The 228,180-nt window shown below is 62.5% G+C and carries 208 protein-coding genes, 4 tRNA genes and 1 pseudogene (1 of these 213 only partly in view); 99 read left to right on the forward strand and 114 right to left on the reverse strand.

Annotation, left to right across the window (positions count from 1 at the left end):
• Positions 1–38 precede the first annotated feature (38 nt).
• The 6 genes from msrQ to QRN70_RS12220 form a co-directional block, all read right to left on the reverse strand.
• Positions 39–662: a protein-methionine-sulfoxide reductase heme-binding subunit MsrQ gene (gene msrQ / locus QRN70_RS12195; RefSeq protein ID WP_285418123.1), complete on the reverse strand. Its 624-nt coding sequence runs from the start codon at positions 660–662 to the stop codon at positions 39–41.
• Positions 662–1,675 carry a protein-methionine-sulfoxide reductase catalytic subunit MsrP gene (gene msrP, locus QRN70_RS12200; RefSeq protein WP_285418125.1) on the reverse strand — a complete coding sequence of 338 codons (1,014 nt, stop codon included), beginning with the start codon at positions 1,673–1,675 and terminating at the stop codon, positions 662–664. Before msrP ends, msrQ begins: the two co-directional genes overlap by 1 nt.
• Positions 1,676–1,738: 63 nt before the next feature.
• A complete protein-coding gene (gene pssA / locus QRN70_RS12205; RefSeq protein WP_285418126.1) occupies positions 1,739–2,596 on the reverse strand; it encodes a CDP-diacylglycerol--serine O-phosphatidyltransferase in 858 nt (285 codons plus the stop codon).
• Positions 2,597–2,743: 147 nt separating this feature from the next.
• Entirely contained in the window at positions 2,744–3,760 is a 1,017-nt protein-coding gene (ilvC, locus tag QRN70_RS12210; protein ID WP_007959661.1) for a ketol-acid reductoisomerase, read from the reverse strand.
• A gap of 48 nt (positions 3,761–3,808) precedes the next feature.
• Positions 3,809–4,300, reverse strand: coding sequence for an acetolactate synthase small subunit (ilvN, locus tag QRN70_RS12215; protein WP_003205610.1), 492 nt, complete (start codon positions 4,298–4,300; stop codon positions 3,809–3,811).
• A 2-nt stretch (positions 4,301–4,302) separates the two neighbouring features.
• Positions 4,303–6,027 (reverse strand): acetolactate synthase 3 large subunit, encoded by a 1,725-nt coding sequence (locus QRN70_RS12220; RefSeq protein WP_285418127.1) that lies wholly within the window; start codon positions 6,025–6,027, stop codon positions 4,303–4,305.
• 400 nt (positions 6,028–6,427) lie between these two features.
• Here QRN70_RS12220 and QRN70_RS12225 point away from each other — a divergent pair, with 400 nt between their 5' ends.
• Positions 6,428–6,844, forward strand: a complete 417-nt coding sequence (locus QRN70_RS12225) for a DUF4124 domain-containing protein (RefSeq protein ID WP_285418129.1) — start codon at positions 6,428–6,430, stop codon at positions 6,842–6,844.
• Between the two features lie 17 nt (positions 6,845–6,861).
• Here the strand turns inward: QRN70_RS12225 and QRN70_RS12230 are convergent, their stop codons facing one another.
• From QRN70_RS12230 to mrcB, 3 genes are read right to left on the reverse strand one after another with little or no spacing between them, the layout of a single operon-like run.
• A complete protein-coding gene (locus QRN70_RS12230; RefSeq protein WP_285418131.1) occupies positions 6,862–7,197 on the reverse strand; it encodes a YqcC family protein in 336 nt (111 codons plus the stop codon).
• On the reverse strand, positions 7,197–7,943 hold the full coding sequence (locus QRN70_RS12235) for a hypothetical protein (protein ID WP_285418133.1): 747 nt from the start codon (positions 7,941–7,943) through the stop codon (positions 7,197–7,199). Before QRN70_RS12235 ends, QRN70_RS12230 begins: the two co-directional genes overlap by 1 nt.
• Before the next feature lie 16 nt (positions 7,944–7,959).
• Positions 7,960–10,284: a penicillin-binding protein 1B gene (gene mrcB / locus QRN70_RS12240; RefSeq protein WP_285418134.1), complete on the reverse strand. Its 2,325-nt coding sequence runs from the start codon at positions 10,282–10,284 to the stop codon at positions 7,960–7,962.
• Positions 10,285–10,401: 117 nt separating this feature from the next.
• Here mrcB and QRN70_RS12245 point away from each other — a divergent pair, with 117 nt between their 5' ends.
• The 4 genes from QRN70_RS12245 (at position 10,402) to QRN70_RS12260 (ending at position 13,751) form a co-directional block, all read left to right on the forward strand.
• Positions 10,402–11,958 carry a bifunctional aminoglycoside phosphotransferase/ATP-binding protein gene (locus tag QRN70_RS12245; RefSeq protein WP_285418135.1) on the forward strand — a complete coding sequence of 519 codons (1,557 nt, stop codon included), beginning with the start codon at positions 10,402–10,404 and terminating at the stop codon, positions 11,956–11,958.
• Positions 11,959–12,049: 91 nt separating this feature from the next.
• Positions 12,050–12,394, forward strand: a complete 345-nt coding sequence (locus QRN70_RS12250) for a pentapeptide repeat-containing protein (RefSeq protein WP_285418137.1) — start codon at positions 12,050–12,052, stop codon at positions 12,392–12,394.
• 277 nt (positions 12,395–12,671) lie between these two features.
• A complete protein-coding gene (locus tag QRN70_RS12255; protein WP_285418139.1) occupies positions 12,672–12,944 on the forward strand; it encodes a TfoX/Sxy family protein in 273 nt (90 codons plus the stop codon).
• A 15-nt stretch (positions 12,945–12,959) separates the two neighbouring features.
• Entirely contained in the window at positions 12,960–13,751 is a 792-nt protein-coding gene (locus QRN70_RS12260; protein WP_285418141.1) for a Crp/Fnr family transcriptional regulator, read from the forward strand.
• Between the two features lie 225 nt (positions 13,752–13,976).
• On the opposite strand, the gene QRN70_RS12265 is transcribed toward QRN70_RS12260, so the two are convergent.
• The 4 genes from QRN70_RS12265 to QRN70_RS12280 are packed head-to-tail and all read right to left on the reverse strand — an operon-like array spanning position 13,977 to position 17,516.
• Positions 13,977–14,822 (reverse strand): ChaN family lipoprotein, encoded by an 846-nt coding sequence (locus QRN70_RS12265; protein WP_285418143.1) that lies wholly within the window; start codon positions 14,820–14,822, stop codon positions 13,977–13,979.
• 20 nt (positions 14,823–14,842) lie between these two features.
• Positions 14,843–15,610: a heme ABC transporter ATP-binding protein gene (locus QRN70_RS12270; protein ID WP_285418145.1), complete on the reverse strand. Its 768-nt coding sequence runs from the start codon at positions 15,608–15,610 to the stop codon at positions 14,843–14,845.
• The gene (locus QRN70_RS12275) at positions 15,610–16,593 is read right to left on the reverse strand and encodes a FecCD family ABC transporter permease (RefSeq protein ID WP_285418558.1); all 984 of its coding nucleotides are present in this window, start codon (positions 16,591–16,593) and stop codon (positions 15,610–15,612) included. Before QRN70_RS12275 ends, QRN70_RS12270 begins: the two co-directional genes overlap by 1 nt.
• A 50-nt stretch (positions 16,594–16,643) precedes the next feature.
• Positions 16,644–17,516 (reverse strand): heme/hemin ABC transporter substrate-binding protein, encoded by an 873-nt coding sequence (locus tag QRN70_RS12280; protein WP_285418147.1) that lies wholly within the window; start codon positions 17,514–17,516, stop codon positions 16,644–16,646.
• A gap of 162 nt (positions 17,517–17,678) precedes the next feature.
• Between QRN70_RS12280 and QRN70_RS12285 the strand changes: the two genes are divergently transcribed.
• Positions 17,679–17,996: a Rieske (2Fe-2S) protein gene (locus tag QRN70_RS12285; RefSeq protein ID WP_285418148.1), complete on the forward strand. Its 318-nt coding sequence runs from the start codon at positions 17,679–17,681 to the stop codon at positions 17,994–17,996.
• On the opposite strand, the gene sfsA is transcribed toward QRN70_RS12285, so the two are convergent.
• Positions 17,993–18,706: a DNA/RNA nuclease SfsA gene (sfsA, locus tag QRN70_RS12290; RefSeq protein WP_285418150.1), complete on the reverse strand. Its 714-nt coding sequence runs from the start codon at positions 18,704–18,706 to the stop codon at positions 17,993–17,995. The two genes, QRN70_RS12285 and sfsA, sit on opposite strands and share 4 nt — an antisense overlap.
• A complete protein-coding gene (locus tag QRN70_RS12295; protein WP_285418151.1) occupies positions 18,706–19,878 on the reverse strand; it encodes a pyridoxal phosphate-dependent aminotransferase in 1,173 nt (390 codons plus the stop codon). The genes sfsA and QRN70_RS12295 overlap by 1 nt, the downstream gene beginning before the upstream one ends.
• 334 nt (positions 19,879–20,212) lie before the next feature.
• On the opposite strand from QRN70_RS12295, the gene dksA reads away from it, so the two are divergent.
• The 14 genes from dksA (at position 20,213) to QRN70_RS12365 (ending at position 39,772) form a co-directional block, all read left to right on the forward strand.
• Positions 20,213–20,656: an RNA polymerase-binding protein DksA gene (gene dksA / locus QRN70_RS12300; RefSeq protein ID WP_285418152.1), complete on the forward strand. Its 444-nt coding sequence runs from the start codon at positions 20,213–20,215 to the stop codon at positions 20,654–20,656.
• Between the two features lie 197 nt (positions 20,657–20,853).
• Positions 20,854–21,750, forward strand: a complete 897-nt coding sequence (gluQRS, locus tag QRN70_RS12305) for a tRNA glutamyl-Q(34) synthetase GluQRS (protein ID WP_285418154.1) — start codon at positions 20,854–20,856, stop codon at positions 21,748–21,750.
• A gap of 77 nt (positions 21,751–21,827) precedes the next feature.
• Complete coding sequence (locus tag QRN70_RS12310; RefSeq protein ID WP_003176118.1) at positions 21,828–22,004, forward strand: hypothetical protein; 177 nt, start codon at positions 21,828–21,830, stop codon at positions 22,002–22,004.
• The gene (locus QRN70_RS12315) at positions 21,988–24,942 is read left to right on the forward strand and encodes a sensor histidine kinase (protein WP_285418156.1); all 2,955 of its coding nucleotides are present in this window, start codon (positions 21,988–21,990) and stop codon (positions 24,940–24,942) included. Before QRN70_RS12310 ends, QRN70_RS12315 begins: the two co-directional genes overlap by 17 nt.
• A gap of 22 nt (positions 24,943–24,964) precedes the next feature.
• Positions 24,965–26,401 (forward strand): sigma-54-dependent transcriptional regulator, encoded by a 1,437-nt coding sequence (locus QRN70_RS12320; RefSeq protein WP_285418158.1) that lies wholly within the window; start codon positions 24,965–24,967, stop codon positions 26,399–26,401.
• A gap of 734 nt (positions 26,402–27,135) precedes the next feature.
• Positions 27,136–28,536 carry a polynucleotide adenylyltransferase PcnB gene (locus tag QRN70_RS12325; RefSeq protein WP_285418159.1) on the forward strand — a complete coding sequence of 467 codons (1,401 nt, stop codon included), beginning with the start codon at positions 27,136–27,138 and terminating at the stop codon, positions 28,534–28,536.
• A 4-nt stretch (positions 28,537–28,540) separates the two neighbouring features.
• Positions 28,541–29,026, forward strand: a complete 486-nt coding sequence (folK, locus tag QRN70_RS12330) for a 2-amino-4-hydroxy-6-hydroxymethyldihydropteridine diphosphokinase (RefSeq protein WP_285418160.1) — start codon at positions 28,541–28,543, stop codon at positions 29,024–29,026.
• A gap of 398 nt (positions 29,027–29,424) precedes the next feature.
• Entirely contained in the window at positions 29,425–30,225 is an 801-nt protein-coding gene (panB, locus tag QRN70_RS12335) for a 3-methyl-2-oxobutanoate hydroxymethyltransferase (RefSeq protein WP_285418163.1), read from the forward strand.
• Positions 30,222–31,082 carry a pantoate--beta-alanine ligase gene (panC, locus tag QRN70_RS12340; protein ID WP_285418164.1) on the forward strand — a complete coding sequence of 287 codons (861 nt, stop codon included), beginning with the start codon at positions 30,222–30,224 and terminating at the stop codon, positions 31,080–31,082. Before panB ends, panC begins: the two co-directional genes overlap by 4 nt.
• Before the next feature lie 341 nt (positions 31,083–31,423).
• Positions 31,424–33,088, forward strand: coding sequence for a glucose-6-phosphate isomerase (pgi, locus tag QRN70_RS12345; RefSeq protein ID WP_285418165.1), 1,665 nt, complete (start codon positions 31,424–31,426; stop codon positions 33,086–33,088).
• Between the two features lie 192 nt (positions 33,089–33,280).
• Complete coding sequence (gene acs, locus QRN70_RS12350) at positions 33,281–35,218, forward strand: acetate--CoA ligase (RefSeq protein WP_285418166.1); 1,938 nt, start codon at positions 33,281–33,283, stop codon at positions 35,216–35,218.
• Between the two features lie 163 nt (positions 35,219–35,381).
• Positions 35,382–36,398, forward strand: coding sequence for a class I SAM-dependent rRNA methyltransferase (locus tag QRN70_RS12355; RefSeq protein WP_285418168.1), 1,017 nt, complete (start codon positions 35,382–35,384; stop codon positions 36,396–36,398).
• Positions 36,399–36,524: 126 nt separating this feature from the next.
• On the forward strand, positions 36,525–39,476 hold the full coding sequence (locus QRN70_RS12360) for a DUF748 domain-containing protein (protein ID WP_285418170.1): 2,952 nt from the start codon (positions 36,525–36,527) through the stop codon (positions 39,474–39,476).
• The gene (locus QRN70_RS12365) at positions 39,476–39,772 is read left to right on the forward strand and encodes a DUF2845 domain-containing protein (RefSeq protein WP_285418559.1); all 297 of its coding nucleotides are present in this window, start codon (positions 39,476–39,478) and stop codon (positions 39,770–39,772) included. Before QRN70_RS12360 ends, QRN70_RS12365 begins: the two co-directional genes overlap by 1 nt.
• 237 nt (positions 39,773–40,009) lie before the next feature.
• On the opposite strand, the gene QRN70_RS12370 is transcribed toward QRN70_RS12365, so the two are convergent.
• Positions 40,010–40,366, reverse strand: coding sequence for a BON domain-containing protein (locus QRN70_RS12370; protein WP_285418172.1), 357 nt, complete (start codon positions 40,364–40,366; stop codon positions 40,010–40,012).
• Positions 40,367–40,673: 307 nt separating this feature from the next.
• Positions 40,674–41,090 carry a pilin gene (locus QRN70_RS12375; protein WP_285418174.1) on the reverse strand — a complete coding sequence of 139 codons (417 nt, stop codon included), beginning with the start codon at positions 41,088–41,090 and terminating at the stop codon, positions 40,674–40,676.
• A gap of 228 nt (positions 41,091–41,318) precedes the next feature.
• On the opposite strand from QRN70_RS12375, the gene pilB reads away from it, so the two are divergent.
• Genes pilB through yacG form a run of 5 tightly spaced genes read left to right on the forward strand, consistent with a single transcriptional unit; the run spans position 41,319 to position 45,930 of the window.
• Complete coding sequence (gene pilB / locus QRN70_RS12380; RefSeq protein ID WP_285418176.1) at positions 41,319–43,019, forward strand: type IV-A pilus assembly ATPase PilB; 1,701 nt, start codon at positions 41,319–41,321, stop codon at positions 43,017–43,019.
• A 2-nt stretch (positions 43,020–43,021) separates the two neighbouring features.
• Complete coding sequence (locus QRN70_RS12385; protein ID WP_285418178.1) at positions 43,022–44,239, forward strand: type II secretion system F family protein; 1,218 nt, start codon at positions 43,022–43,024, stop codon at positions 44,237–44,239.
• A 1-nt stretch (position 44,240) separates the two neighbouring features.
• Positions 44,241–45,113, forward strand: coding sequence for a prepilin peptidase (locus tag QRN70_RS12390; RefSeq protein WP_285418180.1), 873 nt, complete (start codon positions 44,241–44,243; stop codon positions 45,111–45,113).
• On the forward strand, positions 45,110–45,733 hold the full coding sequence (gene coaE, locus QRN70_RS12395) for a dephospho-CoA kinase (protein ID WP_285418183.1): 624 nt from the start codon (positions 45,110–45,112) through the stop codon (positions 45,731–45,733). The genes QRN70_RS12390 and coaE overlap by 4 nt, the downstream gene beginning before the upstream one ends.
• On the forward strand, positions 45,730–45,930 hold the full coding sequence (gene yacG / locus QRN70_RS12400; RefSeq protein ID WP_285418185.1) for a DNA gyrase inhibitor YacG: 201 nt from the start codon (positions 45,730–45,732) through the stop codon (positions 45,928–45,930). The genes coaE and yacG overlap by 4 nt, the downstream gene beginning before the upstream one ends.
• Positions 45,931–45,937: 7 nt before the next feature.
• On the opposite strand, the gene QRN70_RS12405 is transcribed toward yacG, so the two are convergent.
• The 3 genes from QRN70_RS12405 to QRN70_RS12415 all read right to left on the reverse strand — a co-directional run bounded on the left by QRN70_RS12405 (position 45,938) and on the right by QRN70_RS12415 (position 47,372).
• On the reverse strand, positions 45,938–46,153 hold the full coding sequence (locus QRN70_RS12405) for a hypothetical protein (RefSeq protein WP_007959584.1): 216 nt from the start codon (positions 46,151–46,153) through the stop codon (positions 45,938–45,940).
• Positions 46,154–46,218: 65 nt separating this feature from the next.
• Positions 46,219–46,908 (reverse strand): energy-coupling factor ABC transporter permease, encoded by a 690-nt coding sequence (locus QRN70_RS12410; protein WP_285418187.1) that lies wholly within the window; start codon positions 46,906–46,908, stop codon positions 46,219–46,221.
• A complete protein-coding gene (locus QRN70_RS12415) occupies positions 46,905–47,372 on the reverse strand; it encodes an FAD/FMN-containing dehydrogenase (protein ID WP_285418189.1) in 468 nt (155 codons plus the stop codon). The genes QRN70_RS12410 and QRN70_RS12415 overlap by 4 nt, the downstream gene beginning before the upstream one ends.
• A 131-nt stretch (positions 47,373–47,503) precedes the next feature.
• Between QRN70_RS12415 and QRN70_RS12420 the strand changes: the two genes are divergently transcribed.
• From QRN70_RS12420 to QRN70_RS12440, 5 genes are all read left to right on the forward strand, one after another.
• On the forward strand, positions 47,504–48,130 hold the full coding sequence (locus QRN70_RS12420) for a DUF1780 domain-containing protein (RefSeq protein WP_003228301.1): 627 nt from the start codon (positions 47,504–47,506) through the stop codon (positions 48,128–48,130).
• Positions 48,127–48,654, forward strand: a complete 528-nt coding sequence (locus tag QRN70_RS12425) for an MOSC domain-containing protein (protein WP_285418191.1) — start codon at positions 48,127–48,129, stop codon at positions 48,652–48,654. Before QRN70_RS12420 ends, QRN70_RS12425 begins: the two co-directional genes overlap by 4 nt.
• A gap of 51 nt (positions 48,655–48,705) precedes the next feature.
• Positions 48,706–48,879, forward strand: a complete 174-nt coding sequence (locus QRN70_RS12430; RefSeq protein WP_169843341.1) for a DUF3094 family protein — start codon at positions 48,706–48,708, stop codon at positions 48,877–48,879.
• A gap of 60 nt (positions 48,880–48,939) precedes the next feature.
• Positions 48,940–50,238: an NAD(P)/FAD-dependent oxidoreductase gene (locus QRN70_RS12435; protein WP_285418193.1), complete on the forward strand. Its 1,299-nt coding sequence runs from the start codon at positions 48,940–48,942 to the stop codon at positions 50,236–50,238.
• A gap of 228 nt (positions 50,239–50,466) precedes the next feature.
• A complete protein-coding gene (locus QRN70_RS12440) occupies positions 50,467–50,874 on the forward strand; it encodes an HvfA family oxazolone/thioamide-modified RiPP metallophore (RefSeq protein ID WP_285418195.1) in 408 nt (135 codons plus the stop codon).
• A 70-nt stretch (positions 50,875–50,944) separates the two neighbouring features.
• On the opposite strand, the gene QRN70_RS12445 is transcribed toward QRN70_RS12440, so the two are convergent.
• The 8 genes from QRN70_RS12445 to rluD all read right to left on the reverse strand — a co-directional run bounded on the left by QRN70_RS12445 (position 50,945) and on the right by rluD (position 57,830).
• Positions 50,945–52,570: a methyl-accepting chemotaxis protein gene (locus tag QRN70_RS12445; protein WP_285418196.1), complete on the reverse strand. Its 1,626-nt coding sequence runs from the start codon at positions 52,568–52,570 to the stop codon at positions 50,945–50,947.
• A gap of 168 nt (positions 52,571–52,738) precedes the next feature.
• Positions 52,739–52,815: transfer RNA gene (locus QRN70_RS12450), tRNA-Pro, on the reverse strand.
• A gap of 97 nt (positions 52,816–52,912) precedes the next feature.
• Positions 52,913–52,988, reverse strand: a tRNA-Lys gene (locus QRN70_RS12455).
• Between the two features lie 5 nt (positions 52,989–52,993).
• A tRNA-Pro gene (locus tag QRN70_RS12460) sits at positions 52,994–53,070 on the reverse strand.
• 9 nt (positions 53,071–53,079) lie between these two features.
• Positions 53,080–53,155: transfer RNA gene (locus QRN70_RS12465), tRNA-Asn, on the reverse strand.
• Positions 53,156–53,452: 297 nt separating this feature from the next.
• On the reverse strand, positions 53,453–56,017 hold the full coding sequence (clpB, locus tag QRN70_RS12470; protein ID WP_285418198.1) for an ATP-dependent chaperone ClpB: 2,565 nt from the start codon (positions 56,015–56,017) through the stop codon (positions 53,453–53,455).
• Positions 56,018–56,148: 131 nt separating this feature from the next.
• Complete coding sequence (gene pgeF, locus QRN70_RS12475; RefSeq protein ID WP_285418201.1) at positions 56,149–56,871, reverse strand: peptidoglycan editing factor PgeF; 723 nt, start codon at positions 56,869–56,871, stop codon at positions 56,149–56,151.
• A complete protein-coding gene (gene rluD / locus QRN70_RS12480) occupies positions 56,868–57,830 on the reverse strand; it encodes a 23S rRNA pseudouridine(1911/1915/1917) synthase RluD (RefSeq protein ID WP_285418203.1) in 963 nt (320 codons plus the stop codon). Before rluD ends, pgeF begins: the two co-directional genes overlap by 4 nt.
• Positions 57,831–57,981: 151 nt before the next feature.
• Here rluD and QRN70_RS12485 point away from each other — a divergent pair, with 151 nt between their 5' ends.
• The 4 genes from QRN70_RS12485 (at position 57,982) to QRN70_RS12500 (ending at position 62,286) form a co-directional block, all read left to right on the forward strand.
• Positions 57,982–59,004 carry an outer membrane protein assembly factor BamD gene (locus tag QRN70_RS12485; RefSeq protein WP_285418204.1) on the forward strand — a complete coding sequence of 341 codons (1,023 nt, stop codon included), beginning with the start codon at positions 57,982–57,984 and terminating at the stop codon, positions 59,002–59,004.
• A gap of 126 nt (positions 59,005–59,130) precedes the next feature.
• Positions 59,131–59,364 carry a PP0621 family protein gene (locus QRN70_RS12490; RefSeq protein ID WP_285418207.1) on the forward strand — a complete coding sequence of 78 codons (234 nt, stop codon included), beginning with the start codon at positions 59,131–59,133 and terminating at the stop codon, positions 59,362–59,364.
• A complete protein-coding gene (locus QRN70_RS12495; protein ID WP_285418208.1) occupies positions 59,354–60,943 on the forward strand; it encodes a sensor histidine kinase in 1,590 nt (529 codons plus the stop codon). Before QRN70_RS12490 ends, QRN70_RS12495 begins: the two co-directional genes overlap by 11 nt.
• Positions 60,940–62,286 (forward strand): sigma-54-dependent transcriptional regulator, encoded by a 1,347-nt coding sequence (locus tag QRN70_RS12500; RefSeq protein ID WP_285418209.1) that lies wholly within the window; start codon positions 60,940–60,942, stop codon positions 62,284–62,286. Before QRN70_RS12495 ends, QRN70_RS12500 begins: the two co-directional genes overlap by 4 nt.
• A 78-nt stretch (positions 62,287–62,364) precedes the next feature.
• Here the strand turns inward: QRN70_RS12500 and thiO are convergent, their stop codons facing one another.
• From thiO to QRN70_RS12535, 7 genes are read right to left on the reverse strand one after another with little or no spacing between them, the layout of a single operon-like run.
• Complete coding sequence (gene thiO / locus QRN70_RS12505) at positions 62,365–63,465, reverse strand: glycine oxidase ThiO (RefSeq protein WP_285418210.1); 1,101 nt, start codon at positions 63,463–63,465, stop codon at positions 62,365–62,367.
• Between the two features lie 58 nt (positions 63,466–63,523).
• Complete coding sequence (locus QRN70_RS12510) at positions 63,524–63,922, reverse strand: type IV pilin protein (protein WP_285418211.1); 399 nt, start codon at positions 63,920–63,922, stop codon at positions 63,524–63,526.
• A 14-nt stretch (positions 63,923–63,936) separates the two neighbouring features.
• Positions 63,937–67,020, reverse strand: coding sequence for a pilus assembly protein (locus QRN70_RS12515; protein WP_285418213.1), 3,084 nt, complete (start codon positions 67,018–67,020; stop codon positions 63,937–63,939).
• Positions 67,007–67,486, reverse strand: coding sequence for a pilus assembly PilX family protein (locus QRN70_RS12520; RefSeq protein ID WP_285418215.1), 480 nt, complete (start codon positions 67,484–67,486; stop codon positions 67,007–67,009). Before QRN70_RS12520 ends, QRN70_RS12515 begins: the two co-directional genes overlap by 14 nt.
• A 13-nt stretch (positions 67,487–67,499) precedes the next feature.
• A complete protein-coding gene (locus tag QRN70_RS12525; protein WP_285418217.1) occupies positions 67,500–68,213 on the reverse strand; it encodes a PilW family protein in 714 nt (237 codons plus the stop codon).
• Positions 68,210–68,659, reverse strand: coding sequence for a type IV pilus modification protein PilV (gene pilV / locus QRN70_RS12530; protein ID WP_285418218.1), 450 nt, complete (start codon positions 68,657–68,659; stop codon positions 68,210–68,212). The genes QRN70_RS12525 and pilV overlap by 4 nt, the downstream gene beginning before the upstream one ends.
• The gene (locus tag QRN70_RS12535) at positions 68,656–69,129 is read right to left on the reverse strand and encodes a GspH/FimT family pseudopilin (RefSeq protein ID WP_285418220.1); all 474 of its coding nucleotides are present in this window, start codon (positions 69,127–69,129) and stop codon (positions 68,656–68,658) included. Before QRN70_RS12535 ends, pilV begins: the two co-directional genes overlap by 4 nt.
• Before the next feature lie 130 nt (positions 69,130–69,259).
• On the opposite strand from QRN70_RS12535, the gene QRN70_RS12540 reads away from it, so the two are divergent.
• Positions 69,260–69,814, forward strand: a complete 555-nt coding sequence (locus QRN70_RS12540) for a GspH/FimT family pseudopilin (protein WP_285418221.1) — start codon at positions 69,260–69,262, stop codon at positions 69,812–69,814.
• Here the strand turns inward: QRN70_RS12540 and ispH are convergent.
• The 6 genes from ispH to murJ all read right to left on the reverse strand — a co-directional run bounded on the left by ispH (position 69,786) and on the right by murJ (position 77,294).
• Positions 69,786–70,730, reverse strand: a complete 945-nt coding sequence (ispH, locus tag QRN70_RS12545) for a 4-hydroxy-3-methylbut-2-enyl diphosphate reductase (protein ID WP_285418223.1) — start codon at positions 70,728–70,730, stop codon at positions 69,786–69,788. The two genes, QRN70_RS12540 and ispH, sit on opposite strands and share 29 nt — an antisense overlap.
• Before the next feature lie 162 nt (positions 70,731–70,892).
• Positions 70,893–71,330 (reverse strand): FKBP-type peptidyl-prolyl cis-trans isomerase, encoded by a 438-nt coding sequence (gene fkpB, locus QRN70_RS12550; RefSeq protein ID WP_285418560.1) that lies wholly within the window; start codon positions 71,328–71,330, stop codon positions 70,893–70,895.
• 7 nt (positions 71,331–71,337) lie between these two features.
• Positions 71,338–71,850, reverse strand: coding sequence for a signal peptidase II (gene lspA, locus QRN70_RS12555; RefSeq protein ID WP_285418224.1), 513 nt, complete (start codon positions 71,848–71,850; stop codon positions 71,338–71,340).
• Positions 71,843–74,674: an isoleucine--tRNA ligase gene (ileS, locus tag QRN70_RS12560; protein ID WP_285418225.1), complete on the reverse strand. Its 2,832-nt coding sequence runs from the start codon at positions 74,672–74,674 to the stop codon at positions 71,843–71,845. The genes lspA and ileS overlap by 8 nt, the downstream gene beginning before the upstream one ends.
• A 13-nt stretch (positions 74,675–74,687) precedes the next feature.
• Positions 74,688–75,626 (reverse strand): bifunctional riboflavin kinase/FAD synthetase, encoded by a 939-nt coding sequence (ribF, locus tag QRN70_RS12565; protein WP_285418227.1) that lies wholly within the window; start codon positions 75,624–75,626, stop codon positions 74,688–74,690.
• Between the two features lie 129 nt (positions 75,627–75,755).
• Complete coding sequence (murJ, locus tag QRN70_RS12570; RefSeq protein WP_285418228.1) at positions 75,756–77,294, reverse strand: murein biosynthesis integral membrane protein MurJ; 1,539 nt, start codon at positions 77,292–77,294, stop codon at positions 75,756–75,758.
• A gap of 252 nt (positions 77,295–77,546) precedes the next feature.
• Here murJ and rpsT point away from each other — a divergent pair, with 252 nt between their 5' ends.
• Positions 77,547–77,819: a 30S ribosomal protein S20 gene (gene rpsT / locus QRN70_RS12575; protein WP_011336008.1), complete on the forward strand. Its 273-nt coding sequence runs from the start codon at positions 77,547–77,549 to the stop codon at positions 77,817–77,819.
• Positions 77,820–77,933: 114 nt separating this feature from the next.
• Here the strand turns inward: rpsT and QRN70_RS12580 are convergent, their stop codons facing one another.
• From QRN70_RS12580 to rplU, 5 genes are all read right to left on the reverse strand, one after another.
• Positions 77,934–78,401: a CreA family protein gene (locus tag QRN70_RS12580; protein ID WP_285418229.1), complete on the reverse strand. Its 468-nt coding sequence runs from the start codon at positions 78,399–78,401 to the stop codon at positions 77,934–77,936.
• 10 nt (positions 78,402–78,411) lie between these two features.
• Positions 78,412–79,530, reverse strand: a complete 1,119-nt coding sequence (gene proB / locus QRN70_RS12585) for a glutamate 5-kinase (RefSeq protein ID WP_285418561.1) — start codon at positions 79,528–79,530, stop codon at positions 78,412–78,414.
• A 199-nt stretch (positions 79,531–79,729) separates the two neighbouring features.
• Complete coding sequence (gene cgtA, locus QRN70_RS12590) at positions 79,730–80,953, reverse strand: Obg family GTPase CgtA (protein ID WP_285418230.1); 1,224 nt, start codon at positions 80,951–80,953, stop codon at positions 79,730–79,732.
• Positions 80,954–81,146: 193 nt separating this feature from the next.
• Positions 81,147–81,404 (reverse strand): 50S ribosomal protein L27, encoded by a 258-nt coding sequence (rpmA, locus tag QRN70_RS12595; protein WP_003228360.1) that lies wholly within the window; start codon positions 81,402–81,404, stop codon positions 81,147–81,149.
• Positions 81,405–81,439: 35 nt separating this feature from the next.
• Positions 81,440–81,751, reverse strand: coding sequence for a 50S ribosomal protein L21 (rplU, locus tag QRN70_RS12600; protein WP_003228361.1), 312 nt, complete (start codon positions 81,749–81,751; stop codon positions 81,440–81,442).
• 241 nt (positions 81,752–81,992) lie between these two features.
• Between rplU and QRN70_RS12605 the strand changes: the two genes are divergently transcribed.
• From QRN70_RS12605 to QRN70_RS12615, 3 genes are all read left to right on the forward strand, one after another.
• Positions 81,993–82,961 (forward strand): polyprenyl synthetase family protein, encoded by a 969-nt coding sequence (locus QRN70_RS12605; protein WP_285418231.1) that lies wholly within the window; start codon positions 81,993–81,995, stop codon positions 82,959–82,961.
• Between the two features lie 181 nt (positions 82,962–83,142).
• Positions 83,143–83,484, forward strand: coding sequence for a zinc ribbon domain-containing protein YjdM (locus tag QRN70_RS12610; protein WP_285418233.1), 342 nt, complete (start codon positions 83,143–83,145; stop codon positions 83,482–83,484).
• 208 nt (positions 83,485–83,692) lie between these two features.
• A complete protein-coding gene (locus QRN70_RS12615; protein ID WP_285418234.1) occupies positions 83,693–83,950 on the forward strand; it encodes a PA4570 family protein in 258 nt (85 codons plus the stop codon).
• A 110-nt stretch (positions 83,951–84,060) separates the two neighbouring features.
• On the opposite strand, the gene bamJ is transcribed toward QRN70_RS12615, so the two are convergent.
• The 3 genes from bamJ to QRN70_RS12630 form a co-directional block, all read right to left on the reverse strand.
• Entirely contained in the window at positions 84,061–84,678 is a 618-nt protein-coding gene (gene bamJ / locus QRN70_RS12620) for a BamJ family beta-barrel-assembly machinery protein (RefSeq protein ID WP_285418236.1), read from the reverse strand.
• Positions 84,679–84,801: 123 nt separating this feature from the next.
• Positions 84,802–85,107: a DUF6482 family protein gene (locus tag QRN70_RS12625; protein ID WP_285418238.1), complete on the reverse strand. Its 306-nt coding sequence runs from the start codon at positions 85,105–85,107 to the stop codon at positions 84,802–84,804.
• A 170-nt stretch (positions 85,108–85,277) separates the two neighbouring features.
• Positions 85,278–85,766 (reverse strand): TIGR00645 family protein, encoded by a 489-nt coding sequence (locus tag QRN70_RS12630; protein WP_122698530.1) that lies wholly within the window; start codon positions 85,764–85,766, stop codon positions 85,278–85,280.
• A 160-nt stretch (positions 85,767–85,926) separates the two neighbouring features.
• On the opposite strand from QRN70_RS12630, the gene QRN70_RS12635 reads away from it, so the two are divergent.
• Entirely contained in the window at positions 85,927–87,756 is a 1,830-nt protein-coding gene (locus QRN70_RS12635) for a hypothetical protein (RefSeq protein WP_285418239.1), read from the forward strand.
• Between the two features lie 6 nt (positions 87,757–87,762).
• On the opposite strand, the gene QRN70_RS12640 is transcribed toward QRN70_RS12635, so the two are convergent.
• Positions 87,763–88,092: a PA4575 family protein gene (locus tag QRN70_RS12640; protein ID WP_285418241.1), complete on the reverse strand. Its 330-nt coding sequence runs from the start codon at positions 88,090–88,092 to the stop codon at positions 87,763–87,765.
• A gap of 323 nt (positions 88,093–88,415) precedes the next feature.
• Entirely contained in the window at positions 88,416–90,854 is a 2,439-nt protein-coding gene (locus QRN70_RS12645; RefSeq protein ID WP_285418242.1) for a Lon protease family protein, read from the reverse strand.
• Between the two features lie 300 nt (positions 90,855–91,154).
• On the opposite strand from QRN70_RS12645, the gene QRN70_RS12650 reads away from it, so the two are divergent.
• From QRN70_RS12650 to QRN70_RS12665, 4 genes are all read left to right on the forward strand, one after another.
• Positions 91,155–91,643: a DUF3015 domain-containing protein gene (locus tag QRN70_RS12650; protein ID WP_007950971.1), complete on the forward strand. Its 489-nt coding sequence runs from the start codon at positions 91,155–91,157 to the stop codon at positions 91,641–91,643.
• Between the two features lie 95 nt (positions 91,644–91,738).
• On the forward strand, positions 91,739–93,592 hold the full coding sequence (locus QRN70_RS12655; RefSeq protein ID WP_285418244.1) for an Lnb N-terminal periplasmic domain-containing protein: 1,854 nt from the start codon (positions 91,739–91,741) through the stop codon (positions 93,590–93,592).
• 236 nt (positions 93,593–93,828) lie between these two features.
• Complete coding sequence (locus QRN70_RS12660) at positions 93,829–94,185, forward strand: hypothetical protein (RefSeq protein ID WP_285418245.1); 357 nt, start codon at positions 93,829–93,831, stop codon at positions 94,183–94,185.
• A 70-nt stretch (positions 94,186–94,255) separates the two neighbouring features.
• Positions 94,256–94,750 (forward strand): GreA/GreB family elongation factor, encoded by a 495-nt coding sequence (locus QRN70_RS12665; RefSeq protein WP_285418247.1) that lies wholly within the window; start codon positions 94,256–94,258, stop codon positions 94,748–94,750.
• On the opposite strand, the gene gdhA is transcribed toward QRN70_RS12665, so the two are convergent.
• Together gdhA and ettA are read right to left on the reverse strand one after the other, a co-directional pair.
• On the reverse strand, positions 94,747–96,084 hold the full coding sequence (gdhA, locus tag QRN70_RS12670; RefSeq protein ID WP_285418248.1) for an NADP-specific glutamate dehydrogenase: 1,338 nt from the start codon (positions 96,082–96,084) through the stop codon (positions 94,747–94,749). The genes QRN70_RS12665 and gdhA overlap by 4 nt on opposite strands.
• A gap of 372 nt (positions 96,085–96,456) precedes the next feature.
• Positions 96,457–98,121 carry an energy-dependent translational throttle protein EttA gene (gene ettA / locus QRN70_RS12675; RefSeq protein WP_007950976.1) on the reverse strand — a complete coding sequence of 555 codons (1,665 nt, stop codon included), beginning with the start codon at positions 98,119–98,121 and terminating at the stop codon, positions 96,457–96,459.
• Positions 98,122–98,407: 286 nt separating this feature from the next.
• On the opposite strand from ettA, the gene QRN70_RS12680 reads away from it, so the two are divergent.
• From QRN70_RS12680 to QRN70_RS12700, 5 genes are all read left to right on the forward strand, one after another.
• The gene (locus QRN70_RS12680; RefSeq protein ID WP_285418250.1) at positions 98,408–102,256 is read left to right on the forward strand and encodes a sensor domain-containing protein; all 3,849 of its coding nucleotides are present in this window, start codon (positions 98,408–98,410) and stop codon (positions 102,254–102,256) included.
• 192 nt (positions 102,257–102,448) lie between these two features.
• The gene (gene glyA / locus QRN70_RS12685) at positions 102,449–103,702 is read left to right on the forward strand and encodes a serine hydroxymethyltransferase (protein ID WP_003228394.1); all 1,254 of its coding nucleotides are present in this window, start codon (positions 102,449–102,451) and stop codon (positions 103,700–103,702) included.
• Positions 103,703–103,979: 277 nt separating this feature from the next.
• Positions 103,980–105,293: a C4-dicarboxylate transporter DctA gene (locus QRN70_RS12690; protein ID WP_285418251.1), complete on the forward strand. Its 1,314-nt coding sequence runs from the start codon at positions 103,980–103,982 to the stop codon at positions 105,291–105,293.
• Between the two features lie 83 nt (positions 105,294–105,376).
• Positions 105,377–106,087, forward strand: coding sequence for a FadR/GntR family transcriptional regulator (locus QRN70_RS12695; RefSeq protein WP_285418252.1), 711 nt, complete (start codon positions 105,377–105,379; stop codon positions 106,085–106,087).
• 24 nt (positions 106,088–106,111) lie between these two features.
• Entirely contained in the window at positions 106,112–106,822 is a 711-nt protein-coding gene (locus QRN70_RS12700) for a GntR family transcriptional regulator (RefSeq protein WP_285418254.1), read from the forward strand.
• A 104-nt stretch (positions 106,823–106,926) separates the two neighbouring features.
• Here QRN70_RS12700 and yjiA read toward each other — a convergent pair whose 3' ends face one another.
• From yjiA to QRN70_RS12715, 3 genes are all read right to left on the reverse strand, one after another.
• Entirely contained in the window at positions 106,927–107,898 is a 972-nt protein-coding gene (gene yjiA / locus QRN70_RS12705; RefSeq protein WP_285418256.1) for a GTPase, read from the reverse strand.
• Between the two features lie 152 nt (positions 107,899–108,050).
• Positions 108,051–108,248, reverse strand: coding sequence for a YbdD/YjiX family protein (locus QRN70_RS12710; protein WP_003228401.1), 198 nt, complete (start codon positions 108,246–108,248; stop codon positions 108,051–108,053).
• A 15-nt stretch (positions 108,249–108,263) separates the two neighbouring features.
• Positions 108,264–110,330 carry a carbon starvation CstA family protein gene (locus QRN70_RS12715; protein WP_210558631.1) on the reverse strand — a complete coding sequence of 689 codons (2,067 nt, stop codon included), beginning with the start codon at positions 110,328–110,330 and terminating at the stop codon, positions 108,264–108,266.
• A 159-nt stretch (positions 110,331–110,489) separates the two neighbouring features.
• On the opposite strand from QRN70_RS12715, the gene QRN70_RS12720 reads away from it, so the two are divergent.
• Positions 110,490–110,858: a PilZ domain-containing protein gene (locus tag QRN70_RS12720; protein WP_285418258.1), complete on the forward strand. Its 369-nt coding sequence runs from the start codon at positions 110,490–110,492 to the stop codon at positions 110,856–110,858.
• A gap of 118 nt (positions 110,859–110,976) precedes the next feature.
• On the opposite strand, the gene radA is transcribed toward QRN70_RS12720, so the two are convergent.
• Positions 110,977–112,344 (reverse strand): DNA repair protein RadA, encoded by a 1,368-nt coding sequence (radA, locus tag QRN70_RS12725; protein ID WP_285418259.1) that lies wholly within the window; start codon positions 112,342–112,344, stop codon positions 110,977–110,979.
• Positions 112,345–112,459: 115 nt separating this feature from the next.
• Positions 112,460–114,001, reverse strand: a complete 1,542-nt coding sequence (locus QRN70_RS12730; RefSeq protein ID WP_285418260.1) for a catalase — start codon at positions 113,999–114,001, stop codon at positions 112,460–112,462.
• 287 nt (positions 114,002–114,288) lie between these two features.
• On the opposite strand from QRN70_RS12730, the gene mscL reads away from it, so the two are divergent.
• Positions 114,289–114,702 carry a large-conductance mechanosensitive channel protein MscL gene (gene mscL, locus QRN70_RS12735; protein ID WP_285418261.1) on the forward strand — a complete coding sequence of 138 codons (414 nt, stop codon included), beginning with the start codon at positions 114,289–114,291 and terminating at the stop codon, positions 114,700–114,702.
• 39 nt (positions 114,703–114,741) lie between these two features.
• Here mscL and QRN70_RS12740 read toward each other — a convergent pair whose 3' ends face one another.
• The gene (locus tag QRN70_RS12740; protein ID WP_285418262.1) at positions 114,742–115,518 is read right to left on the reverse strand and encodes a ferredoxin--NADP reductase; all 777 of its coding nucleotides are present in this window, start codon (positions 115,516–115,518) and stop codon (positions 114,742–114,744) included.
• 320 nt (positions 115,519–115,838) lie between these two features.
• Here QRN70_RS12740 and QRN70_RS27780 point away from each other — a divergent pair, with 320 nt between their 5' ends.
• The 3 genes from QRN70_RS27780 to QRN70_RS12750 all read left to right on the forward strand — a co-directional run bounded on the left by QRN70_RS27780 (position 115,839) and on the right by QRN70_RS12750 (position 117,835).
• A complete protein-coding gene (locus QRN70_RS27780; protein ID WP_502941581.1) occupies positions 115,839–116,213 on the forward strand; it encodes an autoinducer binding domain-containing protein in 375 nt (124 codons plus the stop codon).
• Between the two features lie 42 nt (positions 116,214–116,255).
• The gene (locus tag QRN70_RS27785) at positions 116,256–116,549 is read left to right on the forward strand and encodes a response regulator transcription factor (RefSeq protein ID WP_502941582.1); all 294 of its coding nucleotides are present in this window, start codon (positions 116,256–116,258) and stop codon (positions 116,547–116,549) included.
• A 161-nt stretch (positions 116,550–116,710) separates the two neighbouring features.
• Positions 116,711–117,835, forward strand: coding sequence for a methyltransferase (locus QRN70_RS12750; protein WP_285418264.1), 1,125 nt, complete (start codon positions 116,711–116,713; stop codon positions 117,833–117,835).
• A gap of 76 nt (positions 117,836–117,911) precedes the next feature.
• On the opposite strand, the gene QRN70_RS12755 is transcribed toward QRN70_RS12750, so the two are convergent.
• Genes QRN70_RS12755 through QRN70_RS12765 form a run of 3 tightly spaced genes read right to left on the reverse strand, consistent with a single transcriptional unit; the run spans position 117,912 to position 120,587 of the window.
• Positions 117,912–118,079 carry a DUF2474 domain-containing protein gene (locus QRN70_RS12755; protein ID WP_285418265.1) on the reverse strand — a complete coding sequence of 56 codons (168 nt, stop codon included), beginning with the start codon at positions 118,077–118,079 and terminating at the stop codon, positions 117,912–117,914.
• Between the two features lie 54 nt (positions 118,080–118,133).
• Positions 118,134–119,141, reverse strand: coding sequence for a cytochrome d ubiquinol oxidase subunit II (cydB, locus tag QRN70_RS12760; protein ID WP_285418267.1), 1,008 nt, complete (start codon positions 119,139–119,141; stop codon positions 118,134–118,136).
• Between the two features lie 3 nt (positions 119,142–119,144).
• Positions 119,145–120,587, reverse strand: coding sequence for a cytochrome ubiquinol oxidase subunit I (locus tag QRN70_RS12765; protein ID WP_285418269.1), 1,443 nt, complete (start codon positions 120,585–120,587; stop codon positions 119,145–119,147).
• Between the two features lie 428 nt (positions 120,588–121,015).
• Between QRN70_RS12765 and QRN70_RS12770 the strand changes: the two genes are divergently transcribed.
• Complete coding sequence (locus QRN70_RS12770; protein WP_285418271.1) at positions 121,016–122,254, forward strand: MFS transporter; 1,239 nt, start codon at positions 121,016–121,018, stop codon at positions 122,252–122,254.
• Positions 122,255–122,432: 178 nt separating this feature from the next.
• On the opposite strand, the gene QRN70_RS12775 is transcribed toward QRN70_RS12770, so the two are convergent.
• Both QRN70_RS12775 and QRN70_RS12780 read right to left on the reverse strand, forming a co-directional pair.
• The gene (locus QRN70_RS12775; RefSeq protein ID WP_285418273.1) at positions 122,433–122,984 is read right to left on the reverse strand and encodes a DJ-1 family glyoxalase III; all 552 of its coding nucleotides are present in this window, start codon (positions 122,982–122,984) and stop codon (positions 122,433–122,435) included.
• A 67-nt stretch (positions 122,985–123,051) separates the two neighbouring features.
• Entirely contained in the window at positions 123,052–123,501 is a 450-nt protein-coding gene (locus tag QRN70_RS12780; protein ID WP_285418275.1) for a DUF4879 domain-containing protein, read from the reverse strand.
• A 221-nt stretch (positions 123,502–123,722) separates the two neighbouring features.
• On the opposite strand from QRN70_RS12780, the gene QRN70_RS12785 reads away from it, so the two are divergent.
• Together QRN70_RS12785 and trmA are read left to right on the forward strand one after the other, a co-directional pair.
• Positions 123,723–125,018 (forward strand): NCS2 family permease, encoded by a 1,296-nt coding sequence (locus tag QRN70_RS12785; RefSeq protein ID WP_285418277.1) that lies wholly within the window; start codon positions 123,723–123,725, stop codon positions 125,016–125,018.
• Complete coding sequence (gene trmA, locus QRN70_RS12790; RefSeq protein WP_285418279.1) at positions 125,015–126,094, forward strand: tRNA (uridine(54)-C5)-methyltransferase TrmA; 1,080 nt, start codon at positions 125,015–125,017, stop codon at positions 126,092–126,094. The genes QRN70_RS12785 and trmA overlap by 4 nt, the downstream gene beginning before the upstream one ends.
• A 56-nt stretch (positions 126,095–126,150) precedes the next feature.
• On the opposite strand, the gene QRN70_RS12795 is transcribed toward trmA, so the two are convergent.
• Together QRN70_RS12795 and QRN70_RS12800 are read right to left on the reverse strand one after the other, a co-directional pair.
• On the reverse strand, positions 126,151–126,597 hold the full coding sequence (locus tag QRN70_RS12795; protein ID WP_285418281.1) for a hypothetical protein: 447 nt from the start codon (positions 126,595–126,597) through the stop codon (positions 126,151–126,153).
• Positions 126,594–127,022: a DUF4160 domain-containing protein gene (locus QRN70_RS12800; protein WP_285418282.1), complete on the reverse strand. Its 429-nt coding sequence runs from the start codon at positions 127,020–127,022 to the stop codon at positions 126,594–126,596. The genes QRN70_RS12795 and QRN70_RS12800 overlap by 4 nt, the downstream gene beginning before the upstream one ends.
• Before the next feature lie 203 nt (positions 127,023–127,225).
• Between QRN70_RS12800 and QRN70_RS12805 the strand changes: the two genes are divergently transcribed.
• The 3 genes from QRN70_RS12805 to QRN70_RS12815 all read left to right on the forward strand — a co-directional run bounded on the left by QRN70_RS12805 (position 127,226) and on the right by QRN70_RS12815 (position 129,569).
• Complete coding sequence (locus tag QRN70_RS12805) at positions 127,226–128,137, forward strand: LysR family transcriptional regulator (RefSeq protein WP_285418284.1); 912 nt, start codon at positions 127,226–127,228, stop codon at positions 128,135–128,137.
• A gap of 131 nt (positions 128,138–128,268) precedes the next feature.
• Positions 128,269–128,718, forward strand: a complete 450-nt coding sequence (aroQ, locus tag QRN70_RS12810) for a type II 3-dehydroquinate dehydratase (protein WP_285418285.1) — start codon at positions 128,269–128,271, stop codon at positions 128,716–128,718.
• Positions 128,715–129,569, forward strand: a complete 855-nt coding sequence (locus tag QRN70_RS12815) for a shikimate dehydrogenase (protein ID WP_285418287.1) — start codon at positions 128,715–128,717, stop codon at positions 129,567–129,569. Before aroQ ends, QRN70_RS12815 begins: the two co-directional genes overlap by 4 nt.
• Before the next feature lie 100 nt (positions 129,570–129,669).
• On the opposite strand, the gene QRN70_RS12820 is transcribed toward QRN70_RS12815, so the two are convergent.
• Both QRN70_RS12820 and quiC read right to left on the reverse strand, forming a co-directional pair.
• Positions 129,670–130,347 carry a TetR/AcrR family transcriptional regulator gene (locus QRN70_RS12820; RefSeq protein WP_285418289.1) on the reverse strand — a complete coding sequence of 226 codons (678 nt, stop codon included), beginning with the start codon at positions 130,345–130,347 and terminating at the stop codon, positions 129,670–129,672.
• A 102-nt stretch (positions 130,348–130,449) separates the two neighbouring features.
• A complete protein-coding gene (gene quiC / locus QRN70_RS12825) occupies positions 130,450–132,351 on the reverse strand; it encodes a 3-dehydroshikimate dehydratase QuiC (RefSeq protein WP_285418290.1) in 1,902 nt (633 codons plus the stop codon).
• Positions 132,352–132,697: 346 nt separating this feature from the next.
• Between quiC and QRN70_RS12830 the strand changes: the two genes are divergently transcribed.
• Positions 132,698–134,035 carry an MFS transporter gene (locus QRN70_RS12830; protein ID WP_285418291.1) on the forward strand — a complete coding sequence of 446 codons (1,338 nt, stop codon included), beginning with the start codon at positions 132,698–132,700 and terminating at the stop codon, positions 134,033–134,035.
• Between the two features lie 127 nt (positions 134,036–134,162).
• On the opposite strand, the gene QRN70_RS12835 is transcribed toward QRN70_RS12830, so the two are convergent.
• The 4 genes from QRN70_RS12835 to QRN70_RS12850 form a co-directional block, all read right to left on the reverse strand.
• Entirely contained in the window at positions 134,163–135,041 is an 879-nt protein-coding gene (locus tag QRN70_RS12835; protein ID WP_285418292.1) for a DMT family transporter, read from the reverse strand.
• A gap of 64 nt (positions 135,042–135,105) precedes the next feature.
• Entirely contained in the window at positions 135,106–135,921 is an 816-nt protein-coding gene (locus QRN70_RS12840; RefSeq protein ID WP_285418293.1) for a sugar phosphate isomerase/epimerase family protein, read from the reverse strand.
• Positions 135,922–135,923: 2 nt separating this feature from the next.
• The gene (locus QRN70_RS12845) at positions 135,924–136,985 is read right to left on the reverse strand and encodes a Gfo/Idh/MocA family protein (protein WP_285418295.1); all 1,062 of its coding nucleotides are present in this window, start codon (positions 136,983–136,985) and stop codon (positions 135,924–135,926) included.
• Between the two features lie 152 nt (positions 136,986–137,137).
• Positions 137,138–137,914 carry an IclR family transcriptional regulator gene (locus QRN70_RS12850; protein WP_285418297.1) on the reverse strand — a complete coding sequence of 259 codons (777 nt, stop codon included), beginning with the start codon at positions 137,912–137,914 and terminating at the stop codon, positions 137,138–137,140.
• Between the two features lie 175 nt (positions 137,915–138,089).
• On the opposite strand from QRN70_RS12850, the gene QRN70_RS12855 reads away from it, so the two are divergent.
• The 4 genes from QRN70_RS12855 to QRN70_RS12870 all read left to right on the forward strand — a co-directional run bounded on the left by QRN70_RS12855 (position 138,090) and on the right by QRN70_RS12870 (position 142,686).
• Positions 138,090–139,838 carry an FAD-dependent oxidoreductase gene (locus QRN70_RS12855; protein WP_285418299.1) on the forward strand — a complete coding sequence of 583 codons (1,749 nt, stop codon included), beginning with the start codon at positions 138,090–138,092 and terminating at the stop codon, positions 139,836–139,838.
• The gene (locus tag QRN70_RS12860) at positions 139,822–140,655 is read left to right on the forward strand and encodes an aldo/keto reductase (RefSeq protein WP_285418300.1); all 834 of its coding nucleotides are present in this window, start codon (positions 139,822–139,824) and stop codon (positions 140,653–140,655) included. The genes QRN70_RS12855 and QRN70_RS12860 overlap by 17 nt, the downstream gene beginning before the upstream one ends.
• Positions 140,656–140,844: 189 nt before the next feature.
• A complete protein-coding gene (gene ypfJ / locus QRN70_RS12865; RefSeq protein ID WP_285418301.1) occupies positions 140,845–141,732 on the forward strand; it encodes a KPN_02809 family neutral zinc metallopeptidase in 888 nt (295 codons plus the stop codon).
• Positions 141,733–142,686: a S49 family peptidase domain-containing protein gene (locus tag QRN70_RS12870; protein WP_285418302.1), complete on the forward strand. Its 954-nt coding sequence runs from the start codon at positions 141,733–141,735 to the stop codon at positions 142,684–142,686.
• A 129-nt stretch (positions 142,687–142,815) separates the two neighbouring features.
• Here the strand turns inward: QRN70_RS12870 and QRN70_RS12875 are convergent, their stop codons facing one another.
• From QRN70_RS12875 to QRN70_RS12885, 3 genes are all read right to left on the reverse strand, one after another.
• The gene (locus QRN70_RS12875; RefSeq protein ID WP_285418303.1) at positions 142,816–143,409 is read right to left on the reverse strand and encodes an HAD family hydrolase; all 594 of its coding nucleotides are present in this window, start codon (positions 143,407–143,409) and stop codon (positions 142,816–142,818) included.
• Complete coding sequence (gene tesB / locus QRN70_RS12880) at positions 143,406–144,275, reverse strand: acyl-CoA thioesterase II (RefSeq protein WP_285418304.1); 870 nt, start codon at positions 144,273–144,275, stop codon at positions 143,406–143,408. Before tesB ends, QRN70_RS12875 begins: the two co-directional genes overlap by 4 nt.
• Before the next feature lie 105 nt (positions 144,276–144,380).
• Complete coding sequence (locus tag QRN70_RS12885) at positions 144,381–144,950, reverse strand: GNAT family N-acetyltransferase (RefSeq protein WP_285418306.1); 570 nt, start codon at positions 144,948–144,950, stop codon at positions 144,381–144,383.
• Positions 144,951–145,046: 96 nt separating this feature from the next.
• Between QRN70_RS12885 and QRN70_RS12890 the strand changes: the two genes are divergently transcribed.
• Positions 145,047–145,967, forward strand: a complete 921-nt coding sequence (locus QRN70_RS12890; RefSeq protein WP_285418308.1) for a histone deacetylase family protein — start codon at positions 145,047–145,049, stop codon at positions 145,965–145,967.
• Positions 145,968–146,263: 296 nt separating this feature from the next.
• Positions 146,264–147,511: a TIGR03862 family flavoprotein gene (locus QRN70_RS12895; protein WP_285418309.1), complete on the forward strand. Its 1,248-nt coding sequence runs from the start codon at positions 146,264–146,266 to the stop codon at positions 147,509–147,511.
• Positions 147,512–147,714: 203 nt separating this feature from the next.
• Here the strand turns inward: QRN70_RS12895 and rhlE1 are convergent, their stop codons facing one another.
• Both rhlE1 and yedA read right to left on the reverse strand, forming a co-directional pair.
• Complete coding sequence (rhlE1, locus tag QRN70_RS12900) at positions 147,715–149,055, reverse strand: RNA helicase RhlE1 (RefSeq protein ID WP_285418311.1); 1,341 nt, start codon at positions 149,053–149,055, stop codon at positions 147,715–147,717.
• Between the two features lie 65 nt (positions 149,056–149,120).
• Positions 149,121–150,062, reverse strand: coding sequence for a drug/metabolite exporter YedA (gene yedA, locus QRN70_RS12905; protein ID WP_285418313.1), 942 nt, complete (start codon positions 150,060–150,062; stop codon positions 149,121–149,123).
• Positions 150,063–150,224: 162 nt separating this feature from the next.
• On the opposite strand from yedA, the gene QRN70_RS12910 reads away from it, so the two are divergent.
• Together QRN70_RS12910 and QRN70_RS12915 are read left to right on the forward strand one after the other, a co-directional pair.
• Positions 150,225–150,677 (forward strand): Lrp/AsnC family transcriptional regulator, encoded by a 453-nt coding sequence (locus QRN70_RS12910; protein WP_285418315.1) that lies wholly within the window; start codon positions 150,225–150,227, stop codon positions 150,675–150,677.
• Positions 150,678–151,240: 563 nt separating this feature from the next.
• A pseudogene (locus tag QRN70_RS12915) lies at positions 151,241–153,760 on the forward strand (P-loop NTPase fold protein).
• A 16-nt stretch (positions 153,761–153,776) separates the two neighbouring features.
• Here QRN70_RS12915 and QRN70_RS12920 read toward each other — a convergent pair.
• The 3 genes from QRN70_RS12920 to QRN70_RS12930 form a co-directional block, all read right to left on the reverse strand.
• Positions 153,777–154,388, reverse strand: a complete 612-nt coding sequence (locus tag QRN70_RS12920) for a 3'-5' exonuclease (protein ID WP_285418317.1) — start codon at positions 154,386–154,388, stop codon at positions 153,777–153,779.
• A 41-nt stretch (positions 154,389–154,429) separates the two neighbouring features.
• Entirely contained in the window at positions 154,430–154,909 is a 480-nt protein-coding gene (locus tag QRN70_RS12925) for a LabA-like NYN domain-containing protein (RefSeq protein ID WP_007963710.1), read from the reverse strand.
• A gap of 267 nt (positions 154,910–155,176) precedes the next feature.
• Positions 155,177–155,932: a DUF2076 domain-containing protein gene (locus QRN70_RS12930; protein ID WP_285418319.1), complete on the reverse strand. Its 756-nt coding sequence runs from the start codon at positions 155,930–155,932 to the stop codon at positions 155,177–155,179.
• Between the two features lie 178 nt (positions 155,933–156,110).
• Between QRN70_RS12930 and QRN70_RS12935 the strand changes: the two genes are divergently transcribed.
• Together QRN70_RS12935 and QRN70_RS12940 are read left to right on the forward strand one after the other, a co-directional pair.
• Positions 156,111–156,785 carry a YciC family protein gene (locus QRN70_RS12935; protein ID WP_285418321.1) on the forward strand — a complete coding sequence of 225 codons (675 nt, stop codon included), beginning with the start codon at positions 156,111–156,113 and terminating at the stop codon, positions 156,783–156,785.
• Positions 156,786–156,858: 73 nt separating this feature from the next.
• Positions 156,859–157,935 carry an endonuclease/exonuclease/phosphatase family protein gene (locus QRN70_RS12940; protein ID WP_285418323.1) on the forward strand — a complete coding sequence of 359 codons (1,077 nt, stop codon included), beginning with the start codon at positions 156,859–156,861 and terminating at the stop codon, positions 157,933–157,935.
• A 114-nt stretch (positions 157,936–158,049) separates the two neighbouring features.
• On the opposite strand, the gene QRN70_RS12945 is transcribed toward QRN70_RS12940, so the two are convergent.
• From QRN70_RS12945 to QRN70_RS12965, 5 genes are all read right to left on the reverse strand, one after another.
• Entirely contained in the window at positions 158,050–158,886 is an 837-nt protein-coding gene (locus tag QRN70_RS12945) for an ABC transporter ATP-binding protein (protein WP_285418325.1), read from the reverse strand.
• Positions 158,874–159,677 (reverse strand): ABC transporter permease, encoded by an 804-nt coding sequence (locus tag QRN70_RS12950; RefSeq protein ID WP_285418327.1) that lies wholly within the window; start codon positions 159,675–159,677, stop codon positions 158,874–158,876. The genes QRN70_RS12945 and QRN70_RS12950 overlap by 13 nt, the downstream gene beginning before the upstream one ends.
• A gap of 9 nt (positions 159,678–159,686) precedes the next feature.
• Positions 159,687–160,670, reverse strand: a complete 984-nt coding sequence (locus QRN70_RS12955) for an ABC transporter substrate-binding protein (RefSeq protein WP_285418329.1) — start codon at positions 160,668–160,670, stop codon at positions 159,687–159,689.
• A 388-nt stretch (positions 160,671–161,058) separates the two neighbouring features.
• A complete protein-coding gene (locus tag QRN70_RS12960) occupies positions 161,059–162,429 on the reverse strand; it encodes an aspartate aminotransferase family protein (protein WP_285418330.1) in 1,371 nt (456 codons plus the stop codon).
• Positions 162,430–162,464: 35 nt separating this feature from the next.
• Entirely contained in the window at positions 162,465–163,955 is a 1,491-nt protein-coding gene (locus QRN70_RS12965; protein WP_285418332.1) for an aldehyde dehydrogenase, read from the reverse strand.
• A gap of 238 nt (positions 163,956–164,193) precedes the next feature.
• Between QRN70_RS12965 and QRN70_RS12970 the strand changes: the two genes are divergently transcribed.
• Positions 164,194–165,108, forward strand: a complete 915-nt coding sequence (locus QRN70_RS12970; RefSeq protein WP_285418334.1) for a LysR substrate-binding domain-containing protein — start codon at positions 164,194–164,196, stop codon at positions 165,106–165,108.
• A gap of 66 nt (positions 165,109–165,174) precedes the next feature.
• Here the strand turns inward: QRN70_RS12970 and hrpB are convergent, their stop codons facing one another.
• Complete coding sequence (gene hrpB / locus QRN70_RS12975; protein ID WP_285418336.1) at positions 165,175–167,694, reverse strand: ATP-dependent helicase HrpB; 2,520 nt, start codon at positions 167,692–167,694, stop codon at positions 165,175–165,177.
• A gap of 109 nt (positions 167,695–167,803) precedes the next feature.
• Here hrpB and pmcY point away from each other — a divergent pair, with 109 nt between their 5' ends.
• On the forward strand, positions 167,804–168,223 hold the full coding sequence (gene pmcY / locus QRN70_RS12980; protein ID WP_285418338.1) for a periplasmic Zn2+ metallochaperone PmcY: 420 nt from the start codon (positions 167,804–167,806) through the stop codon (positions 168,221–168,223).
• Between the two features lie 18 nt (positions 168,224–168,241).
• Positions 168,242–169,150 carry a cation diffusion facilitator family transporter gene (locus QRN70_RS12985; RefSeq protein WP_285418339.1) on the forward strand — a complete coding sequence of 303 codons (909 nt, stop codon included), beginning with the start codon at positions 168,242–168,244 and terminating at the stop codon, positions 169,148–169,150.
• Here the strand turns inward: QRN70_RS12985 and QRN70_RS12990 are convergent.
• Positions 169,144–170,229 (reverse strand): DUF6515 family protein, encoded by a 1,086-nt coding sequence (locus QRN70_RS12990; protein ID WP_285418341.1) that lies wholly within the window; start codon positions 170,227–170,229, stop codon positions 169,144–169,146. The two genes, QRN70_RS12985 and QRN70_RS12990, sit on opposite strands and share 7 nt — an antisense overlap.
• Positions 170,230–170,678: 449 nt before the next feature.
• On the opposite strand from QRN70_RS12990, the gene QRN70_RS12995 reads away from it, so the two are divergent.
• Together QRN70_RS12995 and QRN70_RS13000 are read left to right on the forward strand one after the other, a co-directional pair.
• Complete coding sequence (locus tag QRN70_RS12995; protein WP_007909658.1) at positions 170,679–171,158, forward strand: Lrp/AsnC family transcriptional regulator; 480 nt, start codon at positions 170,679–170,681, stop codon at positions 171,156–171,158.
• 217 nt (positions 171,159–171,375) lie between these two features.
• Entirely contained in the window at positions 171,376–171,585 is a 210-nt protein-coding gene (locus tag QRN70_RS13000) for a DUF2788 domain-containing protein (RefSeq protein ID WP_003228500.1), read from the forward strand.
• On the opposite strand, the gene QRN70_RS13005 is transcribed toward QRN70_RS13000, so the two are convergent.
• The 4 genes from QRN70_RS13005 to QRN70_RS13020 all read right to left on the reverse strand — a co-directional run bounded on the left by QRN70_RS13005 (position 171,580) and on the right by QRN70_RS13020 (position 178,064).
• Positions 171,580–172,215: a pseudouridine synthase gene (locus QRN70_RS13005; protein ID WP_285418343.1), complete on the reverse strand. Its 636-nt coding sequence runs from the start codon at positions 172,213–172,215 to the stop codon at positions 171,580–171,582. The two genes, QRN70_RS13000 and QRN70_RS13005, sit on opposite strands and share 6 nt — an antisense overlap.
• Positions 172,216–172,287: 72 nt before the next feature.
• Positions 172,288–173,787 carry an AMP nucleosidase gene (gene amn, locus QRN70_RS13010; RefSeq protein ID WP_285418344.1) on the reverse strand — a complete coding sequence of 500 codons (1,500 nt, stop codon included), beginning with the start codon at positions 173,785–173,787 and terminating at the stop codon, positions 172,288–172,290.
• A 183-nt stretch (positions 173,788–173,970) separates the two neighbouring features.
• Entirely contained in the window at positions 173,971–175,620 is a 1,650-nt protein-coding gene (locus QRN70_RS13015; protein WP_285418346.1) for an acyl-CoA dehydrogenase family protein, read from the reverse strand.
• A 98-nt stretch (positions 175,621–175,718) separates the two neighbouring features.
• Positions 175,719–178,064, reverse strand: a complete 2,346-nt coding sequence (locus tag QRN70_RS13020) for a hybrid sensor histidine kinase/response regulator (protein ID WP_285418348.1) — start codon at positions 178,062–178,064, stop codon at positions 175,719–175,721.
• A gap of 348 nt (positions 178,065–178,412) precedes the next feature.
• Between QRN70_RS13020 and QRN70_RS13025 the strand changes: the two genes are divergently transcribed.
• From QRN70_RS13025 to QRN70_RS13040, 4 genes are all read left to right on the forward strand, one after another.
• Positions 178,413–179,210 carry a hydroxymethylpyrimidine/phosphomethylpyrimidine kinase gene (locus QRN70_RS13025; protein ID WP_285418350.1) on the forward strand — a complete coding sequence of 266 codons (798 nt, stop codon included), beginning with the start codon at positions 178,413–178,415 and terminating at the stop codon, positions 179,208–179,210.
• Between the two features lie 30 nt (positions 179,211–179,240).
• Complete coding sequence (gene thiE, locus QRN70_RS13030; protein ID WP_285418351.1) at positions 179,241–179,864, forward strand: thiamine phosphate synthase; 624 nt, start codon at positions 179,241–179,243, stop codon at positions 179,862–179,864.
• A 15-nt stretch (positions 179,865–179,879) separates the two neighbouring features.
• Entirely contained in the window at positions 179,880–181,163 is a 1,284-nt protein-coding gene (hemL, locus tag QRN70_RS13035; protein WP_285418353.1) for a glutamate-1-semialdehyde 2,1-aminomutase, read from the forward strand.
• 225 nt (positions 181,164–181,388) lie between these two features.
• Positions 181,389–181,943 carry a tetratricopeptide repeat protein gene (locus tag QRN70_RS13040; protein ID WP_285418355.1) on the forward strand — a complete coding sequence of 185 codons (555 nt, stop codon included), beginning with the start codon at positions 181,389–181,391 and terminating at the stop codon, positions 181,941–181,943.
• Positions 181,944–182,066: 123 nt separating this feature from the next.
• On the opposite strand, the gene QRN70_RS13045 is transcribed toward QRN70_RS13040, so the two are convergent.
• Entirely contained in the window at positions 182,067–182,396 is a 330-nt protein-coding gene (locus QRN70_RS13045) for a DUF1820 family protein (protein ID WP_077045543.1), read from the reverse strand.
• 133 nt (positions 182,397–182,529) lie between these two features.
• Here QRN70_RS13045 and miaB point away from each other — a divergent pair, with 133 nt between their 5' ends.
• The 5 genes from miaB (at position 182,530) to lnt (ending at position 187,921) form a co-directional block, all read left to right on the forward strand.
• Positions 182,530–183,858, forward strand: a complete 1,329-nt coding sequence (gene miaB, locus QRN70_RS13050) for a tRNA (N6-isopentenyl adenosine(37)-C2)-methylthiotransferase MiaB (protein WP_285418358.1) — start codon at positions 182,530–182,532, stop codon at positions 183,856–183,858.
• A 194-nt stretch (positions 183,859–184,052) separates the two neighbouring features.
• Positions 184,053–185,051: a PhoH family protein gene (locus QRN70_RS13055; protein ID WP_285418360.1), complete on the forward strand. Its 999-nt coding sequence runs from the start codon at positions 184,053–184,055 to the stop codon at positions 185,049–185,051.
• Positions 185,044–185,538 (forward strand): rRNA maturation RNase YbeY, encoded by a 495-nt coding sequence (ybeY, locus tag QRN70_RS13060; protein ID WP_285418362.1) that lies wholly within the window; start codon positions 185,044–185,046, stop codon positions 185,536–185,538. Before QRN70_RS13055 ends, ybeY begins: the two co-directional genes overlap by 8 nt.
• 5 nt (positions 185,539–185,543) lie before the next feature.
• Complete coding sequence (locus QRN70_RS13065) at positions 185,544–186,383, forward strand: CorC family transporter (RefSeq protein WP_007909641.1); 840 nt, start codon at positions 185,544–185,546, stop codon at positions 186,381–186,383.
• A 14-nt stretch (positions 186,384–186,397) separates the two neighbouring features.
• Positions 186,398–187,921: an apolipoprotein N-acyltransferase gene (gene lnt, locus QRN70_RS13070; RefSeq protein WP_285418364.1), complete on the forward strand. Its 1,524-nt coding sequence runs from the start codon at positions 186,398–186,400 to the stop codon at positions 187,919–187,921.
• A 73-nt stretch (positions 187,922–187,994) separates the two neighbouring features.
• Here lnt and QRN70_RS13075 read toward each other — a convergent pair whose 3' ends face one another.
• Together QRN70_RS13075 and QRN70_RS13080 are read right to left on the reverse strand one after the other, a co-directional pair.
• Positions 187,995–188,774, reverse strand: a complete 780-nt coding sequence (locus QRN70_RS13075) for a YdcF family protein (protein WP_285418366.1) — start codon at positions 188,772–188,774, stop codon at positions 187,995–187,997.
• Between the two features lie 105 nt (positions 188,775–188,879).
• Entirely contained in the window at positions 188,880–189,203 is a 324-nt protein-coding gene (locus tag QRN70_RS13080; protein WP_285418368.1) for a hypothetical protein, read from the reverse strand.
• 254 nt (positions 189,204–189,457) lie between these two features.
• On the opposite strand from QRN70_RS13080, the gene leuS reads away from it, so the two are divergent.
• From leuS to QRN70_RS13105, 5 genes are all read left to right on the forward strand, one after another.
• Complete coding sequence (gene leuS, locus QRN70_RS13085) at positions 189,458–192,064, forward strand: leucine--tRNA ligase (protein ID WP_285418370.1); 2,607 nt, start codon at positions 189,458–189,460, stop codon at positions 192,062–192,064.
• Positions 192,065–192,150: 86 nt separating this feature from the next.
• Complete coding sequence (locus QRN70_RS13090; protein ID WP_285418372.1) at positions 192,151–192,756, forward strand: LPS-assembly lipoprotein LptE; 606 nt, start codon at positions 192,151–192,153, stop codon at positions 192,754–192,756.
• Between the two features lie 39 nt (positions 192,757–192,795).
• The gene (gene holA, locus QRN70_RS13095) at positions 192,796–193,833 is read left to right on the forward strand and encodes a DNA polymerase III subunit delta (RefSeq protein WP_285418374.1); all 1,038 of its coding nucleotides are present in this window, start codon (positions 192,796–192,798) and stop codon (positions 193,831–193,833) included.
• Between the two features lie 118 nt (positions 193,834–193,951).
• Positions 193,952–194,116: an alternative ribosome rescue factor ArfA gene (gene arfA, locus QRN70_RS13100; protein ID WP_285418376.1), complete on the forward strand. Its 165-nt coding sequence runs from the start codon at positions 193,952–193,954 to the stop codon at positions 194,114–194,116.
• A 61-nt stretch (positions 194,117–194,177) separates the two neighbouring features.
• Positions 194,178–195,500, forward strand: coding sequence for a lytic murein transglycosylase (locus QRN70_RS13105; protein WP_285418378.1), 1,323 nt, complete (start codon positions 194,178–194,180; stop codon positions 195,498–195,500).
• A 125-nt stretch (positions 195,501–195,625) separates the two neighbouring features.
• Here the strand turns inward: QRN70_RS13105 and QRN70_RS13110 are convergent, their stop codons facing one another.
• The 13 genes from QRN70_RS13110 to QRN70_RS13170 all read right to left on the reverse strand — a co-directional run bounded on the left by QRN70_RS13110 (position 195,626) and on the right by QRN70_RS13170 (position 208,197).
• Positions 195,626–196,576 carry a S66 peptidase family protein gene (locus QRN70_RS13110; RefSeq protein WP_285418380.1) on the reverse strand — a complete coding sequence of 317 codons (951 nt, stop codon included), beginning with the start codon at positions 196,574–196,576 and terminating at the stop codon, positions 195,626–195,628.
• Between the two features lie 164 nt (positions 196,577–196,740).
• Positions 196,741–197,739, reverse strand: coding sequence for a lipoyl synthase (gene lipA / locus QRN70_RS13115; protein ID WP_285418562.1), 999 nt, complete (start codon positions 197,737–197,739; stop codon positions 196,741–196,743).
• A 25-nt stretch (positions 197,740–197,764) separates the two neighbouring features.
• On the reverse strand, positions 197,765–198,412 hold the full coding sequence (gene lipB / locus QRN70_RS13120; protein WP_285418382.1) for a lipoyl(octanoyl) transferase LipB: 648 nt from the start codon (positions 198,410–198,412) through the stop codon (positions 197,765–197,767).
• The gene (locus QRN70_RS13125; RefSeq protein ID WP_285418384.1) at positions 198,412–198,687 is read right to left on the reverse strand and encodes a DUF493 domain-containing protein; all 276 of its coding nucleotides are present in this window, start codon (positions 198,685–198,687) and stop codon (positions 198,412–198,414) included. The genes lipB and QRN70_RS13125 overlap by 1 nt, the downstream gene beginning before the upstream one ends.
• Positions 198,688–198,767: 80 nt before the next feature.
• A complete protein-coding gene (locus QRN70_RS13130) occupies positions 198,768–199,925 on the reverse strand; it encodes a D-alanyl-D-alanine carboxypeptidase family protein (RefSeq protein ID WP_285418386.1) in 1,158 nt (385 codons plus the stop codon).
• 188 nt (positions 199,926–200,113) lie between these two features.
• Positions 200,114–201,124: a septal ring lytic transglycosylase RlpA family protein gene (locus QRN70_RS13135; protein WP_285418388.1), complete on the reverse strand. Its 1,011-nt coding sequence runs from the start codon at positions 201,122–201,124 to the stop codon at positions 200,114–200,116.
• Positions 201,124–202,134, reverse strand: coding sequence for a lytic murein transglycosylase B (gene mltB / locus QRN70_RS13140; RefSeq protein WP_285418390.1), 1,011 nt, complete (start codon positions 202,132–202,134; stop codon positions 201,124–201,126). The genes QRN70_RS13135 and mltB overlap by 1 nt, the downstream gene beginning before the upstream one ends.
• Before the next feature lie 17 nt (positions 202,135–202,151).
• Positions 202,152–203,255, reverse strand: a complete 1,104-nt coding sequence (gene rodA, locus QRN70_RS13145) for a rod shape-determining protein RodA (RefSeq protein ID WP_285418563.1) — start codon at positions 203,253–203,255, stop codon at positions 202,152–202,154.
• 31 nt (positions 203,256–203,286) lie between these two features.
• Positions 203,287–205,182, reverse strand: a complete 1,896-nt coding sequence (gene mrdA / locus QRN70_RS13150) for a penicillin-binding protein 2 (RefSeq protein WP_285418392.1) — start codon at positions 205,180–205,182, stop codon at positions 203,287–203,289.
• Between the two features lie 10 nt (positions 205,183–205,192).
• Positions 205,193–205,660, reverse strand: coding sequence for a 23S rRNA (pseudouridine(1915)-N(3))-methyltransferase RlmH (gene rlmH / locus QRN70_RS13155; RefSeq protein WP_003185785.1), 468 nt, complete (start codon positions 205,658–205,660; stop codon positions 205,193–205,195).
• Between the two features lie 9 nt (positions 205,661–205,669).
• A complete protein-coding gene (rsfS, locus tag QRN70_RS13160) occupies positions 205,670–206,164 on the reverse strand; it encodes a ribosome silencing factor (protein ID WP_285418394.1) in 495 nt (164 codons plus the stop codon).
• A gap of 70 nt (positions 206,165–206,234) precedes the next feature.
• The gene (gene nadD / locus QRN70_RS13165; protein WP_285418396.1) at positions 206,235–206,957 is read right to left on the reverse strand and encodes a nicotinate-nucleotide adenylyltransferase; all 723 of its coding nucleotides are present in this window, start codon (positions 206,955–206,957) and stop codon (positions 206,235–206,237) included.
• Positions 206,926–208,197, reverse strand: coding sequence for a glutamate-5-semialdehyde dehydrogenase (locus QRN70_RS13170; protein WP_285418398.1), 1,272 nt, complete (start codon positions 208,195–208,197; stop codon positions 206,926–206,928). The genes nadD and QRN70_RS13170 overlap by 32 nt, the downstream gene beginning before the upstream one ends.
• A 177-nt stretch (positions 208,198–208,374) precedes the next feature.
• Between QRN70_RS13170 and QRN70_RS13175 the strand changes: the two genes are divergently transcribed.
• The 4 genes from QRN70_RS13175 to QRN70_RS13190 all read left to right on the forward strand — a co-directional run bounded on the left by QRN70_RS13175 (position 208,375) and on the right by QRN70_RS13190 (position 216,488).
• Positions 208,375–209,070 carry a DNA-3-methyladenine glycosylase gene (locus tag QRN70_RS13175; RefSeq protein WP_285418400.1) on the forward strand — a complete coding sequence of 232 codons (696 nt, stop codon included), beginning with the start codon at positions 208,375–208,377 and terminating at the stop codon, positions 209,068–209,070.
• Between the two features lie 28 nt (positions 209,071–209,098).
• Positions 209,099–210,415, forward strand: a complete 1,317-nt coding sequence (locus QRN70_RS13180; protein ID WP_285418402.1) for a bifunctional DedA family/phosphatase PAP2 family protein — start codon at positions 209,099–209,101, stop codon at positions 210,413–210,415.
• 443 nt (positions 210,416–210,858) lie between these two features.
• Positions 210,859–214,236, forward strand: coding sequence for a calcium-binding protein (locus tag QRN70_RS13185; protein ID WP_285418404.1), 3,378 nt, complete (start codon positions 210,859–210,861; stop codon positions 214,234–214,236).
• 41 nt (positions 214,237–214,277) lie between these two features.
• Entirely contained in the window at positions 214,278–216,488 is a 2,211-nt protein-coding gene (locus QRN70_RS13190) for a hypothetical protein (protein ID WP_285418406.1), read from the forward strand.
• Positions 216,489–216,548: 60 nt separating this feature from the next.
• On the opposite strand, the gene QRN70_RS13195 is transcribed toward QRN70_RS13190, so the two are convergent.
• Genes QRN70_RS13195 through QRN70_RS13205 form a run of 3 tightly spaced genes read right to left on the reverse strand, consistent with a single transcriptional unit; the run spans position 216,549 to position 218,228 of the window.
• Positions 216,549–217,139 (reverse strand): LON peptidase substrate-binding domain-containing protein, encoded by a 591-nt coding sequence (locus QRN70_RS13195; protein ID WP_285418408.1) that lies wholly within the window; start codon positions 217,137–217,139, stop codon positions 216,549–216,551.
• A gap of 10 nt (positions 217,140–217,149) precedes the next feature.
• Complete coding sequence (locus QRN70_RS13200) at positions 217,150–217,866, reverse strand: LrgB family protein (protein WP_285418410.1); 717 nt, start codon at positions 217,864–217,866, stop codon at positions 217,150–217,152.
• Positions 217,866–218,228 carry a CidA/LrgA family protein gene (locus QRN70_RS13205; protein ID WP_285418412.1) on the reverse strand — a complete coding sequence of 121 codons (363 nt, stop codon included), beginning with the start codon at positions 218,226–218,228 and terminating at the stop codon, positions 217,866–217,868. Before QRN70_RS13205 ends, QRN70_RS13200 begins: the two co-directional genes overlap by 1 nt.
• Before the next feature lie 193 nt (positions 218,229–218,421).
• On the opposite strand from QRN70_RS13205, the gene QRN70_RS13210 reads away from it, so the two are divergent.
• The 3 genes from QRN70_RS13210 (at position 218,422) to QRN70_RS13220 (ending at position 221,376) form a co-directional block, all read left to right on the forward strand.
• Complete coding sequence (locus QRN70_RS13210) at positions 218,422–218,877, forward strand: MaoC family dehydratase (protein WP_285418414.1); 456 nt, start codon at positions 218,422–218,424, stop codon at positions 218,875–218,877.
• A 102-nt stretch (positions 218,878–218,979) separates the two neighbouring features.
• Positions 218,980–220,707: a C13 family peptidase gene (locus tag QRN70_RS13215; protein WP_285418416.1), complete on the forward strand. Its 1,728-nt coding sequence runs from the start codon at positions 218,980–218,982 to the stop codon at positions 220,705–220,707.
• A gap of 27 nt (positions 220,708–220,734) precedes the next feature.
• Positions 220,735–221,376 (forward strand): oxidoreductase, encoded by a 642-nt coding sequence (locus QRN70_RS13220; RefSeq protein WP_285418418.1) that lies wholly within the window; start codon positions 220,735–220,737, stop codon positions 221,374–221,376.
• 134 nt (positions 221,377–221,510) lie between these two features.
• Here QRN70_RS13220 and QRN70_RS13225 read toward each other — a convergent pair whose 3' ends face one another.
• The 4 genes from QRN70_RS13225 to QRN70_RS13240 form a co-directional block, all read right to left on the reverse strand.
• Positions 221,511–221,795, reverse strand: coding sequence for a YceK/YidQ family lipoprotein (locus QRN70_RS13225; protein WP_285418420.1), 285 nt, complete (start codon positions 221,793–221,795; stop codon positions 221,511–221,513).
• Positions 221,788–222,435 carry a flavin prenyltransferase UbiX gene (ubiX, locus tag QRN70_RS13230; RefSeq protein ID WP_285418422.1) on the reverse strand — a complete coding sequence of 216 codons (648 nt, stop codon included), beginning with the start codon at positions 222,433–222,435 and terminating at the stop codon, positions 221,788–221,790. The genes QRN70_RS13225 and ubiX overlap by 8 nt, the downstream gene beginning before the upstream one ends.
• Entirely contained in the window at positions 222,432–223,781 is a 1,350-nt protein-coding gene (mpl, locus tag QRN70_RS13235) for a UDP-N-acetylmuramate:L-alanyl-gamma-D-glutamyl-meso-diaminopimelate ligase (protein WP_285418424.1), read from the reverse strand. Before mpl ends, ubiX begins: the two co-directional genes overlap by 4 nt.
• Positions 223,782–223,974: 193 nt before the next feature.
• A complete protein-coding gene (locus QRN70_RS13240; protein WP_285418427.1) occupies positions 223,975–225,885 on the reverse strand; it encodes a sigma-54-dependent Fis family transcriptional regulator in 1,911 nt (636 codons plus the stop codon).
• A gap of 323 nt (positions 225,886–226,208) precedes the next feature.
• Between QRN70_RS13240 and exaC the strand changes: the two genes are divergently transcribed.
• Together exaC and eat are read left to right on the forward strand one after the other, a co-directional pair.
• The gene (exaC, locus tag QRN70_RS13245; RefSeq protein WP_285418429.1) at positions 226,209–227,729 is read left to right on the forward strand and encodes an acetaldehyde dehydrogenase ExaC; all 1,521 of its coding nucleotides are present in this window, start codon (positions 226,209–226,211) and stop codon (positions 227,727–227,729) included.
• Between the two features lie 306 nt (positions 227,730–228,035).
• On the forward strand, positions 228,036–228,180 hold the 5' portion of the coding sequence (gene eat / locus QRN70_RS13250; protein ID WP_285418431.1) for an ethanolamine permease. Its footprint extends 1,226 nt past the window's final position; 145 of the gene's 1,371 nt are visible here — the first part of the coding sequence; the start codon lies at positions 228,036–228,038; its stop codon lies off the right edge, out of view.

Consider the following 228,180-nt stretch of genomic DNA (forward strand, 5'->3'; position numbering starts at 1 on the left):
GGGGCGAATTATAGACCTCTGGAATCTGCCGTCAACAGTTAATTTCGCTTTTCTTGCAAAACCTTTCTCTTGCCCAGCAAACGCGGGATTCGACGGGCCACAGGAGGAATACGCAGGAGCATGAGAAAGGCACCTATAAAGGCATAAATTGCCCACTCCTTGAGATCCGCCCGTACGATCCACAGCATATGCAGCAATCCCAGCCCAAGAATTGCGTAGACCAGTCGATGCAGCTTCTTCCAGCGCGTTCCCAATCGGCGCTGGCTATAACGATTGGACGTTACCGCCAATGCCAACAAACCCAGGAAGCCGAGCGTGCCGACAATGATATAGGGCCGCTTGCGCAACTCAACCCCCAGTTGCGACCAGTCGAAACCCAGGATGAAAGCCAGATAACTGCTCAGGTGCAAAACCACATAAGCAAAACACCAAAGCCCCAGTTGCCGGCGCACGGCAATCCAACCCGCCCACCCTGTCAGCTTCTGCAAAGGTGTCATGCTCAATGTGATCAGCAACAACACCAGCGTTCCGAGCCCGAGCCGGTCAACCAGCACCTTGCCGGGATCCGGCCCAAGTTGATCGGCGAAGGCCTGATAGAACCACAACAACGGCCAGATCGCCGCTGCGATGAAAACGCCCACACGCCAGAACGGATATCGCATCAGTAGTTCTTCCGCAGATCGAGCCCTGTATATAAAGAAGCAACTTCATCGGCGTAGCCATTGAACATCTGCGTATCACGCACATTCGGCTTGAACAGACTGTTAGGCAGGCGCCGCTCACGCGCCTGGGTCCAGCGCGGGTGATCGACTGTAGGATTGACGTTCGCATAGAAGCCGTACTCATCCGCCGCAATGCTTTGCCAAGTCGTCTTCGGCTGCTCACTGACCAGGCTGATGCGGACAATGGACTTCACACTTTTGAAGCCATATTTCCAAGGCACGACCAAGCGCAATGGCGCGCCGTTCTGATTAGGCAGTTCCCGCCCGTACATGCCAACCGCAAGGATGGCCAACGGATTCATCGCTTCGTCCAGGCGCAAGCCTTCTACATAGGGCCAGTCGATCAGGGCGAAACCGGAACGCTGCCCGGGCATGCTTTTGGGATCCTGCAGGGTTTCGAAGCGAATGTATTTGGCCTTGGAGGTCGGCTCGACCTGTTTCAGCAACGCAGAAACAGGAAAACCGATCCACGGAATGACCATCGACCAGGCCTCGACACAGCGCAGACGATAAATACGCTCTTCCAACTGATACGGCTTCATGAAGTCTTCGAGGGCGTATCGCCCCGGCTTAGCCACTTCGCCATCGATCACAACGCTCCACGGCTCGGTTTTCAGCGACCCGGCATTGGCCGCCGGATCGCCCTTGTCGGTACCGAACTCGTAGAAGTTGTTGTAATGGGTCGCATCCTTGAACGGGGTGATGGCTTCGTCCTTGACGTTCACCGCCCCCCATTTAATGGAAGGAGATTTCTCGGCGAACCAGGCAGGCGCCCTCCCCGGCTCGACATCGGCATAACGTGCAGCTTCTTCAGCACTGGCCCAACGCGGCAAGCTGCTCACGGCCAGGCCAGCGGCGGTGGCACCGAGCAATTGGCGGCGGGAGAGATAAACGGATTCAGGCGTGACGTCCGACTCATGGCAGTCGGACGCTTTGGGGATTTTAATCAACATGGCAACTCCGCAGCTTTGGAGGACAGATGCACCCATAGACTGCGGAGTATGAGGGAAATTACATCACTCGGCGTTTTTGTGGCGACGAAGATGCAACAGGTACTGCACGGGGCCAGAAGCTGCATACGCGAGGAACACCAGCAGCAGGATGCGCGGTGGATCGCTGAATACCACGGCGAACACCAGCACCACCGCAAGGATCGCGACAAACGGAACGCGCCCCTTCAAGTCCAGCTCCTTGAAGCTGTTGTACTTGATGTTGCTGACCATCAGCATGCCGGCAGCAGCCACCATCAGCGCGACCAGGAACGACATCTTCGAACCCTGGATCCCGTAGTCACTGAACGCCCAGACAATTCCCGCGACCACACCGGCGGCGGCCGGGCTGGCCAGACCGATGAAGTAACGCTTGTCCGCCGTACCGACCTGGGTGTTGAACCGCGCCAGGCGCAGCGCCGCACCCGCCACATAGATGAAGGCGACCATCCAGCCCACCTTGCCCATGTCACCCAGTGCCCAGCCAAATGCGAGCAATGCCGGGGCGACACCGAAGGCGACCATGTCCGACAGCGAGTCGTACTCGGCGCCGAATGCGCTCTGGGTGTTGGTCATGCGCGCTACGCGGCCGTCGAGGCCGTCGAGCACCATGGCCACGAAAATGGCGATCGCGGCGAAGGCGAAATACTTGCTCGCGTTGACTGCGTCCCCGGCACTCAAGGCAGCCTGGGCGCTCATCGAGTTGATGATGGAATAGAAGCCGGCGAACAGGTTCGCCGTGGTAAACAGATTCGGCAGAAGATAGATACCACGATGCCGGACTTTACGGCCTTCTGCGTCGTGCCCTTCTTCGATGTGTTCATCGATGGGCAGCAGGCTTTCGGCGTCAGGAGCCTGGTTCGGCTCTTCGGGACGTTCGCTCATGGACATTACCTTGCAACGGGTTGGACAATTTCGACAGGTGTCTGGGACGACGGATCGGCCACAAACGATGCAGCTTTATACCAGAACCGTCGGTTCAAACGAAAAAACGCGGCCAAGGCCGCGTTTTTTCATACAAGGGACGACGACTTAGTTTTTGGCTTTGTCGACGATCTTGTTGGCACCGATCCACGGCATCATGGAGCGCAGTTGCTCGCCGATGATTTCGATACCGTGAGCGGCGTTGTTACGACGCTTGGCGGTCATCGAAGGGTAGCCGGTTGCACCTTCGCTGATGAACATTTTGGCGTATTCGCCGTCCTGAATACGTTTCAGGGCGTTGCGCATGGCCTGACGGGATTCGGCGTTGATCACTTCCGGACCGGTCACGTACTCGCCGTATTCAGCGTTGTTGGAGATCGAGTAGTTCATGTTGGCGATACCGCCTTCGTACATGAGGTCAACGATCAGCTTCAGTTCGTGCAGGCACTCGAAGTAGGCCATTTCCGGCGCGTAGCCAGCTTCAACCAGGGTTTCGAAACCGGCTTTCACCAGCTCGACGGTACCGCCGCACAGGACGGCTTGTTCGCCGAACAGGTCGGTTTCGGTCTCGTCCTTGAAGGTGGTTTCGATGATGCCGGTACGACCGCCACCGACACCGGCAGCGTAGGACAGAGCGACGTTCTTGGCGTTGCCCGAAGCGTCCTGGTAGATCGCGATCAGGTCAGGGATGCCGCCGCCCTTGACGAACTCGGAGCGTACGGTGTGGCCCGGCGCTTTCGGCGCGATCATGATCACGTCGAGGTCGGCACGCGGAACAACCTGGTTGTAGTGGATCGCGAAACCGTGGGAGAAGGCCAGGGTGGCGCCCTTCTTGATGTTCGGCTCGATTTCGTTCTTGTACAGCTGGGACTGGAACTCGTCCGGGGTCAGGATCATGACCAGGTCGGCGCCGGCAACAGCGGCAGCCACGTCGGTCACTTTCAGGCCGTGGGCTTCAGCTTTGGCAACGGTGGCCGAACCTTTACGCAGACCAACGGTAACGTCGACACCGGAATCCTTCAGGTTGCACGCTTGGGCGTGGCCCTGGGAGCCGTAACCGATGATGGCAACTTTCTTGCCCTGGATGATCGACAGGTCGCAGTCTTTATCGTAGAAAACTTTCATGAATTTCCCCTATATATCCAGGCCGTTCAGGCCATTCGCTAATTTGATTTAGATGCTGAGTACTTTGTCGCCGCGGGCGATGCCGGTGACGCCACTGCGGACGGTCTCCAGGATCGATGCGGTGCCGATGGACTGAATGAAGCTGTCGAGCTTGTCGCTGGTACCGGTCAATTGAACGGTATACACGCTGGCGCTGACGTCGACGATCTGTCCACGGTAGATATCGGTGGTGCGTTTGATCTCGGCGCGCTGGGCGCCAGTGGCCTTGACCTTGACCAGCATCAGCTCGCGCTCGATGTGAGCGCTCTCCGACAGGTCCACCAGCTTGACCACTTCGATCAGCTTGTTCAGGTTTTTGGTGATCTGCTCGATGATTTCATCGTGGCCGACAGTGGTCAGCGTCAGACGCGACAGGGTCGGGTCTTCGGTAGGTGCCACGGTCAGGCTTTCGATGTTGTAGTTGCGCTGCGAGAACAGGCCGACTACGCGAGACAAAGCACCGGGTTCGTTTTCCAGAAGCAAGGAAATAATGTGCCGCATGATTAGGTACGCTCCGTCTTGCTCAGCCACATATCGCGCATGGAGCCGTCTTTGATCTGCATCGGGTAGACGTGCTCGCTGGTGTCGACCGAAATATCGAGCACCACCAGGCGATCCTTCATGGCGAACGCTTCAGCCATCTTCGACTTCAAGTCTTTCGATTCGGTGATGCGTACGCCGACGTGGCCATAGGCCTCTGCCAGCTTGACGAAATCAGGCAGCGATTCCATGTACGAGTGCGAGTGACGGCTGCCGTAGCTCATGTCCTGCCACTGGCGAACCATGCCCAGCACACCGTTGTTGAGGATGACGATCTTCACCGGCAAACCGTATTGCAGGCAGGTCGACAGCTCCTGGATGTTCATCTGGATACTGCCCTCGCCGGTGACGCAGGCGACGTCAGCGTCAGGGAAGCTCAAGGCGATGCCCATCGCGGCCGGCAGGCCGAAGCCCATGGTGCCCAGGCCACCGGAGTTGATCCAGCGGTTTGGCTTGTTGAACGTGTAGTACTGCGCCGCGAACATCTGGTGCTGGCCCACGTCGGAGGTCACATAGGCGTCGCCCTTGGTCACTTCGCACAGGGTTTCGATCACGGTCTGCGGCTTGATCTTGCTGCCGTCGCCCTTGTCGTAAGGGAACAGGCCGCGATCACCGCGCCATTCGTCGACCTGCTTCCACCAGCTGGCCACCGCGTCCTTGTTCGGGGTTTCGCCGATTTCCTTGAGGATCGCGACCATTTCGGTCAGGACGCTCTCGACCGGACCGACGATTGGCACGTCGGCCTTGATGGTCTTGGAGATCGAAGCCGGGTCGATATCGATGTGAATGATCTTGGCATTCGGGCAGAACTTCGGCGCACCGTTGATGACGCGATCGTCGAAGCGCGCGCCAACCGCCAAAATCACGTCGGCATGGTGCATCGCCAGGTTGGCGGTGAAACTGCCGTGCATGCCGAGCATGCCGATGAACTGACGGTCGGAGCCAGGATAACCGCCCAGGCCCATCAAGGTGTTGGTCACCGGCAGGTTGAGCATTCTGGCCAGTTCGGTCAGCGGCTCGGAGCCGTTGCCGAGGATCACGCCACCGCCCGAGTAGAGCACCGGGCGCTTGGCCGCCAGGAGCATTTCCGCCGCCTTGCGGATTTGCCCGGAATGACCGCGAACGGCTGGGCTGTAGGAGCGCAGCTTGGCTTTTTTCGGGAAAACGTATTCGAACTTCTCGGCCGGATTGGTCATGTCTTTCGGGATATCGACCACGACCGGGCCCGGACGACCGGATTGCGCCAGGTAGAACGCCTTCTTCATGACTTCCGGGATTTCCGAAGCGTGCTTGATCATGAAGCTGTGCTTCACGATCGGCCGGGAGATACCGATCATGTCGGTTTCCTGGAACGCGTCGGTGCCGACCATGGTGCTTGGCACCTGACCGGAAATGATCACCATTGGAATCGAGTCCATATAGGCGGTGGCGATACCGGTGATGGCGTTTGTGGCGCCTGGACCGGAAGTCACCAAGACCACGCCGGCTTTACCGGTGGCACGGGCATAGCCGTCAGCCATATGGGTAGCCGCTTGTTCGTGACGAACCAGGATGTGGGTCACTTCCGGTTCTTTGAACAGGGCATCGTAAACATGAAGGAGAGCACCACCCGGGTACCCGTAGATATATTTGACGCCTTCGTCACGCAAGAAGCGGACGAGCATCTCACCGCCAGATAAAAGCTCCACGTTGTTCACCTCTAAAACGCCAGAATACCGCCCACGAAAAACGGGACGGGTCTTAATAGGTTTACTTCTCGGCAGAGCATGAGCGACGGTGGTCGCCGACTACGTCAGCACTGACTGAGCAAGTATTGGGATCGTCCCAAGTGTTGCGGGCCTTTCCCACCCAGCGCGAGGTAACGCGTTGCGGGTGTAACAGGTCGGCGCGGATGTGCGCCTCATGATCTGCCGAGTGGGTCTGCTTCTGGCAGTCCCTCTACAGCGGACTTTGGATTCTTCTGTTTCGCCCTCTGCAAGTCAAGCCGTCTATGTGCTTAATTGTGGGTAAGCACATGAGAACGCAAGAAAAAACCCGGAAAGAGCTACTCTGTTAGCTTCAATTGCGCAATTTTGCCAAGGAATCAGCATGCGAACGCTCCTGCTCACTCTGCTGATCGGCCTCAGCCCCTGGTGCATGGCCGCTCAGATCTACAAATGGGTCGACGCCCAGGGCGTCACTCATTTCGATGCACAGCCACCACCCGGTCAGCCCTCCACCACCGTGCATACCCCGCCCGCACCCACGGCGAAACCGTCGGCCATGCCCGGCAGCGGTCCGATTGGCGATCAGAAGGCTATCGATAGCAACGTGAAAAAGCAGGTCGCCGAGCAACAGGCTCAGCTGCAGAAGTTCTGCACACAGGCGCGCACGAACCTGGCGCAGTTGCAGAACAACCCGCGTCTGCGCGAGGAAGTGGAGGGAGAAACGCGGCGCTTGAGCGATACGCAACGTCAGGAGCGCATCGCCGAAGCGCAGAAACAGATCGCGGAAAACTGCCAGTAACGCCGGCAGTCTTCGCTTCAGCGGGTTGCGGCGATCAGCAGGTCGAACTCTTTGAGCAACGCCTGCAACCTGCGGTCGCGGCCCTGCACGTCGCGGGAGGCAAAGACCATTTCGGCCATTTCCTGGATGCCCGACGCGTTCGGCAGTGGCAGATCCTGCTCGAGGATGAATTTCATCTTCGGCAGGAAGATCCATTGCAGCCATTGCTCGAACTCGAGGGTATCGACCGAGAACGGCTCGACGCTGCTCAAGGCTTCGGCGGACGGCTCGACGGCGTCCCACCAGCCTTGCGTGCGCAGCTCAGACTCGATCAACAGCAACTGATCGGCGATTTGCGGGAAACGGGCATCCATCACAGCGCAACCTTGGCCTTCTGACGAGCCAGGGCGGCGCCGGCGGAGTCGCCCTGTTTCTCGCGTGCCTGGGCAATCAGTTCCCACAGGTTAGCCTGCAGGTCCGGGCGACCGTTGGCCATGGTCAGCGCGCGGCGGGCGAACTGCTCGGCCTGCGGTGCATCGCCCTGGGCCATGCGCACCTGCGCCAGGCGGTACAGCACTTGCGGCTCACGGGGGGCCACGCGCTGGGCGCGCTCGAGACTGGAAGAGGCGCCGTTGAGGTCACCACCCGCCTGTTGCTGCTGGGCGGTGGTCAGCAGTGCGAGCACCGGACCGTCGAGTTGTTCATCGGCAGACAGGCCGCCGCTGCTGGCCGACGGAATGCCGCTCGGCGTCGACGGCATGCTGTAGCTGCCGGTATTGATCGGTGCCGAATCGACTGGCGCCGGGTTGTAAGGTCCCGGCGTGATCGGGCCGGACGAAACCGGACCCGGGGTGATCGGCGAAGTGCTGATCGGCGTCGAAGTGCTGGCGCCACCCGGCACCATCACCACCACACCGGTATCACCCTGCGGAATGGCTTGCGTCTGGCCCTGCGCGGGGCGCTTGACCGTTGTCTGGCGGAAGCCGCCATTGGCGGAGATGCGCTCGCTGTTGGACACCGCCGTCCCGGAATCCACGACCGGGATCGAGCCACGTTGTACGGTGGAGCAGCCACTGAGCAAAGCCACGGCGGTCACCGCTGGAATCAACCACTTGTTCACTTGAAACCCTCTTTGCTTAATTCATCCAGCCCTTGACCCAATCCATCACCGACTCGCCGGAAGCAGGCGTCTCGCTCGCACACGCGGCGCCGGGTGGTGGTTCGCTGCCGCGAATATACGGCATCTGCACCGCGCCCGGACAGTTGGCATCCGAGCCCTGCCCTGTACGCGAATCGACCCAGGCCTGCACCACGTTGTCCGGCTGCGGCATGTCCAGCGGCAGCGGGTCGGCCTTGCGCATGAAACTGGTCCAGACCTGCAACGCACCGGTGGCACCGGTGAACGGGGTCTTGCCGTTGTCGTCGCGACCGAGCCAGACCACCGCCAGCAGATCCTGGCTGAAACCGGCGAACCAGCTGTCACGGGAATCGTTACTGGTACCGGTCTTGCCGGCGAGCGTCAGGGTCTTGGGCAAGACGTTGTAGACCGAACTGCCGGTACCTTCACGCATCACCCGCTGCATGGCGTTCTGGATCAGGTAGATCGAGGCCGGATCGAAACGTTGCTCGATCTGGAACGGATAACGCTTGAGCGGCTCGCCCTCGGCGGTCAGCACGCTGCGAATGCCGCGCATCGGCGTATTGAAGCCGCCATTGGCCAGGGTCTGGTACATGGTTGCCACTTCGATCGGGGTCATGCCACCGGCGCCCAGCAGCATCGACGGGAACGCCGGAAACTCGCGATTCACGCCCAGGCGGCCGAGGGTCTTGAGCACGTTCGGCACGCCCACCGCCAGGCCAAGGCGCGAAGTCGACAGGTTGTAGGAATGCGCCAGGCCCTGATAAAGGAACACCGTGCCATGGGAGCGGCGATCGTAGTTCTGCGGCTTCCACACCTGACCGTCCGCGCCTTTGACCGCCAGCGGTTCGTCCGACAGCCAACTGGTCAGGGTGTACTGGCTCGGTTTCTCCAGCGCGGTCAGGTACACCGCCGGCTTGATCAGCGAGCCGATCGGCCGCACCGCGTCCAGCGCCCGGTTGAAACCGGCGAAACTGGCCTGACGACTGCCGATCATCGCCTGGACTTCGCCGGTTTCCGGGTTGGTCACGACCATCGCCGCTTCCACATCGTCGGAACCCTTGCGCCCGGCCAGGCGTTTGAAGGTGTCGTTGACCGACGCTTCGGCCTTCATCTGCAGGATCGGGTCGAAACTGGTGAAGATGCGCAGGCCTTCTTCGGTCAAGTCTTCGTCGCGGTAGTCTTCGCGCAACTGGCGCTTGACCAGATCGATGAAGCCGGGGAACGAGCTGTCGGCAAGCTTGCCGCGCGTGGTCACGCCCAGCGGCATTTTCTTCGCGGCCTCGACCTGTTCGGCAGTCGCCACGCCTTGCTGCTCCAGGACATCGAGCACCAGGTTGCGCCGCTCCAGCGCCCGTTCCGGATTGCGCCGCGGGTTGTAGTAGGACGGGCCCTTGACCATGCCCACCAGCAGCGCGACCTGATGCAGCTTCAGCTCGGACAATGGCTGGCCGAAGAAGAACTGGCTGGCCAGACCGAAACCGTGCACCGCACGCTGACCGTCCTGACCGACGAAGACTTCGTTGAGGTAAGCCTCGAGAATCTCCTTCTTGTCGTAATGCAGCTCCAGCAGCATCGCCATCATCGCTTCGGTGAGCTTGCGGGTCAGGCTGCGTTCGTTGGTCAGATAGAAGTTTTTCACCAACTGCTGGGTCAGCGTACTGCCGCCCTGGGTCATCTTGCCGCCAGAGGTGTTGACCCAGATCGCCCGGGCAATCGACTTCGGCGACACGCCCCAGTGGCTGTAGAAGTCGCGGTCTTCCACGGCGACCAGGGTTTCCAGCAGATACGGCGGCACCTGGTCGAGCTTGATCAGGATCCGGTCTTCGAGGTTTTTCGGGTAGATGCCACCGATCAGCAGCGGCTCGAGGCGCACCACCGACAGCTTCGCGCCGTTGCTGCCGGCCAGCTCGGCCACGTAGTCACCGGAAAAGCGCACGCGTACCGGCTGCGGTTTTTCCAGGCCTTCATAGAACTGGAAGCCACGGGTATTGAGGTCGACCGTGTTGCCGTTGACCGCGGCCGCGCCGGGGCCGTTGCTCACGGCTTCGCGGCGATAGCCGAGGGCATCGAGTTCGGTGAGGAAATCGTCCTTGCTCAGCTTCTGTCCGACGAACAGCTCGAGCGGCCGCGCGTACACCTTGGCCGGGATGGTCCAGCGCTTGCCGGAGAACTTCTCCTGCACCACGGCATCGAGGTACACGGCGAAGCCGGCCAGCACGACAAGGCCGACCAGGCTGAGTTTAAGGGCCCAGCCCAGCCATGGGCGCAGGCCCTGGGAAGGTGGTTTTTTCTTGGTACGGGGAGATCGAGTACGAGTCATGGCGGCGGATTATACGCACTTTATTCATCCTCAACAGGCACGCGCCGAGGTTTGCGTCGGGCTGGCGAGCGGCCATAATGACGACCTTGAATTTCCCCCGTCTCTGAAGGATCGCCCGTGAGCCAGTCCCTGATCGCCGCCCTGCAAAACCCGGCCCTGTTCCCACACCCTGTCGATGGGTTCCAGGTCATCGAAACCCATATCTCGTGGGTGCTGCTCACTGGCCCTTACGCTTATAAAGTGAAGAAACCGGTGAATTTCGGTTTCCTCGACTTCACCAGCCTCGAGTCCCGCGCGCATTTCTGCGCCGAAGAGCTGCGCCTCAACCAGCGCCTGACCGACGATCTGTATCTGCAAGTGCTGCCGGTCACCGGCACCGCCGAAGCGCCGCAACTGGGCGGCACCAGCCCGGCCATCGAGTACGTGCTGAAAATGCGTCAGTTCCCGCAATCCGGCCTGCTCAGCACCTTGCAGGCCAACGGCGAGCTGACCACCACGCACATCGACCAGATGGCCGAGCAGATCGCCCGCTTCCACCTCAGCGCGCCGAAAGTCCCGGCCGAACACGAGGCCGGCACCCCGGACGCGGTGATGGCACCGGTGCGGCAGAACTTCGAACAGATCCTGCCGTTCCTCAGCGACAAGAATGACCTGCTGCAGCTCGACGCCCTGCAAGCCTGGGCCGAAAGCAGCTTCGAGCGGCTCAAGCCACTGTTCGCCCAGCGCAAGGCCGAAGGCTTCACTCGCGAATGCCACGGTGACATTCACCTCGGTAACGCCACGCTGATCGACGGCAAGGTGGTGATTTTCGACTGCATCGAATTCAACGAGCCGTTCCGCTTCACCGACGTCTGGGCCGACACTGGTTTCCTGGCGATGGACCTGGAAGACCGTGGCCTGAAATCCCTGGCCCGCCGCTTCATCAGCCAGTACCTGGAACTGACCGGCGACTATCAAGGCCTGGAAGTGCTGAATTTCTACAAGGCTTACCGGGCCCTGGTTCGCGCCAAAGTCGCCCTGTTCAGCATGCCGGCCGACGCCACCCCGGTACAGCGCGCCACCACCCTGCGCCAGTACCGCAACTACGCCAACCTGGCGGAAAGCTACAGCACCATTCCTTCGCGCTTCATGGCGATCACCCACGGCGTCTCCGCGGTCGGCAAGAGCCACGTGGCCATGCGTCTGGTCGAAGCCCTAGGGGCGATCCGCCTGCGCTCCGATGTCGAGCGCAAGCGTCTGTTCGGCGAGCAGACCGTGGCCAATGACGTCCAGGCCGGGATCTACAGCGCCGACGCCAGCACCGCCACCTATGCTCGCCTGCATGAAGTGGCCGCAGTGATTCTGCGCGCCGGTTTCCCGGTGGTGATCGATGCCACGTACCTCAAGCGCGACCAGCGTGACAGCGCCGCCGAGGTTGCCGAAGCCACCGGCACGCCGTTCCTGATCCTCGACTGCAACGCCCCGCAAGCGGTGATCGAGAGCTGGCTGGCGATTCGTCAGGCGGATAAAAAGGACCCGTCCGACGCCACCCTGGCCGTCATCGAAGCGCAGCAGGCCAATCGTGAAGCCCTGACGCCAGATGAAATCCTGCGCAGCAAGCGCGTGCAGACCAATGAATCCGGGACCCTGGACACGGTCGTCGCTCAGATCCGTCAACGCCTGCCGGGCCTGTAAGAAACTATTTCGACCGTGAAGCCTGCACTGGCTTCACGGCCGTCAAATAGTGGCACTATACTGGCGTCATAAAACCAACAGGTGATGTGACATGAGCCAGCCGAAACTTCTCGACACCCCGCTGTATGCCTTGCTGCACAGAGACGACATTGCCGGCTTCAACAAGGAACGCCCGCAAGACGGCCCGATCGATATGGTCGGCGGCGACTTCCGTGGCCTCGACCTGCGCGAACTGAACGCTGAGGGCGTGGACTTCCGCGACGCCTACTTCCGCTCCGCCGATCTGCGCGGCATCGATTTCCGCAATGCCTCGCTGGAAGGCGCCAGCCTGGCCCATGCGCAGATTTCCGGGGCGTACTTCCCGCCGGAGCTGAGTGCCGACGAAATCCTCATGTCGATGAATTTCGGTACGCGCCTGCGCTATCGCACTCGCTGATACTGCTTATCTTTCTCTGACCCGACGCCTTTCCCCTGTGGGAGCGGGATTGCTCGCGAAGGCGTAGTGGCAGTCGATACACCTGGTGGACGGGACGCCTTCGCGAGCAAGCCCGCTCCCACATTGTTTCCGCGTCTCTTCCCTCCTTTCTGCGCTCGCAGCCCCTTTCTTAGTAGCGTTTGCGTCTAATCCGACCAAACAACCACGCTTTTCCTACTGATGGCTACACTCCTGAGAAGCTCGCCCACGCACCATTCGGCCGTCGCAAGGAGGCTTGATGAATGATGAACTGCAACACCTGAAGAATCTTGGCAAGACGTCGGCGCAGTGGCTGCATGCCGTGGGCATCCACAGCGCCTCGGACCTGCGGCGCCTGGGCGCGGTGGATGCCTACCGGGCCGTGCGTACCCGCGGGTTTCGGGCGTCGAAGGTGTTGTTGTACGCGATCGAGGGCGCCCTGATGGATGTGCACTGGAACGACATCCCCGCCGAGCGCAAGGACGCCCTGAACAAACAGCTGGAAGCCATTTCCTCTCGCCATAAAACCTGAACGGGCACTGCCGCCATGTACCTTCTCGGGGAACAATCGGCGTCTGCCGACGCACTGATCAATCGCTTGCAGAGCCTGCCGCCGCAGTGCCTGGCAGGTCTTGCGCCTTGCGGCCCGGTGCTGGAGCTGGCGGCGAGTGAAGATCTGTCGACAGCCTTGTCGCCCGATCGGCTGTTCCTGGTCAGCGACGGCGTGATCAATGGCAGCTTCGCTGGCCGGGCGCTGTTTTATTGGCAGGAAGGCGATCTGCTCGGTTTGCAGCAGGGGCCGGAATGGGCCGATTGCCATCTGCGCAGCGACGGTCCGCTGCGCCTGACGCCGTTTCTGCGCAGTGATTTGTTTCAACATATGTATGCGGATCCGCTTCGGGCCGAACGGTTTGCCGCTTATCTGCTGGGGCAGATGGCATTGCTGGCGCACGCCGTGGCCGAGTTCAAGCCGCGCGAATTTCGCAGTACAAATGGCTTCAAACGCGTTGAGGCAGGCGCTGTACTGATCCGCCAGGGCGATCTGGCCGATCACGTGTTCGTGATCATCGAGGGGCATGCCGAGGCGTTCGTCAACGGCCACAAGGTCGGCGAAGTGCCCCGCGACGAGATCTTCGGCGCGATGGCGGTATTCACCGGCGAGCCGCGCAATGCCACGGTGATCGCTCGCGAACCGAGCACGCTGATGTTGATTCCCGGCGATCAGTTTCTGAGCATGACCCGCACCAACCCGAAAATCGCCCATAGCCTGATCGACAGCATGGCGCGGCGCATCGATCAGCTGAACAGACAGCTTGCGGCCTCCAACAACATCGATTGAATCCCGAATCAGGGGGCATTTGCGCCATTTGCCCAGCAAAGACGCAGCGATGAAAAAACAGCTGTTGACTTGCTAATGAGAATCGCTATGATTATCACAACTGGTCGCGAGATCAGTCGATATTCTGAAAAGCCCTTGGTTCGGACTCTCAGATTATCTCCTCATCAGGCTAATCACGGTTATTTGACCCGGTTTTTACCGGGTCTTTTTTTGCCTGTGGAAAACTCATTTGCCGAACTGTTTGCGCATCTCCGCGCAGTAATCCCTGGCCGGCGTCGCCGGTGTGAACCAGACGTAATCGGCCATGGCCGACGTGACCTGACTGCCTTGCTGCGCCAGCAACAGCACGGTTGGCGCGTTAGCCGCGCCGAGATCCAGCACATGCAGCGGCACGCCGACATCCTTTCGCGCGTGAAACGTGCCGGCCAGCAGGATGGCCGGGGCCGGCGCCGCGAGCAAACGCGTCGCCATGCGCCGATCGCGCTGTTGCTGCACCGCGACCATCGCCGGCATTTGCGATGACGGCAACAGGCCGCAGTGCGCGTCGCTGATTTGCCCCAGCAGTTCGGTTTGCACCGACGCGGCATTGCTGCGCGCCCCGCTCAAGACCGGCGGCTGGCGGTAAAAGGCGTGAATTTCATCGTTGTCGAGGTTGGCCGCCAGCAGCGGATAGGGTTGTGCCAGGGCGAAACGGACAATCGGTCCGTACAGGTTCCAGTCCCAGCCATCCTGCCAGGCGAGCGCGCTGGCAAGGTCGCTGGGCAACGGCGCGTGCCGCACTTGGTCAACCCGTGACTGTTGCGCGGGTATCAGCATTTCCAGGAGCAGGCTGCCCTGAGGCCGCTGTTCGCCAAGGTGCTGTAACAACCACAGCTCCACGGCATGATGATCGGCGTTGTCGTGCTGTTCGCCGACAATGACCTGCGCCGGTTGGCCCAGGCGCTCGAGCAGTTGCCCGGCGCTGATGGTTTCGCCGCTGCGCAAGTCGCGAATGTCACCCGCGACCGGGGGTGGCGCGACCGACTGACAGCCGCCGAGCCATAACATCACCAACAGGACAATCCGACGCATGCGTTCACCTCCGAGATCGATCAGCGGGCGATGATCAGCGGATGCCCACGCTCCGGGTGCGACTGCACCAACACTTCCAGACTGAACACTGCCTTCAGCGTGTCCGGTCGCAACACCCGTTGCGGTGTATCCAGAGCCACCGGCCGCCCGCCCTCGAGCAGTAACAGACGATCACAATAGCGCGCCGCCAGATTCAGATCATGCAGGATCACCAGCACCGATGCGCCACGGTCGGCGAACGCGCGCACCGCCTGCAGGGTAGTGTGCTGATGCAGCGGATCGAGCATCGACGTCGGTTCGTCGAGCAGCAGGGTCTGCCCGGCCTGCCCTGGCCAGAGTTGCGCCAGCACTCGCGCCAGATGCACGCGCTGGCGCTCCCCGCCCGACAGCGCCAGATAGCTGCGGCCAGCGAGGTGGCCGGCGTCGGCGGCGCGCAATGCGGCGGCAACAATGTCCTCGTCGCGCACCCGCCCGCTCTGCCACGGCAGGCGCCCCATCCCCACGACTTCTTCGACGCGAAAGGCGAAGTCCAGGGTCGATACCTGCGGCAGTACCGCCAGACGCTGGGCACGCTGCGCCCCGGTCCAGTGCTGCAAGGCCTGCCCGTCGAGGAGGATTTCCCCCTCGCTGGCGGCCAATTCACCACACAACGCGCCGAGCAGCGTGCTTTTACCGGCACCGTTCGGCCCGAGCACGCCGAGGACTTCGCCCGGCTCCAGTTGCAGACTGACGTCGGCCAGGACGGTCTTGCGGCCGCGGCGGATGTGCAGGTTGTGCGCGCGCAGCATCAGGCACGCCCTCGCAGCAGCAGATAAAGGAAGAACGGTGCACCGATGAACGCGGTGACGATACCGATCGGCAACTCGGCCGGGGCCAGCGCCAGGCGCGCCACCAGATCGGCCAGCAGCAACAGGCTTGCGCCGGCTAGGACCGAGGCTGGCAACAGCACGCGGTGATCCGGCCCGGCCAGCAAGCGCACCAGGTGCGGCACCACCAGCCCGACGAAGCCGATCATGCCCGCCGCCGCGACTGCCGCGCCGACACCCAGCGCGGTGCAGAACACCAGCTCACGCTTGAGCCGCTCGACAGCGATGCCCAGGTGCCCGGCTTCCGACTCGCCGAGCAACAGCGCATTCAGGGCCTTGGCCCGGCGCGGTAACCACAGTGCCACGCCAGCGCTGATGATCAACAGCGGCCACAACCGCGCGTAACTGGCGCCATTGAGACTGCCGAGGTTCCAGAATGTCAGGGTACGCAGGGTCGCGTCGTCCGCCAGATAGGTGAACAGGCCCACGGCCGAGCTGGCGAGCGCGGTCAGGGCGATCCCCGCCAGCAGCATGGTGGCGACGTTGGTCTGGCCGTTGCGTCGACCCAAGCGATAGACCAGCGCCGTCACACCAAGCCCGCCGAGAAACGCGCAGACCGATAACAGGTACGGCCCGAACCACTGCGGCAAACCGCCAAAAAACGAGCCGCCGACAATCGCCACCGCCGCGCCGAGTGCGGCCCCGCTGGACACCCCGACCAACCCCGGATCGGCCAGTGGATTGCGAAACAGGCCCTGCATCGCCACCCCGGACAACGCCAGCACACCGCCCACCGCCAGACCGAGCAAAGTGCGTGGCAGGCGAATCTGCCCGAGGATCAGCTCAGCCTGCTCCAGCCCGCCCTGCGCCAGCGGCACGCCGAGCAGGCGCAACGCCGCGCGCAGGGTGTCGAACAGCGGCAGGCTGACCGGCCCCAGCGCCAACGACAACCAGATCGCCACCAGGCACAGAAGGCTCAGGCCAATAAACAGGCCACGGGGTTTGATCAACGTCGTCATTGGCCGCCCTGGGCCGGGTAGAAACCGTCAGACAAGGTTTGCAGCGCCGCCGGCAAACGCGGCCCGAGCCCACCGACCAGCAGGGTCGGATCCAGCTCCAGCACCCTGCCCGCCTTGGCCGCGCGACTGGCGTTGAGAATCGGGTTTTCCTTGAACAACGCCGTTTTGGCGGCATCGCCAGTCAGCGCACGGTCGGCGAACACCAGCACTTCGGGGTCGAGACCGGCCAACGCCTCCACCGAAAACGGCTTGTAGCCGCTATGCGTGGCGAGGTTATGCCCGCCCGCGCGTTGCAGCAGCCAGTCGGCAGCGGTGTCCTTGCCGGCAATCAGCGGTTTGCCGCCGGCATGCCCGAGGAGCAACAGCACGCCCGGGGCTTTTTGCTGTTTCTGCGCCTCGGCCACGCGGGCCTGCTGCGCATCGAGCTGCTGTTGATAACGTTGCAGAAGTTGCTCGGCCTGGGCCTCGGCTCCCAGCAATCGGCCCAAGTGGCTGAGGTTTTTGCCCAGCGTCGGCAGATCCGCCTGTGCCGAGAACAGCTCCACCTGCACCTTGGCATTCCTGACCTGGGCAATCACCGGCGGCGGGCCCATCTCTTCGGTGCCGATCAGAATGTCCGGACGCAGGCTGAGAATGCCCTCGGCAGACAGACTGCGCTGATAACCGATACTGGGCAGCGCTTTCAGCGCTTCGGGATGCTGGCTGGTGGTATCGACGCCGACCAGTTTCGCTGCGCCGCCCAACTCACTGACCCATTCCGACAAGGCGCCGCCGGCGCTGACCCAGCGCTGTGGCAAATCGGCCGCTGCCGCCCAGTGGCTGACGCACAGTCCGACACACAGCAGAGCAACGCGGGTAATCAGGCGCATAGAACAGCTTCCTTGAAGGTTTTCCCGGGCAACGACACGACAGGCCAAGTATCCTCGACATCGGTCGGCGCGCTGCGGGCGAAGGCGGCCATTTGATAATTGTTTGCATTTGCACGTCAAGCTCGGACATATCCGGACACGTGCAGCGCGTTGAGGATAGCCATGAAGTATTTATGCGCGGGCAGCGATCTCGCCGAGGCCGGCAGCCGCGGTTTCGAAATCGACGGGGAAAAACTCTTCGCCGTGCGTCGCAACGGCCAGGCCTATGTTTACCGCAACCGCTGTCCGCACCGCGGCGTCGGCCTGGAATGGCACCCCGACCAGTTTCTCGACCCGAGCAACAGCCTGATCCAGTGCGCCACCCACGGCGCCCTGTTTCTGATCGAGGACGGTGAATGCGTCGCCGGCCCCTGCGCCGGCCAAGCGCTGACGGCCATCCCTTGCCGCGAGGATGCGCAAGGGCTGTGGATCGATGTCTAGCCGTTGAGCAGCACGTCGAGACGGCGCTCGATGAGTATCTCCTCGTGGCTCAAGCGCACGCCATAGGCCAGCACTTCAACCCCGCAGGCAACGGCTTCGCGCAGCGCATCGGCGTAAGCCGCATCAATTTCATCGGCCGGGCGCACCGCTTCGATCCCCGTGAGGTTGACGCAATACAGCTGCACCGCTCGAATTCCGTCGCGGGCCAGATGCGCCAGTTCACGCAGATGCTTGGCGCCGCGCTGGGTCACCGCGTCGGGAAACGCCGCCACTGGCGTGCCGTCGAAACCCAGGGTGACGCTCTTCACTTCCACGTAGGCCGGGCCGCTCGGATATTCGAGACGGAAATCGATGCGACTGCTTTCCTGGCCGTACGCCACTTCGCGTTTCAACCCGGTAAACCCTCGTAATTCGCTGATCACCCCGGCCTGCAGGGCTTCTTCGACCAACGCGTTGGCACGTCCGGTGTTCACACAGAACAGCCGGCCCTGCGGGGTTTCGCCGATTTCCCAGGTGCCGGGCAACTTGCGCTTGGGATCGTTGGAGCGGCTGAACCAGACCTGCCCGCCCTCGACCTGGCAATTGAGCATCGAACCGGTGTTCGGACAGTGAATGGTCAGCAACTCGCCGTTAACGGTTTCGATATCGGCGAGAAAACGCTTGTAACGACGAATCAGCCGCGCTTCTTCAAGAGGAGGATGAAAACGCATCAGCCTTGCCAGCTCTTCAGGCCACGGGCGATGCGTTCCACCGCTTCCTGCAAGCGCACAAGATTTTGCGTGTAGGCAAAGCGCACGTGATGGCTGGCCTGATAACGGCCGAAATCCAGCCCCGGGGTGAAGGCGACATGCTCGGTTTCGAGGAAATGTCGGCAGAACGCGAAGGCATCGCCGCCGAACTGGCTGATATCGGCGTACAGATAGAACGCCCCCTCCGGCTCCACGGCAATGTTGAAGCCGAGCTCGCGCAGCGCTGGCAACAGGAAATCGCGACGGCGGCCGAATTCGGCGCGACGCTCTTCGAGAATGGCAATGGTGGCCGGTTCGAAACAGGCCAATGCCGCGTGCTGGGCCATGCTCGGGGCGCTGATGTAGAGGTTCTGCGCGAGTTTTTCCAGCTCGCCGACCGCCGCCTCCGGTGCCACCAGCCAGCCCAGGCGCCAACCGGTCATGCCGAAATACTTGGAGAAACTGTTCAAGACAAAGGCACTGTCGTCGACTTCCAGCACGCTCGCCGCATCGGTGCCGTAAGTCAGGCCGTGATAGATCTCGTCCACCACCAGATGACCGTGGCGCGCCTTGATGGCGGCAGATAATCCCGCCAGTTCGTCGCGGGTCAGGATCGTACCGGTCGGATTGGCCGGTGAAGCCACCAGCGCGCCGACGCTGGCGTGATCCCAGTGCCGCGCCACCAGGTCCGGGGTCAGCTGATAACGCACGTCCGGACCGACCGGCACCAGCTGCGCCGCGCCCTCGACCAGGCGCAGGAAGTGGCGGTTGCACGGATACCCGGGATCGGCCAGCAGCCAGTGCTTGCCAGGGTCGACCAGCAACGCACTGGCCAGCAGCAGCGCGCCGGAGCCGCCGGGGGTGATCAGAATGCGTCGTGGATCGATGTTGAGGCCGTAACGCTGCTGATAGAAAGCGGAAATCGCCTCGCGCAGCTCGGGAATGCCGCGCGCGGCGGTGTAGCGGGTCTTGCCTGCCGTCAGCGCGGCCTGACCGGCGCGAATGATCGGCTCGGCCGTGGTGAAGTCCGGCTCGCCGATTTCCAGATGGATCACGTCGTGGCCTGCAGCCTGCAATTCATTGGCCCGCGCCAGCAACGCCATGACATGGAACGGTTCGATCGCACGACTGCGCGCACTGTAGGGCTGAGCCATTGGTTTTCCTTCAACGGGGAAAAAGAAACGATTCTACCCATCTGCCGGAACGCGCGAGAACCCGCGATGGTCACAGCCTCAAGAACGCTGGACTGTAACGCACCGAGCGTACACTCCAGGATTGACTAAAATCAGTGATTGATCAGGTCTCCAACACCGCCAGACACGGCTTGGCAAACATTTGCAGGCACCGCCGGCCGCGGGCTCGACATCCGGGAGTAGCGCGGGTCGAATTGATCTGGTAAGTTCGCCCGCTTGCAGCCGCAGGGCCGGCAGGTGTCGGTGATGGAGCAATCCTGCGCAATGGATTACAAGAGTAGAGGCGGTCCATTTCATGCCCACCCAAGCAAAGCAACAGCAGCATCAGACGATCAGCGGCTTCGAACCTTACGTTCCGGCTGAGGGCGAAGAGTACATGGGCGCTCCCATGCGCGCGCACTTCACCAAGATCCTGAACAAGTGGAAACAGGACTTGATGCAGGAAGTCGACCGCACTGTTGATCACATGAAAGACGAAGCGGCCAACTTTCCCGATCCGGCCGACCGAGCCAGCCAGGAAGAGGAATTTGCCCTCGAACTGCGCGCCCGCGACCGCGAGCGCAAGCTGATCAAGAAGATCGACAAGACCCTCGAACTGATCCAGGACGAAGAGTACGGCTGGTGCGAGTCCTGCGGCATCGAGATCGGCGTCAAGCGCCTCGAGGCCCGTCCTACCGCCGACCTGTGCATCGACTGCAAGACCCTGGCGGAAATCAAGGAAAAGCAGGTCGGCAAGTAATCCCGGCCTGATCGAAAAACGGAGCGTGCGAACGCTCCGTTTTTGTTTCTGCCTTTTGCCTTTTGCCCTTGTGGGAGCGAGCCTGCTCGCGAAAGCGGTGTGTCACTCAACATTCAATCGTCTGACACTGAGCTTTCGCGAGCAGGCTCGCTCCCACCAGTTGACCTGCGTATAGCCTGAAAAGTAGTTTCATTTCCATGACTGCCAAAACATCTTCCGCCTACATCGGCCGCTTCGCCCCGACGCCCAGTGGCCACCTGCATTTCGGCTCGCTGGTTGCGGCGCTTGCCTCTTATCTCGACGCGCGCGCGGTCGGCGGTCGCTGGCTGGTGCGCATGGAAGATCTCGATCCGCCCCGGGAAGAGCCCGGCGCCCAGGCCGCCATCCTCAAGGCTCTGGAAAGCTACGGCTTCGAGTGGGATGGCGAGATGGTGCGTCAGAGTGACCGGCATGCCGCCTATGCCGAGGTGCTCGACAGCCTGTTCAATCACGGTCTGGCCTACGCCTGCACCTGCTCGCGCAAACAGCTGGAGGCGTACCACGGCATTTATCCGGGGCTGTGCCGCAATGCCGGGCACGGTCAGCAAGACGCCGCGATCCGCCTGCGCGTGCCCGAGCTGGAATACCATTTCATCGACCGCGTGCAGGGCGAATTCCGCCAGCATCTGGGGCGCGACGTCGGCGATTTCGTGATCCGCCGGCGCGACGGGCTCTACGCCTATCAACTGGCGGTGGTGCTGGACGACGCCTGGCAGGGCATCACCGACATCGTGCGCGGTGCCGACCTGCTCGACTCGACACCGCGCCAGCTCTATCTGCAGGAATTGCTCGGCCTGCGCCAACCGCGCTACCTGCACCTGCCGCTGATTACCCAGCCGGACGGCAACAAGCTCGGCAAGTCCTACCGCTCGCCGCCGCTCGCCGCCGATCAGGCCACGCCGCTGTTGCTGCGGGCGCTGCGTGCGCTGGGGCAAAACCCGGGCAGCGAACTGGCCCACGCCTCGCCGCGAGAGTTGCTGGCCTGGGGCACCCGCCACTGGGATGCGGCGCAGATCCCGCGCACACTGACCCTGCCCGAGGCGCAACTGGCATGACGGCACTTGCAGTGGCGCGCCCATCCGTTACCATCGCCGCACGTTTTCGGGCACGCGCATAAAAAAGAGAGGCCGGGATGTACATCTATCGCTTGGTCCTGCTTCTGGTCGTGGGGATCTACCTGTTTTCCCCAGCCATCATGGATTGGTGGATCGACGCTACGGGCGCCTGGTATCGCCCTTATCTGCTCTGGCTGATCCTGATTGTCGTGACCTTCATCCTGCAGAGCCAAAAAGATGCCGATGAGCTTTAGCCTGACCCAGATGATCCTGGTCAGCGCCGCGTACCTGACGGTGCTGTTCGGCGTCGCCTGGATCAGCGAACGGGGCATGATCCCGCGCGCGATCATTCGCCACCCGCTGACCTACACCCTGTCGCTGGGGGTCTACGCCAGTGCGTGGGCGTTCTACGGCACGGTCGGACTGGCCTATCAGTACGGCTACGGCTTTCTTTCCAGTTACCTCGGGGTGTCCGGCGCGTTCCTGCTGGCGCCCGTGCTGCTCTACCCGATCCTGAAAATCACCCGCACCTATCAGCTGTCGTCGCTGGCCGACCTGTTCGCCTTCCGCTTCCGCAGTACCTGGGCCGGGGCGCTGACCACGATCTTCATGCTGATCGGTGTGCTGCCGCTGCTGGCACTGCAGATCCAGGCCGTGGCCGATTCCATCGGCATCCTCACTGGCGAGCCAGTGCAGAACCGCGTGGCCCTGGCGTTCTGCGCACTGATCATCCTGTTCACGATTTTCTTCGGCTCCCGACACATCGCCACCCGCGAGAAACATGAAGGCCTGGTGTTCGCGATTGCCTTCGAATCGGTGATCAAACTGGTCGCCCTCGGCGGCGTCGGCCTCTACGCCCTGTACGGGGTGTTCGACGGCCCGCAACAGCTGGAACTGTGGCTGCTGCAGAACCAGACCGCCCTCGCCGCGCTGCATACGCCGCTGCAGGAAGGCCCGTGGCGCACGTTGCTGCTGGTGTTCTTCGCCTCGGCCATCGTCATGCCGCACATGTACCATATGACCTTCACCGAAAACCTCAACCCGCGCTCGCTGGTCAGTGCGAGCTGGGGGCTGCCGCTGTTCCTGCTGCTGATGAGCCTGGCGGTGCCGCTGATCCTCTGGGCCGGCCTGAAACTCGGTGCCACCACCGATCCGGAATACTTCACCCTGGGCATCGGCATTGCCGCCAACAGCAAGCCGCTGGCCCTGCTGGCCTACGTCGGCGGTCTGTCGGCGGCCAGCGGCCTGATTATCGTCACCACCCTGGCGCTGTCGGGCATGGCGCTGAACCACCTGGTGTTGCCGCTCTATCAGCCTCCCGCCGAAGGCAACATCTATCGCTGGCTGAAATGGACTCGCCGGGCGCTGATCGTGGCAATCATCATGGCCGGCTTCTGCTTCTACCTGATGCTCGGCGCCAATCAGGACCTGGCCAACCTCGGCATCGTCGCGTTCGTCGCCACTTTGCAATTCCTGCCGGGGGTGCTCTCGGTACTGTACTGGCCGACCGCCAATCGCCGCGGCTTCATCGCCGGCCTGCTGGCGGGGATCCTGGTGTGGGTAGTGACTATGCTGCTGCCGCTGGTCGGCAACCTGCAGGGCTTCTACATTCCGTTGCTGAACATGATCTATGTGCTCGACGACACCAGCTGGCACATGGCGGCCATTGCCTCGCTGGCAGCCAACGTATTGATGTTCACCCTGATCTCACTGTTCACCAATGCCAGTCCGGAGGAGGCGTCAGCCGCCGAAGCCTGCGCGGTGGACAACGTACGGCGCCCGCAACGGCGCGAACTGCACGCGGCCTCGCCTCAGGAATTCGCCACGCAACTGGCCAAGCCACTGGGCGCCAAGGCTGCACAGAAAGAAGTCGAGCAGGCCCTGCGCGACCTTTATCTGCCCTTCGACGAGCGCCGCCCGTACGCCTTGCGTCGCCTGCGCGACCGCATCGAAGCCAACCTGTCCGGCCTGATGGGCCCGAGCGTGGCCCAGGACATGGTGGAAACCTTCCTGCCCTACAAGGCCGGCGGTGAGAACTACGTCACCGAGGACATTCACTTCATCGAAAGCCGCCTCGAGGACTACCACTCGCGCCTCACAGGCCTGGCCGCCGAACTCGACGCCCTGCGCCGCTACCACCGCCAGACCTTGCAGGAGTTGCCGATGGGCGTCTGCTCGCTGGCCAAGGATCAAGAGATTCTGATGTGGAACAAGGCCATGGAAGAACTCACCGGGATTGCCGCGCAACGGGTGGTCGGCTCGCGCCTGAGCACCATCGCCAATCCGTGGAAGGAACTGTTGCAGGGTTTCATCAACCTGCCCGACGAGCACTTGCACAAGCAGCACCTGGCCCTCGACGGCCAGACCCGCTGGCTGAACCTGCACAAAGCGGCGATCGACGAACCGCTGGCACCGGGCAACAGCGGCCTGGTGCTGCTGGTCGAAGATCTCACTGAAACGCAGATGCTCGAAGACAAACTGGTGCACTCCGAGCGCCTGGCCAGCATCGGGCGCCTGGCGGCCGGCGTCGCCCATGAAATCGGCAACCCGATCACCGGCATCGCCTGCCTGGCGCAGAACCTGCGCGAGGAGCGCGAAGAAGACGGCGAGCTGACGGAAATCAGCGGGCAGATCCTCGAACAGACCAAGCGCGTGTCACGCATCGTTCAGTCGCTGATGAGTTTCGCCCACGCCGGCAGCCATCAGCACAGCGACGAGCCCGTCTGTCTGGCCGAGGTGGCCCAGGATGCGATTGGCCTGCTGGCACTGAACCGGCGCAATTTCGAAGTGCAGTTCTACAACCTGTGCGACCCCGATCACTGGGTCGAAGGCGATCCGCAGCGACTCGCCCAGGTACTCATCAACCTGCTCTCCAACGCCCGTGACGCCTCGCCTGCCGGCAGTGCGGTGCGGGTTAAGAGCGAAGCCGGCGAACACACGGTCGACCTGATCGTGGAGGACGAAGGCAGCGGTATTCCGAAGAACATCATGGACCGATTGTTCGAACCTTTCTTCACCACCAAGGATCCTGGCGAAGGCACCGGACTGGGCCTTGCACTGGTCTATTCCATCGTTGAAGAGCATTATGGACAAATCACCATCGACAGCCCGGCTGATGTTCAGAGCCAGCGCGGCACCCGTATCCGGGTGACATTGCCGCGTCATGTCGAAGCGACGTCCGCTGTGAACTGAGACCGTCGAGAGTATCGAATCAATGCCGCACATTTTGATCGTCGAAGACGAAACCATTATCCGCTCCGCCTTGCGCCGCCTGCTGGAACGCAACCAGTACCAGGTCAGCGAAGCCGGCTCAGTGCAGGAAGCACAAGAACGCTTCAGTATTCCCACTTTCGATCTGATCGTCAGCGACCTGCGCCTGCCGGGCGCTCCGGGCACCGAACTGATCAAGCTCGGCCAGGGCACACCGGTGCTGATCATGACCAGCTACGCCAGCCTGCGCTCGGCGGTCGACTCGATGAAGATGGGCGCGGTGGACTACATCGCCAAGCCCTTCGACCACGACGAGATGCTGCAAGCCGTGGCGCGGATCCTGCGTGATCGCCAGTCGGCGCCTGCCGCCGGCGAAGTGGTCAGCGCGAAAACCGCCAATGGCAGCGGCAAACCGGCCGCCGACAACAGCAATGGCGAAATCGGCATCATCGGCTCCTGTCCGCCGATGCAGGACCTTTACAGCAAGATCCGTAAAGTCGCGCCGACCGACTCCAATGTCTTGATCCAGGGCGAATCCGGTACCGGTAAAGAACTGGTGGCGCGCGCCCTGCACAACCTGTCGAAACGCGCCAAGGCGCCGATGATCTCGGTGAACTGCGCGGCCATTCCGGAAAGCCTGATCGAATCCGAGCTGTTCGGCCACGAGAAAGGCGCGTTCACCGGCGCCAGCGCCGGACGTGCCGGGTTGGTCGAAGCGGCGGACGGCGGCACGCTGTTCCTCGACGAGATCGGCGAACTGCCGCTCGAAGCCCAGGCGCGTCTGCTGCGCGTGTTGCAGGAAGGCGAGATTCGCCGGGTCGGTTCGGTGCAGTCGCAGAAGGTTGATGTACGCCTGATTGCCGCGACCCACCGCGATCTCAAGAGCCTGGCAAAAATCGGCCAGTTCCGCGAAGACCTGTACTATCGCCTGCACGTGATCGCGCTGAAACTGCCGGCCCTGCGTGAGCGCGGTGCCGACGTCAATGAAATCGCCAATGCCTTCCTCGCGCGCCAGAGCGCGCGCATCAATCGCACCGACCTGAAATTCGCCGCCGACGCCGAGCAGGCGATCCGTCACTATTCGTGGCCGGGTAACGTGCGCGAACTGGAAAACGCTGTTGAGCGCGCGGTGATCCTCAGCGAAAGCGCGGAAATTTCCGCCGACCTGCTGGGCATCGATATCGAGCTCGGCGATCTGGAAGACGACGAGTTCATCGGCCTGCCGGCGCAAACGGCTGGCGGCGCCAGTAACAGCAGCCACGAGCCGACCGAAGACCTGTCGCTGGAGGACTACTTCCAGCATTTCGTCCTCGAGCACCAGGACCACATGACCGAAACCGAACTGGCGCGCAAACTCGGCGTCAGTCGCAAGTGCCTGTGGGAACGTCGCCAGCGCCTGGGCATTCCGCGGCGCAAGACCGGGGTCGCCAGCGAGAGCTGAACGTTACCTGTCGAGTGTGCGGGTAACCGTTGAAAACGTGAAAAAACTGTTACCGCAGACATTTCACGTAACAGAAGCCGGGGTTTACGGTAACGAAACCCCGGCTTTTTTTCGTCCTGCGAAAACCGTTATATCGACCTAACCCCTTGTTTTATTGGGGTTCACAAAAGTTGGCACGGCACCTGCTATATGTTTGGTACAAGAACAATAACAAGCAATGCACAAGACAATAAAAATAAGACGAATCGACTCACGCACAATAAAAACAAGACGGCGAGAGGCGCAGCTAACTGATTCTTTTGGAGAGGCGTTGTATTTGGGGCTTGCCCCACGACCAGGCCGAGAACAACAAAAACTGTCCTAAGACAGAGCCTGTACTGGTTGGATCGCAAGATCACTGCAATTCAGCGACCAAAGCAATCCGTTTGCTCTTGGCTCCCGATTGGGAGGGTCATGTCGGGAAACCGCATGGCGAGGGCACTCAACAAAAACAAGAAGCCCGAATCAATAATAAAAAGAGCACGCAACTACTTCTTGGGGAGCTTCGGCTCCCCTTGTAGTTTCTCCCGACCGGCAAAATCCCCTCCTGTTTGACCCAAGCCGCCCTTGCCACCCGTGGCTTGCAGCTCATCTCTGCCGCGTCCTACACCATCCCTCGACTAAATGCTAGAATCCCCGCCCATCATGCGGTCATTCTCTGGTATGGCCGAACATTCCTTCAAACAGTGCATCCCATGCTGAAGAAGCTGTTCCAGTCATTCCGAACTCCCCTGCGTCGTACGCAACACATCCGCAGCACCCCTGAAGTGCTCAACAGCGGCCAACATTCGCTGCAGAAGGCGCAATTCAGCCGCTATGCGGTCAATATCGTCGAACGCCTGCAGGGCGCCGGCTACCAGGCCTACCTGGTCGGTGGCTGCGTGCGCGACATGCTCCTGGGCATCACGCCCAAGGATTTCGACGTTGCCACCAGCGCCACCCCCGAGCAGGTCCGTGCCGAATTCCGCAATGCGCGAATCATCGGCCGCCGCTTCAAACTGGTGCATATCCATTTCGGTCGCGAAATCATCGAAGTCGCGACCTTCCGCGCCAATCACCCGCAGAATGAAGACGACGAAGACAGCAACCAGTCTTCGCGCAACGAAAGCGGGCGGATTCTGCGCGACAACGTCTACGGCACCCTGGAAGAAGACGCGCAACGCCGCGACTTCACCATCAACGCCCTGTATTACGATCCGATCAGCGAGCGCATTCTCGATTACGCCAATGGCGTGCACGATATCCGCAACCATCTGATCCGCCTGATCGGCGATCCGAAGCAGCGGTACCAGGAAGACCCGGTACGCATGCTGCGCGCCGTGCGTTTCGCCGCCAAGCTCAACTTCGGTATCGAGAAGCACACCGTGCAGCCGATCCGGGAACTGGCGCCGCTATTGCGCGAGATTCCGTCGGCGCGGCTGTTCGAGGAAGTGCTCAAGCTGTTCCTCTCCGGACACGGCGCCATCACGTTCGAGATGCTGGTCGACCTGCAACTGTTCGCACCGTTGTTCCCGGCCAGCGCCGAAGCGCTGGAATACAACCCCGAATACACCCACACGCTGATCAGTGAAGCGCTGAGCAACACCGACCTGCGCATCAAGCAGAACAAACCGGTGACCCCGGCGTTCCTGTTCGCCGCCCTGCTGTGGCCGGCCCTGCCGGCGCGCGTGCTGCGTCTGCAGGAGCGCGGCATGCCGCCGATTCCGGCGATGCAGGAAGCCGCCCACGAACTGATCGCCGAACAGTGCCAGCGCATTGCGATTCCGAAGCGCTTCACCCTGCCGATCCGTGAGATCTGGGACATGCAGGAGCGCCTGCCACGGCGCAGCGGCAAGCGCGCCGACCTGTTGCTGGACAACCCGCGTTTCCGCGCCGGCTACGATTTCCTGCTGCTGCGGGAAAGCGCCGGCGAGCAGACCGAAGGCCTGGGCGAGTGGTGGACCGATTACCAGGACGCCAACGACAGCGAGCGCCGCGACATGATCCGCGACCTCAGCGGCAAGGGTGATGACGCCAGCGGCGCGCCACGCAAGCGTCGCCGCAGCAGCGGCTCCAAGCGCAAGCGCGCCGGGGCTCCGAGCGCGACAGGCGAGTAACGGCATGGAACGCATCTACATCGGCATGGGCAGCAACCTGGCTGACCCGGCCGAACAATTGCGCAGCGCGCTCGACGCACTGGAGCAACTGCCGCAGACCCGTCTCGCCGGCGTCTCGGCGTTCTATCAGAGCGATTCCCTGCTGCCGGGCCAACCGCGTTACACCAACGCGGTCGCGGCGCTCGACAGTGCTCTGGCGCCACTGGAGCTGCTCGATGCCCTGCAAGCCATCGAAAACGATCAGGGGCGCGAGCGCCTCGAGCGCTGGGGCCCGCGCACCCTGGACCTGGACATTCTGCTGTTCGGCGAGCGCCTGATCGACGAACCGCGCCTGAAAGTCCCGCATTATCAGATTCAGGAACGTGCGTTCGTGCTCTATCCCCTGGCCGAACTGGCCCCGCAGGATCTGCTTCTTGCCGATGGCCGCACCCTCGCCGAGCTGCTGGCAGCCTGCCCGTTCGTCGGCCTCGAACGCCTCCCCCACGCCTGAAAATATTCCTGCCCATGTGAGCGCACTTGCTCGCGAAAGCGTCGTGTCAGTCACTCAATCAGTCAACTGACACACCGCTCGCGCGAGCAAGCACGCTCACACATCGAGTATTCCAATCCTGATTTTTTGTCGGACAAAAAACCCGCCAATCAGCCCTGTCGCGCCGCTGAATCGCATCAGTAACGTCGGTAACACTGGCCTCGTAACAATGCGGTAACACACGCAATTGACTTCCTCGTTTCTCCTCACGACTATAGGCGTCCCGCTGCCGCCAACCCGGCACACAAGGGCGCAATCCAGGCCTTATAAGCACGACAAAAGACCGTGCGCCTGAATAGATGACGAATCACGCGCGTTACTCGCAGCAGTTCCAAAGCGCCTGAACGAGGATTTCTTACATGCCAGCCATCACCCTGACCACGCTCCAGAGCCTCAAGCAGAAAGGTGAAAAGATCACCATGCTGACCTGCTATGACGCGACCTTCGCCCACGCCTGCAACGAGGCGGGTGTCGAAGTGCTGCTGGTGGGCGACTCCCTCGGCATGGTCCTGCAAGGTCACGACAGCACCCTGCCGGTGACCACCGCAGAAATGGCCTACCACGTTGCCAGCGTCAAACGTGGCAACAGCGATGCCCTGATCCTTGCCGACCTGCCCTTCATGGCCAACGCCACCCTCGAACAGACCCTGAGCAACAGCGCCATGCTGATGCAGGCCGGCGCGCACATGGTCAAGGTCGAAGGTGCGCTGTGGCTGGCGGAGTCGATCCGCCTGCTGGCCGAACGGGGTGTACCGGTGTGCGCGCACATGGGCCTGACCCCGCAGGCGGTGAACATTCTTGGCGGCTATAAAGTGCAGGGCCGCAACGAGAACCAGGCGCGGCAGATGCGTGCCGATGCGATCTCGCTGGAACAGGCTGGCGCGGCGATGCTGCTGCTCGAATGCGTACCGAGCGAACTGGCCGCCGAAATCAGCCAGGCGGTGAAGATTCCGGTCATCGGCATCGGTGCCGGCGCCGAAACCGACGGTCAGGTCCTGGTCCTGCACGACATGCTCGGCCTGTCGATCACCGGTCGCGTACCGAAGTTCGTGAAGAACTTCATGCTCGGCCAGGACAGCGTCCAGTCCGCACTGCAGGCTTATGTCAACGAAGTCAAAGCCGTCACTTTCCCTGGGATCGAACACGGATTCTCTGCATGAACACCGTCAAAACCGTACGTGAACTGCGCGCCGCCGTCGCCCGCGCGCGCAGCGAAGGCAAGCGCATCGGCTTCGTGCCGACCATGGGCAACCTGCACAGCGGCCACATCGCGCTGATCACCAAGGCCACCCAGCGCGTGGACTTCGTGGTGGCGAGCATCTTCGTCAACCCGCTGCAATTCGGCGCCGGCGAAGACCTCGACAAGTACCCGCGCACCCTCGCCGCCGATCAGGAAAAACTGCTGGAAGCCGGGTGCTCCCTGCTGTTCGCCCCGACCGTCGAAGAGATGTACCCCGATGGCATGGCCGGGCAGACCCGAGTCAGCGTGCCGCATCTGTCTGAAGGCCTGTGCGGCGCCAGCCGTCCGGGGCACTTCGAAGGCGTGGCGACGGTGGTCAGCAAACTGTTCAACATGGTCCAGCCGGACCTGGCGATCTTCGGTCAGAAGGACTTCCAGCAACTGGCGGTCATCCGCGCACTGGTCCATGACTTGAACATGCCCATCCAGATCATCGGCGAGCCCACCGTCCGTGCCGCCGATGGCTTGGCGCTGTCGTCGCGCAATGGCTTCCTCAGCGAAGAACAACGCGCCGTGGCCCCGGTGGTCTACCGCACCCTGAGCACGATTGCCGAGTCGATCAAACAGGGCGAGCGCGACTTCCCGGCCCTGATCCGCGCCCAGCTGCAACAGCTGGAGGCGGCGGGCCTGCGCCCGGACTACCTGGAGATCCGCCACGCCCTGACCTTGCGTCCGGCGGCAGCGGACGATCGCGACCTGGTGATTCTGGTAGCGGCGTTCCTTGGCACCACACGGTTGATAGACAACCTGCACCTGAACCTCGATCACCCGGACTGACCCGCAAAAACAGAAGATCGTCGCCGACCCATTGGCGTGGCCGGCGGCGATCTTTTGCGTTGTAACGCCTGAAAAAGCCTTTGTGCACAGCTGCGGCCGTTCGACTGCGGCCCCTCCAGTATCCCGCGCCCCTTCCGTTTGTCGGCCCGTTGCCATTCTAGATGTTAAAAAAGTACAGGTAACAGGTCAGAAGAAGCCAAGACAGATCGCAGCGCGAGGTTTACTGTATTGGCCCTGCGCCCCGCTAATCGTGTCGACGCAGCTGCCCCCTCGCCCAAACATGGCGGGGAGGTCTTTCAAGTGTTCAAAAGGCCGTTCAAGTAAAAAGGAAAACCGCAGCGATGGCGTACTACCGCACTCCTCATGACGTTACCGCTCTGCCTGCCTGGCAAGCGTTGAAAGATCACCGCCAAGCCATGCAGGATTTCAGCATGCGCGAAGCCTTCAACGCCGATCCGCAGCGCTTCAATCAGTTCACTCTCAGCAGCTGCGGACTGTTTCTCGATTATTCGAAGAATTTGATCAACGCCGAGACCCGCAACCTGCTGGTGGGCCTGGCCAACGAAGTCGATCTGCAGGGCGCGATCAAGGCCCTGTTCGACGGCGAAATCGTCAACGCTTCCGAAGGCCGCCCGGCACTGCACACCGCGCTGCGTCGTCCGGTGGGCGACAAGCTGTCGGTCAACGGCGTCAACGTGATGCCGGAAGTGCACAAGGTGCTGAACCAGATCACCGATCTGGTCGGCCGCATCCACGACGGCCTGTGGCGCGGATACACCGAGAAGCCGATCACCGACGTGGTGAACATCGGCATCGGTGGCTCGTTCCTCGGCCCCGAGCTGGTCTCCGAAGCCCTGCTGTCCTACGCCCAGAAAGGCGTGCGCTGCCACTATCTGGCGAACATCGACGGCAGTGAGTTCCACGAGCTGACGCAGAAACTGCGCGCCGAAACCACGCTGTTCATCGTCTCCTCGAAATCCTTCAACACCCTCGAAACCCTGAAGAACGCCCAGGCCGCGCGCGCCTGGTACCTGGCTCAGGGCGGGTCGGAGGCCGAGCTGTACCGCCACTTCATCGCCGTGTCGAGCAACAACGCCGCGGCCGTGGCGTTCGGTATCCGTGAAGAAAACATCTTCCCGATGTGGGATTGGGTCGGCGGGCGTTACTCGCTGTGGTCGGCCATCGGCCTGCCGATTGCCCTGGCCATCGGCATGTCCAACTTCAAGGAACTGCTGTCCGGTGCCTACACCATGGACCAGCACTTCCAGAGCGCGCCGTTCGAACAGAACATGCCGGTGCTGCTGGCCCTGCTCGGCGTGTGGTACGGCAACTTCTGGGGCGCGCAGAGCCACGCGATCCTGCCGTACGACCACTACCTGCGCAACATCACCAAACACTTGCAACAACTGGATATGGAATCCAACGGCAAGAGCGTGCGCCAGGACGGTACTTCGGTATCGACCGACACCGGCCCGGTGATCTGGGGCGGCGTCGGCTGCAACGGGCAGCACGCCTACCACCAGTTGCTGCACCAGGGCACCCAACTGATCCCGGCCGATTTCATCGTGCCGATCGTCAGCTTCAACCCGGTTTCCGATCACCATCAGTGGCTGTACGCCAACTGCCTGTCGCAGAGCCAGGCGCTGATGCTCGGCAAGACCCTGCAGGAAGCCGAAACCGAACTGCGCGACAAGGGCATGAGTGAAGAGCAGGTGCACAAACTCGCGCCGCACAAGGTGATCCCGGGCAACCGTCCGAGCAACACCCTGGTGGTCGAGCGCATCAGTCCGCGGCGTCTCGGCGCCTTGGTGGCGATGTATGAGCACAAAGTGTTCGTGCAGAGCGTGGTCTGGGGCATCAACGCCTTCGACCAGTGGGGCGTGGAGCTGGGCAAGGAGCTGGGCAAAGGCGTCTACAACCGCCTGGTCGGCAGCGAGGAAAGCGCCGCTGAAGACGCGTCCACCCAGGGTCTGATCAACTACTTCCGTGGCCGTCACCGCGGCTGATTTGATCGCACGGCGGTAACCCTGTGGGAGCGAGCCTGCTCGTGATGGCGGTTATTCATTCAACATCAACGTTGACTGAAACTCCGCCATCGCGAGCAAGCTCGCTCCCACAGTTGTTTTGCGCGTGACTTGAACCTGTTGACCTCTCGGCGCATCTTTATCCTTGTCGCACAACAAGAATAAGGAACCGTCATGTTCGATATCAGCACGTTCCCCAAAGCCGATGCCGTCCGCCGGGCTGCACAGTTGAGTCAGGACGACTACCAGCGCCTGTACCGCGAATCGATTGAACACCCCAGCGCCTTCTGGGCCGAACAGGCCACGCGGTTCCTCGACTGGAGCACGCCGTGGCAGACCGTCCAGCGCTACGACCTGAAGACCGGCGAAGCCGCCTGGTTTGCCGGTGGCAAGCTGAACGTCAGCTACAACTGCATCGACCGCCACCTGCAAACGCGCGGCGATCAGACCGCCATTCTCTGGGAAGGCGACGACCCCGCCGAATCGACGCAAATCACTTACGCCAAACTCCATCACCATGTCTGCCGCCTGGCCAACGTGCTGAAAAGCCGTGGCGTGAAAAAAGGCGACCGGGTCTGCATCTATATGCCGATGATTCCCGAGGCGGCGTACGCCATGCTCGCCTGCGCGCGGATCGGCGCGATTCATTCGGTGGTGTTCGGCGGTTTTTCCCCGGACTCCCTGCGCGACCGCATCCTCGATGCCGATTGCCGTACGGTGATCACCGCCGATGAAGGTGTCCGCGGCGGCAAGTTCGTCCCGCTCAAACAGAACGTCGACAAGGCCCTGCGGAGCTGTCCGAAGGTCACCACGGTGGTGGTGGTCGAGCGCACGCAGGGCCAGGTCGATTGGGTCGAGGGCCGCGACCTCTGGTATCACCAGGCTGTGCGCGATGTCAGTGACGATTGTCCGCCGGAGCCCATGGACGCCGAGGATCCGCTGTTCATCCTGTATACCTCGGGCAGCACCGGCAAACCCAAAGGTGTGCTGCACACCACCGGTGGCTATCTGCTGCAAGCGGCGATGACTTTCAAATACGTGCTCGACTACCGCGATGGCGAAGTGTTCTGGTGCACCGCCGACGTCGGCTGGGTAACCGGTCACAGCTACATCGTCTACGGCCCGCTGGCCAATGGTGCGACCACACTGATCTTCGAAGGTGTGCCGAGTTATCCGAGCACTTCGCGCTTCTGGCAGGTGATCGACAAGCATCAGGTCAACATTTTCTACACCGCGCCGACCGCACTGCGCGCGCTGATGCGCGAAGGTGCCGGGCCATTGCAGGAAACTTCGCGAGCCAGCCTCAGATTGCTCGGCAGCGTCGGTGAGCCGATCAACCCGGAAGCGTGGGAATGGTATTTCAACGTGGTCGGCGAACAGCGCTGCCCGATTGTCGATACCTGGTGGCAGACCGAAACCGGCGGCATCATGCTCAGCCCGCTGGTCAGCGCCCGGCGGATCAAACCGGGCTGCGCCACCCAACCGATGTTCGGCGTGCAACCGGTGTTGCTCGACGAGCACGGCAAGGAAATCAAGGGCGCCGGCAGCGGCGTGCTGGCCATCAAGTCGAGCTGGCCGGCGCAGATCCGCAGCGTCTACGGCGACCCGCAGCGCATGATCGAGACTTACTTCAAGCCCTACCCCGGTTACTACTTCACCGGTGACGGTGCGCGCCGCGACGAGGATGGCGACTACTGGATCACCGGGCGCATCGACGACGTGATCAACGTCTCCGGCCATCGCATCGGCACCGCGGAAGTGGAAAGCGCCCTGGTCCTGCACGACAGCATCGCCGAAGCCGCCGTGGTCGGTTATCCCCACGACGTCAAAGGCCAGGGTATCTATGCCTTCGTCACCCCCATGAACGGCGTCGAGCCCAGCGACGAACTGAAAAAGGACTTGCTGACCCATGTCAGCAAGGAAATCGGCAGCTTCGCCAAACCGGACCTGATCCAGTGGGCCCCGGCCCTGCCGAAGACCCGTTCGGGCAAGATCATGCGGCGGATCCTGCGCAAGATCGCCTGCAACGAACTCGACAGCCTCGGCGACACTTCGACCCTGGCCGATCCGAGCGTCGTACAGGGTCTGATCGACAAGCGCCTGAACCAATAAGGCAGCGGCAGGCTGACTGATTGCGCCCACACGCTGGTTTCACCGTCACCCGGGATGCTGCGCGTCCCGGTGTACGGTGGCGCAGTGCGCCAATGGCAATCCCGCGGTGCCCTGGCAAACTGCTAAACTCCCGCGCCCCAATTCCCTTCAGCAAGGCGCCCGCATGTCTTCCTTGAACCAGGCGCTGCGCGCCGCCCTCGACCAACGTCAGGCTCTGCTCGCCGAGCTGCACCGCCAGGGCACCGATTGCTATCGCCTGTTCCACGGCAGCCAGGAAGGCGCCGGCGGCCTGACCGTCGACCGTTACGGCCCGCAACTGTTGGTGCAGAGTTTCCACCAGACGCTGGAGCGCGACGCCCTGCTGCAGCTCCACGAGACGGTCAATCAGACCCTCGGTTTCGACTCGCTGCTGGTCTACAACGATCGCTCCCGTGGCAACTCGCGCATCGACCGCGAAGATCACGTCTACCGCGCCGAGGATGCCGCGCTGGCCGATCTGGTCGGGCATGAGTGGGGCCTGAACTATCGCGTGCGCGGGCGCCATGCCGGGCAGGATCCGCTGTTGTTCCTCGACCTGCGCAACACCCGCGGCTGGGTCAAGGATCACGCCAAGGGCAAAAGCGTGCTCAACCTCTTTGCCTACACCTGTGGTGTCGGTCTGAGTGCCGCCGCCGGTGGTGCGCGCGAGGTGTGCAATCTGGACTTCGCCGAAGGCAACCTGGCGGTCGGCCGCGAAAACGGTCGGCTCAACCCGCAGTTGCCCGAAATGCAATTCATCCAGTCCGATTATTTCCCGGCAATCCGCCAACTCGCCGGCCTGCCGATCAGCCAGCGCCGCGGGCAGAAACTGCCGAGCTATCAGCGCCTCGAACAGCGTCAGTACGATCTCGTGCTGCTCGACCCGCCGGCCTGGGCCAAAAGCGCGTTCGGCACCGTCGACCTGCTGCGCGACTACCAGAGCCTGCTCAAACCGGCGCTGCTGACTACCGCCGACAACGGCGTGCTGATCTGCTGCAACAACCTGGCGAAGGTCAGCATGGATGACTGGCGCGAACAGGTGCTGCGTTGCGCCGAGAAGGCCGGACGTCCGGTGCGCGAGTGGAGCGTGATGACCCCGGGCGCGGATTTCCCGTCGCAGGACCGGCAACCGCCGCTGAAGACTCTGATCCTGCAGCTCTGAACGGCGCCGGCCCAGGACGGCCGCGGCAGTCCGCGCGGTCCTGACGACTTTCAGACAATTCCTATAAAGCGAGGGGACTTCGGAACCGCAATCGCGTGCCATACTCCAAGGCACTCCGATTCAGAGATGACGCCGCACATGCCCAAAGGATTGATTCGCGCGATTGGCGCCTTGTTGACCTCTCTGGCTCTCTACAGCCTGCTGGGGTTTCTGATTTTGCCGGGCATTGCGCTGCGCGTGGCCAACCAGCAACTGGCCAACTACGCCACCGTGCCCGCGCATATCCAGCGCATCGAACTCAATCCGTTCAGTCTCGAGCTGACCCTCTGGGGCCTGGTGATCGGCGAGCCGGGCAAGGAACAGCTGGGCTTCGAACGCCTGTACGCCAACCTGCAACTCGACAGCCTGTGGACCAAGGCCCTGCACCTGTCCGATATCGAGCTGGAAAAATCCCGCACCGAAATTCTCTTCGCCAAGGACGGCACGCTCAATCTGCTCGGCCTGTTCAAGCTGCCGGCCAGCGAGCCGACCCCGGCCGACCCGAATGCCAAGCCGTTCCCGCTGCGCATCGACCGTATCCAGCTGGCCGGCGGCACCCTGCATTTCCAGGACGCACGGCCGAGCGAGCCGATCGAATTCCTCTACGACAAACTCGACTTCGAACTGAAAAACCTCAGCACCCTGCCCGAAGACAGCGCCGACATGACCCTGGTCGCCGCCGGCCCGGCCGGCGGGCAGATCGACTGGAAAGGCAACTTCAGCCTGATCCCGATCACTTCCGAAGGCACATTGAAAGTCACCGACGGCAAGATGAAATCGTTCTGGCCGTACGTGCGTGATGCGCTGCCGCTGGTCCTCGAAGACGGTGTGCTCAACCTCAGTACCGACTACAAGCTGAACCTGTCGAAAGAAACCGAACTGCAGTTGAACAACGTGGCGGTGAGCATTGCGCCCTTCGCGATCAAGGCGCCGGACGGACGCCCGTTGGCAAAACTCGAGCGTCTGGATGTCAGCGAAACCTCGGTGGACCTGGCCAAGCAGCAAGTGCTGGTCGGCAAGATCCGCAGCCAGAAACTGGAAACCTGGGCCGCGCTCGAGGCCGACGGGCAACTGGACTGGCAGAAACTGTTCGCCAGCCAACCATCGAAACCGGCGGCCAAGGCGGCGGCGGAGCCGAAATCCACCCCGGCCGCCGCCGACTCGCCGAAAGCCGAGCCGACCGCGCCGAGCAAGCCCTGGCAAGTGCTGCTCAAGGACGTGCAACTGCGTGACTATAAAGTGCACCTCGCCGACCGCTCGGCCAAGCCGGAAGTGGCACTGGATATCACGCCGCTGAACGTCGACCTGCAGGATTTCGACAGCCTCAACGGCTCCCCCTTCAAGGTCAGGCTCGATGGCGGCCTGGGCAAGCAAGGCAAGATCAGCGCCGACGGCGTGGTCAACCTGGCCCCGGTCACCGCCCAGCTCAACGTGAAGACCCAGGACATCGACCTGCGCGTCGCCCAGTCGTACATCAACCCGTTCATTCGCCTGGAACTGCGCAGCGGCATGCTCGGCAGTGACCTCAAGGTCAATCTCAAGAGCACCGAGCCCCTGGCGCTGAGCGTCACCGGGCGCGCGCAGGTCGATCAGCTGCACACCCTCGACACCCTGAAAACCCGCGACTTCCTCAAGTGGCAGCAAGTGGTGGTCGAAGGCTTGAATTATCAACATGGCGACAGCCTGTCGATCGACCGGGTCAACCTGTTCCAGCCCTATGCGCGCTTCATGATCAACGATGACCGCACCACCAACATCGATGACCTGCTGATCCCGCAGCCAGCGGATTCGCCAGCCAAACCGGCGGCGGCCAAACCCGCCGGCAATCAGAAGCCATTGGGCATTCACATTGGCGGGATCGCCATCAACGACGGCTCGGCCAACTTCGCCGACTTCAGCCTGACACCGAACTTCGCCACGGCGATCCAGCAGCTCAACGGCCAGATCGGCACCATCGACAGCCGCCAGGCGAAACCGGCCAGCGTCGACATCAAGGGCAAGGTCGACCGCTATGCGCCCGTGACCATCAAGGGCGCGGTCAACCCGTTCGACCCGATGGCCAGTCTCGACATCGCCACCAGTTTCAAACGCGTCGAACTGACCACGCTGACGCCCTACTCCGGCAAGTTCGCCGGTTACCGCATCCGCAAGGGCCGGCTCAATCTCGACCTGCATTACCTGATCACCAAAGGCCAGCTCAAGGCCGAAAACAAAGTGGTGGTGGAGCAGTTGCAACTGGGCGAGAAAGTCGACAGCCCGGATGCCGTGAGCCTGCCGCTGAAACTGGCGATTGCCTTGCTCAAGGACGTCGACGGCAAGATTTCCATCGAGCTGCCGGTGACCGGCGACCTGAACAACCCGCAGTTCAGTGTCATGCCGATTGTCTGGCAGACCCTGCGCAATCTCATCGTCAAGGCTGCTGCGGCGCCGTTCAAACTGATCGGTGGACTGGTCAGCGGCGGCGGTTCCGAAGACCTCGGCACCGTATCGTTCGCACCCGGATCCAGTGAGCTGAACAAGGACGCCGAAGCGGCGCTGGTGAAACTGTCCCAGGCGCTGAAGGAACGTCCGGCCCTGCGCCTGGAAATCGAAGGCACCGCCGCACAAAGCAGCGACGGCCCGCTGCTCGCCGAGCAGCGCCTGGAGCGCGAATACCAGTACAACTACTACAAGATGCTCCAGCGTCGCGGCGACAAGGTGCCGGCGCAGGCCTCGCTGATCCAGGTGCCGGACGCGGAAAAAGGCCCGCTGCTGGAAGGTATCTACCGCACACGTCTGAAAACCCAGCCGCCGGCCGAATGGAAGGATCTGGGCAAGGAAGAACGCACCGCGAAAATGCGCGCCGACGTGATCAAGTTCTGGAGCTCCAGCGACGTGCTGCTGCGCCAGCTCGGCCAGGATCGCGCCAGCAGCATCAAGGATTACCTGGTGGACAAAGGGCAACTGGCGGATGATCGCGTGTACTTCATCGACGCCAATCTGGGCGAGGCCGAAAGCGATGGCCGCGTGGTGACCCAAATGCATCTGGATGCCGAATGATGGCCGGTAAATGGCTGGCCGTCGCGGCCCTGCTGATGGTCGCCGGTCAGGCCTCGGCGTCCGACACCCTGCGCTGCGGCAGCCAACTGGTGAGCCTGGGCGACCGTGCCAGCGAAGTGCTGCAGAAGTGCGGGGAGCCGGTCAGTCGCGATGCTCTCGGTTACAAGCGCAGTGCCAATCGCCGCGAAGAATTCCAGGTCGAGGAATGGACCTACGGCCCGAGCAACGGCATGTACCAATACCTGCGTTTCGAGGGCAATCGCCTGCGAGAGATCAACAGCAAGCGCGGCAACTGAACGATCAGAAAACTGACCGCCAGCGGCAGCGCTTACTCGGAACAAGTACTCCAGACCAGGAACTGCTGCCAGGCGGCGATTCATTCCTTTGCCCAAATAGAACAGGCCCCGACACAAGTGCCGGGGCCTGTAATGGCCACATCCGTATGGCCGTTCGCATGAACTCTAAAGTTGCGGCAGACGTATTGCTCGGCCCGTCTGTCGCGTCTTCTCCCGGTTCAGGCGAGAAGTCTTGCCTTACTCGGCTTTCAGGCCGTCAGCGGAGACCGCTTTGACGCCTTTGATTTTCTTGGTGATGTTTACCGCGGTGGTTTTCTGAGCCTCGGTCACAGCGACGTCAGAGGACAGGGAAACCACACCTTTGTTGGTTTCGACTTTGATGTCGGTACCAGGAATGCCTTTTTCGGTTACCAGGTCGCTTTTGACTTTGGTAGTGATCCAGGTATCGGAAGTAGCTTCTTTAGCCTTGGTGACTTCACCGGCAGCCAGAGTCATTGGAGCCTGGGTAGCCTGAGTGGATTGTGCGAAAGCACCGGAAGCCATGGTCAGGGTCAGCGCGGTAGCAGCAGCGGCAGTGATAGCGAACTTCTTCATACGAGTAACTCCTGTTTTTTCTGGAAAGTCTGCTGCGTGTCTTGTCAGCAGGGTTACAGGACATATTGCGAACGCTGTGCCAACTTTTGCCAAGACAATAAATCCTTATAAATCAATAAGTTACCCAAACAGGAAATTTTCGGAATCATGCAAATTGCATGACCCTCGAATAATCTACATGCAAGTTGCGGCTTTTCGGAAAGTTCCTAACCTGCTGAAATTATTCGAGCTTTTAAAAACCGCAAGACATAAAAAAGCCCCGCAATGCGGGGCTTTTCCTCAGGCGGCAGCGTGCAAGCGCTTACCGTCAGACACCTGGGCAACTGGTGGTTGTGTAATCCTTCGAGCCGGAGAATTTGCATGTCCAGCCGGTGGCGGCAGCGCGGGTCAGGGTAACGGTCTGGCTCAGCACCGGAGCGGGAGCGTTGAGCAAGGTACAGGTGATGGTGCCGCTGCCGTCGGCCACTTTCCCCGTCACTGCCAATGTGCAGTTCTGCGTTGCAGCGGTGCCGCCATTGACATTGGTGATGGTCGGATCGGCCGACCCGGCGTTGATCACGTCTTCGAAATTGACTTTGAGCGCAGAGGCTTCGGCAATCCCGGCGGTCACTTTGGCCCGCGCCTGATACTTGGAATATTGCGGCAGGGCGATGGTCGCCAGAATGCCGATGATCGCCACGACGATCAGCAGCTCGATCAGAGTGAAACCTTTTTGGTTGTTCATAGACAGGCTCTCCATGCATGAGTCGAAATCTCATGATCTGTACAGACCTCAGCACAGCCCATGCCAACGTGCTACACGCCCCGCACAGCGGGCGCGCCAGCGTTCCCGCGCGCTTTCCTACAACCTCTAGCCGCACTATCTGACATTTTTTGTCACCTGCACCCGCCGTGTTTGGCGCTGTCACTTGACTAGGCTATAAGTCATGAACTGCAAGCATGCGGAATCCCCATGAATGACATCGCTCTGAGCGGCCTCGCAAAGAAACTGGTACAGGCTGAACTGCTCACGGAAAAAAACGCCCAGCAAGCCTGGCAACAGGCCCAGCGCAATCGCCTGTCACTGGTCAGCTACCTGGTGCAGAACAAACTGGTGAAAAGCTGGCAGGTCGCGGAGATTGCCTCCGAGCATTTCGGCATGGCCCTGCTCGATCTCAATTGCCTGGACAAGGAAACCCAGCCCAAGGGCCTGGTCAGCGAAAAACTGGTGCGCCAGCATCATGCCCTGCCACTCTGGCGCCGCGGCAACAAGCTGTTCGTGGGGATTTCCGACCCCAGCAATCACCAGGCGATCAACGACATTCAGTTCAGCACCGGACTGAGCACCGAGGCCATCCTCGTCGAGGACGACAAGCTTACCGACGCCATCGAGAAATTTTTCGACACCCACACCAGCGGCCTCGAGGATATGGCCGATGTCGATCTCGATGGCCTCGACGTCGAATCCATCGACGACAGCCGCCAGGACACCCTCGGCGGGCTTGATGCCGACGACGCGCCCGTCGTGCGTTTCGTCCACAAGATGTTGCTGGATGCGATCAAGAGCGGTTCGTCCGACCTGCACTTCGAACCCTACGAGAAAAACTACCGCGTGCGGGTGCGTACCGACGGCATTCTGCGCGAGGTGGCCAAGCCGCCGATCCAACTGGCCGGGCGCATCGCCGCGCGCCTGAAAGTCATGGCCAGCCTGGACATCTCCGAACGCCGCAAACCCCAGGACGGGCGAATCAAGATGCGCCTGTCGAAAAGCAAGTCGATCGACTTCCGGGTCAACACCCTGCCGACCCTGTGGGGCGAAAAAGTGGTGATCCGGATCCTCGATCCGTCCAGCGCGCAGATCGGCATCGATGCCCTCGGCTACGAGCCCGAGCAGAAAGAGCTGTACATGGCCGCATTGAGGCAGCCGCAAGGCATGATCCTGGTCACCGGGCCCACCGGTTCGGGGAAAACCGTGTCGCTGTATACCGGGCTGAATATTCTCAACACCGTCGACATCAATATTTCCACCGCCGAGGACCCGGTGGAGATCAACATGGAAGGCATCAACCAGGTCAACGTCAATCCGAAACAGGGCCTCGACTTTGCCCAGGCGCTGCGTTCGTTCCTGCGTCAGGACCCGGACGTGATCATGGTCGGCGAGATCCGCGACCTCGAGACCGCCGAGATCGCGATCAAGGCTGCGCAGACCGGCCACCTGGTATTGTCGACACTGCACACCAACAGCGCCGCGCAAACCCTGACCCGCCTGCACAACATGGGCGTCCCCGGCTTCAACATCGCCACCTCGATCAGCCTGATCATCGCCCAGCGCCTGGCGCGCAAACTGTGCAGCCACTGCAAGAAACCGATCGAGATTCCCCGCGAGACCCTGCTCAAGGAAGGCTTCCCCGAGGAACGCATCGGCAGCTTCACGATCTATGAGCCGGTCGGCTGCGATCACTGCAACGGCGGTTACAAGGGGCGCGTGGGGATTTATGAGGTGGTGAAGAACACAGCCGAGTTGCAACGCCTGATCATGGCCGAGGGCAATGCCCTGGAAATCGACATTCAAATGCGCCGCGACGGCTTCGACGACCTGCGCACCTCGGGCCTGCACAAGGCCATGCAAGGCATCACCAGCCTTGAGGAAATCAACCGGGTCACCAAGGACTGAACATGGCGGTCAAGGCAGCGAAAATCAGCGTGTACGCCTGGGAAGGCACGGACAGGAAAGGCAGCAAGGTCACCGGCGAACTGAGCGGGCAGAACCCCGCGCTGATCAAGGCGCAGTTGCGCAAGCAAGGCATCAACCCGGGCAAGGTGCGCAGGAAATCCGCCTCGCTGTTCAATCTGGGCAAACGCATCAAGGCCCGGGACATCTCCCTCTTCACCCGGCAGATGGCAACCATGATGAAGGCCGGGGTACCGCTGCTGCAGTCGTTCGACATCATTGGCGAAGGTTTCGACAACCCGGCGATGCGCAAACTGGTGGACGACATCAAGCAGGAGGTCGCGGCCGGCAACAGTTTTGCCACGGCGCTGCGCAAGAAGCCGCAGTATTTCGATGAGCTGTACTGCAACCTGGTGGATGCCGGCGAGCAGTCCGGCGCCCTCGACACCCTGCTGGAGCGGGTCGCCACCTACAAGGAAAAGAGCGAAAGTCTCAAGGCCAAGATCAAGAAAGCCATGACCTACCCGTCCGCCGTGGTGCTGGTGGCGGCGGTCGTCACCGGGATCCTGCTGGTCAAAGTGGTGCCGCAGTTCCAGTCGGTGTTCTCCGGCTTCGGCGCCGAGCTGCCGGCCTTCACCCTGATGGTGATCAGCCTTTCGGCGTTCATGCAGCAATGGTGGTGGGCGGTTCTCGGCGGACTGGTCGCCGCGTTTTTCGGCACGCGCCATGCGCTGAAAAAATCCCAGGCCCTGCGCGACCGCCGCGACGCCTGGCTGCTGAAGCTGCCGCTGGTGGGGTCGCTGATGTACAAGTCCGCGGTGGCACGTTTCGCCCGCACGCTGTCGACCACATTCGCCGCCGGGGTGCCGCTGGTCGAAGCGCTGGACTCGGTGGCCGGCGCCGCCGGCAACGTGGTGTTCAAGCGCGCGATCCTGCGCATTCGCCAGGACGTCGCCACCGGTATGCAGCTGAATTTTTCCATGCGCAGCACCGGGATCTTTCCCACCATGGCGGTGCAGATGACCGCGATCGGCGAGGAGTCCGGGGCGCTCGACGAAATGCTCGCCAAGGTCGCCGGGTTCTACGAGGACGAGGTGGATAACATGGTCGACAACCTCACCAGCCTGATGGAGCCATTCATCATGGTCGTGCTCGGGGTAATCGTCGGCGGGCTGGTGGTGGCCATGTACCTGCCGATCTTCCAGCTCGGCTCAGCGATCTGACATGCCCATTGACGAACTCCTGAGCCTCTATCCGCTGGCCTTTGTCGGCAGCGCCCTGCTGCTCGGGCTGGTCGTGGGCAGTTTTCTCAATGTGCTGGTCTGGCGCCTGCCGAAAATGCTCGAGCGCGAGTGGCGCCAGCAGGCCCATGACGTGCTCGGCCTGCCCGTCGAGACACCGCTGCCGATCTACAACCTGATGCTGCCGCATTCGCAGTGCCCGCATTGTGCGCATCGCATCCGCGCCTGGGAAAACATCCCCGTGCTCAGTTACCTGTGCCTGCGCGGGCGCTGCTCGGCGTGCGCCGCTCCGATCAGCAAGCGCTATCCACTGACCGAACTGGCCTGCGGCCTGCTATCGGCATTCATCGCCTGGCACCTGGGATTCGGCTGGCCGGCATGCCTGCTGATCGTGCTCAGTTGGGGCCTGCTGGCGATGAGTCTGATCGACATCGAACATCAGCTGCTGCCCGACGTGCTGGTCCTGCCGCTGTTGTGGCTGGGGTTGATCGTCAACAGCTTCGGGGTGTTCGTGTCGCTGCACGAGGCGCTATGGGGCGCGGTGGCCGGTTATCTGGCGTTGTGGTCGGTGTTCTGGCTGTTCAAGCTGCTCACTGGCAAGGACGGCATCGGACATGGCGACTTCAAGCTGCTGGCGCTGCTCGGGGCCTGGGGCGGCTGGCAGATTCTGCCGCTGACCATCCTGCTGGCATCGCTGGTGGGCGCCCTCCTCGGGGTGATTGTGCTCAAGCTGCGCGAGCAGAAAACCTCGACGCCGATCCCCTTCGGACCGTATCTGGCAATTGCCGGCTGGATTGCCTTGCTCTGGGGTGGTCAAATAACCGCCTTCTATTGGCAGTTTGTCGGTTTGAAATGAATACCCCTGTGGAAAAACCCTGGATTCTCGGCCTGACCGGCGGCATCGGCAGCGGTAAAAGCGCCGCGGCCCAGCACTTCATCGACCTCGGCATCCATGTGGTCGACGCCGATCACGCGGCCCGCTGGGTGGTCGAGCCGGGTCGCCCGGCGCTGGCGACCATCGCCGAGCACTTCGGCCCCGGCGTGTTGCAGGCCGATGGCACGCTCGACCGCGCCGCCCTGCGCAAGCTGATCTTCGAAGTGCCGGAGCAACGGCGCTGGCTCGAGGCCCTGCTGCACCCGCTGATCGCCGAGGAAATCGCCCATCACCTGGCGCTGGCACAATCGCCTTATGCGATTCTGGTGTCGCCGCTGCTGATCGAGTCCGGGCAATACACGATGACCCAGCGCATCCTGGTCATCGACGCCCCGCAACAACTGCAGATCGAGCGCACCCTGCAGCGTGACCAGACCAGCGAGCAGCAGGTCCAGGCGATCCTCAAGGCGCAATCGAGCCGCGAAGACCGCGTGAGCCGTGCCGACGACGTGGTGGTCAACGACCGCGACCTCGCCTGGCTGCACAGCGAAGTCGAACGCCTGCATCACTTTTACCTGACGTTAACCGGAGGCCGCTCATGAGCCAGATCCCAACCGTAGAATGCCCCACCTGCGGCGCACCCGTGGAATTCACGCCGAAGAACGAATTCCGTCCGTTCTGCTCGCATCGCTGCAAACTGATCGACCTCGGCGCCTGGGCGTCCGAGGAACACAAGATTCCGGTCGCCCCGGATGCCGAGGACGAGCTGTTTTCCGGCGATTTCGATCCGCGTCACTGAAGCCCGGTCAGGGCCGCATGAAGCCGTAGTCCTGATCGTCGTCGAGGTTTTCCGCAAGAAAGCGCAACTCGTCGGCCAGATCTTCGGCGTTGCGCACCGCCTTGCTCTGCTGCACCACGGCGCTGAGCAGGGCGCGCAGGCTCAGGCCCGGATCGAAGCCCACCTCCTGCGCCATTTCCAGACTCTGCCGGGTTTCCTGCCTCGCCCACTCGTACACACTCATGCCGCTGCTCCTGAAGGGATTTGCGCGAGCATGAAATGCCCCGCGCCGGGCAGGTTTGATGTGGATCAAGACTTGGGGTCGTCATCCTTCCACGGCGCCGAAAGGTAGCGGGTGCGATTGAATGTCTCGAGCCATTCGGGGCTGAACACCACCAGCGCGCTGATGACCATGCCGTTGATGAACGCTTCCGGAAAAATCAGCAGCCACAGGTAACCGATGAAATCCTCCAGCCATTCCGGCAAGGCGAACAGGCCGTCGTACCACAGCCAGGTCAGGCTCAGCCCCAGGCACAGCAGTGCCGACAGGGCGGCGGCAAAAAACGCCGAGCAGAAGATATACACAAACGGATTACGTGGCTGCGCACGCTCGACCAGAATCGCCACGCACTCGGTGACCAGCACCGGCAGCACAATGAACAGCGTGCCGTTGACCCCGAGCGCCGCCAGATCCTGGCGCCCGAGCAGCACCAGGCCGAGCTGCGCCACCAGCGCGCCGACGATTGCCAGCGGCCAGTCCAGCAGCAGGGTCACCGCCGTCATGCCGATGAAGTGATAGGACACGCCCGTGTCGAAATCACGGCGCACCAGCCACAGCAGAAACAACGCGAACACCGTGCCGAACAGCAGATGCTGGCGGCGGCTGTCGCTGAACAACTCGACCCACGGCGCGCGGCAGATCGCCCAGAGCAGCACCGGCAGGTAGATCAACCCGCCGAAGACCAGGCTCGCGGACGACAGCAGCTCGGCGCCGATCATGGCCGGGCCTGCTCCAGCGCCTCGCGCAGCGCGGCGGCATCGGTGTACTCATGCTGCGCCAGCAGGCGGCCGTCCTTGAGCTGCAACCACAGCACCGCACCGTCAGCGGCGCGATAGCGCGACGCCACCCGGCCCTCGCGATCCAGCATGACCCGGTAGTTGTAATCGCGCATGGCGGGCACGGCGAACATTTTCGCGATCAACGCCGGCATGCGCTGGATATCGGCGACGAACACCGCGTGGCGCGCTTCCAGATAGCCCTTGGGCCGATCCTGCAAGGCGGCCTTGACCAACTTGGCGCCCTCCATGTCGCGCGCCACCAGCAGCGTCGTGGTGCGGTTGTCGAGGGTGAAGGCCTGGTCGTACTGATCCAGCAGCGTCCAGGGGGCGAGGCGTTCGCCGGGTTCCAGCGCCTGGGCCCACAACGGGATGAAAGCCAACAACACAAGCCAGCGAAACGTCATGTTCATCTTCCCTCGATTCGACGCTGATACGTGGTGCCCTTCAGTCTACACCGCCGCTCTGGCATGCCCACTGATGCACTTTGCCGCGCAACGCTTTCTGCTTGTCGTAATTGGACGCTAAGCTTGGGCCTATGGATGACTCTGATTACTTACGCCTGCTGACCATTGCGGCCGAGCAAGCCAACGCGTTCCTGTCCAATGCCCGCAAATGGGAGCGTGAGCGTTGGGTTTGCCAGCGCCTGCTGCAAGGGCTGAACATTCCCTACCGCGCCGACGAATTCGCCCCCGCCGGGGAACCGCCGGACGTGTTGTTTCGCGACGCCAATTTCGAAGTGTTCTTCGTCCTCGACGAGGGCCGACGCCTCAACGACGAGTGGCGCGACGAACTGCAACGCCGGCGCAGCGCGTTTTCCCTGAGCCAACTGGTGCGCCGCGAAGCCAAGCCGCGGCGGATCCCGGCCAATGAGTTTCTGCTCAGACTGGCGCCGACCTTGCGCAAAAAGGCGCACAACTACAAGGAGCGCGGCATGGATCTGGGCGAACTGGACATCATCGCCTTCGCCAGCCTCAAGCGCGAAGTGCTCGACCTCAACAGCCACTTTCCGCCGCCGACCGAGTACCTGCGCCAGGGCTGGCGCTCGCTGTCACTGGTCGGGCCGACCTTCGCCCGGGTGCTGTTTGCCCACCCCGACGCGCCGGATTTCCTGCGCAGCAACCTCGGGCGCAGCATTGTCTTCGATGTCGGGATCAGCCTGTGACGCCCCTTCAGCAGTTGATCGCCGATGTCCCGCAGACCGGCCGCGTACGCTGGATCGGCGTGCGCCCCGAATCCCGCGGGCCGATGCTTGAACTCGACGCCGTCGAGGCGCGCCTGGAAGCCGGGCTGACCGGCGATCACGCTCGCCCCGGCGTGCGCAATGCGCGTCAGGTGACGCTGATCCAGTGGGAGCACCTGGCGGTCATCAGCGCGCTGATGGGGCGGCCGGCGGAGCAACCGGTCCGACCTGAAGATCTGCGGCGCAATCTGGTCATCAGTGGCATCAACCTGTTCAGCCTCAAGGGCCGGCGCTTTCGCATCGGCCAGGCGATCTTCGAGACGACCGGCTGGTGCCAGCCGTGCGCGCGGCTGCAGCACAACCTCGGCCCGGGCACCTTCCAGGCGGTGCGCGGGCATGGCGGAATCACCGCGCGAGTGTTACAAAGCGGGATCATTCGCCTCGACGACAGGGTGTCCGTCGAACCGCTGCCGGCCAGCGGCTATGCTGCGTTCAACCCCGGTTGAAAAGCGCTGTAGCTTCTCCTCCTTCAGCAACGTCTATCTGACGAGGCCTTTATGACCAGCCGCCTGAACCCCGAAGACCAGAAGCATGTCGAAGAGTACCTGCAACTGTCGCAGCACCGTGTCGAGCGCCGGCCTTTCCGGCCGTGGATGCTCCTGGTGCTGGTCGTGGCAGTGACCGTTGGTCTGGGCCTGCTGAGCCGACTTATCAGTTACCTGACGCTATGAGCTGCCTTGCGCTCGCTCGGGTAACCGCACCGATTTCCTTTAGCCTTGCGAGTTATCCCCATGTCCCATCGTATTGTCATTGTCGGCGGCGGCGCCGGCGGCCTGGAGTTGGCTACCCGTCTGGGTAAGACTCTGGGCAAGCGCGGCACCGCCAGCGTGATGCTGGTCGACGCCAACCTGACGCACATCTGGAAACCGCTGCTGCACGAAGTGGCCGCCGGATCGCTGAACTCCTCCGAAGACGAACTCAACTATGTCGCCCAGGCCAAATGGAACCATTTCGAGTTCCAGCTGGGGCGCATGAGCGGGCTCGATCGCGCGCAGAAGAAAATCCAGCTGGCCGCCACCTACGACGAAAACGGCGTCGAACTGGTGCCGGCGCGGGAAGTGCCGTACGACACCCTGGTGATTGCCGTCGGCAGCACCACCAACGATTTCGGCACCCAGGGCGCGGCGCAGCACTGCCTGTTCCTCGACACCCGCAAACAGGCCGAGCGTTTCCACCAGCAACTGCTCAACCACTACCTGCGCGCCCATGCCGGGCAGACCGATGCGGTCGAGCAGATCAGCGTGGCGATCGTCGGCGCCGGTGCCACCGGGGTCGAGCTGGCGGCGGAGCTGCACAACGCCGCCCATGAACTGGCGGCCTACGGCCTGGACCGGATCAAGCCGGAAAACATGCACATCACCCTGATCGAAGCCGGGCCACGGGTGTTGCCCGCCCTGCCGGAGCGAATCGGCGGACCGGTGCACAAGACCCTGGAGAAACTCGGGGTCAACGTGATGACCAACGCAGCGGTGAGTGAAGTCACCGCCGACAGCCTGATCACCGCCGATGGCAACGAAATCAAGGCCAGCCTGAAAGTCTGGGCCGCCGGGATTCGCGCACCGGGTTTCCTCAAGGACATCGATGGCCTGGAAACTAACCGCATCAATCAGCTGCAAGTGCTGCCGACCCTGCAGACCACCCGCGACGAAAACATCTTCGCCTTCGGTGACTGCGCGGCCTGCCCGCAACCGGACTCCGAGCGCAACGTGCCGCCGCGTGCGCAGGCGGCTCACCAGCAAGCGTCGTTGCTGACCAAATCGCTGAAACTGCGCATCGAAGGCAAAACCCTGCCGACGTACAAGTACACCGACTACGGTTCACTGATCTCGCTGTCGCGGTTCTCCGCTGTGGGTAACTTGATGGGCAACCTGACCGGCAGCGTGATGCTCGAGGGCTGGCTGGCGCGGATGTTCTACGTGTCGCTGTACCGCATGCACCAGATGGCGCTGTACGGGCCGTTCCGCACGGCGATGCTGATGCTCGGCAGCAAGATCGGCCGTGGCACCGAGCCGCGCCTGAAGCTGCACTGACAGGCCAGGCCGTGGCAGCGAGCAATTCGCTGCCTCGGCCTGATTGCTTTTCTGTTTCCTACTGTATCCCGCCCGCGCATTTCGCCTCTTCGCTTACAAACTCCCCCGCTCCACGACACAGACGCGATACACCGCCACCGCTTAATGGCCACACCCGAGCAAGGCACGGCCTGCTCCGGCAAATCGACCTTAACGTGTGGTTGCGCTGTGCAACCGTAGGAGAACGCGATGTCCCGTACTACCCCTCTCGGCAAGAAATCCATTGGCCTGCTCGGCGCGGCGCTGGCCGGCGGCCTGATGCTCTCCGGCTCGGTCTTTGCCGCACAACCCCTGGCCCAGGGCTACATGCTCGCCTCGGCGCAAACCGCGGTAAAAGCCCCGGAAGGCAAATGCGGTGAAGGCAAATGCGGCGATGCGTCGATGGCCAAGACCGACACCGATGGCGACGGCAAGGTGTCACGCGCCGAATTCCTCAAAGTCGCGCCGAAGTCCGATTTCGACAAGATCGACACCAACCATGACGGTTTCATCGACGAGCAGGAGGCGTACAACAACGTCAAAGCCAACTTCGAAGCCAACGGCAAGAAAATGCCCAAGGGTCTGTTCGAACACCTGAAGGACCAGGACGGCGCCTGATTCTTCCGCACGCAAGACAAAAAGCCGCGCCTTGCTCACGAAAGGCGCGGCTTTTTCATACCTGGCGAACTTACAACTGGAAGCGTCGCACCAGGCCCTGCAGGGCGTTGGCCAGTTTCGACAGTTCATGGCTGGAGGCGCTGGTCTGGTCGGCGCCCGCCGCAGAGCGCAGCGACAAGTCGCGGATGTTGAGCAGATTGCGATCCACCTCCCGTGCGACTTGCGCCTGTTCTTCGGCGGCGCTGGCGATCACCAGATTGCGCTCATGGATTTCGTGCACCGAAGCAGTGATGGTCTGCAACGCCGCGCCGGCGCGCTCGGCCAGTACCAGGGTGCTCGCAGCCCGCGAGGCGCTGGCCTGCATCGAATCCAGCGCCAGGCTCGAACCACTGCGCATGCCCTGCACCATTTGCTCGATTTCCTCGGTCGATTGCTGCGTGCGGTAGGCCAGCGCCCGCACTTCATCGGCAACCACCGCAAACCCGCGTCCGCTCTCCCCGGCCCGCGCCGCTTCAATGGCAGCGTTGAGCGCCAGCAGGTTGGTCTGCTCGGCAATGGCGCGGATCACGTCCAGCACTTTGCCGATGTCCTGCGACTGGTTGGCCAGCGCCTGCACCAGTTCACCGGTGTGCTCGACGTCGTTGGCCAGGGCGCCGATCGCACTGGCAGTCTCGCTGACCCGCGCCTGCCCCAGATGCGCCGACTCGCTGGACTGGCGGGTGGCATCCGACGTCGACACCGCGTTGCGTGCGACCTCTTCCACCGCGGTGGTCATCTCGTTGACGGCGGTGGCGGCCTGTTCGATTTCGTTGTTCTGCTGCTGCAGGCCCTGTGTGCTGTCGAGGGTGACCGCATTCAATTCATCTGCGGCGGTGGCCAGTTGCGTGGCCGAGCCGCTGATGCCCTGCAGGGTTTCCCGCAGATTCTGCTGCATGGTCGCCAGCGCCTTGAGCAGCCGGCTGACCTCGTCATTGCCATGGGTTTCGATCGGTCGGGTGAGATCGCCGCGAGCGACGCTCTCGGCCGCACTGACGGCGCTGCTCAGCGGGCGCACGATGCTGCGCGTGAGCAGCATGGCCAACGCCACGGTGGCCAGCGCCGCCAAGGCGATAAACAGGCTGACGATGGTCCGTGAGGTCTGGTAGTGCGCGGCGGAGTTCTGGCTTTCGGCAGCGACCTGTTTGGCGAACAGGTCCGCCAGGTCATTGAGCTGCTTTCCCGAGCCGTCGACCACGGTTTTCATGTCGACCAGCAGCAGCTTGGTCAGCTCGTCGCGCTTGCCCTGCTCGGCGAGTGCGAAGGATTGGGCGATGCCGGTCCGGTAAGCGGCGAAGGTTTGCTTGAACTGGTCGTACAGTTGCTGGCCTTGCGGGGTGGTCACCAGCCTGTCGTAGGCGGCGATCTTCTCGCTCAGTTCCTTGTCACGGGTGTCCATCTGGCTGCGGTAGGTGGCGATGTTGCGCGGATCCTGATCCAGCGCCATGCGCAGCGAGATGGTGCGGATACGCAGCATGATTTCGCGGATCTCGTCACCGCCGCGGATGCTCGGCAGCCACTGGGTTTCCACGGCAACTTCACTGTCGCGAATACTCGACATCTGCCCCAGCGAAAACACCCCAAGCAATGCCACCAACAGCGCAATCAGGGCGAAACCCAATGCGGCGCGAGGTGCAATATTCAACTGACGAAGCAACATGAAGAGCGCCCTTTTTCTTGTAATGGCCAGATTCAGGGGCGATGTATGTGGCTGGCAGGCCCCTTTCGTTAGCGGGCTATCGGCCAGTTGTACGATGACTTGAAGGGAAAGTGCTTTTTTCGCGGACAAAAAAAATCCCCGTATCTTTCGATACGAGGATTTTCAATATGGTCGGGGTAAGGGGATTCGAACTCCTGACATCCTGCTCCCAAAGCAGGCGCGCTACCGGACTGCGCTATACCCCGGTAAAAAAAAGGCGATCTTTCAAAGATCGCCTTCTTCGATCAGCGCTTTTGGCCTCTGATCTTAAGATTCGATCCCAGTGTTACCTGGTTTCAAAAATGGTGGGTCGTGTGGGATTCGAACCTACGACCAATTGGTTAAAAGCCAACTGCTCTACCAACTGAGCTAACGACCCAAAAATGGTCGGGGTAAGGGGATTCGAACTCCTGACATCCTGCTCCCAAAGCAGGCGCGCTACCGGACTGCGCTATACCCCGGTTTGAAATTGGCTCCGTGACCAGGACTCGAACCTGGGACCCAATGATTAACAGTCATTTGCTCTACCGACTGAGCTATCACGGAACTACATATTTCAATTTACAACAGTGAGGCTTGCCTCACCTCTTCGACCCGTTCGCATCGCTGCGTTCGTGTGTCTGAGGCGCGCTATTCTACAACCTAGAACACCTCTGTCAACCCCCTAAATTGCTTTCAAGTTAATGATTTGCAACTTATTTCAGATTTCAGCTCAGTGAGCTGAGATGCTGCCGGTGACTGACTGCGGGGCGCACTTTACAAGCCTTTTCCTTTGAGTTCAACAGCCTGGCGAAAAAAAGGCCTCGCAAAGCGAGGCCTTCCTTATTTCACTGGCTTTGCCGCTCAGTCGAAAACGATTTCGTCGTTCACAACCTTGCCGGTGGCCGTTTCGCCCGGCAGGAAATGCCCCGACAGGATCAACTGCGCCAACGGGTTTTCGATCCAGCGCTGGATCGCCCGCTTCAGCGGCCGCGCCCCGTAGACCGGGTCGTAACCAACGGCAATCAGCTTGTCCATCGCTTCCGGACTCAGCTCCAGCCTGAGCTCGCGCTCGGCCAGACGATTGCGCAGACGGCCCAACTGGATCTCGGTGATACCGGCGATCTGATCCCGCGCCAATGGCTCGAAAATCACCACTTCGTCGACCCGGTTGATGAACTCCGGACGGAAGTGCGACGTCAGCGCATCCATCACGGCCGCACGCTGCGCCTCACGATCACCCACCAGTTCCTGGATCTGCGACGAACCGAGGTTCGAGGTCATGACGATCACGGTATTGCGGAAATCCACAGTACGCCCGTGGCTGTCGGTCAGGCGCCCATCCTCGAGCACTTGCAGGAGGATGTTGAACACATCCGGATGCGCCTTCTCGACTTCGTCCAGCAGGATCACCGAGTAAGGCTTGCGCCGTACCGCTTCGGTCAGGTAGCCGCCCTCTTCATAGCCGACATAGCCTGGCGGTGCACCGATCAGGCGAGCCACGGAATGTTTCTCCATGAACTCGGACATGTCGATGCGCACCATGGCTTCTTCGGTGTCGAACAGGAATTCGGCCAGCGCCTTGCACAGCTCGGTTTTACCGACACCGGTCGGGCCGAGGAACATGAACGAACCGCTTGGCCGATTCGGATCCGCCAACCCGGCGCGGGAACGCCGCACTGCGTTGGCGACCGCCACGACCGCTTCGTCCTGACCGATCACACGCTGGTGCAACAGGCTTTCCATCTTCATCAACTTGTCGCGCTCGCCCTCGAGCATTTTCGACACCGGAATGCCGGTCCACTTCGACACGACTTCAGCGATTTCCTCTTCGGTGACCTTGCTGCGCAGCAACTGGTTCTCGCTCTTGCCGTGCTGGTCGACCATCTGCAGGCTGCGCTCCAGGTCCGGTATCACCCCGTACTGCAACTCGGCCATGCGGTTGAGATCGCCCTTGCGACGCGCAGCTTCCAGCTCCTGACGCGATTGCTCGATCTTCTGCTGGATCTGCGCCGAACCCTGCACCTCGGCTTTTTCCGAGTTCCAGATTTCTTCCAGATCCGAGTACTCACGCTCGAGGCGGACAATTTCTTCCTGAAGTTTTTCCAGGCGTTTCATCGCCGCTTCATCGCTTTCTTTCTTCAGCGCCTGGGATTCCACCTTCAGCTGAATCAGGCGCCGCTCCAGGCGATCGAGGACTTCCGGCTTCGAATCGATCTCCATGCGAATGCGGCTGGCCGCCTCGTCGATCAGGTCGATGGCCTTGTCCGGCAGCTGCCGGTCAGTGATGTAGCGATGGCTGAGCTTGGCGGCGGCAATGATCGCACCGTCGGTGATCGCCACCTTGTGGTGAACCTCGTAGCGCTCTTTCAGGCCACGCAGGATGGCGATGGTGTCCTCCTCGCTCGGCTCGTCCACCAACACTTTCTGGAAGCGTCGCTCGAGGGCCGCGTCCTTCTCGATGTATTGGCGGTACTCGTTGAGCGTGGTCGCGCCGACGCAATGCAGCTCACCGCGAGCCAGAGCCGGCTTGAGCATGTTGCCGGCGTCCATCGAGCCTTCGCCCTTGCCGGCGCCGACCATGGTGTGCAGCTCGTCGATGAACAGAATGATCTGCCCTTCCTGCTTCGACAGCTCATTGAGCAACGCTTTGAGGCGCTCCTCGAACTCGCCGCGGTACTTGGCACCGGCAATCAGCGCGCCCATGTCCAGCGACAGCAGGCGCTTGCCCTTGAGGCCGTCCGGCACTTCGCCGTTGATGATGCGCTGGGCGAGGCCCTCGGCGATCGCGGTCTTGCCGACGCCAGGCTCACCGATCAGTACCGGGTTGTTTTTGGTCCGGCGCTGGAGGACCTGAATGGTGCGACGAATTTCGTCATCACGGCCGATCACCGGATCGAGCTTGCCGTCTTCGGCACGCTTGGTCAGGTCGACCGTGTATTTGTCCAGCGCCTGGCGCGACTCTTCGTGGTTGGCGTCATTGACGGCTTCGCCACCGCGCAGGTTGTTGATCGCGTTTTCCAGGGCCTTCTTGCTCACGCCCTGGCCGAGCAACAGCTTGCCGAGCTTGCTGTTCTCGTCCATCGCGGCGAGCAGCACCAGTTCGCTGGAAATGAACTGGTCGCCTTTCTGCTGGGCCAGACGGTCGGCCTGGTTGAGCAGGCGCGCCAGGTCCTGCGACATGTTGACGTCGCCGGTCGGGTTCTGGATTTTCGGTAATTGATCGAGCTCTTTGGTCAGCTCTTTACGCAAGCTGTTGACGTCGAAGCCGACTTGCATCAACAGGGGTTTGATCGAACCACCCTGCTGTTCAAGCATGGCCTGCATCAAGTGCGCCGGCTCGATGGCCGGATGATCGTGGCCGACGGCCAGGGATTGGGCGTCGGATAGCGCCAACTGCAATTTGCTGGTTAAACGGTCTATACGCATGGGTCACCTTCCTTTTGAGCAGGCCGGACCTAAGAAACCATCCTGAATAAAGAAACCTGCCAGATACCGCTATAGATGAGGTCGATTCTGGAAGATTCAAGCGCGGGACAGTTGATGCAGATCAGACAAGCTTAGCGGCTGAGCCAGACCAGGGAGGCAAACCGACCGGTGCGCGACGCACGGCGGTAAGAGAAGAAGCGCGGATCGCTCACGGTGCAGAAACCGCCGCCATACACCGCGGTGACCCCGCGAGCCGCCAGACGCAGGCGCGCCAGTGCATAGATGTCGGCCAGGAACTTGCCGGCATTGGCGCTCGGGACGAAGGCTGTGGCTGCCTCGGGCAACTGCTGGATGAAGACTTCGCGCACTTCCGAGCCGACTTCGAAGGCTTGCGGACCGATGGCCGGGCCGAGCCACACCAGCACTTGCTGGGCAGGAACGTCGAGACTGTCGAGCGTGGCTTCCAGCACCCCGGCGGCGAGACCGCGCCAACCGGCATGGGCCGCGGCAACGCGGGTGCCGGCACGGTCGCAGAACAACGCCGGCAGACAGTCGGCCGTCATGGCGGCGCAGGCAATGCCGGGCGTCGCGGTCCAGCTGGCATCGGCAGTGGCGACCACGCCCGGATCGGCATGAACCACGTCGACGCCATGGACCTGTTGCAGCCACGCCGGCTGAATGGCGAAGTGTTCGGTCAGGCGGCGGCGGTTTTCGGCAACCGCCTGCGGACTGTCATCGACATGATCGCCCAGGTTGAGGCTGTCGAACGGCGCCACGCTGACGCCGCCCTCACGGGTGGTGACACAGGCCTTGACGCTGGCCGGCGCGGGCCAGTCCGGCGTCAGCCAGTTCATCCGACGAACGCCTCGCGATCCTGCTTGAGCAGGGTCAGCAGCCAGACCAGATCTTCCGGCAGGGGCGATTCCCAGCTCATGCGTTGACCGGTCGTCGGATGGTCCAGTTCAAGGAAGCGCGCATGCAGGGCCTGCCGCGGGAAATGCTTGAGGGACTCGACCATGGTCTGGCTCGCGGCCGGCGGAATGCGGAAACGCCCGCCGTACGCCGGATCGCCGACCAACGGGAAGTTGATGTGCGCCATGTGCACGCGAATCTGGTGGGTGCGTCCGGTTTCCAGCTTGACCCGCACGTGGGTGTGGGAACGGAAGCGCTCCAGCACGCGGTAGTGGCTGACGGCTGGCTTGCCCCCTTCCATCACCGCCATGCGCTGACGCTGCTGGCCGTGGCGACCGATCGGCGCGTTGATCTTGCCGCCGGCGGTCACGACCCCGATCACGATGCACTCATAGATGCGGCTGACGCTGCGGCTCTGCAACTGGGCGACAAGCCGGGTCTGCGCCTGGATGGTCTTGGCTACCACCATCAGACCGGTGGTGTCCTTGTCCAGGCGATGCACGATGCCGGCACGCGGGACATTGATGATGTCCGGCACGTGGTGCAGCAGGGCATTGAGCAGCGTGCCATCGGCGTGGCCGGCAGCCGGGTGCACCACCAGGCCCGCAGGCTTGTTGATCACCAGGATGTCGTCGTCTTCATAGACGATGTCGAGCTCGATGTCCTGGGCGATCCATTCGCCCTGGGCCTCCTGCTCGGCAGTCAGCTCAAGGATGGCACCGCCATGCACGATGTCGCGCGGGCGGATGACCGCCCCGTCCACAGTCAGGCGACCTTCTTTGATCCAGGCGGAAAGGCGCGAGCGCGAGTGCTCGGCGAAGAGTTGGGCGGCGACTTGATCGAGGCGTTGGCCGCCCAATTCGGACGGCACCTCTGCGCGAAGTTCAATTTTATCGGACATGCTCGGACTGGGCGTCGGCACAGCCTTTGGTTTCGGCTGCGCGCTTGTGGTTAAATACGGCGTCTTTTGCCCCGAGGCTTTTCAACGGGGCGCTCATCATAACAGGACGGCCCCGCCCAAGACAGCGGCCGTCATAGGGACGCAAGCCGCCATGCAAGTGAAACACCTGCTGCTGATCGCCATCCTCGCATTGACCGCTGCTTGCTCATCGAAGGAAGTCGTAGACGAAAACCTGAGCGAAGCCGAGCTGTACCAGCAGGCTCAGACTGACCTGGACAACAACAGCTATACCAGTGCCACCGCCAAGCTGAAGGCTCTGGAATCGCGTTATCCGTTCGGTCGCTACGCCGATCAGGCGCAACTGGAGCTCATCTACGCCAACTACAAGAACGCCGAGCCCGAGGCTGCAAAGTCCGCCGCCGAGCGTTTCATTCGTTTGCATCCGCAGCACCCGAACGTGGATTACGCCTACTACCTCAAGGGTCTGACCTCGTTCGACCAGGACGTCGGCCTGCTGGCGCGCTTCCTGCCGCTGGACATGACCAAGCGTGACCCGGGCGCGGCCCGCGACTCCTACAACGAGTTCGCCCAGCTCACCAGCCGCTATCCGAACAGCCGCTACGCGCCGGACGCCAAGCAGCGCATGATCTACCTGCGCAACCTGCTGGCCGCCTACGAAATCCACGTGGCCGACTACTACCTGACCCGTCAGGCCTACGTTGCCGCCGCCAACCGCGGCCGTTACGTGGTGGAAAACTTCCAGGAAACCCCTTCGGTCGGCGACGGCCTGGCGGTGATGACCGAGGCTTACCAGCGTCTGCACCTGGACGAACTGGCCGCCACCAGCCTGGAAACCCTGAAGCTCAACTACCCGAACCACCCGAGCCTGAAGGACGGTCAGTTCGTGCCGTCGGTCGCCGAAGCCGACAACCGCTCGTGGTTGAGCAAGGCCACCCTGGGCCTGATCGAATCGCGTCCACCGCTGCCGCCGGGAGAAACCCGCGCCAACCAGGACGTGCAGAAGCAGTTCCAGGACGCGAAAGACGCGATCCCGAACGAGCTCAAGCCGAAAGACGAAAACGGCGACGTGATCGAAGAAGAACATCACGAGGCCGAAGGCAACAACGAAGACCGTTCGTGGTTCAGCTACATGACTTTCGGTGTGTTCGACTGATCGCAGCGCCCGTCACGAAAAGGGAGATCCACGGATCTCCCTTTTTTATTGCCGCGAATTATTCGACTGTGCGCCCGCCGGGTCCTTGGCTAAACTGCCGGATCATCAGCCGAAAAGCCGCCCATCATGCTTCGTTTACTGTTCTGGATCGCCCTGATTGCCGCCGCCGTCTGGTTGTGGCGCAAATTCAAGGCGCCCGCCGCGTCCCACCGATCGCCCCGCGAGCAGGATGCCGCGCCCATGGTGCGCTGCGCCCATTGCGGCGTGCACCTGCCCCGCGACCGCGCGCTGAACCTCCAGCAACAGTGGTATTGCAGCCAGGCTCACCTCGAGCAAGGCCCCGGTCCCAGTGAGCGCTGAGGCCACCGACGCCGACAGCAAACAGGCGCAGCGACTGCTGCGCCTTTATCATCTCTACCGCCTGAGCGTCGGCATCACCCTGGTGCTGCTGATCTCCAGCAACATGGACAACCGCCTGCTGACGTCGGCAGACGACGACTTGCTGCGCAATGGCAGTTGGCTGTACCTGGTGCTGAATATCCTGCTGGTGGTGTTCCTCGAGAACATCCGCCGCCCCGCGCAGCTGTTCGCGCTGGCCCTGGTCGACATTCTGCTGCTGTGCGTCCTGTTCTACGCGGCCGGTGGCGTGGCCAGTGCCGTTGGCAATCTGCTGATTGTCTCGGTGGCCATCAGCAACACCTTGCTGCGTCGGCGCATCGGCCTGCTGATCGCCGCAATCGGGGCGCTCGGCATTGTCGCCCTGAGTTTCCTGCTGAGCTTCAGCCATGCGCTGAGCGCCAACGATTACCTGCAAGCGGGCACGCTCGGTGCCTTGTGCTTCGCCGCGTCGCTGCTGGTACAGGGCCTGATCCGCCGCCTCGAAGTCAGTGAAACCCTCGCCGAGCAGCGCGCCAGCGAAGTCGTCAGCCTCGAGGCGCTCAACGCGCTGATCCTGCAACGCATGCGCACCGGCATCCTGGTGCTCGATGAACAGCGCCGGGTGCAACTGGCCAACCACAGCGCCACCGCCCTGCTCGGCCACTCGCCACTTGAAGGGCAACTGATCGACGCCTACTCGAGCGAGCTGGTCGAGCGCCTGCAACTGTGGCTGAACAACCCCAGCCTGCGCCCGCAAAGCCTGAAAATCAGCGCCACCGGCCTTGAGCTGCAACCCAGCTTCATCGCTCTGGAGCAGAGCCCGAACCGCCAGACCCTGGTGTTTCTCGAAGATCTCGCGCAGATCGCCCAACAGGCCCAGCAACTGAAACTGGCCGCGCTCGGGCGCCTGACCGCCGGCATCGCCCACGAGATCCGCAACCCGCTCGGCGCCATCAGTCACGCCGCGCAGCTGTTGCAGGAGTCCGAGGAACTCGATGGCGCGGATCGACGTCTGACGCAGATCATTCAAGACCACTCCCAACGCATGAACCGAGTCATCGAAAACGTCCTGCAACTGTCCCGCCGCCAGCAGAGCACCCCGCAGCGGCTGGATCTCAAACCTTGGCTGGAGGCGTTCGTCGCCGACAGCCGCGAGCAGGCCGGCGAGCGTCAGCAGATCCACCTGCGCATCGAGCCCGGTGACCTGCGCACCCTGATGGACCCCAACCAGCTGACGCAGATTCTCGACAATCTGTTGCGCAACGGCTGGCGCCACAGCGCGCTGCTGCACGAACGCGCCGAAGTCTGGCTGACCCTGTTCATCGACATGCAAAGCCAGCAGGCGGTGCTCGAAGTGCAGGACAACGGCCCCGGCGTGCCGCCGGACCAGCAGGCGCATCTGTTCGAACCGTTCTTCACCACCAGCAGCCAGGGCACCGGCCTTGGGCTTTATCTGTCCCGTGAGCTGTGCGAAAGCAACCAAGCGCGCCTAGACTTCAAACCACGCCAAGGCGGCGGCTGCTTTCGCATCACCTTTGCTCACGGACGGAAACAAAGTTGAACACGAGCCCACGGCAAAAAATCCTCATCGTCGACGACGAGCCGGATATCCGCGAACTCCTGGAAATCACCCTGGGACGGATGAAACTCGACACCTTCAGCGCGCGCAATCTCGGCGAAGCCCGGGCCTTGCTGCAGCGCGAACGCTTCGACCTGTGCCTGACCGACATGCGTCTGCCCGACGGCACCGGGCTGGAATTGGTGCAGCACATCCAGCAACGCCACCCGCAGCTGCCGGTGGCAATGATCACGGCCTACGGCAGCCTGGAAACGGCAATCAACGCCCTCAAGGCCGGCGCTTTCGACTTTCTCACCAAACCGGTGGACCTGAACCGGCTGCGCGAGCTGGTCGGCAGCGCGTTGCGCATGCCGGCGGCAGGCGCTACGTGTACGTCGATCGACCGCCGGCTGCTCGGCAATTCGGCGCCGATGCATCACTTGCGCAAACAGATCGACAAACTCGCGCGCAGCCAGGCTCCGGTGTACATCAGCGGCGAGTCCGGCAGCGGCAAGGAGCTTGTCGCCCGCCTCATCCATGAGCAAGGCCCGCGCGCCGCTCAGCCATTTGTGCCGGTCAACTGCGGGGCCATTCCTTCGGAGCTGATGGAAAGCGAATTCTTCGGCCATCGCAAAGGCAGCTTTACCGGCGCGGTGGAGGACAAGCCCGGTCTGTTCCAGGCTGCCCACGGCGGCACATTGTTCCTCGATGAAGTGGCGGACCTGCCGCTGGCGATGCAGGTCAAGCTGCTGCGGGCGATTCAGGAGAAAGCCGTGCGCAGCGTCGGCGGCCAGCAGGAAAGTGTGGTCGACGTGCGTGTCCTGTGCGCCACGCACAAGGACCTCGAAACGGAAGTCGCCGCCGAACGTTTTCGCCAGGACCTGTATTACCGGCTGAATGTCATCGAACTGCGCGTACCGTCGCTGCGCGAGCGCCGTGACGACATCGAGACGCTCGCCAGCCACATGCTCAAACGCCTGGCCAACGGAACCGGGCAACCGGCGGCACGCCTGCATCCGCAAGCACTCGAAGCGTTGAAGAACTACCGTTTCCCGGGCAACGTGCGCGAACTGGAGAACGTTCTCGAACGCGCGCACACCCTGTGCGAAAACCGCATGATCGAAGCCGAGGACCTGCGTCTGAGCGAGGGCAATTGCGCAGCCGAGGGAGGGATTGCCGACCTGACCCAGATCGACAATCTGGAAGACTACCTGGAGAACATCGAACGCAAACTGATACTCCAGGCCTTGGAAGAAACCCGCTGGAATCGCACGGCGGCGGCCCAGCGCTTGAGCCTGTCGTTCCGCTCGATGCGCTATCGGCTGAAGAAACTGGGGCTGGATTGAGCCTATGAAAGCTCGCCGCCAGCGCCTGCATGGGAACGCGTGTTCCGCAGGCGTTGGCGGCGCCCTTTGACTTGTGCCTTAAATGCGACCTTCGGGTGCATAGGGCGTCGGGTCAATGATCGGTGCCCGTCCCAGCATCACATCGGCAAACAGCTGGCACGACGCCGGTGCCAGCACCAGACCATTGCGATAATGCCCGCAGTTCAACCACAAGCCAGCGAACCCCGGCACCTGGCCGATGTAGGGAATCCCTTCGGGTGAGCCCGGACGCAGGCCGGCCCAGTGCCCGACCACTTCGGCATCCGCCAGCGCCGGCAGCAGTTCCACGGCCGACGCCTTGAGGCTTTCCAGGGCCGTGTCGGTCGGCGTCTTGTCGAACCCCGCGTGCTCCAGCGTGCTGCCGATCAGAATGTGCCCGTCGCGACGCGGAATCGCATACCGCCCTTTTGCCAGCACCATGCTCGGCAGGAAATCCGCCGCGCACTTGTAGAGGATCATCTGGCCCTTGACCGGTTCGACCGGCAGCGTCAGGTCGAGGGTCTTGAGCAATTCGCCGCTCCAGGCGCCCGCGGTCAGCACGACCTGATCGCCGCGAATCACGCCATTGGCCGTCGCCACGCCAACCACCTGATGGCCTTCGCGGACAAACCCGCTGACGGCGCACTGCTCGTGAATCGTCACGTTCGGCAGCGCCAGCAATGCCGCTTTCAGCGATTTCACCAGGCGCGGATTGCGCACGTTGGCCACGTCGGCCATGTAGATCGCCCGGGAGAACCCGCCGCCGAGCACCGGTACGGCATCGTGGGCCGCCGAGATATCCACAGCCCGCAGCGGCCGGTTTTCCCGTGCCGCCCAGGCCAGCGCCTCGGCTTCGTCATCGAGGTCCAGCCAGTACAGACCGGTGGTATGCACTTGCGGATCGACCCCGGTCGCGGCAAACAGGTGCGCGCCGAGCTGTGGATAAAAATCCTGCGACCAGTGCGCCAGTGCCGTGACCGCCGGGCTGTAGCGCCACGGATACAGCGGCGAAACGATCCCGCCTCCGGCCCAGGAGGATTCCTGGCCGACGTTCGAACGATCGAGCAGCACCACGCTGCCGACTTCGGAGGCGAGGTTGTACGCGGTGAGCAGGCCTATTACCCCGCCCCCGACGATCACCACTTGCTGTTGCCTGGTCATGTTTGTTCCAACCGTAAAAAAGACAGGTGGGTGCAAAAGGCACCCGAATGAATGCGGCTCAGCGGCCCCAGCAATCCTTGGTGGTCAGCCCGGTTGTCGCGTTGTTCATGCTTCTGACCCCGGTGTTGGTCAGGGTGAAATCGCCGCACTTGTCGGTGGCCATTGCGCCGGCCTTGCGGGTCGCGGTCAGCAGGTAGGTCTGGTCAGTGATCGTCGGCGTGATGGTGTAGAAATCAGTCCCGGCACTCAGGCCGGTGGCGTTGGTGTAGGTATTGTTCCTGGTGTAGTAGCGCTCGAGGAGCTGCGCCTGCTCCGACAGAAGCGACACCACTTCGGCGCGACGACCCTTTTTCACGTATTCGGTGTAGCTCGGTGCGGCGATGGTGATGACGATACCGATGATCGCAATCACGATCATGATTTCGATCAGGGTAAATCCTCGGTTGGCTCTGCGCATGCCTCAACTCTCGCTTACTGTATTTGTCGCCACATGATACGGCGACTGCCGCCGCCGGATTTTTCCACCAGGGTGGTGATGCCGCCACTGGAATCGTTCACGATCTTGCGGGTCGCACCGTTGACGATGGCGTTCAGGGTCGGGATACCGCCGGTGAACACCACGCCACTGGAAATCGTGTCGTTGCTGTCGACCACGCCATCGGCGTTGGTGTCGAGCACCGCGTAGTTGAGCATCTTACCGCTGAACGCATCGAGTTCGACCAGTTTGCCGGTACCGAAGCTGGAACAGGGGTCGGTGGTGTCGACGCTGGCCGTGGTGAACACGATGCGTCCGAGCACCAGGCTGGCCTGATTGATCACGCGCTCGCCGGTCAACGCGTTGTTGTACACCAGCGGCAGGTACCAGCCCTTCTCGCCCGGATACGTCGTGTCGTTCTGACTGGTGGTGATGAATTGCCCCGAGCTGCCGGAGAACACCCCGGTGACCGCTTGCGCCTGCAAGCTGCTGACGGTCAGCTGTCCCGAACCGCCGTCGGCATCCCACACCGAATAGAACGCCTGCAGATCCTTGTTGGTCTTGTCGGCGGTTTCGTTGAACTTGCCGGTGCCGACAAAGATCTGTTTGCCGCCCAGCGCGTTGTCCGCCAGCAGCGGCTGCGCGGTGATCGGCTGGGTCGCCCCGCCCGCCGTGGTGAACAGCGGCTTGCCGGAAAACGCCACGCCCCAGCTGTCGGTTGAAGTGGCACTGAGGTCGAATTTCCACAGTCGCCCCTTCAAGTCGCCGCCATACGCCGCCTGCACCACGTTCGAAGAGTTGACCCTGAGTTTCACCGAGGACAGGCCGTTGGTGGTCTCCGTGCTGTCGATGACGATTTTCCTGATCAGCGAACCGTCGCGCACATCCAGCACATACAACGCCGCGACGCCCGAGTTGCTGCCGTAACCGTTGGCAATGAACGCCGCCCAGCGGCCGTCGGCCAGACGTGCCACTTCCGGCCGCGCGTAGGCATAACCCAGATCATTGAACGCGTTGGCGGTACTGGCAGTGGCCGGCGCGCTGACCTCCCACAGGGCACGCAGGGCATTGCCGGCCGAAGCGTCGAACAGTTGCAACGCGTAGAAGGTCTTGCCACCGGCGCCCGTGCCACCGATGGCCAGGGTTTTCCAGGCATTGTTGAGTTGCGCGTCGTAGACCCCGACCTGGCCATCCACCAGAAATTTGTGGCTGACGCCGTTGATGTAGTTCGGATCGGCAATCAGCCGCAGCGACGGTAGTACGCTGGACGGCATGTAGGCATAGCGCCGGGTGCCGTTGCTCGAGTTGATCACGCTGACGAAGCCATCGTTGCCGTTCACCACCAGGTTGGCGTTCATGTTCGCTGCCTTGGTGGTCAGGTAGGCGCTGTAGGTGGTGTCGCCCGACAGGTCGGAGGCGGTCTTCTCCGTGGGCGAGGCCAGCACCAGCGGCGAGTTGATGATGTCGCCGAGCAGCACGCTGCGTACCTTCAGCCCGGCCTTGTTGGTGTCCTTGCTCCACTCCACCAGATCGCTGCCGCTGATGCCGGTGGGCAGACTCTGGCTGAGGCTGGTCTGCTGCGTCGCGGAAAAGTTGCCATAGGCCAGCGTCACCGCGGCGTTGCTCGTGGTGTTCCACGATTGGTAGGTCGGTGCCGTGGCGCCAGGGACGATTGCCGTATCGGTGGTCCACAGCACCGTCGAGGTGTTCACCGCTCCGGCAGAGGTGAACCCGAAGGCCTTGATGGTGCCGCGCCAGTCCTTGGGGTCGTAACTGGTCTGGAAGTAACTGGTGCCACTGGCCAGCGTCGTGCCGCTGGTCACGCCGCTGCCGCCGGAGCCGGCCTTGGAGGTGATATCGCTCAATGCCGCCGACAGCGCGCTGTTGAGCCCGGCGCTGTCGGTCGCCTGGTAATACTTGCCCTGGCCGTACGCGGCGGCGTCCGACAGCATGTCGTTGTCGGCGGTGAAGCCGACGGTGTAGGTGTTCATGTTCTGCTTGGGAAAATCCACCGCGTTCCAGCTCTTGCCAGCGGCATCGGTGCCGGTCGAGCGCATGTCGATGTCGAAGGCGAACTTGGCGATGTCGTCGAGGTACAGCGTGTCGCCCTCGTTATCGCCGTTGAGGTTGTTGCCGTCGTTGTTGACGCCGTCCCAGTTGGGCAGACGACTGCCACCGAGCGGGTCATTGCTGGGGAAGGTGCGGTCGTAGGTCGGCAGGCCATCGGTGATGACCACGCCGTAGTTTTTCTGGCAACGGTACTGGATCGGGCTGGTGTAGGTGCTCGGCGTGCTGTTGTAGTACGGCGCCATGCCGCGCATGTAACGGCTGATCTCGTAATAGGTTTCCGCCAGCGGCGTGTTGGCCACCGCGCTCAAGCCGTTGATCGCGGCAATCAGTGCGTTGTAGTTACTGTCGGCCTGGGCCTGGGTCACGCTGCCGCTGACCGGGGCCAGGTCGGCGATGGTGCGGGCGATGTAGCCGCCATTCCCGGCGTTGTTGCTGGTGGCCGGGTTGAACGTCGACAGGCCGATGCGCAGGGTGCGGTTACTGCTGACCAGCGCCGTAGACACGTTGCGCGCGACATTGATCCGGTAGTCGTTGGGAATCGCACCGCTGGTGAAGTCGCGGGTGCCGTTGCTGATCGCCAGCCCGACCACGTAGGCAATATAGTCGCCGGTATAGCGGGTGTTGCCGCTGCCCACCGGGTCCGGCAGTTTCAGGCACAGCGGCGTCAGCGAGTTGTTGTAGAACGCATAGGCGCCGCCGGAACAGCCGGTGGTCGGCAGGCTCGAGAGAAAGATCGTGTCACCGGTGATCGCGGTGGAGCTCAGGCACAGACCGATCAGAGCGTTGCATTGCCGCGCCGGGGTGCGGTCGACCGTCGGGTCGAATCCGGCCGCGTAAATGATGCTGTTCATGCTCCCCGAATCATCGATCAGCAGCATGACGTTCGGCGCCACTGCCGCCGCGCTGAGCAACGGCGAGTCGGACGGGGTGAAGGCATACGCCGGGGCTGCCAGGTAGAGCCCCAGCAACAGGCCGATCAGCAGCGCAACCCGCCGCTCAATACTTCGCATAAACACTCTCCACCACACTGCGCGAACTGCCGGCGATGCCGACAGCCGTCACCCGGTACAGCGTCGCCGAGGTATTGCTCGGCACGTTGACCGCCGTCAGGGTGGTGCCGATGTTCTGCACCCCGTAGAAGCCGTTGCCGGCGGCGATCCAGGTTACCCCCGACGTCGAGTTGAGCCCTGCCGCACTGACCACCGAGGATTCCGCCGGCGGCGCGCACTGGGTGGTACTGGCACACACGGCCAGCGCATAACTGTCCAGTTGCACCGCACTTTCGCCGACCCGCAGCGCCGCTTCAGCGGCCTGGAACGATTGGTTGCGCAGGCTGACACTGCCGGCCATTTTTTCCTGCAGGTTGGCGCTCTGCATCGATGACAGGCCGATCAACGACAGCAGCAACAGAAACACCAGGCTGATCAGCAGCACCATGCCGCGCTGCGCCTGGCGCCGGTGAAGGGAAATCCTCATTGTCTGCCCCCCCTCACTGCAAGCGGTTGCGCAAGGCGGCAACCACGTTGAAGGTCTGATTGGCGACCCGGTTGCTCGGATCGTTGAGGGTCAGGCTCAGGCGCACACTGCGGATGCGTGCCGGGTCGCCGGGGTTGCTGCTGTAGGTCGACGCCGCCACATCGGTGGCAGAACTGGCCAGGCCGAACATCACGCTGAACGCGGCGACGTTGTTCACCAATACCTGCTGGGCCGGCGTACCGCTGCCGGTGCCCATGAGGATCTGGTTATTGCTGTAGCTGTAGATCAACCGGCGGATCGGAAACGCGATCTGCCCGCTCGCCGCCGCGCGCAGCCCGGTATAGGCGGTGGCGCTGTTGCGGCAGTCGGACAGCACCGTCCAGGTCGGCGTGCCGCCGCCGCTGCCGATGTCGGCGGTGACCAGGGTCAGCTTGAGGCTGGCGTTGTCCCAACTGATCGGCGTGATCTGCGCCGCGTTGAAATCCCCTGCGGTGCTGGAATCGGTGATGGTGCCGAGGCAGCCGAACATGCCGACCATGCGGATTTCCTGGATCATCTTGCTCAGCACGAAACGCGCATCTTCCTGCATCGCGGCCGCGCTGTTCTGGCTGACGTAGGTATTTTTCGCGGCGATGAATGTCTGCACTACGCCGAGCACCACGATCAGCCCCAGCGCCAGGGCGATCATCAATTCGATCAGGCCGAAACCGCGGTTGTGGCGCTTCATGGCGTGGCCACCGGATCAACAGCGACGCGGCTGGACAGCACGAAGCTGCGCGGGGCGCTGCTGGCGTTGGCCGCCCGGGCATCGCTCCAGGTGATGGTAATGGTGTAGACGCGCTGGTTGAGGGTAATGCTGCCAGTGGCAGTCGGACCCGCGAAATTGACGATGTTGGTGGCGAAGTCGTAGAGATCCTGATCGCGGGCGACGCTGAGATTGCCCGCCGTCGGCGGAGTGACGGTGTAGTCGGCGCCGGAGTTGGCGCGGATCCGGTCCAGCATGTCGTAGGCGATGAAGCTGGCCTGGCTGGTCATCCGTGAACTGTCGGTGTACTTCAGCGCGTTCAATTGCACGGCCGCCGCCCCGAGCAGCCCGACCGTCAGAATCAGCAACGCGACCAGCACTTCGATCAGCGTCATGCCCTGCTGCGCCTGTTTGCTCCCTGCCCTCATCCGCAACTTCCACCCAATTGAATTCGTCCGTTGAGACACACGTTCAGCGTCCTGCTTTGCGTTCCCAGCGTGTAACTGATGACCACCGCCGTGGGCGGTGCTGCCAGACCGCCGAGGTTATTGAAATCCAGGGCAGTCACTCCTGAGGGTAGCGTCAGAGTCGCGCCGCTGCTCATCGCTGGAACAACCCGCAATACATTGGCCGGTGTGCCAGTACTGTCGTAGACCGACAGCTCACTGGTCCAGACACTACCGCCGGCGGATGGCCGCAAGCGGGTGGTGATGCCTCGGTCGATGGCCTCGAGCCTGGCGTAATTGAGCGCCCGCTGCAGGTCGCCGACTTCGGTGTCGGCTCGGCTGCCCTGCACCGATCGAGTGAAGGACGGCACCGCCAGGGTGATCAGGATCACGAATACCGCGAGCGCGACCAGCAACTCGATCAACGTGAAACCTTTTGTACGATGATCCATCGATGCCCTCCGTTGCCGTCGGCTATACCTGCCTCTACAAACTAGAACATTCGACCGGGTTACGTCGGTTGATTTGCCCTGCCCGGCGCACGGATCGCGCCGGACACCATGCTCCAGGGAGGGAGTGCCCATGCCGCAACGGGGTTTCAGTCTGGTCGAACTGCTTATGGGACTGGCGATTGGCGTAATTGTTCTGTCGCTGGTCAATCCGGCACTTGCCAGGCTCAGCGAGTCCAACCATCGGCAGCAGGCGGCCGATGCGCTGCTCAGCGGCGTGCGCCATGCGCGCTCGCTGGCCATCGCGCAAAACCACAGCGTGGTGCTTCACGCTATCGACGGCGACTGGAGCCGCGGCTGGCGGATCATTCTCGATGTCAGCGGCAAGGGCGCCGATGACCCCGGCAATCCGCTGCTGCGCGAGCACGCGACTGATGCGCAGATACCGGTGGTGGGGAATTGGGCGGTGAGACGCTATGTGCGTTTCAGCAGTCTCGGGCAACCGCTGCTGCCCGGGCGGGCGTTTCAGGCAGGCACATTGCATCTTTGCTCGCGCCGCGAGCCGCTCAGCCAGCTCCAGGTGGTGCTGGCGGCGACCGGACGGGTGCGCCTGACCCGCGAGGTCGCTGAGCAGGCGCTGTGTCGAGGCGGGAAGCGCGTCAGATCGAACGCACGCGCAGCTCTTTAGGCATGGAGAACGTGATGTTCTCCTCGCGACCGGCCAGTTCGTCGGCACCGGTGGCGCCCCAGGCCTGCAACTGCTGGATCACGCCACGCACCAGCACTTCCGGGGCAGAGGCACCGGCGGTGATGCCGATGCGTTCGACCCCATCGAACCAGCTCTTCTGCAGGTCTTCGGCGCCGTCGATCAGGTACGCCGGCGTCGCCATGCGCTCGGCCAGCTCGCGCAGACGGTTGGAGTTGGAGCTGTTCGGGCTGCCGACCACCAGGACCACGTCGCACTCGTCGGCCAGTTGCTTGACGGCGTCCTGACGGTTTTGCGTGGCGTAGCAGATGTCGTCCTTGCGCGGCCCACCGATGGCCGGGAAACGTGTACGCAAGGCATCGATGACGCGACTGGTGTCGTCCATCGACAAGGTGGTCTGGGTGACGAAGGCGAGTTTTTCCGGGTTGCGCACCTGCAACTCGGCCACATCCTTCTCGTCTTCGACGAGGTAGATCGTGCCGCCATTGCTGGCATCGTACTGGCCCATGGTGCCTTCGACTTCCGGGTGACCAGCGTGGCCGATGAGGATGCATTCGCGACCGTCGCGGCTGTATTTCGCCACTTCGATGTGCACCTTGGTCACCAGCGGGCAGGTGGCATCGAATACTTTCAGACCACGACCGGCGGCTTCGTTGCGCACGGCCTGGGAAACGCCGTGGGCACTGAAGATCACGATGACGTCATCCGGCACCTGATCCAGTTCCTCGACGAAGATTGCCCCGCGGTTGCGCAGGTCCTCGACCACGAACTTGTTGTGCACCACTTCGTGACGCACATAGATCGGCGGCCCGAAGACCTCCAGGGCGCGGTTGACGATTTCGATCGCCCGGTCCACGCCGGCGCAGAAGCCACGGGGGTTGGCGAGTTTGATTTGCATGCTGTGCCTCGTGTCTTGCGCGCAAGAAATAACGAAAACGGTGGAAATCATTGTGGGAGCGAGCCTGCTCGCGAAGGCGGTGTGTCAGACAACATCGATGTTGAATGTCAGTCAGCATTCGCGCGCAGGCTCGCTCCCACATTTTGACCCTTGTGCGGTCAGTTATAGCGCCTTGACGCTGATGATCTCGACGTCAAAGCTCAGGGTCTTGCCGGCCAGCGGGTGATTGAAGTCGACGGTCACCTGCGCGTCGTCGAACTCTTTCACCACGCCCGGCAGCTCAGTATTGGCCGCATCGTTGAAGATCACCAGCAAACCGGGCGACAGCTCCATGTCGGCAAACTGCGCGCGCGGGATGACCTGTACGTTTTGCGGGTTCGGCTGGCCGAAAGCGTTTTCCGGCTCGACGGTCAGCGTACGCTTGTCGCCGGCCTTGAAGCCGAACAGTGCCGCTTCGAAACCCGGCAGCAGGTTGCCATCGCCGACCTTGAAGGTCGCCGGGGCCTTGTCGAAGGTGCTGTCGACCGTGTCGCCGTTCTCCAGGCGCAATGCAAAGTGCAAGGTGACTTCCGTGTTCTGGCCGATGCGTTGCTCAGCCAATACCTGTTCAGTCATGAACGGCTTCTCCGGTTTTCTTCGATTTGAACATGTCCAGTGCCAGCATCACCGCACCTACGGTGATGGCGCTGTCGGCGAAGTTGAACGCCGGGAAGTACCAGCGGTTCTGCCAGTGCACCAGAATGAAGTCGATCACATGGCCCAGGGCAATGCGGTCATACAGATTGCCCAGCGCGCCACCCAGCACCAGCGCCAACGCGACGGCCAGCCAGGTGTCGTTGCGCCCCAGGCGCTTGAGCCAGACCACCAGCACCGCACTGACCACAATGGCGATCAGGGCGAACAGCCAGCGCTGCCAGCCCGAGCTGTCAGCCAGGAAGCTGAACGCCGCGCCGGTGTTATAAGCCAGGGTCCAGCTGAAGTAATCGGGAATGATCACGATCTGCTGGAACATTTCGAGCCTGTTTTCGAAGTAGAACTTGCTGGCCTGGTCGATGACCAGAACCAGCAAGCTCAACCAGAGCCAGCCCAACCGTCCGAAACGGCCAACGGCATTAGGCATAGTGACGAACCTCGCCGGCACCGCTGATGTTGTCGACGCAACGACCGCAGATTTCCGGATGCTCCGGGTTCACGCCGACGTCTTCGCGGCAGTGCCAGCAACGAGCGCATTTCGGGAACGCCGATTTGACGATCTTCAGTTTCAGGCCGCTGACTTCGGTGGCTACCGCGTCCGCAGGGGCCTGAACGAAAGGTGCCACGCTGGCGGTCGAGGTGATCAGGACAAAGCGCAGCTCGTTGCTCAGCTTGGCCAGGTCGGCGCTCAGCGCGTCTTCGGCGAACAGCGTCACTTCGGCCTGCAGGTTGCCACCGACGGCCTTGGCCGCGCGCTGGATTTCCATTTCTTTGTTGACCGCCACCTTCACTTCCATGATGCGATCCCAGTAGGCGCGACCCAGCTCGAAGCCTTCCGGCAACTCGGTTAGCCCTTCGTACCAGGTGTTGAGCATCACGGATTCGTTGCGCTCGCCCGGCAGGTACTGCCACAGCTCGTCGGCGGTGAACGCCAGGATCGGCGCGATCCAGCGCACCAACGCTTCGCTGATGTGGAACAGCGCGGTCTGGCACGAGCGACGGGCCTTGCTGTCGGCGCCGGTGGTGTACTGGCGATCCTTGATGATGTCGAGGTAGAAGCCACCCAGCTCCTGCACGCAGAAGTTGTGGATCTTCGAGTAAACGTTCCAGAAACGGTATTCGCCGTAGTGCTCCTGCAGCTCGCGTTGCAGCAGCAGAGTACGGTCCACGGCCCAGCGATCCAGTGCGAGCATGTCTTCAGCCGGCAGCAGGTCGGTGGCCGGGTTGAAACCGGTCAGGTTGGAAAGCAGGAAACGCGCGGTGTTACGGATGCGCCGGTAGGCGTCCGCGCTGCGTTGCAGGATCTGCTCGGACACGGCCATTTCGCCGGAGTAGTCGGTCGAGGCCACCCACAGACGCATAATGTCGGCGCCCAGGGTGTCGTTGACTTTCTGCGGCGCAATCACGTTGCCCAGCGACTTGGACATCTTGCGCCCGGACTCGTCGACGGTGAAACCGTGGGTCAGCAGCTCGCGATACGGCGCGTGGTTGTCGATCGCGCAACCGGTCAGCAGCGACGAGTGGAACCAGCCGCGGTGCTGGTCGGAACCTTCCAGGTACAGGTCGGCGCGCGGGCCGCTCTCGTGGCCCATCGGGTGCGAACCGCGCAGGACGTGCCAGTGCGTGGTGCCCGAGTCGAACCAGACGTCGAGGGTGTCGCTGATCTTGTCGTACAGCGGCGCTTCGTCGCCCAGCAGCTCGGCGGCGTCGAGTTTGAACCAGGCTTCGATGCCTTCGACTTCGACGCGCTTGGCGACTTCCTCCATCAGTTCGACGGTGCGTGGGTGCAGTTCACCGCTTTCCTTGTTCAGGAAGAACGGGATCGGCACGCCCCAGTTGCGTTGACGCGAGATGCACCAGTCCGGACGGTTGGCGATCATCGAGTGCAGGCGCGCCTGGCCCCAGGCCGGGACGAACTTGGTGTCTTCGATGGCCTTGAGCGAGCGGACACGCAGGGTGTCGCCGCTGACCGGCTCTTTGTCCATGCCGATGAACCACTGCGCGGTGGCGCGGTAGATCAGCGGGGTCTTGTGGCGCCAGCAGTGCATGTAGCTGTGTTCGATGACGGTGGTGTGCATCAGCGCACCGACTTCGCTCAGCTTGTCGACGATGGCCGGGTTGGCCTTCCAGATGAACTGGCCGCCGAAGAACTCCAGCGATGGCACGTACACGCCATTGCTCTGCACCGGGTTGAGGATGTCGTCGTTGACCATGCCGTATTTCTTGCAGGTCACGAAGTCGTCCACGCCGTAGGCCGGGGCGGAGTGAACCACACCGGTGCCGGCGCCCAGTTCCACGTAGTCGGCCAGGTACACCGGCGACAGGCGGTCGTAGAACGGATGACGGAAATTGATCAGTTCCAGCGCCGAACCTGGCGCGGTGGCCAGCACGCTGCCTTCAACGCCGTAACGCGACAGGCAGGACTCCACCAGCTCTTCAGCGAGAACCAGCAGCTTGTCGCCGATATCGACCAGGGCGTAGTTGAATTCCGGATGAACGTTCAGCGCCTGGTTGGCCGGGATGGTCCACGGGGTGGTGGTCCAGATCACGATCGAGGCAGGCTTGCCCAGCGATGGCAGACCGAACGCGGCGGCCAGTTTGGCTTCGTCGGCGATCGGGAAAGCCACGTCGATGGTCGAGGACTTCTTGTTCTCGTATTCGACTTCCGCTTCGGCCAGGGCCGAACCGCAGTCGAAGCACCAGTTCACCGGCTTCAGGCCCTTGAACACGAAACCGCCCTTGACGATTTCGGCGAGGGCACGGATTTCACCGGCCTCGTTCTTGAAGTCCATGGTCTTGTACGGATTGGCGAAGTCGCCCAGCACGCCGAGGCGGATGAATTCGGACTTCTGCCCTTCGATCTGCTCGGTGGCGTAGGCACGGCACAGCTCGCGAGTCTTGTCCGCGCCCAGGTTCTTGCCGTGGGTCACTTCGACCTTGTGCTCGATCGGCAGGCCGTGGCAGTCCCAACCCGGAACATACGGCGCGTCGAAACCCGACAGGGTCTTCGAGCGGATGATCATGTCCTTGAGGATCTTGTTCAGTGCGTGACCGATGTGGATCGTGCCGTTGGCGTACGGAGGGCCGTCGTGCAGGACGAACTTCGGACGATCCTTGCCAATCTCGCGCAACTTTCCGTACAGGCCAATACTGTCCCAGCGCTGCAGGATCTGCGGTTCGCGCTGTGGCAGGCCGGCCTTCATTGGGAAGGCGGTGTCCGGAAGGTTTAGCGTGGCTTTATAGTCGGTCATTTAAGGCTCTTCATTAGCGATGGGCGCTAGGTGCGGCTAGTGCACGGGCGGCGGCGACATCCGCGTTGATCGCCGTTTTCAGCGCCTCCAGGGAGGCGAAACGCTGCTCTTCACGCAGCTTCTGGTGGAAAACCACCGTCAAACGCCGGTCATACAGATCGCCGGCAAAATCTAAAAGATGGACCTCAAGGTGGGCCTTGCCATCACCTTGCACCGTGGGCCGCACGCCGATATTGGCGACGCCGGGCCAGGTCTTGCCGTCGATCTCGACGTCGACCAGGTACACCCCGGTGAACGGCACACGACGACGCTTGAGTTGAATGTTGGCAGTGGGCGTACCCAGCTGCCGGGCCAGTTTCTGCCCATGCAGCACGCGACCGGCAATCCGGTACGGGCGGCCCAGCAGGCGCTCGGCCAGGGCAAAATCGGCGGCGGCCAGGGCGTTGCGCACTTGCGTGCTGCTGACGCGAATGCCGTCCAGCTCGACGGTTTGCGCGGCTTCCACGGTAAAACCGTGAACCTGGCCAGCCTGCAGCAGGAAATCGAAATCGCCGAGACGGTCGCAACCGAAACGGAAATCGTCACCGACCTCCAGGTGCTGCACGCCAAGGCCATCGACCAGGATAGTATCGACGAACTCACTGGCGCTGAGCTTGCTCAGACGCTGGTTGAAAGCCAGGCACAACACCCGGTCGACGCCTTCAGCGGCCAGCAGCTGCAGCTTGTCGCGCAAGCGGGCCAGTCGCGCCGGCGCGGTGTCCGGAGCAAAGAACTCCCGCGGCTGCGGCTCGAAAATCACCACGCAGCTGGGTACGCCCAACTCGAGCGCACGCTCACGCAGTCGGGCCAGGATGGCCTGGTGACCACGGTGAACACCGTCAAAGTTGCCAATAGTGGCGACGCAGCCCCGATGCTGGGGGCGCAAGTTGTGGAGGCCTCGAACCAGCTGCATAACGCGCTTCTTGCTCATAAAGTGGCCGATTATAACCACACCCGACGGCCGACGACAGGCAACACCGTAACGCAAAGTGATCGAGCCGACAAAACTGCCGGCCCGCGCCCGATTATCGGTGCCAAAACCTCAGCTCAAGGCCTTGCGATTGAAGTCGCGCAGACGGAAGCCCATCAGCAGCAACATGCCGAAGTACGCCACCACGCCCGCCACCACCAGCACGCCCAGGCGCAGGAAGCGCTCGAGCATGTGGCCCTGGTCCCAGGCCGGCATGAAATGCATGCCGATCAGCAACACCAGCGACATCACCGCCACGGCAATCAACAGCTTCATGGCGAACTTCAGCCAGCCCGGCTGCGGCTGGTACATCTGCTGCTTGCGCAGCTGATAGAACAGCAGCCCGGCGTTGAGGCAGGCACCGGCACTGATCGCCAGCGCCAGACCGGCATGCGCCAGCGGGCCGATCAGTACCAGGTTGAACAACTGTGTGACGACCAGGGTAAAGATTGCGATTTTCACCGGGGTGCGAATGTTCTGTTGCGCATAAAAGCCTGGCGCCAGCACTTTGATCACGATAATCCCCAGCAGGCCGACAGAATAGGCAATCAACGCCCGCTGGGTCATGGCCGCATCAAAACCACTGAACTGGCCGTACTGGAACAGCGAAACCGTCAGCGGCTCGGCCAGAATCCCCAGCGCCAGCGCACACGGCAGCACCAGCACGAAGCACAGGCGCAGGCCCCAGTCGAGAATCCGCGAATATTCATGGCGATCCTTGCTGGCGTAGGTCTTGGCCAGTGTCGGCAGCAGAATCGTGCCCAGCGCCACGCCCAGCACGCCCGAGGGCAACTCCATCAAACGGTCGGCGTAATACATCCACGACACCGAACCCGCCACCAGGAACGAAGCGAAGATGGTGTTGATGATCAGGGAAATCTGGCTCACCGAGACGCCGATGATCGCTGGCAGCATCTGCTTCATCACTCGCCAGACCCCGGTGTCGCGCAGATTCAGGCGTGGCAGCACCAGCATGCCGATCTTTTTCAGGTGCGGCAGCTGATAGAGCAACTGCGCCAGGCCACCGGCCAGCACCGCCCAGCCCAGGGCCATGATCGGCGGATCGAAGTACGGCGTGAGGAACAGCGAGAACACGATCATGCTGACGTTGAGCAGCGTCGGCACGAACGCCGGCACCGAGAAACGGTTCCAGGTATTGAGAATCGCCCCGGCCAGCGACGACAGAGAGATCAGCAATATATAAGGAAAGGTCACGCGCAACAGGTCGGAGGTCAGCTGGAATTTTTCCGGCGTGTCGGCGAATCCCGGGGCCGTGGCCCAGATCACCCACGGCGCGGCGAGCATGCCCAGCGCCGTGACCAGCGCCAGCACCAGGGTCAGCAGCCCGGACACGTAGGCGATGAAGGTCCTGGTCGCCTCTTCCCCTTGCTGGCTTTTGTACTCGGCCAGAATCGGCACGAACGCCTGCGAGAACGCACCCTCGGCGAAGATCCGGCGCAACAGGTTGGGCAGTTTGAAGGCAATGAAGAAGGCGTCGGTCGCCATTCCGGCGCCGAATGTGCGGGCGATGAGCGTGTCACGGACGAACCCGAGAATCCGGGAAAGCATGGTGATAGAGCTGACAGCGGCCAACGATTTGAGCAGATTCATTGAGGGAATGTGTGCCTGTCGATAAACAGCAGGCGAACAATGCGCCCACTTGTGCGATACTCCGCGCCGCAACAGCACAGAGCCAAAGCTCGCGAGTTTACAGGTCAAGCGCCGGAAATAAATATCCCGCCTCTTCATACCTACCACTTAGCGGAACGTTTCAAGCGCCCTTGACAAGACTTCTCTTCATCGGCATGATTCGCGGCCTATTTTGTTTGCTATTTCCTAAAAAGTCTTTCGAGGAGCTCGACGGTGGCCAACTCACCTTCCGCCAAAAAACGTGCAAAACAGGCTGAGAAGCGTCGCAGCCACAACGCCAGCCTGCGTTCCATGGTTCGTACCTACATAAAGAATGTAGTTAAGGCCATCGACGCAAAAGACGCTGAAAAAGCTCAAGCTGCATACGTTCTGGCTGTGCCAGTTATCGACCGCATGGCCGATAAAGGCATCATCCACAAGAACAAGGCTGCTCGTCATAAGAGCCGTCTGAATGGTCACGTCAAGGCACTGAAAGCTGCTGCCTAAGCGACGTAATCATTAAAAAACCGACCCAAGGGTCGGTTTTTTATTGCCTGCGATCTGGCGAATCAGGCGCAAAAAAAGGGGAGCCCAGCGGCTCCCCTTTTTTACATCTTGAAGTTACTGCTGAACCGGCACCCACGGCAGGATCGGAATCGCCGTCACCGCATTCTGCGGACTGCCTTCGATCAGGCGGTCGCTGTAGACCAGGTACACCAGGGTGTTGCGCTTCTTGTCGAGGAAACGCACCACCTGCATGGTCTTGAATACCAGTGACGTACGCTCCTTGAACACCTCGTCACCGTCTTTCAGCTCGCCCTTGAACTTGATCGGCCCGACCTGGCGACAGGCAATGGAAGCCTCGGCGCGATCCTCGGCCAGGCCCAGACCACCCTTCACCCCGCCCGTCTTGGCGCGCGACAGGTAACAGGTCACGCCCTCGACCTTCGGATCATCAAACGCCTCGACCACGATCCGGTCGTTCGGCCCGACAAACTTGAACACCGTCGACACCTGGCCAATTTCCTCAGCCGAGACCAGCAATGGCAGCGCCATCAGCAAGCCCAACAATCCTTTTGCCATACGCATCGCGCTTTCCTCAGACCAGAATCAGATTGTCACGGTGAACCAGTTCCGGCTCAGCCATGTAACCGAGCAGACCGACAATCGCCTCCGACGATTGACCGATGATTTTTTGTGCTTCCAGGGCACTGTAGTTAGCCAGGCCACGGGCGATCTCACGGCCGTCCGGCGCCACGCAGACCACCATTTCGCCGCGCCGGAAGCTGCCCTGCACCAGCTTCACACCGACCGGCAGCAAGCTCTTGTTACCCTGGGACAGCGCCGACACGGCACCCTCGTCCAGCACCAGCGTGCCACGCGTCTGCAGATGCCCGGCCAGCCACTGCTTGCGCGCCGCCAGCATGCCGCGCTCAGGTGACAGCAAGGTGCCGATGCGCTCGCCCGCCTTGAGACGATCGAGCACACGCTCCAGACGCCCACCGACGATGATAGTGTGCGCCCCGGAGCGCGCTGCCAGACGCGCCGCCCGCAACTTGGTCTGCATGCCGCCACGCCCCAGCGCGCCACCGGTACCGCCAGCAACGGCGTCCAGCGTCGGATCGTCGGCGCGCGCTTCGTAGATCAGCTGCGCATCCGGGTTGTTGCGCGGATCGGCGTCGAACATGCCATCACGGTCGGTGAGAATCACCAGCAGATCCGCCTCGACCAGGTTGGCCACCAGCGCCGCCAGGGTGTCGTTGTCGCCGAAACGGATTTCGTCGGTGACCACGGTGTCGTTTTCGTTGATCACCGGGATGACCTTCAGCTCGACCAGCGCGCGCAAGGTACTGCGAGCGTTAAGGTAGCGCTTGCGGTCGGACAGGTCGTCGTGGGTCAGGAGAATCTGCGCGGTGTGCCGGCCATGCTCGGCAAAGCTCGATTCCCAAGCCTGCACCAGGCCCATCTGACCGATTGCCGCGGCAGCCTGGAGCTCGTGCATCGCACTGGGTCGTGCGGTCCAGCCCAGACGGCTCATGCCGGCCGCCACCGCCCCGGAGGACACCAGCACCAGCTCGACACCTGCTTCATGCAGGGCCACCATCTGCTCGACCCAGACACCCATTGCCGCGCGATCCAGCCCTTTGCCATCAGCTGTCAGCAAAGCGCTGCCGATCTTCACGACCCAACGCTGCGCACCTGTCACCTTGCTCCGCATCATCTTCAACCTTAGCTTGAGGGCGGCGCGACCCAGCGCCACCCGTGACGTTATTCGTGACTACCGATTTCCAGATACTAAAACGCCGCTCGATTGAGCGGCGCCTTTGTAGCCGGCGTGCGAAGGATCATAACACCGCACCCGAGCGCGATCTTCAGCACAGCAAAAGATCGCAGCCTGCAACAGCTCCTACGACGGATCAGTCACGCACGTAAATGATTTCCGGACCGTCTTCATCATCCACATCTTCTTCGTCCCAGTCATCGTCACCGATGTCGTGGACCGACTTCACGCCACTGCGACGCAGGGCACGCTTGTCGTCCAGCGCCTGTAGCTGCGCGCGGGCCTCGTCTTCGATGCGCTGATCGAGATCGGCCAGCTCTTCCTTGTACGCAGGGTCGTTGGCCAGGCGATCGGCACGATCCTCCAGGTAACGCATGATGTCGCGGGTCAGGCGCTCGGTACCTTCTTTGGCGATGGCCGAGATCACGTAGACCGGACCTTCCCACTGCAGACGATCAACGATTTCCTTGACGCGCTCCTCGTGCTCTTCTTCGAGGATCTGGTCGCATTTGTTCAGCACCAGCCAGCGATCACGCTCGGCCAGCGACGGGCTGAACTTGATCAGCTCGTTGACGATCACTTCCGCCGCGTCCGGTGCACTGCTGTCATCCAGCGGCGCCATGTCGACGAGGTGCAGCAGCAGACGCGTACGCGCCAGGTGCTTGAGGAAGCGAATACCCAGGCCGGCACCGTCGGAAGCACCTTCGATCAGCCCCGGAATGTCTGCGATGACGAAGCTTTTCCAGCGGTCGACGCTGACCACACCGAGGTTCGGCACCAGCGTGGTGAACGGATAGTCGGCGACCTTCGGCTTGGCGGCCGATACCGAACGGATAAAGGTACTTTTACCGGCATTCGGCAGACCCAGCAGGCCGACATCGGCCAGTACTTTCATTTCCAGCTTGAGGTCACGCTGCTCGCCCGGCTTGCCCGGCGTGGTCTGGCGTGGCGCACGGTTGGTACTGGATTTGAAACGGGTGTTGCCCAGACCGTGCCAGCCGCCCTGGACCACCATCAGCTTCTGACCGGCCTTGGTCAGGTCGCCGATGACTTCCTGGGTAGCGGAGTCGATCACGGTGGTGCCGACCGGCACGCGCAGGATCAGGTCTTCACCCTTCTTGCCGGTGCAGTCGGTGCTGCCGCCGTTGGAGCCACGCTCGGCATCGAAGTGCCGGGTGTAACGGTAGTCCACCAGGGTATTGAGGTTTTCGTCGGCCATCATGTAGATGGAACCGCCGTCACCGCCATCACCACCGTTCGGACCGCCGTTTTCAATGAATTTTTCCCGACGGAAACTCATGCAGCCATTGCCGCCGTCGCCAGCCTTTACGCGGATCGATACTTCATCAACAAACTTCATAACCAACGCCTCTCGCCGTACGGACGAGCCGAAAAACAATCAAGACATAAGACTCTTGCAAAAATGAGCGCAGCGACCCCAATCCACGACCTACATCGTACGCCGACAGCCCATACAAACAGTTTTGCAAGAGACTCACCCCACAAACGAAAAAGCCCCGTCGCAAGACAGGGCTCTTCCAGCGATCTCGCGATTAGGCCGCGACAACGCTCACGTAACGACGACCGAAGGCGCCTTTTACTTCAAACTTGATCACGCCTTCGATTTTCGCGAAGAGAGTGTGATCTTTACCCATGCCAACGCCGTAGCCAGCGTGGAATTGGGTGCCGCGCTGACGCACGATGATGTTGCCGGCCTTGATGACCTGGCCGCCGTACATCTTCACGCCAAGGCGTTTGGCTTCTGAGTCGCGACCGTTACGGGTACTACCACCAGCTTTTTTGTGTGCCATGAGTTCAATTCTCCTAGTGAGGAATTAGGCTGAAATTAAGCCTGAATACCGGTGATTTTGATCTCGGTGAACCACTGGCGGTGGCCCATACGCTTCATGTGGTGCTTACGGCGACGGAACTTGATGATGCGGACTTTATCGTGACGACCTTGGGAGATCACTTCAGCCTTGACGGTTGCGCCAGCAACAACAGGTGCGCCGATGTTCACGTCGTCGCCGTTGGCGACCAACAGAACGCGGTCAAAAGTCACGGATTCGCCAGTAGCGACTTCCAGTTTTTCGATCTTCAGGTATTCACCTTCAGCGACCTTGTATTGCTTACCGCCGGTAACGATTACTGCGTACATGGTATTTCTCCGATAATCCTGCTCACCCAGCTCTTTATAAGAAGAGGTATTGGCTGGCATGGCTGCATGGGGCTGGAACGGCCCAAGTGCAATTGCGTAAGGCAGGTGCTGCCCAGGAAGTTCAGGGTGCGCGATTGTACGCAAGCCGCCGCAGGCATGCAAGTGGCCGTCCATCGCGCCTTGACACCTGCGGACGTGGGTCCTAGCATGCCGCGCAACCCTTCTGGAGCACCTGTCGCTGATGCAACCCCAAGCTTTCTACCGCGCGGTGGCGGACGATTTTAGCGCCGTCGACGGCATCATCAAGAAGCAGCTGACTTCCCGAGTGCCGCTGGTATCGAAAATCGGCGATTACATCACGTCGGCCGGCGGCAAGCGCCTGCGCCCGCTGCTGGTGCTGCTGTGCGGCAAGGCCCTGGGTCGCGAAGGCGACGACATGCGCCTGCTGGCCGCCACCATCGAGTTCCTGCACACCGCCACCCTGCTGCATGACGACGTGGTCGACATGTCCGGCATGCGCCGTGGCCGCTCGACCGCCAACGCCATGTGGGGCAACGCCCCGAGCGTGCTGGTCGGCGATTTCCTGTACTCGCGCTCGTTCGAAATGATGGTCGAACTGGGCTCGATGCCGGTGATGAAGATCCTCTCCCAGGCCACGCGCATCATCGCCGAAGGCGAAGTGCTGCAGCTGTCCAAGGTCCGCGACGCCAGCACCACCGAAGAAACCTACATGGAAGTCATCCGCGGCAAGACCGCGATGCTCTTCGAAGCCTCGACCCACAGTGCCGCCGCACTGGCCGGCGCCACCGCCGAGCAGAGCGAAGCCCTGCGCACCTTCGGCGATCACCTGGGCGTGGCATTCCAGCTGGTCGACGATCTGCTCGACTACAAGGGCGACGCCGAAACCCTGGGCAAGAACGTCGGTGACGATCTGGCCGAAGGCAAGCCGACCCTGCCGCTGATCTACACCATGCGCGAAGGCACTGCGGAGCAAGCTGCGCTGGTGCGCCAGGCGATCCAGAAAGGCGGCATCGAAGACCTCGAAAGCATCCGCATCGCCGTGGAAGCTTCCGGCTCGCTGGCATACACCGCGCAACTGGCCCGTGATTACGTGGCTCGCGCGATCAAGTGCCTCGACGCACTGCCGGCCAGCGAATACCGCGACGCCCTGGTTGAACTGAGCGAATTCGCGGTCGCCCGCACGCACTGATTCTTCCTCTGTGGGAGCGAGCCTGCTCGCGAAAGCCAGCTGTCGGTCGACATCAATGTTGACGGGCCTGACGCTTTCGCGGGCGGGCTCGCTCCCACAGTCGTTTCTGCGCTATGCCCTTGCGCAGCTAAAACCCTATACAATGTGCGACTTTTAGCGATCCACCTCCCAAGGAGCCTTAGTGAGCACGTTGCCACCCTGCCCGAAATGCAATTCCGAATACACCTACGAAGACGGTGCCCAACTGATCTGCCCGGAGTGCGCCCACGAATGGTCCGCCAGCGGCGAAGCCGAAGTGGCCGCCGATGCTGCCGTGAAGAAAGATTCGGTCGGCAACGTCCTGCAGGACGGCGACACCATCACTGTGATCAAGGACCTCAAGGTCAAGGGCACCTCGCTGGTGGTCAAGGTCGGCACCAAGGTCAAGAACATCCGCCTGTGCGATGGCGACCACGACATCGACTGCAAGATCGACGGCATCGGCCCGATGAAGCTCAAGTCCGAGTTCGTCAGAAAAGTCTGAGCCTGTTGTCAGCCATCCCGCACCCAGCGTGCGGGATGGTGCTTCGCCCTCCCCCCGCTGCGTCGGCAAAGCCAGGCAATGGCCAAACGCTTGCCGTGTTGACCTTACGCAATCTTTACCCACGAAAAAGCGCAAACCGCCAATAGGCACTTGCTATTTGATGAATAAGAATTATTCTCATTGAAACCCTTCAATGGAGATGAGAACCATGACTTATTTGATCGACGCCTGGCTGGATCGCCCGCATCCGTACCTGCGCATCCTGCATCGGGAAACCGGGGAAGTCTGTGCCGTTCTGGAAGAGGAAGCCCTGCACGAGCTGCAGGATCAAGGGGATCTGGATGTCAGCGGCCTGAGTTCCAGCGAACCGCTGGTGCTCAAGGAGCTGGTGCGCAATCTGTTCCTGTTCTGCTATGCCCGGGCCTTGCGCCCGACCAGTGAGCTGCATCACAAGATCGAAATATGAGTAGCAATACAAAACCTGTGGGAGCGAGCTCGCTCGCGAAGGCAGCAACGCGATTGCAGACTTGAACCGGATCGCCTGCATTCGCGAGCAAGCTCGCTCCTACAACGGCCTTACAGAACGTCGAGCAGCTCGACGTCGAACACCAGAACGCTGTGCGGCGGGATGCTGCCAACGCCTTGAGCGCCGTAAGCCAGTTCGCTCGGCACGTACAGACGCCATTTGCTGCCGGCATTCATCAGTTGCAGGGCTTCGGTCCAGCCAGCGATCACGCCGCCGACCGGGAATTCTGCCGGCTGGCCACGCTCGTAGGAGCTGTCGAACACAGTGCCGTCGATCAGGGTGCCGTGGTAGTGGGTGCGCACGTTGTCTTCACGGGTCGGCTTGGCGCCTTCGCCCTGGGTCAGCACTTCGAACTGCAGGCCGGAAGCCAGGGTGGTGATGCCATCACGCTTGGCGTTTTCAGCCAGGAAAGCCAGGCCTTCGCCAGCCGCGGCTTCAGCCTTGGCAGCCGCTTCGGCTTGCATGATTTCGCGGATCACTTTGAAGCTGGCGGACATTTCTTCCTGCCCTACACGGCTTGGCTTGCCGCCGAACGCGTCGGTCAGGCCGGCCAGGATGGCGTCCAGGCTGACACCCGGTGGCGGGTTGTCGCGCAGCTGGTCACCCAGCTGACGGCCGATACCGTAGCTGACGCGGGTTTCGTCGGTGGACAGATTTACTTCGGACATGACACTGCTCCGCTGTGCGGACGGCCACAGGACTTGCCGTGCGTGCACAGCGCGTCCCGGCGCGCCCGGAACCAAAAGGGCGAGCAGACTAGCACAGATGCCCGCGTCGATGGGGCGTCGCGCCTACAGGGCCGAGCGCCAGGCCAGTGGCAGTTTCAGGCTTTCTTCGTCACTCGCGCCGAGGCCGCACATTTCATCGTGAACCGAGGTGTGGATCAGGTTGAACGGCAGCTTCGGAAAGTCGTGCAGAACGTCCCGGGCGTGTTCCACCGAGCGCACCTGGAACATCCCGCCCTTGGCGTCGCTGAGTGGAAACGCCGCGCCGTGCATGCGCGCTTCGAGCAGATAGATCCCGCCTTCAAGGGAGATCAGGTTCAGCTCATCGACCTTGCCGGCGATGGCATACGCATTCAACTCTTGCAGGTTCATGAACACACCTCGTGCAGTGGCGAGCCGGGACCCTACAGGGATATGCCTCGGCGCACGAAAGCACAAGCCACAAACGACACCGCCCGTCTGTTTCGCAACAGACGGGCGGTTTTTTCTTCAGGCCGATCGCTCGGCGGTCCAGCGCGGGCAAGCGCCCTCGGCCCACTGACTCAGTGCTTGGTGACCTTGTCCAGGTAACCCATGGCAAACGCAGAGACCACGAAGGTCATGTGGATGATCACGTACCACATCAGGTGCTCGGGATCGACGTTCTTGGCGTCCATGAAGATCCGCAGCAGGTGGATCGAGGAAATCGCCACGATCGACGCCGCCACCTTCATTTTCAGCGACGAGGAGTCCATGGTGCCCAGCCAGCTGAGCTTCTCCTTGCCCTCGTCGATGTCCAGTTGCGAAACAAAGTTTTCGTAACCGGAAATCATCACCATCACCAGCAGGCCGCCCACCAGCGCCATGTCGATCAGCGACAGCAGGACCAGAATCAGATCCGACTCGGCCATCGCGAACACGTTGGGCAGGATATGGACGATTTCCTGGAAAAACTTCAGCGCCAGCGCCAGCAGCCCGAGAGACAGCCCGATATAGATCGGCGCCAGCAGCCAGCGCGTCGCGTACATTGCATTTTCGATAAAGCGTTCCATTGAATCTCACACAAGGGCTGGAAATGGCCGCGAGTATATCAGCCCGTCATGACCGCCAGAAACCGCCCGGAAATCCGCCACCTGCGTGTGTGTGACAAAGTTTTTCTGCTAGTGTCCAAACCATTGACAGCCCAGCGACAGTGGACAGGACGACTGGAAAATGGATGTGCGATTGCCGTTGACGACGACCGGAATATGCCTCGCCCTGCTGCTCGGCGGCTGCTCGCCCGGCGATGAAAAGCACCCACCGAGCCTGGAAGAAAAGACCGCCCGTTTCGAACAGTCGCTGGACGCCATCAGCGACCCCAAACTCAGGGATGCGGTGACCGAACTCGGCGGCTCGCTGCTGTTGCTCGAACGCGCGCAACAACGGCTCGATAGCCAACCGCCGCGCACCGAGTACAGCGAAGACGCCCTCGGCATTCTCAAGCACTATCCGTCGCCGCAGGCGCTGGTCGACACCTTCATCAACGGCCTGTTCGTCCTGCACAAGGACTCCAGCTCCGACTACCTCACCGATCTGCAGCCGGTGTTCCCGTTCAACCTGAACATTCCCGGCGGCTTCCTGTTTCCCCATGCCGTGGAGTGGCGATCGGTGACGCTGAGCAACCAGCGGGTGATCGCCTTCCAGCCGGAGTGGTCGGAAACCGACCCGGGCATTCAATTGAGCCCGTCCAGTTCCAACGTGACCAATCCCGATGATCTGACCGTGACCTACCCGTTCATCGAGGGCCTGGACATCGACAAGAAGACCCGCCCGCAACCGGTGAGCCTGCAAGGCCAGGTCGAAGTCATCGCGCCGAAGCGCCTGCACCGTTTCGACCTGGGCCAACAGGATGTCGGCCAGACCCGCACCGACGGCAACCTCAGCGTGACCCTGCTGAAACTGGACAAGCACTACGCCGAAGTCGAGTTCAGCAACAGCCTGCCGCTCGCTGAAGAAGTCGCCAATAACCCGCTCAATCCGTTGATCGTCCAGGCGCGCGACAGCACCGGGCAATACCTGCAGCGCGCCGGCTCGATCAACGAGAGCCCGGAGCAGGTAACGTTCTATCAAAAACAACTGGCGCAGCTGCAAACGCAAAAGGCCTGGAGCGAAGCCCTGGAAACACAGCTGGAAACCGACCAGCGCACTTTCGAGCAGCAGCACCCGCGCCGCTACAACAAGGTGTACTTCAACGGCCCGGTCGAAACCGTGGAAGTCAGCGTGCTGGATTTCTCCGCAACGACCGTGACCCGCAAGGCGCTCGATCTGCCGTTGCGCCAGTTCGATCCGCACACCACGGCCAAAACCCTGCAACCGCTGGACACGGGAGTGACGGTGTATGACGACCAGGCCGCGAACTGGCTCAAGGGCGCGTCCCTGACCGAGGAGCAACTGAAGAACAGCATAAGGATTCACCAGTCGGTGGAGGAACCGAGTGCCGCCCGCATCGAGTTCGATCACCGCAAGACGTTCAACGATGAGTTGCTCGGCGACGATTTCAGTCCGGGCGAGATTCCGGTGACCTTTTTTACCGAGAAACGCGACGGCAAACGCGACGAACCGATCGAGCTGCCGCCGGAGGCCTATCAGGTTGATCCGCTGCAATCGACCATCACCTACGACCTCAACCTGTTCCCGGAAACCCCGGCGATTGCCATCGGCTCGATGCCCTTGTTCCTGGCCACGGTGGCCAAGCAGACGTACGCGGCTGGCGCCCTGCCCAAGGGCCTGGAGATCCGCAACAACGCGCTGGTGGTGGATATGAAGCGGTTCCCGGCCAATGAATGGCGGTTTTACGTCAAGGACGCCAGCGGCAACTACCTCAAGCAGATGCTCTCGGTCAGCCACGACGCCAGTACGGAAGGCCCGGCGATCTTCGGCGTGCACTATTTCTACGGCCGGCCGACTCAGGTGGAAAGCTACCAGCGGACCGACCTCGCCACCGTGCAGTATGGTTTCGAAGTCAAGCTCGACAAGGCGTCACAGCCAGGCGTGGCGCCCTGAGCACGCTCAGCGGTCGAAGCCGCTGAGGCTGCGTCCGCGACCGCCGTTGATCTGCCGCAGCTGGGCTTGCAGGTGCAGGCTCCAGATCTGCGGATCGTCGGCCAGTTCGTAGCCGTGCATCGTCAGGCTTTCAACAATGGTGTCGAGAATCGACTCGGCAGCGATCGGCCCATGAAACGGGCCCTGGGCCTTGATGGCGGAAGGTTGTTCACCGGCCATGCCGGCAGCGAAGAGCAGCGTCCACATGCCGTTATCGCCGGCCAACGGCTTGATGGCGCATTCGATACGGGTCACGAGACCCAGGCACTGACGGGTGAGACAGAGGTTGCGCGACATGGCGGCGACCCTCGGTAAAGCCGGTATTCAGCCCTCACGGGAAGGCTGTTTCGATCCAGTGATACTGTCGATGTCCTTGAGCAGAGAATAGAAGAAAAGTCCGCCGCGCAAGCCGCACGAAACCAGAAGGCGCCGAATGGTCATAGTGTGAAGATTGGCGTCAGAGTGATGGCACTTTTCCCGAAGATCCCCGCAAAAATCAATCTGCAAAACACAGTGGGAGCGAGCCTGCTCGCGAAGGCGCAGTGTCAGGCAACTGATCAGTCGTCTGCTACAGCGCTTGCGCAAGCAGGCTCGCTCCCACCGTTTTACGACATGAGGGCTCAGGCCGGTTTGGTCTCTGCCAACGCCTCCTGCGCCAGTTCTTTCTCGGCGTCCTTGAGATCTTCTTCGCTGATCATTTCGGCGATGTCGCGCAGGCGCTCCACCACCCGGGCGTTGATACTGCCCTCGGGGAATTGGCCATCGGCGTCCGGCTCACCGGCCGGCTCGCCGACCAGCAGGCTCAGCGCCTCGTCGGCCTGGCGCACGGCGTAGACGTGGAACTGCCCGGCGCGCACCGCCGCCAGCACTTTCTCGTCGAGCATCAGGGTGGCGACGTTGGCCTGTGGAATGATCGCACCCTGTTCGCCGGTCAGGCCGCGTGCCTCGCAGAGTCGGAAGAAGCCTTCGATCTTCTCGTTGACCCCGCCCACCGCCTGCACTTCGCCGAACTGGTTGATTGACCCGGTAATGGCGAAGCACTGCTTGAGCGGGGTTTTCGACAACGCCGAAATCAGCGTACAGGCTTCGCCCAGCGACGCACTGTCGCCATCGACGTAACCGTAGGACTGCTCCAGGGCGATGCTCGCGGAAATCGCCAGGGGGAATTCCTGGGCATAGCGGCTGCCCAGGTAACCGGTGAGGATCATCACGCCCTTGGAGTGAATCGGCTGACCAAGATTGACCTCACGTTCGATGTCGACGATACCGCTGCCGCCCGGGTACACCGTGGCGGAAATCCGCGCCGGCACGCCGAACGCCGAGTCACCGACCTCGAGCACGGTCAGGCCGTTGCATTTGCCCACCGCCGCGCCGTCGGTGTCGATCAGAATGATCCCCGCCAGCATGTCGTCGAGAATCCGCGCCGAAACGCGCCCGGTGCGCGTGGCCTTGGCCTTGAGTGCGCGTTCGATATGGCCGGCGTCGGTCATTTCGTCGTTCGCCAGGTGACGGATGAAATCCGCCTCGCTGACCAGTTGGAACAGGTCGCCGATGCGCGCCGACAAGCGCCCCTGGTGCTCCGCCAGCCGTGCGCTGTAGGTCGCCAGGCGCGCCACGGCGTCGGCGGTCAGCGGCGCCATGCCCTCTTCCGAGGTGCGCGTCTTGAGCAGCTGGGCGAACTGCTCCAGGCTTTCGTCGACCATCGGGATGTCTTCATCGAAGTCGACCAGGACGCGGAACATCTCCTGGAAGTCCGGATCGAGGTCTTGCAGCGTGTAGTACAGCTGCCGCGCACCGATGATGATCACTTTGACCTGCAGCGGGATGTGCTGCGGGTTGAGGGTCACCGTAGCGAAACGGCCCATCTCGCCCAGCGGCGACTCCATTTTCAGCTTGCGCGATTGCAGGGCGCGCTTGAGCGCATCCCACACGAACGGCTCGCTGAGCATTTTTTCCGCTTCGAGAATCAGGAAGCCGCCGTTGGCACGGTGCAGTGCCCCCGGCCGCAGCTGCCGGTAGGTGGTGTAGAGCGCGCCCTGATCGGTGGTGTATTCGATGCGCCCGAACAGGTTTTCGTAAGTCGGGTGCGGCTCGAACACCACCGGCGCGCCACCGCTGGCCGGATGGCCGACCACCAGGCTCGGCGCGTACTGCTCTTCCAGCAGCTTGCGCGCGACGGCGTCGGTCTTGCTGTCGTCGACCAGTTGCTCGACCACGGTTTTCAGCAGGTACACCTGCATCGCCTGCAGGTAACCGCAGACGGCGGCGTTCTCCGCGTATTTTTCCGACAGCGGCGCGAGCAGCGGTTGCAGGGCCAGGGTGATGGTTTCTTCGTTGAGCTGGCGCAGCTGGTTGCTCGACTCGCGCTTCCATTGCGGCAGGCTGGCGAGTTCTTCGTTGAGACGTTCCTCGAGGCTGGAGATGTCGTCGTGGAAGCGCTCGCGCTCGGCTTCCGGCAACTGGGCGAACTCGGCTTCATCCAGCGCCTTGCCTTCGAGCATCGGGGTGAAGGCGATGTTGCTGCTGTCGCGGTACAGGGCGACGTCCTTCTCCAGGGCCAGGCGTTCGATGACGTCGAGCGCCTTGTCGTAGCGCTGGTTGAAGGCGCGGTCGATGGCGCTCTTCTTCTGCTGGTAGGACGGGTGTTCGAACACGGCCGGGAAGGTTGCCAGGAGGTTGTCGATCAAGCCGTTGATGTCGCCGATGAAAGCGCCGGCGGTGCCCGACGGCAACTCCAGGGCGCGGGGCTCGCGCGGCTCATCGAAATTGTTGACGTAGACCCAGTCCGCCGGGGTCTGCAGGCGCTTGCCTTCGGCCTTCAGGTAGCGTTTGACGAACGAGAAACGGCCGGTGCCGGGCTCGCCCATGACAAAGACGTTGTAACCGGGGCGTGGCATAGCCACACCGAACTGCAAGGCTTCGACCGCACGTTCCTGGCCGAGCACACCGCGAAAGGGCTCCAGATCATTGGTGGTAGTGAAGCTGAACTGTTCAGCGGAAAACGGACGGGTCAGCGCTTCGGGCGCTAGACGCAAGCTGGCAGCAACAGGATCAGGCATCGGGCTTCCTTAACAATCAGGCGGGGCAGATAGCGGCATTCTGGCGCTGCCCGTGCCCCACTGGCAAGGCGCGCCATGTGTCAAAGCATAGACAACTGCCCCGCCCCGCGAATCGCCCCGTGAATCCGGGGCCGGCAACGAATATTCAGCAAAAAATCACGGAACCACGGGAACGTGCCTAAACTCCAAACTGCGCGGCTGGAACTAATACCGGCCCACTGGCGCTTTTAGGATCTGTTCAGACAGAGCTTGGGGGGCCAGAACCCTGTCCATTGGTATGCACATAAAGAGAACAAAGCTATGAAACGGATTCTTCTCGGTACTCTCTTCACCGCTGTATCCATCAACGCCATGGCTCAGGCGCCAGGCGGCCCGGATTGCGGTTGGGGCAACATGCTGTTCGAAGGTCAGCGTGGCACCCCGGCGCACTTCCTGGCATCCACCACCAACGGCACTTCCGGTAACGCAACCTTCGGTATGACGTCCGGTACCAACGGCTGCTCGACCAACGCGTCGCTGACCTATGGCGGCAAATCCTGGTTCGCCATGAATGGCATGATGAACGAACTGTCCGAAGACATGGCCAAGGGCAACGGCGAAGCGCTGACGACCTATGCCGTGGTACTGGGGGTGGCGCCGGAAGACCGTGCGCACTTCGCGGCTGTCACTCACGAGCACTTCCAGCAGATCTTCAGCAAGGCTGACGTGACCGCCGAAGACGTGCATACCAACACCCTGGCCGTACTGAAAGCAGACCCACGTCTGGCCAAGTACGCAACGCAGGCTTAAGCTCGACCCCGCCCGCTTCTTTCGGGAAGCGGGTTTTTATTTTTTCGGCCCGCCCTTCTTGGGTCTTTGTTTCTTTTCGACTTAAGTTGCCACCTATGCTCAAACGCCTTGCCTGGCTGGCGCTCTGTGTCTGCGCCCCGCTGTCCGCCGCGCCCCACATCGACCCTCAACGTTTGCAGCAACTGGCCAACGATCGCTTCTGGATTTCCCTGGGCCATTACGAAACCGCCAAGCTCGGCGGCTGGCGCAGCTACGTCAGCGACAGGAAATTCTTCCTCGCCGCCGACGGCAACGAACACCCCGACCACGAACTGGCCGCCACCGTGCAGGCGCTGTACGCCCCGGCCAGCCTCGGCGAGAAGCATGCGCAATGCGTCTACCCGGCGCGCACGCGCTGGCTGCAGGCGCAGCTCGACCTGAAGGATCTGCCCGCACCCGACTGTGCCGAATTCAAGCAATGGTTCAAGGACGTCTCGCCGCACAGCGCGGTGATGATCTTCCCGGCGGCCTATCTCAACAGTCCTTCGTCGATGTTCGGCCACACCCTGCTGCGCATCGACCAGGCTGATGTGCAGAGCGACAAGACCTCGCTGCTCAGCTACGCGATCAACTTCGGCGCCTACATCGAAGGCTCCGACAACAGCATTCTGTATGCCTGGAAAGGCCTGATGGGCGGTTATCCGGGGCTGTTCGCGCTGGTGCCGTACCAGGAAAAACTCTCCGAATACCGCAGCCTGGAAAACCGCGACCTGTGGGAGTACCGACTCAATCTGACCCAGGCTGAAACCGCGCGCATGGTCGAGCACGTGTGGGAGCTGAAGCAGATCCAGTTCGACTATTTCTTCTTCGACGAAAACTGCTCGTACCGCCTGCTCGAACTGCTGCAGGTGGCGCGGCCGAGCCTGCGCCTGACCGAGCAATTCCCGCTGACCGCGATCCCCACCGACACCGTCAAAGCGGTGAAAGCGGCCGGCCTCGTTGAGCACATCGAATATCGCCCGTCCCGCGAACGTGAACTGCTCAGCCGCGCCGAGCCGCTGAGCGCTGAAGAACAGGATTGGGTGCTGAAAGTCAGTGCCGATCAGCAGGTATTGCAGGAGCCGACATTCAAGGCTCTGCCCCGGGATCGTCAGGCGCTGATCGTCGATGCGGCGTATCGCCTGGAGCGCTATCGCGCCAATGGCCAGGAACGCGATCCGCACCGGGCGCAGCGCAGTTTCGAACTGTTGCGGGCGATCAACAAGAACCCGGCGCCGGAGCTGCAGATCCCGCAACCGGGCCTGCCCGAAGACGGCCACGAATCGCGCACCTGGCAGGCCGGCCTCGGCACCCGCGGCGATCGTGCATTCGGCGAGTACGGCCTGCGCATGGCTTATCACGACCTCAATGACAACGCCGAAAGCTTCCCCCTCGGCGCGCAGATCGAAATCCTGCAGCTGAAGCTGCGCCAGTACGAGGGCAACGACTGGCAACTGCAGCAACTGGACCTGGCCACCATCCGCTCGCTGACGCCACGCAATGCGCTGTTGCAGCCGTTGTCGTGGCAGGTCACCGGCGGTCTGGAGCGGGTACCGGGCAAGCATGACGACGAAACCCTGGTCAGCCACGTCAACGGTGGCGCCGGCGGCACCTGGCAGTTGGGCGAAGACGTGCTCGGGTTTGCCCTCGGCACCGTGCGGGTCGAGCACAACAACGACTTCGCCGGATTCGTCGCCCCCGCTGCCGGCTTCAACAGCGGCGTGCTGTGGAAAAACCCGCTGGGCAACTTCAGCCTCGAAGGCAAGGGCGACTACTTCACCAACGGCGAAGTGCGCCGCAGCGTGAGCCTGAACCAGCAGTGGGAACTGTCGCGCAATCTCGGTCTGCGCCTGAGTGCACAGCGTGAATTCAGCCACCTCGCCACACCTGAAACCGAAGTGATGCTCGAGGTGAAGTGGTACCATTACTGACCTGACCTGAAGCCCAATCAACTCCCTTGTGGGAGCGACCTTGTGGGAGCGAGCCTGCTCGCGAAAGCGATGGGTCATTCACCATCCTGGTTGAATGACCGGTTGCATTCGCGAGCAGACTCGCTCCCACATTGATTTTGTGCTGTTGATGGATTTTTCACGGCGCTTCGACAGCCGCCTCATGAATCCGCTTCTAGACTTTCCCTATCAGCCGAGAATCGGCGCGGGAGAGTGCGATGTGGCGGTGTGCGGGTTTGCTGGGCGTTGTGCTGTTAGTGGGCGGTTGCCAATCGACCCATGAAGACTTGATCGCCAAGGGTTATCCACCGGCCTTCGCCGACGGCTTCGATGACGGCTGTGTCAGTGGCCGCCAGGCCGCCGGTTCGATCAGCGGCGAGTTCCGCAAGAACGTGCCGCGCTATCTCAAGGACAAGCAATACGCCGAAGGCTGGACCGACGGCTTCCGCCAGTGCCAGGCGATGCTGGAAAACAAGGATCGCGAAGACTATCGCAACGAGCACTGGGACGAACGCGAACGCGCCTGGCAACAACAGAAAGACCAGGGCGCCGCGCGGGCCTATCGCTCGCAATAGGTCGCTTGCAGACATCCAGTGCAACCAAATGCCGGCGATCATGGCCCAACCTCTATAACGGGAGGACACCATGAGCCGCGCTTTCGTCAACGAAGATAACGCCGCTGCGCAAGCCGATCAGCCGGTCGAACGGCAGGTCAGTGCACAGCCCAATTACGTCACGCCGCAGGGACGCGCGCAGTTGCAGGCGCGGGTCGCCGAACTGCAAGCCCTGCACGCCGAGCAGGCCGCCCGCGGCGAGCAGGCCGACCAACAGCGCCTGGCCGACCTGCAGCGGGACCTGCGCTACTTCAACCAACGCCTGGCCAGCGCGCAGGTCGTGCCCGGCGCGACCTCCAGCGACAAGGTGCAGATCGGCAGCTGGGTGACCTTTGCCGACGAGTCCGGCAGCGAGCAGCGGGTACAACTGGTCGGCGAGGATCAGGCCGACGCCGCCAGGGGCCTGATCAACTGGGGCTCGCCGCTGGGTCGGGCACTGCTCGGCGCCCGCCTCAACGACGAGGTGCTGTGGCAGCGTCCTGCCGGCGATCAACTGATCGAAGTGATCCGCATCGAACCGGCTTAAACCACACCCTGAGCGAGCATCGCATCGGCGACTTTGACGAAGCCGGCGATGTTCGCGCCTTTGACGTAGTTGATGCGCCCGTTCTCTTCGCCGAAATGCACGCAGGCGTGGTGAATCGACTGCATGATCGCGTGCAGCTTGCTGTCCACCTCGCCGGCCGTCCACAGCAGGCGCATGGCGTTCTGCGACATTTCCAGACCACTCACCGCGACGCCGCCGGCGTTCGAAGCCTTGCCCGGGGCGAACAGGATGCCGGCCTCGATGAAGATATCCACAGCCTCCAGCGTGGTCGGCATGTTCGCGCCCTCGGCGACGCACACGCAGCCGTTGCGCAGCAGAGTGCGTGCGGCGTCGGCGTCGAGTTCGTTCTGCGTGGCACAGGGCAGCGCGATGTCGCACGGCAGCGCCCACGGCAACTGACCGGCGCGGAATTCCAGACCGAACGCCGTAGCCAATTCGCTGATGCGTCCGCGTTTGACGTTTTTCAGTTCCAGCAGCGCCTGCCACTGCTCTTCGCTCAGGCCCGATTCGCAATACAGCGTGCCTTCGGAGTCGGACAGCGAAATCACCTTGCCGCCCAGGTCCATGACCTTGCGCGCCGCGTACTGAGCGACGTTGCCGGAACCGGAAATCGCCACCCGCTTACCTTCGACGGTCTGCCCGCGGCGCTTGAGCATTTCTTCGGCGAAGTACACGCAACCGAAACCGGTGGCTTCCGGCCGGATCAGGCTGCCGCCGTAGGTCATGCCCTTGCCGGTCAGTACGCTGGTGAACTGGTTGCTCAGGCGCTTGTACTGGCCGAAGAGGAAACCGATCTCCCGCGCGCCGACCCCGATATCGCCGGCCGGCACGTCGACATCGGCGCCGATGTGGCGGTACAGCTCGCTCATGAACGCCTGGCAGAAGCGCATCACTTCGGCGTCGCTTTTGCCCTTCGGATCGAAGTCCGAACCGCCCTTGCCGCCGCCCATCGGCAGCGAGGTCAGGGAGTTCTTGAAGGTTTGCTCGAAGGCTAGGAACTTCAGCACGCCAAAGTTCACCGACGGATGAAAACGCAGACCGCCCTTGTACGGGCCGATGGCGCTGTTCATCTGGATGCGGAAACCACGATTGACCTGGACCCTGCCCTGATCGTCGACCCACGACACGCGAAACACCAGCGCCCGCTCCGGCTCGCAGATGCGCTCGAGAATGCCGGACGTCAGGTAGTGCGGATTGGCTTCGAGAAACGGCCACAGGCTGCGCAGGACTTCTTCCACGGCCTGGTGGAATTCCGGTTGATCCGGGTCGCGTTGTTTCAGTCGGGCAAGGAAGGATTCGACGGATTCGATCATGGGTAAAGTCTCGGCAAATTTATTGTCGTTGGAAGAGATTGAGCCGGACTGTAACAAACGCATTGCGCACAGGAACAGCGCAAAATGTCGCACTTATGAAATTAAATGGTGCACAGGATATAAATCAGGCGGTTTTTTGAGCTGGTTTTGCACCGGAATGGGGAGACCCCATTGAAGTGACGCACCAACAGTTACAGCGCTTTCGCTGGCAAGCCAGCTCCCACAGTTTCTGCGGCGCTCCCACATTTCAGGCCTAACGCAATCCCTGTGGGAGCTGGCTTGCCAGCGATGAATTCACCCCGGTATTGCTGAAAAACCCAGGCAAAAAAAACGGAGCCCGAAGGCTCCGCTTTTTCATGCCACCGACCCGAATCAGGCCAGTTTCTTGTGGCGTACCCGGTGTGGCTGGGCAGCCGCTTCGCCGAGGCGCTTTTTGCGGTCGGCTTCGTACTCGGTGTAGTTGCCTTCGAAGAACACCGCTTGCGAGTCGTCTTCGTACGCCAGGATGTGCGTCGCGACGCGGTCCAGGAACCAGCGATCGTGAGAAATCACAATGGCGGCGCCCGGGAAGTCCAGCAGGGCTTCTTCCAGGGAACGCAGGGTTTCAACGTCGAGGTCGTTGGACGGTTCGTCGAGCAGCAGGACGTTGCCGCCCTCCTTCAGGGTCAGCGCCAGGTGCAGACGACCGCGCTCACCACCGGACAGGTCCTTGACGAACTTCTGCTGGTCGCCGCCCTTGAAGTTGAAGCGACCGACGTAGGTACGCGACGGGATCTCATAGTTGCCGATGCGGATCTGGTCGGAACCGTCGGAGATCTGCTGGAACACGGTCTTGCTGCCGTCGAGGTCTTCGCGGCTCTGGTCGACGCAGGCCAGTTGCACGGTTTCGCCAATCTCGATGCTGCCCGAGTCCGGCGTTTCCTTGCCCATGAGCATGCGGAACAGGGTCGACTTACCGGCACCGTTACCGCCGATCACGCCGACGATGGCGCCTTTGGGCATGGAGAACGACAGGTTGTCGATCAGCACACGATCGCCGTAGCCCTTGGTGACGTTCTTGAATTCGATGACCTTGTCGCCCAGGCGCGGACCGGCCGGGATGTAGATCTCGTTGGTTTCCGAACGCTTCTGGAATTCCTGCGATTGCATTTCTTCGAAGCGCTGCAGACGGGCCTTGGATTTCGACTGGCGGGCCTTGGCGCCTTTGCGCACCCACTCCAGTTCTTCCTTCATGGCTTTTTCGTGGGCCGACTGCTGCTTGGATTCCTGGGCCAGACGATCGGACTTGGCTTCCAGCCAACCCGAGTAGTTGCCCTCGTAAGGAATGCCCGCGCCGCGGTCGAGTTCGAGAATCCAGCCAGCGACGTTGTCGAGGAAGTAACGGTCGTGCGTGATCGCGACCACGGTGCCCGGGAAGTCGTGCAGGAAGTGCTCCAGCCACGCCACGGAATCGGCATCCAGGTGGTTGGTCGGTTCGTCGAGCAGCAGCATGTCCGGGGCGGACAGCAGCAGGCGGCACAGGGCCACACGACGTTTTTCACCACCGGACAGGTGTTCCACCTTGGCGTCCCAGGCCGGCAGGCGCAGCGCATCGGCGGCGACTTCCAGCTGGCGCTCGAGGTTGTGCCCGTCGCTGGCCTGCAGGATCGCTTCGAGCTTGGCCTGTTCGGCGGCCAGCTTGTCGAAGTCGGCATCCGGGTCGGCGTAGGCGGCGTACACCTCGTCCAGACGCGCCTGCGCGTCCTTGATGACGCTGACCGCTTCCTCGACCACTTCACGCACGGTCTTGGTCGGATCAAGTTGTGGCTCTTGCGGCAGATAACCGATGTTCAGCTCCGGCATCGGACGGGCTTCGCCCTCGAATTCGGTGTCGACGCCGGCCATGATTTTCAGCAGCGTGGACTTGCCCGAGCCGTTGAGGCCGAGGACGCCGATCTTGGCGCCGGGGAAGAAAGACAGCGAAATGTTTTTCAGGATTTCCCGCTTCGGCGGAACAACTTTGCCCAGCCGATGCATGGTGAAGACGTATTGAGCCATGGAGAACCTTGGGTCAGTGACAGATGAAGGATTGCAGCGCAGGCGATGCCCGGCCAGACCATGCGCGTCGTTCACTTGAGGGTGATCAATGCGTGCGCGCGGAAAAAAGTCTGATTCTAGGAGCTGGAACGCTCCCGTGTAACCGGCAAAGCTACCTGATTGACCAGTGGCAGTCCAGCCGAGCGGGGCTGGCACTTCGCCACAACTCAAGGCATGCTAGCCGCCCTTCGGGCGTCCGGCTTATAGTGCACGTCGCGCCAGTCCAGCCAAACCGCAGGATCACAGCTTGTCCAATGTCATTCCGCCAGCCTCTGTGAGCAGCACCCAACCGGCGCCCGGCTCGCCCCTGCGCGGAACATTGAAAGGCGCGCTGGCGACGCTGGTGCTGTTGCTGCTGGCATTGCTGTTCTGGCAACTGCTCGATCAACTGCGCGAAACCCAGACCAATCAGCGCCAGTACACCATCGACTACACCGCCGACCTCGCCTCGCAGGTCAGCCTGAACATGGCGCTGAACGCGCAGATCGCCCTCAACCTGCTACCGATCGTCGAACAACCGCAGACGGCCGACGAACAGCAGGCGCTGCTGCGTAAGTTGCAGCAATCGCTGCCCGACCTGCGCAGCCTGGCGTTGCTCAGCCCGTCGGGCAAGGTGCTCAGTGACAGCGCCGCCGACAGCCAGGACGCCGCTTACCTCGGCGAACTGGTACGTCGCAGCCGTGCCCAGGCGCATTATTTCAGCAACGCCGACGATGGCTCCGTGGTGCACTTGCTGCTGCACCAGGCCAGCGGCAGTACCCGCGGCTACTGGGCCCTGCGCCTGACGCCGACATTCTTCGCCTCGCTGACCAAACAGGCCGACACCGGCATCCGCCCGTTGTGGCTGGTGGAAAACCGCATCAACCACCAGATCATCAGCCGTGACGAATCATTGCCCTCGACCAGGACCAGCACCCTCACCGCGGACGATCTGGCCAACAGCGTGCTGACCGTGCCGCTGAGCAGCAGCGACTGGCAAATGCGCGGCCTGTTCGACCGCCAGCGCGTGCTCGAACAACTGCTGCCGGCGTTCATCGGCAAATGCCTGCTGGGCCTGGCGTTCTCGCTGCTGCCATTCATTGCGCTGCTCAACATGCGCCGGCGCCAGCGCCAGTTGCACGAGGGGCGCCGGCGTTATCAGGACATTTTCGAAGGCACCGGCGTGGCGTTGTGCGTGCTCGACCTGTCCGGGCTGCAACAGGCGTTCGAACGTGCGCAGTTGCAGACCAGCGACCAGCTCAAGGCCTGGCTCGACCAGCCGCAGCAACGTCAGCAGCTGTTGCAGGAACTGCGCATCACCGAGGTCAACCAGGTGGCGCTGCAGCTACTCAACGTCAATTCCTGCGACCACGCCTGGCAACTGCTGATCGACGGTCAGCCACACACTCAGTGCGCCATCGGCAACCAGGTGCTCGACGCCGTTCTACAGCAGCAGGATCAGCTGGAACTGGAAATCAAGCTGCCGGACATCAATGGTCGCGACCAGCACCTGTGGCTGGTGCTGCGCCTGCCGCAGGAGCGCCATGACTACAAGGCGGTGATCCTCAGCATCAACGACATCACCAGCCGCAAGCTGATCGAACTGTCGCTGCTCGAACGCGAGGGCTTCTGGTCGGACGTGGTGCGCACCGTGCCGGATCATCTGTATGTGCAGGACGTCATCAGCCAGCGGATGATTTTCAGCAACCACCACCTCGGCCAGACCCTCGGCTACAACCGCACCGAGCTGCATCAGATGGGCGAGTACTTCTGGGAAATCCTCCTGCACCCGGAAGACGCCGACTATTACCATCGTTCGCGGCAGATGCAGCGCCATGCCGGCTACAGCCAGTTGCTGCAGTGCCAGCTGCGCTTCCGTCATCGCGACGGCAAGTGGCGGCGCTTCGACATCCGTGAACAGGCGCTGGCCCGTGACAAGCACGATCAGGTCACGCGCATCATCGGCGTGGCCAAGGACATCACCGAGCAGATCGAGGCCAGTGAATCGTTGCGCGACAGCGAACAGCGCTACCGCATGCTCGCCGAAAGCATCAGCGACGTGATTTTCTCCACCGACAGCAAGCTGTCGCTCAATTACGTCAGCCCGTCGGTGCAGGCGGTACTGGGGTATGACGCCGAATGGATTTTCCAGAACGGCTGGCAGTCGACCATCGCCAACCCGCAGCAGCTGAGCGGCATCTATCAACTGATGGATCGCGTCAGCAAAGCACTGGACAAGCCCGAGCAACTGACGCTGCTGCGCAATCAGGTGCAGACGCAACTGTTCCTGTTCGATTGCCTGCGCGCCGATGGCCGCAAGATTCCCATCGAACTGCGCCTGGTGCTGGTGTGGGACGAGCACGGCGCGTTCGAAGGCGTGCTCGGCGTCGGCCGCGACATCAGTCAGCAGCGCCGTGCCGAGAAAGACCTGCGCATGGCCGCCACGGTATTCGAACACTCGACCTCGGCCATCCTCATCACCGACCCGGCCGGGTATATCGTCCAGGCCAACGAGGCCTTCAGCCGCGTCAGCGGTTACGCGGTGGCGGAAGTCCTCGACCAGTTGCCGAACATGCTCACCGTCGACGAGCAGCAGGACGCGCACCTGCGCTACGTGCTCAAGCAACTGCACCAGCACAGCACCTGGGAAGGCGAAGTCTGGCTCAAGCGCCGCAATGGCGAACACTACCCGGCGTGGGTCGGCATTACCGCGGTGCTCGACGATGAAGGCGACCTGGCCAGTTACGTGTGTTTCTTCAGCGATATCAGCGAGCGCAAGGCCAGCGAACAGCGCATCCACCGCCTCGCCTACTACGACGCCCTGACCCACCTGCCGAACCGCACGTTGTTCCAGGATCGCCTGCACACCGCGCTGCAAGCGGCCGAGCGGCAGAAGTCGTGGGTGGTGCTGATGTTCCTCGACCTCGACCGCTTCAAGCCGATCAACGACTCCCTCGGCCACGCCGCCGGCGACCGCATGCTCAAGGAAATGGCCACGCGCCTGCTGGCCTGCGTCGACGATGACGACACCGTGGCGCGCATGGGCGGCGACGAGTTCACCCTGCTGCTGCAACACCGCTCCAGCCGGGAAATGGCCCTGAACCGGGCGATTCACGTGGCCGAGCAGATTCTCGCCAGCCTGGTCAAACCGTTCGTCCTCGAAGGCCGCGAGTTTTTTGTCACCGCCAGTATCGGCATCGCCCTGAGCCCGCAGGACGGCAACGAGCTCAGCCAGTTGATGAAGAACGCCGACACGGCGATGTATCACGCCAAGGAACGCGGCAAGAACAACTTCCAGTTCTATCAGGCCGACATGAACGCCAGCGCCCTCGAGCGCCTGGAGCTGGAAAGCGACCTGCGCCATGCCCTCGAGCAGAACGAATTCGTCCTGTATTACCAGCCGCAGTTCAGCGGCGACGGCAAGCGCCTGACCGGCGCCGAGGCCCTGCTGCGCTGGCGCCATCCGCGCCGTGGCCTGGTGCCGCCGGGGGATTTCATTCCGGTGCTGGAAGAGCTCGGCCTGGTGGTGGACGTCGGCGACTGGGTCATCAGCGAGGCTTGCCGCCAGCTCAAGACCTGGCACCAGAGCCGCGTGCGGGTGCCGAAAGTCTCGGTGAACATCTCCGCCCGGCAGTTCTCCGACGGCCAGCTCGGCACGCGCATCGCCACCATCCTGCGCGAAACCGGGCTGCCGCCGGCGTGCCTGGAGCTGGAGCTGACCGAAAGTATCCTGATGCGTGAAGTCAGCGAAGCCATGCAGATTCTCGCCGGGCTGAAAAACCTCGGCCTGAGCATCGCGGTCGACGACTTCGGCACCGGTTACTCGTCGTTGAACTACCTCAAGCAGTTCCCGATCGACGTGCTGAAGATCGACCGCACCTTCGTCGACGGTCTGCCGTCCGGCGAACAGGACGCGCAGATTGCCCGGGCGATCATCGCCATGGCCCACAGCCTGAACCTGGCGGTGATCGCCGAGGGCGTGGAAACCCATGAGCAGCTGGACTTCCTGCGCGAGCATGGCTGCGACGAGGTGCAGGGTTACCTGTTCGGGCGGCCAATGCCGGCGAGCCGCTTCGAAGCGCAGTTCAGCAACGACGCGCTGTTCATGTTCGATTGACCTGGAGCAGCTACAAGCTTCGAGCAACAAGCTACAAGTTATCGGCAGACAGGCTTTGGCTCATGGCTCGCAGCTTGAAGCTGGCGGCTGCTTGAATGCCACTTGTCTGCGACATGATGTCGTTTCATATGCCATCCAAAACCCGTTGGGTTAGAATGCCCCCCTTTTCTGCCCCGATCCTTGAGGACCGCCATGTTCAGCCGTGATTTGACTATTGCCAAGTACGACGCCGATCTCTTTGCCGCCATGGAGCAAGAAGCTCAGCGCCAGGAAGAGCACATCGAGCTGATCGCTTCGGAAAACTACACCAGCCCTGCGGTGATGGAAGCTCAAGGCTCGGTTCTGACCAACAAATACGCCGAAGGCTACCCAGGCAAGCGCTACTACGGTGGTTGCGAGTACGTCGACGTCGTCGAGCAACTGGCCATCGACCGCGCCAAGGAGCTGTTCGGCGCCGATTACGCCAACGTGCAGCCGCACGCCGGTTCGCAAGCCAACGCCGCTGTCTACCTGGCCCTGCTGCAAGGCGGCGACACCATCCTGGGCATGAGCCTGGCCCACGGCGGTCACCTGACCCACGGTGCCAGCGTTTCCTCCTCCGGCAAGCTGTACAACGCCGTGCAGTACGGCATCGACGCCAACGGCCTGATCGACTACGACGAAGTCGAACGCCTGGCGGTCGAGCACAAGCCGAAAATGATCGTGGCCGGTTTCTCCGCCTACTCGCAGATCCTCGACTTCCCGCGCTTCCGCGCCATCGCTGACAAGGTCGGCGCCTACCTGTTCGTCGACATGGCCCACGTGGCCGGTCTGGTCGCCGCTGGCGTGTACCCGAACCCGGTGCCTTTCGCTGACGTCGTGACCACCACCACGCACAAGACCCTGCGCGGTCCACGTGGCGGCCTGATCCTGGCTCGCGCCAACGCCGAGATCGAAAAGAAACTCAACTCCGCCGTCTTCCCGGGCGCCCAGGGTGGCCCGCTGGAGCACGTGATCGCCGCCAAGGCCATCTGCTTCAAGGAAGCGCTGCAGCCTGAGTTCAAGGCTTACCAGGAACAAGTGGTGAAGAACGCCCAGGCCATGGCCGAGGTGTTCATCGAGCGCGGTTTCGACGTGGTTTCCGGCGGTACCAAGAACCACCTGTTCCTGCTGTCGCTGATCAAGCAGGACATCTCCGGTAAAGACGCCGACGCCGCCCTGGGCAAAGCGTTCATCACCGTGAACAAGAACTCCGTGCCTAACGATCCACGCTCGCCGTTCGTGACCTCCGGCCTGCGCTTCGGTACGCCAGCCGTGACCACTCGCGGTTTCAAGGAAGCCGAGTGCAAGGAACTGGCCGGCTGGATCTGCGACATCCTGGCTGACCTGAACAACGAAGCGGTGATCGACGCCGTGCGTGAGAAAGTCAAAGCCATCTGCAAGAAACTGCCGGTATACGGCGCTTGATGCGACGTTGAATCCGCAGCATGAAAAACCGGCCAAGTGATTGGCCGGTTTTTTTTCGTGCGCAAAAAAGTTTCGGACTGCGAATGGCTCAAGGTCGGGGCCTGGCGCTCAACTGGTCAGACCGGTCATGCCAATTCGTCATTTTTCACTTGCGATCCATAAAAAACAGCGCCTAGACTGCACCCGCACTGGACATACCGGTAAGACCACAATAATTAAGTCCTGAATCCGCTGCGCCCCGCGTACGGCAGCCAGGACACCGACCAGGATTCCTCCCATGCTCAGATGGTGCTCGCGTTCAATCTTCCTCCAAGTGGTTCTCGGACTGGTGCTCGGCATCGTCTGCGGGCTGACCCTTCCCGAATACTCCGCCCAGCTCAAACCGCTCGGCGACGGTTTCATCAAACTGATCAAGATGCTCATCGGCCTGATCGTGTTCTGCGTGGTGGTCAGCGGCATCAGTGGCGCGGGCGATCTGAAGAAAGTCGGGCGGATCGGCCTGAAATCGGTGATCTACTTTGAAATCCTCACCACCATCGCCCTGGTGATCGGCCTGGTGTTCGCGTTCAGCACCGGCATCGGCAGTGGCGCGAATATTCATCTGGAGCAGCTGTCGGCTGCCGACATGGGCGACATCGCCGAACGCGGCCAGCACATGCACACCACCACGCAGTTCCTCATGGACCTGATCCCGACGTCGGTGATCGGCGCGTTCGCCGACAACAACATCCTCCAGGTGCTGCTGTTCTCGGTGCTGTTCGGCAGCGCGTTGAATCTGGTCGGCGAGGCCGCATCCGGGATCTCGCGGCTGATCAACGAACTGAGCCATGTGATCTTCCGGATCATGGGCATGATCGTGCGCCTGGCGCCTATCGGCGTGTTCGGCGCCATCGCCTTCACCACCAGCAAATACGGCCTCGATTCGCTGCAGCACCTGGGCAGTCTGGTCGGCTTGTTCTACCTGACCTGCATCGCCTTCGTCAGCGTGATTCTCGGCCTGGTGATGCGCGCTTCCGGCCTGCGCATGTGGCCGCTGCTCAAGTACCTGCGCGAAGAACTGCTGATCGTCATGGGCACCGCGTCCTCCGATGCCGTGCTGCCGCAGATCATGCGCAAACTCGAGCACCTGGGCATCGGCAGCTCGACGGTCGGCCTGGTGATTCCCACCGGCTATTCGTTCAACCTCGACGGTTTCTCGATCTACCTGACCCTGGCCATCGTGTTCATCGCCAACGCCACCGGCACGCCGCTGGCCATGACCGACCTGCTGACGATCCTGCTGGTGTCGTTGATCACCTCCAAGGGCGCCCACGGGATTCCCGGTTCGGCCCTGGTGATTCTCGCGGCGACACTGACGGCAATCCCGGCGATTCCGGTGGTTGGCCTGGTGCTGGTCCTGGCGGTGGACTGGTTCATGGGCATCGGCCGCGCGCTGACCAACCTGATCGGCAACTGCGTCGCTACCGTGGCCATCGCCCGTTGGGAAAGAGACATCGATGTACAGCGCGCCAACAAAGTACTCAGCGGCCAGCAGGGCTACACCTTTCAGCCGCGTAAACCAGTGACTCCGGCGCACCAGCAGGAGTTCTGATTTCACCCCCGCGGGTGCTGTCGCCGGCTGCGATCTTTCGATCCTGCCGGCGACGCGCCCCACGGGCCTACGGAGCAAGACCAGTGATTACCACATCAACCGTCGTCAACTCAGTCGTAGAAAAACTCCGCGCCGCCCTGGCCCGTGGCCAATGGCGCTCCGGTGAGATGTTGCCGGGCCAGCGGGAACTGGCCGAACAACTGGGCATCAGCCGGCCGAGCCTGCGCGAAGCGGTGATTGTCCTGGAGACCCTCGGCCTCGTCCGCTCAATGCCCGGCAAGGGCGTGGTGGTGCTCGACGCACAGGCGAGCGACAGCCACGGCCAGAGCCACGACAGCGCGGTGGCCGGGGCCAGTCTCGAAGACGTCCTGCAACTGCGCTACACCCTCGAGCCGTTCATCGTCGGCCTCGTTGCCCAATCGATCAGCAGCAAGGAAGTCGGGCAGTTGCGCCTGACCCTGATGGACATGCGCGAAGCCCTCGACGCGGGGGACAGCGAGGCCGGCGTGAGTGCCTACATCGCCTTCCACGAAGAACTGTTCACCCTGACCTCGAATCCGATTTTCCAGAGCGTGGTGCAACAGACCAGCAATGCCCTCAAGCAGAGCGCCGAAGTGCTGCGCAACTCGCCGGAACACCTGGCCGAACGCCTCGCGGAAAACGAAGCCGTGGTACGCGCGATCCGCAGCAAGAACAGCGCCCAGGCCAGCGCCGAAATGCGCCGGCACATCCTGCGCGAAGGCCAGCGCATGGGCATCGCGCTGAACATTCCGGAAGACAACTTGAGTAACTGAATTTCTTCACACTGGAGACCGGCCATGAACAGTCTTGCCACGCCGTCGCACAATCGCCCGATGTCGGCTGCCCTGCCCTTCTCCCGCCTGCGGGCGCCGGTGGAGGATCTGTATCCACGGCTGTTCGATGCGATTCTGGAGCAACGTATCGATGCGGCCAGCCGCTTCACCGAAGAGAGCCTCAAGCAGATGTTCGGTGTCAGCCGCGCGGATGTGCGGCGGGTGCTGACGCAGTTGGCGCATGAGCACATCATCGTGCTGCGCGCCAATCACCGGCCGCGTGTTGCCGAGCTGGACGCGGAACACACCCGGCAGACGTTGCACGCACGCCGACTTGCCGAGAGCACGCTGGTACGGCTGGCTTGTCAGCGGCCGTCGGTTGAAGGGCTCAAGCGCCTGCGCGCCTTGATCGAACGTGAGCGTCAGGCCGTCGAGCAGGATCGGCGAGGGGCGGCGATTCGCCTGTCCGGGGAGTTTCACCTGGCGTTGGCGCAGATGGCGGGGAACGCACCGTTGGCGCATTTTCTCGGCAGTCTGGTGCCGCTGACGTCGCTGGCAATTGCGCGAAGCGAGTGCCAGACGAACAGCTGTTGCGCGTGGCAGGAACATGTGGCGATTGTCGAAGCGGTGGAATGTGGCGATGCTGCCAAGGCCGGGTTACTGATGAATCGGCATCTGGATCATCTGGAGCAAGCCCTGCTGAGTTCAACCCTTGGGCATTGTGTTGCCGGTTGAATCGCCATCGCTGGCAAGCCAGCTCCCACCGGGTTCGAGTCCACCGCTAGAGCTGGGGGAGCGGGCTTGCCCGCGATGGCGTCATCACGGGCACCGAGCAGCCCTCAGCCCGCAGCGACCCGCGCAAACCCCGCGCGGATCTTCTCTTCCGGCAAATCGTCGGCAATAAACACGATCACACTTTCTCGCGCCTCACCCTCGGCCCACTCGGTGTCCCAGTCGAAACCATAGAGTTTCAGCACGCCCTGAAACACCAGACGTCGATCCTCGCCGGCGATGTTCAGCACGCCCTTGTAACGCAGCAATTGCTTGCCGTGTTCTTCCAGCAGTTCATTCATGAACTCGCTGAGCTGATCGATATCCAGCGGCTGCTCGGTGCGCAGCACCAGGCTGGAAATGCGATCAATCGACGGCGCCTTGCTCACCGGGCGCAGACTCACCCCGCCACCGAGGTCGGCGTTGAGATTGAAGCCACGCACATCGAGCAGTTCGCCCAGGTCGATGTGGCCGTGCTCGACCACGCGGATCGGCGCACGTCGGTTGATCCGGGTCAGCCGCTCACTCAACGCGCTGAACGTGGCCTCGTCGATCAGGTCGGTCTTGCTCACCAACAGACGGTCGGCGAAACCGATCTGCGCCTGGGCGATGGTCTGGGTCAGGTGCAGGTCGGCGTGGGCGGCATCGACCAGGGTGATGATGCCGTCGAGCAGATAGCGCTCGCGCAGTTCTTCGTCGATGAAAAAGGTCTGCGCCACCGGGGCCGGATCGGCCAGCCCGGTGCATTCGATCACCAGACGATCAAAGGCAATTTCGCCGCTGTCCAGCCGCTCGAGCAGCAGGTACAGGGCCTTGGTCAGGTCGGTGTGGATGGTGCAGCAGACGCAGCCGTTGGCCAGGGTCATGACTTGCACCGGTTCGTCGCCGAGCAGCTGGCTGTCGATGCCGGCGTCGCTGAATTCGTTTTCGATCACGGCGATTTTCAGGCCGTGCTCGGCTTTGAGCAGGTGGCGCAGCAAGGTGGTCTTGCCGGCGCCGAGGAAACCGCTGAGCACCGTTACGGGAATGGGAGAAGACAAAACACGATCTCCTGAAAGAAACACAAAACAAATGTGGGAGCGAGCCTGCTCGCGAAGGGGTGGTGTCAGCCGACATCATTGCTCGATGACTCACCGCTTTCGCGAGCAGGCTCGCTCCCACAGGGGGATTACCTCAACCGCAGGCTATCAGCTCAACAGCACTTCGGCCCACCCTTGCCACCGTAACGGGCTTCCTGACGTTCGCGGAAGAACATCTCGTAGCTCATCACCGGTTTGTCCGGGTGTTTGGTTTGCATATGCTCGACGTAGGTGTCGTAGTCGGGCATGCCGACCATCAGGCGTGCGGCCTGACCGAGGTATTTACCGAGGCGACTCAGGTCATTGAACATGCTGCAATCCTCTGGTTACGCGTCCGGCAGGGCCTGGAATGGCGATTCTTTATCCGTGCGTTCTTTTTTGCCCCAGGCGGCGATGCCGACCTTGAGCGCGTAGAACAGGATGCTGAAGACCACGAACAGGAACAGCGCGGTGAGCGTTGCGTTGGTGTAGGCGTTGAAGATCACGTGCTGCATCTGGTCGATGCTCTTCGCCGGGGCGATGACCTGACCGGCGGCCAGCGCATCGCTGTACTTCTTGGCCAGCGACAGGAAGCCGATCGCCGGGTTGGCGTCGAACAGCTTGATGAAGCCCGCAGTGGTGGTGCAGATCAGCAGCCAGGCGGCCGGCAGCAGGGTGACCCAGATGTAGCGCTGGCGCTTCATCTTGATCAGGACCACGGTGCCGAGCATCAGCGCGATACCGGCCAGCATCTGGTTGGAGATACCGAACAGCGGCCACAGGGTGTTGATGCCGCCCAGTGGATCGATCACGCCCTGATACAGCAACCAGCCCCACATCGCCACACAGCCGGCGGTGGCGATCAGGTTGGCGGTCCACGATTCGGTGCGTTTCAGCGCCGGCACGAAGGAACCGAGCAGGTCCTGCAGCATGAAGCGCCCGGCACGGGTGCCGGCGTCCACGGCCGTGAGGATGAACAGCGCTTCGAACAGGATCGCGAAGTGGTACCAGAACGCCATGGTGTTTTCACCCGGCAGGACACTGTGCAGGATCTGCGCGATACCGACCGCCAGGGTCGGCGCACCGCCGGCACGGGCGAGGATGGTGGTTTCGCCGATGTCGTGCGCCACGGCTTGCAGGGCCTCCGGCGTGATCGCGAAGCCCCAGCTGCTGACCATCTGCGCCACCGAAGCGACGTCCCCGCCGACCACGGCGGCCGGGCTGTTCATGGCGAAGTACACGCCCGGCTCGATCACCGAAGCGGCAACCATGGCCATGATCGCCACGAACGATTCCATCAGCATGCCGCCGTAACCGATATAGCGGGCGTTGGTTTCGTTATCCAGCAGCTTCGGCGTGGTCCCGGACGAGATCAGCGCGTGGAAACCGGACACCGCACCGCAGGCGATGGTGATGAACAGGAACGGGAACAGACCGCCCTTCCACACCGGCCCGGTGCCGTCGACGAACTGGGTCAGCGCCGGCATTTTCAGCTCGGGCATGGTCACCAGGATACCGATCGCCAGGGCGATGATGGTGCCGATCTTGAGGAACGTCGACAGGTAGTCACGCGGTGCGAGGATCAGCCACACCGGCAACACGGCGGCGACGAAACCGTAACCGATCAGCATCCAGGTGATTTGCACGCCGGTGAAGCTGAAGGCCTTGGCCCAGACCGGATCGGCGGCAATCTGCCCGCCCAGCCAGATCGAACCGAGCAGCAGCAATACGCCGATGACCGAGATCTCGCCGATGCGGCCCGGACGGATGTAGCGCATGTAGATGCCCATGAACATCGCGATCGGGATGGTCGCCATCACGGTGAAGATGCCCCACGGACTCTCGGCCAGGGCCTTGACCACGATCAGCGCCAGCACCGCGAGGATGATGATCATGATCAGGAAGCAGCCGAACAGGGCGATGGTACCGGGGATGCGGCCCATTTCTTCGCGCACCATGTCGCCCAGGGAACGGCCGTTGCGCCGGGTCGACATGAACAGGACCATGAAGTCCTGCACCGCGCCCGCCAGCACAACCCCGGCAATCAGCCACAGCGTACCGGGCAGATAGCCCATCTGCGCCGCCAATACCGGACCGACCAACGGACCCGCGCCGGCGATGGCCGCGAAGTGATGACCGAAGAGAATGTGTTTGTTGGTCGGCACGTAGTCCAGACCGTCGTTGTTGAGCACGGCGGGGGTGGCCCGACGCGGATCGAGTTGCATCACGTTGTTGGCGATGAACAGACTGTAGTAACGGTACGCCACCAGATAAATGGCCACGGCCGCGACCACGATCCACAAGGCGTTGATCGCCTCTCCTCGGCGCAATGCCACTACGCCCAGGGCGCACGCTCCTACGATTGCCAGCACTAGCCAGGGTAAGTGGCGTAGCAGGCTATTATTATTTTTCATTTTATTATTCCAGCCAGGGTGGACAAGAAAGACAGCCACCCCGAGTTTAGCGCTACTGGCGGCAAAGACCATACCCCGACATTGGTCTAGACGCCCTGCCCATTGGCAGCCCCCGGCCGGACGGGTCTATAGTCAGGCTACCTTTTCGAGGATTGCGCCATGAGCGAGCACCCAGCCGAGCGTCGCCGCTTCAAACGTATCGCGTTCGATGCCACCACCGAGCTGAGCCAGGGCCAGTACCTCTGGCCGGTGAAGCTGATCGACCTGTCGCTCAAGGGCCTGCTGATCGAGCGCCCCGAACCCTGGCTGGGCGATCCGGAGCAGGATTTTTTCGTCAACATTCACCTCGGCGCTGACGTCGAGATCGAGATGGACGTGCAACTGGCCCACGAGGACCGGGGCCAGCTGGGCTTCGTCTGCCGGCATATCAGCCTGGAATCGATCCAGCGCCTGCGACGCCTGATCGAACTGAACCTGGCCGATGAAACCGAGCTTGAGCGTGAACTCGGCGCCCTGATCGACATCTAGCCATCCATCCAAATCCCCTGTGGGAGCGAGCCTGTTCGCGAAGACGAGGTGTCATTGAGCAATGATGCCGACTGACACGCCCCCTTCGCGAGCAGGCTCGCTCCCACCGGTCAGGCGTTCACTCGAAGAGTGCGTCGAGGGCCTGTTCCAGACGGGTCACGGCGATGATCTGCAAGCCTGCCGGCGCTTCCTTGGGCGCATTGCCCTTGGGCACGATGGCGCGCTTGAAGCCGTGCTTGGCCGCTTCCTTCAGGCGCTCCTGGCCACTGGGCACCGGGCGCACTTCGCCGGACAGACCGACTTCGCCAAACACCAGCAGGTCATGCGGCAGCGGCCGGTTGCGCAGGCTCGACATGACGGCCGCCATCAACGCCAGGTCAGACGCGGTTTCCAGCACTTTCACCCCACCGACCACGTTGAGGAACACGTCCTGGTCGTGGGTCGGAATCCCGCCATGGCGGTGCAGCACCGCAAGCAGCATGGCCAGACGGTTCTGATCCAGGCCCAGCGTCACCCGGCGCGGATTGGCCAGATGGCTGTCATCGACCAGCGCCTGCACCTCCACCAGCATCGGCCGGGTGCCCTCCCACGTTGCCATCACCACGCTGCCCGGGACTTCTTCCTGGGCACGGGTAAGAAAAATCGCCGAAGGGTTGGAGACTTCTTTCAGGCCTTTGTCGGTCATGCCGAACACGCCCAACTCGTTGACCGCGCCGAAACGGTTTTTCACCGCGCGCAGCAAGCGCAGGCGACCGTCGGACTCGCCTTCGAAATACAGCACGGTATCGACCATGTGCTCAAGCACACGCGGCCCGGCCAATGCGCCTTCCTTGGTGACGTGGCCAACGAGGAAGATCGCCGTGCCGCTCTGCTTGGCGTAACGCACCAGCAGCGCGGCACTTTCCCGCACCTGGGAGACGCCACCCGGCGCCGATTGCAATTGCTCGGTGAAAATCGTCTGGATCGAGTCGATAACCATCACCCGCGGTTTTTCCTGACGGGCGGTGGCGATGATGCTTTCGATACAGGTTTCGGTCATCACCCGCAGTTGATCCTGGGGCAGGCCCAGGCGGCGCGCACGCATGGCCACTTGCTGCTGGGATTCTTCGCCGGTGACGTACAGCGCCGGCATGCTCTTGGCCAGGTTGCACAGGGTCTGCAAGAGGATCGTCGACTTGCCGATACCCGGATCGCCGCCGATCAGTACCACCGAGCCGTCCACCAGACCGCCGCCCAGCACCCGGTCGAGTTCGCCGGAAGCGGTGGAAAAACGTGGTATCTCTTCGACGCTGACTTCGGCCAGGGTCTTGATCTGTGCCTGCTGCCCGGCCCAACCGGTGCGACCGCTCGGCGCCGCGGCACCGCCGCTCTCGACCATGGTTTCGGTCAACGTGTTCCAGGCCCCGCACTCGCCGCACTGGCCGGCCCACTTGGGAAAGGTTGCGCCGCACTCGGTGCAGCCGTACATGCGCTTGGCCTTGGCCATCTGAACCCCCGGCAAAAACCGCGATGATACCCCAGCCGCGGCAGGCCTGAAGGGCTGGCGATCGGAACGCGCCGAACGACGCCCGCAGAAGGCACCGTTTGGCCCGCCAGAGACGTCAGTCGACGAGTTTCGCCGCCAGCGCCTTGACCCGCGTCAGATCACCCTTGGCGACCTGGCTGACCCCGGTGCCGTACTCCGGATCGGCCTTATAAAGGAAAGACAGGATGATGTGCTTGCTCTCGTCATCGGCCCCGGCCAGCGAACCACCGAAGCTGTCGATCAGGTCCCGACGCTCTTTCTGGCTGTACGAGCGATACAGGTCACCGGCCTGACGGAAGTTCTGCTCGCGCTGGATCTTCGCCTGCCCGGTACTGCCGGACAGTGCCAATTGGCTGTAGCGAGCATCCGGGGTTTCTTCGCGCGGTTGCAGGCGGCTCGGCTGGTAGTTCACGCCGGAGCGAGTGGCACCGGCGTTCAACGCACCATCCTGATTGCCATTGTTCACCGCAACTTTTGGCGCGTTGATCGGCAACTGCTGGGCATTGGCCCCGAGTCGATACAGTTGCGTATCGGCATAAGAGAACAGGCGTCCCTGCAATAAGCGATCTTCCGACGGTTCAATGCCCGGAACGAGGTTGGATGGCGCCATCGCAACTTGCTCGGTTTCCTGGAACACGTTCTGTGGATTACGGTTCAACACCATCTGCCCCACTTTGCGTTCAGCAATACCCGGCCAGATCTTGGTTGCATCCAGTGGATCGAAATCAAACTTGGACAGATCTTGTGGTTTTATAACCTGAACGTACAAGTCCCACTTGGGAAAGTTGCCCTTGTCGATATTCGCCACGAGGTCGTTGGTCATATGGCTGTAGTCCTGACCCTGAACTTTGTTGACCTGTTGCGGATCGAGGTTTTTCACGCCCTGCAAACTTTTCCAGTGAAACTTTACATAGTGCACTTCGCCTTTGGCATTAATCAGCTTGTAGGCATGCACACTGTTGCCATCCATTTCGCGGTAACTCGCCGGGGTCCCGGAGTTGGAATACAACTCGGTCAGCGTGCGGGTGGCTTCCGGTACATGGGAGAAGAAGTCGAAGCGCCGCGAATCGTCATCGAGGTTGGTGCGTGGATCCGGTTTGAACGCGTGCACCATGTCCGGGAACTTGATGGCGTCACGGATGAAGAACGTCGGGAAGTTGTTGCCGACCAGATCCCAATTGCCGTCCGCGGTGTAGAACTTGGTGGCGAAACCGCGCGGGTCACGCAGGGTTTCCGGGGAATGATTGCCGTGCACCACGGATGAGAAGCGCACAAACACCGGGGTGACCTGGCCAGCGGCGAAGACCCGCGCCTTGCTCAGGTCGCTGAGGTCGTTGGTCACGGTGAAAGAGCCGTGGGCGCCGGTGCCGCGGGCATGCACCACACGCTCCGGAATGCGCTCGCGATCGAAGCGTTGCAGCTTCTGGATCAGTTGTACGTCCTGCAACAGCACCGGGCCGGTGGCCCCGGCCGTTTGCGAATTCTGGTTGTCACCGACCGCCGCGCCGTTGTCGCGGGTCAGGGGTGCGGCGTTGATGGAAAAGCTCAGCAGGCTGGCGGCGAGTACACCGAAACGGCGGTGTTGGGCAAAAGCCCCGAGGCCGAGTGTGGAAGTCATATCAGGATCCTCTGTTGTTCTGAGGCGCATCCAGGGTGCGCCAGACAGAGGCTAGAGGGCGTCCCGCCCAAACATAAATAGAAAGATCGTAAACGGATGATTGAGAAATTTTGCTTGGAGATCAGCTGGTTACGGTTTATTTCGCGCGCGATTAGTGGCACTTTGCAAACTAATCGTCGAATAGTGTGTCGATAAAAACGGGCATTGTAAGAAGGTGTTTCGCGCAGGACGCGTTTTGCTGATTTACACTGCGTACACCAAACTCATCTGTAACAAGGAAATAACCTATGGGCGTGCTAAGTGAGTTCAAGGCCTTCGCGGTCAAAGGCAATGTGGTCGACATGGCCGTCGGTATCATCATCGGCGCCGCCTTCGGCAAAATTGTTTCTTCGTTTGTCGGCGATGTGATCATGCCGCCAATCGGGCTATTGATCGGCGGTGTGGACTTCAGTGACCTGGCCGTTACGCTCAAGGCTGCCGAAGGCAACGCCCCTGCGGTGGTGCTGGCTTACGGCAAGTTCATCCAGAGCGTGCTGGACTTCGTGATTGTCGCCTTTGCGATCTTCATGGGCGTCAAGGCGATCAACCGCCTCAAGCGCGAAGAAGCCGTGGCCCCGAAGCTGCCGCCGGTGCCGACCAAGGAAGAAGAGTTGCTGGGGGAAATCCGCGATCTGCTCAAGGCCCAGAACAATCGGCCCTGAAGTCTTCAGCAAAAAAACGGCGCCTGAGGCGCCGTTTTTCTACCAGTAGTTTTCCACCGCCACCTGCCCCGGGCGGCGAGTCAGGCTCAGGCTCATGTGTCGTTGCTTGAGCAAGGCCCGGGTGTCATCGATCATCTGCGGATTGCCGCAGAGCATCACCCGCGAGTGCTCGGCAGTCAGCGCCACCCCGGCAGCGTGTTCCAGTTCACCGTTTTCGATCAGCGTAGTGATGCGTCCGTGCAATGCCCCGGGGTGCGTTTCGCGGGTCACCGTCGGGATGAATTGCAGCTTGTGAATGTGTTCGGCCAGATAATCGCGCTGGCGCAGTTCGGCGATCAATTGTTGGTAAGCCAGTTCGCGTGCCTCGCGCACGCTGTACACGAGGATGATCCGCTCGAATTTCTCCCAGACTTCGAAGTCCTGCAGGATCGACAGGAACGGAGCCACCCCGGTGCCTGTGGATAACAACCAGAGGTCACGCCCGTCGACGAATCGATCCAGAGTCAGGTAGCCGAACGCCTGGCGCTCCACCAGCAGGCTGTCACCGGCCTGGAGTCGACTCAACTCGCTGGTGAACTCGCCGCCCGGGACCACAATGGAAAAGAATTCGAGGAACTCGTCAAACGGCGAGGACACCATCGAGTACGCACGCCATACCGTGCTGCCATCAGCCTTGGTGACGCCCAGGCGCGCGAACTGCCCGGCACGGAAGCGGAAGCCTGCGTCGCGGGTCGTGCGCAGGGTGAACAGGCTGGGAGTCAGCGGTTGTACATCGAGCAAGGTCTGGCGGGTGAATTTATCGGCGCTGGCGGTCATAGGGCACTCCATCCAATGCCGCTAGTGTTACGCAATAAATCCTTTTTAAACACCCTCGCTTTGTACAGGTATTGGTTAGTGTCAACACTCTAGAAAGTGCAAAAAGGCCGTTACTGTTAACGCCGCATTACAGCCTTGCGCTTAAATGACGCTATTCATATAAACATTTTGTTTGTAAGTTCCAATATCTAGTTAAAACGCGCATTCAAGAGCGAAAAATTCCAATCACGCGCAAAAGAAACGTCCTACACTCAGCTCCGTGCGGATCCAATTGGATCCAAAAGCGCACCTCCCTCCGAGATAACCCGTGGAGTCTCCCAATGGAAATGTGGAAGGAGTCACAGATCAAACAGCTGACGTTCGCCAAAGGAATCGATTCAGCCTTCCCGATTCTGCTTAATTTCGCGAAAAACATCGGCTTCCGCTTCTGTGGCATTACGATTACTTCAACCGAACGAAACTCGTTCAAAGCCTTGCATATCAATAACTACCCACACACCTGGAACCAGCAATATGAAGACAACAACTACGGTGAAGTTGATCCAGTAATAGCACATTGCAATCAAAGTATGCTGCCTATTGTCTGGAGCAAGGACACTTTCTCCAAAACGCCCGACTTGTGGGAAGAACTTCAAGACCAGGGACTCAGACATGGCTGGTCACAGTCGTTCCACCATGAGCAAAGTGGCCTGTGAAGCATTCTCAGCCTGGCCAGATCGCACTGCGAAATCAGTGCAATGGAGTTGTACGAGCACTTTGGCTACATGTTCTACGTCACCAGCCACCTCAGCGAAGTGTTCGCCAGCAGCCTGCCGGCGCGCCCGGAGAAAGGCCGCCAGCCCCACCTCTCGCCGCGGGAGATCGAGGTCCTCAAGCTGTGCGCCGCCGGCAAGACGGCCTATGAAACCGCGCGGATCCTCAGCCTGAGCGAGCGAACCGTCAACTATCACGTGCAAAACGTGATCATGAAGATGAAAGTCTGCAACAAGATTTCCGCCGTCATTGCCGCCGCCAAGGCCGGGATCATCTGACGCCAAACCGAAAACACACGGGTATTCACCGACAAAAAAACGTACCATTTGCAGCCTTCCTGAGTGATGACGTGCCGCCACGCCGTAGTCCACTCGGAGGGTTCCGCCGCACGACACCCTGGGCCGCGGGATACCCGATGATTACCCAGAGTCCCCGCCCCATGCCTTTGCTCGACACCCCCTTCGCCCAACTCGACCTGATCCGCCAGCCCGAACAGCAGAACGAACCGCTGCAGGCTTTCGATGCGGCCGACGAGTATCTGCTCAATCATCTGGCCGCGCAGCAGCCGACGGCGCAGACCCGAGTGCTGGTGCTCAACGACAGTTTTGGTGCGTTGGCGATCAGCCTGCTCGGCAAGGTGCAGGTCAGCAGCAGCGGCGACTCCTTCCTGGCGTTCCAGGGGCTGGAAAAGAACCTGCTGCGCAACGCCCAGGCGTTCGATGCCGTACGCGGCATACCGGCCAGCGAGCCGTTGGTCGGGCCCTTCGACCACGTGCTGATCCGCGTGCCGAAGACCCTGGCCCTGCTGGAAGAGCAACTGATTCGTCTGCAAGGCCAACTGGCGCCCGGTGCACACGTGGTCGCGGCGGCGATGGTCAAGCATTTGCCACGCGCCGCCGGTGATCTGCTGGAGCGCTACATCGGCCCGGTGCAGGCTTCGCTGGCAGTGAAGAAGGCCCGCTTGCTGATTGCCACGCCGCAGGCCAAGGCGCCGGCGACCTCGCCCTACCCGAGCCGGTATCGCCTTGACGAACCGGCCATCGAATTGCTCAACCACGCCAATGTGTTCTGCCGTGAAGGCCTGGACATCGGGACCCGCGCCTTCCTCCCGCACCTGCCGAAGAACCTCGGCACGGCACGCGTTGCCGATCTCGGCTGCGGCAACGGCGTACTGGCCATTGCCAGCGCCCTGGCCAACCCCGAGGCGCAGTACACACTGGTCGACGAGTCGTACATGGCAGTGCAATCGGCCGCCGAAAACTGGCGCGCGGCGCTCGGTGAGCGCGAAGTGATCGTGCGTGCCGGCGACGGTCTGGCCGGGCAGGCGGCGCAATCGCTGGACGTGGTGCTGTGCAACCCGCCATTCCACCAGCAACAGGTCGTCGGCGACTTCCTCGCCTGGCGCATGTTCCAGCAAGCCCGCGAAGCGCTGGTGGTCGGTGGCGCGCTGTACATCGTCGGCAACCGCCACCTGGGTTATCACAGCAAACTGGCGCGGCTGTTCCGCGGTGTCGAGCAAGTCGCGGCAACGCCGAAATTCGTGATCCTCAAGGCGCGCAAGTAAGCCGGACAAAAAAAACCCTCCATGCGGAGGGTCGAACGATCCGCGCCAGGGGCTGCGGGACGGGATGTGCGGGGAATCAGTGCGTGGTCAGGCCTGCGGCGTTCATGAACAGGCGCATCAGGCTGGCGACGATAAACAGCGCGCCGACACTGCCGACCCAGATCAGGGCCAACCAGCCGAGCCGCTGCCACAGCGGCTTTTTTTCGGCCTCTTGAATCTCGTGCAGGGAATGTTTGCCGGTCATGGCAGCGCTCCTCGGTCAGGTCGATGGCGCCGAGCCGACGCCATCGCGAACAGACTAGTGATAACCGTCCTCATGGGTGACCTTGCCGCGGAACACGTAGTAGCTCCAGAAGGTGTAGCCCAGGATGAACGGGATGATGAACAACGTGCCGACCAACATGAAGCCCTGGCTCTGCGGCGGTGCGGCGGCGTCCCAGATCGAGATCGACGGCGGCACGATGTTCGGCCACAGGCTGATCCCGAGGCCGCTGTAGCCAAGGAAGATCAGCACCAGGGTCAGCAGGAACGGCGTGTAGTTGGCATTGCGCGCCACCGCGCGGATCAAGCCGTACAGAGTCACCAGCACCAGGATCGGCACCGGCAGGAACCAGAACAGGTTCGGCAGGGTGAACCAGCGTGCGGCGATTTCGCCATGGGACAGCGGCGTCCAGATGCTGACGACCCCGATCACCGCCAGCAGCACGAAGGCCAGCGGCCGCGCCAGGTCGTGCATCTGTTCCTGCAACTTGCCTTCGGTCTTCATGATCAGCCAGGTGCAGCCGAGCAAGGCATACGCCACCACCAGTGCGGCGCCGCAGAACATCGTGAACGGTGTCAGCCAGTCCAGCGAGCCGCCGGCGTATTGCCGGTTGACCACCGGCAAGCCATCGATGAACGCGCCGAGTGCCACGCCCTGGAAGAACGTCGCGGCGATCGAACCGCCGATGAACGCCTTGTCCCACAGATGCCGCTTTTCATCCTTGGCCTTGAAGCGGAACTCGAACGCCACTCCGCGGAAAATCAGCCCGATCAGCATGAAGATCAGCGGCAGGTACAGCGCCGACAGCACCACCGAGTACGCCAGCGGGAAGGCGCCGAACAGCGCCGCGCCGCCCAGCACCAGCCAGGTTTCGTTGCCGTCCCAGACCGGGGCGACAGTGTTCATCATGACGTCGCGGTCGGTCTTGCCCGGAATGAACGGGAAGAGAATGCCGATCCCCAGGTCGAAGCCGTCCATGACCACGTACATCATGATGCCGAAGATGATGATCACGGCCCAGATCAGCGGTAGATCAATACCCATGAGTCAAATCTCCTTTTCCAGGCTGCGATGCGAGTCAGCGTCGGCGCCTTCGTCATCGGCGGCGGACAATGGCCGAGCCGGGGTGCGTTTCTGGCCAGGACCACCGTCGTTGGTTTCCTTGCCTTCATCGGTTTTCGGCCCTTTGCGCACCAGGCGCATCATGTAGCCAAGGCCCGCGCCGAACAGCGCGAAGTACACCACCACGAACATGATCAGGGTGATGCTCATCTGCATGAAACTGTGGTTGGAGGAAGCATCCGCCGTGCGCATCAGCCCGTAGACCACCCACGGCTGACGGCCGATTTCCGTGGTGAACCAGCCGGCGAGAATCGCGATCAGGCCGGACGGCCCCATCCACAACGCCAGATAGAGGAACGGCCGCGAGGTATACAGGGCGTCGCGCTTGCGCAGCCACAGGCTCCACAGGCCAGTGAAGATCATCAGGAAACCGAGGCCGACCATGACCCGGAACGACCAGAACACGATGGTCGAATTCGGCCGGTCCTGCGGCGGGAATTCCTTGAGTGCCGGCACCTGTTTGTCCAGCGAGTGGGTCAGGATCAGGCTGCCGAGGTACGGGATCTCCACGGCGAACTTGGTTTTCTCTTCCTTCATGTCCGGCCAGCCGAACAGGATCAACGGGGTCGCTTCGTCGCCCTTGTTTTCCCAGTGGCCTTCGATGGCGGCGATTTTCGCCGGCTGGTGCTCAAGGGTGTTGAGGCCATGGAAGTCACCGATGACGGCCTGGATCGGCGCCACGATCAACGCCATCCACATGGCCATCGACAGCATGGTGCGGATCGCCGGGTTGTCCTTGCCGCGCAGCAGGTGCCAGGCCGCCGACGAGCCGACGAAGAACGCCGTGGCGACGAACGCAGCCGTGGCCATGTGCATCAGGCGATACGGGAACGACGGGTTGAAGACGATCGCCAGCCAGTCGGTCGGGATGACCTGGCCATTGACGATCTCGAAGCCCTGCGGCGTCTGCATCCAGCTGTTGGAAGCAAGAATCCAGAAGGTCGAGATCAACGTGCCGATCGCCACCATCACCGTGGAGAAAAAGTGCAGGCCACGGCCGACCTTGTTCCAGCCGAACAGCATCACGCCGAGGAAACCGGCCTCGAGGAAGAACGCCGTGAGCACTTCATAGGTCAGCAACGGCCCGGTGACGGCCCCGGCGAAGTCCGAGAAGCGGCTCCAGTTGGTACCGAACTGGTAGGCCATGACCAGCCCGGACACCACACCCATGCCGAAGTTGACGGCAAAGATCTTCGACCAGAAATGGTAGAGGTCACGGTAGGTATCGTTGTGGGTCTTGAGCCACAAGCCTTCCAGCACGGCGAGATAGCTCGCCAGCCCGATAGTGATTGCCGGGAACAGGATGTGGAACGAAATGGTGAACGCGAACTGAATTCGGGCGAGATCGAGTGCCTCTAAACCGAACATAAGTCTTCCTCTGTCAGGTAATACCGGCATTGGGGCTTGTGGCCCCTGCCTACTGCCCCCACGGATATGGAGTGCGGCGAATTCGGATTCGTTCTTTTTTAACAGCCATCGCAACGCAGGGAGTCTGGCCAACGGGCCACCAGAGCATGGCCCGGGAGGGTCTTGATCTGGATCAAGCAACGTTAAAAGAGTAGTCCCATTTGCGACGAAGAACGGCGTGGTCGTTTGCCGCGTGACAAGTTGCCTCATTGCTTGAGCAACGCTCGGAAATCCTTTCCCCGAGCTGCACGATCCGCCTCACCGCATGGGAGTGACGGATCCCGGGGGAACGATAGATGTCTGGCTAACTAAATTTTCTGTCATAGCAACTTCCTGTTACAGACTGGTGATAACCTCGCCGTTCCCCTTCGAGCCAGACCAGCCTTCAGATGCCCAGCCAAGAGCCCCTGCTGTTACGTCACCATCGTCCGTTTCTCGCGTTCTGGTTCGCCCGGATCTTCACCGCCAGTGGCTTTCAGATGCTCACGGTGGCGATCGGCTGGAATCTGTACCAGTTGACCGGCAACGTCCTCGACCTGGGCCTGGTCGGGCTGGTGGAGTTCGCCCCGCGGGTGCTGTTCATGCTGCACACCGGGCATGTCGCCGACCGTTACGACCGGCGCCGGGTCGCGGCGATCTGCCAGTCGTTGCAGGCGCTGATCGCCCTGGCGCTGGCCATCGGCAGTGCGACCGACCACGTCACCCGGGAAATGATCTTTATCCTCGCCTTCCTGCTCGGGGCGGCGCGCTCCTTCGAAATGCCGACTACCCAGGCGCTGTTGCCGAGCATCGTGCCCAGCGCCCTGTTTCCGCGGGCGGTCGCCGCCGCGCAATCGGCTCAACAGTCAGCCACCATTGTCGCCCCGGCCCTCGGTGGCTTGCTTTACGCGTTCGGCAGCGTCTGGGTCTACGGCCCGACGGTATTGCTCTACGTCATCGCCTGCACCTTGATGCTCAACCTGCCCGCCCGACAAACGCCGCTGAACAAAGGCAAAGCCACGCTGGACTCGTTGCTGGCAGGCATCCGCTTCATTCGCAGCCGCCCGGACATCCTCGGGGCGATCTCGCTGGATCTGTTCGCCGTGCTGCTCGGCGGCGCCACCGCGTTGCTGCCGGTGTTCGCCAAGGACATCCTGCTCACCGGGCCCTGGGGGCTGGGCCTGCTGCGTTCGGCGCCGGCGGTTGGCGCGCTGGGGATGTCGCTGTTCCTCGCCCGATTCGCCGTCGAGCGCAATGTCGGCCGGGTGATGTTCACCGCCGTCGGCGTATTCGGCGTCGCGACCATCGCCTTCGGCCTGTCGACCTCGTTCTGGTTCTCGCTGGCGGTGCTGGTGGTGCTCGGCGCGGCGGACATGATCAGCATGGTGATCCGCGCCTCCTTCGTGCAACTGGAAACCCCGGATGAAATGCGCGGCCGGGTCAGCGCGGTGAACGGCCTGTTCATCGGCGCCTCGAACCAGCTCGGCGAATTCGAATCCGGCCTCACCGCCCACTGGTTCGGCACCGTCCCGGCGGTGGTCATGGGCGGCGTCGGCACCCTGCTGGTGACCGGCACGTGGATCAAACTGTTCCCGACCCTGGCCAACCGCGACCGCATGCATGTGCCGGTGGAAGAGGCGAAGATCTGAGCCTCATCAGTGAAACCACCAGGCCAAGCACCAATTGATTGAAAAGGTGCGGAACATAGTTACCGCACGGAGTGCAATGTACCGCCTAACACTCGCCGCCATGATCAAATCCTTTCAGCACAAAGGCCTTCGTGGCTTCTATGAAACAGGATCGGCCTTCTGCCCACGCCTGGAGCCATCACACCAACATCTCCCCCGCCACTTTCGCCCGCAACGCCTTGCCACCAAGTTGCTCCACCAGCGTCAGGGCAAAGGCCAGTGCGGCGCCGGAGCCTTGGGCGGTGATGCAATTGCCGTCGACCACCACCGGTTGATCAACAAACGTACAGCCCGACAATTGATGACTGGCACTCGGCAGGCAGGTCATGCGTCGCTGGCGTAATACGCCGAAGGTTTGCAGGGCGATGGCCGGGGCTTCGCCGATGGCGGCGAACAGGCGTCCGGCGCTGGCCTGGTCCCTGATCAGCTGTTGCAGCGGTTGATGGGCGGCCAGGTGCTGCGCGCCGACGGCGCCGCCGGGCAGAACGATCAGGTCGAATGCCTGGGCCAGCACATCGATCAGCATGCCATCGGCAGTCAGGCGCGTGCCGCGAGCACAGGTCAGCATGCGCCGGCCTTCGATGCTGGCCGCCACGACTTCGACGCCGGCGCGGCGCAGCACGTCGATCAGGGTCACGCTTTGCAGGTCATCGATGCCCTCGGCGAGGGTAATCAGGGCTCTAAAGGTCATGGGCGCTTTCCGCTGGGTGATGCTTGAAGCGTAGTCAGCTTTGCCTCGCCCCGTCCGGTGGCAGCCGTTACTTGATGTAAAGCTGGGTCGACAAGGTGTTGCGCGGGGCGGTGATCGAAGTGTTGCTGAAGCTGAAAGTACCTTCCTGCTTGCCCGCCAGGTCGAAGGTGTACAGCGAACCGACGGTTTTGCGGCCGGGGGAGCATTCGGTCAGGTTGCCATTATCAAAGGCACAGACCGGGCTGCGACTGCCGTTGACTTCAAAGCCGTCCAGGGTGGCCTGCGGCTGGTTCTGCCCATAACCGATCTCCAGCACATAGACCTTGATGCTCGCGCCGCCGTGATTGCACGCGGTCTGCGCCTGGCCGGCGCCGATGTCTTCGAGGCCGCAGGACGCCGACTGCACCTTGATCACTTTCACTTCACTCAATGGCGGCGCCGATGCCGCGAGCGCCGCGGGCACGGCGCCCAGCAGCCAGGCAGCCAGGCCGCAGCCGTTGATCCAAGCCTTGTTCATGCGATCTTCCCCGGAAAAAATCAGCGCGCAGTATGGCGCAGTTGCACCCGCCGCAAAACTTCGCCGACGATCGACGCCAACATCCGCCATATTCCTCACGCTGCTGGTATGATGCGCGGCTTTTTCCGGCCCACCACAATTTTCCAGGCGCTTGCGACGGTCTGTGCTTTGCTGTTGAGGTCGATACATTCACGGCGCCATGCGCGCCACGGGGAGCAGACATGCTGGAAAGGCTGTTTCAACTCAAGGCACACAACACCAACGTGCGGACCGAGATTCTGGCGGGCGTCACGACCTTCCTGGCCATGGCCTACATTCTGTTCGTCAACCCGAGCATTCTCGGCGAGACCGGCATGGACAAGGGTGCGGTGTTCGTCGCCACCTGCCTGGCAGCCGCCATCGGCTCGACCATCATGGGCCTGATCGCCAACTACCCGATCGCCCTCGCGCCGGGCATGGGCCTGAACGCCTTCTTCACCTACACCGTGGTGCTGCACATGGGCCACACCTGGCAGGTGGCGCTGGGCGCGGTGTTCATCTCGGCCGTGTGCTTCTTCCTGCTGTCGATCTTCCGCATCCGTGAATGGATCATCAACAGCATCCCGCTGCCACTGCGCTCGGCGATTGCCGCCGGTATCGGCCTGTTCCTGGCGCTGATCGCCCTGCACAACGCCGGTATCGTGGTCAGCAACCCGGCGACCATGGTCGGCCTCGGCGACCTGAAAGCCCCGGCGCCGATTCTCGCCACCCTGGGCTTTGCCCTGATCGTCGCCCTCGAAGCGCTGAAAGTGCGCGGCGCCGTGCTGATCGGCATTCTGGCGGTGACCATCGTCGCCATCGTGATGGACTTCACCCCGTTCAACGGCGTGACCTCGATGCCACCTTCGCTGGCCCCGACGTTCCTGCAACTGGACATCAAGGGCGCCCTGGACATCGGTCTGGTCAGCGTGATCTTCGCCTTCCTGTTCGTCGACCTGTTCGACAACTCCGGCACCCTGATCGGCGTCGCCAAGCGCGCCGGCCTGATGGGCAAGGACGGCCACATGCCGAAAATGGGCCGTGCACTGATCGCCGACAGCACCGCTGCCATGGCCGGTTCCCTGCTGGGCACCTCGACCACCACCAGCTACATCGAATCCGCCGCCGGCGTGAGTGCCGGGGGCCGCACCGGCCTGACCGCCATCGTCGTCGCGGTGCTGTTCCTGCTGGCGCTGTTCTTCTCGCCACTGGCGGCCAGTGTGCCAGCCTTCGCCACCGCGCCGGCGCTGCTGTTCGTCGCCGTGCTGATGACTTCCGGCCTGGCGGAAATAGACTGGGACGACATCACCGTAGCCGCGCCGGTCGTGGTCACCGCCCTGGCAATGCCCTTCACCTATTCCATCGCCAACGGCATCGCCTTCGGCTTCATCGCCTGGACTGCGATCAAACTGCTGTCCGGCCGCGCCCGTGAGCTGAACCCGGCGCTGGTGATCCTGTCGATTCTGTTCGTGATCAAGCTGGGTTGGTTCAACGCATGACTTTCGATTCCCAGGCCTACACCGCACAACTCGAAAACAAGGTCGCGCGTTTGCGCGACCTGCTGGCCCCGTTCGATGCGCCAGAGCCGACCGTGTTCGACTCGCCGCTGCAGAACTTCCGCCTGCGCGCGGAATTTCGCCTGTGGCGCGAGGCCGGTGAGCGGCACTACGCGATGTTCTCTCAGGACGACAAACGCACGCCGATCCTCATCGAAGAATTCCCGATTGCCAGCCTGCGCATCAACCAGTTGATGCCGCAGCTCAAGGCAGCATGGCAGGCCAGTTCGGCGCTGAGTCACAAGCTGTTCCAGGTGGAGTTCCTCACCACCCTGGCCGGCGACGCGATGATTACCCTGTGCTATCACCGGCCGCTGGACGAGCACTGGCACGCCGCCGCGACGCAACTGGCGGCAGACCTCGACGTCAGCATCATTGGCCGCTCCAAGGGCAAACGCGAAGTGATCGGCCACGACTACGTGGTGGAAAAACTCGACGTCGGCGGCCGCACCTTCAGCTACCGTCAGCCGGAAGGCGCGTTCACCCAGCCCAACGGCACGGTGAACCAGAAGATGCTCAACTGGGCCTACGAAACGCTGGGCGACCGTCCCGACGACCTGCTCGAGTTGTACTGCGGCAACGGCAACTTCACCCTGCCGCTGGCCACCCGCGTGCGCAAGGTACTGGCCACCGAAATCAGCAAGACCTCGGTGAATGCCGCGTTGAGCAACCTCAGCGAAAACGCTGTGGATAACGTCACCCTGGTGCGTTTGTCCGCCGAGGAGCTGACCGAGGCACTGAACGAAGTGCGGCCGTTCCGTCGCCTGCACGGCATCGACCTCAAGAGTTACGCGTTCGGCAGCGTGTTCGTCGACCCGCCACGGGCCGGCATGGACCCGGACACCTGCGAACTGACGCGGCGTTTCGACAACATCCTGTACATCTCCTGCAACCCGGAAACCCTGGCGGCCAACATCGCCCAGTTGCACGACACACACCGCATCAGCCGTTGTGCGTTGTTCGACCAGTTCCCGTGGACCCACCACATGGAATCCGGCGTATTGCTGACCCGGCGTTGATTCGCCGTTGCTGGAAACAACCAAGCCGTCGTGACTGACGGCTTTTTTGTCGGAGCTCAGACCACGCTGTCGCTCTTGCACGGCCGCCACCCCCTGCGCCCGTTGGCCCGCGCCGCTTCTGTCCTGGCGGCGCTGCTCTGGCGAGCGTTGCGCGAGGCAATCACCGCTGCTGCCATGGTCATCAGCGGCGGGCTCAGCGAGATCATCCCGGCGATGGAGACCTGCAGGTCCTGGGCGTCATGGCACAGCGCAGTGCCGGCAAACCCGAGTTTCAGATCGGCGAAATCTTCCGCCTGGAAGCCGTCGAACTCGCTATACAGGCTGACCGGCAGCAGGACCCCGCTGCCGTCCTCGAAACCGATCTGCAGGCAAGGCGCGACATAGCTGAGCGAGGTGGCTCGCAGGCTGCTGCGCTGGCGCACACCGCCGCGTTCGATCGCGTCCTCCAGGCGCTCTTCGGTGACGGGCCGATCCGCGTGCATCCTGGCTCTGACGGTTTTCATAATTCGATTTCCACACCTTCGTAGGCCCCTGCCAGGGCCAGCAGGGTCTTGTTCACCGCGGGTTCGTAGTGCGCCGAAGCGATCCTGAAAGTCTTGTTGCCGACAGGTCGCAGCACGGCGACCTGGTTCGTCTGCGCGTCCCACCACTGATTGTCGAGACAGGCTGTGTGCAGACACTGCCACCAGAGGCGGCGGGCGCGCCATAGATGATCCGGTTGCCGCAACGATTGGCGCAGCCCTTCGAGCACAGCCAGGGTCGGGCAACGCGACAGCGGCAACACATCCCACAACTCGACGCCGTTGTGCCAGAAGCTGAATTTGAAACGCGCACTCCAGGTACCGGCATCCACCTGTGCGTGCGGCGGACAATGCTCGTCGAGCAACATGATCACCACTGACAATCCTTTGTAACTGCACACTTCCATACCCACCCATCCGTCAGGTTCACGAGATGCACAATCTGCCGTCCTGGACAAATCCGACCCTCGCTGCGGTCGCACGCGATGGCGTTGCTCCATCGAGGCTAGTGGGGAAATCGTCAGCGTCCCGGGCAAAATGGTAAGCAATCCTTTCGCCGCAGCCGGGCATTTGCTAAATACTGCGGACTCCTTGTGCGGTGCCATCGATCATGCAGCGACATTTCGACGATCTTCAGTTGGGCAGCATCGAGCTGTTCTGTCTCGCCGCCGAGGCCGGCAGCTTCACCGGCGCGGCGCTGGCCGCAGCGGTGACGCCAGCGGCGGTCAGTCGCTCGGTGTCACGGATGGAAGAACGTCTGGGGGTGCGCCTGTTCGCGCGTACCACCCGCAGCGTGAAACTGACCGACAGTGGCCGACGTTATTACGAAGAATGTCGCCAGGCCCTGGCGCAACTGGTCGAGGCGCAGCGCGAAGTGATGGGCCAGCAACAGCAGCCGTCGGGCACCCTGCGCATCAGCATCCCCACGACCTATGCTCACCATCGCATCCTGCCGCTGCTGCCGGCCTTCCGCGCACGCTTCCCGCAGGTGCGGGTCGACGTGCACATCAGCAACCGCAATATCGACTTTGTCGGCGAAGGCTACGACCTGGCGATCCGCGTGCGGGCCATTCCCGATTCAGGCTTGATCGCCCGCCATCTGGAAGACGCCGCGCTGGTGATGGTCGCCAGCCCCGACTATCTGCACCGCGCCGGTACGCCGCAAACCCTCGACGACCTCGCGCGGCACGAATGCATCCAGTACGAACTGCCCAGCAGCGGGCGGCGCATCCCCTGGTTGTTTTATGACCAGGAGACACCGAGAGAACTGCTCGCCGAGGGCAATCTGTGCTGCTCCGACGATGTGCTCGGTGGCGTGACCCTGGCCAGGCATGGCGCCGGGTTGTTCCAGACCTACCGCTTCATTGTCGAACAGGCGTTGGCGGACGGCTCGCTGCTGGAGGTGCTCAAGCCCTATGGCGGACGGTCACGGCCGTTCACTTTGCTGTATCCGCAGAATCGCCACATGCCACTGCGGGTCCGCGCGTTCATCGACTTTCTGGTGGAACAGTTGCCGCGTTGACTGGGCGATTACCGCACACAAAGCGGTGCGCCCGCCGTCGAGCAATTGCTTAAAGTAACCGCCTGGTACATTTTATCTCCACAGGCCGAAACACTCGGCCGATGCCAAAAACAATACGTGGAGTTTTGCTCATGCCTCCTATCGTTCTGGTGCTCAACGGCCCGAACCTGAACCTGCTCGGCACCCGTGAACCGGCAACCTACGGTCACGAAACCCTCGCCGACATCTCCGCCCTGTGCGGCCGCGCCGCCGAGGAATTCGGCCTCGCCGTGGAGTTTCGCCAGACCAACCACGAAGGCGAACTGCTCGACTGGATTCACGGCGCCCGCAATCGTTGCGCCGGGATCGTCATCAACCCGGCCGCGTGGACACACACTTCGGTGGCGATCCGTGATGCGCTGGTGGCCAGCGAACTGCCGGTGATCGAAGTGCACCTGTCCAACGTCCACGCCCGCGAACCGTTCCGTCATCACTCGTTCGTCTCGGCCATCGCCAGTGCGGTGATGTGCGGCTTCGGCAGCCACGGTTATCGCCTGGCCCTGGAACATTTCAGCCTGCGCTTGAAAGGAGCCCAGGTATGAGCCGCGCACCCGCCATCCTCGCCGGGCTGATCGGCGCCGGCATCCAGGCCTCGCGCACCCCGGCATTGCACGAACACGAAGGCGATGCGCAGGGCCTGCGCTACCTGTATCGGCTGATCGATCTCGACTCGCTGCACCTGGACAGCAGTGCCCTGCCCGATCTGCTGCTGGCCGCCGAGCGGATGAACTACACCGGCCTCAACATCACTTTCCCCTGCAAGCAGGCCATCATCCCGCTGCTCGACGAACTGTCAGCGGAAGCGCGCGGCATCGGCGCGGTCAACACGGTGGTGTGGCAGGACGGCAAACGCGTCGGCCACAACACCGATTGCCTGGGCTTTGCCGAAGGTTTTCGCCGTGGCTTGCCGGACGTTGCCCGCGAGCGTGTCGTCCAGATGGGCGCAGGTGGCGCCGGTGCGGCCGTGGCCCACGCGCTGCTGAGCGAAGGCGTACAGCTGCTGAGCATTTTTGATGTGGACAGCGACCGCGCGCAGAGCCTGGCGGACAACCTCAATCAGCATTTCGGCGCTGGCCGCGCCGTGGCCGGCCACGATTTGCCGGCGACGCTGAAGCAGGCCGACGGACTGGTCAACACCACGCCGATGGGCATGGCCAAGCTACCGGGCACGCCGGTGCCGGTGGAGTTGCTGCGCGCCGAATTATGGGTGGCGGAGATCGTGTATTTCCCGCTGGAAACCGAGTTGCTGCGCAACGCCCGCGCCCTCGGCTGCCGCACGCTGGATGGCGGCAACATGGCGGTGTTTCAGGCGGTGAAGGCGTTCGAGTTGTTCAGCGGCGTGGTGCCGGATGCACAGCGCATGCTGGCGCACTTCCAGAGCATGAACGGCTAGGACCCTCGGGCAGCGCGCCCGCTCGCCAAGGCGTACCTTCAGTCAACCTGCTGACTGACACAGCGCTCTGGCGAGCAGGCTCGTTGCAAAAGGTCATGCGTCAGGCTTGCAGATAACGCAACACCGACTCGCAGATCATCTCGCGATGGCGCTGCTTGATGGTGTCGTCCGGCAGATCAATCTGAAAAATCTCACCGAAGGTGTGCCGGTTCGACACGCGATAGAAGCAGAACGAACTGATCAGCAGGTGCACGTCCAGCGCATCGAGGCCGTTGCGGAACACACCCTCGGCGGCACCGCGACGGAGAATCTCGCCCAGCGCATCGAGGATGGTGTTGTTCATCGCCTTGATCGCATCGGAGCGCTTCACGTACTCGGCATTGTGGATGTTCTCGATGCTGACGATGCGCACGAAATCAACATTGCGGTCGTGGTGATCGAAGGTGAATTCCACCAACCGCCGGATCGCTTCCACGGGCGGCAATTCGGCCAGGTGCAGGCGGTTTTCGGTGCTGCGGATATCGCCGTAGAGTTTTTCCAGCACCTCGACGTACAGCTGCTCCTTGCTGCCGAAGTAGTAATAGATCATGCGCTTGGAGGTGTGGATACGCTCGGCGATCGCATCGACGCGGGCGCCGGACAGGCCCTGCTGGACGAACTCGACGATCGCTTCCTGGAGGATGTTTTCGCGGGTCTTTTCCGGGTTGTTCTTGCGACTCTTGCGCGGCTCTGCCGCGGGTAGAACGGCGGCTGCGGAAAGTTCTGAAGTCATTGTCATTGCGGGCTCACGGCCATCACTGCACAGGCTGGCGATTATGGGCCGCGCGACACAGTGAAGGAAGCCGCGCGGCCCGTGTTTAATCCCGCGTTTACGAAATTCCTACAACTTCGCCTGGCGCACCGCACCGCTGCGCGATTTGGCCATCGCCGCCAGACGCACCGCGACGTTGGCCGCACCGTAGCCGGCGTAGCCGTTCTTGCGCTGAATGATCTCGAAGAAGAAGCGCCCTTCGAACGGTTCGGTGTACACGTGAAACAGTTCGCCACCCTGGGCGTCGCGGTCGTAGAGCACGTTGTAGTAGGCCAGTTCGCTGAGGAACTCGTCGTCGAAATCGAAGCGCGCGGCGAGGTCGTCGTAATAGTTCAGCGGGATGTCCAGCAGCGGCACCCCGGCCTCCTTGGCGCGGCTGACTTCGGCGAAGATGTCGTCGCAATCGAAGGCGATGTGGTGCACGCCGGAACCGCGATAACTCGACAGCGCGTGGGAAATCGCCGTGTTGCGGTTCTCGGAAATGTTCAGCGGCAGGCGGATCGAACTGTCGCGACTGCGCAGCGCCCGGCTCTTCACCAAACCGTAGGGGTCGGGCAGCACCACTTCGTCATCCGCTTCGAAATCCAGCAGGCTCTTGTAAAACAGCACCCAGCTGTCGAGGCTGTCGGCCGGCAGGGCCATGGCCATGTGGTCGATGCGCTTGAGGCCGCCACGGGCGACTGCATCCGGCAGCAGATTGAAATCGGTGCCGTAGACATCGGCGTGTTCATCCACCAGGTAAATCAGGCTGCCGTCCGGCGCGCGTACCGCTGCCAGTTCCAGCTCGTTGGGGCCGACCAGGCCACGATACGGCTGGCCCTTGTAGGCGACGGCGCGCGCCAGGGCGCTGGCGCTGTCCTTGACCCGCACGGCGGTGGCGCACAGCGACGGGCCGTGGGCTTCGAAAAAGCTGTGGCCGAACGAGTAGGGTTCGGAGTTGAGGATCAGGTTGATATCGCCCTGGCGCAGCAGGCTGACGCTTTTCGAGCGGTGCTGGCCGGCCTTGACGAAACCCAGGCGCTCCAGCCAGTGCGAGAGCTTGGCGCCGAGCGCTTCGTCGACGGCGAACTCGAGAAACTCGACGCCGTTGTACTCGCTGGCCCGGGGTGTTTCGAAAAGGATGTCGCGATTGGCCACCGGCGGCGCCTGCTGCTCCAGGCGCTGACGGGTTTTCTCTTCCAGGTACAGCAACGAACGCAGACCGTCGGCGGCATTGGCTCGGGGTGGTGCGGCGCGGAAGCCATCGTTGAAGATTTCCAGCGACAGCGGTCCGCTGTAGCCGCTCTGGATGATCGGTGCGAGGAAGCCCGGCAGATCGAACTCACCCTGCCCCGGGAAGCAGCGGAAATGCCGGCTCCACTCCAGCACATCCATGGCCAGGATCGGCGCGTCGGCCATTTGCACGAAGAAAATCTTCTCGCCGGGAATCTCGGCAATCGCCGCCGGATCGCCCTTGAGCGACAGGGTGTGGAAGCTGTCGAGCAACACCCCGAGGCTGGGGTGATCGGCCGCGCGGACGATGTCCCAGACCTGTTGATAGGTATTGACGTGCCGGCCCCAGGCCAGGGCTTCGTAGCCGATGCGCAGGCCCCGGGCACCGGCGCGCTCAGCGAGCATGCGCAGGTCGTCGACGAGTATTTGCCGGTCGCCGACGCTGTCCGGCGAGGCGTTGCTGCACACCAGCACCAGGTCGGTGCCCAGTTCCTGCATCAGGTCGAATTTGCGCTCGGCGCGTTCCAGATTGCGTGCCAGGCGATCGCGGCGGCAGCCTTCGAAATCGCGGAACGGCTGGAACAGGGTGATGGCGATGCCGAGGTCGGCGCACATCTGTTTGATTTCCCGCGGACTGCCGTCGTAGTACAGCAGGTCGTTCTCGAAAATCTCCACCCCGTCGAACCCGGCGGCGGCAATGGCTTCGAGCTTTTCCGGCAGGGTTCCGCTCAAGGAAACGGTGGCAATGGATCGCTGCATGTGGCTACTCCCGGACTACGTCGCTCTTGTCTTTAAAGCCGGCGCTGGTGAAGGCTGCGGACTTTTGATCCTGGTTGCTGGACAGCAACGCAGCCTTTGGCCAACGCCTGCACAGAATGGTTTTTATAGTGAGGCAAATTATTGGCTGCATGACTGCGCACAGCAATTTAAAGTGTACTACCCGGTTAGTTTTGCGTGCGATTATCGAACACAATGCCGGTTTGGCGAATTGACGATTTTTCGTCCACTGCCCAACATCGACTGCACATTGCGTCAGGACCTGAACCGCCGGTCGCAGTGCCGACAACAAAGCACACTCATAACAAATTCAAAAACGGGTGGAACAATGATTCCTTCACAGACTTCCCGCATGGCCCCGGCCATGAGCACTGCCACGGGTGGCATCGGCGACAAGATCCGCGGCGCCATGGCCGTCGGCAAGACCCGTTGGGGCATGCTGGCGCTGGTGTTCTTCGCCACCACGCTGAACTACATCGACCGCGCCGCCCTCGGCGTCATGCAGCCGATCCTCGCCAAGGAAATGAGCTGGACGGCGATGGACTACGCCAACATCAACTTCTGGTTTCAGGTCGGCTACGCCATCGGCTTCGTCCTGCAGGGACGGCTGATCGACCGCATCGGGGTCAAGCGCGTGTTCTTCTGCGCGGTGCTGCTGTGGAGCCTGGCCACCGGCGCCCACGGCCTGGCGACTTCGGCGCTCGGCTTCATGGTCTGCCGGTTCATCCTCGGCCTGACCGAAGCAGCCAACTACCCGGCCTGCGTGAAAACCACGCGCCTGTGGTTCCCCGCCGGTGAGCGTGCGGTGGCCACCGGCATCTTCAACGCCGGCACCAACGTCGGCGCGATGTTCACGCCAATGCTGCTGCCATTGATCCTGCATGTATGGGGCTGGCAGGCGGCATTCCTGTGCATGTCGGCACTGGGTGGCATCTGGCTGCTGTTCTGGGGCCTGAAATACTTCAACCCGGAAGATCACCCGAGCGTGAAACAGTCGGAGCTGGAGTACATCCAGAAGGAAGTCGAACCGGAACAGGCCCGCGTGCCGTTCTCGAGAATCCTGCGCATGCGCGGTACCTGGGCCTTCGCCCTCGCCTACTCGCTGACCGCGCCGGTGTTCTGGTTCTACCTGTACTGGCTGCCGCCGTTCCTCAATCAGCAATACAACCTGGGCATCAACGTCACCCAGATGGGCATCCCGCTGATCATCATTTATGTCACCGCCGACTTCGGCAGTGTCGGCGGCGGCATTCTCTCGTCGTTCCTGATCGGACGCGGCGTCAATCCGATCAAGGCGCGGCTGCTGTCGATGTTCCTGTTCGCCTGCTGCATCATCGGCGTGATCATGGCGGCCGGCTCGAGCAATCTGTGGGTGGCGGTCGCGGCGATCTCCCTGGCCATCGGCGCGCATCAGGCCTGGACGGCCAACATCTGGAGCCTGGTGATGGACTACACCCCCAAGCACATGATGAGCACGGTGTTCGGGTTCGGTGGCATGTGCGCGGCGATCGGCGGGATGTTCATGACCCAGATCGTCGGTCATATCCTCACGGTCACCAACAACAACTACACCGTGTTGTTCACCCTGATCCCGGCGATGTACTTCATCGCGCTGACCTGGATGTACTTCATGGCCCCGCGCAAGATTCCTGACGTCACCGAGTAACCGGCCCGTACCACGCCCCTCCTGTGGGAGCGAGCCTGCTCGCGAAAGCGCCCAGTCAGTCATTGCAGATGCCGACTGAAAACCCGCCTTCGCGAGCAAGCCCGCCCCCACAGGGATTGGCGTTTCTTCAGCGACGGCTCTGCTGCCACGCTGCCGCCAGTCCGCTGCAGCAGATCACGGCGATACCGACCACGGTCAGCAGCGTCGGCGTGTGATTGAACAGCAACCAGCCCAGCAACCCGGCAAACACGATCTGGCAATAGCCGAACGGCGCCAGCAGCGCCGGTGCGGCGTGGCGGAATGCCTGGGTCAGAAACAGGTGCGCGGTCATCCCGCAGCTGCCCAGCGCCAGCATCAACAGCGCATGCCCCAGGCTCGGCACCTGCCAGAAGAATGGCACCAGCGCACTCATCACCAGGGTGTTGCACAACCCGGCGAAGAAGTTACTGGTGGTCGGGCTGTCGATCTCGCTGAGCTTGCGCGTGAGCAACTGGTAGAAGCAGAAAAACAGCGCCGAGCAGAACGGCAGCAGGATCGCCGGCGTGAACAGTTCGCCGCCGGGGTGAACGATGATCAGCACCCCGACAAACCCGCAGATCACCGCAATCCACTGGCCGCGCGTCACCCGTTCCTTGAGCAGCGGCACCGACAGCGCCGTGACCAGCACCGGGGCGAGAAAGTTGACTGCCGTGGCCTCGGCCAGCGGGATGTACAACAGCGCCGTGGTGAAAAAAAGACTGGTGCCCAACAGGCACAACGCCCGCGCCAGCTGCCACAGCGGCCGCTTGGTGCGCAGTACGCGCAGCCCCGACTGCGGGAGGAAAATCCCCGCCATCAGCAGGGTGTGCACCAGATAGCGCGCCCACACCACCATGACGATCGGGTAGAAACCGGAGAGGTACTTCGACAGGGCGTCGTGGCTGGAAAACAGGAACGTCGCCACGACAATCAGCAAGATCCCCTTGAAGGGTTGGTTGACGCCGGAGAGCGGAGTGCTGACGGTCATTGGCTGTCTCGAAAGGAAAAATACACGGTGGCGCAGGAGCCCGCTCCCCGCCACACACACTGACTTACAGCGGCGCCAACAATTCCCGCGTTCGGTCGATTGCCATCTGTGCACGCTGCAACGCGCTCACGCCCTGCTCGAGCAATTTCACCGTGGGAATTTCCAGGCTCAGGGGAATATTAGCCGGCAGACTGCGCAACAAGCCGCGCAGATCGCAATCGCCCTCGCCGGGAAACCGCCGCTCGTTGCGTGCCTGACGCAAGATTTCGGCCATGTCCGTGGGTCGCGGGCCGGCCACATCGCACAATTGCGCATAACGCAGCCGCGAGGCCGGCACGCCGCTCAGATCTTCCAGCCGCGATCCGGAACGGTCGAAGTGGAAGGCATCGACCAGCACGGCGGCGTTTTCCCGCTCGGCATTGGTCACGATGCGCAGCGCCTGTTCGAGGTTGCGCGCATCGGTCCAGGGCATGAACTCCAGGTGCGGATGCAAACCGTAAGGCGCGGCCAGATCACACAATGCGGCGAAGTTGTCGGTGAGCCGCTGTTCGTCGGGATCGTTGCCGGCCACCAGCAACTCAGTGGCGCCAAACTGCGCACCGACGGCGAGCAGTCGATCGAACTCGGCCACCACGGTCTGCGGTTTCAGGCGCAGGATTTCCACGTCGAGCACGCGGATGCCGGTGTCGCGCAAACGCGCCAGGGTCTGGCGCCGCAACGGCGCATCGGCGACCAATGGAAAGTGATATTCCTCGGCGGTGGCCGGCTCCAGGCGCAGGCCGACGTGACTGTAGCCGGCGCGGGCCGCCACCTCGACCATGTCCGGCGGCGACAACTCCAGCACCGTGAGGCTGGCCAGAGACAGGATACGTTCGCTCATATTCAGCCCTCCACCGATACAGGGGTGCAGGCACGACCGCTGGCCGCCGCCGCACCAATCGCCTCGACCAGCGCCAGCGTGCGCGCCGCATCCTCGGCACTGACCAACGGCTCGACCTCACCGCGTACCACCTGGAGAAAATGCTCCAGCTGCAAGCGCAAGGCGTCGCCGGCCGTGCAGGCTTGCTGTTGCGCCAACAGCGGCTCATGCCAACCGGCATCGAGCTGATCGGCGGCGTAATGCCAGTGCTTGAGTTGCGGAATGCTCAACGCTCCGGCCGTGCCGGCCAGCAGATAGCAGGGCTGCTCGGCCTGCTGCGGGTACGCCGGGTTCTCCCCGGCCGCCAGCTCCCAGCTCCACGGCGCGGCCACCGCGTCGGAGCCGGTCAGGGTGCCGAGTGCGCCGTCGGCAAATTGCAGCAACACCGCGACGCTGTCTGCATTGGCGAAGCCGCGCACGGTGTTGGCGCTGATGGCCTGCACCGAGTGCACTTCGCCGCACAAATGACGCAACAGGTCGAGGTCGTGAATCAGGTTGGTCAGCAACATGCCCGCACCGGGTTCGCGGCGCCAGGGAATCTCGAAGTACCGGTCGGGTTTGCGCAGTTGAAACAGCGCGGTGACTGTAGTCAGGCGCCCGAGCGCGCCATTGCGCAGCAATTCACGCGCCCGCACGATCAGCGGATTGTGCCGCCGATGATGGCCGACCAGGACCGGGACACCGCTGCGCTTGACCGCCGCCACCAGTTCGCGCACTTCATCGAGATCCACGCCCACGGGTTTTTCCAGCAACACCGGCACCCCGGCCGCCAGGCAATCGAGCGCGGTGCCGACGTGCTGATTATTCGGATTGGCGACGATCACCGCGTCCGGCCGCACCTGCTCGAGCATCGGCCGATGCTCGCTGTAATGCGCGACGCCCCACTGCGCGGCGAGTGCGGCGGCCTGCGGGCCGGGATCGGCCACCGCGCACAACACAGCTTCGCTCAGGGTTTTCAGGTGTCGGTAATGCTGCTGGCCCATGTTGCCGGCGCCGATCAGGGCGATACGAAGGGGCGGAGTCAAGGCGCGATCCTCTTGTGATTGTTGTCGGAAAAGTCACTCCAGCAACAATTTAGAACCAAGTTCCAGAATCAAACACCCGCTTACGCGAAAACCGTGCGAACACCGCACATTTTGACAATCGCCCCACACTGTGGGGATTGCGCGCGACGGTTTCAGATGAACAGTTCGGAGGCCAGGCTGGCCGCCGAGAGTTCCTCGGTGAACTTCACCAGCAAGGGCGCCAGTTCGTGCATTCGCGCCCCAGGCATCCGCGCACTCGGCCCGGCAATACTGAGCACGCCGATCACCCGGCCCTCCGTCGGATGCCGGACCACCGCAGCAATCGCCGACGTGCCCACCGCCGAACTTTCTTCGACGCAGGCATAGCCCTGCTCGCGCGCCAGCCGCAGGCGTTCGAGCAGCTCGATATTGGAGCGCGGCGCATTCGGCCCGACACCCACCGGCACTTCCGCGCCCTGGCGCTCGACCAGCGACAACGCCTCGGCGTCGCTCATGCAGGCCAGCCAGGCATGCCCGGAAGCGGTGTAAAACAACGGCGCATCGCGGCCCATGTCGGGGTCGTAACGCAGCCCGGTGCGCGCGCCCTGGGCCTTGGCGATCCAGGTCTGGCGCTCGCCGTCGATCACGCCCAGGCGCACCAGCTCGCCGGTTGCCTCGGCCAGGCGGTCGAGTATCGGTTGCACGATGTCGGCACCGCTGCTCGACAGGTATTGAAACCCCATCGCCACCAGTTTGGTCGACAAGTGATAACGCAGGGTCTCCGGATTCTGCCGCACGTAGCCCAGGCGAATCAGCTCGGCGAGCAAGCGATGCGTGGCACTTTTCGGAATGTCCAGTTGCTCGGCCAGGGCCTGCATCGGCAGCCCGCGCGGATCACTGGTGAGGCTTTCCAGGACGCTGAAAACCCGTTCGATTTGACTGCCGGCCATGGGGAGATCCAAGTGAAATTTCGCCGATTCTAGAAGACATCCACGACAAAGCGAAATCTGGAACCGGGTGTCCGATAACCGCCCACTTTACCCACCTGCAGCTTGTCGAGCACGACGTTCACTGGTTATTTTCTGGAATCAAATTCCAAAAATAGTTTGCTGGAGCTTTATGTTGATGCGTGCCGATGCTGCCGCCCTTCCCGCTATCGACTGCGATGTCCTGGTCGTCGGCTCCGGCGCTGCCGGGTTGTCGGCGGCGGTTACCGCCGCGTGGCATGGGCTGAACGTGATTGTCGTGGAAAAAGACCCGGTGTTCGGCGGCGCCACCGCGTGGTCCGGTGGCTGGGCGTGGGTGCCGTGCAACCCGCTCGCGCGGCGCGCGGGCATCGTCGAAGACGTCGAGCTGCCGCGGACCTACCTGCGCCACGAACTCGGTGCGCATTACGATGAAGCGATGATTGATGCGTTCCTCAACGCCGGGCCGCGCATGGTCGCGTTCTTCGAGCAGCACACCGCCCTGCAATTCGCCGACGGCAACGCCATCGCCGACATTCACGGCGAGACGCCCGGCGCCGGCACCGGCGGCCGCTCGGTGATTGCCGCGCCGTACGACGGGCGCAAAGTCGGACGCCTGCTCAAGCGACTACGCACGACCATGCGCGAAACATCCTTCATGGGCATGCCGATCATGGCCGGCGCGGATCTCTCCGCGTTTCTCAATCTGAGCCGTTCGCTGTCGGCGGCCTGGCATGTCGGCCGACGTTTCACCCGGCACCTGCTGGACCTCGCGCTGCACGGCCGCGCCTTGCAACTGGTCAACGGCGTAGCGCTGGTGGCACGCCTGGCCAAGTCCGCCGAAGACCTCGGCGTGCTGCTCTGGGAGTCCGCGCCTGTCACGCAATTGCTGCGCGACGAAACCGGCGTCTGCGGCGCCGTGGTCAACACTGGCAAAGGCCCGGTGCAGATCCGTACGCGCAAGGCCGTGGTGCTCGCCGCCGGAGGTTTTGCCAACGACATCGAGCGGCGCAAAGCGCTGTTTCCCCGCACCCCCACGGGCCACGAGCACTGGGCACTGCCGCCGCTGGCGGTGAATGGCGACGGCTTGCGCCTGGGCGAAAGCGTCGGCGCCACGGTGAATACCGATGTCGCTTCGCCCGTGGCCTGGGCGCCCGTCTCGCAAGTGCCCCACGCCGACGGCAGCATCGGCCATTTCCCGCACATCATCGAGCGCGGCAAACCGGGCATCATCGGCGTGCTGCGCAACGGCCAGCGCTTCGTCAACGAAGCCAACGGCTATTACGACTATGTCAGCGCCATGGTTGCCGCCGCGCCGCACGGCGATGAAGTGGCCTCCTGGCTGATCTGCAGCCACGCCTTTCAACGACGTTATGGCCTGGGCATGTCGCGGCCGTTTCCCGTGCCGCTGTCAGGTTTTATCCGCAGCGGCTATCTGAAAACCGGCAATACCCTTGAGGAATTGGCTGTGGCGTGCGGTATTGACGGCGCTGGTCTGCGCCGCACGGTCGATGACTACAACCGCCATGCACGCCACGGCGACGATCCGTTGTTCGGCCGTGGCGCAACGCCCTACAACCGCAAACAGGGTGACCCCGCGCAGCAGCCCAACCCCTGCGTGGCACCGATCGAGCACGGCCCGTTCTACGCGGTCAAAGTGCAACCCGGCTGCTTCGGCACCTTCGCCGGGCTCAAGGTCAACCCGCACGCGCAGGTCCTCGACAGCGCCGGCCAGCCCATCCACGGGCTCTACGCAGCCGGTGGCGACATGGCCAGCATCATGGGCGGGCATTATCCGGCCGGTGGGATCAACCTCGGCCCGGCGCTGACATTTGGCTACATCGCGGCCCGGCACATCGCCGGCATCACGGCTTTCGAACAGGAGATCGACCATGCAGCACATCGTTAATCGACAAGGACTGAACCTGCCGAAACTCGGCCTCGGAACCTGGCCGATGCTCGGCGCGGAATGCACGCGTGCCGTCGAACAGGCGCTGGAGCTGGGCTACCGGCACATCGATACAGCGGCGGCCTACAACAATGAAGACGCCGTCGGACAAGCGTTGGCGAATACCCCGACACCCCGCGAGCAGATCCACGTCACCACCAAAGTCTGGTGGGATCAGCTGCAACCGCAGGCCATGCGTCACTCCCTGGAACGCAGCCTGAAGGCTTTGCGCAGCGACTACGTCGACCTGTTCATGATCCATTGGCCAAGCACCGACTGGGACCTGCCGCGCACCCTCGAGACGCTCGCCGCGTTCAAGGAACAAGGCCTGGCCCGTAACATCGGCGTGGCGAACTTTCCGCTGCCGTTGCTGCGCCAGGTCGTCGAGCAATATGGCATCCCGCTGTCAGCGATTCAGGTCGAATACCACGTCCTGCTCGGACAGAACGCCCTGCTCGACTACGCCCGTCAACACGATCTGGCGCTGACCGCCTACACGCCGCTGGCCCGCAACAAAGTCTCGGACATTGCGCAGATTCAGCAGATCGCCAAAAAGCATGGCGTGCTGCCGACCCAGGTCGCGTTGAAATGGCTGCTCGACCAGGACAACGTTGCCGCGATCCCCAAGGCCAGCAGCCGCGCCAATCAACTGGCCAACCTGGCCTCGCTGCAGGTCGAGCTGGACGACGCGGATCGCGCGCTGATTGCCGCGCTGTCCAAGCGTGAACGTCAGGTCAGCCCGGACTTCGCCCCGGTGTGGGATGCCTTCGATCGCTGAGCCGGCAAGCACCGAGAGAAATCTGCCGGCGAATTGAATTCGTCGGCGCCGAACTCGTCCATATCAGGCCCGACCTCGTAACCCGAGGCCGGGCCTGTTGACGTGTGGGCGAATAGACGGACGACCGGACTGGCGCCACACTCACACACCAGCAACACTCATCCCCACAGACGAATAGAGGATTCCCACATGCTATGGAAAAAAGGCCGACGCAGTGACAACGTCGTCGATGCCCGTGGCGATGACATGGGGGGTGGCGGCGGCATGCGTTTCGGCGGCGGCAAGGGCCTGAGCCTGGGCGCGATCCTGCTGATCGTCGGCATTGGCTGGATCACCGGCCAGGACCCGCTACAGATCCTCGGCCAGCTCACCGGGCAGATGAGCGAGCCAGCGGCCCCTTCTTCGCAGACGCGCCAGGCGCCACCGGCCAACGACGAGCAGGCTGAATTCGTGCGCTCGATCCTCGGCGATACCGAAGACACCTGGGGCGCGATTTTCCAGCAGGCCGGCCGCCAGTATAAGGATCCGACCCTGGTGCTGTTCAGCAACCGGGTCAATTCCGCCTGTGGCCTGGCGACGTCCGCGACCGGTCCGTTCTACTGCCCGGCCGACCAGAAGGTCTACCTCGACATGGCGTTCTTCCAGGAGATGGCGCAACGCTTCAAGGCCGCTGGCGACTTCGCCCAGGCCTACGTGATCGCCCACGAAGTCGGACACCATGTGCAGACCTTGCTCGGCGTCTCGGCGAAAATTCAGACAGCCCGCCAACAGGGCCGGCAAATGGAAGGTGACGGTGGCTTGCTGGTACGCCAGGAATTGCAGGCCGACTGCCTCGCCGGCGTCTGGGCCTACAACGCGCAGAAGCGTCTGAACTGGCTGGAACCGGGCGACATCGAGGAAGCCTTGAATGCGGCGAACGCCATCGGTGATGATCGCTTGCAGCAACAGGGTCAGGGCCGCGTGGTGCCGGACTCGTTTACCCACGGTACGTCGGCGCAAAGGGTGCGCTGGTTCAAAACCGGATTCGCCCAGGGCCAGGTCGGCCAGTGCGATACCTTTGCCGCGAAAAACCTGTAAATGCATAAATGGTGGTTGGCTTTACTGCTGATTGGCAGCACCGCGCACGCCGCCGGCGTCGACGCCATCAGCCCCGGGCGCCTGCAACTGCAGGCCGGGGAAATGGCGGTGGGCATCGGCCCGGCGCCGGCGAAAATCGAACGCGTGTTGATCGTCATTCATGGCCGCTTGCGCAACGCCGAAACCTATCGCAAGAGCGGCGAAAGTGCTGCCGAACTGGCCGGGCAAGCGGCCAACACCCTGGTGATCGCGCCACAGTTTCTCAATGAAAGCGACGTCACCCTGTATTCGTTGCCCGCCAGCGTACTGCGCTGGAAAGGCAATGAATGGATGGGCGGCGGCTTGTCCACGGGGCCCAATCCGCTGAGTTCCTACGCGGCGCTCGACGAAATCATCGGCCGCCTCAGCGACCGCAAGCAGTTTCCGGACGTGAAGCAGATTGTCATCTTCGGCCACTCCGGCGGCGGCCAGGTGGTGCAGCGTTATGCCCTGCTCGCCCGTGAACAGCCGGCGCTGAAGGCCGAGGGCATTCGCTTGCGCTACGTGGTGGCCAATCCGTCGTCCTACGCCTATTTCAACGAACAGCGGCCAGTGGCGTTCGATCACGCCCAGTGCGCCGGTTTCAATCGCTGGAAGTATGGACTGGTGGACCCGCCGATCTACGCCGCCGGACAAACGCCGGCGCAGCTTGAAAGCAGTTACATCAAACGCGAAGTGATCTATCTGCTCGGCCAGCAGGACACCGACCCGCAGCACCCGGCGCTGGACAAGAGCTGCGCCGCCGAAGCGCAAGGCCCCTATCGGCTGCTGCGCGGAAAAATGTTCTTCAGCTACCTGCTGCGCCGCCATCCCGAGGGCGTCAACCAGCGGCTGGTCGAAGTGCCCGGCGTCGGGCATAACGGCGATGGCATGCTGACGTCGCCGGAGGGGCAGAAAGCCCTGTTCGATCAATGATTTTGCAGTGGCCGCTCTGGCCTCATCGCGGACAAACCCGCGCCCACCGTGACCGCGCTGTGCACAATCACGGCGACCCTGTGGGAGCGGGCTTGCCCGCGAAGGCGCCCCTTCAGGCGCCTGGAGAACTCAGGCCGACAGCATCCGCCGCAGCTCGAAGCAATCCTGCGCATGCCAGTCGGTCAGCTCCGGCCAGGGATTGTCCGGCAGGTTGACCAGCACCGTGCGTGCCCCGGCGGCGCGACCGCAATCGAGGTCGAAGCGGTAATCGCCGACCATCACCATCGCACTGGCCGGCACCGCCCAGGCTTCGGCGAGTTTCAACAGTCCGCCCGGATGCGGTTTGGGCGGCGCTTCATCACGCCCCAGCACATCGTCCACGGCGAAGCAGTCAGCCAGGCCAATCGCCTCCAGCGTCACATGCGCCAGCTCGCGGGCATTGCGCGTGAGGATGCCGAGGCGATAACCGCGCCCGTGCAGCTCGCGCACCAGTTCCACCGCGCCGGTGGCCGGGGTCGAGCCCAGGGCCAGGTCCCGTTCGTGCTCCAGCAGCCACGCATGTTTCGCCGCCGCTTCGTCCGCCGGCAGCGCGGCGAGGTGGGTGAGGATGTCGTCCTCCGGCGGGATCGCCAACGCCACGCGGATCGCCGCGAAATCATGCACCGCGACCGTCAGGGTGCCGTCCATGTCGAACACCCAGTGCCGCACATCGGCCAGGCTCATGCCCAATCCTTGCGGTGACGGATCAGGCCTTCCTGGGTCACCGACGCCACCAGTTGCCCGGCGCGATTGAACACGCTGCCCCGGGAGAAGCCCCGGGAGTTACCGGCCCACGGACTGTCCATGGCATAGAGCAGCCAGTCATCGGCGCGCAGGTCATTGTGGAACCACAGGGCGTGGTCGAGGCTGGCGACCTGCATGTCCTTCTGCCACACCGACTTGCCGTGCGGCAGCATCGACGTGGTCAGCAGGCCGAAGTCCGAAGCGTACGCCAGCAGGTATTTGTGCAGCGCCGGGATGTCGGCCAGTGCACCGTCGGCGCGGAACCACACGTACTTGACCGGATCCGCCGGCTGCGGGTTGTACGGGTCCTTTTCGGTCACCGGCCGGACTTCGATCGGTTTCGGGCAGAGCAGTTTTTCGCGCATGTGCTCAGGGATCAGGTGCGCGCGCTGCTGGGTCAGTTCCAGCTCCGACGGCAGGTTCTCCGGACCGACCACTTGCGGCATCTGGCTCTGGTGCTCGAAGCCTGCTTCGTCGTACTGGAACGAGGCGCTGCAGGTGAAAATCGGGTGGCCCTTCTGGATCGCCGTCACGCGCCGGGTGCTGAAACTGCCGCCGTCGCGCACGCGGTCGACCGAGTACACCACGGGCAACTTGGCGTCGCCCGGACGCAGGAAATAACCGTGCATCGAGTGCACATGGCGCGCCTCCTCCACGGTCTGACTGGCCGCCGACAGCGACTGGCCGAGGACCTGGCCGCCGAACAACTGGCGGAACCCCAGGTCCTGGCTACGCCCACGGAACAGGTTTTCCTCGATCGGCTCGAGGGTCAGCAGATCCACCAGATCTTCCAGCACTTGGCTCATTCAGACTCTCCTCACACAAAGCAATGCCGCGCAGTCTTGGCTGCGGCGGGCGATTCAGGTTCTGGCGCGGGCCACTATGGCGCCATTGTAAACGTCCGGGTCTGCTTATCCATGCAAGGTTTGCAGCCACTGCTCGCGGCTGATGCGGTACAGCACGTGGCGGCGCAACGGGTGGTCGACGGCCAGTTTCGGGTGATCGAAATCATCGGCCGGATCGTGCTGCATGCCGATGGCCTGCATGACCTTTTCCGACGGCAGATTGCTCTGCGCCGTGAAGGACACGATTTCGCTCAGGGCCAGCCGATCGAAACCTGCGCGCAACGCGGTCCACGCCGCTTCGCTGGCGTAGCCCAGGCCCCAGTGCTCCCTGGCCAGGCGCCAGCCGATCTCCACGGCCGGGGTGAACGGCGCATCGAAGCCGACCACGCCAAGCCCGGTGAAGCCGATGAACTGGCCGCTGTCCTTACGCTCCAGCGCCCACAGGCCGTAACCGTGCTCGGCGAAATGGCCGCGCACGCGGCCGATCACCGAAGCGCTTTCCAGGCGACTCAAGGGTGCCGGAAAGTAACGCATCACCTGCGGATCGGCGCACATCGCGGCAAATGTCGGCAAATCGTCGTCCTGCCATTGGCGCATCAGCAGCCTTGCGCTTTCCAGCTCGAGAATCGGCTCCATCGTGCTCCTCCATTTCCATGCCGCAAGTCTACATCGCTGGTAGGATCGTAAACGCTGTCCTGCGTTCCTATTCCTGCATTCTTATACGAAATGACCATGCCACTGCCGCTGATCTACCACGAAGACTACAGCCCCGAGTTTCCGCCGGATCACCGCTTTCCGATGGACAAGTTCCGTCTGCTGCGCGATCACCTGGTGGACAGCGGGCTGACCCGCGACGCCGACCTGCTGCGCCCGCAGATCTGTCCGAACGACATCCTTGCCCTCGCCCATGACCGTAGCTATATCGAACGCTACATGAGTGGCGAGTTGTCCCGCGAAGACCAGCGGCGCCTCGGCCTGCCGTGGAACGAAGCGCTGGCCCGGCGCACCGTACGTGCGGTCGGCGGTTCGCTGCTCGCCGCCGAACAGGCGCTGGAGCATGGCCTGGCCTGTCACCTGGCCGGCGGCACCCATCATGCGCATTACGACTACCCGGCCGGCTTCTGCATCTTCAATGACCTGGCGATCATCAGCCACTACCTGCTGCAAAGCGGGCGGGTCAACCGGGTGCTGATCTTCGATTGCGATGTGCATCAGGGCGACGGCACCGCGCGCATCCTGCAGGACACGCCGGAGGCGATTACCGTTTCCCTGCACTGCGAAAAGAATTTTCCTGCACGCAAGGCCGAAAGCGACTGGGACATCCCTCTGCCCAAGGACATGGGCGATGCCGATTACCTGCGGGTGGTCGACGATGCGCTGAATTACCTGCTGCCGCTGTATCAACCGGACCTGGTGCTGTACGACGCCGGCGTCGATGTGCACAAGGACGACGCCCTCGGTTACCTGCAACTGACCGACGCCGGCGTCGCCGCCCGCGACGAAAGCGTGATGCGCCATTGCCTGGGCCGCGACATCCCGGTGGTCGGCGTGATCGGTGGCGGCTACAGCAAGGACCGCCAGGCCCTCGCCCGTCGCCACGGCATTCTCCATCACAGTGCGCAACGGGTCTGGCAGTCATCCGGTTGTCATTGAATTGTGCTGCGTTACCCACAATCGCTGTGGAACGGCCTGTGGATAACCTGAGCGAAAGGGACTACAAGCCACAGTGAACAGGGTGTACAGAGCGATGGTTATTTTTTAACCAGACATCCCACCCAGCATGCTTTCCCTGTGGGAGCGAGTCTGCTCGCGAAAGCGCTGGGTCAGTCACTACTATGCCGAAAGGTGCCGACGTCTTCGCGAGCAGGCTCGCTCCCCCACAGGAATCTCCGAGAGTGAAGCGGGCTGTTAGAATGCGCGCCTTATTCCGCCATACCGCAGCGCACGCCATGACCCAGACTTCCGCCCCCGACTCCGCTCACATCGCCATCATCGGTGGCGGCCCCGCCGGCCTGATGGCCGCCGAAGTGCTGAGCCAGGCCGGAATCCGCGTCGACCTCTATGACGGCATGCCTTCGGTAGGCCGCAAGTTCCTCCTGGCCGGGGTCGGCGGCATGAACATCACGCATTCGGAAGCGTACCCGGCGTTTCTCGCGCGCTACGCCGAGCGCGCCCCGCAGATCGCCCCGCTGCTGCGCGCCTTCGATGCCGATGCGCTGTGCCGCTGGATTCACGACCTCGGCATCGAGACCTTCATCGGCAGCTCCGGCCGGGTGTTCCCCACCGACATGAAAGCCGCGCCGCTGCTGCGCGCCTGGCTCAAGCGCCTGCGTGACAGCGGCGTGGTTATCCACACCCGCCACCGCTGGCTGGGCTGGGACGAACACGGTGCGCTGCGCATCGCCAGCCCCGACGGTGAAATGACCCGCACACCGGACGCCACCCTGCTTGCCCTCGGCGGCGGCAGCTGGTCGCGGCTGGGTTCGGACGGCGCCTGGATGTTGCCACTGGAGCAAAAAGGCGTAGGACTGGCGCCACTGCAACCGAGCAATTGCGGCTTCGAGGTGCAGGCCTGGAGTGAATTGCTTGTGAGCAAATTCGCCGGCGCACCGCTGAAAAATATCGCCATCGGCCTGAACGACGACATCCCGCGCCTGGGCGAATGCGTGATCACCGCGACCGGCATCGAGGGCAGCCTGATCTACGCCCTGTCGGCGCCGATTCGCGAGGCGATCAACCGGCATGGCCAGGCGACGATCCATCTCGATCTGCTGCCGGGCCGGCCTGTGGATAAATTGCAGGCAGCGTTGAGCAAGCCCCGCGGCTCGCGCTCGATGGCCAAGCATCTGCACAGTCAGCTCGGGATCGACGGGGTCAAAGCGGCACTGTTGCGCGAACTCAGCGACGCCGCCACGTTTGCCGATCCGGCACTGCTGGCCCGGGCGATCAAGGCCTTGCCGCTGACGCTGGTGAAAACCCGACCGCTGGACGAAGCGATCAGCAGTGCCGGCGGCGTGACGTTCGAGGCAATGGATGAGCGCCTGATGCTCAAGGCGTTGCCGGGAGTGTTTTGCGCAGGGGAGATGCTGGATTGGGAAGCGCCGACGGGGGGGTATTTGCTGACGGCGTGTTTTGCCAGCGGGCGGGCGGCGGGGTTGGGGATGCTGAACTGGCTCAAGTCCGCGGGGCGTGCCTGAACCCTCTCCCTAGCCCTTCCCGAGGGCGAGGGGGCCGACCGCGGTGTCTGGCTTCATGCATCGACCTGAACAACCAAGTCGATTTTGCATTCATCGATCAAGTGCTTTTCAAGTCTTGAGGTCGACTCGGTATTCCAGGCCGGCGTAACTCGCCAAAACAACTCGATCAGTCCCCTCTCCCTCCGGGAGAGGGGCTCTGACCGTCAAGGCTTGCGCTTGCGCGGCCCGGTGTTGAACACCGGCACTTTGCGCACAGGCTTGATCGCCACTTCCGGCGCCGGGGTGTCGCCGCTGTCGACCCAGCGGCCCAGGTTGCGCTTGCCGCCACCGCCGCCCGAGGTTTTCGGTTTCTTCGGTTTCTTCGGCTTCTTGATCACCTGGCCACTGGCATCGGTGTCCGGCACGCGGTGCTCGGGTTCGAAGTCGGGTTCGTTCTGCCGCTTCAGCGTCTGGCGCGTGAGCATTTCGATCGCCGACAGCAGATTCACTTCATCGGCGCACACCAGCGAAATCGCTTCGCCGGTCGAACCCGCGCGGCCGGTTCGGCCGATGCGGTGGATGTAATCCTCGGCGACGATCGGCAGGTCGAAGTTGACCACCAGCGGCAGGTCTTCGATATCCAGGCCACGGGCCGCGACGTCGGTGGCCACCAGGATCTGCACTTCGCTGAGCTTGAACCGATCCAGCGCACGCTGGCGCGTGGCCTGCGGTTTGTCGCCATGGATGCCGTCGGCATTCACGCCCAGGCCCTGGAGTTTTTCCACCAGCGCATCCACGCCATTGCGGGTCTTGGCGAATACCAGCACCTGCTGCCACTTGTTCTTGCGCATCAGGTGCACGAACAGTTCCGGCTTGCGCTTCTTGTCCACCGTCACCACCCACTGCTTGACGGTGTTGGCGGCGACGTTGCGCGGGCTGACTTCGATGCTCAGCGGATCGTTGAGCATCTGCCCAGCCAGCATACGGATGTCGTCGGAGAAGGTCGCGGAGAACAGCAGCGTCTGGCGCTTCTTCGGCAACGCGCGGTAAATGTTCGCCAGCTCTTCGGAGAAGCCGAGGTCGAGCATGCGATCCGCTTCGTCCAGCACCAGAGTCTGCAACTGGTTGAACTTCAGCGCGTTCTGGCGGAACAGGTCGAGCAGGCGCCCCGGGGTCGCCACCAGCACATCGACACCACCGCGCAGCTTCATCATCTGCGGATTGATGCTGACGCCGCCGTATACCGCGTAGGTGCGCAGCGGCAGGTTTTCGGCGTACTGGCGCACGGCTTCGTGGACTTGCTCGGCGAGTTCGCGGGTCGGCACCAGAATCAGCGCGCGCACCGAGTTGGCGGCGACTTTCGGCCCTTCCATGGCCAGCAACTGCAACAGCGGCAAGGCAAAACCGGCAGTCTTGCCGGTGCCGGTCTGGGCCGCGGCCATCAGGTCGCGACCGGCCAGCACCGCCGGAATGGCTTGCGCCTGGACCGGCGTCGGGGTCTGGTAGCCGAGCGTCTCGAGGGAGCGCAGCAAGGGTTCGATCAGGCCAAGGGTGGCGAAAGTCATGGGAGTACCGTAGGAAAATTCAGCGCAGTTGTGCAAAACGAGTGTGCAATGCCGCGCAGTTTACCCTAATTCACACGCGATTCTGTGGGCATGGGCAGGGGCGTCGACGCCGCGACGGGCGGTGGCGGTGCCCGCCGCCATTGCGGCAGACCGATCAACACCACCGCGCTGATGATCACCAGCATCGCCAGGGCTTCCTCGATACCGATGGTCTCGCCGACAAACACGATGCCGAGCAACACCGCCACCGCGGGGTTGACGTAGGCATAACTGGTAGCGGCCGCCGGGCGCACATGCTTGAGCAGGTACATGTAGGCGTTGAAGGCGATGATCGAGCCGAAGCCGATCAGGTACGCCAGCGCCAGCCAGCCTTCCAGCGGAGGCATGGCTGGCAGGTGTTCGCCGCTCAGCGTGCTGCCGATCAGCAGGACCACGCCGCCGACCAGCATTTCCACGGCACTGGCCATGGCGCCCTGGGGCAACGGCAGATGCTTGCTCCACACCGAACCGAACGCCCAGGTCGCCGCCGCGAAGATCAGCAACGCCGCGCCCAGCGGACTCGATTGCAGGTTGGAGCCCATGTTGAGCATGGCGATGCCGATAATCCCCAACGCCACCCCGGCCCATTCGAGACGGGTATTGCGCGCACCCCAGAAATAGCCGAACAGCAAGGTGAACAGCGGCACCGTCGCCACCGCCAGCGCGGCCACGCCGGAAGCCACGCCGGTGTGCTCGGCGACGCTCACCGCGCCGTTGCCGAAACTCAGCAGCAGAATGCCGATGATCCCCGCCGCTTTCCACTGGGCCCAGGTCGGCGCCGGCGCTCCGCGCCAGCGCAGGAAGGCATACATCAGGCTGCCGGCAATCACGAAGCGCACCCCGCCGAGCATCAGCGGCGGCCAGTATTCGACGCCGATGCGGATCACCAGATAGGTCGACCCCCAAATCACGTACAACGCAAAAAACGCAGCGATCAACGGTAGGGAAAAACGGCGGAGACCAGACATGGGCAGCTCGAAGTCAAAGGCAGGGGATTGGCTATTCTAGAAAGGCCGCCAGCTAAAAATAAGTTACAAAACCTGTTTATCGCGCCGGTACACTTTGGAAAACACGGAGATCGCCGGGCTTAACCGCGATTTCGAAAGTTTGGCATTTTCAGGAAGTTTCCCTTGGACAAATACGACCGCATGCTGCTCGGCGCCCTGCTCGAAAACGGTCGCGCGTCCTACGCCGACCTCGCCCGCAAAGTGAACCTCTCCGCCCCCGCCGTCGCCGAACGCGTGGCCAAACTCGAGGCCAGCGGCGTCATCACCGGTTACTCGGCCAAGGTCGACCTGGCCAAGCTCGGCCTGCCGATCCAGTGCGTGATCGAGCTGCGCCTGAACCAGCACGGCAACCCGAAGGTGTACGACGAACTGATCAGAATCCCGCAACTGACCGAATGCCACCGCGTCACCGGCGACCCGTGCGTGATCATGCAGGCGGCGGTGGGCTCGATGATCGAGCTGGAAGAGCTGATCAACCGCGTGGCGAAATTCGGCTTCAGCAAAACCTCGATCGTGTTGTCGAGTGCGATAGAGAAGCGCGTGCCGTTGGGGCATATCGAAGGTAGCAATCTGTAACGGCAGGCGCCCACCTTGCTGACCGCCCCGCGAATGGCCGTCCGCAGCTTGGGTAAATGTGACGGCATGGATAACATGCAACCCTTTACCCTGCGGAGCGACCCGGCTCACGGCCCGCAACGACCGCCATTTCACAAGGAAAGAGAATGCGCCTTTCGCAATACAGTAAGGGACTGCGTGCCAGCGAAATTACCCCCCTCCTACAGTTCTTCCTCTCAGGCATCCTCGCCGGCGAGGCCTTGGCCATCGGTCGGATCATAGGGGTTCTGTTAAACAAACATCTCGTTTCGTTGCAGCTGAATTTCTGGATCCTCATGCTTGCGACATTGGCTGTCGTCGCCTCATGTCTGATCTATGCCGCAAGCCGAGGCGCCCTCGAGACATCGTGCAAACTGATCAAAAGCTGCCGGCTCGACTTGCTGCTCGTCACGCTGCTCGGTTTTTACCTTTCGTTCAGCAGCGACGGGTTCGGCAACGAATTCTATGCAAAGCAGCTGGAAAAACTGAATTTCTCTCAACTCGCCTACATGTCTGCTTCCCCAGTGCTCATCGCGTGGATGGCAATGATCAGAGCCCTCCTTCAGACGTTCAAGAAAGGCCAAGCGCACCCCTATTTCATCAGCGATCGTGTGATTGAGGAGTCTGAAGAGGACTTGCTGAACGTCAAGGAACAGGCCGACATCTTTGCCGAGCGGGTGCTAAATGGAGGCTCATCCGAAAGTCTGGTGTTCGGCATCGATGCACCTTGGGGTGCGGGAAAGTCGAGTTTCGTGAAGCTCTGCATTAACTACTGAGAAAAGAAGGAGGGACAAAGCATCATCGTTCATCACTTTGAGCCCTTACGCTACGAAGATGGCACAGACCTCACAGAGAAATTCGTCGACGATCTCATCAGCACCATTCAACAACATGTTTTCGCGCCGTCGTTACGCCCGCTGTTCAAGCGTTACGAAAATCTGGTCAAGGACAAGAAGAAAACTTCTTTGCTTGACATAAAAACAACACTTTCTCTCAACAATGACTCGATCGACTCTACCCTTGAGGAAATGGAGTATGTCTTAAACAATATCAACACCAGAATTATTGTCATCGTTGACGATCTTGACCGAATGCATTGGTCATCGGCAAAAAGCATTTTGTTTTCAATAAAACGCAGCTTCAGACTTCCCAACATCAGCTACGTCATCTGCTATGACACCTCGAAAATAAACATCACACCGGAAAACCCAGACTCCGAAAAGACTCAGGAATTCCTCGAAAAATTCATTAACATCAAAACGAGTATCTTCCTCGGTGCCCACGACCTCACGGCCTTCGTGACACGCTATTTTGATAGCGTACTGAGCAAAACATTGAACGTTTCCACTGACGGCGCTGAAGAACTCAAACTGCTATCCCTTGAGCTGATCAATCTGTTCAACGACAAGGATTTTCCTCAGTACACGCCTTTCATCGGTGATATTCGAAAAATCAAGCGACTAATCAACACACTGGTACTGCTGGACATCGACAAAGTCGACTTCCACAACAATGATTTCAACAAACGCGACCTCCTTCATCTGATCTTGATCCTCATCTATTCGCCATCAACATTCCGGAAGATCTATGAGAGCGAGACCAGCGGAAAGTCCGGCACGTTCAGCTGGATTCAACAAGGCAACAGTCTGAAAAACTCAGAGTTTTACGACTCCTTCAAAGCGAAGCTTTCCGAGACGCCGAACATAGAGTTCCTGCTATCCAGACTGTTCGACGCACCACCTGAGAGCGCCGACCATTTTCCAGAATCCGAGAAACGCTCCAGGGCAGTATTCCAGGATAAGTACCGCCCTCTGGAAAAGCACCTCCATCTCATCGCCAAGCTTTCCAAACCTATTTCATGGGATTCCCATCGATTTCTCCTGAATAAGAAAGACGAACTGTTCAAGAGCAACGCGATCAAGCCCTATCTCGATCAAATATCCGCGTTTCCGCCTTTGGACAATGAGTCAGGGCTACATGAATTCTGGCGAATCGTGACAAGCCATAGCGGCGCTCTTGAGACAGACAAAGCCGTCATGATCATTGAGTACCTGATCGATACGTTGCCCAACCACTCCCTGCTCAACGGTGATGAACTCAATGATTTTCGCAGTACCGCCGTCCGGTATATCGCGAAGTTCCTGGACGAAAACATCACTAGTCTGGAAAAAAGCTCCGTTTCACATCTTTCCCCGGCGGAGTACGCCATCATCAAACTCGTATATGGGGACGACAATGGAAGCATCGGGATCATCGCGAAGCTAGCCTCTCCAGAGCGCGGTGCCTTGGGCCTGTATGACCTGATGACATTCAGAAACTACTGCACAATCAAGTTAAAACGCGAACGACTTTGGCAAGCCCTTATGTTGCACGGCAATGAAAGGCCTTCGTACTCAGATCGTGTCGAAGAGACAAAGGACCAAGCCCGAGAGATTAGCCAGTTCATATTCGGTTTGTTCAAGCGACAATACATCGAAAGCGGCAGAAACATACTCGACGAGATCGACTCCATTGACCCACTCGCCCTCGTCGGGCGCTATAAAAACATACTCACCGATTCAAAAGACACTCAAACTTGGCAGGAAAAAGCCAAACGCAAGAAGCACGAAATAAAAGACACTATCACATCCAAACTTGGGAACGTAATCATTGAAGATTTTGGGGTCTTCGACGAAAACGGCCTTGAAGACAAACATGGCATCTCCAAAGCCTTTTCGGAGTATTTGTTTTCGATTTGCTTCGATCCAAAAAGCCCCGACGGCCTACTTCACTTCGCCGAATATCTATTGAACTTCGCAAACAACACGCTCCAAGACATCAACAATCCAGAGGATAAGTCCGGTCTCTCGGCTCTCTTAAACAACCTCGACAATGAACAGCTTGGAAAGTATTGGAAAAACAACCATGAGGCCATAAAAGCCAGAACGGCCGAAGAGAAAGACAGGGTGATCTACAAGACCTACTCGCAACCGAACTTCCATAGCGACCTGCGACTTGCCTTCCGCGCGCTGGACAGCCTGTTCCTGCCCGAGAAAATCACCGGGAGATCAAACCTTGTAACCTGATCGAACTTTCGCAGCGCTACCGTACCCTGTAGCGCTGAAGATGATCACCCACCTTCGCAGCCGGGACTTTCTGCAATTTGCAAAGCAGATCATGGCTCAACTCCCGAACCCCGTGCTTGTGCCGCAGTTCATCCGCCAGATGCGCCAGCAGGTTGGCCGCCATTTCGGCATCCGCCATCGCCCGGTGCGCCTGACCGGTATGCGGCAACTGGGCAAACGTGGTGAGGGTGCCGAGCTTGTGGTTCGGCGCGGCGGGCATCAGCCGACGGGCGAGCAGCAGCGAGCAGGCAAAATGTTGCAGGCGGGTGCGTTTGATCCGGCCCAGTTCGAAGTCCCAGAACTTCTGGTCGAACGCGGCGTTGTGCGCCAGCAGCGGTGTGCAGCCGACGAATTCGTTGACCTCTTGCATCACTCGTTCGGCCGAAGGCGCGGTGCGCAGCATGGCGTTGCTGATGCCGGTGAGTTGTTCGATGAAGGCCGGGACGCGCACGCCGGCGTTCATCAGGCTCTGGTAACGCTCGACGATGCGGCCGTTTTCCAGCATGACCACGGCGATTTCCGTGGCCCGGCAGCTGCTGCTCGGCGAGATGCCGGTGGTTTCAAAGTCGATGACTGCAATGCGTTCCAAACCGGGGTGTACTCCGTCCAAATCAATGCTTGAGCCTGTGCTCAATTTTTCAACAGCAGGGCGCCTTCGATCGGCACGTAGCGACTGGCAGCGCGGATCAGCGAGTTGGCGGTCAGCCCCGGCACGCCATACGCCACCGCCTGCACGCCGTGCTTGCTGATGATGCGTTCGAGCAGCATGTCGAAGTCGCCGTCGCCGGAGGCCAGGACGATTTCGTCGACATGGTCGGCGGCGTCCATGATGTCGAGGGTAATGCCGACGTCCCAGTCGCCCTTGGCCGAGCCGTCGCTGCGCTGGATGTAGGGCTTGAGCTTCACGGTGAAGCCGAGGTTGCGCAGGATCTGCTGGAACTGCTGCTGCTTGCTGTCGCCACGGTCGATGGCGTAGGCGTAGGCCTCGACGATCTGCCCCTGCTTGCTGATGTCCGCCCACAGCGCCGCGTAGTTGAAATGGCAGCCATAGGCCTGACGCACGGTGTAGTAGAGGTTCTGCACGTCGGCGAACACTGCGATTTTTTTCACCGGAGTTCCTGTGAGCGCGCAAGCGCACGAAGCGGGATCAGGCGCCAGGCCCGAAAAAGGCGCCCAGTATGCCAGCCCGAAGGACGGTTCCGCGAATAATCGGCCGGTAGCGCCAGGTCATGCCTGACGAATGGTGAAAGGCGTTATCAATGTGGGAGCGAGCCTGCTGGCGATAGCGTTCGCCCAGACACCATCTATGGCGGCTGATGCACCGCCATCGCGAGCAGGCTCGCTCCCCCAGGTCAATATCACGACCTCGAAGACGAATCAGACGAAGGAGTCGTCGTCATCGAAGAACGATGAGCTGTCGTCGCTGTAGTCGGTGTCGGTGAAGCCGCCCTGGTCATTGCCGAACGAATCGTTATCGGCGACACGCTGGTCATCGCCCCAGCCGTTGTTGCTTTGGTCGTTGACCTGGGCTGGCTCTTCCTTGATGACTTCGACGATTTCTTGCGGCTGCTGGTTGTGATGGAACAGGCTGCTGATGCCTTGCGCCAGCATCACGCCACCGGCCACGCCGGCGGCGGTTTTCAGGGCGCCGCCGAGGAAGCTGCTACCGGCCGCCGGGGCTGCTTGTGGCTGACCATAGCTCGGTGGGGGCGCGCCGAAGTTCTGTTGCGGCGCGGGTGCAGCGAAGTTCTGCTGCGGTGCCGGTTCGCGCCAGCCGCCGGTGGACGCCGGAGCGCTCGGGGTCGGCGCCGGACGCGCGCTGCCGCCGAAGATGCTCGACAGGAACCCGCCTCCGCCGGACGCCGGGGCCGGGCTCTGCGCCTTGGCCGCCTGCAGTTCGGCCTGCAGGCGCTGGACCTGCTGGGTCAATTGCTTGTTCTGTTCATCGAGGCTCTTGAGGGCAGCCTCTTGCACCAGAATCGCCTGGGTCATGAAATAACCGGCGGCCGGCTGGCGCACCAGGTGTTCCTTGATCCGCGCCTCGGCCTGGGCGTCGCGCGGGGCTGCCTCCGTTTCGGCCTGTTGCAGCCGGGAAAACAGTCCATCGATCAGGGTTTGCTCTTCGCTGTTCATGGCGACCTCGTAGATTGCCGGGGATAACGGTGCCCTGCTCCGCTTCGGCGCAGGTGCTCATCCGTAATGGAGGCTGTGACAGGATGTTTCAATGGTCTTTACCCAACGTTTACGTTTGTGCTGCGCCAGCCGTCATCGGTTAAAGTGGGCCACTGCTTTTGACCTGCGATACCGACTGATGAACTCCTTCGATGTGCTGCGCGATTCTCTGTATTTCTTCAAACGCCACCTGGGCCGCATCGTCCAGCTGTGCCTGCCGCTGGTGATCTTCGAAGCGGCACTGCAACAGGTGGTGGATCGTGCCAGCGACCCGGATGGCTACTCGGCCATCAGCGTGATCGTCGGCCTGCTGGTCTATCCGCTGTACACCGCCGCGCTGATCCTGTTCCTCGACGCCCGCACCCGTGGCGAAGACCCGCGCAGCCTCGACCTGCTGGCCATGGCTGCACGCCTGTGGCCGCGCTTTGCCCTGCTCACCGCGCTGAACACCCTGCTGATCCTGCTCGGCCTGTCGCTGTATTTCCTGCCGGGGCTGTGGCTGATGGTCACCCTCGCGTTTGGCGAATACCTGCTGGTGCTGCGCGGCCTCAGCCCGTTGCAGGCGATGAAGGAAAGCCTGCGCCTGAGCCGCGGGCATTTCCTGCGCATCCTGGTGTGCATTCTCTGCGTGATGGGGCCGCTGTGGCTGCTCAAGGGCCTGACCCTGCAGGTCTATCCCGAGCCACAGAACCCGATGCTCGCCGTCCTGATCGACAGCGGCCACAGCTTCCTGCAACTGTTCACCAGCGTGGTGCTGTTCCGCCTGTTCATGCTGATCAGCGAGCTGCCGGAAAAACGCGACGGCGCACTCTGAACGTTCAGCCTTGGGTGCGCGCCTCACACTCGGGTATGCTCGGGGCCATCTTCGTATCGCGATAAGCCGAGCCATGCCCCGTCTGCTGCGCTACACCCTGCTGCTTGTCCTGCTCGCCATCGTCCTCGGCGGCGTATTGATCTACAGCCTGACCTGGCGCCCGGATGCGCGGGAAATCCTCCCGGTCAGCTGTGCCGGGCAGCCGCCGACGCTGGTTCCCGGCCAGGCGCTCAAGGTGATGACCTGGAACGTGCAGTATCTGGCGGGCAAGCGCTATGTGTTCTGGAATGATCTCGCCCACGGCGACGACGAAGCCCCGACGGCGGAAGACATGGCGTTCAGCCTCGACGAAGTGGCGCGGGTGATCCGCGACGAGCAGCCCGATGTGGTGCTGCTGCAGGAGCTGGATGACGGCGCCAAGGCCAGCGATTATCAGAACCAGCTGAAACTGCTGCAGGAGCGGCTCGCCGACCTCTACCCGTGCAGCGCCCACGCCTTTGACTGGAAGGCCGATTTCGTCCCCGACCGGCACATCTTCGGCAGCGTCGGCCGGCAACTGGCGACCCTCAGCCGCTACCGCATCGAACACGCCGAACGCCTGCAACTGCCGGTCGCTGCGGCCAATATCATCAGTCGCCAGTTCCAGCCGAAGAACGCCCTGCTCGCCACCACACTGCCGCTGAGCGACGGTGGCCAACTGACGCTGTTCAACACCCATCTGGATCGTGCCAGCCAGCCCGACGACACTCTGCAGGCACAAGTGACGGCGGTGGCCAAGGTGCTCGACAAACACGAAAGCCATGGCCTGCCGTGGCTGATCGGCGGCGATTTCAACCTGCTGCCGCTCGGCCAGTACCGGCGCCTGCCCGCCGAGCAGCGCAGCCCGTACTCCGCCGACAGTGCGCTGCATGTGCTGTGGGACAAGTACCCGATGATCCCGACCAACAACGAAGCCAGTGGCGTCGACCGCGCCAGGTGGCTGACCCATTATCCCAACGACCCCGGCCTCAACGGCCCGGATCGCACGGTCGACTACCTGTTCTACAGCCCGAAGATCAGGCGGGTCGAAGCCACGGTGCGCCAGGACGACACCTTGCGCATCTCCGACCACCTGCCGGTGATCGCGCGCTTCCTGCTGCCGCCCAACTGACTGCCGTCGCTGTGGGAGCGGGCCTGCTCGTGATGACGGAGTGTCAGGCAAAGGCTTTCTGACTGATATTCCGCCATCGCGAGCAGGCTCGCTCCCACACGATGGGTGGTGGTCTCAATGAGCGGCTTCGAGATCGTCGTGCAGCAAGCCGAAGATCTCGCGCTTCATGTCGATGAACGAGCGCTCCATGACCATGTCCAGCGTGCGCGGGCGCTCGATCGGCACATCGAGGATCTGCTTGATCCGCCCCGGCCGCGCGCCCATCACATAGACCCGATCGCCAAGCAGAATCGCTTCGTCGATGTCGTGGGTGACGAACAGCACGGTTTTCTTGCTGTTGCCCCACACCCGCAGCAGCAGTTGCTGCATTTGCAGGCGGGTCTGGCTGTCGAGGGCGCCGAACGGTTCGTCCATCAGCAGGATCTGCGGATCGTTGGCCAGCGCCCGGGCAATCGCCACTCGCTGCATCATGCCGCCGGACAGCTGTTTGGCGTAGTTGTCGGCGAAGCCATCGAGGCCGACCTCGTGGACGTAATGGTCGACGATTTCCTCGCGCCGCGCGGCCGGCATGCCCCGACGCTTGAGACCGAACTCGACGTTCTGCCGCACCGTCAGCCATGGGAACAGCGTGTAACTCTGGAACACCATGCCGCGATCCGCGCCGGGGCCCTGCACCTGTTGGCCGCCGACGTAGATTTCGCCGCAGGTCGGCTCGGCGAGGCCGGCGGTCAGGTACAGCAGGCTCGACTTGCCACAACCCGACGGCCCGACCAGCACGGCGAACTGCTGGTCCGGGACGTCGAACGAAACCTCCTGCAACGCGGTGAACGTACCGCCACCGGGCTTGCTGTAGCTCAGGCTGACCTTGTCCACCTGCAACCGTGGCGCGGCTTGCGCCGGCGCCGCGACAGGCTCGATGAAACGGTGATTGGCGGCGGTTACTGAGCCCATGCGGCAATCCTCAAACGCAGAAAACGGAACAGTTGATCGGTGACCAGGCCGAGCAGGCCGATGATCGCGATCGCCAGGAAAATCACGTCGACCTGAAAGCCGCGCATGGCCTTCAGGCTCAGGTAACCGAGGCCGCTGGACGCCGCGACCAGTTCGGCGACCACCAGGTAAGTCCAGGCCCAGCCCATGGTCACCCGCAAGGTATCGAGCACGCCGGGCAGCGACGCCGGGGCGATCACATGCAGCACCGCGTCACGCCGGTTGGAGCCCAGCGTATAAGACGCGTTGATCAGATCCTTGGAGATGCCCTTGGAGACGTCCGCGACCATCACCAGTTGCTGGAAGAACACCCCGAAAATGATCACCGAGACGCGCTGTTCCAGACCGATGCCGATCCACAGGATGAACAGCGGCACGAACGAGGTCACCGGCAGGTAGCGGATGAAATTCACCAGCGGCTCGAGGAACGCCTGGACGATGCGAAAGCTGCCCATCAGCAGGCCCAGCGGCACCGCCACCAGCGACGACACGATGAACCCGACCATCACCACTTCGACACTGGCCCAGACATGCTGGCCGAGGGTGCCGTCGCGGGTCAGGCGCAACGCCGCCTCGACCACCGCGCCGGGAGTGGGCAGGAACATGCCAGGGACGATGCCGCCATAGGACAACCCGGCCCACAGGCCGACCAGCAGCACCCAGGCCAGGCCGCTGGCGCTCCACACCAGCGAGACCGGCAAACCGGTCTTGGGCGTCAGGCAGCGGTTCAGCCACGATTTGCGCTTGAACATGGCCATCTCCTAGAGCGGGCTGACGAAACGGTTGTCGACCAGATCGTCGTTGCTGACGTTGTAGGGCTTGCCCTGCAGTTCGCTGGCGGTCTCGTTGGCCAGTTTGATCAGCGGCGCGCTGTCGCCGGGTCTGCCGGGGGCACCGAGGAGTTTTTCGCTCATCGCCTGATCGTAGAAGCGCACGCCCTGGGCGGCGGCGGCCAGCTCCTTCGGATCGGACAGGTAACCGCCGACGCCCTTGGCCATGATTTCGTAGGCCTTCTGCGGATGGTCCTTGGTGAACTGCACGGCTTTGTACAGACCGGCGACCAGTGCCTTGACGTCTTCCGGCTGCTTGTCGATCACCGTGCAGTTCAGCGCGACGACATCGACGATCACCCCCGGCGTACTGCTGCTGTCGATCAGCACCTTGCCCTGCTGCTTGGCGCGCACCATCGACAGATGCGGCTCCCAGGTAACCGCCGCCGGCACGCGGCCGGCGATGAACGCGGTGGCGGCGTCATCGGCGGTCATGTTCTGCACGGTGATGTCGCTCATGCTCATGCCGTTCTTTTTCAGCAAGTAGGACAGCCAGAACTGCGAGGTCGAACCCTCATTGACCGCGACGGCCTGGCCCTTGAGTTCCTGCAGGCTGTTGACGTTTTTACCGACCAGCACGCCATCGCCGCCGTGGCTGTCATCCAGCGCGGCAACCGCCTTGAAGCAGAACTGCGGGCGGTACTTGAGCACTTCGTCGATGGTCGAGGCCGAGCCGGACAGTTCGCCCGAGGCCTGGGCGGCCATGTACATCGAGGCTTCCTCGACCACCGGCAATTCGACGGTCAGGCCGTTTTCCTTGAAATAGCCCAGGTCCTGGGCCAGATACAGGGTGCCGTAACCGACCCACGTGGTATGGCCGATCGACAGGGTGCCGGCCTGGGCGGCGGTGACGGTGACAGTGAGGGCGGAAATCGCCAGAGGACATGCAAGACGGGTAAACAAGGACTTGTTCATGGAGCACTCCCAACGCTGTTGATTTAGTTGTCATGGGCAGTACGGCCAGCGGCATTCGGACGGATGCCCGCTGCGGTCTCTGCTGGACTCTGGCGGGCAACGCATGGGCTGGCGAAATCGATGTTGACCCAGGCTCGGCGTCAGGAAAACGAGGAAATAGTTAGCCGCGAACGATGAAAAAACTGGGTAGTGCGCACCGCGAAAGGGCGCTGCGGGCGGGGCTGCACGGAGGGGGTGCAAGACAGCAAAAACATTGGTGAATCGACTGACGCAATCGCGAGCAAGCTCGCTCCCAAAGTTATCGAGGCGGATCACAATTTTGTGAACGACTGATAAACCTGTGGGAGCGAGCTTGCTCGCGAAGGGGCCCTTGAGCCCTACGAATATCTCAGAGCCGACCGTATTCCTGCGCCGTACGATCCAGCGCTTTCAACGTCTTGCCCACCAGCTCGTCAATCTCTTCACGGCGGGCAATCAACGCCGGCGCCATGATCATCCGCCCCAGGGTCGAGCGAATGATCACGCCCTCCTCGAAGCCGATCGTACGGCAGCGCCAGGCGATGTCGTTTTCATTGGCGAAACGCTTGCGCGTGGCCTTGTCCTCGGCCAGTTGCAACGCGGCGACCATGCCGGTGCCCTGGATATCGCCGACCAGCGGATGATTGCCGAACACCTCGCGCAGGCACTGCTGCAGGTACGGGCCGATGTCGTTCTTGACCCGCGTGACCACGCCTTCATCGCGCAAGGCCGTCAGGTTGGCGATGGCCACCGCCGCCGCCACCGGGTGCCCGGAATAGGTCAGGCCGTGGGCAAACACGCCGCCCTGCTCCACCAGCACGTCGGCCATTTTCTTCGACAGGATCAGCCCGCCCATCGGGATGTAACCGGAGGTCAGGCCCTTGGCGATGGACAAGGTGTCCGGCTCGAAGCCGAAGTATTCGTGGGCGAACCACTCGCCGGTACGACCGAAGCCGCCGATCACCTCATCGGCGCACAACAGCACGTCGTACTGGCGGCAGATGCGCTGGATTTCCGGCCAGTAGCTCTCTGGCGGAAAGATCATGCCGCCCGCGCCCTGGAACGGCTCGGCGATGAACCCGGCGACGTTCTCGGCACCCAGTTCGAGGATTTTCGCCTCCAGTTGCTGCGCCGCGCGCAGACCGAACTGCGCCGGAGTCAGGTCGCCGTCGTGGGCGAAAAAGTACGGCTCGTCGATGTGCGCGATGTCGGGAAGCATCCCACCCATCTCGTGCATGAACTTCATGCCGCCGAGCGCCGTCGCCGCCAGGGTCGAGCCGTGGTAGCCGTTCCAGCGGCCGATCATGATTTTCTTCTCGGGCTTGCCCAGCACCTGCCAGTAACGCCGCACGGTGCGGATCAGCACCTCGTTGGCCTCGGACCCGGAGTTGGTGTAGATCGCGTGGCTGTAATGCCCCGGCAGCAGGCTGAACAGCAGCTCGGACAGCTCGATCACCTGCGGGTGGGTGGTGTGGAAAAACATGTTGTAGTACGGCAACTGCTGCAGTTGCCGGCTCGCGGCGGCGTTCAGGTCCTGGCGCCCGTAGCCGAGGTTGGTGCACCACAGCCCGGACATGCCGTCGAGGTAACGCCGCCCGTCGTTGTCCCACAGGTGCAGGCGATCGCCGCGTACCATCACCCGCGGGCCTTCATCGTTGAGGGCCTTCTGGTCGACGAACGCGTGAATGTGGTGCGCGGCATCGGCGGCCTGGTAGTCGCGGGTTTCACGTGAGGTGGTCATCGCCGGATCTCCTTTGTTGTTGTGAGCGGCTGTCATCAGCGCAGCTGAAACCAGGTGGTTTTCAACTGGGTGTATTTATCGAATGAGTGCAGCGACAGATCACGACCGAAACCGGATTGCCGGCCGCCGCCGAACGGCACGGTCACGTCCAGCGCGTCGACGCAGTTGACCGACACCGTACCGGCTCGCAATTGCCGGGCCACCCGGTGCGCGCGGTGCAGATCATCGGTCCACAGCGACGCCGCCAGACCGTAGACGCTGTCGTTGGCCAGTTGCACGGCGTCGGCCTCGTCATCGAACGCGGTGACCGCCAGGACCGGGCCGAACACTTCTTCGCGAAACAGGGTCATGTGCGGCTGCACGCCGGTGAAAATCGTTGGCTGCACGAAGTTGTCCGAGCCGTTGAAACTCACCTGCCGCCCGCCACAGACGCGAGTCGCGCCTTCGCGCTCGGCCTGGTTGATGAAGTTCAGGATGCTCGCGGTCTGCCGGCGGTCGACAATCGCCCCGGCCGCACTTGCCGGGTCCAGCGGATCGCCTGGCTGCCAGCGTTCGGCCTGCGCTTGCAGGCGCTCGACGAACTCATCATGGATCGAACGCTGCACCAGCAGGCGCGAGTTGGCCGAGCAGACTTCGCCCTGATTGAAGAAGATGCCGAACGCGGCTTTCTGCGCGGCCAGATCCAGGTCGCGGCAATCGGCGAACACCAGGTTGGCGCTCTTGCCGCCGCACTCCAGCCACACCTGCTTGAGGTTCGACTGCGCGGCATACTGCATGAAGTATTTGCCGACCTGGGTCGAGCCGGTGAACACCAGACAATCGACATCCGGGTGCAGGCCGAGGGCCTTGCCGGCCTGCTCGCCAAGGCCCGGCAGCACGTTGAGCACGCCGGCCGGCAGCCCGGCCTCCAGCGCCAGCTCGGCCAGACGCAACGCGGAAAACGGTGACTGCTCAGCGGGTTTGAGGATCACCGAGTTGCCCGCCGCCAGCGCGGGGGCGAGTTTCCACGCGGCCATGTCCAGCGGGAAATTCCATGGCACCACAGCGGCGACCACGCCCAGTGCTTCGCGGGTGATGGTCGCCAGCACGTTCGACGCGCTTGGCGCGACCTGATCGTAGAGTTTGTCGAGGCTTTCGGCGTACCAGCGCAACACCCCGGCGGCGCCCGGCACGTCGATGTTGTAAGCGTCCATCACTGGTTTGCCCATGTTCAGCGAATCGAGCAGCGCCAGTTCTTCGCGGTGCGCCAGGATCAGCTCGGCGAGGCGCAGCAAGACCTGCTTGCGCTCCACCGGCGAACGCTGCGACCAGGTCCCGGCCTCGAACACCTGCCGTGCGTTGCGCACCGCGGCGTCGACGTCCGCTTCGCCGCACGCCGCAACGTCGGCCAGGTGTGCGCCAGTGGCCGGGTTGAATGCGGCAAAGGTCTGCCCCGACTGCGCCGCACGCCGTTTGCCGTCGATCACGGCCTGGTACGGATAGCTCAATTCAGCGGCCTTGCGCTGCCAGTCTGCAAGTTCGAACACGGTGGATGCTCCTTGGACTTTTATTCTTTTGAGAACAGTGCGCAGTGATAGTCGCTCAGGCTCGTGTGAGCTAAAACCAGTAAAAATGTCTTCGCAGACAATAAAAAAGGTAACCAGCCGATGGCCCCCTCGCGCGCGTATGGGGCTATTGTTCAGGGACAAAAAAACCGCCGACAGAACGGAGGCCGGCGGCGTACAAATTGCTTGGATGGGAAATCCGTTCGCTTTGAGGTTCACCGTGGCCGCTTACAACCTGCGTCAGTTGAAATACTTCATCACCACCGTCGAATGCGGCAGTGTCGCCGAAGCGTCGCGCAAGCTGTACATCGCGCAACCGGCGATTTCCACGGCGATCAAGGGCCTGGAAGACAGCTTCGCCGTGCAACTGCTGATCCGCCATCACGCCCAGGGCGTGTCGCTGACGCCCAGCGGCGCGCGGTTCTTCCGCAAGGCTCAGGAGCTGCTGCGCATGGCCAAGGAGTTCGAACAGAACGCCCTCGCCGACAACGACGTGGTGGCCGGGCAGATCGATATCGGCTGTTTCGAAACCGTCGCGCCGCTGTATCTGCCGCAACTGATTGCCGGGTTTTCCGCGCTGTATCCGGGGGTGAAGATCCGCATCCGCGACGGCGAGCAGCAGGAACTGGTGCAAGGCCTGACCTCGGGCACCTTCGACCTGGCGATCCTCTACAAACACGACCTTGACGCGACCATCGAGACCGAACCGCTGATGCCGGCGCAACGGCCTTACGCCCTGCTGCCGGCCGACCACCGCTTCGCCCAGCTCAAGCAGGTGTCGCTGCGCGATCTGTGCCTGGAACCGATGATCCTGCTCGACGTGCAACCGAGCCGCACCTACTTCGTCAGCCTGTTCGAAGAACTCGGCCTGAGCCCGCGCATCGAGTTCAGCTCGCCGTCGATCGAAATGGTCCGCGGCATGGTCGGCCAGGGCTTCGGCTTCTCGATTCTGGTGACCCGCCCGCATTCGGAGTGCACCTACGATGGCAAGAAAGTGGTGTGCGTGGACATTGTCGAAGACGTCACCGGCTCGGGGCTGGTGGCTGCGTGGCTCAAACGCGGACAACTGACCAAACCGGCGCAGCTGTTCGCCGATTATTGCCGTGAGCAGTTGACCGCCAAGGCGAATGCCTGAGGTTTACGGCATCAGAGCGCAGCCTGCGGCAATGGTATTCGTCCGCAGGCTGCGCGCTTCAAGGTGTCAGGTCCCGCGCGGCTTGGCCCGCGCAGTGGCTTCGGCCACCAGCGGATCATCCGGCCAGTAGTGCTTGGGATAGCGCCCCTTGAGATCTTTCTTCACCTCGGCATAGGTACTGCGCCAGAAGTTGGCCAGGTCCTGGGTCACCTGGACCGGCCGCCGCGCCGGTGACAGCAGGTGCAGCTTGACCACTTGCCGGCCGCCGGCGATGCGCGGTGTGTCGGCGAGGCCGAACAGCTCCTGCAGACGCACCGCGAGGATTGGCGGCTGTTCGTTGTAGTCGAGGCGAATCGACGAGCCCGACGGCACGCTCAGATGATGCGGCGCCAGTTCGTCAAGCTGCTGTGGCAGCGGCCACGGCAACAGATTGCGGACGATGCTCGACAGGTCGAGGTTGGCGAAATGGCTGAGGCGCGAGACCTTGCCCAGATACGGCATCAGCCAGTGTTCGAGGGTTTTCAGCAGCGTGGCGTCGCTGACATCCGGCCATTGGCTCTCGCCTTTGCCGTGCAGATCGAGTTGCCGCAACAGCGCCACCCGCGCCTGCCACTGACGCAGCTCCGGGGTCCATGGCAACAGTTCCAGACCTTTGCGCCGCACCAGATTGACCAAGGCCTGGCTGCGCGCGTTTTCGTCGAGCCCGGTCAGCGGTTCGCGGCTGAGGATCAGTTCGCCCACCTTGCGCTGCCGCTCGGCGCGCAGCACACCCTCGCGTTCGTCCCAGTCCAGTTGATCGACCGTGTGCACCTGTTCGGCCAGCACCGAGTCGAACAGCGCCGGATCGAAATCCGCAGCCAGATAGATGCGTTCCTCGCGCTGGCCCTGGCGACTGCCGAGGTCGGCGATGACGATCCACGGTTCCTTCATCAGGCTGTCAGCCTCGGCAAACAACGCCGCGCGGCCGTTGGCCAGTCGATATTCGGCACCACCGGCACGCCGCTGCTGGGCGACGCGATCCGGGTAGGCCAGCGCCAGCAGGGCGCCGAGCCAGCGCGGATGATCGGGGTCGCTGACCGGCTCGCTGGCCTTGCCGCGCAGGTAACCGCGATACTGTCGCGCCAGTTGCCGGGCGCGCTGCACGCCGCCCTGGGCAGCGCGCGTCGCTCGTTCTTCGCCGGACAGCAGCACCAGACGACTGTGCAGATCGGCACCGGCACCGCGCAAAATGTCGCGTTCACCGAGCAACGCGGCGACATCACAGGCCATGTTCGCCAGACCCAGGGCCTGACCGCGCAACAACAAATGCGCAATGCGTGGATGCGCCGGCAATTCGGCCATCGCCTGGCCGTGACGATTGAGGGTTTCACCATCCAGCGCACCGAGGCGCTGTAATAGATCCAGAGCCTGTGCGTAAGCGGCGGCTGGAGGTACGTCCAGCCAGATCAGATCACTCGGCGTCACACCCCAACGGCCGAGTTGCAAGGCCAGCCCGGCGAGATCCGCCGAGAGGATTTCCGCGCTGCCGTAAGCGGCGAGTTGTTCATGCTGATCCTGCGACCACAGGCGATAGCACACGCCGGGCTCCAGACGCCCGGCCCGACCGGCGCGCTGGGTGGCGCTGGCCCTGGAAATACGTTGGGTGTCGAGGCGAGTCATGCCGCTGCCCGGGTCGAAACGCGGCACCCGCGCCAGCCCGGCATCGATCACCACGCGTACGCCATCGATGGTCAGGCTGGTCTCGGCGATGTTGGTGGCCAGAACCACTTTGCGCTGGCCCGCCGGGGCCGGGTCGATGGCGGCGCGCTGGGCGTTCAGGTCGAGCTCGCCGTGCAACGGGCAGAGCAACACGTCGCTGCGCTCACCGATGGCGTCCGCCAGTTGCTGATGAACACGGCGGATTTCCGCTTGCCCCGGCAGGAACACCAGCAGGCTGCCGGTTTCATCGTGCAGGGCTTCGAGCACGGTCTGGGTGACGCGCTGATCGATGTACTCGCCAGGCTGAAACGGCCGCCCCCAGCGCATCGCCACCGGGAACATCCGCCCTTCGCTGCGCAGGATCGGCGCGTCGTCGAGCAGCCCGGCGAGGCGCTCGCCTTCGAGGGTGGCGGACATCAGCAGAATCTTCAGCGGCTGTTCAGCGCGAAACAGCTCGCGACCGTTCAGACTGAGCGCCAGCGCCAGGTCGGCGTCGAGGCTGCGTTCGTGGAACTCGTCAAAGATCAGCAAGCCGACGCCGTCCAGTGACGGATCGTCCTGCAAGCGCCGGGTGAGGATGCCTTCGGTGACCACTTCGATGCGCGTGGCGGGGCCGACCTTGCTGTCGAGGCGGATGCGGTAGCCGACGGTTTCACCGACCTTCTCGCCCAGTTCGCTGGCCAGCCGTTCGGCGGCCGCACGCGCGGCGAGGCGGCGCGGTTCGAGCATGAGAATGGTCTGCCCGGCCAGCCACGCTTCGTCGAGCAAGGCCAGGGGCACGCGGGTGGTCTTGCCGGCGCCGGGCGGTGCTTCGAGCACGGCTTCGTGGCGTGTCGCCAACGCTTCACGCAGCGCGGGTAGAACTTCATCGATCGGCAAAGAAATCATGCTGGCTCCCAAACAGAGCCGCGAGTATAACGGCGAACTGCCGGGCATTCGTCAGGGTCTTAATTGCACACGACGATGCTTCGTTTACATATGACTCAGGAGATTCCCCATGCGTTTACCTTCTCGCCTGATCGGCGGTGTACTGGTCGCCACCCTGCTGACCCAGCTCAGCGCCTGCGGTTCGATCTTCTACCCGGACCGCCGCGGTCAGATCGACGGCAAGATCGACCCGGCGATTGCCGTGCTCGACGCCGTGGGCCTGCTGTTCTACATCATCCCCGGGGTGATCGCGTTTGCCGTGGACTTTGCCACCGGGGCGATCTACTTCGAACCGGGCCACACGGCGCAAGTCGATCCGGCCAAGCTCAAGCAAGCCGTCGGCCCGGACGGCCAGGTCGATAACCTCAAGTTGCAGGCTATTCTCGAAACGGAGTTGGGCCGCAATCTGCCGCTGGACGATCCACGCCTGATCCAGCACAAGGGCAGCACCCAGCAACTGGCCATGTTCGGCCTGCAACCCGCCGCATAAAAAGGAACCACAGCCGACATGACCTCCAGTCCCGAACACGCCCGCCTGCTGCGGCTGGCGACCCGCGCCTCGGTGGCGGTGGCCTGTACGCTGATTGTCGCCAAAGCCATCGCCTGGTGGCTAAGCGGTTCGGTGAGCATGCTCGCCGGCCTGACCGACTCGGCCCTCGATGGCGTCACCTCGTTGCTCAACCTGCTGGCGGTGCATTACGCGCTGCGCCCGGCGGATGACGATCACCGCTACGGCCACGGCAAGGCCGAATCCCTGGCGGGCATGGCGCAGGCGCTGTTCATCGGCGGCAGTGCGGTGTTGATCGCCTTCCAGGCCTATGCCCGGATCCAGCAGCCGGAGCCGCTCGGCGCACCGTGGCTGAGCATCGGCGTGATCGTGTTTTCGCTGCTGCTGACAGCGGCGTTGCTGACGTTGCAACACCGCGTGGTCAAGCAGACCGGCTCCAATGCCGTGCGTGCCGATTCGCTGCATTACCGTTCGGACATGTTGCTCAACGGCAGCATCCTGGTGGCGTTGATTTTCGCCGGAATGGGCTTTCATCAACTGGATGCCTGGTTCGGCCTGGGTATCGCCGTGTACATCCTGTGGAGCGCGATCCAGATTGCCCGGGAAAGCTTTTCCGTGTTGATGGACGAGGAGCTGCCAGCGGACGTCAGCCAGCGCATGCTCGAACTGGCCTGCAGCGTGCCGGGCGTGCTGGGCGCGCATGACCTGCGCACGCGGATTTCCGGCAACCACTGGTTCGTGCAATTGCATCTGGAGCTACCGGGGGAGCTGACCTTGTCAGTCGCCCATAGCATCAGCGACCAGGCGGCGGAGGCGATTCACGCCGCCTACCCGCGCGCCGAAGTGCTGGTGCACGCCGACCCACAGGAAGTGGTCAGGAACGAACGGGCGCAATCGCGGCTTCAGTAAGACACCTGATAACCGCGACTGCTCAGGCAGTTGCCCTGGGCCTGGCGGTAGGCCTGCACCACTTCCGGTGCGGGCTGGTAGGTCGCGGTGCGCGGATCGAACCCGCTTTGCTGCACCGCGTACTGGTAGCACTGGTAACCGTCCTGCTGCACCTGCTCCGGGGACTGGCCGTTGGCCGGATACGCCTCGACGTCATAGCCATTGCCGGTCGGTGGCGGCGCTTGCTGCACCGGCGGCTCGACCACCACGTAGTCCTGGGTCGCTTCCTGGTAGGCGTAGTACGAACCGGCGGCAAGGAACAGCAGCGAACCGCCAATCCACACTTCACGGGCGTAATCCGGCAGATACTGAATACGAATCCCGCGCGGCGGCTGGACCACGATGTAGCGCGGGCCCTGTGGGCGGTACCAGTAGCCGCCGGAGAAGAAGTAGTCCTGGCCGCGGTACGGCACGCGGTATTCGCGATCGGGGAAGCGATCGATCACATGCCCCGGGCGGTACTGCGGGCCGGGGCCCCAGCCGTTGCCATGGCCGTCCGGACGCCCCGGCCAGCGACGGTCGTCGGGCCGGTTGCCGCCCTGCCATTGCGGGTGATAGCCGTTTTGCGGGCGTTCGTCGCGGTAGTAACCCTGGCGGGGTTCCTGGGTCTGGCGCACGGCGTCGGGCCGTGGCTGGATCGGCAGGCTGTTGGCCGGCAGTTGCGGCGGCGGTGGGGGCTGGCGCACCGGATTGGGGTTGTAGGCCGGACGGTTCTGGTCGTGGTTCTGCCATTGGCCATTATTGTGCGGCTGGCCGTTGTGCTCGAACTGGCGGCTGTTGTCGCCGCGAATGATTTCGTTGTTCTGTGGCCGTGGCTGATTCTGCTGCGGGTTATTCTGCGGGCGCGGCTGATTCTGTGGCGGCTGATTCTGCGGACGCGGCGGGTTGTTGCCGCCATGGCCCTGATTGTTGCCCTGATGTTCCGGCCCGCGTCCGCCGCCATTGGGGCTGCGGCTTTCGGGATCGTCGGCCAGTGCTTGCGCGCTGACACTCACACACAGCAAACCAACACCGGCCAGACGCCAGATGCGCGACTTCATGCTTTTCCTCACTGCGGGTTAGGGCCTGTAGCTAAGACCGGGAATCTACACACCGGGTTCTGCAACAGGTTATCAGTCACGCAACTTATTTATTGAGTGGCGATGGCCTCGGCACGGCAAATCGCAGGCAAGAAAAAAGGGAGACCCGTCGGCCTCCCTTCTAGAGAACTTCGTCCTGGCTCGACGCTTTTGACGTCGGCTCACCTCACGCCGTCTTCTGGACAGTGTGCAGCTCGGGGGCCGGCACGTCCCCGGTGGGGGCGGCGGCCGCGGCGGGCCTGATTGGGCGGGCCGCAGTGGACTGTGTTACCGAGCAGTGATTCTGGTGTTAAGAATAGGCCGGACGCGGCGACAGATGATTGCGAAGATTGCTCAAATAAACACCACTTGCGCAATTTTTAACCCTGGATAGATAATCCGCCGCAATAGTTAGAACAAAGGACCGTTTCATGAGCAAACTCGACCGTTACGACCTGAGCATATTGGCGGAATTGCAACGCGACGCCCGCATCTCCAACCAGGAGCTGGCCGAGCGCATCGGTCTGTCGCCCTCCCCGTGCTCGCGCCGGGTCAAGCAACTGGAGGACGACGGCTACATTTCCCGCCAGGTGGCCCTGCTCGATCGCAAGATGCTCGGTCTGAGCCTGACCGCCTATGTGCTGATCGGCATGGACCGGCACACGCCGGAGCGTTTCGAAAACTTCGAAGCGGCGATCCGCACCCTGCCGCAAGTGCTGGAATGCAGCCTGGTGACCGGGGTCGATGCCGACTACCAGCTGAAGGTGGTGGTGCCGGACATGGACCACTATCAGAAACTGCTGCTGGGGCATCTGACCCGGATCGAAGGCGTGACCAGCGTACGTTCGAGTTTTGTGCTGAACCAGGTGCTCAACAGCACCGAGCTGCCGCTGACCCACCTGCGCAGCTGACATCGCCTTCGCGAGCAAGCCCGCTCACGGTATTGAGCTTCGTCAAGCACACTATTTGTGTACAACCAAGATCCCCCGCGGGAGCGGGCTTGCTCGCGAACAGGCCGGTACAGGCGACGAATGACTGCGGCACACCGACGCAGGTCAATGCTGCATCAATCGTCGCTGGCGTATACTCGCCGCCGCCCTTTCAGCCGTACAGCGCCGGAGATGCCCGATGGATCCAGCAGTATTTGAAGAGTGGATGATGACCGGCCTGGTCAGCATCCTGATCATTTTCATGGGTTTCATCGTCTGGGATCTGGCGAAAAAATCCAAGGCCGGACGCTTCGGCTCGTTCATCCTGTTCTTCGTGCTGGGCCTGGGCGTGGCCGCGTTCATCATCAAGAGCGTGGTGATTGGCCTGATCGAATCCGGCGCCTTATAAGCGCGCCGGCACTTCCCGCCACTGGCCCTGATCGAGGCCGTCGATTGTCCAGTCGCCGATCCTCACTCGCACCAGGCGCAGGGTCGGCAGGCCCACCGCCGCCGTCATCCGGCGCACCTGACGATTGCGCCCCTCACGAATCACCAATTCCAGCCAACAGGTCGGCACGCTTTTGCGAAAGCGCACCGGCGGATTGCGCGGCCACAGCGTGGGCTCGTCCAGCTGCCGCGCCTCGGCGGGCAAGGTCATGCCGTCGTTGAGCTCGACACCGTCGCGCAGGCGCTGCAACTGCTCAGCCGTCGGCTCGCCTTCGACCTGCACCCAATACGTCTTGGCCAGTTTGTATTTCGGATCGGCGATCCGTGCCTGCAACTGGCCGTCGTTGGTCAGCAGCAACAGGCCTTCGCTATCGCGATCCAGGCGTCCGGCCGGGTAGATTCCCGGCACATCGATGTAATCCTTGAGCGTCGCCCGCCCTTCGCCGTCGCTGAATTGCGTGAGGACATCGAACGGTTTGTTGAACAGGATCAGCTTCGGCTCGGCCGGCGGTGCCTTGGCGACACGCCGCGGGGCAGAAGACGAAGGCTTCGCGCCTGGGCGGCGGGAAGGTGGACGTGGGGGACGAGGCATGGGCAAAACAACATCTGGCGATCTGGGCTGACAATGCTAGTGCCCGGATCGCCAAATGACCACGACAAACCGTTAACGGAACGGCGGTTCGTCGAAGCTGCGCAGTTTGCGCGAGTGCAGCGAGTTGAGTTCGGTGCGCAGCAGGTCGACGGCTTCGATACCGATCTTCAGATGCTGGCTGACCGCGCGCTCATAGAACGCATTGGCCGAGCCCGGCAGTTTGATCTCACTGTGCAGCGGCTTGTCGGAAACACACAGCAGCGTGCCGTACGGCACCCGCAGGCGATAACCCTGGGCGGCGATGGTACCGCTTTCCATGTCCACCGCGACGGCGCGGGACAGGTTGATCAACGGTCGCTCCTGGGCCCAGCGCAGCTCCCAGTTGCGGTCGTCGTAGGTCAACACCGTGCCGGTACGCAGGCGCTTCTTGAGGTCGTCGCCCTTCTCGCCGGTGATGTTCGCCGCCGCTTGCTGCAACGCCAGTTGCACTTCGGCCAGCGCCGGGATCGGAATGTTCGGCGGCACTACGCGGTCGAGAATGCCGTCGCGGCGCATGTAGGCGTGGGCCAGCACATAGTCGCCGATGGTCTGCGACTGCCGCAGGCCGCCGCAGTGACCGATCATCAGCCAGCAATGCGGACGCAGCACCGCCAGGTGGTCGGTGATGTTCTTGGCGTTGGACGGGCCGACGCCGATGTTGACCAGGGTCACGCCGTGGCCATCGCTGGCGATCAGGTGATAGGCCGGCATCTGGTAGCGGTGCCAGACCACCCCGGCGGCAATCGCCGAGGCTTCGCCGTGGTCCATGCCTTTTTCGATGATGACGTTGCCCGGCAGCACCATGCGCACGAAACGCGGGTCGCGGCGCAATTGCTCCAGGCCATGGACGATGAACTGGTCGACATAGCGGTGATAGTTGGTCAGCAGGATCCAGGGCTGCACATGGCGCCAGTCACTGCCGGTGTAGTGCACCAGCCGGCGCAGGGAGAAGTCCACCCGCGCCGCGTCGAACAGCGCCAGCGGCAACGGATCGGTGTTTTCCCAGTCGTAGAGGCCGTCGGCGATGCCATCGGTGGCGGCGGACAGGTCGGTACTCGGGAACACCCGAGCCAGCACGGCGGCGGTCACGCCGGAGCCGGCCAGCTCGTCGCCCTGCTCGACCACGTACGGATACGGGATGTTCTGCTGGCTGACACCGACTTCCACGGTCACGGTGAAGTCGTGCATCAACGGCACCAGTTGCTCCAGCAGGTATTTGCGGAACGCCTTGGGATGGGTGACGGTGACGCTGTAGGTGCCTGGCAGCTGCACCTTGGCGTAGGCGCGGGTGGTCTGCGGCACTTCGCCCTGGCAGTGATAGGTCAGGCGCAGCTCGGGATAACGGAACAGGGCACGTTGCTCGGCGTCAGGCTCGACGCGATCCTTGAGATAACGCTTGAGCGCGCAATTCAGTGCAGTGGTGGCCTGCTCATGCAGCTCGGCCAGGCGATCCACGGCTTGTTCGGCGGTTTGAACGACAATAAACGCTTCGGTCACGATCAGCTTCCTGTGTTCTGACTTGCAGAGCTTCATCTTGCCTGCATCGTGGCGTCACGGAAACAGTGGCGTTGTGGCTATTTCTCAATCTCTTGAACCAAGCAGATTCCCTGTGGGAGCGAGCCTGCTCGCGAATACGCAGGGTCATTCAACACAGAGGTCGACTGATACACCGCTTTCGCGAGCAGGCTCGCTCCCACAGAGGAAATGTCTGTGGTTTCAGAACCCCTGCGGGGTCGAGCGAGCGACGATGGCTTCGACATCCAGCCCCCGCGGCAACGCACCGTACACACGCCCGCCACCACTCAGCCGACTGGCAATAAACGCATCACTCACCGCCGCATTTCCCGCCTCCAGCAACAACCTGGCCTGCAGACCCAGCGCAATGTCTTCGGTCAGTTGCCGGGCCCGATACTGAATGTCCGAGGTGTCCTTGAACTGCGCCTGCAACTGCTGGATATGCGCAGCCAGACGCTTGTCGCCATGGCCGTCGCCCAGCTCGCTGAACAGCACATCGAGCACGCCCGGCTCCTTCGACAGCGCACGCAGCACGTCGAGGCATTGCACGTTGCCCGAGCCTTCCCAGGTCGAATTCACCGGTGCCTCGCGGTACAGACGCGGCAGGATGCTGTCTTCGACATACCCGGCGCCGCCCATGCATTCGGCGGCCTCGTTGATCATGGCTGGCGCGCGTTTGCAGATCCAGTACTTGCCCACCGCCGTGACCAGCCGGGCAAATTGCGCCTCGTGACGGTCGTCCAGATGATCCAGTGCCCTGCCCATGCGCAGGCTCAGGGCCAGCGCCGCTTCGCTTTCCAGGGCCAGGTCGGCCAGCACGTTCTGCATCAGCGGCTGTTCGCTGAGCAGTTTGCCAGCGACCTTGCGGTGCGCGCAGTGATGGCTGGCCTGGGTCAGCGCCTGGCGCATCAGCGCGCTGGAACCGACCATGCAGTCGAACCGGGTCATGGCCACCATCTCGATGATGGTCGGCACACCGCGCCCCTCTTCGCCGACCATCCACGCCAGCGCGCCGCGGAATTCAACTTCGCTGGAAGCGTTGGACTGGTTGCCGAGCTTGTTTTTCAGACGCTGGATGTAGAACTGATTGCGCGTGTCGTCGGGGCGATGGCGCGGCAGCAGGAAGCAGGTCAGGCCCTTGTCGGTCTGCGCCAGGGTGAGGAACGCATCGCACATCGGCGCCGAACAGAACCACTTGTGCCCGACCAGTTCATAGGCCTGCCCCGGACCGCTGGCGCCCACCGGATAGGCCTTGGTGGTGTTGGCCCGCACGTCGGTGCCACCCTGCTTTTCGGTCATTGCCATGCCGATGGTGACCCCGGCCTTGTGCGCCATGCCGACGTTGCGCGGGTCATATTCGCTGGCGAGGATTTTCGGCAGCCATTGCCTGGCCAGATCCGCTTGCAGGCGCAGGGCCGGCACACTGGCGAACGTCATGGTCAGCGGGCAGCCACTGCCGGCCTCGGCCTGGCTGTGCAGATAGGACATGGACGCCCGGGCGACATGCGCGCCGTCCTGGGGATGCGTCCACGGCAATGAGGTCAAGCCATGCTCGATGGCGGTACGCATCAACTGGTGATACGCCGGGTGAAACTCCACCAGGTCGATGCGATGACCGTAGCGGTCATGGCTGGCGAACACCGGTTTGTTCTGATTGGCGAGGAACCCGGCTTCCATCAGCGGCCCGCCGGCCAGGGCGCCGTAGGCGTCGATCCGCGACTCGGCCCAACCGGCGCCAAACCGCCGCGACCACTCCTGCAACGGCAGGTCGATGCGGTACAGGTTGGTGCCGTCGAGCGACGGCGGCTGGTTGCTGACTTCGTGGGTTTCGGCGAACTGATGCAGGTTCATGACGGGGCTCCTTGATCGGCCAGAGCTCCAGTTAAGCACCGCCCCGGACCCGATCAAAGTGTCATACCGGCCTAAATACCGGCGCTTTCACCCTGTATTCAGGACAACACCCGCCGCTCCAGCGCGGCCTGCAAGTCTTCGAATTTCACCGGTTTGCTCAGGTAATCGATCAACGCGCCGGCGCCGCAATGCTCGCGCTCCGCGGTCAACGCGAGCATGAACACCGGAAGATGAGCACAGCCCGGCAGGTCGCGGATCTGGCAGGCCAGCGAAGCACCATCGAGGCTCGGCAGCTGACCATCGATCAGCACCGCATCGACCGTTTCCCGTTGCAGGCAATCGAGCGCCGTCGTGGCGTTGTCGGCGGTGCGCACGCGAAACCCGAGCTTGAGCAGCATGCCGCGCAGCACCAGTTGGTTGACGCTGTTGTCGTCCACCAGCAACACCGTGCAATCCTGCGGCGCGCGCTCGCCGAGGCGCGGAGCGAGCGGTGCCGGCTCGACCGCCGGCAGCTCGAATTCGACATCCAGCTGGAAACGGCTGCCGCGACCCGGCTCGGAGCGGTGGGTCAGCTTGCCACCGAGCAATTCGACCAGTTGTCGGCAGATCGCCAGGCCAACGCCGAGGCCGCCGTACTCGCGGGTCATCGAACCGTCGAGCTGGAAGAAGCGCTGGTACATGGTTGCCTCGCCGAGATCGGTGAAACCGATGCCGGTATCGATCACCGCAAAGGACAGCGCCAGGCGATTGTCCGGCAGCGGCTTGCCGGTGACCCGCAGGGCCAGGCCGCCGACGCGGGTGAACTTGATCGCGTTGTCGAGCAGGCACTCCAGGCACTGCGCCAGTTTCGCGCTGTCGCCGTACAGGCGATCCGGCAGGGTCGGCAGCACGTCGACCTTGAAATCCAGCGACTTGCCCGCTGCATTGCCATCGAACTGCGCGCGCAAGGCCTCGACCACGCCGCGCAGGCTGAAACTGGCCGGCGTCGCCTTGAGCTTGCCGGCCTGCAGTTCAGTGAGGGTGAGGATGCCGTTGACCATGCGCATCATGTCCCGCGCGGAACCGGCGGCCGTCTGCTGGTACTGCTCGAGTTCCGGGTCCAGGTCCACGGTCTGCATCAACTCGAGGGAGCCGATCACACCGTTCATCGGCGTGCGCAGTTCGTGGGTCAGCGTGGCGAGGAATTCGTCCTTGAGCTTGTTGCTGTGGGCCAGTTGCTGGTTGAGCACTTCGAGCTTCTGTCCGGCATCGAACAGGGTCTGCGCCTGCTGCTCGCGCATGGCATTGATGCGATCGGCCAGCGCCAGCGACAGCAGCGCGACTTCGATGGCCGAGCCGATCTGGCTGGCGTACATGGTCAGGAAGACGTTCGGCAGCAAGCCCAGCACCATCAGCGTATTGACGATCCCGCCGAGGAGGAACGCCGACCAGGCGATGATGAAGTAGCGCGCCACCCGCAGGCCGCGCCACCAGGCGAGAATACCGGCGGCGAAAATCACCACGGTGAAGGTCAGCGCCAGCGTCGTCGCCAGGCGCAGGGCCAGGGCGTAGCTGGTCATCAGCGACAGGCCGACCACCAGCGCACCGAATGCAATCAGGGCGATGAGCAACCGGTCGAGCCAGCGACTGTGGTGCCTGGTCTGCAGGAAACTGCGGGCGAACTGGCTGCCGAACAGCCCCGCGCAGCCGATGAAAAACGGCGTGGCGGCATTGGCCCACCACGGGTTGTCCGGCCAGAAGTATTCGACGGCCGCGCCGTTGACCGACAACTGATAGAGGCCGAACGAGGCGATATAGAAGATGTAATAGAGGTAGCTGGTGTCGCGCACGCTGAGGTAAATGAACAGGTTGTAGACCACCATGCCCAGCAGCACGCCATAAATGATCCCCAGCACGTACAGGCGCACCGGCTGGTCTTCGAGGTACGCGGTGCTCGACCAGAGCGTCACCGGTGCCTGGATCGACCCTTCGCTGGCCAGGCGCAGATAGACCGTCTGCGCCTGATCAGGAGCGAAGTTCAGATCGAACAGGTAGTTGTTCTGGCGAATCTCGCGACTGGCGAACGGCAAGGCGTCGCCGGTCTGTCGTGCCAGATGATAGTTGCCATTGGCATCGGCCAGGTACAGGTCGAGGTGATCGAGCGGCGGATACGCCAGCTCCAGCAGCCAGGTGCGCTGCGCCGACGGATTGCTTGGCCGGTAATGCAGGTCGATTTTCAGCCAGAACGCCGAACGCGAATAACCGGCGTTGAGCGTGGCGTTGTCGTGGGCCTTGAAGTTGCCGGCAGCGGCCTGCGCGCGGACGTCGGCAATGGTCGCCTGACCGCTCGCGTCTTCGAACACTTGCAGGGCACGGCCCAAAGGCAGGCTTTGGGTGAATTCGTCGAATTCGACGGCGTTTGCCAGGAGGGGCAAACAGAACAGCAACATCAACAAATAGCGCATTGAAGCCCCAGCGTGGCTTGTCCGGTTGTGTCAGGAAGCCCCCCATTCCCTTTGAGTAGACGTAAAACCGGTATTACCTGTTATTGGTTTGGATCCACTCTAGCATAGCCGTTGATGGCCATTGAGCACCATTGAAATTTTTCCTATAAAGGCTCTAGAACGGGCGTTTCAGAGCAGAGCAGCGGGCTAGAGCTGTTGGCCTGGTCAACTTGTTGCAGCGATCGCAGCCGACGCCGGCGCCCTGCAGGGAATGCATGGCCATGCAGCAGCCGCCGCCGGCCGCGATCTTTCGATCTTGCTCTGCGGCACTGAACCCGAAAATCAGGTTTGGTGGTAAGCTCGCGCACCATGAATATCTACAGCTCTCGCCCCGTTGTCCTCTGTCTCTCCGGCCACGACCCCAGTGGTGGCGCCGGCTTGCAGGCAGATATCGAAGCCCTGCTCGCCCAGGGTTGCCATGCGGCTCCGGCCGTCACCGCCCTGACCGTGCAAGACACGGTCAATGTCACTGACTTCCGCGTCCTCGACCGTGAGTGGGTACTGGCCCAGGCCAACGCCGTGCTCAACGACTCCGAAGTCGCCGCCGTCAAACTGGGCATGCTCGGTTCGCTGGAAATGGTCGACACCGTGGTCGAACTGCTCTCGGCGCACCCGCACCTGCCAGTGGTCTGCGACCCGGTGCTGCGCGCCGGCGGCGGCGGCCGCCTGGGCAAGGACGAAGTCGGCTACGCCATGCGTGAACGCCTGCTGCCGCTGTCGATCATCGCCACCCCCAACCTCCCGGAAGCGCGGATCCTCGCCGAACTGCCCGAAGGCAGCGCCGACGAGTGCGCGGAAAAACTCCTGCCGTTCGTCAAACACCTGCTGATTACCGGTGGCCATGGCGACGAAACTGAAATCCACAACCGCCTGTACAGCCGCGACGGCTTGCGTGAAACCTTCATGTGCCATCGGCTGCCGGGCAGCTATCACGGTTCCGGTTGCACCCTGGCCAGTGCCCTGGCCGGTCGCCTGGCCCAGGGTGAACACCTGGCCAGCGCCGTGCGCACGGCGCTCGACTACACCTGGCGCACGCTGCGCGATGCCGAACAACTGGGCAAAGGCCAGTACGTCCCGCGTCGCCTGCCGCTGGATTTCTGTTCGTAACGTTTCGCCTGATTGCCGGAGATCTGTCCGATGAAACTACGGGGCCTTTACGCCATTACCGACAGCCAGTTGCTGGCCGGCAAATTCCTGTCGTACGTGGAGGCGGCGCTGGAAGGCGGCGTCACCCTCCTGCAATACCGCGACAAGAGCAGCGACGAAGCCCGCCGCCTGCGTGAGGCCGAAGCCCTGCGCGATCTGTGCGAGCGCTACAAGACCCAGCTGATCATCAACGACGATGCGGAACTGGCCGCGCGCCTCAACGTCGGCGTCCACCTGGGCCAGACCGACGGCCCGCTGTCGCCCACCCGTGCGCTGCTCGGTTCGAAAGCGATCATCGGCTCGACCTGTCACGCGCAGCTCGAACTGGCCGAACAGGCCGCCAGAGAAGGTGCGAGCTACGTCGCCTTCGGTCGCTTCTTCAATTCCAGCACCAAGCCCGGCGCGCCGAGCTGCAGCCTCGAACTGCTCGACCAGGCCCGCCGTACGCTGCATCTGCCGATCTGCGCGATCGGCGGCATCACCCTCGACAACGCCGCGCCGCTGGTGGCCCACGGCGTCGATCTGCTGGCCGTGGTCCACGGCCTGTTCGGCGCCGACAGCACCACCGAGGTCACCCGCCGCGCCCGCGCGTTCAACGCATTACTGAAAGCCTGATTTGAGAGCCCGATCATGTCTCGTTCCGAAACCCTGTTTGCCAATGCCCAGAAACACATTCCCGGTGGCGTGAACTCGCCGGTTCGCGCGTTCAAGAGCGTGGGCGGTACACCGCTGTTCTTCAAGCATGCCGAAGGCGCCTACGTCACCGACGAAGATGACAAGCGCTATGTCGATTACGTCGGCTCGTGGGGCCCGATGATCCTCGGCCACAGCCATCCGGACGTGCTCGACGCAGTGCGCAGGCAGCTCGAGCACGGCCTGTCCTACGGCGCGCCGACTGCGATGGAAACCGAGATGGCCGACCTGGTCTGCTCGCTGGTGCCGTCGATGGACATGGTGCGCATGGTCAGCTCCGGCACCGAAGCGACCATGAGCGCGATTCGTCTGGCCCGTGGTTTCACCGGCCGTGACAGCATCATCAAGTTCGAAGGCTGCTACCACGGTCACTCCGACAGCCTGCTGGTCAAGGCCGGTTCCGGCGCGCTGACCCAGGGCGTACCGAGCTCGGCCGGCGTACCGGCGGCGTTCGCCAAACACACCCTGACCCTGCCGTTCAACGACATCGCTGCCGTGGAGAACATGCTCGCCGAAGTCGGTCAGGAGGTGGCGTGCATCATCATCGAGCCCGTGGCCGGCAACATGAACTGCGTGCCGCCGGCGCCGGGCTTCCTCGAAGGCCTGCGTTCGCTGTGCGACAAACACGGCGTGGTACTGATTTTCGACGAAGTGATGACCGGTTTCCGCGTCGCCCTCGGCGGTGCCCAGGCGCACTACGGCGTCACCCCGGACCTGACCACGTTCGGCAAGATCATCGGTGGCGGCATGCCGGTCGGCTGCTTCGGCGGCAAGCGGGAAATCATGCAGAAAATTGCCCCGCTGGGCCCGGTCTACCAGGCAGGCACGCTGTCGGGCAACCCGCTGGCGATGGCCGCCGGCCTGACCACCCTGCGCCTGATCAGCCGCCCGGGCTTCCACGCCGAACTGACCGACTACACCACGCGCCTGCTCGACGGCCTGCAGCAGCGCGCCGACGCGGCGGGCATTCCGTTCGTCACCACCCAGGCCGGTGGCATGTTCGGCCTGTACTTCAGCGGCGCCGACGACATCGTCACCTTTGACGACGTGATGGCCAGCGACGCGGCGCTGTTCGGGCGCTTCTTCCACCTGATGCTCGAAGGTGGCGTGTACCTGGCACCCAGCGCCTTCGAAGCCGGTTTCACCTCCATCGCCCACGGCGAAGCGGAACTGCAACTGACCCTCGACGCGGCCGAACGCGCCTTCGCCGCCTTGAAATAAGCGCCGCACCGCTGACGTTGGCCATGGCCAACGTCAGCTTTCACCTACATCCTCGGGCTTTTTCCGACCCCGCTGCGAAAAATCCCCAGCAAATTGGGCGATATGTTTCCCATGCAGCAGAAAATCGAGTAAAGACTTTGTAAGGTTGGCCCTGCTTATTTCATAATGCGCGCTTATTGGATCCCTCGGCGGGTCCGCGCGCCCTTCAGAGGTAAGTCGATTCCCATGAACCGCACCGGCCGCACCCTTGCATTGGGCTGCCTGTTGCTCCTTCAGCCCCTGCTCGCGCATGCACAAGCAGGCGGCAACTCGTTGTTGATCCCGGCGATGGGTCGCTGCACCCTCAATACCCAGCCGCAAGATGTCACGCAGGCACTGGCCGCGTGCCAGAAAGCGGCGGACGAAGGCGATGCGCAAGCGCAATACGAGTTGGGTGAGTTCTACTACGACGGCAAGAACGCGCCGCGCGACCTCAATCAAGCCCTGAGCTATTTCGAAAAGGCCTCCCTGCAAGGCCACGCCCAGGCGCAATTCAAGCTCGGCACCATGTTCTTCCACGGTGAAGGGGTGCAGGCCAACAACATTCAGGCGTACATCGTGCTGAAGATGGCTGCGGTCAACGGCGCCGAAGACGCTCTGGACACCGCTGACGAAGTCGCCGAGAAAATGCCCCGCGAAGACCTCGAAACCGCCACCCAGGTGCTCGGGCAGATCTTCCGCAAATACCTGATGGAACTGCAGAGCGCCGACGGCCGTACGCCGTTCTCGCCTCTGCCTTGAGTGCTGCGCCACTTTTTCTGGCCGCTTCGCGAGCAGGCGCGCCCCCACAGGGGATCTTCTGAACACGCGAGATCATATGTGGGAGCGAGCCTGCTCGCGAACGGGGCGCCCCGGTCTTGAACCTTACTTCTCGGGCATCGGCACCGGAAACGGCATCACGTTACCGACCGCACCGCGGGCTTCGCTGATCTTCGGCGTGCCGAGGCGTTCGACTTCGTCGATGCGCACGATCGAATGCATCGGCACAAAGCTGCGCACCACACCTTCGAACTGCGCCTTGAGCTTTTCTTCGCTCGGATCGACGACCACCTGCGTGCGCTCGCCAAAGACGAACTCTTCCACTTCCAGGAAACCCCACAGATCACTTTGATAGATCTGCTTGGCGTACATTTCGAACACCTGGCCCTGGTTGAGGAAAATCACCTTATAGATTGGAGCTTCGCGTTTGGTCATGGCGGGCGGATTACATCGGGGATAAAAATGAGGGCGCGAACTATAGCATAGCCACTGGACGCACAGCGGTAGGAACCTGGAGGCATGTTCCCTATAATGCGCGGTTCTTTGAACCACGTGACGACCCTATTCCATGGCCAAGAAGCTATACATCGAAACCCACGGTTGCCAGATGAACGAGTACGACAGCTCGCGCATGGTCGATCTGCTGGGTGAACACCAGGCCCTGGAAGTCACCGCCCGCGCCGAAGACGCCGACGTGATTCTGCTCAACACCTGCTCGATCCGCGAGCGCGCCCAGGACCGGGTGTATTCGCAACTCGGCCGCTGGCGTGAACTGAAGCTGGCCAACCCGGACATGGTCATCGCCGTCGGCGGTTGCGTGGCCAGCCAGGAAGGCGCGGCGATCCGTGATCGCGCGCCGTACGTCGACGTGGTATTCGGCCCGCAGACCCTGCACCGCCTGCCGGAAATGATCGACGCCGCGCGCATCAGCAAGCTGCCGCAGGTCGACGTATCGTTCCCCGAAATCGAAAAATTCGACCACTTGCCCGAGCCGCGCATCGATGGCCCGAGCGCCTACGTGTCGGTGATGGAAGGTTGCAGCAAGTACTGCACGTTCTGCGTGGTGCCCTATACCCGCGGTGAAGAGGTCAGCCGGCCGTTCGACGACGTGATCGCCGAAATCATCCACCTCGCCGAAAACGGCGTGCGCGAAGTGACTCTGCTCGGGCAGAACGTCAACGGCTATCGCGGCCTGACCCACGACGGGCGCCTCGCCGACCTCGCCGAACTGATCCGCGTGGTCGCCGCCGTCGACGGCATCGACCGTATCCGCTACACCACCTCGCACCCGCTGGAGTTCTCCGACAGCCTGATCCAGGCCCACGCCGAAGTGCCGGAGCTGGTCAAGCACCTGCACCTGCCGGTGCAGTCGGGCTCGGACCGCATTCTGGCGGCGATGAAGCGCAACCACACCGCGCTGGAGTACAAGTCCAAGCTGCGCAAACTGCGCGCGGCGGTGCCGGGGATCAGCATCAGCTCGGACTTCATCGTCGGTTTCCCCGGCGAGACCGAGAAAGATTTCGAACAGACCATGAAGCTGATTGCCGACGTCGGTTTCGACTTTTCCTACTCGTTCGTCTACAGCCAGCGCCCGGGCACCCCGGCTGCCGATCTGGCCGACGACACCCCGGAAGAGTTGAAGAAGGAACGTCTCAACGCCTTGCAGCACCGTCTGAACCAGCAGGGCTTCGAAATCAGCCGACAAATGGTCGGATCGATCCAGCGCATTCTGGTGACCGATTACTCGAAGAAGGACCCCGGCGAGCTGCAGGGGCGCACCGAGAATAATCGTATCGTCAACTTCCGCTGCGACAATCCCACCCTGATCGGGCAGTTCGCCGACGTGCACATCGACGCGGCGCAACCGCACTCGCTGCGCGGCTCGCTGATTCAATAATCAACACCGGGCACGGTGGGAGCGTGCCTGCTCGCGAAGGCGGCGATACATTCAACTGCAATGTGTCTGACTCACCGCTTTCGCGGGCAGCCTCGCTCCCACACGAACCGCGATGATTTAAGAGCTTTCGCACCCAGGCCACTGGCGTTATCCTTGATTTCATCCCAATTGCCCCAGGGCGGCTAAATACGACCTTGAACGCACCCATAGAACCCCATCGTTTTATCCTCGAGCCCTTTGAGGCTCGCCGCTTCGCCAATCTGTGCGGGCAGTTCGACGAGCATCTGCGCTTGATCGAACAGCGCCTGACCATCGAGATCCGCAATCGCGGAAACCAGTTCGAACTGATCGGCGACCCCAAGCACACCACGTCTGCGGAAAACCTGCTGCGCCGCCTGTACCGGGAAACCAAGGGCACCGAGCTGTCGCCGGACCTGGTGCACCTGTTCCTCCAGGAATCGGCCGTCGTCGAGCTGGACAACCATGCTCCGGCCGAAGCGTCCGTCGCCCTGCGCACCAAGAAAGGCATGATTCGCCCACGCGGCTTGAATCAGCTGCGCTACGTGAAGGAAATCCTCGGCAACGACATCAACTTCGGCATCGGCCCGGCCGGTACCGGCAAGACCTATCTGGCCGTGGCCTGCGCCGTCGATGCGCTGGAGCGCGAGCAGATTCGCCGCATCCTGCTGGTGCGTCCGGCGGTCGAGGCGGGTGAAAAGCTCGGCTTCCTGCCCGGCGACCTCGCCCAGAAGATCGATCCGTACCTGCGCCCGTTGTACGACGCGCTCTACGAAATGCTCGGTTTCGAATACGTCGCCAAGCTGATCGAACGCCAGGTGATCGAAGTTGCGCCGCTGGCCTACATGCGCGGCCGCACGCTGAACAACAGCTTCATCATTCTCGACGAAAGCCAGAACACCACCGTCGAACAGATGAAAATGTTCCTCACCCGGATCGGCTTCGGCTCCACCGCGGTAATCACCGGCGACATCACCCAGGTCGACCTGCCGCGCGGCACCAAGTCCGGCCTGCATCATGTCATCGAAGTGCTCAAGGACGTGCCGGGCATCAGCTTCACCCACTTCCAGCCCAAGGACGTCGTGCGTCATCCGCTGGTGCAGCGGATCGTCGAAGCCTACGAGCGCTTCGAAAGCCGCGCCGATGCGCCCAAGGAAACCTCGCGCGATGCTTGAGCTGGATCTGCAGATCGCTACCGAAGCGAACGCCCCGAGCGAAGCCGAGTTCCGCCAATGGTGCGAGCTGGCCCTGCGCCAGCGCAGCGCCGACTCGGAAATGACCATTCGTCTGGTCGACGAGGCGGAAGGCCGCGAGCTCAACCACACCTGGCGCCACAAGGATTACGCGACCAACGTCCTGTCGTTCCCGGCCGAGGTGCCCGACGAGTTCCTCGACATCCCACTGCTGGGCGATCTGGTGATCTGCGTGGCGGTGGTCGAGCGCGAAGCTGCCGAACAGGGCAAGGAACTTAACGCGCACTGGGCACATCTGGTCATTCACGGCTGCTTGCATCTGCTCGGTTACGACCATATAGATGACGACGAAGCCGAAGAAATGGAAGCACTGGAACGCGAGTTGCTTGCTGAACTCGGCTATCGCGATCCGTACGCGGACGACGAAACCGAAACATCCCCTATCGTTACAACAAAGGATTCAGAGTAATCGCTATGAGCGAAGATCGATCGAGCAACGGGCAGAAGTCATGGCTGGGTAAACTGACCCAGGCTTTTGCCCACGAGCCGAAGAACCGCCAGGAGCTGCTGGAGCTGCTGCGCGATGCACATCAGAACAAACTGCTGGACAGCGAAGCGCTGGCCATCGTCGAAGGCGCCATCCAGGTGGCTGACCTGCAGGTGCGCGACATCATGGTGCCGCGCTCGCAGATGATCAGCATCAAGGCGACCCAGACACCCCGCGAATTCCTCCCCGCCGTGGTCGACTCGGCCCACTCGCGCTACCCGGTCATCGGCGAAAGCCATGACGATGTGATGGGCGTGCTGCTGGCCAAGGATCTGCTGCCGCTGATCCTCAAGGAAAACGGCGACAGCTTCAACATCAAGGACCTGCTGCGCCCGGCTACCTTCGTGCCCGAATCCAAGCGCCTGAACGTGCTGCTGCGCGAATTCCGCGCCAACCACAACCACATGGCCATCGTCATTGACGAATACGGCGGTGTCGCCGGCCTGGTGACCATCGAGGACGTGCTGGAGCAGATCGTCGGCGACATCGAAGACGAGCACGACGTCGAAGAAGACAGCTACATCAAGCCGCTGCCCAGCGGTGACTTCCTGATCAAGGCCCTGACGCCGATCGAGAACTTCAACGAGTTCTTCGACAGCGAGTTCTCCGACGACGAGTTCGACACCGTCGGCGGCCTGGTGATGAGCGCGTTCGGGCACTTGCCAAAACGCAACGAAATCACTGAAATCGGCGCCTATCGTTTCCGCATCCTGAACGCCGACAGCCGTCGGATTCATCTGCTGCGCCTGACGCCAATCGCTCGTTGATTCTAAGGACTGAAATGCGCTGGACAACCCGCCCCGGCTGGCCCGGTAACCTGCTGGCCGTGGCGGCCGGTGCAATCACCACTTTCGCGCTGGCACCGTTCGATATCTGGCCGCTGGCACTGCTCGCGGTCGGCCTGTTCTATGCCGGCCTGCGCGAGCTGAGCCCGCGCCAGGCGCTGGGTCGCGGTTGGTGCTTCGGCTTCGGCCTGTTTGGCGCCGGCACCAGCTGGATCTACTACAGCATCCACCACTTCGGCGGTGCCTCGGTGCTGCTCGCCGGCTTCCTGATGCTGCTGTTCACGGCGGCAATCGCCTGGTTCTTCGCCCTGCCCGCCTGGCTCTGGGCACGCTGGCTGCGGCGCAATGAAGCGCCGCTGGCCGATGCCCTGGCGTTCGCCGCCCTGTGGGTCGGCCAGGAAGCCTTTCGTGGCTGGTTTCTCACCGGTTTCCCCTGGCTTTATTCCGGTTACAGCCAGCTCGACGGCCCGCTGTCCGGGCTCGCCCCGGTGGGCGGCATGTGGCTGGTGTCGTTCGTCCTGGCGCTGACCGCCGCACTGATCTACAACGCTGCGCGCCTGCTGCGCAGCGCTCGCAAAGGCTTCATCGCCGCCGGCGTCGTGCTGCTGATCGGGCCGTGGGCGGCCGGCATCGCCCTCAAGCATCACGCCTGGACCAGCCCGGCCGGCGCGCCGCTGAGCGTCGCCGCCATCCAGGGCAACGTCGAACAGAGCATGAAATGGGACCCGGCCCAGCTCAACGCGCAACTGGCGCTGTACCGCGACCTGAGCTTTCGCTCCAAACCGGTGGATCTGCTGATCTGGCCGGAAACCGCCGTGCCGGTGCTCAAGGAATCCGCCGAGGGTTACCTGAGCATGATGGGCAGCTTCGCCGCCGAGCGAAAAACGGCGCTGATCACCGGCGTGCCGATCCGCGAAACGGTTCGTCACGAGAAACGCTTCTTCAACGGCATCACCGTGGTCGGCGAAGGCGATGGCACCTACCTCAAGCAGAAACTGGTGCCGTTCGGCGAGTACGTGCCGTTGCAGGACCTGCTGCGCGGGCTGATCGCGTTCTTTGACCTGCCGATGTCCGACTTCGCCCGCGGTCCGGCCGACCAGGCGCTGTTGCAGGCCAAGGGTTATCAGATCGCGCCGTTCATCTGCTATGAAGTGGTGTACCCGGAGTTCGCCGCCGGCCTGGCCGCGCGCAGCGATCTGCTGCTGACGATCAGCAACGACACCTGGTTCGGCACCTCGATCGGCCCGTTGCAGCACCTGCAGATGGCGCAGATGCGCGCCCTTGAAGCCGGACGCTGGATGATCCGCGCGACCAACAACGGCGTGACCGGCCTGATCAACCCGTTCGGGCAGATCACCGAGCGCATTCCGCAGTTTGAACAGGGCATCCTGTACGGTGAAGTGGTGCCGATGCACAACCTGACGCCGTACCTGCAATGGCGCTCGTGGCCGCTGATCATCCTGTGCGTGGTGCTGTTTGGCTGGGCGCTGATGACCAACCGGATGTCCAAGACGCTCTGAGAAATCGCCCGCTCCCACAGGTGACCACTGTGGGAGCGAGCTTGCTCGCGAAGGCGCCACCAACGACACCGCGTCAATCGGCGCTGCCACCCCCTCGATAAAACAGCGAATAGCCGATCTGCCCCACCGCCTCGTTCAGCAGCTGCCCGCTCTGCCAGATCGACTTGAACTCCGGCAGCCAGCCACCAAACGGTCGGGCATTGTCGGTGCCCAGAAAACCTACGGGCGCTGGCACCACTTCAAACCCTGCCTGCTGAAAGCACCACACCGCGCGCGGCATGTGCCAGGCCTGCGTCACCACGACCACGCGCTTGATACCCTGCGGCAACAACATATCGGCACTGAATTTGGCGTTTTCCCAGGTGGTACGGCTCTCGCCCTCCTGCCAGCGCACGCTGACCCCGGAATCATCCAGCAAGGAGTCCGCCATCAGCTTGGCTTCCGTTGGCGGCGTGCCGTAGTGCAGGCCGCCGCTGGTCAGCAGCGGCAGCCCGGAAGCCTTGGCCAGGCGCGCGGCATAACGCTGCCGCTCAAGCCCGACGCCGGTCGGCTGGTCTTCGCCCCAGGCCAGGTCGCCGCGTTCCCGTCCGGAACCCAGGACCACAATCGCGTCGGCCCGCTGCGCCAGGGTCGACCACTCTGCACGGGCCAGCGGCGGCTCGCGCTCCAGTGCCTTGGCGCCCCATTGCACGACCACCGGCAGGCTCATCAGCCAGAACCCGCCAAATCCCAAGGCAAAGCACCATCCAGCCAGGCGTGGCCGGGAACGGCGCAGCCACCAGGCCGCCAGCAGCAACAGCAACAAGATGCCGGGCGGCAACAACAATTGTTTGACGAAATAACGAAAAGGCATCGGGCATCTCCAGAGATGCCCGAAGCCTAAGGGGGTTGATACTGCGGAACAACCTATAGGGTGGGATCCTGTTGAAAAAGATCCGCTACTTGACCTGCCATGCGCTTACTTGGCCTGCTGGGAACGCACCTTGATGGTGTCCCGGCCGGGCGCCTTGTCCTTGAGCCAGATGACCTTGGCCGAATGTGCTGCATCGAGCTGCTTCACTGCTTGTGACAGGCATCCATGCGTTTCACGTTCACTGCGATCCAGATAGGCCTTGACCAGTTTGAACTCGGCGGGGCTCAAGCCACGCAATTCCAGTTCCAGGGGGCGCTCGTCGCGCAGCCGGCCAGCGGTTTTTGCAGCGTCCAGGGCAGTGCCCAGACGGTCGATCAACCGCTCGTACAACTCGGGTTTGGTTACGTTCTTTTGCTGTGACTCCACCATCCCTCACCTCATTGAAGATAAGACTCACTCCCCAGTTAGAGCTTAGCTTCGCTGCACAAACCGGCTGCACGCCGCGACCAACGGCCCTCGCCACGGTTTCAGCCGGCTGCACGGCTGCAATCAGGGTTTCCCTAGGCCAAGCGCGGTCATGTATGCTACGGCGCTTCCTGTAACTCCACTTCCAGCTCGTCCGGGCCGCCCCGGGTGTCGCATTGAAGAGGATTAGGCCACCCCTATCCAGTACAAAAGTAGCCATGCACGAACAATATCAGCCCCGTGAAATCGAAGCCGCCGCCCAGTCGTTCTGGGACGAGCAAAAGTCCTTTGAAGTCAGTGAACAGCCAGGCAAGGAGACGTACTACTGCCTGTCGATGTTCCCTTACCCCAGCGGCAAGCTACACATGGGGCACGTGCGCAACTACACCATCGGCGACGTGATCTCCCGCTACCAGCGCATGCAAGGCAAGAACGTCCTGCAACCGATGGGTTGGGACGCCTTCGGCATGCCGGCGGAAAACGCCGCGATGAAGAACAACGTCGCCCCGGCCAAGTGGACCTACGAAAACATCGCCTACATGAAGTCCCAGCTGCGCAGCCTCGGCCTGGCGGTGGACTGGTCGCGCGAAGTCACTACCTGCAAGCCGGATTACTACCGCTGGGAACAATGGCTGTTCACCCGCCTGTTCGAAAAAGGTGTGATCTACCGCAAGAACGGCACCGTGAACTGGGACCCGGTCGACCAGACCGTGCTGGCCAACGAGCAGGTGATCGACGGTCGCGGCTGGCGGTCGGGCGCGCTGATCGAAAAGCGCGAAATCCCGATGTACTACTTCAAGATCACCGCTTACGCGGATGAGCTGCTGGAGAGCCTCGACGAGCTGACTGGCTGGCCGGAACAGGTCAAGACCATGCAGCGCAACTGGATCGGCAAATCCCGCGGCATGGAAGTGCAGTTCCCGTACAACGTCGACTCGATCGGCGAAGCAGGCACCCTCAAGGTCTTCACTACCCGTCCGGACACCCTGATGGGCGCGACCTACGTTGCGGTGGCGGCCGAGCACCCGCTGGCCACCCAGGCAGCGCAGAACAATCCCGAGCTGCAGGCATTCATCGCCGAATGCAAGGGCGGCAGCGTCGCCGAAGCCGACGTCGCCACTCAAGAGAAAAAAGGCCTGCCGACCGGTCTGTTCGTCGAGCATCCGCTGACCGGTGAAAAACTCCCGGTGTGGGTCGCCAACTACGTGCTGATGCACTACGGCGATGGCGCGGTAATGGCTGTGCCGGCGCACGACGAGCGCGATTTCGAATTCGCCCACAAGTACAACCTGCCGGTGAAATCCGTGGTGCGCACCAGCTCCGGCGACAGCAACCCGGCGCCGTGGCAGGACGCCTACGGCGAGCACGGCACGCTGATCAACTCCGGCGAGTTCGACGGCCTCGACTTCGCAGGCGCGTTCGACGCCATGGAAGTCGCCCTGATCAAGAAAAACCTCGGTGCCTCGCGCACCCAGTTCCGCCTGCGCGACTGGGGCATCAGCCGCCAGCGCTACTGGGGCTGCCCGATCCCGATCATCCACTGCGCCACGTGCGGCGACGTGCCGGTGCCGGAAGACCAGCTGCCAGTCGTCCTGCCGGAAGACGTGGTGCCGGACGGCGCCGGTTCGCCGCTGGCGCGCATGCCCGAGTTCTACGAGTGCAACTGCCCGAAATGCGGTCAGCCGGCCAAGCGTGAAACCGACACCATGGACACCTTCGTCGAGTCGTCGTGGTACTACGCGCGCTACGCCTCGCCGCACTTCGAAGGCGGCCTGGTGGAAAAGTCCGCGGCCGACCACTGGTTGCCGGTGGATCAGTACATCGGCGGTATCGAACACGCCATTCTCCACCTGCTGTACGCACGCTTCTTCCACAAGCTGATGCGCGACGAAGGCCTGGTCAGCTCCAACGAGCCGTTCAAGAACCTGCTGACCCAGGGCATGGTAATCGCCGAGACGTACTACCGTCGCGAAGCCAACGGCGCCTACACCTGGTTCAACCCGGCGGACGTCGAACTCGAGCGTGACAGCAAGGCCAAGGTCATCAGTGCCAAACTGAAATCCGACGGCCTGCCGGTGGAAATCGGCGGCACCGAGAAAATGGCCAAGTCGAAGAACAACGGCGTCGACCCGCAGTCGATGATCGATCAGTTCGGCGCCGATACCTGCCGCCTGTTCATGATGTTTGCCTCGCCACCGGACATGAGCGCCGAATGGTCCGACTCCGGCGTCGAAGGCTCGCATCGCTTCCTCAAGCGCGTCTGGCGACTGGCGCAGGCCCACGTCACCCAGGGCCTGCCGGGCAAACTGGACATCGCCGGCCTGAACGACGAGCAGAAAGCCGTGCGCCGCGCCATCCACCTGGCCATCAAGCAGGCCAGCCACGATGTCGGCCAGAACCACAAATTCAACACCGCCATCGCTCAGGTGATGACGCTGATGAACGTGCTGGAGAAAGCCGCGCAAGGCACCGAGCAGGACCGCGCGCTGATTCACGAAGGTCTGGAAGCCGTCACGCTGCTGCTGGCTCCGATCACCCCGCACATCAGCCACGAACTGTGGAGCCGCCTGGGCCACGCCGATCCGGTGATCGACGCCGGTTGGCCAGCGGTGGATGAAAGCGCGCTGGTGCAGGACAGCCTGCAACTGGTCATTCAGGTCAACGGCAAGCTGCGCGGCCAGATCGAAATGCCGGCCAGCGCCACCCGTGAAGAAGTCGAAGCCGCGGCCCGCGCCAACGAAAACGTGCTGCGTTTCGTCGACGGCCTGACAATCCGTAAAGTGATCGTAGTGCCCGGGAAACTGGTCAATATCGTCGCCAGCTAATTGGATCGGGCGTCAGCTTGCCTGGCGCCCAGTAAAACCTTTCGGGCCGCAGGGTCGGCCCACATGGTTTCAAGGGGAGCAACACAATGATCAAACGCAATCTGCTGGTGATGGGCCTCGCGGTCCTGTTGAGCGCCTGCGGTTTCCAGCTGCGCGGTACCGGCACCAACGAACTGACGATCAAGGAACTCGACCTGAGTGCCCGTAACGCCTACGGCGAGACGGTTACCCAGCTGCGTCAGGTGCTGGAGTCCAGCGGTGTCAAGGTTTACACCGGCGCACCGTACAAGCTGTACCTGGCTGACGAGCAGGAAAGCCAGCGCATCCTCAGCTATGCCGGTGCCGGGCGTACCGGTGAGTACCAGGTCAGCACCGTCCTCAGCTATGACATCCGTGGCGACCACAACCTGCCGCTGCTGAGCGACAAGCTCGAAGTGCAGAAGGTGTTCATCCACGACGGCAACAACCTCGTCGGTTCCGATCAGGAAGCCAACGACGCCCGCCGTGAAACCCGTCGCGAGCTGATCCAGCGCATGATGCTGCGCCTGCAACAACTGACCCCGGGTCAATTGCAGCAGCTGCAACAGACCGCCAACGACCGCGCCAAGGCAGAAGCCGACGCGCTGGAAGCGGCGCAGAAGGCTGAAGCGGAAACCCCGCGTCAGTCGCCGCTCGAACTGCCGCAGCAGTAAGACGTTCGGGGCGCTCAAGCGCCCCGTTCGCCGTTTCTTATGAAGCTCGCTCCCGCCCAACTCGGCAAACACCTGCAAGGTGCCCTGGCACCGGTCTACATCATCAGCGGCGACGACCCGCTGTTGTGCCAGGAAGCCGCCGATGCCATCCGCCGCGCCGCCCGCCAACAGGGTTTCGACGAACGCCAGGTGTTCGCCGCCGACGCCAATTTCGATTGGGGGACGTTGCTGCAGGCCGGCGCCAGCATGTCGCTGTTCGCGGAAAAACGCCTGCTGGAACTGCGTTTGCCCTCGGGCAAGCCCGGCGACAAGGGTGCCGCGGCCCTGATCGAATACTGCTCGCGCCCGGCGGAAGACACCGTGCTTCTGGTCAGCCTGCCGAAGCTCGATGGCAGCGCACAGAAGACCAAGTGGGGCAAGGCGCTGGTCGAAGGCCCGCAGACCCAGTTCATCCAGATCTGGCCGGTGGACGCCAACCAGCTGCCGAGCTGGATTCGCCAGCGTCTGTCGCAGGCCGGCTTGTCGGCCAGCCAAGACGCGGTCGAACTGATCGCCGCACGCGTGGAGGGCAACCTGCTCGCCGCCGCGCAGGAAATCGAAAAGCTCAAGCTGATGGCCGAAGGCGGCCAGATCACGGTGGAAACCGTCCAGGCTGCCGTGGCCGACAGTGCGCGTTTCGACGTGTTCGGCCTGACCGATGCCGTGCTCAACGGCGAACCGGCCCACGCCTTGCGCATACTCGAGGGCCTGCGCGGTGAAGGTGTCGAGCCACCGGTGATCCTCTGGGCGCTGGCCCGGGAGTTGCGCCTGCTGGCCAATATCTCGCTGCAATACAGCCAGGGTACGCCGCTGGACAAGTGCTTCAGCCAGGCGAAGCCGCCGGTCTGGGACAAACGCAAACCGCTGATGAGCAAAGCCCTGCAACGCTACTCGGCGCCGCGCTGGGCGCAGTTGTTGCTCGAGGCCCAGCGCATCGATGCGCAGATCAAGGGCCAGGCCGCCGGTTCGCCGTGGATGAGCCTGAGCCGGTTGGCGCTGTTGATGTCGGGCCAACGCCTTTCACTGCCCGCCGAGTAAGACGTTCAACCGCATCCCCCCCTTCGCGTCAGAATATTCCTACGCAATAGAGACTGGACAGACGCGCGGCTTCGGCAGATTATTCGCCCCGCAGCACCCACCTACCGAGAGAACCCTCATGAGCAAAAAGCCAGCGAAACATGGCCCGAACAAGGCCAAATCCATCATTGCCCAACCCCTGTTCCGCAGCCGTCAGGAACGACCAACCAAGGGTAAAGGCAGCTACCGCCGCGAAGCCTTCCAGTCTGACAGCTGGGAGGCTTCTTACTTTCTGGCCGCTTGAAGCGCAGTACCCCTTCCTCATGTTAAGGTCTGCACCTGATTCGTATTCCCTGGACCTGTGCATGCCCCTTTGTCTTTCCCGTCGTTGGCCGGTGCGCCAATTGATCGCTGCCTCCAGCTTCGTCCTGCTTGTCGCCTGCGCGGAAAAACCTACCGCCGCCGACGCGCAACCGCTTCAGACCCTCCCCGTAGCAACGGCCCCAGCGATCATTCCGCCGGTAGTGCCTGCCGGAGATAACCTCGATCTTCAGCCCACCCAGACCTTCGCCGAATGGCAGGCCGGTTTCCGCAAGGACGCCCTGGCGGCCGGGATTCGTCCCGACCTGTTCGATCGTGCCTTCGCCAACGTCAGCTTCGACGCCAGCGTGATCCGCGCCGACCGCAGCCAGCCGGAATTTTCCCGCCCGGTCTGGGAATACCTCGATGGCGCCCTGTCGCCGCTGCGGGTACGCAAGGGCCAGGCGCTGCTCAACCAGTACGCCGACATTCTGCAAAGCATCGAACAGCGCTATGGCGTCGATCGCCAGGCGCTGGTGTCGGTGTGGGGCATGGAGAGCAATTTCGGCCAGTTCCAGGGCACCAAGTCGGTGATCAATTCGCTGGCGACCCTGGCCTACGAAGGGCGTCGCCCGGGCTTTGCCCATGCGCAACTGATCGCCGCCCTGCAGATCCTGCAACAGGGCGACATCACCCCGGAAAAAATGCTCGGCTCCTGGGCCGGCGCCATGGGTCAGACCCAGTTCATTCCGACCACCTACAACACCCACGCCGTGGACTTCGACGGTGATGGCCGCCGCGACATCTGGGGCAGTCCCGCCGATGCCCTGGCCTCGACTGCGCACTACCTGCAAAGCTCCGGCTGGCAGCATGGCCAGCCGTGGGGTTTCGAAGTGCAACTGCCGGGTTCGTTCAACTACAGCCTGGCCGATGGCACGATTCGCAAGAGCGTGGCCGAGTGGCGACAACTGGGCGTGAGCCTGCCGAACGGCGCTCAGGTCCCGGCAGGTTCGGAACAGCTGTCCGCCGCCCTGCTGCTGCCGGCCGGCTACCGCGGCCCGGCGTTCCTGATCCTCGACAACTTCCGGGCGATTCTCAAGTACAACAACTCGTCGTCCTATGCGCTGGCCGTGGGCCTGCTGTCCGAGCGCTTCAATGGCGCCGGGCTGATCAACGGCAGCTGGCCGAAGGACGATCTGCCGCTGAGCCGCACCGAACGCATCGAACTGCAAAACCTGCTGAGTGCGCGCAACTACGACGCCGGCGCAGCAGATGGGATTATCGGCGCGAATACCCGCAAGGCGATTCGCAGCGCCCAGCAGTCGTTCGGCTGGCCGGCGGATGGCTATCCGACGCACAAGTTGCTTGAGAGCCTGCGTGCTCAATAGAAGATAGCCGTATGGCTGATGCCGCCTTCGCGAGCAAGCTCGCTCCCACATTTGATTTGTGTCTTACACAGAACCAGTGTGGGAGCGGGCTCGCTCGCGAAGACTGACTCACAGGCAACCAAACGTTAGGCTTTGATCACCACATCCTGCTCCAGCATCAATTCCTTCTTCCCTGCATCCAGGCGCACCAGCGCCCCCATTGGCAAGGTCAGGTTCGGATCGCAGTGCCCGCTGCGCCAGCCGGACAACACCGGAATCCGTAAAGGCTCGAAGGTCTGCTTGAGCAAGCGGTTCAATGCCGCGACCTCCACCCCCGCCACGTCACCGACCAGCACGCCACGCAACCTGGCCAGCTTGCCGGCCAGGCGCATCTGCGTCAGCAACCGGTCGATGCGGTACAGCGGCTCGTTGATGTCCTCAATCAGCAGAATCACCCCTTCGACATCGATCTCATAAGGCGTGCCCAGCGTGGCGGCGATCATCGCCAGATTACCGCCGAGCAAGCGGCCGTGAGCAATGCCGGGTTCGATCGTGGTCAGCGGATACGCGGCTGGATGGCTGAGCACACTCCCCGCCTTCAATTGCCCACGGAGCATGGCGAAGAACGAAGTGACCGTCGGCGGCTCCTTGTCGCCCAACAGGTCGGCGTTGAGCAACGGCCCGTGAAAGGTCACGAATCCGGCATAACGGCTGATGGCCAGGTGCAACGCGGTGATATCGCTGTAGCCAACGAATGGCTTGGCGTGGCGGCTCAACAGGTCGTAATCGATCCGGTCCAACAGTCGCGGCGTACCGTAGCCACCGCGCAGACAAATGATCGCGTCGACCTCGGGATCAGTGAACGCCGCGTGCAGATCGCGCAAACGCACATCGTCACTGCCGGCCAGATAGCCGTCCTTTTCGTAGACGCCGGGAAACACCTTCAGCGCATGGCCGCGGGCGCGCATCCATTGCACCGTCTTGTCGGTGTCCAGAGCACCGGGACCGGCAGGCGCAATGACAGCGATCAGCCCCTCCGACTTCAGCGCCGGTACAGGTCTATGCGCAAACAGCGTGTGGCTCGGTTGAACGGTCATCCATGGGGCTCCCAGTGTGAAGTCATGCGCACACAGTAGTCAGGATAGGTAACAAACAAAAGAGGCACCGAGCGGCAAAACCTGTGGCGAGCGGACTGGCCCGCGCCACAGGCAAAAAAAACCCGCAGGGCATTGAGCCTTGCGGGCTTTTTTTCAGCGCCGGATCAGGAACCCAGCAGCTCGGCCTTGACCAGTTTCGCCTGTTCGTCGGCGTGGTACGACGAACGCACCAGCGGCCCGGAAGCGACGTTCTTGAAGCCCATCTTGTAGCCTTCCTCGGCGAACCAGGCGAAGGTGTCCGGGTGCACGAAACGCTGCACCGGCAAGTGGCTGCGCGACGGTTGCAGATACTGGCCCAGGGTCAGCATGTCGATGTCGTGCTCGCGCATGCGCTTCATGACTTCGATGACTTCGTCGTCGGTCTCGCCCAGGCCGAGCATCAGGCCGGACTTGGTCGGAATGTGCGGCATCATCTGCTTGAAGCGTTGCAGCAGGGTCAGCGACCACTGGTAATCCGAACCCGGACGCGCGGCCTTGTACAGGCGCGGCACGGTTTCCAGGTTGTGGTTGAACACATCCGGCGGCTCGGCGGCGGTGATTTCCAGGGCGATGTCCATGCGGCCACGGTAGTCCGGGACCAGGGTCTCCAGCTGCACGTTCGGCGACAGCTTGCGGATCTCGCGGATGCAGTCGGCGAAGTGCTGGGCACCGCCGTCACGCAGGTCGTCGCGGTCAACCGAGGTGATCACCACGTACTTGAGCTTGAGGTCGGCAATGGCGATGGCCAGGCTCTGCGGCTCGTTGACGTCCAGTGGCTTCGGCCGGCCGTGGCCGACGTCGCAGAACGGGCAGCGACGGGTGCAGATGTCACCCATGATCATGAAGGTCGCGGTGCCGCCGGAGAAGCACTCGCCCAGGTTCGGGCAGGACGCTTCTTCGCAGACGCTGTGCAGCTTGTGCTTGCGCAGCAAGGTCTTGATCCGCTCGACTTCCGGCGAAACCGGGATGCGCACGCGGATCCAGTCGGGTTTCTTCGGCAGCTCGGTGGTCGGAATGATCTTCACCGGGATGCGTGCAACCTTCTCGGCGCCGCGCAGCTTGACGCCGGCTTCAACCTTGGGACGCGGGGCCGGGCGCTCGGTCACGTCGAGCGTCGGGATCATGGTTTGCACTGCATCAGTAGTCATATCAGTCGATTCCGCCCGTCAGGGTCGTCTGCTCAGCATAGTCGAGGTGTTTGACGAGCTGCGCGCGCAGCCGGGCACTTACCTCGGCAAATTCAATCGATCCTGCGTGATCACTCAGCTGGGTCATGGCCAGCCCGGCATAGCCGCAGGGATTAATCCGTCGAAACGGTTCCAGGTTCATATCCACGTTCAGGGCCAGGCCATGAAAGGAACAACCGTGGCGAATCCGCAAACCCAGAGAAGCGATTTTCGCCCCGTCGACGTAAACGCCGGGAGCGTCCGGCTTGGCTGCGGCGGTGACGCCGTAGCTGGCCAGCAGTTCGATCAGGCACTGCTCCATGCGGCTGACCAGGTCGCGTACACCGAAACCCAGCCGACGCACGTCCAGCAGCAGGTAGGCCACCAGCTGGCCGGGACCGTGGTAGGTCACCTGCCCGCCGCGATCGACCTGCACCACCGGAATATCCCCCGGCAGCAACAGGTGCTCGGCCTTGCCGGCCTGGCCCTGGGTGAACACCGGCGGGTGCTCGACCAGCCAGATCTCGTCGGCGGCCGTCGTGCCGCGCTCGTTGGTGAAGCGTTGCATGGCGTGCCAGACCGGCTCGTAGGCCATCTGGCCGAGCTCGCGAAAGCCCAGCGTGCCCGGCATCACAGCACCATGTGCACGAAACCGGTAGCCCGCAGTTCGCTGTTGATGTTGTACAGCTGATCCTGGTCGGTCGCGACGATGTGCAACTGGATGGTGGTGTACTTGCCGTTGCTGCTTTGACGCTCGTCGACACGCTCATCATTGATGGTCGCGTGTTTCTTGACGATGTCGATGATCTTGTCCTTGTTGCCTACACCCGTATCGCTGATCACCTTAACCGGGTAATCAACCTGGGGAAATTCGATCTTTGGCGCCTTTACTTCGGTATCGGTCATGGCGTAACGGCCTCGTAAGCCGTGGTAACGCGCACGGCCCCGCTCCGGTGGGGAGCGGGGCCATGCAGGTCAACACTCAATCAGTTGAACAAGCCGTAGAAGAATAGACGGATGCTATCCCACATGCGGCGGAAGATACCACCCTCCTCGACAGCGTCCAGGGCGATCAGGTCGGCGCTGTGCACCACCTTGTCGTCCAGTTTCACTTCGACTTTACCGATCACGTCGCCCTTGGCGATTGGCGCGGTCAGTTGCGGGTTCATGGTCATGCTGGCAGCGAGCTTCTTCAGCTGGCCTTTCGGCAGGGTCATGGTCAGGTCTTCGGCCAGGCCGGCCTTGACCTGGCTGGTGGTGCCTTTCCACACCGGCGCCTGGGCCAGTTCGGTGCCCTTCTGATAGAAGGTCTGGGTTTCGAAGAAGCGGAAACCGTAGGTCAGCAGCTTCTGCGTTTCAGCGGCACGGGCCACTTCGCTGTTGGTGCCGAACACCACGGCGATCAGGCGCTGGCCATCACGTACGGCCGAGGACACCATGCAGTAGCCGGCCTCGTCGGTGTGACCGGTTTTCAGACCGTCGACGGTCTTGTCGCGCCACAGCAGCAGGTTGCGGTTAGGCTGCTTGATGCCGTTCCAGAAGAACTCTTTCTGCGAGTAGATCGCGTAGTGAGCCGGGTCTTCGTGGATGATCGCACGGGCCAGGATCGCCATGTCGTGAGCCGACGAGTAGTGCTCCGGGTTCGGCAGACCGGTCGGGTTCATGAAGTGGGTATTGGTCATGCCCAGGTCGGTGACGGTCTTGTTCATCAGGTCGGCGAACGCGTCTTCGCTGCCGGCGATGTGCTCGGACAGCGCCACGCTGGCGTCGTTGCCCGACTGGATGATGATGCCGTGCAGCAGGTCGCTGACGGTAACCTGCGAGCCGACCTTGATGAACATCCGCGAACCGCCGGTACGCCAGGCGTTTTCGCTGACGGTCACCGGATCGTTCTCGCCGATCTGGCCACGACGGATTTCCAGCGTCGCAATGTACGCGGTCATCAGTTTGGTCAGGCTGGCCGGTGGCAGGCGCTGGTCACCGTTGTTCTCCACCAGCACGTTGCCGCTGCTGGCGTCCATGAGTACGTAGGCCTTGGCGGCCAGTTGTGGTGGCGACGGCATCATCTCGGCCGCGAAAGCGGCTGGCGAGAGGAGCAGCGGGACTAGCAGGCACAGGCGTTTGGCAAAGGTGGTGATGTTCATCCGTCTCTCGAAATCGCTAATGGAAACTTGCCCGAGGGCAAAACTATTCAGACAGCCTTCTGACGGGCCATCGCGTGTTCAGTTGCTCACCCCAGTCACCCTGTGCCGGGCTTTTGTTCTTCGATGAGCCAGCAACCTGATTCACCCCCCAATCGCTGGTGAACCGTCAATCAAGTCCTACGTGTTGCTTATTCCGTGACCACGCTTGGCGAACCAAGGTTGGCCAGGCGCACGCTGTTCTGCACCTGCTGGATCTCACCCGGCGAACCGATCGGCCCCAGGCGCACCCGATGCAGGGTCTGCTGGTTGCGCACGATCGAGCTGATGAACACCGGAGCGCTCACCATCCCGCTCAGCTTGGACCTCAGCAGTTCTGCAGCGTCCGGGTTGGCGAACGCGCCCACCTGCAGATACTGGCCAGACGCTGGTGCAGAAGCGTTTTTTTTTGCATCGAGCTGCACCGGCACGACGGCCGCGGCGTGTTGCTGCGGCGGCGGGGTCCATTGCTCGACGGTACCGGCCGAGGCCGTGATTACCGGAGCGTTATTCTGCGCGACTTGCGGCTCGTTGAGCATCAGCGGCGCCGGACGGCCCTTGGCGGCCCACCACTGCTGCGGATCGATGCCCTCGACCTTGACCCGCGCGGTGCCGATTTCGGCATAACCGAGTTTTTTCGCCGCCGCGTACGACAGGTCGATGATCCGGTCGGAATAGAACGGCCCGCGGTCGTTGACCCGCAGGATCACGCTCTTGTTGTTGTCCAGGTTGGTCACCCGAACGTAACTTGGCAGCGGTAGTGTCTTGTGCGCGGCACTCATGCCGTACAGGTCATAGACCTCGCCGTTGGCGGTGTTCTGCCCGTGGAACTTGGTGCCGTACCACGACGCCGTGCCGGAAGCGACGTAAGTCTTGGATTCCTGCAACGGGAAGTAGGTCTTGCCCAGCACGGTGTACGGGTTGGCCTTGTACGGGCCGGTGTGCAGGGTCGGCGTGGCATCGGGAATGCGCGACACATCGACGTCCCACCACGGCGCGCCATCCTTGTGGGCGCGGTTGATGTCCAGGCCCGGTTGCGCGCGAACGGCGGTGGAGGTTGACTTCTGGGCCGGCGAACGGCTGGTCGAGCAACTGGCGACCAGCACTGCCAACGCAGCAAATGCCACCAGCTTCAGGGGTTTATTGATAGGCAATGCCCGCATTACTTGACGCCCCGTGCTTGTACCAGCTGTTCAGATAGCTGATGTACGGCCATGGCGTACATCACGCTGCGGTTATAACGCGTGATCGCGTAGAAATTCTTCAGGCCCATCCAGTATTCCGGGCCGTTGTCGCCTTCCAGGCGAAATGCAGTAACCGGCATATCATCGCGCAGCGCATCATGACTTGACCAGCCCAGCGCTCGCAACTCCCCGACGGTTTTCGTCGGCTCGATGCCGGTGGTCAGGCCTTCGTCGACCTGCTCGCCGCGGACATCGGCGCGGCTGACCACCGGTTCGCCGGCGACCCAGCCGTGCCGCTTGAAATAACTGGCGACGCTGCCGATGGCATCATCCGGGTTGTTCCAGATATTGATGTGGCCATCGCCGTCGAAATCCACCGCATAGGCGCGAAAGCTGCTCGGCATGAACTGCGGCAAGCCCATCGCCCCGGCGTACGAGCCCTTGAGGGTCAACGGGTCGACCTGTTCTTCACGGGCCAGCAGCAGGAACTCACGCAATTCCTTGCGGAAAAATTCGGCACGGGGAGGATAGTCGAAACCGAGGGTCGATAAAGCATCGATTACCCGGAAATTGCCGGTATTACGTCCGAAAAAGGTCTCCACGCCGATGATCGAGACGATCACCTGCGCCGGCACACCGTATTCCTGCTCCGCGCGGGCCAGCGTGGCCTCGTGCTGGCGCCAGAAGTCGACACCACGGGCGATGCGCGCGTCGGTGATGAACATCGGCCGGTACTCTTTCCACTGCTTGACCCGCTCGGCGGGCTTGGAAATGGCGTCGAGGATCGACTGCTTGCGCTCGGCCTCGCGGAACACACCCATCAGTTGCTCACCGGCGAAACCGTAGTCGCGGGTCATTTCACCGACGAACTCGGCGACCTGCGGCGAGCCTTCGTAATCGCCGGCCAGCGCTTCCTGCGCGCTGCCAAGGATGCCTACCAGGCCGACCCATGGCGCGTATCGAGTCGCCCAGCCACGCATTACTTGCATTGAACTCTTCACCTTATTCAAACCTGTGCGATCCACTTGCGATGGGTATGGATCGACATCAAAACCCCAAACGCTGACAGCAGCGTCACCAGCGAAGTTCCTCCGTAGCTAATGAACGGCAACGGCACCCCCACCACCGGCAACAGGCCACTGACCATACCGATGTTGACGAAAACATAAACAAAAAACGTCATGGTCAGCGCGCCGGCGAGCAACTTGCCGAACAGCGTCTGCGCCTGGGCGGTGATCACCAGGCCGCGGCCGATCAGCAACAGGTAGATCAGCAGCAGCGCGCAGATGCCCACCAGGCCGAACTCTTCGCCCAGCACCGCGATGATGAAGTCGGTGTGGCTTTCCGGGAGGAAGTCCAGGTGCGACTGGGTGCCCAGCAGCCAGCCCTTGCCGAACACACCACCGGAACCGATCGCGGCTTTCGACTGGATGATGTTCCAGCCCGTGCCCAGCGGATCGCTCTCCGGATCGAGGAACGTCAGGATCCGCTGCTTCTGGTAGTCGTGCATGATGAAGAACCACATGGCGACCGCGACCGGGACGGCGGCGGCCAGCACGCTGAGGATCCAGCGCCAGCGCAGCCCGCCCATGAACAGCACGAACGCGCCGCCGGCAAGGATCAGCAGCGAGGTGCCGAGGTCCGGCTGGCGCACGATCAGCACGAACGGCACGCCGATCAGCATCAGGCTGATGCCGACGTGCTTGAGTTGCGGCGGCAATGTGCGTTTGGACAGGTACCAGGCGATGGTCGCCGGCATCAGGATCTTCATGAACTCCGACGGCTGGAAGCGCACCACGCCGGGAATGTTGATCCAGCGTGTGGCGCCCATGGCGTTGTGGCCCATGATGTCGACCACCATCAGCAGCACCACCCCGACCACATAACCGAGCGGCACCCAGCGGGCCATGAACCGTGGCTCGAACTGAGCGATGACGATCATCGACACCAGGCCGATGCCGAACGAAGTCGCCTGCTTGGCCAGCAGGTCCCAGCTCTTGCCGCTGGCCGAATACAGCACGAACAGGCTGCCGGCGGCGAGAATCAGCAGCAGGATCAACAGCGGGCCATCGATATGCAGGCGTTGCAGCAGCGTCGCCCGGCGACGCATCACATCCTCGCTGGAGAGCATGCGATCAAAATTATTCTTCACGGGCCGTAGCCTCCGCACTGATTGGGCTGGCGTATTCGGCCTTCAGGCGTCCGTCCTGATCCAGAAGCCAGGCGTCCATGACCTGGCGTACCACTGGCGCGGCGACGCCGGAACCGGACTCACCGTTCTCGACCATCACCGACACGACGATTTTCGGGTTGTCCGCCGGGGCGAAACCGACGAACAAGGCGTGGTCGCGATGGCGCTCCTGAACCTTGGAGCGATCGTATTTCTCGCCCTGCTTGATCGCGACGACCTGGGCCGTACCGGACTTGCCGGCGATCCGGTACTGCGCGCCGATCGAGGCTTTGCGCGCGGTACCGCGGGCGCCGTGCATCACTTGCTGCATGCCGTGGTTGACCTTGTTCCAGTCCGACGGATCGCGCAGGACGATGTCCGGCATCGGGTTCTCATCCTTCGGTTTCTCGCCCTCGATGGTCTTGGCCAGGTGCGGCCGGTTCCACACGCCCTTGTTGGCCACCAGCGCGGTGGCCTGGGCCAGTTGCAGCGGGGTCGATTGCATGTAGCCCTGGCCGATCCCGAGGATCAGGGTTTCGCCGGGGAACCAGGCCTGGCGCCGCGTCGCGCGTTTCCACTCGCGGGACGGCATCAGGCCGGGGGATTCTTCGAACATGTCCAGCGAGACCTTCTGGCCGATACCGAACTTGTTCATGTAGGCCGACAGCCGATCGATGCCGAGCTTGTGCGCCAGGTCATAGAAGTAGGTGTCGTTGGAACGCATGATCGCCGTGTCGAGGTCGACGAAGCCGTCCCCGGTGCGGTTCCAGTTGCGGTACTTGTGGTCGTAGTTGGGCAGCATGTAGTAGCCGGGGTCGAACACCCGGCTCGACGCTGTCACCACGCCTGCGTCCAGACCGGCAATCGCCACCGCCGGCTTGATCGTCGAACCCGGCGGATACAGACCGCGCAGCACCCGGTTGAACAGCGGCCGGTCGATCGAATCGCGCAGTTCGGCGTAGGCCTTGAAGCTGATGCCGGTGACGAACAGGTTCGGATCGAAGCTCGGCTGGCTGACCATGGCCAGCACTTCGCCGGTGTTCGGGTCCAGCGCCACCACCGCGCCACGGCGCCCGCCCAGCGCGGCTTCGGCGGCTTCTTGCAACTTGATGTCGAGGCTCAGGACGATGTCCTTGCCCGGCACCGGGTCGGTCCGCTTGAGCACCCGCAGCACGCGCCCACGGGCGTTGGTCTCGACTTCTTCGTAACCGACCTGACCGTGCAGCTCGGCCTCGTAGAAGCGCTCGATACCGGTCTTGCCGATGTGGTGGGTGCCGCTGTAGTTCACCGGATCGAGGGTCTTGAGCTCTTTCTCGTTGATCCGCCCCATGTAACCCACCGAGTGCGCGAAATGCGCGCCCTGCGGATAGTGACGAACCAGCTGCGCGACCACTTCCACACCCGGCAGGCGGAACTGGTTCACCGCGATCCGGGCAATCTGCTCCTCGGTCAGCTCGAACAGGATCGGTACCGGCTCGAACGGCCGCCGTCCCTGGCGCATGCGCTTCTCGAAAATCACCCGGTCTTCCGGCGTCAGCTCCAGCACCTCGACGATCACGTCGAGCACCTGCTGCCAGTCGCCGGAGCGCTCGCGGGTCATGCTCAGGCTGAAGCTCGGGCGGTTGTCCGCCACCACCACGCCGTTGCGGTCGAAAATCAGGCCACGGGTCGGCGGAATCGGCTGCACATGGACGCGGTTGTTTTCCGACAGCGTCGAGTGGTACTCGTACTGGATCACCTGCAGGTAATACAGCCGCGCAATCAGCACGCAGATCAGTGCCACCACCGCAATTGCGCCGAACACGACGCGACCACGCACCAGACGGGCGTCTTTTTCGTGGTCCTTGATGCGGATCGGCTGGGACATGAGGGCAGGATTACTTGTGGTAAGGGTGGCCGGACAGCACGGTCCAGGCACGGTACAGCTGCTCGCCGATGAGGATTCGCACCAGCGGGTGCGGCAACGTCAGCGGCGACAACGACCAGCGCTGATCGGCGCGGGCACAGACTTCCGGCGCCAGCCCTTCCGGGCCACCGACCATGAAATTGACCGTGCGCGAATCCAGGCGCCAGCGGTCGAGTTCGACCGCCAGCTGCTCGGTGCTCCAGGGCTTGCCATGGACCTCAAGGGTGACGATCCGCTCGTTCGGCCCGACCTTGGCCAGCATGGCTTCGCCTTCCTGACGGATGAAGCGGGCCACGTCGGCATTCTTGCCACGGGTATTGAGCGGAATTTCCACCAGTTCCAGCGCCAGCTCGGAAGGAAGACGCTTGGCATATTCATGCCAGCCTTCTTCCACCCACTTGGGCATGCGTGAACCGACGGCGATCAGTCGCAGTCGCACAGCAATCCCTTACAGCTGGTCTTTGTTGAGCTTGGTGAAATGCTCGTGGGTGTTTTCCGGGCTGTGGTGCTTGGCGTCTGCCGCACGGCTCTGCTCGGCACCGGCCCACAGGCGCTCCAGGTCGTAGAACTGGCGAGCCGAGGCGGTCATCATGTGCACGATCACCAGGTCGAGGTCGAGCAGCACCCAGTCGCTGTCGCCCTTGCCTTCTTCGCCCAGCGGCTTGGCGCCCTGCTTTTTGACTTCCTCGCGAACCTTTTCCAGCATCGCGTTGATCTGGCGATTGGAAGTACCGGTCGCGATGATCATGTAGTCGGTGATGCTCTGCTTGTCGCGGACATCGATGATCTGGATGTCTTGCGCCTTGACGTCTTCAAGGGCTGCCACGGCAACCTTGACCAGCTCGTCACCCTTGAGCGGCTCGTTGGTGTTGACCGCTTCTGGCAGCGGAGCACTCTTGAATGTGCCCTTGCGCTTTACTTTAGCTACGTCTTTGTCAGTCATATAAAACTCGTTTTGCTCATGTATTCGGCGCCTCGTCACACGTTGATCGTGTTACTTGAGCACGCCTTGTTCAGTTCGACGCACGGTACAGACCGTGCGCATCGATGTAGGCCAGGACCGCGTCGGGAACCAGGAAACGTACCGACTTACCGCTGGCCAGCAGTTGACGGATCTGGGTGGCGGAAACCGCAAGCGGTGTCTGCCAGACGAATGCAATCTGTCCGCTCGGCCCCTTCAGGGCCAGCGGGTCGCTCACCGAACGCGCTGCCAGCAGGTTGCGCAAGGCATCCGGCGGTTCGCTGTCGGCGTCCGGGCGCTGAAGCACCAGGATATGGCAATGCTGGAGCAACTCTTCCCAGCGATGCCAAGTGGGCAGGCCGCAAAAAGCGTCCCAGCCCAAAAGCAGAAAAACCTGGGTATCCGCGGCCATTTCGGCGCGCATCGACTCCAGGGTATCAATGGTCCAGGACGGTTTGTCCCGCTGCAACTCGCGGGCGTCCACCACCAGTGGCGGCACGCCGGCCACCGCACACTCGACCATCGCCAACCGGTCCTGCGCCGACACCTGCGGGGTATCGCGGTGCGGTGGACGGGCGCTGGGCATCATGCGCAGCTCATCCAGGGCCAGCGCTTCGGCCACCTCCAGCGCGCCGCGCAAATGGCCAATGTGCACCGGGTCGAACGTCCCGCCGAGGACGCCAATGCGCCGGGGGCCGGGTTCGCTGCCGGGGGCCGGCGCTGTCAGGTCGAGATCGGACAAGTCAGACCGTCGCCTGGCCGCGCAACTGGCCATCACCGACCACGACGTACTTCTCGCAGGTCAGGCCTTCGAGGCCCACCGGGCCACGGGCGTGCAGCTTATCAGTAGAAATGCCGATCTCGGCACCCAATCCGTATTCGAAGCCGTCGGCAAAGCAGGTCGGCGTGTTGATCATCACCGACGCCGAGTCGACCTGCGCCACGAACTGCCGGGTGTCGGCAAGGTTTTCGCTGACGATCGAATCGGTGTGGTGCGAACCGTACCGGTTGATGTGCTCGATGGCCTGGTCCAGCCCGTCGACCACACGGATCGACAGGATCGGCGCCAGGTATTCGGTGCGCCAGTCTTCTTCGCTGGCCGGCAGCGCCTCGATGATCGCCCGGGTGCGCTCGCAGCCACGCAGCTCGACGCCTTTTTCGCGGAACTGGGCAGCCATCGACGGCAGGAAATCCCTGGCAACAGTTTGATCGACCAACAGCGTTTCCATTGCCCCGCAGATGCCATAGCGATAGGTCTTGGCATTGAAGGCAATGCGCTGGGCTTTCGCCAGCTCGGCATGCGCGCTGACGTAGACGTGGCAGATGCCGTCCAGGTGCTTGATCACCGGCACCCGGGCGTCACGGCTGATGCGTTCGATCAGGCCACGGCCACCGCGTGGCACGATCACATCGACGTATTCCGGCAGGGTGATCAGCGCCCCGACGGCGGCGCGATCGGTGGTTTCCACCACTTGCACCACGGCGGCCGGCAGCTCGGCTTCGGCCAGGCCGCGCTGGATGCACGCGGCAATCGCGCGATTGGAATGGATCGCCTCGGAACCACCGCGCAGGATCGTCGCGTTGCCCGACTTCAGGCACAGGCTGGCGGCGTCGATGGTCACGTTCGGCCGCGATTCGTAAATGATGCCGATCACGCCCAACGGCACGCGCATCTTGCCGACCTGGATGCCCGACGGGCGGAAGCTCATGTCCCGCATGGCGCCGACCGGATCCGGCAGCGCCGCGACCTGACGCAGACCGACGATCATGCCGTCGATGCGCGCCGGGGTCAGTTCCAGACGTTCCAGCAGCGCTGGCTCGAGGCCATTGGCGCGCCCGGCGGCCAGATCCTGTTCGTTGGCTGCCGCAAGCTCCGCGCGAGCCGCATCCAAAGCATTGGCAGCAGCCAGCAGGGCGCGGTTTTTCTGCGCGGTGCTGGCACGGCCGATGACCCGGGAGGCTTCGCGGGCGGCGCGACCCAATCGGGTCATGTAGTCAAGAACGGACTCAGTCATGGTCTGCTGGGGTCTTGGCAAAGAGGAAAGCGGCAGATTATAGCTGTCGCGTCCCGGGACTAACAGCGGTGACGGGCGGATGGTCGAAATGGACAGCAATTTGCCGACGTTCAGCCGTAATTAAGATTGCAATTGTTATCATCACGACCTCTTCAGCCGGGATAAAAGCCACCTGCCATGTCCAACCTGACCGTTCGCGCCACCGCCAAGCGCCTGCCCGTGGGGCTTGCGGACGCTTTTTTCGACCGTGACGCACAGACCCTGGCCAAGGATCTGCTCGGCAAAGTGATTCGCCACCGGGTCGGCGATTTATGGCTGAGCGCACGAATCATCGAAACCGAAGCCTATTACTGCGCGGAAAAGGGCAGCCACGCCTCCCTCGGCTACACAGAAAAGCGTAAGGCTTTGTTTCTGGATGGCGGGCACATCTATATGTACTACGCCCGAGGCGGCGATTCGCTGAACTTCAGTGCCCAGGGCCCGGGCAACGCGGTGCTGATCAAATCCGCCTATCCGTGGGTCGACGAGATCAGTGGCCCGGCCAGCCTCGCGCAGATGCTGCTGAACAATCCCGATGCACAGGGTCGCCCGCGGCCGTCGCAGAAGCTCTGCGCCGGCCAGACCCTGCTGTGCAAGGCGCTGGGCCTGAAAGTGCCGGTGTGGGATGGCAAGCGCTTCGACCATGACCTGCTGCTGGTCGAGGACACCGGCACCGCGCCGGGCCAGATTATCCAGACCACCCGCCTGGGCATTCCCCTGGGCCGTGACGAACACCTGATGTACCGCTTCGTCGACGCGACTTATGCGCAATGGTGCACGCGGAACCCGCTGCGCCGGGGTCAGGTCGAAGGTCGCGATTATTTCCTGCTGTGAACCCAATCAATGAAATGGAGTTGTCTGTATGGGCCCATGGCTCGATAGCGTGACCGGCTGGCTGGCGGCCAATCCGCAGTGGCTGGCCGCCGCGGTGTTCATCGTGGCATTCGTCGAATGCCTGGCCATTGCCGGGCTGATTGTCCCCGGCACGGTCTTGCTGTTTGCCGTAGCGGTACTGGCCGGCAGCGGGGCGCTGTCGTTGAGCGAAACCCTGTTGCTGGGCTTCCTCGGCGGGATTCTCGGTGATGTGGTGTCCTACTTCCTCGGCCGCCACTTCCACCAGAACATCCGCCGTCTGCCGGGCCTGCGTCATCATCCGGAATGGATCAGCGGCGCGGAAAACTATTTCCAGCGCTATGGTATCGCCAGCCTGCTGGTCGGCCGCTTCATCGGGCCATTGCGGCCGATGCTGCCGATGGTCGCCGGCATGTTCGACATGCCCTTTCCGCGCTTCGCTGCTGTCAGCCTGCTGGCCGCCGCCGGCTGGAGCCTGGCCTACCTGCTGCCCGGCTGGGCCACTGGCGCGGCATTCCGCCTGCCATTGCCCGAAGGGTTCTGGACCGAGGCGGGCATCGTCGCCGGCAGCATCGCGGTGATGGTCGGCCTGAGCGCCACCAGCAGCCTGCGCCGCCACCGCCGGGCGACGCTGTGGATCAGCAGCATGAGCCTGGCGATCCTGATCGGCCTGTTCATCGGCTATCCCTACCTGACCGCCCTCGACCAGGGCGTGATGACCCTGGTGCAGGAACACCGCAGCCCATGGCTGGACGAAGTGGCCGTGGTCCTGACCCTGATCGGCGAATTCCGCAACATGCTGCTGTTCAGCGCCCTGCTGACGGCGCTGCTGTTGCTCTGCCGCCAGTGGCGCCAGGCGATCTTCGTCGGCGGCACCCTGCTCTGCACCGCCCTGGCCAACACCGGCACCAAGCTGTTTTTTGCCCGTGTGCGCCCGGAAGTGCTGACCGATCCGCTGACCAGCTACAGCATGCCCAGCGGCCACGCCTCAGGTTCGTTCGCGTTGTTCCTGGCCCTCGCCGTCCTCGCCGGACGCGGTCAACCACCGCGGATGCGCCTGACCTGGCTGTTGCTCGGCTGCCTGCCGGCCCTGTCGATTGCCCTGTCGCGGGTGTACCTGGGTGCGCACTGGCCGACCGACGTGATTGCCGGGACGATGCTGGCGTCCTGTGTCTGCGCTGCCGGCCTGTGGCTCAGCCAACGCCGCGCACCGCTGCAAGCCATGCCGCAGAAAGTCTGGTGGCTGGTACTGCCGGCATTGTTGGCGTTGTTCGGTTTCTTTGTATTGCGCCACTTGCCGCACACGCTGTTGCGCTACGCCTACTGACAGTCAGTCATTATCCTGCGCTCGCCAACTATCTCCATTGCTGGCGAGCGCCCTCTATAAAAAACAACTTGCGAACAAAACAACTTCTCTCGTATTAGTTCGTAATACCCGCAATAAAACTAATACCTTAAATATCTACTGACATATTCAGCCCAAACGCCCTCCTCCACTTGCAGAAACTCTGCTACGCCCCGCATTCCTGGCACACAAACTGCCAATGTGGAATATTGCAACCACCACTTGCATACTAAACATCACACATAAACAGACAAACAAAACCACCTGAAGCAGCGGCGGCTTCGTGGCACCTTGGGCAACAGTTTTGTCACTCGATGACAATCAATCCTTTTATATAAAGACTTTTGCCCTTGAATACCGCCACGAACAATCAGCGCAGACACTTTCCGCCAATACCGATAAAAATAACCGACCTCACGCCGCCCGTGCGTCCACGCGGCACACCCAGCCTGCGCGACGTCGACAAATTGTTCGGCCCATTGCAGATCGGCGAATTCACGGTCAGCCGTGAAGAACTTCACGCGCTCGGTGCAAACCTGAACGGCCAGGCGATCACGCCCGCGACGGTGTATTTCGCCGAAGCCGAGCAGACCTTCCTCGATGCCCTGGAATTCGACCCGGCCAAGGTCGCACAGCGAATCCGCGCCACCGATGCCGATTCGAGCCCACGGGTATCGAGCCTGCTCTACGAGATCGCCACCCAGCGCTCACCCGCCGCGCCGCCGCTGTTGCGCGAGATGGCGGACAGCGAATGGGCGCCAGCCATGAACCGCATCGGCCGCCTGCTCGACGCCACCCAACGCGTGGATATCCAGCACAGCCCGCTGCCCGGGCATCTGCCGAACTGGGTCGACCTGGCCAAGAGCCGCGGCATGACCAGCATGGGCGCCGGGCTGCAAGCCTACGGTTTGTACAGCGCCTACATGGGCACCCTCGACGCCCTGAAGAAGGGCGAGATCGGCGAGGCGCTGATCAATGTCGGCGGTGGCGTCACCGAAATCGGCTCGCTGGGCCTGGAGTACGCCCTGAGCCGTACCGGGGAAAAAATGATCCGCCACGGCGCGATGACCTTCGAACAGTTCGGCAAGACCACCATGGGCAAATGGCTGTGCCGCAGCGCCGGGCTGATCGCCAGTGCGCTGACCCTGCCCTTCGATATCTACATGGCCATCAAATCCTTCAGCGATGCCGCCAGCGCCACGGGCAAGACCGCCCAGGACCTGTACGTCAGCGGCGGCCTCAGCGTGTTCAGCGCCGGCCTGTCGCTGATGCTCGGCGCCGCCGCGTTGATGGGCTTCCAGGCGGCGGGCCCGGTGGGAATCGCCGCCGCCGCGATCCTGATTGTCGGCGCACGCATCTACAGCGCCGCGCGGGTGGTCGACGACATCGACGACTACATCGAACTGAGCGTCAACGAACGCTGGCGCGCCGGCTGGTTCGCCTTCACGGGCCAGGACCAGGACAAAGCGCTGATGCAGCGTTTCACCCTCGCCAAGACCTACAGCGATTACGCCAAGGCCCTGCAAACCAAGAGCAACGGCTGGCTCGACAATGAACTCAAGGACAGCATCGAGGCCGTGGTCAACGGCCGCTTCGAAGTGAAGCTGCAACCGACCCGGGTCTACAAGCATCAGTGGGATGAAGGCGCCGGCAAGCCAGCCTTCGCCATCGTCGACAGTCCGGTGATCGCGGAAACCGACGACAGCTACGATGCCCGGGACGGCCTGCCCGCCACCGACGACCACATTATCCGGCGCCCCACGGACCCGGCCAAAGGCGTGCTGTGGAAGCTCGGCGATGGCAACGACAGCGTCCTCGGCGTGCGCAACAAACCGAACCATTTTCACTATGCGGCCGGACAGAAACGCCTATACGGCGGCGACAAGGACGACACGTTCAGCTTTCAGGCCGCCTCCGCCGCACTGGCCGCGGCGCCAGAGCGGGTCAGCTACCTCGACGGCGGTGGCGGCGCGGACGTGCTGTGGCTGCAGGGCCGCCACGTTCATGAAGACCACGGCCCGCAGGCGCCGCGCTTCATCGGTTATGACATCGACCTGCAGAAACACCGGCTCGGCCTGCGTTCCGCCGATGCCAGCGTTGCGCCGGTGCTGCATTCCACGCTCGACGGCTTCGAAACGGTCGAGACACTGGCCGGCGCGGTCAATCGCGTCACCGGCTCGGATCAAGCCGACATCATTGCCGCCAATGGCGACGACCGGGTCGCGGCCGGTGCCGGTGACGACCAGGTCTCCGTGCGCGGCAGCCACGCCATCGTCGACGGCGGCAGCGGCGCCGATAGCTACTACGTCAGCCGCATGAGCCTCAAGGTGTCGATCAACGAGGACGGGGAAGCGCCGAGCAAAGTTCACCTGGGCGTGCCGCTCGAAGCCATCCAGCACTGGCGGATCCGCGATAACGCCCTGGTGATCGGCAGCCTGCGCGATGACCACCCGCAATCTCCGCGTCGCGAACTGGTGCTGGAGGGCGTGTACCAGACGCTCGACGGCAAGCGCTCATTGCGCAACGACAAATGGATGTTCATCACCGAGGACGGTTACCACCTGCAGCCAGACTGGCCGGCGCAAACGCCAGACCTGCGCGACCAGGCGCTGAATGCCGTGGTGATCGTCGCCGGCACCCGCCAGATCGCACCGGTTTTGCTCAACGACCGCCCGCAGATGGCTGCCGCCAATCAGCATTCGCGTTACTTCGTCTCCCGCGACAGCCACTACACGATCCTGCGCGCGGGCAGGCCCGGCAAGGCCAGTCGCAGCACCCTGTATGTCGACTTCGACAGCACGGAAATCGACGAGGTCAGGGCCATCTACACCGTCACCGCAGAGCAGCGTGGTGCGTACCGGGTCGTCAGTTATAAGGGGCCGCATTTCACCCTGACGTTTACCGGCGGCGGCAAACTGCTTTCCCTGCACGGCGGCATCAGCGAAAAACCCGGCAACAAGACCGACATGGGCGGCGGCATCCTCGCCGCGCCCTGGCAGATAGTCCACCCGTTCACTCTGGTGATGCGCGATGGCGTTTCCTACCATCTCGATCCGCCGCGCAACGACTGCCGCAAGGATGCGCAAAAGCCCGGTTATACGCTGAGTCAGAGCCGAAAGTCGCTGCGCAAGCGTGCCGGAAAATACCTCTTCGTCAGGCCCTCGGAAGAAAAGCGCAGCCTGAAGAAAACCGCCCAACGCATCGAGTTCCAGACCTCCGCACACCGGGCCATTTACTGGCTGGAAGGCCGATCGGCGTATTACGAGATATGGCTGGCGAGCAACATGGCCATCCGTCTTTCGACCGCGGTCGCCGACGCCAGCACCACGGGCTCGTCAACCTGGCGGTTCTACACCGCCACGCTGCAGGAACACATCGCCCGCGCACACTTGAGCATCGCCGGCAATCTGCTGCGCATCGGCAGCATTCACATCCACCTGCCGGACAGCAGCAATTCGCTGCTGCCTCTGGAAACCATCGATGTCGTGGTCTCGGCCGGGCATCACTATCGGATCAACCCATTGTTCGAGGTGGTCGGTCTGACCGCCGTCAATGCCCGGGCCTGCACCACCGTGGAGGGCGTCGTCACGCTGATCCGCCAGCACAAGACGCTGAATGAGCTGGAGGACGATCATATCCTCGTCCACAACATCCGGCTGGCGGACGCGCCCGGCGCAAGGATTGTCTACAACGCGGCCAGCGAACGCTGGAGCATCGACAGCGACCCATCACGCCCGATCAACCCCGAGCACCTGCTCATTGGCGAGCTTGCCGTGGTGCGTACCACGGCGGGGCTGGCCTGAGGCTTTTTATTCCGCACTTTCATACGTCAAGGAATGACACCATGCGCCCCAAACCACCTGCGACCCCCAACGTTCCCAGAATCGACCCGCCTGCACCGCCCACCCATCCCGGCCACCCGCGACCGGAGGGCGACGTACCGGTGATCCATCGACCGCCCGCCGGCACGACGACCCAACCGAGCCTTGTGCCGGATCAGGGCTCAACGCGCGGGCCCGAGGTCAGTGTCGATACACCGCGATTCGAGATTTCCGACCTGCCTTCCACCGTGCCGCAAAGCGGCACCGGACTGGACGCCTACCTGTTGAGCCAGGCCTTTTTGCGCAATATGCAGGCTGCCGACGCTGACGGTTTGCGCTTCGTCGTCGGGCGCCGGTTCGTCGATGTCGAAAACGTCGGCACCGTGTATGTGGAATTCGACACTGGCGCCCACGCCTACCGCGTGAAGGATCTCTACAACAAACTGCCACCGGGGCCGTTGCTGCTGAAGAACGCCGGGGCGTCGACCTGGCGCCTGCATCCCTCGGCCCAGGCGGAAAACCGGGCCGCACAGAAACGGCCGTCAGCCACGGATCTCCACGACGACTCAGCCGCGGCCGGCAAGCGCCCGACGATTGCGCCCGAGGAGGAATCGAACCGACAACCCTTGCTGGGAACCGTCTACCCGCTGACCACCTATGCCCGCAGTTACTTCCGCATGCGCCTGAACAGCCCGGCCGATTCCGACGCCAGCCCCCGCTACCTCTATGGCTACGAAAATGACGGCGGGCGGGTGTTTCTCGATGCACCGCCGGCGGCGTTTGCCAGCGGGCCGAACCATGCCACGACGTGGGACGACCTGAAGTATTACGCCGCTGCCAGGCCCGGTCCGGACAGCCAGGGCTACTACCGAATCGCGATCAACCGGAGTGCGGACAGCCCGGCACCGGAGATCGTCTACGGCTTTCGCGACCACAACGACTTCCTGATCAAGGTCGACCCACCCGTCGCCGGTCTCGACGCCCGCCCTGCCCACCTCGCCGGCTGGAGCGATCACGAAATCTGGCAGTTCTATCGCATCCACGGCGCGGACATCCCGCGCTTTCGCACCGACGCCGACGCGACGGGCAGCCGCCCGCAGTGGGCCAGACCGTTGCAGACCGGCAACCCGCGCAAGGACCTGCTCAACGAAGGCCTGCGCTGGCTCTACCCACAGATGAGCCGCCAGCAACGCGCCGCGCACCTGCGCACGTACAACCTGTCACCCGCGCAACACGCGACGTTACGCCAGGATTTGATCGACAACCCGCGCGCCATGCCGCAGTGGGCCGAGCAGCACAGGTTGCGTTCGCAGAACGGCAACGACCCGACGCGCTTCGACCCGCTGCTGCAGGAAATCGAACCGCTGTTGCTGCCGCTGCGCAACGGCACACGCACGCTGCGGGGCCTGCACGGCCTCGACAAGTCCGTCACGCGCGAATTCCTCGACGCCTTCGTCGCCCGCCTGGGCTATTTGCGCAACAGCTCCAACTGCCTGTACCGCACGGATATTCCTGCCCTGTTCCGGGCCGACGAGCGCACGCTGTTCGAGTTCGTCAACGACAGCCGGATGCTGCCACGCATGACCCACGCCAGAGGAGGCACCAGCGAGAAGCCGATCAGTGTCACGGTCGGCCTGAACCTGGTCTGGACCTACGCCGGCAAAGGCACGCGCGCCCCCGACCCGGAACACCTGCGCTACAACAATCAGAAGAACAAGTACCCGGGCAAACGACCGGGCGAACCGGACAACGACTCCGGCGAGTCGGATAACGAATGGTCTGATACGTCCGATGTGGAACTGGACGCCGAGCGCAACTACGAGACCATTCGCCACGAGCAGAAGATCAACTTCATCTACGTCATCGATACCCGCAACCTGGAGGTGGTGTTGCGCGAAGAGAACATCCTGCTCAACGGCAGCGCGGAAAAGCACGGTGCCAGTTTTCCCGACGATGAGAACGAAGCGCTGATCTCGGCCTCCCGCCGCGGCATCGACGCCGAACGCCTCTGGCTGCTCGATTCCACCCTCAGCCGCGCGGCGAAAATCGAAGACGTCGCCGAGCAGGCCAGTTACTCGACCCGCCGGGAAATCGAAGAGCAGACCCATCGCGGTGACTACAACGAGTCGCGCTATGACGCCTTGATCGACGCAGCAGCCAAGGCCGGCAAACCGATTCTGCCGATGCCCAAGGGGCTCGACACTTTCGGCAGCGATATCGTCTGGCCGGAGTGAGCGGCTGGAGTGCGACGATGGCCATGGGCGCGCCGTCGGGCTGAATAATCCGGCTGATCGTCAGGCGAACAATTCACCCTGCAATTCGTCGAGCAGCGCCTGGATCGCATCCAGACGCTGTTGCGGGTCGTCGAGTTGCAGCAGGTCGATCTTGTCCTCTTCGGCGAACGGCAACAGGTAGGCCAGTTGATTGGCCAGTGACTGTTGCCCGAGCGCTTCGGTGCCCATGTCCAGCGCCTCGACCATCGGGTGCTCGGCGAGGGCCTTGAGCAGCGCCACCAGGTCAGCGTCTTCGTCCTGCAGCGGTTGCTCGGGCTCGTCGTCGAGCCAGTCGACGTCGGCGACGATCAACTGGTCGCGCTGCACTTGCGTGCGCAGCACATGGAAACGACGCCCGCCCTGCACGCGAATGCCCAGCAGGCCGTTGTCCTGCTGCTGGAAATCGGTGATCCGCGCTTCGCATCCGACCAGGGCAAAACCCTGTGGCGCGGCGCCGACTTCGCTGCCTTCAAGGATGCACACCACGCCAAACCCGCCGCCCTGTTTCATGCAGCGGCCGATCATGTCCAGGTAGCGCGCCTCGAAGATCTGCAAATCCAGGTTGCAGCCGGGAAACAGCACCGTGTTCAGCGGAAAAAGCGGCAGACTCATAGACATTTCCTTACACCACCATCGACACCGCCAACGGCAGGAACACCGCCGTGGCCACGCCCATCAGACTCATCGCCAGCGCCGCGAAAGCGCCGCACTCATCACTTTCCTGCAACGCCACCGAGGTGCCCACCGCGTGTGCCGTCATGCCCAGCGCCATGCCGCGCGCCTCGGGACTGTGCACACCGAGGCGGGTCAGCAGCGTCGGGCCGAAGATCGCGCCGATCACCCCGGTAATCAATACAAACACCGCAGCCAGCGCCGCCACGCCACCGATCTGCTCGGCCACCAGCATGGCGATCGGCGAGGTCACCGACTTCGGCGCCATGGTCATCAGGATCATGTGATCGGCGCCAAACCACCAGCCCAGCGCCACGCCCATGCCGGTAGCGACCACCCCGCCTATCACCAGCGTAGTAAAAATCGGCCAGAACAATTGGCGAATGCGCCGCAGGTTCAGATACAGCGGCACCGCCAGCGCCACCGTCGCCGGCCCCAGCAGGATGCTGAGGATTTCCGTGCTCTTGCGGTACTCGCCGTAGGTCAGGCCGCAGCTGAGGAGCACACCGATCACCAGCAGCATGGAGACCAGCACCGGTTGCAGGAAGATCCAGCGGGTTTTCTCGAACGCCGCCAGCACCAATTGATAGGCGCCCAGGGTGATGCCGATGCCGAACAACGGATGGTGGATTACCGAGGCCAGGGCACCTTGCCAGTCAAACAGCATCAGGAGTCCTCCGAACGAGGCGCATGGCGCTTGACCATGCGTTGCATCAACACGCCAGCGAACGCCATCGACAGGATCAGCGACAACACCAGCGCACCGACGATCGCCCAGAAATCCGCGGCAATCGCCGTGGCATACACCATCACGCCCACTGCCGGCGGCACCAGCAGCAACGGCAGATAACGCAGCAGACTGCCGGCGGCGAGGTTCAGCGGCTCCCCGACTTCACCGCGCAGGATGAGGAACACCAGCAACAGCAGAAGGCCGATGATCGGCCCCGGCAGCACCGGCAACAGCAAATGATTGAGGGCCGTGCCGAGCAATTGAAACAGCACCAGCATGGTCAGGCCACGTAGCAACATCCGACATCTCCGTCTTACTTGCCCACCTGCAAGTCGCCCGCATTATAAGCACGCCTGCGCTATGGATCGGCATTCGCCAAAAGCATGGTCGGTTGACCGGAGCAAATCGCCATGATGATCTACAGTGGTTCGCAGGGCGGTCCAATCCCCCACCTGAAAAACTATAAAACCGATGAACCCAAGGAGAGTCTCAATGCCCTATGTTCCCGTTGCAGAGCTCAAAGATTATGTCGGCAAGGAACTCGGACGTTCCGAATGGCTCACCATCGATCAGGAGCGCATCAACCTGTTCGCCGAAGCCACCGGGGATTTCCAGTTCATCCACGTCGACCCGGTCAAAGCCGCGCAAACGCCATTTGGCAGCACCATTGCCCACGGTTTCCTGTCGCTGTCGCTGATCCCGAAACTGATGGAGGACATCCTGGTTCTGCCACAGGGCGTGAAGATGGTGGTCAACTACGGCCTGGACAGTGTGCGTTTCATCCAGCCGGTCAAGGTCAATTCGAAAGTCCGACTCAAGGTCGACCTGGGCGAAGTGACCGAGAAAAAACCCGGCCAGTGGCTGCTCAAGGCCACCGCGACGCTTGAGATAGAAGGCTCGGACAAACCGGCCTACATCGCCGAGCCGCTGTCGCTCTGCTTCGTCTAAGCGTTCCGGATGCGAAGCAGCGCACGCTGTTTCGCGTCACCTCTCTATATATGCGACACATAGCTGCGGCATACTCGGTCGCCTAATTGCCCGGATCCCGCTATGCGCTCACTTGCTCCTCTTGCACCCCTTGCCCTGACCCTGTTGCTTGCCGCTTGCGGCGATGGCGAATCGCTGTTGCCCCCGGATGCGCGCCTGCCCGACGGCGGCCGCTATCGTGGCGAACTGGTCAACGGCTTGCTGCAAGGCCAGGGCCGCGTCGACTACCCCAACGGCAGCTGGTATGCCGGGCAGTTCGACAAGGGCCAGTGGCATGGCCAGGGCGAGTGGCACGGCAGCAACGGCGAGGTCTATCGCGGCCAGTTCCAGCAAGGCCTGTTCGACGGCCAGGGCACCCTGACGACCAACGCCGGCAGCTACACGGGGGGCTTCAAGCTCGGGCGACGCGACGGCGAAGGGACGCTGAAAGAGAACGCCATGACCTACCGTGGCGAGTTCAAGGCCGACCAGTATTCCGGGCTCGGTCGCCTCGAGCTGGACGACGGCAGCTCCTACCAGGGCCAGTTCGCCCACGGCAAACCCAACGGCGAAGGCCAGCGCGGCGACGCCAGCGGCAACCAGTTCAGCGGCCACTTCGTCAACGGCCAGCTGGAAGGCAATGGCACCTTCACCAGTGCCGACGGCGATATCTACGTCGGCGGCTTCAAGAACAATCAGCTGCATGGCAAGGGGCGCTACGAAAACGCCGACGGTGACGTCTGGCTCGGCCAGTTCAAGGAAGGCGCGCTGACCGGCAAGGGCGAACTGATCGGCGCCGACGGCAGTCACTACATCGGCAATTTCAGTGACTGGCGCTTCAGTGGCCAGGGCCGCTTGAACCTCGCCGACGGCAGTTTCTACATCGGCCAGTTCGACAGCGACAGCTACGCCGGGCGCGGCACCCTGGTGCTGACTGACGGCACCGTCCTCAGCGGCACCTGGATCAACGGCCAGCGCGTGCGCGATGCCGACGGCAAGCTGCTGCCCGACACCCTCGAGCTCGGCCTGCTGGCCCAGGGCCGATTGCTCGACGACGCACTGGCCGCGGTCCCGGCCTCGACCCCGGCGGTCGAGCTGTACACCCTGACCCTCGGCGGCGACGGCAAGCAAAGCGTGTTCCTGCGTGAATCCGACTACGTTGCCAACATGCTCGCCAGCCGTTTTGGCGCTTACGGCCAGATCCGCCTGGTCAATCACCGCGATCACCTCGGCGACCGGCCGATGGCCACTCGCGAGAACCTGCGCCGCGCCGCCCAGACCCTGGCCGAACGCAGCGGCCCGGAAGACCTGCTGTTCATTTACCTGACCAGCCACGGCACCGCCGAACACGAACTGGTGCTCGACCAGCCGCGCATGGAACTGGCCGACCTGCCTGCCGACGAACTCGCTGCCGTGCTCGCGCCGCTGAAGAACCGTGACAAGGTGATCGTGATTTCCTCGTGCTATTCCGGCGGTTTCATTCCGGCGCTCAAGGACGAACGCACGCTGATCATGACCGCCTCGCGGGCCGACCGGGTGTCCTTCGGCTGTTCGGAAGAAGCCAATTTCACTTACTTCGGCGACGCTCTGTTCGCCCAGGCGCTGAACCAGACCGACGATCTCGAGCAGGCCTTCAAGCTGGCCAAGGCCACCGTCGCCGAGCGCGAACTGGCGGACAATTTCGAAGCCTCGGAGCCGCAGATCTGGGCGCCGAAAACCGTGCTTGCGCACTGGCAACTGCTGCGCAAGCAGCAGGCGAGAAAAGCTTTGCAAAGTGCTGCGTTGAACGACGGAGCGACAAAGAGCAACTAAGCTGAACAGTATCAAGGGAGAGACACAATGTACTTGACGCCTCAGCACGTATTGCTTGCCGGAGCTACCGGTTTGACCGGTGAACACCTACTCGACCGTTTGCTCAACGAGCCGACGATTACCCGTGTCCTTGCCCCTTCACGCCGGCCACTGGCCGAGCATCCGCACCTGGAAAACCCGGTCGGCGATCCCCAGGCATTCCTGCCGCAACTCTCCGGGCGCGTCGATATCGCCTACTGCTGCCTCGGCACCACCATCAAGCAGGCGGGCTCGGAGCAGGCGTTTCGCGCGGTGGATCTGGACATGGTCGTGGCCTTCGCCAAACGCGCACGGGAAATGGGCGCGCGGCATCTGATCGTGATCAGTGCACTCGGCGCCGATCCGCAATCGTCGATTTTCTACAACCGGGTCAAGGGCGAGATGGAACAGGCACTGCGCGCCCAGGACTGGCCGCAGCTGACCATTTGCCGGCCGTCGCTGCTGCTCGGTGATCGCGCCGAACCGCGCCTTGGCGAGCAACTGGCGGCACCCTTCTCCAAGCTGATTCCCGGCAAATACCGCGGCATCGAAGCCTGTCAGCTGGCCCGCGCCATGTGGCGTCTGGCCCTGGAAGAACAGGATGGCGTGCGCATTGTCGAGTCCGACGAATTGCGCAAGCTGGGCAAGTAGTTTTGTGGTGTCTGGGCTGGCCTCTTCGCGGGCAAGCCCGCTCCCACATCAGTCTTCAGCGAACACGGATTCAGCGCACGACTCAATCCCTGTGGCAGCGTGGCTTGCCCGCGAATGGAGTGCGCGGCGCTCCCCTACAATCCACCAGTCGCCTGAAAACTCACGCCAATCACGGTCAGCACAGACAACGGCAACAGCAGCGTATCGAGCAAGGCGCTGGCCGGCAGGTCCACCCCCGGATAACTCGGCGCCTCGGCGCCAAAGCGATCCTTCGCGCAGCAGCCGCCATCCATTGCATACAGGTCCAGGCGCGTTCCGGAATACACCACCGGCGCGCCCGGTTTGGCCGCATCCAGCGTGCGCACAGTGGCGCACCCGGCCAGTTGCAGCGCCATCAGCATGACCAGCAGCTTATTCATCGCTGCTCAAATGATGTTCGCCCCAGCGCGGCAGCATGTCCTGAGGAATGCCCAGCAGGTTGAGAATCCGCGCCACGACGAAATCGATCAGGTCATCGATGGTCTGTGGCTGGTGATAGAAACCCGGCGAGGCCGGCAGGATGGTCACGCCCATGTTCGACAGCTTGAGCATGTGCTCCAGGTGAATGCTCGAATACGGCGCCTCGCGCGGCACCAGAATCAACTGCCGACGTTCCTTCAGGGTGACGTCCGCCGCGCGCTCGATCAGATTGTTGCAGGCCCCGGTAGCAATCGCCGACAGCGTGCCGGTGGAGCACGGCACCACGACCATCGCCGCCGGCGCACCGGAACCGGAAGCCACCGGCGACATCCAGTCTTCCTTGCCGTACACACGAATCTGCCCGGCAGTGGCGCCGGTGTATTCGGTGAGGAACGCCTGCATCATCTGCGGCTTGGCCGGCAGCGACACGTCAGTCTCGGTGGCCATCACCAATTGCGCAGCCTTGGAAATCAGGAAGTGCACCTCGCGATCTTCCCGCACCAGGCAATCGAGCAGGCGCAAACCGTACTGCGCGCCGGACGCGCCGGTCATCGCCAGCGTGATGCGCTCCGGACCGCCGTCCCGGGAAAGAGTGTTCATTGCAGCGCCTCGGCAAGTTTGCCGTGCAGGCCGCCGAAGCCGCCGTTGCTCATGATCACCACGTGGGTGCCGGGCTGAGCCTGGCTCTTCACGCGTTCGATGATGCCTTCCAGCGAATCGCTGACGATCGACGGCACCGTGCACAACGCCGCCGTGCCCGCCAGGTCCCAACCGAGGTTGGCCGGGGCGTACCAGATCACCTGGTCGGCATCGACCACGCTGTCCGGCAGGCCGTCGCGGTGGGCGCCGAGTTTCATCGAGTTGGAGCGCGGCTCGATGATCGCGATCAGCGGCGCATCGCCGATGCGCTTGCGCAAGCCGTCAAGCGTGGTGGCAATGGCGGTCGGGTGGTGGGCGAAATCGTCGTAGATGGTGATGCCGCGCACTTCGGCGACTTTCTCCATGCGGCGCTTGACGCTCTTGAACGCACTCAACCCGGCGATTGCCATGGCTGGCACGACGCCAACATGCCGCGCCGCAGCCAGTGTGGCCAGGGCATTGGCGACGTTGTGCTGACCGGTCAGCTCCCACTCGACCACACCCTGGGACACGCCCTCGAACATCACTTCGAACGCCGAGCCGTCATCTTTCAGCAGCTTGACCTGCCACTGCCCACCGGCACCGGTGGTTTGCACCGGGGTCCAGCAGCCCATCTCGATCACGCGCTGCAAGGCCGGCTCGGTGGTCGGATGAATCACCAGGCCTTCGCTCGGAATGATGCGTACCAAATGATGGAATTGCCGCTCGATCGCCGGCAGATCCGGAAAGATGTCCGCATGATCGAACTCAAGGTTGTTGAGGATCGCGGTGCGCGGACGGTAGTGGACGAATTTCGAACGCTTGTCGAAGAACGCGCTGTCGTACTCGTCGGCCTCGATCACGAAGAACGGCGTGTCGCCCAGGCGCGCCGACACCGAGAAGTTCTGCGGCACGCCGCCGATCAGGAAGCCCGGGCTCATGCCGGCGTGCTCCAGCACCCAGGCGAGCATGCTGCTGGTGGTGGTCTTGCCGTGCGTACCGGCGACCGCCAGGACCCAGCGACCTTGCAGCACGTGGTCGGCCAGCCACTGCGGGCCGGAAACGTACGGCAGGCCTTTGTTCAGCACATATTCCACCGCCGGGTTGCCGCGCGACATGGCGTTGCCGATCACCACCAGATCCGGTGCCGGATCGAGCTGCGCCGGATCGTAGCCCTGCGTCAGCGCAATGCCCTGCGCTTCCAGCTGAGTGCTCATCGGCGGATAGACGTTAGCGTCGGAGCCGGTCACGTGATGGCCCAGCTCTTTGGCCAACACCGCCATCGAGCCCATGAAAGTCCCGCAGATACCCAGAATATGAATGTGCATAGTCGACCTCGTAAAACATGGCCGCAGGTTAGCGTAGGGAGGGGGAAATCGCACTCTTTAGCTGATCATCCGACATGATCGTTGCCACGCTCTGCGTGGGAATGCAGCACAGCACGTTCTGCACCGACAAGCGGACGCCGAGCATCCCGGGAAGCGTTCCCACGCCGAGCATGGGAACCATCAGGAGGGGGATTCAGGCGGTTCGGGCGATCCCGTGCTTGCGCAACTTTCTGTACAGCGTATTGCGGCTGACGCCCAGTTGCTGCGCCGCGTGGGTCATGTGCCAGCGGGTTTGCTCCAGCGCCTCGAGCAGAGCCGAACGCTCGGCGTCTTCCAGCGGATGAGCGGATTCCTTGATCGCTGATACGGCCGGCCGCCCCTGCCGAATCATCGCCGGCAAATCCTCCACCCCGATCCGCCCTTCATCACACAACGCCGCCAACGTACGCAGGACATTGCGCAACTGCCGCACATTGCCCGGCCAGTCGAACGTCAGCAACGCCTGGCGCGCCGACTCGTCGATCAGCAGCGTTTCATCGCCCGCCTCCTCGGCCAGCAGGAAATCCAGCAACTGCGCTTTATCACTGCGCTCGCGCAACGCCGGCAACGCCACTTCCAGCCCGTTGAGCCGGTAGTACAGATCCTCGCGGAAGCTGCCGTCGGCAACCCGTCCCAGCAGATTGCGGTGAGTCGCGCTGATGATCCGCACATTCACCGCTTCCGGCTCGCCGCCGATCGGCACCACTTGCCGATCTTCCAGCACCCGCAGCAGACGCGTCTGCAACGCCAGCGGCATGTCGCCGATTTCATCGAGAAACAACGTGCCGCCATCGGCCTGCTGCAACTTGCCACGCATGCCGTCCTTGCGCGCGCCGGTGAAGCTGCCGCCGCGATAGCCGAACAGCTCGCTCTCGATCAGGCTCTCGGGGATGGCCGCACAGTTGAGCGCGACGAACGCCCTGCCCGACCGCTGACTGGCCTGATGCACCGCTTTGGCGAAGGCTTCCTTGCCGGAGCCGGTTTCCCCATTGATCAACAGCGGTACGTCGCGTTCGAACACGCGCAGGGCTTTGCGGAAGTCGGCTTGCAACGCCGCATCGCCGAGACAGATACCCGCCAAGCGCGGCGCCTCGGGGACAACCGGCGCCGGCATGCTCGGCAGCGGCTTGCGCGACTCGCCCCGCAACACGGCAAACAGATGCCGGCCATCGCGCGTGCGCAACGGCCAACTGGCGCTGGCATTGGCACTCGCCCGGCCAAGCAGCTCGTCCAGCGAGCAATCGAAAAACGCCTCCACCGGCTTGCCCAGCAAACCGCCGCGAATGTGTCCGAGCAGGTTCAGCGCGCTCTGGTTCACCGCACTGATCCGCCCCTCGCCATCGAACGCCAGCAAGCCTTCGCTGAACAGTCCGACGGACTCGGCCTGCAGATGGAAACGCAGCAACCATTGGTTATCGAAACAGCGCAGGAAGTAGCAGCTCTCAATCATCTTCGCCGACAGATTGACCAGCGCCATGGTGTGGAACTGGCTCTGGCGCGAGACATCCGGCCGTGCCGAGGACACATCGAGCACCGCCAGCAGTTCGCCGTGCGGGTCGAACACCGGGCTCGCCGAGCAGGTCAGGCCGGTGTGGCGGCCGCGAAAGTGTTCGTCCTGATGAATGGTCAGCGCCTGGCGTTCCACCAGGCACGTGCCGATACCGTTGGTGCCCTCGCAGGCTTCACTCCAGTCGGCGCCGAGCCACAGGCCGGCACGTTCGAAGATCCTGCGCTCGGCGGGCGCGGTGACGCAGTTGAGGATCACCCCACGCGCGTCGGTCAGCAGCACCGCATGACCGGCGCCGGACAGTTGTTGATGCAGGCTGCTCATTTCATTGCCGGCGATCTGCAACACCTGTTGCAGGCGCTCGCGGCTTTCGAGGACGCGCCCGTGTTCGAGCACGGTGGGCGCCATGCTCAGCGCAGGATCGAGGTGATAGTCCTCAAGGCAGCGCAGCCACGAGCGGGCAATCGAAGGATCGGCTCCGGGCCCATGCAGGTGTGGCTTGCCCTGAGTGACGGTGAGCACCTGTCGGGCATGGCGACTCAAATGGTTGTCGTGCATTTCTTATTATTCTCCCCGAAAGGTCGACGCAACCTCGCGCAGGCTGCTTCTGCACAGGGTTTCTGTTGGCTGAGCATCCTCCAGGCCGGCCGGCATTGCAATGCTGGCAAGACCGGCCGGTCACCGGCTGTGCCAATAACGGTACAAACTGTCACGTCCTCTGTACCGAAACCCTCACAGATGCCGCCCGCCTGTCCGAGACAAACCGCGCAAGGCCTTGATTTGCCTGACCTGCAAGGCAGTGGCCCGACCTTTGCTCTACGCTTATAGCAAGCGCACTTGCGCGTTTCTCTAATAAGTACAAAGCCAAGGAGAACATCATCATGCGTTACGCTCACCCCGGTACTGAAGGCGCCAAGGTCTCGTTCAAGAGCAAGTACGGTAACTACATCGGCGGCGAGTTCGTCGCGCCTGTCAAAGGTCAGTACTTCACCAATACCTCGCCAGTCAATGGCCAGCCAATTGCCGAATTCCCCCGTTCCACTGCCGAAGACATCGACAAGGCACTGGACGCCGCCCACGCCGCCGCCGACGCGTGGGGCGCGACCTCCGTGCAGGCGCGTTCACTGATCCTGCTGAAAATCGCCGACCGCATCGAACAGAACCTCGAACTGCTGGCGATCACCGAAACCTGGGACAACGGCAAGGCCATCCGCGAAACCCTCAACGCCGACATCCCGCTGGCCGCCGACCATTTCCGCTACTTCGCCGGGTGCCTGCGCGCCCAGGAAGGCAGCGCTGCCGAAATCGACGGCAACACCGTGGCTTATCACATTCATGAACCGCTGGGCGTGGTCGGGCAGATCATCCCGTGGAACTTCCCGTTGCTGATGGCCGCGTGGAAACTCGCCCCGGCACTGGCCGCCGGCAACTGCGTGGTGCTCAAACCTGCCGAACAGACGCCACTGGGCATCTGTGTGCTGATGGAGCTGATCGGCGACCTGCTGCCGCCAGGTGTGCTCAACGTGGTGCAAGGCTTCGGCAAAGAGGCCGGTGAGGCGCTGGCCACCAGCAAGCGCATCGCCAAGATTGCCTTCACCGGCTCGACCCCGGTCGGCTCGCACATCATGAAATGCGCCGCCGAGAACATCATTCCATCCACCGTCGAACTGGGCGGCAAGTCGCCGAACATCTTCTTCGAAGACATCATGCAGGCCGAGCCGACCTTCATCGAAAAAGCCGCTGAAGGCCTGGTGCTGGCGTTCTTCAACCAGGGCGAAGTGTGCACCTGCCCGTCCCGGGCGCTGGTCCAGGAGTCGATCTATCCGCAGTTCATGGAAGCGGTGATGAAGAAAGTCAGCCAGATCAAGCGCGGCGATCCGCTGGACACCGAGACCATGGTCGGCGCGCAGGCGTCCGAGCAGCAATTCGACAAGATCCTGTCGTACCTGGAAATCGCCAAGGGCGAAGGCGCCGAACTGCTGACCGGCGGCAAGGTGGAAAAACTCGAGGGCAACCTGGCAACCGGCTATTACATCCAGCCGACCCTGCTCAAGGGCACCAACAAGATGCGCGTGTTCCAGGAAGAAATCTTTGGCCCGGTGGTGAGCATCACCACCTTCAAGGACGAAGCCGAAGCCTTGGCGATTGCCAACGACACCGAGTTCGGCCTCGGTGCCGGCCTCTGGACCCGCGACATCAACCGCGCCTACCGCGTGGGTCGGGCGATCAAGGCCGGCCGCGTATGGACCAACTGCTACCACCTGTACCCGGCGCACGCCGCGTTCGGCGGCTACAAGAAGTCCGGCGTCGGCCGTGAAACCCACAAAATGATGCTCGATCACTATCAGCAGACGAAAAACCTGCTGGTCAGCTACGACATCAATCCGCTGGGCTTCTTCTAAAACCCGGGGCAACACAGATGATTCTGTGTTGCCCTTCAAATAGCCATCGCTGGCAAGCCCGCTCCCACAGGGTTGGGGGTGAAATCAGATTTTGAGTTCAACCCGAATCACTGTGGGAGCTGGCTTGCCAGCGAAGGCGTCCTGACTGACACGACACCAAAGGCCTGGCCGCTCTGGCACGGGCCTTGCGTATCCGTCATTCAGGTTTTGCACGAAAACTGCCGCTGCGTGAACAGCCCCCATTCACCTCAACCACTGCACCCGCAAGTCCAACAGATCGAACAATAAAAAAGACAGCGAGGACTTATGACTTCCACCACACAGCTCAAACCCACACTCGGCACCCTGCACCTGTGGGGCATTGCCGTCGGCCTGGTGATTTCCGGCGAATACTTCGGCTGGAGTTACGGCTGGGGCACTGCCGGCACCCTGGGTTTCCTGGTCACGGCAC

Origin of the sequence: Pseudomonas sp. efr-133-TYG-5 (assembly GCF_030209175.1) — a bacterium.
In the GTDB taxonomy this organism is placed as follows: domain Bacteria; phylum Pseudomonadota; class Gammaproteobacteria; order Pseudomonadales; family Pseudomonadaceae; genus Aquipseudomonas.

Coding starts and splice junctions, on each gene's coding strand:
- yedA (WP_285418313.1), bottom strand. CDS start 150,062: ATGTCTGGTCTCCGCCGTTTTTCCCTACCGTTGATCGCTGCGTTTTTT.
- QRN70_RS12780 (WP_285418275.1), bottom strand. CDS start 123,501: ATGAACAAGGCTTGGATCAACGGCTGCGGCCTGGCTGCCTGGCTGCTG.
- QRN70_RS12700 (WP_285418254.1), top strand. CDS start 106,112: ATGAACAGTCTTGCCACGCCGTCGCACAATCGCCCGATGTCGGCTGCC.
- QRN70_RS12840 (WP_285418293.1), bottom strand. CDS start 135,921: ATGAGCGAACGTATCCTGTCTCTGGCCAGCCTCACGGTGCTGGAGTTG.
- QRN70_RS12645 (WP_285418242.1), bottom strand. CDS start 90,854: ATGCCTGATCCTGTTGCTGCCAGCTTGCGTCTAGCGCCCGAAGCGCTG.
- QRN70_RS12795 (WP_285418281.1), bottom strand. CDS start 126,597: ATGAAAACCGTCAGAGCCAGGATGCACGCGGATCGGCCCGTCACCGAA.
- QRN70_RS13025 (WP_285418350.1), top strand. CDS start 178,413: ATGAATATCTACAGCTCTCGCCCCGTTGTCCTCTGTCTCTCCGGCCAC.
- QRN70_RS12320 (WP_285418158.1), top strand. CDS start 24,965: ATGCCGCACATTTTGATCGTCGAAGACGAAACCATTATCCGCTCCGCC.
- ubiX (WP_285418422.1), bottom strand. CDS start 222,435: ATGAACACTCTTTCCCGGGACGGCGGTCCGGAGCGCATCACGCTGGCG.
- mltB (WP_285418390.1), bottom strand. CDS start 202,134: ATGCAAGTAATGCGTGGCTGGGCGACTCGATACGCGCCATGGGTCGGC.
- QRN70_RS12800 (WP_285418282.1), bottom strand. CDS start 127,022: ATGGAAGTGTGCAGTTACAAAGGATTGTCAGTGGTGATCATGTTGCTC.
- rluD (WP_285418203.1), bottom strand. CDS start 57,830: ATGTCCGATAAAATTGAACTTCGCGCAGAGGTGCCGTCCGAATTGGGC.
- QRN70_RS13170 (WP_285418398.1), bottom strand. CDS start 208,197: ATGACTGAGTCCGTTCTTGACTACATGACCCGATTGGGTCGCGCCGCC.
- QRN70_RS12605 (WP_285418231.1), top strand. CDS start 81,993: ATGCAACCCCAAGCTTTCTACCGCGCGGTGGCGGACGATTTTAGCGCC.
- bamJ (WP_285418236.1), bottom strand. CDS start 84,678: ATGTCCGAAGTAAATCTGTCCACCGACGAAACCCGCGTCAGCTACGGT.
- QRN70_RS12420 (WP_003228301.1), top strand. CDS start 47,504: ATGGATGACTCTGATTACTTACGCCTGCTGACCATTGCGGCCGAGCAA.
- radA (WP_285418259.1), bottom strand. CDS start 112,344: ATGGCCAAGGCCAAGCGCATGTACGGCTGCACCGAGTGCGGCGCAACC.
- pssA (WP_285418126.1), bottom strand. CDS start 2,596: ATGAGCGAACGTCCCGAAGAGCCGAACCAGGCTCCTGACGCCGAAAGC.
- pilV (WP_285418218.1), bottom strand. CDS start 68,659: ATGAGGGCAGGGAGCAAACAGGCGCAGCAGGGCATGACGCTGATCGAA.
- exaC (WP_285418429.1), top strand. CDS start 226,209: ATGCGTTACGCTCACCCCGGTACTGAAGGCGCCAAGGTCTCGTTCAAG.
- QRN70_RS12950 (WP_285418327.1), bottom strand. CDS start 159,677: ATGTTCAAGCGCAAATCGTGGCTGAACCGCTGCCTGACGCCCAAGACC.
- QRN70_RS13110 (WP_285418380.1), bottom strand. CDS start 196,576: ATGACCGTTCAACCGAGCCACACGCTGTTTGCGCATAGACCTGTACCG.
- QRN70_RS12280 (WP_285418147.1), bottom strand. CDS start 17,516: ATGCGCCTGATTACCCGCGTTGCTCTGCTGTGTGTCGGACTGTGCGTC.
- proB (WP_285418561.1), bottom strand. CDS start 79,530: ATGCGGAGCAAGGTGACAGGTGCGCAGCGTTGGGTCGTGAAGATCGGC.
- QRN70_RS12715 (WP_210558631.1), bottom strand. CDS start 110,330: ATGAAAAATAATAATAGCCTGCTACGCCACTTACCCTGGCTAGTGCTG.
- QRN70_RS13225 (WP_285418420.1), bottom strand. CDS start 221,795: ATGAATAAGCTGCTGGTCATGCTGATGGCGCTGCAACTGGCCGGGTGC.
- QRN70_RS12355 (WP_285418168.1), top strand. CDS start 35,382: ATGTCTTCCTTGAACCAGGCGCTGCGCGCCGCCCTCGACCAACGTCAG.
- QRN70_RS12225 (WP_285418129.1), top strand. CDS start 6,428: ATGCGAACGCTCCTGCTCACTCTGCTGATCGGCCTCAGCCCCTGGTGC.
- QRN70_RS12960 (WP_285418330.1), bottom strand. CDS start 162,429: ATGACCACCTCACGTGAAACCCGCGACTACCAGGCCGCCGATGCCGCG.
- ilvC (WP_007959661.1), bottom strand. CDS start 3,760: ATGAAAGTTTTCTACGATAAAGACTGCGACCTGTCGATCATCCAGGGC.
- QRN70_RS12365 (WP_285418559.1), top strand. CDS start 39,476: ATGGCCGGTAAATGGCTGGCCGTCGCGGCCCTGCTGATGGTCGCCGGT.
- QRN70_RS12315 (WP_285418156.1), top strand. CDS start 21,988: ATGCCGATGAGCTTTAGCCTGACCCAGATGATCCTGGTCAGCGCCGCG.
- mrdA (WP_285418392.1), bottom strand. CDS start 205,182: ATGTCCCAGCCGATCCGCATCAAGGACCACGAAAAAGACGCCCGTCTG.
- pgeF (WP_285418201.1), bottom strand. CDS start 56,871: ATGAACTGGCTGACGCCGGACTGGCCCGCGCCGGCCAGCGTCAAGGCC.
- QRN70_RS12990 (WP_285418341.1), bottom strand. CDS start 170,229: ATGAAGTCGCGCATCTGGCGTCTGGCCGGTGTTGGTTTGCTGTGTGTG.
- QRN70_RS13205 (WP_285418412.1), bottom strand. CDS start 218,228: ATGTTGCTACGTGGCCTGACCATGCTGGTGCTGTTTCAATTGCTCGGC.
- QRN70_RS12650 (WP_007950971.1), top strand. CDS start 91,155: ATGAAACGGATTCTTCTCGGTACTCTCTTCACCGCTGTATCCATCAAC.
- QRN70_RS12830 (WP_285418291.1), top strand. CDS start 132,698: ATGATTCCTTCACAGACTTCCCGCATGGCCCCGGCCATGAGCACTGCC.
- lspA (WP_285418224.1), bottom strand. CDS start 71,850: ATGCCTAATGCCGTTGGCCGTTTCGGACGGTTGGGCTGGCTCTGGTTG.
- QRN70_RS12890 (WP_285418308.1), top strand. CDS start 145,047: ATGCCACTGCCGCTGATCTACCACGAAGACTACAGCCCCGAGTTTCCG.
- rodA (WP_285418563.1), bottom strand. CDS start 203,255: ATGCGTCGCCGGGCGACGCTGCTGCAACGCCTGCATATCGATGGCCCG.
- QRN70_RS12860 (WP_285418300.1), top strand. CDS start 139,822: ATGCAGCACATCGTTAATCGACAAGGACTGAACCTGCCGAAACTCGGC.
- QRN70_RS13105 (WP_285418378.1), top strand. CDS start 194,178: ATGCCCCTTTGTCTTTCCCGTCGTTGGCCGGTGCGCCAATTGATCGCT.
- QRN70_RS12540 (WP_285418221.1), top strand. CDS start 69,260: ATGCCGCAACGGGGTTTCAGTCTGGTCGAACTGCTTATGGGACTGGCG.
- QRN70_RS12660 (WP_285418245.1), top strand. CDS start 93,829: ATGTGGCGGTGTGCGGGTTTGCTGGGCGTTGTGCTGTTAGTGGGCGGT.
- QRN70_RS12405 (WP_007959584.1), bottom strand. CDS start 46,153: ATGAGTGTGTACGAGTGGGCGAGGCAGGAAACCCGGCAGAGTCTGGAA.
- QRN70_RS12665 (WP_285418247.1), top strand. CDS start 94,256: ATGAGCCGCGCTTTCGTCAACGAAGATAACGCCGCTGCGCAAGCCGAT.
- hrpB (WP_285418336.1), bottom strand. CDS start 167,694: ATGATTTCTTTGCCGATCGATGAAGTTCTACCCGCGCTGCGTGAAGCG.
- lnt (WP_285418364.1), top strand. CDS start 186,398: ATGCGCTGGACAACCCGCCCCGGCTGGCCCGGTAACCTGCTGGCCGTG.
- QRN70_RS12435 (WP_285418193.1), top strand. CDS start 48,940: ATGTCCCATCGTATTGTCATTGTCGGCGGCGGCGCCGGCGGCCTGGAG.
- QRN70_RS12690 (WP_285418251.1), top strand. CDS start 103,980: ATGCTCAGATGGTGCTCGCGTTCAATCTTCCTCCAAGTGGTTCTCGGA.
- QRN70_RS12260 (WP_285418141.1), top strand. CDS start 12,960: ATGTACCTTCTCGGGGAACAATCGGCGTCTGCCGACGCACTGATCAAT.
- QRN70_RS13180 (WP_285418402.1), top strand. CDS start 209,099: ATGGGCCCATGGCTCGATAGCGTGACCGGCTGGCTGGCGGCCAATCCG.
- QRN70_RS12805 (WP_285418284.1), top strand. CDS start 127,226: ATGCAGCGACATTTCGACGATCTTCAGTTGGGCAGCATCGAGCTGTTC.
- gluQRS (WP_285418154.1), top strand. CDS start 20,854: ATGACTGCCAAAACATCTTCCGCCTACATCGGCCGCTTCGCCCCGACG.
- QRN70_RS13040 (WP_285418355.1), top strand. CDS start 181,389: ATGAACCGCACCGGCCGCACCCTTGCATTGGGCTGCCTGTTGCTCCTT.
- QRN70_RS12510 (WP_285418211.1), bottom strand. CDS start 63,922: ATGCGCAGAGCCAACCGAGGATTTACCCTGATCGAAATCATGATCGTG.
- nadD (WP_285418396.1), bottom strand. CDS start 206,957: ATGGCCAGTTGCGCGGCCAGGCGACGGTCTGACTTGTCCGATCTCGAC.
- rhlE1 (WP_285418311.1), bottom strand. CDS start 149,055: ATGACTTTCGCCACCCTTGGCCTGATCGAACCCTTGCTGCGCTCCCTC.
- QRN70_RS12940 (WP_285418323.1), top strand. CDS start 156,859: ATGCCCCGTCTGCTGCGCTACACCCTGCTGCTTGTCCTGCTCGCCATC.
- QRN70_RS13020 (WP_285418348.1), bottom strand. CDS start 178,064: ATGCGCTATTTGTTGATGTTGCTGTTCTGTTTGCCCCTCCTGGCAAAC.
- QRN70_RS12720 (WP_285418258.1), top strand. CDS start 110,490: ATGAGCGAGCACCCAGCCGAGCGTCGCCGCTTCAAACGTATCGCGTTC.
- sfsA (WP_285418150.1), bottom strand. CDS start 18,706: ATGCGTTTTCATCCTCCTCTTGAAGAAGCGCGGCTGATTCGTCGTTAC.
- amn (WP_285418344.1), bottom strand. CDS start 173,787: ATGAAGCTCTGCAAGTCAGAACACAGGAAGCTGATCGTGACCGAAGCG.
- ilvN (WP_003205610.1), bottom strand. CDS start 4,300: ATGCGGCACATTATTTCCTTGCTTCTGGAAAACGAACCCGGTGCTTTG.
- panC (WP_285418164.1), top strand. CDS start 30,222: ATGAACACCGTCAAAACCGTACGTGAACTGCGCGCCGCCGTCGCCCGC.
- QRN70_RS12230 (WP_285418131.1), bottom strand. CDS start 7,197: ATGGATGCCCGTTTCCCGCAAATCGCCGATCAGTTGCTGTTGATCGAG.
- QRN70_RS12770 (WP_285418271.1), top strand. CDS start 121,016: ATGCCCAGCCAAGAGCCCCTGCTGTTACGTCACCATCGTCCGTTTCTC.
- QRN70_RS12270 (WP_285418145.1), bottom strand. CDS start 15,610: ATGCTGCGCGCGCACAACCTGCACATCCGCCGCGGCCGCAAGACCGTC.
- QRN70_RS12630 (WP_122698530.1), bottom strand. CDS start 85,766: ATGGAACGCTTTATCGAAAATGCAATGTACGCGACGCGCTGGCTGCTG.
- holA (WP_285418374.1), top strand. CDS start 192,796: ATGAAGCTCGCTCCCGCCCAACTCGGCAAACACCTGCAAGGTGCCCTG.
- QRN70_RS13075 (WP_285418366.1), bottom strand. CDS start 188,774: ATGCCTTTTCGTTATTTCGTCAAACAATTGTTGTTGCCGCCCGGCATC.
- hemL (WP_285418353.1), top strand. CDS start 179,880: ATGTCTCGTTCCGAAACCCTGTTTGCCAATGCCCAGAAACACATTCCC.
- QRN70_RS12430 (WP_169843341.1), top strand. CDS start 48,706: ATGACCAGCCGCCTGAACCCCGAAGACCAGAAGCATGTCGAAGAGTAC.
- mpl (WP_285418424.1), bottom strand. CDS start 223,781: ATGCACATTCATATTCTGGGTATCTGCGGGACTTTCATGGGCTCGATG.
- acs (WP_285418166.1), top strand. CDS start 33,281: ATGTTCGATATCAGCACGTTCCCCAAAGCCGATGCCGTCCGCCGGGCT.
- quiC (WP_285418290.1), bottom strand. CDS start 132,351: ATGCAGCGATCCATTGCCACCGTTTCCTTGAGCGGAACCCTGCCGGAA.
- cydB (WP_285418267.1), bottom strand. CDS start 119,141: ATGGGTATTGATCTACCGCTGATCTGGGCCGTGATCATCATCTTCGGC.
- cgtA (WP_285418230.1), bottom strand. CDS start 80,953: ATGAAGTTTGTTGATGAAGTATCGATCCGCGTAAAGGCTGGCGACGGC.
- ispH (WP_285418223.1), bottom strand. CDS start 70,730: ATGCAAATCAAACTCGCCAACCCCCGTGGCTTCTGCGCCGGCGTGGAC.
- QRN70_RS12535 (WP_285418220.1), bottom strand. CDS start 69,129: ATGGATCATCGTACAAAAGGTTTCACGTTGATCGAGTTGCTGGTCGCG.
- QRN70_RS12490 (WP_285418207.1), top strand. CDS start 59,131: ATGCTTCGTTTACTGTTCTGGATCGCCCTGATTGCCGCCGCCGTCTGG.
- QRN70_RS12325 (WP_285418159.1), top strand. CDS start 27,136: ATGCTGAAGAAGCTGTTCCAGTCATTCCGAACTCCCCTGCGTCGTACG.
- QRN70_RS12935 (WP_285418321.1), top strand. CDS start 156,111: ATGAACTCCTTCGATGTGCTGCGCGATTCTCTGTATTTCTTCAAACGC.
- QRN70_RS12930 (WP_285418319.1), bottom strand. CDS start 155,932: ATGAACAGCGAAGAGCAAACCCTGATCGATGGACTGTTTTCCCGGCTG.
- QRN70_RS12415 (WP_285418189.1), bottom strand. CDS start 47,372: ATGACGTTTCGCTGGCTTGTGTTGTTGGCTTTCATCCCGTTGTGGGCC.
- QRN70_RS12360 (WP_285418170.1), top strand. CDS start 36,525: ATGACGCCGCACATGCCCAAAGGATTGATTCGCGCGATTGGCGCCTTG.
- QRN70_RS12875 (WP_285418303.1), bottom strand. CDS start 143,409: ATGAGCCTGGCCGATGTGCGGCACTGGGTGTTCGACATGGACGGCACC.
- QRN70_RS12525 (WP_285418217.1), bottom strand. CDS start 68,213: ATGAAGCGCCACAACCGCGGTTTCGGCCTGATCGAATTGATGATCGCC.
- rplU (WP_003228361.1), bottom strand. CDS start 81,751: ATGTACGCAGTAATCGTTACCGGCGGTAAGCAATACAAGGTCGCTGAA.
- panB (WP_285418163.1), top strand. CDS start 29,425: ATGCCAGCCATCACCCTGACCACGCTCCAGAGCCTCAAGCAGAAAGGT.
- glyA (WP_003228394.1), top strand. CDS start 102,449: ATGTTCAGCCGTGATTTGACTATTGCCAAGTACGACGCCGATCTCTTT.
- lipA (WP_285418562.1), bottom strand. CDS start 197,739: ATGATCCCGACGCTCGACGTGACCGAGCGCCCGGCCCCGCGTCCCAAG.
- lipB (WP_285418382.1), bottom strand. CDS start 198,412: ATGCCGGGCACGCTGGGCTTTCGCGAGCTCGGCCAGATGGCCTACGAG.
- msrQ (WP_285418123.1), bottom strand. CDS start 662: ATGCGATATCCGTTCTGGCGTGTGGGCGTTTTCATCGCAGCGGCGATC.
- msrP (WP_285418125.1), bottom strand. CDS start 1,675: ATGTTGATTAAAATCCCCAAAGCGTCCGACTGCCATGAGTCGGACGTC.
- QRN70_RS13015 (WP_285418346.1), bottom strand. CDS start 175,620: ATGAACCTGCATCAGTTCGCCGAAACCCACGAAGTCAGCAACCAGCCG.
- mscL (WP_285418261.1), top strand. CDS start 114,289: ATGGGCGTGCTAAGTGAGTTCAAGGCCTTCGCGGTCAAAGGCAATGTG.
- gdhA (WP_285418248.1), bottom strand. CDS start 96,084: ATGATCGAATCCGTCGAATCCTTCCTTGCCCGACTGAAACAACGCGAC.
- ybeY (WP_285418362.1), top strand. CDS start 185,044: ATGCTTGAGCTGGATCTGCAGATCGCTACCGAAGCGAACGCCCCGAGC.
- QRN70_RS12985 (WP_285418339.1), top strand. CDS start 168,242: ATGACCTCCAGTCCCGAACACGCCCGCCTGCTGCGGCTGGCGACCCGC.
- QRN70_RS12295 (WP_285418151.1), bottom strand. CDS start 19,878: ATGGCTCAGCCCTACAGTGCGCGCAGTCGTGCGATCGAACCGTTCCAT.
- ileS (WP_285418225.1), bottom strand. CDS start 74,674: ATGACCGACTATAAAGCCACGCTAAACCTTCCGGACACCGCCTTCCCA.
- aroQ (WP_285418285.1), top strand. CDS start 128,269: ATGCCTCCTATCGTTCTGGTGCTCAACGGCCCGAACCTGAACCTGCTC.
- QRN70_RS12310 (WP_003176118.1), top strand. CDS start 21,828: ATGTACATCTATCGCTTGGTCCTGCTTCTGGTCGTGGGGATCTACCTG.
- QRN70_RS13190 (WP_285418406.1), top strand. CDS start 214,278: ATGCGCCCCAAACCACCTGCGACCCCCAACGTTCCCAGAATCGACCCG.
- QRN70_RS12410 (WP_285418187.1), bottom strand. CDS start 46,908: ATGATCGGCGCCGAGCTGCTGTCGTCCGCGAGCCTGGTCTTCGGCGGG.
- pmcY (WP_285418338.1), top strand. CDS start 167,804: ATGCGTTTACCTTCTCGCCTGATCGGCGGTGTACTGGTCGCCACCCTG.
- ettA (WP_007950976.1), bottom strand. CDS start 98,121: ATGGCTCAATACGTCTTCACCATGCATCGGCTGGGCAAAGTTGTTCCG.
- QRN70_RS13220 (WP_285418418.1), top strand. CDS start 220,735: ATGTACTTGACGCCTCAGCACGTATTGCTTGCCGGAGCTACCGGTTTG.
- QRN70_RS12265 (WP_285418143.1), bottom strand. CDS start 14,822: ATGCGTCGGATTGTCCTGTTGGTGATGTTATGGCTCGGCGGCTGTCAG.
- rpmA (WP_003228360.1), bottom strand. CDS start 81,404: ATGGCACACAAAAAAGCTGGTGGTAGTACCCGTAACGGTCGCGACTCA.
- QRN70_RS27785 (WP_502941582.1), top strand. CDS start 116,256: ATGGAGTTGTACGAGCACTTTGGCTACATGTTCTACGTCACCAGCCAC.
- dksA (WP_285418152.1), top strand. CDS start 20,213: ATGCCCACCCAAGCAAAGCAACAGCAGCATCAGACGATCAGCGGCTTC.
- QRN70_RS13065 (WP_007909641.1), top strand. CDS start 185,544: ATGAGCGAAGATCGATCGAGCAACGGGCAGAAGTCATGGCTGGGTAAA.
- QRN70_RS12515 (WP_285418213.1), bottom strand. CDS start 67,020: ATGCGAAGTATTGAGCGGCGGGTTGCGCTGCTGATCGGCCTGTTGCTG.
- QRN70_RS13000 (WP_003228500.1), top strand. CDS start 171,376: ATGGATCCAGCAGTATTTGAAGAGTGGATGATGACCGGCCTGGTCAGC.
- QRN70_RS13200 (WP_285418410.1), bottom strand. CDS start 217,866: ATGCTGTTTGACTGGCAAGGTGCCCTGGCCTCGGTAATCCACCATCCG.
- QRN70_RS12955 (WP_285418329.1), bottom strand. CDS start 160,670: ATGAACAAGTCCTTGTTTACCCGTCTTGCATGTCCTCTGGCGATTTCC.
- QRN70_RS13130 (WP_285418386.1), bottom strand. CDS start 199,925: ATGAACATCACCACCTTTGCCAAACGCCTGTGCCTGCTAGTCCCGCTG.
- QRN70_RS12995 (WP_007909658.1), top strand. CDS start 170,679: ATGAGCAAACTCGACCGTTACGACCTGAGCATATTGGCGGAATTGCAA.
- QRN70_RS12895 (WP_285418309.1), top strand. CDS start 146,264: ATGACCCAGACTTCCGCCCCCGACTCCGCTCACATCGCCATCATCGGT.
- QRN70_RS12815 (WP_285418287.1), top strand. CDS start 128,715: ATGAGCCGCGCACCCGCCATCCTCGCCGGGCTGATCGGCGCCGGCATC.
- QRN70_RS12945 (WP_285418325.1), bottom strand. CDS start 158,886: ATGGGCTCAGTAACCGCCGCCAATCACCGTTTCATCGAGCCTGTCGCG.
- QRN70_RS12625 (WP_285418238.1), bottom strand. CDS start 85,107: ATGAACCTGCAAGAGTTGAATGCGTATGCCATCGCCGGCAAGGTCGAT.
- QRN70_RS12370 (WP_285418172.1), bottom strand. CDS start 40,366: ATGAAGAAGTTCGCTATCACTGCCGCTGCTGCTACCGCGCTGACCCTG.
- QRN70_RS12445 (WP_285418196.1), bottom strand. CDS start 52,570: ATGTTGCTTCGTCAGTTGAATATTGCACCTCGCGCCGCATTGGGTTTC.
- QRN70_RS12765 (WP_285418269.1), bottom strand. CDS start 120,587: ATGTTCGGTTTAGAGGCACTCGATCTCGCCCGAATTCAGTTCGCGTTC.
- QRN70_RS12710 (WP_003228401.1), bottom strand. CDS start 108,248: ATGTTCAATGACCTGAGTCGCCTCGGTAAATACCTCGGTCAGGCCGCA.
- QRN70_RS13210 (WP_285418414.1), top strand. CDS start 218,422: ATGCCCTATGTTCCCGTTGCAGAGCTCAAAGATTATGTCGGCAAGGAA.
- QRN70_RS12640 (WP_285418241.1), bottom strand. CDS start 88,092: ATGTCGCGCAACCTCTGTCTCACCCGTCAGTGCCTGGGTCTCGTGACC.
- QRN70_RS12615 (WP_285418234.1), top strand. CDS start 83,693: ATGACTTATTTGATCGACGCCTGGCTGGATCGCCCGCATCCGTACCTG.
- QRN70_RS12750 (WP_285418264.1), top strand. CDS start 116,711: ATGCCTTTGCTCGACACCCCCTTCGCCCAACTCGACCTGATCCGCCAG.
- QRN70_RS12775 (WP_285418273.1), bottom strand. CDS start 122,984: ATGACCTTTAGAGCCCTGATTACCCTCGCCGAGGGCATCGATGACCTG.
- rsfS (WP_285418394.1), bottom strand. CDS start 206,164: ATGACTGACAAAGACGTAGCTAAAGTAAAGCGCAAGGGCACATTCAAG.
- mrcB (WP_285418134.1), bottom strand. CDS start 10,284: ATGACTCGTACTCGATCTCCCCGTACCAAGAAAAAACCACCTTCCCAG.
- QRN70_RS12855 (WP_285418299.1), top strand. CDS start 138,090: ATGCGTGCCGATGCTGCCGCCCTTCCCGCTATCGACTGCGATGTCCTG.
- QRN70_RS12250 (WP_285418137.1), top strand. CDS start 12,050: ATGAGCCAGCCGAAACTTCTCGACACCCCGCTGTATGCCTTGCTGCAC.
- QRN70_RS12285 (WP_285418148.1), top strand. CDS start 17,679: ATGAAGTATTTATGCGCGGGCAGCGATCTCGCCGAGGCCGGCAGCCGC.
- QRN70_RS27780 (WP_502941581.1), top strand. CDS start 115,839: ATGGAAATGTGGAAGGAGTCACAGATCAAACAGCTGACGTTCGCCAAA.
- QRN70_RS12635 (WP_285418239.1), top strand. CDS start 85,927: ATGGATGTGCGATTGCCGTTGACGACGACCGGAATATGCCTCGCCCTG.
- thiO (WP_285418210.1), bottom strand. CDS start 63,465: ATGACCAGGCAACAGCAAGTGGTGATCGTCGGGGGCGGGGTAATAGGC.
- QRN70_RS12755 (WP_285418265.1), bottom strand. CDS start 118,079: ATGACCGGCAAACATTCCCTGCACGAGATTCAAGAGGCCGAAAAAAAG.
- ribF (WP_285418227.1), bottom strand. CDS start 75,626: ATGCAGCTGGTTCGAGGCCTCCACAACTTGCGCCCCCAGCATCGGGGC.
- trmA (WP_285418279.1), top strand. CDS start 125,015: ATGACTTTCGATTCCCAGGCCTACACCGCACAACTCGAAAACAAGGTC.
- QRN70_RS13080 (WP_285418368.1), bottom strand. CDS start 189,203: ATGGTGGAGTCACAGCAAAAGAACGTAACCAAACCCGAGTTGTACGAG.
- folK (WP_285418160.1), top strand. CDS start 28,541: ATGGAACGCATCTACATCGGCATGGGCAGCAACCTGGCTGACCCGGCC.
- QRN70_RS12730 (WP_285418260.1), bottom strand. CDS start 114,001: ATGACTTCCACACTCGGCCTCGGGGCTTTTGCCCAACACCGCCGTTTC.
- pilB (WP_285418176.1), top strand. CDS start 41,319: ATGAATGACATCGCTCTGAGCGGCCTCGCAAAGAAACTGGTACAGGCT.
- QRN70_RS13135 (WP_285418388.1), bottom strand. CDS start 201,124: ATGCGGGCATTGCCTATCAATAAACCCCTGAAGCTGGTGGCATTTGCT.
- tesB (WP_285418304.1), bottom strand. CDS start 144,275: ATGAGCCAAGTGCTGGAAGATCTGGTGGATCTGCTGACCCTCGAGCCG.
- QRN70_RS13090 (WP_285418372.1), top strand. CDS start 192,151: ATGATCAAACGCAATCTGCTGGTGATGGGCCTCGCGGTCCTGTTGAGC.
- QRN70_RS12390 (WP_285418180.1), top strand. CDS start 44,241: ATGCCCATTGACGAACTCCTGAGCCTCTATCCGCTGGCCTTTGTCGGC.
- QRN70_RS12375 (WP_285418174.1), bottom strand. CDS start 41,090: ATGAACAACCAAAAAGGTTTCACTCTGATCGAGCTGCTGATCGTCGTG.
- QRN70_RS12485 (WP_285418204.1), top strand. CDS start 57,982: ATGCAAGTGAAACACCTGCTGCTGATCGCCATCCTCGCATTGACCGCT.
- QRN70_RS12870 (WP_285418302.1), top strand. CDS start 141,733: ATGCATAAATGGTGGTTGGCTTTACTGCTGATTGGCAGCACCGCGCAC.
- QRN70_RS12885 (WP_285418306.1), bottom strand. CDS start 144,950: ATGGAGCCGATTCTCGAGCTGGAAAGCGCAAGGCTGCTGATGCGCCAA.
- QRN70_RS12785 (WP_285418277.1), top strand. CDS start 123,723: ATGCTGGAAAGGCTGTTTCAACTCAAGGCACACAACACCAACGTGCGG.
- QRN70_RS13045 (WP_077045543.1), bottom strand. CDS start 182,396: ATGACCAAACGCGAAGCTCCAATCTATAAGGTGATTTTCCTCAACCAG.
- QRN70_RS13125 (WP_285418384.1), bottom strand. CDS start 198,687: ATGACCGATACCGAAGTAAAGGCGCCAAAGATCGAATTTCCCCAGGTT.
- ypfJ (WP_285418301.1), top strand. CDS start 140,845: ATGCTATGGAAAAAAGGCCGACGCAGTGACAACGTCGTCGATGCCCGT.
- murJ (WP_285418228.1), bottom strand. CDS start 77,294: ATGAATCTGCTCAAATCGTTGGCCGCTGTCAGCTCTATCACCATGCTT.
- QRN70_RS12655 (WP_285418244.1), top strand. CDS start 91,739: ATGCTCAAACGCCTTGCCTGGCTGGCGCTCTGTGTCTGCGCCCCGCTG.
- coaE (WP_285418183.1), top strand. CDS start 45,110: ATGAATACCCCTGTGGAAAAACCCTGGATTCTCGGCCTGACCGGCGGC.
- QRN70_RS12580 (WP_285418229.1), bottom strand. CDS start 78,401: ATGCGTATGGCAAAAGGATTGTTGGGCTTGCTGATGGCGCTGCCATTG.
- QRN70_RS13175 (WP_285418400.1), top strand. CDS start 208,375: ATGTCCAACCTGACCGTTCGCGCCACCGCCAAGCGCCTGCCCGTGGGG.
- QRN70_RS12740 (WP_285418262.1), bottom strand. CDS start 115,518: ATGACCGCCAGCGCCGATAAATTCACCCGCCAGACCTTGCTCGATGTA.
- QRN70_RS13005 (WP_285418343.1), bottom strand. CDS start 172,215: ATGCCTCGTCCCCCACGTCCACCTTCCCGCCGCCCAGGCGCGAAGCCT.
- QRN70_RS12820 (WP_285418289.1), bottom strand. CDS start 130,347: ATGACAATGACTTCAGAACTTTCCGCAGCCGCCGTTCTACCCGCGGCA.
- thiE (WP_285418351.1), top strand. CDS start 179,241: ATGAAACTACGGGGCCTTTACGCCATTACCGACAGCCAGTTGCTGGCC.
- QRN70_RS13215 (WP_285418416.1), top strand. CDS start 218,980: ATGCGCTCACTTGCTCCTCTTGCACCCCTTGCCCTGACCCTGTTGCTT.
- clpB (WP_285418198.1), bottom strand. CDS start 56,017: ATGCGTATAGACCGTTTAACCAGCAAATTGCAGTTGGCGCTATCCGAC.
- leuS (WP_285418370.1), top strand. CDS start 189,458: ATGCACGAACAATATCAGCCCCGTGAAATCGAAGCCGCCGCCCAGTCG.
- yacG (WP_285418185.1), top strand. CDS start 45,730: ATGAGCCAGATCCCAACCGTAGAATGCCCCACCTGCGGCGCACCCGTG.
- QRN70_RS12385 (WP_285418178.1), top strand. CDS start 43,022: ATGGCGGTCAAGGCAGCGAAAATCAGCGTGTACGCCTGGGAAGGCACG.
- QRN70_RS12520 (WP_285418215.1), bottom strand. CDS start 67,486: ATGAGGATTTCCCTTCACCGGCGCCAGGCGCAGCGCGGCATGGTGCTG.
- pgi (WP_285418165.1), top strand. CDS start 31,424: ATGGCGTACTACCGCACTCCTCATGACGTTACCGCTCTGCCTGCCTGG.
- QRN70_RS13240 (WP_285418427.1), bottom strand. CDS start 225,885: ATGCACGACAACCATTTGAGTCGCCATGCCCGACAGGTGCTCACCGTC.
- QRN70_RS12255 (WP_285418139.1), top strand. CDS start 12,672: ATGAATGATGAACTGCAACACCTGAAGAATCTTGGCAAGACGTCGGCG.
- QRN70_RS12440 (WP_285418195.1), top strand. CDS start 50,467: ATGTCCCGTACTACCCCTCTCGGCAAGAAATCCATTGGCCTGCTCGGC.
- QRN70_RS12835 (WP_285418292.1), bottom strand. CDS start 135,041: ATGACCGTCAGCACTCCGCTCTCCGGCGTCAACCAACCCTTCAAGGGG.
- QRN70_RS12850 (WP_285418297.1), bottom strand. CDS start 137,914: ATGGCCGGCAGTCAAATCGAACGGGTTTTCAGCGTCCTGGAAAGCCTC.
- arfA (WP_285418376.1), top strand. CDS start 193,952: ATGAGCAAAAAGCCAGCGAAACATGGCCCGAACAAGGCCAAATCCATC.
- QRN70_RS13195 (WP_285418408.1), bottom strand. CDS start 217,139: ATGAGTCTGCCGCTTTTTCCGCTGAACACGGTGCTGTTTCCCGGCTGC.
- miaB (WP_285418358.1), top strand. CDS start 182,530: ATGGCCAAGAAGCTATACATCGAAACCCACGGTTGCCAGATGAACGAG.